Here is a 228,226-nt window from a genome sequence, read left to right as displayed (position 1 = left end):
GCGCTCGTTCTCGAAGGACCTGACCTTCGAACGCACGGTCGACCGTTCGTACTTCCGCGTGTCGGTGTATGAAGACGACATCCGCGATGCGCTGGTCAGCCAGACCAATACCACGGTGTTCCCCACCGTCACCAGTTTCCAGAACGTGGACCGCGTGCGTACGCGTGGCATCGAGCTTGCCTACGACGGGCGCGACGTGCTGACCAGCGGCTTCGACCTGTCGGCCAGCGGCGCGTACAACCATTCCAAGACGCTGGAGAATGCCAATAACCCGGCATCGGTGGGCAAGTATTTCTATCGCATCCCGCAGTGGCGCGCGAACCTGGTCGGCACCTACCGCTTTACGCCGGCATGGGCCGGCACGCTGGCGATGACCTATTCGGGGCGGCAGTACAATACGCTCGATAACAGCGACGTCAATCCCGACACCTTCGGCGGCACCAGCAGTTTCCTGACCTTCGACGTCAAGGTGACCTACAAGCCCGCCAGGAACGTGCGGCTCGGGCTTGGCATCGACAACCTGACCGACCAGCGTTACTTCGTCTACCACCCGTACCCGGGCCGGACGTTCTACGCCGAGGCCAAGCTTTCCTTCTGAGTGCAGTGACCAGTCCGATCCTGACCATTCCCCTGCAGCGCTTGCCCCGCAGCTTCCGCTTCCTTGCCGCCGGCGTGATCGCCTGCACGGCGTTCGCCGCGATGGCGCAGTCCCATGGCAACCATGCCGGCCACGGTGCGCAAAGCGCGGCGCCGAAGGCGATGAGCGAACTCGGCACCGGCGCCGCCTTCGATCGCGACGGCCGCTTGTGGATCGCCTACAAGGACGGCCAGCACGTGGCCGTGCGCGCGTCGGCCGACCAGGGTCGCAGCTTCGGGCCGGTGCAGCACGTCAACCGCGTGCCCGAAGCCGTGGCTGCTGACCACGACAGCCGGCCCAAGGTTGCCACCGGCCGCGACGGCGAGATCTACGTCACCTGGACCCAGCCGCTGCCCAAGCCCTATACCGGCTTTATCCGCTTCGCGCGCTCCGCCGACGGCGGCAAGACCTTTGCCGCGCCGGTGACCGTGCATGCCAACCGCGACCAGATCGCGCACCGCTTCGACGCGATCGCGGTGGACCCGGCCGGCCGCGTCTTCGTCAGCTGGATCGACAAGCGCGACGTGGTCGCCGCCGAAGCGCGCAGGCAGCCCTATGCCGGCGCTGCGATCTACTACGCGGTATCGGCCGACCACGGCAAGAGCTTCCAGGGCGATTACAAGATCGCCGACCAGTCCTGCGAATGCTGCCGCATCGCGCTCGCGCCGACGCCGGACGGCAAGATGCTGGCGCTGTGGCGCCACGTGTTCCCGCCCAACGCGCGCGACCACGCGGTGGCACTGCTCGGCGCCGACGGCACGCCCGCGCCGATGCAGCGCGCGACCTTCGACGACTGGCGCATCGACGCCTGCCCGCACCACGGCCCGGGCGCCGCGGTGGCGCCGGACGGCATGCTGCACATGGTCTGGTTCAACGTGAAGGCAGGCAAGCCGACGGTATCGGTCGGCCGCTTCCGGGACGGCAAGCTGCAGGCGCAGCGTCCGCTGGACGACCCGCGCGCGCAGCATGCCGATATCGTCGCGCTCGACGACCATCGCATCGTGGTGGCGTGGAAATCGTTCGACGGCCAGCAGACCCGGCTCTCGGCGATGCTGTCGCAGGACGGCGGCAAGACCTGGCAGACGCGCCAGGTTGCCGGCACCGCGCGCGATTCGGACCAGCCGCACCTGCTGCAGCACGGCGGCCGCGCCTACGTGCTGTGGCGCACCGAGGCCGAAGGCTTCCAGGTCTTCCCGCTGGCGCAGGAGGGCGCATGACATTGCGTCGCAAACTCATCGCCGCGCTGGCGGGCGCCACGATCGCGCTCGGCGTCGCCGGCATGGCGCACGCGGCCGAACGCGTATCGGTGTTCGAATCCGCCAGTGCCGCGCAGCTCAGTGCCAGCCAGCAGGGCAAGCCCTTCGTGCTGGTGGTGTGGTCGCTCGACTGCGTCTACTGCAAGCGTAATTTCGAAGCCATCGGCAAGCTGCAGGCGAAGCATCGCAGCCTGCGCGTGGTCACGCTGGCCATGGACCGGCCCGACGCGCTGCCGCAGGTGCAGCAGCTGCTCAAGCGCGTCAACCTGACGCGCGACGCGTGGATGTTCGGCAACGAGCCGCAGGAGAGGCTGCGCTATTCGGTCGATCCCGACTGGATGGGGGAGATGCCGCGCACGTACTTCTATCGGGCCGACGGCCAGCGGCAGGGCGTATCCGGCGTGATCGGCGACGCCGACTGGGACAAGCACCTGCGCTGGGCGGGCATCGGCGGCTGAGGCGGCCGCCGGCCCTTTCCTGAGGCAGCCGCCAACGCTTCCCGGATTTCCTTACGACAAGTCCGCCGGCAGCTTGCCGCCGTTGGCCGCAAGCTCCTGCATCAGGCGCTTGTGCAGCCAGACATTCATCCCGGCGGAATCGTTCATGTCGCCGCTGTAGTGCAGCTCGCGCGCCAGTTCCTTGCGGTGCTCGAGGCTGCTGTCGATGCCCAGCGCCTTCATCGTGTCAACGATGGACGTGCGCCAGTTCAGCGTCTGGCCGCTCTCCCTGACCAGGTTGTCCATGATGGATTCGACGTCGACGCCCGACAGCGGCGTGGGTTTGGCCGCGGCCTGGCCAGCGCTGCCTGCGGGCGTGGTGGCGCCTGCCGACGCGGGCGACGGGCTCGACGGCGCGGGTGCCGCGCCTGCCGAGGTCGGCGTGCCAGCCGCTGTGCCGGCGGATGTGCCGGCGGGGGTGCCCGAAGTCGTGGCAGCCGGCTTGGCCCGGCCCAGCAGCTTGTTGAGGATGTCCTTGAAGATGCTCATGGCGGTGGCCTCCTGTCCGTTTGGATCGCAGCACGTGGAGTACAGCGCCATGCAGGAAACGCACCATCCACGCAGGCCTTGCTTTCGGCGCACCAGGCAGCGCCGGGTTGTAAATGCTGCATGCAGCGACAGTCATGCCGGCACTTTTGCCGGCTCGCCGAACTCGCTGAACTTCGCCGCCATGAACTCGACGAACAGCCGGAGCCGCGACGACAGCTGATGCCGCTGGTGATAGACCGCGTAGATGTCGGCCTCCGGCGTGGCGTACTGCGGCAACACCTGCACCAACCGTCCGCTGCGCAGGAATCGCTCGATATCCCATTCGGCCCGCATCAGGATGCCGTGGCCTTCCAGCGCCCAGTTGACCGCGATCTCGCCGTCGTTGGTGGTCAGGTTGCCGCGCACGCGCACGGTTTCGGTACGCGCCTTGGCCCCCTTGCCGGTGGTCAGGCGCCACACGCCATAGGCGTCGCTGCCCTGCCGGATGCCGATGCAGTTGTGGCGGCGCAGGTCGGCCGGCGTGTTGGGGATGCCGTGATCGCGCAGGTACTTGGGCGACGCGCATAGCAGGCGCCGGTTGGGCGCCAGCTTGCGCGCCACGATGCGCGCATCGGGCGGCTGGCCGAAGCGGATGCAGACGTCGAACGCGTCTTCGTTCAGCGGTGGCGGGTCGGCCGACAGCTGCAGCTGCACGTCGACTTCGGGATAGGCCGCGACGTACTCGGAAATCACCGGCGCCACGTGCATGCGGCCGAACCCCAGCGTGGCATTGACGCGCAGCAGGCCGCTCGGCTTGCCCTTGGAACGCGTCAGCAGCTGGTCCAGGTCCTCGATCTCGCTCAGGATGCGCCGCGCGTGCTCCAGGTAGACCTCGCCCTCGGGCGTCAGGCTCATGCGCCGGGTGGTGCGCGTGACCAGCGGCATGCCGATTCGCGCCTCCATCTGTGCCAGCCGCTTGCTGACCGCCGCGGTTGTGATGCCAAGGTCGCGCGCGGCCGCGCTCAGGCTGCCGGCGGTGGCCACCGACGTGAAAAAGCCCAGTTCCGACGGCTGGATCCCTGCGGACGATGCCATGCCAGCTTTAATCTCAGGTTAAGAATGGTTTAACTTTACAAGCGATCCAAAACCTTGTCCACGGCCCAGAATCCATTCCACGCAATCGTGCAAACACACGGATTCACACGGATTCTGACCAGGAGACAAGAGATGAAGACCTACCGCATCGCGACCATCCCCGGCGATGGCATCGGCAAGGAAGTGATACCCGCGGGCCGCCAGGTGATGGAAGCGCTGGCCGCCGCCGGCGCCGATTTCCGCTTCGAGTTCGAAGACTTCGACTGGGGCGGAGACTACTACCGCCAGCACGGCGTGATGATGCCCGCCGATGGCCTGGACGCGCTGCGCGACAAGGATGCGATCCTGTTCGGCTCGGCCGGCGACCCGCATATCCCCGACCACATCACGCTGTGGGGCCTGCGCCTGAAGATCTGCCAGGGCTTCGACCAGTACGCCAACGTGCGCCCGACCCGCATCCTGCCGGGCATCGACGCGCCGCTCAAGCGCTGCGCGCCGGAAGACCTGAACTGGGTGATCGTGCGCGAGAACTCGGAAGGCGAATACTCGGGCGTCGGCGGCCGCGTGCACCAGGGCCATCCGATCGAGGCCGCCACCGATGTCAGCATGATGACCCGCGTCGGCGTCGAACGCATCCTGCGCTTCGCCTTCAAGCTGGCGCAATCGCGTCCGCGCAAGCAGCTGACGGTGATCACCAAGTCCAACGCGCAGCGCCACGCCATGGTGATGTGGGACGAGGTCGCGGTGCAGGTGGCGAAGGATTTCCCGGACGTCACCTGGGACAAGGAACTGGTCGATGCCGCCACCGCGCGCATGGTCAACCGCCCGAAGTCGCTCGACACCATCGTTGCCACCAACCTGCACGCCGACATCCTGAGCGACCTGGCCGCGGCGCTGGCCGGCAGCCTGGGCATCGCCCCAACCGGCAATATCGACCCGGAACGCCGCTATCCGTCGATGTTCGAGCCGATCCACGGTTCGGCCTTCGACATCATGGGCAAGGGCCTGGCCAATCCGGTCGGCACGTTCTGGTCGGTGGTGATGCTGCTGGAACACCTGGGCGAGCACGCCGCGGCCCAGCGTGTGATGGAGGCGGTCGAGGCGGTGACCGCCAACGCGGCGCTGCATACCGGCGACCTGGATGGCAAGGCCACCACCGCGCAGGTGACGCAAGCCGTGTGCGAACTGCTGTCCGGCAAGCAGGCCAGGGCAGCCTGAGCGTTCGCGCGCCAACCGCTAGCCGCTAGCCGTCGTGAACGCTCCCCTCTCCCGCGCGCGGGAGAGGGGAGCAAACCAGCGGCATAGCCGCACCGCCTTCCGCCACAAGCAGCACGCCCAGAGCTGTGCCGGGGGGAGCGTTTGCCTTACGAAACACCGAATCAGCAGGAAACAGCCATGATCCATGAGCGCGCCGTGACCATGCCAACGATCGATCCCGACGTGCTGCTGCGGCGCATGTTCGACGCGGCCATCGCCGCCGCGCAGCCGGCACGCACGCTGGCGCGCCACCTGCCCGCAGCGCCGCGCGGCCGCACCATCGTCATCGGTGCCGGCAAGGCCTCTGCGGCCATGGCCGCAGCGCTGGAAGCAGCGTGGCCAGGCCCGCTGCAGGGGCTGGTGGTGACGCGCTACGGCTACGCGGTGCCTTGCGCGCGCATCGAGATCGTCGAAGCCGCGCACCCGGTGCCGGACGATGCCGGGCTGGCCGCCTCGCGCCGCATGCTGGAACTGGTGTCCGGCCTCAGCGAGGACGACCTCGTGATCTGCCTGGTCTCCGGCGGCGGCTCGTCGCTGCTGCCGCTGCCGCTGGCCGGCATCACGCTGGACGACAAGCAGCAGGTGAACCGCGCGCTGCTCAAGTCGGGGGCGACAATCTCCGAGATGAACTGCGTGCGCCGCCACCTGTCCGCGATCAAGGGCGGCAGGCTGGCCGCCGCGTGCTACCCCGCGCAGGTGCTGAACCTGCTGATTTCCGACGTGCCGGGCGACGACGCCATCGACGTCGCCTCCGGCCCGACCGTGCCCGACCCGACCACGTGCGCCGATGCGCTGGCCATCGTCAGGCGCTACGCCATCGACCTGCCTGCCCACGTGCTGGCCGCGCTGCAGTCCGACGCGGCCGAGACGCCCAAGCCCGGCGACCCGCGCCTGCCGCGCATCCGCACCGAGTGGATCGCCACGCCGCGGCTGGCGCTGCAGGCCGCTGCGCAAGCGGGCCGCGACGCCGGCTATGCCGTGCATGTGCTCGGCGACGCCATCGAGGGCGAGGCCCGCGAGGTTGGCAAGGTGCTGGGCGGCATCGCGCTGGCGGCGGCCAGGCACGGCCAGCCCTTTGCCGCGCCGTGCGTGCTGCTGTCCGGCGGCGAGACCACGGTCACCGTGCGCGGCAACGGCCAGGGCGGCCGCAATGTCGAGTTCCTGCTGTCGCTGGCGCTGGCCCTGCGCGGCGAGGCCGGCATCCATGCCATCGCCGGCGACACCGACGGCGTCGACGGGCAGGAAGAGATCGCCGGTGCGGTGATCGGCCCTGACACGCTCGAGCGCGCATGGCGCGCCGGCCTGAACCCGCAGGACGCGCTGGCCGCCAACGACGGCCATGGATTCTTCGAGGCGCTGGGGGACGCGGTCGTGACCGGCCCCACGCTGACCAATGTCAATGATTTCCGCGCGATCGTGCTGACGCGCGCTTCCGGAGCCAACACATGAGACGCCTTCGCAACGCAAAGATCGTGGCCACGCTCGGGCCCGCCAGTTCGGATCCGGCCACCATCGGCCAGCTGTTCGATGCGGGAGCCGATGTGTTCCGGCTCAACTTCAGCCATGGCTCGCATGAAGACCACAAGCAGCGTCTGCACGCCGTCCGCGCGATCGAACAGGAACGCGGCCGCCCGATCGGCGTGCTGCTTGACCTGCAGGGTCCCAAGCTGCGCATCGGCACCTTTGCCGAGGGTCCGGTGCAAGTGGCGGCGCAGGCAGCATTCCGGCTCGATCTGGATGCGTCCGTGCCCGGAAGCGCGCAGCGCGTGAGCCTGCCGCATCCGGAGATCTTCGCGGCGCTGCAGCCGGGCGCGGAACTGCTGGTCGACGACGGCCGGGTGCGGCTGCGCGTGGAGCGCTGCGGCGCCGACTATGCCGAGACCGTGGTCGTCAACGGCGGCACGCTGTCCGACCGCAAGGGCGTCAACGTGCCGGGCGTGGTGCTGCCGCTGTCGGCCATGACCGAAAAGGACCGCGCCGACCTGGACTTCGGGCTGTCGCTCGGGGTGGACTGGGTGGCGCTGTCGTTCGTGCAGCGCGCCGAGGATATCGAGGAGATCCGCCAGATCGTCGACGGCCGCGCCGGCATCGTCGCCAAGCTGGAGAAGCCGGCCGCGATCCAGAGCCTGGAGGCGATCGTCGAGGCGTCCGACGCAATCATGGTGGCACGCGGCGACCTCGGCGTGGAAATGCCTGCCGAACAGGTGCCGTCGCTGCAGAAGCGCATCGTGCGCGCCTGCCGCAAGGCCGGCAAGCCGGTGATAGTGGCCACGCAAATGCTGGAGTCGATGGTGGCCGCACCGGTGCCGACCCGCGCCGAGGCATCCGACGTCGCCACCGCCATCTATGACGGCGCCGACGCAGTGATGCTGTCCGCGGAATCGGCGTCGGGCCGCTATCCGGTGGAAGCGGTGAAGATGATGGACAGCATCATCACCCGCACCGAATCCGACCCGCACTACCACGAAGCCATCCAGGCCTCGCATTCGGCACCGCGTGCCGACGCTGCCGACGCCATCGGCTACGCCGTGCGGCACGTGGCCAGCCTGCTGGGCGCGCCCGCGGCGGTAGCCTATACCAGCTCCGGCTATTCCGCGCTGCGCATGGCGCGCGAACGGCCCGAGGTGCCGATCCTCGGCATGACGCCGCGGCTTGCCACCGCGCGCCGCCTCGCGCTGGCGTGGGGCGTGCACGCGGTGCTCTGCCATGAAGTGGTCGACGTGGTGGAGATGACCGAAGTGGCCAGCCGCACCGTGCTCAAGGAGCAGTTCGGCGCGGCCGGCCAGTCGATCGTGATCTCGGCGGGGCTGCCCTTTACCGTCGCGGGCACGACCAACCTGCTGCGCATCGCGCAGGTCCGGTAGGGGGAGCGAGATGGCTGTCATCAAGGAAATCCTCGGCTACGAGATCCTCGACTCGCGCGGCAATCCCACCGTGGCCGCGCGCGTGCTGCTGGCCGATGGCGCGCAAGGGTTCGCGGCAGCACCGTCGGGCGCCTCCACCGGCTCGCGCGAGGCGCTGGAGCTGCGCGACGGCGATCCGCGCCGCTATCTCGGCAAGGGCGTGCGCAAGGCCGTGCAGCATATCAATGTCGATATCGCCCGCACGCTCGCCGGCATGCAGGCAGCGGACCAGGCCGAAGTGGATGCGTGCCTGATCCGGCTGGACGGCACCGCCGACAAGTCGCGCCTCGGCGCCAATGCGTTGCTCGCGGTTTCGCTCGCCACCGCGCGGGCGGCTGCGGCGTCGGCGGGCGTGCCGCTGTACCGCTCGCTTGGGGCAGGGCGCGCCGAGACGCGCCTGCCCTTGCCGATGATGAACATCATCAACGGCGGTGCGCATGCCGACAACAGCGTCGACATGCAGGAATTCATGATCCTGCCCGTGGGCGCGCCCAGTCTTTCCGAAGCGCTGCGCTGGGGCGCCGAGGTGTTCCATACGCTCAAGCGCGTGCTGCGCGAGCGCGGCTTTTCCACCGCGGTCGGCGACGAGGGCGGCTTTGCCCCGGACCTGGCCTCGAACGAGCATGCGCTGGAAGTGATCCTGCAAGCGGTGGAGGCCGCCGGCTTCGGGGCCGGCCGCGATATCGCGCTGGGCCTGGACGTGGCCAGCTCGGAGTTCCATGCCGAGGGCCGCTACGTGCTGGCGTCGGAAGGCCGCAGCTACGACGCCGAAGGCTTTGTCGACCTGCTGGCCGGCTGGGTGCGCCAGTATCCCATCGTCACCATCGAAGACGGCATGGCCGAGCAGGACTGGCGGGGCTGGCGGCTTCTGACTGAGAAACTCGGCGCGCAGGTGCAGCTGGTAGGCGACGACCTGTTCGTCACCAACGCCGCGATCCTGTCCGAAGGCATCGCGCAGGGCGTTGCCAACGCGATCCTGATCAAGCCCAACCAGATCGGCACGCTGACCGAGACGCTGCAGGCCATCGACGTGGCCGAGCGTGCCGGCTATGCGTCGGTGATCTCGCACCGCTCCGGCGAGACCGAGGACACCACCATTGCCGACCTGAGCGTATGCACCGCGGCCACGCAGATCAAGACCGGCTCGCTCAGCCGTTCCGACCGCGTGGCCAAGTACAACCGGCTGCTTTGCATCGAAGCGGAGCTGGGCTGCGCCGCGGCCTTCGCCGGCAGCAGTGCGCTGCGACAACTGCGCTAGTGCCCGAAGCAGCAACCGACAGACAAGCCATGAAGGCTTGCTGAAAATCCATCAGACAGGAGACAAGACATGCATGCAACCGACTTTCTGCGCCGCGTATCGGCATTGACCCTGGCCGCCGCCGGCCTCGCCCTCAGCGGTGGCGCCATGGCGCAAGCCTGGCCGGCCAAGCCAATTACGCTGGTCGTGCCGTTCCCTTCGGGCGGCACCACCGACGTGCTGGCGCGCGCGCTGGGCGACCAGCTTTCCAAAAGCCTCGGCCAGCCGGTGATCGTCGAGAACCGGCCTGGCGCAGGCGCCACGGTCGGCGCCGACTATGTCGCCAAGAACAAGCCGGACGGCTACACGCTGCTGATGGGCGCGGTGCACCACACCATCGCCACCAGCGTGTACAAGAAGCTTCCCTATAGCTTCGAGAAAGACCTCGCGCCGGTGGCCCCGGTGGCGATGGTGCCCAATGTGCTGGTGATCAACGCCGCGAAGACGCCGGCGAAGACTGTCAGCGAACTGGTGGTGCTGGCCAAGCGCGCCTCGCCCGAGTTTGCCTACGGTTCCAACGGCAACGGCACCGCGCAGCACCTGATCGGCACGCAGTTCCAGGCCGCCACCGGCGCGCCGCTGCTGCACGTGCCTTACAAGGGCAGTGGTCCGCTGACCACCGACCTGCTTGGCGGGCAGGTGACCATGTCGTTCGACACGCTGACGCCGGTGCTGCAGCACATCAAGTCGGGCAAGCTGCGTGCGCTGGCGGTGACCACGGCGAAGCGTTCGACCGTGCTGCCCGACGTGCCGACGCTGGAAGAGGCCGGCCTGAAGGGATTCGACATCGGCACGTGGTTCGGCGTGATGGCGCCGGTCGCCACGCCGGAGCCGGTCGTGACGCGCCTCAACGCCGAGATCGTCAGGATCGTGAAATCGCCGGATTTCCAGCAGCGCATGCAGGCCATCGGCGCCGAGCCGATGACCAGCACGCCGAAGGAATTCGCGCGCCGCATCCAGGATGAGACGGTGAAGTTCGCAAAGCTGGTGAAGGACGGGAAGGTGACGATCGAATAGATGCTGCCCCGCGGTTTGCTCCCTCTCCCGCAAGCGGGAGAGGGAGCAAACATAGCATCCTCCGGAAGCCACTCAATCCGGCTTGATCTGCGCCCGCGCAATGATCGGCTTCCAGCGCTGCTGCTCCTGCGCGATAAACCGTGCAAACTCCGCCGGCGTATTGCCCACCACGATGGCCGCGTCCGCGCTCAGCCGCTCGACCGAGCTCTGGCTCTTGACGGCCTTGATGGTCGCATCCGCCAGCTTGTCCGCGGCCGCCTGCGGCAGCGTTGCGGGCGCGAGCAGCCCATACCACTGCGTCATCTCGAACCCGGGATACCCTTGCTCGGCCACGGTCGGTACATCCGGCAGCTGCGGAATGCGCTGCGTGGTGCCGGTGGCGATGCAGCGCACCTTGCCGGTCTTGATGAACTGCAGGATTGCCGGCGCGCCCACGGCGGCCGCTTCCAGCCGACCGGAGAGCAGGTCGGTGATCTGCGGGCCGCTGCCGCGGTACGGCACGTGCGTGATGAAGGTGCCGGTCGCCGCCTTCAGGTACTCGAAAGCCAGGTGCCCGGCGCTGCCATTGCCGGCCGAGCCGTAGTTGAGCTTGCCCGGCTTGCTCTTGGCCAGCGCCACGAATTCCTTCAGGTTCTTCGCCGGCACGTCGGGATGCACCACGTACAGGCTTGGCACCTTGGACAGCAGCGAGATCGGGCGGAAGTCCTTGATCGGGTCGTAGGGCAGCTTGGGGAAGATGAACGGGTTCACCGCCAGCGTGCCGATATGGCCGAGGATCAGCGTATGGTTGTCTTCGGCGCGCGCCACTTCGCCCATGGCGATATTGCCGGCGGCGCCCGGCTTGTTTTCCACGAACACCGACACGCCCAGCAGCTTGGTCAGTTCCGCCGCGGTGGAGCGCGCGACGATTTCCGAGCTGCCGCCCGGCGCGAACGGCACTACCAGCCGGACCGGCTTGGCCGGCCACGCCTGGGCGCGGGCGAGCGTGGGGAAGAGGGCGCTGGCGCCCAGTGCCGCGGTCGCTTGCAGCAACTGGCGGCGGGTGTGGTTGACGCGGGTCATGCGGGTCTCCGTGGGTATCCGGTCGTAGTGATTGCGGCGATTGCGCCGCGGCTGGCGATGCCGGCGATCATTCAGGCTTGACGTTGCCGTCTTTGATCACCTTGGCCCACAGCCGGGCCTGGCCGTCGATGAATTGCTGCGCCTGTGCCGGCGGCGCGGCCACCACCTCGCCGCCAAGTTCGGTCACGCGCTGCCGCGTCTCGGGGCTGTGCATCACCTTGTGCAACGCCTCGGCAAATTTGGCGACGATCGGTTCGGGCGTGGCAGCCGGCAGGAAGGCTGCGTTCCACTCATAGACTTCATAGCCGGGCACGCCGGCCTCCTGCATCGTCGGCACGCCCGGCAGCGCGTTGGTGCGCTGGTGGCTGGTGACCGCCAGCGGCTTGAGCTTGCCGGCCTTGATGTGCTGCAGGCTCGATGCAACATTGGCGAAGAACAGCGGCACCTGCCCGGCGATGACATCGGTCATGGCCGGGCCGCCGCCCTTGTAAGGCACGTGCAGCAGGTCCACCCCCGCGCGCTGTTCGAACAGCACGCCCGCCAGGTGCTGCGCCGAGCCATTGCCGGATGAGGCAAACGCTACCGAACCGGGGTTCTGCTTCGCCATCGCCAGCACGTCGCCGACCTTGGTGGCCGGGAAGCTGGCAGTGGAAACCAGCACGTTGGGATAGCGCGCCAGCACGCCGACGGGCTTGAACGCCTTGGCCGGGTCGTAGGGCAGCCTGGCGTAGAGGCTGGGATTCACGGCGTAGGAAGAGGCATCGACCATCACCGTATAGCCGTCGGGCGCCGCCTTGGCGACATAGGCCGCGCCGATCTGGCCGCCGGCGCCGGGGCGGTTTTCCACCACCACCGACTGGCCGAGTTCGCGGCCGAGGCCCGGCGCGATCAGCCGTGCCATCAGGTCGGCGCCGCCGCCCGGCGGATACGTGACCACGATCGTGATGGGCCGCGACGGCCACGTGGCGGCGCTCTCGGCGGCCTGCGCCGGCGCAAGTTGCAGCAGGATGCCGGCGGCGCCGATGGCCGCGCCCAGCGCCTTGATGGAATGCATGAAACGGTCTCCTCGGATGCGGATCAGGTATCGGATGGCTAGCAGACAATCAGCGGATGTCAGCGGTATAGCGAAAAGCGAAGGCATCGCCCCGGGTCAGCCGGTATTCGATGCAGGTGCCGCGCAGGTCGAAGGCGTGCCGGGTCACCACCGCGCAGGGGTGCGCATCGGGCAGTTCCAGCAACTCGGCCTCGTCATGCGCCAGCGTGCGGAAGGTGACCTCGTCGACCGCGCGGTGCACGGTGATGCCGCACTGGCTGCCGAGCAGCGGATACAGCAGGTCGCCCCATTCCCATACCGGCAACTGCTGCAGCGCTTCGCAACGCGGCAGCGGCAGCCAGATCGATTCCAGCAGGCGCGGCTTGTCGTCCAGCCAGCGGCGGCGCGTGATCGCCAGGCCGCGCGCTCCGGATGGCAGTTCGAAGCGCTCCGCCATGGCCTTGTCCAGGCGCACGGCGCGGCACGACAGGATTTCCGAGCGCGGCACCTTGGCGTCGCCGTCGGCACCGCCGAAGCGGAAGAAACGCATCGGGCTGGCGCCGGTCAGGCCCTTGCGCACAAAGGTGCCCCGGCCCTGCACGCGTTCCAGCAGCCCTTCCTGCACCAGCACGGCGATCGCCTGTCGGATCGTTCCCAGCGCGATGCCGAATTCTTTCGCCAGGGCGCCCTCGGCGGGTATCGCCTCGCCCGGCGGCCAGTCGCCAGAAACAATGCGCGCCTGGAGCTGTGCGGCGATCTGGCCATACCGGCTCAGGCCGGCCGCGCTGGTGATTTTCTGAAGCAGGTCAATGTCCGCCATCGGTTGTCCGTCGGTCTGGAGCCGTGCTAAATTGTTGTCCATGTCCTCTAGAGGACTAGAATACTGACGCGGGCTTGCTTCCCCTATCCGGAATTACCCGCGGACACAGCAGGGCAGACAGATGAATCAACCCGAAACGCCGGTGGTGGACTGCCACTTCCATACCTTCGATGCCGGCCCGGCAGCGCCCTCCGCTCGCTACCGGCCCCCGTATGCCGCCACGCTGCCGGACTGGCGGCTGCTGGCCGGGGCGCTTGGCGATCCGTTCGGGGTGGTGGTGCAGACCAGCTTCCTCGGCACCGACAACTCCGCGCTGCTGGCGGCGCTGCGCGCCATGCCGGCGCGGCTGCGCGGCGTCGCGGTGGTCGATCCCGACGTATCCGATGCGGCATTGCGCGAACTGGACGACGCCGGCGTGCGCGGCATCCGGTTGAACCTCTATCGCGATCCCGGCTGGCAGCGCATCGGCACAGCGCCGTGGCGCGCATTGTTCGCACGTATCGCCGCGCTGGGCTGGCATGTCGAGCTCCATACCGACAACGGCGACGGCAGCGCGGTGCTGGCCGCGCTGGATGGCGTACTGGGCGAGTCAGGCGTACCGGTGGTGCTCGACCATTTTGGCAGGCCGGGCGCGGCGGGCGTGGCGGACCCGGTGTTCAGCGTGGCCGCGGCGGTGCGAGCGCGTCGGCAGGTGTGGGTCAAGTTCAGCGCGCCATACCGGTTGGTGGCGCCGGGGGCGTGGCGCGAACTGGCGCAGCGCTGGCTGGAAGTGGTCGGTGCCGACCGGCTGCTTTGGGGCAGCGATTGGCCGTGGACCAATCATGAAGCCGGGGAGCGGGCGGGGGAGTGCGGGGAAACCAGCCGCTGGCCCGGAACCGCGCCGGCGGAGGCTTCGCTGAATGAAGCGCTGCGCTGGCGCAATGCCGCGGCGCTCTACGGGTTTGCGATCGCGCCAGGGACGGCGGACTAGCCCGCCGCCTTGCGCGGCCTGGCGCGGGTGGTCTTCTTCGCGCTGGTGGCCCGCACCGCTTCGTTCTCGGCCGGTGCGCCGCCGCGATGCAGTTGCTCCAGCCACGCCATCGCCTCGACATACGAGAAGAACTGCTCCAGGTAGCCTGGCGACACCTCATGCATCAGCGTCAGCGCACGATGCACGAGGTGGTCGGAATTGAGCGGTCCGGCATTGCCCGGCAACTGCGCCTGCGACTGCCGCAACTGCCGGCTCACGCTGACGCGCGACCACGTGTCGCGGAAATAGTCGACCAGTTCCGGCTCGGGTTCGGGACGCACGGCGCGCGCCGGTGCAGCGGCGCGCGGCGCAGGGGCGCTCGGTGCGGACGCGATCCCTGCAGCGCGCGTATTAGCCTTGATGTAGCCGACCAGTCCGGCAAGCGTGCCGATCGGATTTGCGGTGGCTTCCTGTTCGGTTGCTGCGGCCGTTTCGCGCCGCGCAGCGTCTTGCGCCACGGCTTCGCGGTAGCTGTCGACCAGCGCCGCCAGCCGCGCATCCAGCATCTGCCGCACCGCGCCGTCATGGCCGGCCGAGCGCCGCGCCAGCGCATCGATCAGCCGGAAGCGCACCGGGTCGACGCCGGCGGCATCGCTGTCGCGCCAGGCGTCGAGCTGCGCGCGTGCGCTTGCGGCGACGTCTTCAGTCACGCGGCTTCCCCGTCCCCATGGTCACGCGCGGCACCGGCGCGATTTCCACGCGCCGGTTCTTCGCGCGGCTCCCGGCATCGGTATTGGCCGTGACCGGCTGCTGCGAGCCGAAGCCCGCGGAGAACAGCGAAGCGGGCGGCACGCCGGCATCGATCAGCGCGCGCGTCACGGTCAGCGCGCGCTGCGCCGACAGCTCCCAGTTGTCGGCGAAGCGGCGGTTGCCCTCGCGTACCTGCTGGTCGTCGGTGAAGCCGCTGACCATCAGCATCTCGTCGCGCGTGCGCAGGTAGGCCGACAGCGGTGCGGCCAGGCTGCGCAACAGCTCGCGGCCCTCGGGCTGCAGCTGGTCGGAGTTCAAGGCAAAGAGCACGCTGCCGCTGATGCCGATGCGCCCGTTCACCAGCGTCACGCGCCCGGCGGCGAGCGGGCCGGCCAGCGCCTGCTCCAGCGTCTGGCGGCGCTGCGCTTCTTCCTGCCGCTGCCGCACCTCGTCCTCAAGCCGCGCCGACAGTTCGAGCTGCACGCCGATGACGCCCAGCAGCACCAGCACGAACGCGCCCAGCAGCACCGACATCAGGTCGCCGAAGACCGCCCAGGCCGGCACCGTCGGCTCGGCGCCGGCGTCGATGTAGTCGTCCTTCATGCCGCCTCTGCGCGCGGTGCCTGCCGGCCGCCCAGATGCTGCAGGTCTTCCAGGATCTGCTTCTGCGACAGCATGCTGAGGTCGACCACCTCGCGCGCCTGCGCCACGTAGTAGGCCAGCTGCTCATCGCTGCGCGCCATCGACTTGTCGAGCGCGGCCTCGATGCGCTGCAGCTGTTCGGAGAGCTTGTCGTTGGAGGCGCTGAACATCTGCACCGCCACGCCGAAGGCTTCGCCCAGGCTCGCCACCTCGACGGCGCTGCCGGTGACCTGCGCCGCGGCCTGCGCCAGGCGGCCGGTCTCGGACTCTACCTGCTCGGTGAAGCGGCCGCCGACGCGCTCCAGCAGCTCGGACGTGGTCGCGAGCAGCGTGTCGACCGCGGCGCGCTGGCCGGTGGAGGCGTGGTTCACGGCGTCGAGCAGCGTGCCCAGCGTTTCCAGCATGCGGCTGCGCTCTTCCAGCATGGTGTTGTCGCGGGCCATGCCTTCGGTGAGCTTCTGGCGCAGTTCGGCGATGACTTCGGCCGCGGCCCTGGGCGCTTCGGCGGACGCCTGCATCAGGCGCGCGACTTCGGCGATGGTGCTGCTGGCGTGCGCCTCGGCCTGCGCGGTGATGTCGCGCGCGGTCTGCGCCAGCGTGTCGCAGATCTCCTGCTGGCGGCTGGCGCTGTGGCTGCCGGCCTGTTCCCATTGCTGGCGCAGCGATGCGGCCATGCTGTCGAGGTGGCCGGTCCAGGCGGCCAGGCGCTGTTCGTCGCGCGCGGCCAGCTCGGCCTGCAGGGCGGCGGCGGCCCTGGGCGCCTCGGCGGCGGCCTGCACCAGGCGCTCGATTTCGGCCAGCGTGCCGCTGGCGTGCGCCTGCGTTTCGGTGGAAATCGCTTGCGCGGTCTGCGCCAGTGCTGCGCAGATTTCCTGCTGGCGGGTGGCGGTCTGCGCGCCCGCCTGCTGCCATTCCTGGCGCAGCGTGGCGGCCATCGCGGCGAGGGCTTCGGTCCAGGCTGCGAGGCGTTGCTCGTCGCGCGCGCTCAGTTCGGTCTGCAGGGCCAGCGCGGCCTTCGGCGCGTCGGCGGCAGCCTGCACCAGACGCTCGATCTCTGCGATGGTGCCGCTGGCGTGGGCTTGCGCCTGCGCCGAGATGTCGCTGGCAGTCTGCGCCAGCGCGGCGCAGATTTCCTGCTGGCGGCTCGCGGCCAGTGCGCTCGCCTGTTCCCATTCCCCGCGCAGTCCGGCGGCCATGTTGCCAAGCGCGTCGGTCCAGGCTGCGAGGCGTTGTTCGTCGCGCGCGCTCAGCTCGGCCTGCATGCCCAGCGCGGCCTTGGGCGCGTCGGCGGCGGCCTGCACCAGCCGCTCGATCTCGGCGATGGTGCCGCTGGCATGCGCTTGCGCCTGCGCGGCGATCTCGCGCGCGGTCTGCGCCAGCGTCTCGCTGATTTCCTGCTGGCGGCTCGCGGCCTGCGCGCTGGCCTGGTCCCACTGCTGGCGCAGCGCCTCGGTCATGCTGCCGAGCGTGCCGGCCCACGCAGCCAGGCGCTGCTCGTCATGCGATGCCAGGCCCGCCTGCAGGTCGGCGTGCGACTGGCCCACCGTGCACACCAGCGACGCCGCCTGCTGTTCGAATGCCGCCGTGGCGGCGGCCAGCGCCTGCTGGTTGTCGGCGGCGAGCTTCTCGCCGGTGCGGGCCTGCTGCGACAGGGCCTCGGTCCACGCCCGCGCGGTGCTGGCGGAGGTTGTTTCCAGCCGTGCCGCGACCTGCTCGACCAGGCCGGCCGAACGTTGCTCGAATGCCTGTGCAAAGCCGTCGAGCGCGCCGCGCAGTTCGCCCGTCAGGACTTCATTGCTGCGCTGCTGGCTGGCCAGCGCTTCGTTCCAGATCCCGGCGACGCCGGCGGTCGAGGTCTCGAAGCGTGCCGAGATGCCTTCGAGCTGCTGCTGCACGGACTGCGTGACGGCGTCGCGCATGGCGGCGGTCTCGCGCGCCAGGCCGGCCATGGTCGCTTCCACGGCCGGCTGGATCGCCGTGCCGGCGGCGCGCGCGCTGTCGGCAACGCTGTCTTTCAGCGATTGCCCGACCGCGGCGGCCAGCTGCGTGTACACCGTTTCGGTCTTGCCGTGGAAGGCTTCCTGGCTGGCCGCCAGGCGCTCCGCCATGGCCTGGTTCTGCTGCTCCATGGTCGCCATCATGGCCTGCAGCCGGTCGACCAGCGCCGGCATGGCATCGGCCTGGCGCTGCAGCAGCCGGAACGACTCGTCGCGCTGGTGGCTGCGGGAATAGGGGCGCAGCGTGGTGGCGATGCGCGCATCGAGCGCCTGCGCGGCCTGCACGCGTTCGCGCCGGCACAGGGCCGACAGCAGCCCCAGCATGGCCGACGTGGCCACGCCGGCCACCGAGGTGCCGAAGGCGAAGCCCAGCCCCTTCACCGGCGCCGCCAGCGACGCGCGGATCGCCTGCAGGTCGGTCGCGGTTTCCAGCGCCATGCCGGTGCCGCGCAGCGTCGACACCATGCCGAGGAACGTGCCGAGCATGCCCAGCAGCACCAGCAGGCCGACCAGGTACGGCGTCAGCGCCGGCCCCGGCAGCGCTACGCGCTCGCCCTCGACGCGCAGGCGCACCGCGTTGCGCAGTCCCGCGGGCAGGCGCTCCAGCCAGCCATCCAGGCTTGCCGGCGCTTCGGACAGCCCCTGCACCGCCTGCGCCAGCCCCAGCGTGCCCTGCCGGTAGCGCAGCAGCTCATGCGCGCCGGCCACGTAGCAGGCGCCGATCAGCAGCGTGACCGACAACGCCAGCGCATTCGAGCCGGCATAGCCTGCGGCGATCCAGCACATGGCCGCCAGGCCCGCCAGGAAAACAACAAGATGGAAGAAGTATCGGTTCATGGGGTCCTGGTCAGCTGCCGCGCAGCGCGGCGAGCAATCCTTCGACGGGTTGGAAGCGTATTTCCAGCTCGGCCAGCAATACGCTTTGCATATCCTTGCGAAACACGGCCAGCCACGCGCCGGGCGCGACCGGGGCTGCGGCGGCCGGCTTTGTGGCGGCCTGGGCCTCGGCCAGCGCCGCGGCTTCCGCCTGGCGCAAACGCTGGAAATGCCCTTCCAGCAGGGTCGGCACGCTGCCGAGCACGCTTTGCTCGCGCGCGCCCAGCACGCGCTCCATTACTGCATCGACCATGGCCAGCCGGGCCATGTCCGGCGCACGCGTCGACAACGCCGCCCGCAACCGCCCGCGCAAGGCGCCGATCGCGGTTTCCATGGACTGCTGCTGCGACACGTAGCGGTGGCGGTAGATGGCGAAGTCCACCTGCGCATCCACGGCCTCGGACGGTCGCCCCGGCCCGCGCCGGCGTGCGGCGAGGGCGTTGTCCCCCGCGATGGCGTCGCTCAGCGCCGCGCGCACGCGTGCGCACTCCTGCTCTTCGGCGGTGGCGCCGGAGGCACGTGCAACGGCCGGCCCCGCGCCCGGCGCGGCTTTCAGCGCCGCCGACAACGCGATCGCATCCGGCCAGCCCAGCCATTGGCTCAGCTGGCCCGAAAGTGACGTTGCAGGAGGTGGGGCGTCGGCGTCGGTCAGGCGCGCCAGCAGCCGGACTAGCGTCGGACCGCTGAAACCTGTGCGCCGGGGCTCTTGGGACATACCGCCGGATTCAAAAAGCCAGCAGTTTACACGCCTCGGGGAGGCGGAAGGCAGTATCCGGGGGAGGGGAGCGGCGGCAACGGATGCCGCCGCGGGCGAGCCGTGCCGTTTAGCAAGTCCCGCGGTTCATGATTCCTGAACATGCCGCGGACATGAACCGCGCGGCACAGCCCTTCAACGCATCAGGCCGCCAGCTTCTGCAGCGACGCCACCGTGCGGACGCAGGCCTGCGCCGCCTCGCGGCCCTTGACCACGAAATGCTCGGCAAAGAAGCGATGGTGCTCGTCGTGCTCATGGAAGCTCTTCGGCGTCAGCACGGCCGAGAACACAGGGATCTCGGTGTCGAGCTGGACGCGCATCAGGCCGCTGATGACGGCATCGGCGACGAATTCATGCCGGTAGATGCCACCGTCGACGACAAAGCCGCTGGCGACGATGGCGGCGTACTTGCCGGACCTGGCAAGCCGTTGCGCATGCAGCGGGATTTCGAAGGCCCCGGGGACATCGTAGATATCGATGGCATCCGCGGCGACGCCGAGCTTTGCCATTTCGACCACGAACGCGTCGCGCGCACGATGGACGATATCGGCATGCCATTGGGCATGGATGTAGGCAATGCGCTTGCCTTCGGGGAGGGAAAAGCCGGCCGCGGGTGCGGTGGCGCGCTGGAATGCAGAGACAGGCTGATTCATGGTGTTCCTGTACGGATGGAGTTGGCCAGAATCAGGGCGCACGAGACTTGCCCCCGTGAAGACGGGGGCATTTTTGCTCGCTCTCTTTCATCCGGACTATCACCGTCGGCTTCGGATTTGAACCGAATCTGCTGACCCCGGCATGTGGGCATGCCGGGCGCTCGCGGGCTTATGCGTCAGACGCCTTCACCGCCGGTAGGGACTTTCACCCTGCCCTGAGAACGTTGCCGCGCTGTGCTTCGTTGTGCTTTCAACGCGGCGGGGGAATCATACCGCAGAGTAGCGTTCGGCGTGGGCGGACGCTTCCGTCAGCGGCGCGCAGCGGTCAGCGCCTGCACCGGCGCCACCGCCAGCGCCGCCAGCAGCCTGAGCGCCGCAACCTCCGCCGCCGACCAGATGGCGCGATCGGCCAGGTAGTTGAAGGTGCCGATCACCGGGCCCTGATAGCCCAGCGGCACATTGACCACCGCCGTGCACCCGAGCTTGCGGATCACCTGCACGTCATCGAACACCGCCGCCAGCGCTTCATCGCCCTCGCCGACAAAGACCTCACCGCGCTCCAGCAATTGCCGGCGCCACGGGCTGTCGCCCTTGGTCTTGTGCCCGCCGACCGGATAGGCGGCGGTGTCGGATGACCACAGACGTTCGATCCGCGCCGTCTCCGCATGCCAGGCATTGATCGTCAGCAGGCCGGGGCCGAGCGTGCGCAGCGTGGCTGCGCCGATCGCGTCGAGCGCCGCGGCGGGGCCGCGCGCCTGCCGCAGCGCGTCGCACAGCAGGTTGACCTGCGCGATCAGCGAGCCGGCGTCTTCCAGCGGTGCGCCGGCTTGCGGGGCCGGGTGCGTTGCCTGGCTCACTTCATTCCCCCTGGATGCCCAGCTCGCGGATCAGCTTGCCGTAGCGGTCGGCATCGCGGCGCAGGATGGTGGCGAACTGCTGCGGCGTGGAGGTCGCGGTTTCAACGCCGATGGCGTTCATCTTGGCTTTCACTTCAGGCAGCGCCATCACGGCGTTGATCTCGCGATTGAGCCGTGCCGTCAGCTCGGCGGGCATGTCCTTCGGCCCGAAGGCGCCATACCAGACTGCCAGCTCATAGCCGGGCAGGGTCTCGGCCACGGTCGGCACGTTGGGCAGCAGCGGCGAGCGCTTGCTCTCGGTCACGGCCAGCAGGCGCAGCTTGCCTGCCTTGACGTGCGGCAGCGTCTGCGTGCCCGCCGAGAACAGCAGCTGGGTCTGCCCGGCCACGGTATCGACCACCGCCGGCGCGCCGCCCTTGTACGGCACGTGCAGCATCCGGATGCCGGCCATCTTCTCGAACAGCACCGCGCTGAGGTGGTTGGTGGAGCCCGGACCCGCGCTGGCGTAGGCGAGCTTGCCCGGATTGGCCTTGGCGTAGGCCGCCAGCTCCTTCACGTTCTGCGCCGGCACCGAGGGGTGGACCACCATGGTGTTGGTCACGTAAGCCAGCAGGCCCAGCGGCGTGAAGTCATCCACGCCGCGGAACGGCATGTTGGACATCAGCGCCGGGTTCATGGCGTGGGTGCTCATCGAGCCCACCAGCAGCGTGTAGCCGTCCGGCCTGGCGCGCGCCACCATGGCCGAGCCGATGTTGCCGGACGCGCCCGGCTTGTTGTCGACGATCACCGGCTGGCCGAGCGAGCGCGTCAGGTGCTCGGACAGCACGCGCGCCAGGATATCGGTCGAGCCGCCGGCGGCCCAGGGCACGATCAGCGTGATCGGCTTCTGCGGCCAGGCTTCGCTGGCGCCGGCCGGGGCCGCCAGGCACATCGCCAGCGCGGCCACGCCGCCCAGCAGGGTTTTCAGTACTGCGCGCATTTTCCTTCCTCCTTGGGACTGGCGCGGACCTGGTGCGGTCCGCTGTCATGATTTGAATCGTCAGCGACCCACTGCGTAGCCCTGCATGCCGCGCGGATTGGCGCCGGCGCGCAGCACCAGCCGCCCGCGCCCGTCGCGTTCGCGCGAGCATGCCGACATGCGGCCTTCTGACCAGGGTTCGCCCACGCGGACTTCGTGCCCGCGTCCGCGCAGCGCCGCCAGCGTTGCCGCCGGGAAGCGCGATTCCACGCTGATGCGGTTGAGCACGGTCTGGCGCGGCCAGAACGAGCCCGGGAAATGGTCGATATGCCACGCGGGTGCATCGATTGCTTCCTGCAGGTTCATGCCATGCACCGCATGGCGCAGGAAGAATGCCAGCGACCACTGGTCCTGCTGGTCGCCGCCCGGGGTGCCGAACACCATATACGGCTCGCCGTCGCGCAGCGCCAGCGACGGCGACAGCGTGGTGCAGGGGCGCTTGCCGGGGGCCAGCGTGTTGGGCAGGCCGGGCTCCAGCCAGGTCATCTGCAGGCGGGTATTGAGCGCGAAGCCGAGCGCCGGGATGGTCGGGCTCGACGAGAGCCAGCCGCCCGACGGCGTGGCGGCGACCATGTTGCCGTGGCGGTCGATCACGTCGATATGGCAGGTGTCGCCGACAAAGAGTTCGCGTTCGGCCCATTCGGCTACCGGCGGCAGCTCGGCGAAGGTCGGCTCGCCCACGCCGAAGCGCACGTCGGCTTGCCGCAGCGTGCGCTCGGCGACACCCAGGTCGGGCAGGCGCGGCGCCATGCGATCGAGCGTGCCGGGATCGATCGCCAGCGCCGCGCGCTCGCCGATGCGCTGCGCGCGCGCGGCCAGGTAGCCGTCGTCGAGCAATGTGGCAAGCGGGCTCTGCGTGAAGCGGGGATCGCCGTACCAGGCCAGGCGATCGGCCATCGCCAGCTTGGTGGCTTCGGCAATGCGGTGCACGAATTCGGGCGAATCGGGCGCATGCTGCGCCAGCCCGGCGTGGCGCAGCATGCCGAGCTGCTGCAGGAACACCGGACCCTGGCTCCAGATGCCGCACTTGGCCACCGTGTAGCGGCCGAAGTCGAGCGTGACCGGATCCTCTTCCCCGGGTCTCCAGCCGGCCATGTCGTCGTAGCGCAGCAGGCCGGTGTGCTTGTCGCCGGTGGTGTCGCGCACCGGCGTGTTGCGGCAGTAGGCGTCGATTTCCTCGGCGACGAAGCCGCGGTACCAGCAATCCAGCGCGGCGTCGATCTGGCCGGTGCGGCTGTCGCTGCGGCGCTGGGCATCCTCGACGATGCGGGTGTAGGTATCGGCCAGCGCCGGCAACGTGTGCAGGCTGCCCGGGCGCGGCACCTTGCCGTCCGGCAGCCAGGTGGCCGCCGAGCTGTGCCATTCGTCGCGGAACAGCGCCTGCACCGCCAGGATCGCGCGCGAGATGCGCGGCACCAGCGGGAAGCCGTCGCGCGCGTAGCCGATGGCGGGCGCCAGCACATCGGCCAGCGACCACGTGCCGTGATCGCGCAGCATCGTCAGCCACGCGCCGAAGGCGCCGGGAACGGCGGCGGGCACCAGCCCGATGCCCGGCATCAGCTCCAGGCCCTGCGCGCGCAACGCGGCGGGATCGGCAAGCGCCGGTGCCGGGCCCTGTCCGCACAGGGTGCGCATGCGGCGCTCGCGCTCGCTCCAGAACAGGATCGGTACTTCGCCCCCGGGGCCGTTCAGGTGCGGCTCGACCACCTGCAGCACGAAGCCGGCCGCCGCCGCGGCATCGAAGGCATTGCCGCCGCGTTCGAGCACGCCCATGGCGGTTTGCGTGGCCAGCCAGTGGGTGGAGGCGGCAACGCCAAAGGTACCGACGATTTCGGGGCGGGTAGTGAACATGGGTTGCAACTCCGGTGATGCGAGCCAGTATAGGATTGTGGAATAACCGCGAGAGTCTGATTGGTTATCGTTGCATTACCATTTGGTAATACGACATTAGCGCCCCCGTTGCAGGATTCCTGTGCCCATAGCCGCCTCCGACAAGCTGGTCCACAACCTCGTCTCCCGCCTGCGCCTCAGGCACCTGCCGCTGCTGCTGGCGCTGGAGCGCCAGCGCTCGGTGTCGCGCGTGGCGGCCGAGCTGAACCTGTCGCAGCCCGCCGTCACCAAGACCCTGCGCGAGATCGAGGACATCTTCATGGTGCCGCTGTTCACCCGCACCCGGCGCGGCCTGGAGCCCACGCCCACGGGCCGCGCGGTGCTGGCGCATGCGCGGCTGACGCTGGCGGATACCGATGCGCTGGGGCGCGAGCTGGCGGCGATCGGCGCCGGCATGTCGGGGCGGCTGCGCATCGGCGTGATCCCGTTCATCAGCCGCACCGTGCTCGATGCGGCCTGCAGCTTCGGCCTGACCCAGTCGCCGCGGGTTTCGGTGCTGGTGCGCGAGGGCACCACCGACGAGCTGGTGGCGGCGCTGCGCGAACATGAGCTGGATTGCGTGGTGGCGCGGACCTTCTACGCGCCCGGCGCGGACATCGCCCAGCAGCCGCTCTACCGCGAAGAGCCCGCGCTGGTGGTGCCCGCCGCGGCCGCCGGCCGGCTCGGACGCGGGCCGCTCGACTGGCGCCGGCTGGCCGAGCGCGACTGGATCCTGCCGCCGCCGAACACGCCGATCCGGCGCACCATCAACACCATCTTCGCGGTGGCCGGCGTGGCGCAGCCGGTGCCGATCGTCGAGACCTACTCGATCAAGACCATGGCCACGCTGCTGCGCAACCACGCGGCGGCTATCACCATCGTGCCGCGCGCGGTGGCTGCCGAGCTGGTCGAAGGCGGGGGCGCGGCGGCCTTGCCGCATGCGCTGAGCTGGGACTTGCCGCCGGTGGGGGTGATGTGGCGGCGGCAGGCGCTGGAGGACGATGTGGTGGTATCGCTGGTGGCGGCGTTGGGGAAATTGCGGTGGGAGGAGGGATAGGGCGCCGGGACTGTGCAGTCATCAGAGCTTGCTTCCGCCCCTCGCATACGCTCTCCTCTCCCTCGCGCGGGATAGGGGAGCAAACGGCTGGCGGTCATGGCGCGTGCGCGCTCATAATCAGCCTCGCATCCCCAACCAACCCAACCCGGAGCCATACCCATGCGACTCATCGGCATGCTCGATTCCCCCTACGTGCGCCGTGCCGCCATCACGCTGCGCCTGCTGGATTTGCCGTTCACCCACGAATCCATCTCCGTGTTCCGCACCTTCGACCAGTTCCGCGCCATCAACCCGGTGGTCAAGGCGCCGTCGCTGGTGTGCGACAACGGCGTAGTGCTGATGGACTCGACGCTGATCATCGACTACGCGGAAGCGCTGGCGGGCCGCAGCCTGATGCCGGCGTCGCTGGAAGAGCGCCAGCGCGCGCTGCGCACCATCGGCCTGGCGCTGGCGGCCAGCGAGAAGGCCGTGCAGCACGTGTACGAGCACAACCTGCGGCCGGCGGAGAAGGTGCACCAGCCGTGGGTGGAGCGCGTCGACGGCCAGCGCGCCAGTGCCTTTGCCCTGCTGGAAGACGAGATCGCGCGCATGCCCGTGCCGGCCGATGAGGCGGCCGTGAGCCAGGCCACGCTGACCGCCGGCGTGGTGTGGACCTTCACCCAGGCGCTGCTCCCCGGTCACGTCGACCGCGCGGCGCACCCGGCGCTGGCGGCGCTCGCGGCGCAGCTCGAAAGCTTTCCTGCGTTCAGCGCGCTGCCCCACGCATGACAGCCCGGGGGATCGCGGTCGCGATGGGTGGCAATGGATCGGTCGTGGTTCATGGTGGTCCAGCACGTGCAGGTGCTGCCTCGCGTGTTCGGGGTAGACCTGCTCGCGCGCGGGCGCAACGAAGAAGCCTCGCAGGCGATGCGCGAGCACCTGCAGCACACGCTCAACGCGCTGGCGCAGATCAGCCGGCTGCTGGAGCCGTAGCCGATTGGTTCAGAGGCTGGTTCAGCAGGTCCAGCGCCACGTCCACGATCATGTCTTCCTGCCCGCCCACCATGCGGCGGCGGCCCAGCTCGACCAGCACGTCGACGGTCTTCAGGCCATAGCGTGCCGCGGCAGCTTCGCTGTGGCGCAGGAAGCTGGAATACACCCCCGCATACCCCAGCGCCAGCGTCTCGCGATCGACCCGCACCGGGCGGTCCTGCAGCGGGCGCACCAGGTCATCGGCGGCATCCATCAGCCGGTACAGGTCGGTGCCGTGATGCCAGCCCATGCGCTCGGCGGCGGCGACAAACACTTCCAGCGGTGCATTGCCCGCGCCCGCGCCCATGCCGGCCAGGCTGGCGTCGATGCGGTCGCAGCCTTCCTCCACCGCGACGATGCTATTGGCCACGCCCAGGCTCAGGTTGTGGTGCGCATGCATGCCGGTCAGCGTTTCGGGCTTGAGCACGTCCTTGAACGCGCGGAAGCGGTCGCGCACGCCGTCCATGGTCAGCGCGCCGCCGGAGTCGACCACGTAGCAGCAGGTCGCGCCGTAGCTCTCCATCAGCTTGGCCTGCTGCGCCAGCTGCTGCGGCGTGGTCATGTGGCTCATCATCAGGAAGCCGACCGCTTCCATGCCCAGCTCGCGCGCCGCCTCGATATGCTGGCGCGAGATATCGGCCTCGGTGCAGTGCGTGGCCACGCGCACGATGCGCGCGCCGGCCTGGTAGGCGTCCTTGAGGTCGTGCACGGTGCCGATGCCGGGCAGCAGCAGCGTCGCGATCCTGGCGTGGCTGACCACGTCGGCAACGGCCTCGATCCACTCCAGGTCGGTATGCGCGCCGAAGCCGTAGTTGAAGCTGGAGCCCTGCAGCCCGTCGCCGTGCGCGACTTCGATCGAATCGACGCCGGCCTGATCGAGCGCGGCGGCGATCTGGCGGACCTGCGCCACGCTGTACTGGTGGCGGATGGCGTGGCTGCCGTCGCGCAGCGTCACGTCGGAAATATAGAGTGTCTTGTCGATGCTCATGGCGTGGTTCCGGTTCAGGCGGCAGCGGACTCGGCCAGCATGGCTTCGGCCATGCTTTCGGCGGTGTTCAGCGCGGCGCTGGTCATGATGTCCAGGTTGCCCGCGTAGGCAGGCAGGTAGTGCGCGGCGCCCTCGACTTCGAGGAAAACCGTGGTCTTCAGGCCGGCGAGTCGGCCCAGCCCCGGGATATTGAGCGGCGCCTCCGCGGGGATTTCCTCGAACTGCACCGCCTGCTTGAGTCGGTAGCCCGGCACGTAGCGCTGCACGTCGGCGGCCATGCGCGCCACCGATTCGGCAATGGCATCCTGGTCGGCCGGCTCGCTCAGGCAGTACACGGTGTCGCGCATGATCAGCGGCGGCTCGGCCGGGTTCAGCACGATGATGGCCTTGCCGCGGCGCGCGCCGCCCACCTGCTCGATGGCGCGCGAGGTGGTTTCGGTAAATTCGTCGATATTGGCGCGCGTGCCGGGGCCGGCGCTCTTGCTGGAGATGCTGGCGACGATCTCCGCGTAGTGGACCGGCGCCACGCGCGATACCGCCGCCACCATCGGGATGGTGGCCTGGCCGCCGCAGGTGACCATGTTGACGTTGGGCGCGTCGAGGTGCGCGGCGCCGTTGACCACCGGGATGCAGTACGGGCCGATCGCCGCCGGGGTCAGGTCGACCATGCGCAGCGCCGGGCGCAGCGCGCGCAGGAACGCATCGTTCTTCACGTGCGCGCCGGCGCTGGTGGCATCGAACACGATGTCGATGTCGCCGAACACCGGCAGCCGGGCCAGCCCTTCCACGCCTTCATGCGTGGTGGCAACGCCCATGCGGGCCGCGCGGGCCAGGCCGTCGGAGGCGGGGTCGATGCCGACCATCGCGCCCATCTCGACATGCCGGCCATGCCGCAGGATCTTGATCATCAGGTCGGTGCCGATATTGCCCGAGCCGATGATGGCGGCTTTGAGCTTGCGCGTCATAGGGATTCTCCTTGGATGGGTTACTCGACGCTGGCGCCGCTGGCCTTGACCAGCGGGGTCCAGCGCGTGCTTTCGCTGGCGAGGAAGGTGCCGAACTGCTGCGGGCTCATCGGCATGGGATCGAGGCCCTGGTCGGCGAAGCGCCTGGCCACTTCCGGGGCCTTGAGCGCCTTCAGCGCGGATTCATTGAGCCGCGCGACCACCGCGTCGGGCGTGCCGCTGCGCACCACCATGCCGAACCACACGCCGGCATCCAGGCCGGGCACGCCCAGCTCGGCCAGCGTGCGCACGTCGGGCAGGCTGGGGGAGCGCTTGCTTGAAGCGATCGCCAGGGCCTTGACCTTGCCGCCCTTGATCAGCGGCGAGGTGGTGATGACCGGGTCGAACATCATGTCGACCTGGCCCGCCATCACGTCCTGCAGCGCGGGGGCCGAGCCCTTGTAGGCGACATGGGTGAACTTGCCGCCGGTCTTGTCGCCGAACAGGCCGCCGAGCAGGTGCCCGATCGAGCCGATGCCCTGCGAAGCGTAGTTGACCCCGTCCGCGCGCGACTTCGCCAGCGCGACCAGGTCCTTCACGGAGCCGGCCGGGCTGTTCTGCGGCACCACCAGCACCAGCGGCGAGGCGGCCAGCGCCGTCACCGGCTTGAAGTCCTTGAGCGGGTCGTATGAGAAGTTGCGGTACAGGCCCGGGTTGATCGCGAACATCTCGGTGGCCGCGACGAACACCATGTGGCCATCCGGCTCGGCGCGCTTGACCGCCAGCGCGGCGATCTGCCCGCCGCCGCCGGGGCGGTTCTCGACGATCACCGGCTTGCCGAGGTCGCTCTGCATCTGCTGCGCGACCTGGCGCGCGATCATGTCGGTGATGCCGCCCGCCGGGAACGGGACCACGATGGTGACGGGGCGGTTGGGGAAGGCGGGCGCCTGCGCCGTGGCCGCGCCGGCGCTGCCGACCAGGGCGGCGCCGATGGCGAAGGGGGCGAGCAGCCTGGCAATCAGGCGATGCATGCGATGGGGGCGTTGCATGGTTGTCTCCGTTTCTCTGTCGTTATGGGTTCAAAGCTTCGGCAGTCATGTCAGCTGTCGGCGAACTTCGCGCGTACGGTGCCGACGCCGGTGATATGCGCTGCATAGGTCTTGCCGGCCTGCACCGGCACCATCGGCCCCAGCGCCCCGGTCAGCACCAGGTCGCCGGCGCGCAGCGGGTCGCGCAGGCTGGCCAGCTTGCGCGCCAGCCACACCGCGGCGTTGAGCGGATGGCCCAGGCAGGCGGCGCCGCTGCCGTGCGAGACGCGTTCGTCGCCGCACCGCATTTCCATCTCCACCGCTTTCAGGTCGAGGCCAGCCAGGGGCACCGGAACTGCGCCGATTACCACCAGCCCGCTGGAGGCGTTGTCGGCCACCGTGTCGACATACGAGATGTCCCAGTTGGCGATGCGGCTGCCGACCACCTCGATCGCCGGCAGCACGTAGTCCACCGCGCCCAGCACGTCGAGCACGGTGGCATCGGCCACGTCGAGGTCGCGGCGCAGCACCAGCGCCACTTCGGCCTCGGCCTTGGGCTGCAGCGTGCGCGCCATCGGGATCGGCTCGTCGTCGCCGTAGACCATGTCGGCGAACAACGTGCCGAAGTCGGGCTGGTCAACGCCCAACTGGCGCTGCACCGCGGGCGAAGTCAGGCCGATCTTGCGGCCGATCACGCGGCGGCCGCCGGCTTGCCAGACGGCGACGTTGGCGCGTTGCACGGCGTAGGCGGTGGCCGCGTCGTCCGTGGCGATCTCGCCGCGCAGCGGCGCTACCGGTGTGCGCGTTCGCTCGGCTTCGCGCAGGCGTGCGGCGAGGGCGAGGATGGTTTCCTGGTCTGGCATGGCTGTGTCCTTGAGAAGTGTTAGTGATGCGCGGGCGCGGCGTGCATCAGCGCGAAGCCGGCAATCCATTCCGGGATCGGGCGGTAGTAGTCCAGTTCGGCGCGGTAGGCGCCGCTCGCAGCGAGTGCGGCAAAGGCGGCGATCCACGTGCGCACCTCATGGGCCGACTTGCCGGCGTCACGCGTGATGCCGTCGTTGGTCATGCCGTCGACGCGGGTCAGTTCGCCGCTTGCGAGCAGCGCCAGCAACGCGCGGTCCCAGTCGGGGTTGAGCGCATGCAGGTGGCTGTCGCCGCCGGCAAAGGCGCGCGCGGCGGCCACGGTGCGCTCCTGCCGCGCCTGGCGCGAAGCCGGCGGCGGGTTGCGCCCCGCGATCAGGCGTTCCGCCACTTCCGCGCTGGCGCCGGCAATCTCCGGCACCGGCGGCTCGTGCGAGATCCCGCCGGAGCCGACCACCAGCACGCGCTTGCCCAGCCCCGACAGGTAGCGGCCGATGGCATCGCCCAGCAGGCGCGCGCGGCGGCAGCTTGCCATCGGCGGCGCGACCGAGTTGATGAACACCGGGATCACAGGGTAGCGGTCGAGCGCGCCGGTCAGCACTTCCAGCGCCTGCGCGCAGCCGTGGTCGACCTGCATGCGGTACGACACCGCCACGTCGAGGTCCTGCGCCATCACCGCTTCGGCCAGGCCCAGCGCCACGTCCTGCGGCACGTCGAGCGGACCGGCGAGGCTGTTGAAGTCGCCGATGGCGCTGGCCGCCACGCCGACGCAAAACGGCGGCATTACGTCATAGAAGAAGCCGTTGTAGTGGTCGGGCGCGAACACCACCACCAGCTCGGGATCGAAGGCTTCCACGCGGGCGCGCGCGGCGGCCTGCAGGCGCTCGACCTCGGCCACGATTGCCGGCGCCGGGTCGTAGTAACCGTGCAGCGGCGTATGCGACAGGCATTCGAGATGAATCGGCATGTCAGGCTCCCGCGGCAAGCTGCCGGACGACGGCGGCCTGCGCCTCGTACGAAGGCGCGGCGGCACGGGCGGCGGCGCGCGTATCGGTTTCCCCGGCCTCCTCGGCCGCCGGCGTGCGCAAGGCCAGCTTGCGCGCCAGCGCCACCACCGAATCCGAGACCTGCTGCGGCGAGCACATGCCCGCGACAAAGCGGTCGGGCCGCAGCAGTACCACCGAGCCGGGCTGGTTGCCGAACCAGTCCTTGAGGCGATTATGCACGTCGCCCACGGCGATCACGCCAGCGGGCACGTCGTCGCGGTAGTCGAGCTGCGGATCCGGCTTGGCCAGCACGAACACCCCGCCGAGCTGGCGCCACACCGCGCGCGCCTGCGCCGTCAGGCCGAAGGTGGGATCGGTGCCCCAGCCGAGGATGGCGAAGCGGTTGCCAATCACATCGTCGAGGCGCTCGACGTTATTGGCTTCGGTGCGCACCAGCGGCTGGATGAACATGCGGCCCACCGGCGAGTTGCCCGCGGGGTCGCGGCCATGCACCAGCCGGCCGACCAGCGATTCGCGCTTCTCGCTCATCAGGCCCAGCAGTCGGCCCAGCGCGGAGTTGCCGGAGCGCGCCAGGCAGCGGGCCAGCAGGCCGGGATGCGCGCGGCGCTGGCCTTCGGGCAGGAGCACGACGCCTTGCTCGTAGCGCGGCATCGGCTTGAAGCGCATCTCGACGAAGTACTGCTTGACCGCGGGGAAGCGGTTCAGCACCCTGGTCAGCCCGTCGCGCAGCGCCGAGCCCGCGCGGCTGGCAGGCGCGAAGATATCGCCGGCCACCTCCGACAGGTGGATCATCGAACGCGCATGGGCGCGGCGCTCGGCCGTATAGGTGTCGAGCAGCGCATCGCCGGCCTGGCCCTTGACCACCATCGCCAGCTTCCAGCCCAGGTTGCTGGCGTCGCGGATGCCGCTGTTGTAGCCCTGGCCCTGCCACACCGGCATGATGTGCGCGGCATCGCCCGCCAGCAGCACGCGGCCGGCACGGAAGTCGCGCGCCAGGCGTGCATTGTGGGTATAGACGCGCTTGCGGATGTAGTCGACCTTGTCCGGGTCGGCCACCACCTTGCGAATCAGCGCGGCCATGTTCTCGGGGCGCGACAGTTCTTCCTCGGTCTCGCCGGGCATGACCATGAACTCGAAGCGGCGGATGCCGTGCGGCAGCGCGGCCGACACATAGGGCCGCTCGGGGTCGCAGTGCATGTAGATGTGCGGCGTGCCGATCGGGTCGTTGCGCACGTCCACCACGATCCACTGGTTGGGCTTGGTGCGGCCTTCGAACGGCATGTCGAGCGCGCGGCGCACCAGGCTGTTGCCGCCGTCGGCACCGACCATATAGGCGGCACGGATGCGCACCGGCCGGCCGGCTTCGTCGGCGGCTTCGATCTGCACGCCGTGGTCGTCATGCGTGAACGACGCCACGCCGTGGCCCAGCAGCGTGCGCACATGCGGGAAGCGCCGCAGGCCTTCGAACAGGATGCGGTCGGCCAGCGGCTGGATGAAGGCATTACGGCGCGGCCAGCCGAACTCGTCGGTGCGCGGCTCGATCGACGCAAAGCAGCGCCCGCCCGCGGTGACGAAGCGCATCCAGTGGTGGGGCGTGGTGTGCGGCAGCAGCGTCTGCGCCAGGCCGACCGACTGGAATACGCGCAGCGCTTCGTCGTCGAGGCCGATGGCACGCGGGTAGTCGATGATCTGCGCGAGCTTTTCCACCAGCACCACGCTGACGCCCTGCAGGCCGAGGATATTGGCGATCATCAGGCCGACCGGCCCGGCACCGACGATGGCGACATCGCAATCGACAGTGTCAGGACGAGCGTCGCCGCCCGCCATGGCGATGGCGTGGGTCATGTCTGTCTCCGTTATGTGTTGTGGGTGTCCGGGCGCGGCCCGGACCGTCAGGGATGTGCGCAGCCCAGTCGTCAGGGATGCGCGCAGCGCATCAGACCGCGGTGGCCTCGGGCACCGGCTTGCCGAGCAGGAAGTTCAGCTGGATGCGGTTGAAGGTGTCGGCATCCTCGAACTGCGGCCAGTGGCCGCAGCCATCCATCACCGTGAACAGCGCGCCGGGAATCATGGTGGCGATGCGCCGTCCTTCCGAGACATCTGCGGTGGGATCGTCGGAGGTCCACAGCACCAGCGTCGGCGCCTGGATGCGGCCATAGTCGCCGGCGCGCAGGATGTTGCGCTGGCGCGTCTCCATGTCCTGCAGCACCATGTTGCCGCGCTGCGCCTCGACCATGCCGGGCTGCGCATAGATCGCCTGGCGCGTGGCGACGAGGTCGTCGAAGACCTTGGACTTGTCGGCCATCAGCCATTCCACGCGCGCCTTGATGAAGTCCCAGCTCGGGTCTTCGACCGCGCGCATCGACAACGTCTTCAGGCGTTCCATCACCACGGGGTCGGCCTGCGAGCCGCCGGCGGTGTTCAGTACCAGGCGCTCGACACGACCGGGATGGTCGATCGCCAACTGCGAGGCGACCCAGCCGCCCAGCGATTCGCCGCTGAACGAGGCGCGTTCGATGTCGAGCGCATCGAGCACGCGGATCACGTGGTCGACATAGGCAGACACCTCGCGCGGGCCATCGGGCTTGTCGGTCCAGCCGTGGCCGATCATGTCGATGGCCCAGACGTCGAAGTGTTCGGCATGCGCCTTCAGGTTGCGCACATAGGCTTCGGCGTGGCCGCCGACGCCGTGCAGCAGGATCAGCGCGGGCTTGCTGCGGTCGCCGGCGTGCAGGTAGCGTGTCTGGATGCCGCCGGCATCGAGCCAGCCCTGGGTGAAGCTGACGCCGCGCAGGTCGGCCCAGATGCTCTGGAACGGCTTGGCGGCAGTGGTGGACGTATTGAGGGCGGTGGCCGGGACGGCTTGCGTCGACATTCGGTTGTCTCCAGGTTCTGTGCAGGGTGCCTGCATTCGGGGGGCTTGCTTTGAACGGAAGTCTAGAGACCGCATTGCTCGCGGCAAAAAAAATGTGCAAACTGTGCAAGGAGTGCACAACGTTGATTTAAAAGGATTTTTTATGGCGCTGGAACGGGATGCCATTTACGCCAATGTCAGGGGGCTGACGCGTGGCCTGGATGTGCTGCGGGCGCTGAACCGCATGGAAAGCGGGCGCGCGACGGCCCAGCAACTCGCGCAGGAGACGGGGCTGCATCGCACCACCGTACGGCGCCTGCTGGAGACGCTGGTGGCGCAGGGCTTCGTTCGTCGCAGCGAGTCGGACGACACCTTCCGCCTGACGCTGCAGGTGCGCGCGCTCAGCGAAGGCTTCACCGACGACGAATGGATCTCCACCACCGCCGCGCCGCTGATGGGCGAACTGCTGCAGCAAGTGGTATGGCCCTCCGACCTGACCACCCCCGACGGCGACGCGATGATCATCCGCGAGACCACGCACCGCTTCAGCCCGCTGTCGTTCCACCGCGCCATGGTGGGGCGGCGGCTGCCGATGCTGCTGACGGCGTCGGGGCGCGCCTACTTTGCCAACTGCACCGAGGCCGAGCAGGAGAGCATCGTCGCGATGCTGCGCTCAGGTGCCGGGGGCGAGCACCAGGCCGCGCTCGCCAGCGATGCGCAGTTCGTGCAGAACCTGGTGAAGCGTGTGCGGCAGGATGGCTTCAGCACCAATCATGGCGACTGGAGCGAGCAGCGCAACATCAGCGCCATTGCCGTGCCGCTGCGCGCGGGGGAACGCGTGCTCGGAAGCCTGAACGTGGTCTACCTGTCGCGCGCGCTCAAGCCGGCTGAGGCGGAGGCGAAGTTTGTGGCGCCGCTGGCTGGCATTGCGGGCAAGATCGCGGCGGGTATGGCTGGCGCCTGAGCGGACTGGCGCAGCAGCCGAATACACCCACCGTACCGCACCGCACCCATCCTGCTACAGCACATTCACATCCGCCGTGCCTGCCGCCACTTCAAGCACCCGCGTGCTTGCGGTCGCCGGCAGCGCCGGTGCGACGCCGCCGCTGATGGACTTCAGCGTATGGTACGTGCAGCTGAGCTTGTCCGGCGTCAGCGTCACCAGCGCGTATCCTTCCGCGTTGGTGTCGGCGTGGCGGATCCAGGAATTGAAGGCGCGCAGCGTGTTGTCGAACGCGTTGAACAGCACACCGCCCACGTCGCTGTAAACCAGTTCGCGCAACGCGGCGAATTCCTGGTCGTTGTCGACGATAGCGCGGAACGAACTCAGCAGCGAATTGCTGGACAACCCTGCGGTGACCAGGTCGACCATCACCGGCATGGGCGAGGCCGCATCGTAGTCGTCCATGACCTGGCCGCCGAAGAACCCATGGATGTCGCCGCTCAGCGCCACCACGTTGCGCACGCTGTTGGCCTTCAGGAACGCCATCAGGTTCTTGCGCTCGGCATTGAAGCCGTCCCACTGGTCGGTATTGAGGATAAACCGGTCGAGCAGCGAGATCGCCGGCAGCCGGCTTTCGATCAGCGGGCGGATGTTGGCGTCAAAGGCCGCCGCATCGATGCCGGCCTGCGACAGCAGGTTGCGCAATTCGGTGTACGCCAGGTTGGCATAGGTGCCAGCCGCCTTGGCCGTGGCCAGGTCGCTTTCCAGCGCGCTGGCGATGGCGGATTGCAGCGATGACAGCGCACTGTGGGCCTGCACCAGCGCCCGCGCGATCAGGTCGGCGATGGCCTTGGTGACGTCGACCTGCATGCGCAGCAGCGACAGCTGGTTGCCCCACAGCTTCCACGTGGTATTCGCCCCGCCCACGCGGTCCTGCCACCATGCGCGCTGCGTGTCGCCGAGCATCGATACCGGCGTCAGCGCATTGCCGGCGGCGCTGATCTTCTGCGCCTCGGTGGCGGCCAGCGTGTCGGCGGGAACGAGGTACAGGCTGCCCACGGTGCGGCCGATGGTTTCCTCCGGCATGACGTGGTTGGCGCGGTACAGGCGCTCGTCGGTCATCAGCAGCGTCGCCAGGTTGCCGAAGGTGAAAGAACGGTAGATCTGGATGTTCTGGAACGACGGGTTGCTGGTGTCGAGGCTGACGTCTGCGGGCAGGTATTCGAACCAGGCCTGGCTGGCCGCGCGCCGGCGCGCGGTGCGTGGCGTCTGGTCGTCGTCCGAGTCATAGGTCTGGCGGTCCTGCCAGCAGTTGTCCGAGAACTCATGGTCGTCCCAGATCGCGATCATCGGGAAGGCCGCGTGCAGCGCCTGCAAGCGGGTATCGCTGCGGTAGCTGCGGTACAGGTAACGGTAGTCGTCGAGCGTGGTGGCGTAGACGCTGGCATCCGGCAGCACCGTGCCGTTGGGCAGCTGCAGCGCGGTGTGGCGGTCTTCCACCAGGCCGGCGCGCGAGCCGCCGGGCACCGCTTCGTAGATGTAGTCGCCCACGTGGACGATGAAGTCCAGGTCCTGCTGCACCAGTTCTTCCATGCCGGCCCAATGGTTGGCGTTCCAGTCCTGGCAGCTGACAAAGGCAAAGCGCAGCTGCGACAGCGGCGTGCCGGCCGCAGCGGCGGTGCGCGTGCGGCCCACGGTGCTGGCGCGGTTGCCGAGCAGGAAGCGGTAAAAATAGCGCGTGCCGGCGGTGAGTCCCGTGACCTTGTTGCGAATGGTGTAGTCCCATTCCGGACGGGCCATCAGCGGCTCGTTGACCAGCAGCGATTGCGGCGCGAAATCCTGCTGCGTCGAGACTTGCAGGCGTACCACCACGGGCCGCTTGCCGTTGTTGCCTTCGACGCGGGTCCACACCACCACGCTGTCAGGCTTGGGATCTCCCGAGGCGACGCCATGTACGAAATTGAAGTTTTCCGGATTGCCGGTATCGGGCTCATCGCCGTCGTCACCGCCGCCGCAGGCGGTCAGGCCGCCGGTGGCGATCGTGACGGTCATGAAACTTCCCCACTTCAGGAACTGGCGTCGATCCATGATCGTTCTCCTACTCTCGGGTTGCGGAACGCAGCCGCGGCCCGGACGCCGGAGAGGGCATCAGCTTTTTGTGGGGAGCGTGACTGCTTGTTGCATGGATACTAGTGGCCGCCTTCTGTCTTCGCTGTCGGTGAGGCGCCGACATCGATATAGGAAAAGGATGACTGGTGCCGCGATGCGTTGTGCATGGGCTTGCCAGTCTTGCATGGCGGCGAGGCGCAGGCGTGCCGCCGCCACGCAATGATTCATCAACGACTAACTAAACTAAGGCACGTCGCGCTGCGGCGCGCCGTCATAGGTCCACAGGAACTGGCGCGGGATGGGTCCCTTGTTGCGCCCGCCCTGGCAGGTCTGCTCCCACGCGTGCGCAAGGATGCCGACCGAGCGCGACAGGCAGAACAGGCCGCGGGCCAGCGGGGCGGGGAAGCCCAGCTCGGCATAGATGACCGCGGTGGCGCCATCGATATTCATCGGAATGGCTTTGCTGCGTCCGGCGGACAGTGCCTGTTCGATCGCGCGCGCGATCGACGCACAGCGCCCGGTGACGACGCCATCGGCAGCGGCTTGTTCGACCAGCGCAAGCAGCCGCGGTGCGCGTGGGTCGACAGGATGGAAGCGGTGGCCAAAGCCAGAAACGAACTTGCCGTGCAGGTCGCGGTAGCCATGCAGTGCCGCGGCGACGGCATCGTCCATGCTGCTGCCGTTGTCGATGCGCGCGGCGACGTCCTGATACAGCGCCACCGCCTGCTCGCCGGCGCCGCCATGCACATCGCCCAGCACGTTGACCGCCGACGCCATCGCATTGTTCAGCCCCACGCCACAGGTGGCTGCCATGCGCGCGATGGCGATGCTAGGTGCCTGCGGGCCATGGTCGACCGCGGCCATCAGTGCGGCGTCGAGCAGTTCGCCCTGGCCCGGGCCCGGCAGTTCGCCGCGCAGCATCAGCCAGATCATCTGCGCGAACGAAACGCGGCCGATCAACTGCTCGATGGGATAGCCGCGGTAGCGGATCTCGCCGGGCTTCATGTCGATGATGCCGGTGTGCCACCAGTCCTGCGACAGGCGCTGGCCCGGGTCCATGTCGTCCTTGCCGTCCTTGCCGGCGTTGCTGGGTTGGCCGATGCCGCTCATATTGCGCGCTCCTGGCTGAGTTGGTCGATGTCCGTGCTGCTGTAGCCCAGGCTTTCCAGCACCTGGCGCGTGTGCTGGCCCAGCTCTGGCGGCGGCGCATCCACTGCCGGGGCCTCGCGGTTGAGCTTGAAGCCGGTGCGCACCACGCGGATGTCGCGGCCCACGCCGGGCACTTCGGCAAATTCGCCGATCATGCCGCGGTCGCGCACCTGCGGATGCGCCAGCGTGCCGGGCACATCGAGCACCGGGCCGGCGGGGACGCCGGCGGCATTCAGCAGCGGCCACCAATCGGTGGCCGGCTTCTTCGCCAGCTCCGCTTCCAGTGCTTCGGTCAACGCAGCGCGGTTGGCGAGCCGCGCCTGCCGCTGCGCGAAGCGCGTATCGCCCGCCAGGTCGGGACGGCCGACCACGCGGCACACCGCCTCGAACTGCTCCTGCTTGTTGGCGGCGATATTGAGCAGCCCGTCGCCGGTGCGGAAGGTGCCCGACGGGCTCGCGGTCATGTTCTCGTTGCCCATCGGCACCGGCGCCTTGCCGGCGATCAGGTGGTTGGAGACCACCCAGCCCATCGTGGCCAGCGTGGCCTCAAGCATCGATACGTCGATGAAATAGCCCTCGGTGCGCTGGTGGTCCGCCAGCGATGCCGCCACTGCAAACGCGGCGGTCAGGCCGCCAATGGTGTCGGACACCGGATAGCCGACGCGGTAGGGCGCCGTCTGCGGATCGCCGGTGATGCTCATCACGCCCGACATGCCCTGGATGATCTGGTCATAGGCCGGCAGTTCCGCCAGCGGCCCGTCCTGGCCGAAGCCGGAGATCGCGCAATAGACCAGCCGCGGGTTCTCCTGCCTGAGCGTCTCGTAGCCGAGCCCAAGCCGGTCCATCACGCCGGGGCGGAAGTTCTCGACCACCACGTCGGCGCTGCGCACCAGCTTGCGGAACACTTCCTTGCCGCGAGCGTGCTTGAGATTGATGGTCACCGACTGCTTGCCGGGGTTCTGTGCCAGGAAGGAGACGCCCATCAGGCGCTGGTTCAGCTCGGCATCCGCGCCCAGCTGGCGCGCGAGGTCGCCGGTGCCCGGCGTTTCCACCTTGATGACCTCGGCGCCCAGGTGGGCGAGCTGGTGGCAGCAGAACGGGCCGGCCAGCACGTTGGTGAGGTCGAGCACGCGGATGTTGCGCAAGGGCTTTTGCATGGTGTTGGTGTCTGATCCGTTGATGTCTGAACCGCTATTCGACGCGCGCGCCGGACTGGCGCACGATCTCGCCCCAGCGCATGTTCTCGCTCTGGATAAAGGCGCCGAGCTCCCTGGCGGTGCCGCCGCGCGGCTCGCTGCCTTCCTCGCGCAGCTTGCTGACGGTGTCGGCCTGCGCCAGCGCCTTGTTGACTTCGGCATTCAGCCGCGCCACCACCTCGGGCGGCGTGCCGGCCGGCGCCACCAGCGCCTTCCAGTCTTCCGCCTGGAAGCCGGCGTAGCCCGACTCGGCAACGGTAGGCACGGCGGACAGCAGCGGCATGCGCTTGGCCGAGGTCACCGCCAGCGCGCGGACCTTTCCAGCCTTGATCATGGGCATTGCGATCGGCGGCGTGGCGAAATAGAAGTCGGTCTGCCCGCCCATCAGGTCGGTCAGCGCCGGCGAGGCGCCCTTGTAGGGAACATGCAGCATCCTGATGCCGGCGCGCCGCGCGAACATCTCGCCGGTCAGGTGGCCGACCGTGCCGGTGCCTGCAGACGCCATCGACAGCTGCTTCGCCTTGGCCGCGGCCACCAGGTCGGCGACCGTCTTGTAGGGGGCGTCGTTGCGCACGATCAGCACCACCGGCTGTGCCGCTACCAGTACCACGGGCGTGAAATCCTTCTGCGCGTTGTAGGGCATCCTGGGGTACAGCGTGGGGTTGATCGCCAGGTTGGCGGTCTGGCCCATGCCCAGGGTGTAGCCGTCGGGCTTTGCCTTGGCCACGCTGTCGAGCCCGATATTGCCACCGGCGCCAGCGCGGTTTTCCACCACCACGTTCCACTTGGTCGCCATGCCGATCTTGTTGAAGACCAGCCGCGACAGCACGTCGGTGCCGCCGGCCGGCGGGAAGGGCACGATGAGGCGGACCGGTTGCGCGGGATAGGCGTCGGCGGCATGGGCGACGCCGGCGCCGGCGGCAAGCAGCGCCGGCAGCGCGCAGCAGGCAACGGCGCGAACCAGCGCGCGCGTCGGCTTTGCAAGCATCGGGGAAGGAAGGGATCGGCGGGTCATTGGGTCTCCTGACTGGCGGCGAGTGGGGCGTCGTTTTGTTCTTTCAGATAGAACATGGTTCTACAGAAAAGAACTTTAATGCCGTCCTGCAGCGAAACTAATCCGGGTATACCCGCGAATTTCGAGAATCTTAGGATTTGTGTTCTACTAGACAGAACTTCGACCGCTTTGCCCATGGAAGACAACCAACCCGCCCAACCTGCCGGCGCCCCCGATACCTCCAGCGGCGTCGCTGTACTGGACCGCGCCTTCGCCATCCTCGGCGCCTTCGGGCCGACCGACGAGCGCCTGTCGCTGACCGAACTGTCGCGCCGCACCGACCTGTACAAGAGCACCGTGCTGCGCCTGCTGGCGGCGCTGGAGCATGGCGGCTATATCCGCAAGCTCGACGACGGCCAGTATGCGATCGGGCCGCAGCCGCTGCGGCTGGCGGCGATCTACCAGCGCTCGTTCCGCGTCGGTCCGGTGATCGAGCCGCTGCTCGAGCAGGTCAGCCGCGAACTGGGCGAAACCTCATCGTTCTACGTGCGCCAGGGCGAGCAGCGCCTCGTGCTCTACCGCGTCGAGCCGGCGCGCGCCGTGCGCGTCTCGATCGGCGTCGGCGATGCCTTCCCGATCGACCGCGGCGCCTCGGGCAAGGTGCTGCGCGCTTTCACCGAACCCGGCGACGAGCGATGGGGCGAAGTGCGGGCGCGGCTATGGGCGGTGTCGTATGGCGAGCGCGATGCCGAGACCGCCTCGGCCTCGGTGCCGGTGTTCGGCGCCACCGGCGAGCTGGTGGGCGCGCTGACCTTGTCGGGCCCGAAGCAGCGGCTTGCCGCGGCGCCGACGATGTACGCGGCAGTGGCAACGTTGCTCAAGGTCGCGCGGCAGGCCACCGGGGTGCTAGGCGGCAATGGCGCCCGCTACGACCAGGGCATCGCGCAGCTGAGCATGGAGCAGGTCATGGCCAGCGGCGCGATCGGTGCCGGGGATGCAGACTAGCGGGCGTAGCGAAGGCTCGCGCCTATTCCGGCTGCTCGCAGAAGCGCAACCGGTTGCCGAACGGATCCGCTACCTGCAATTGCCTTCCCCAGCCGAGCGTCTCGATACCGGGGCGCGCATACGCATAGTCCTTCGCCGCCAGTTCGCGCTGCAGCGCATCGATGTCCTGCATCGGCACGAACACCGTCGATCCCGGCGTGGCGTCGCCGTAGTGCTCGCTCAAATGCAGCGCCAGGCCGGAGCGCCTGACCTGCATTAGGCCCTTCCACACGCCGGCACGCAGGCATCGCTGCCTGCGAGCCGGTTTTTTTTGCCAGTCAGAAGCCTGACGCGAAGCACATTTGGTCTCCTTGGTCTTGCAACCGGACGTTCTGTATCGCCAGGCGCGGCAATTGCTGGCGGTTGGATGGTCTTGTGATCGGCGTAAAGCACTCAATAGATATCGGCTATCCAGCCGATACGAGCACCGATCGCGAAGGTTCCCATTCCTCCCGTCCTCCAACTACCCAGCGCAAGGAGATCGATATGGCCGACAAACAGGCAAGGCCCAGGGCAAACAACGCTGCAGGCCAGGCGGCAGCAGGCACGCCGGCGGGCTACGGCGACGCCCGGCGCGGCACCGGCGGCGAACTGCACCAGACTGCCGGCAGCAGCCATCCGCCGCTGACCACCGCGCAGGGCATTCCCATTCCGGACAACCAGAACTCGCTCAGGGCAAATCCGCGCGGCCCGACTTTGCTCGAAGATTTCATCCTGCGCGAAAAAATTACACACTTCGACCATGAGCGCATCCCGGAGCGGATCGTCCACGCACGCGGCTCGGCCGCGCATGGCTACTTCGAGCTGACCGAGTCGCTCGCGGCTTTCACCACCGCCAGGATGCTGACCGAAGTCGGCGAGAAAACGCCGGTCTTTACCCGCTTTTCCACCGTGGCCGGCGGTGCGGGTTCGGTCGACACGCCGCGCGACGTGCGCGGCTTCGCGGTCAAGTTCTATACCAAGGAAGGCAACTGGGACCTGGTCGGCAACAACATCCCGGTGTTCTTTATCCAGGACGCGATGAAATTCCCGGACGTGGTCCACTCCGTCAAGATGGAGCCGGACCGGGGCTTCCCGCAATCGGCCAGCGCGCACGACACCTTCTGGGATTTCATCTCGCTTACGCCCGAGTCGATGCACATGGTGATGTGGATCATGTCGGACCGCACCATCCCGCGCTCGCTGCGCATGATCGAAGGCTTTGGCGTGCATAGCTTCCGGCTGCTCGACGGGCAGGGCAACTCCACCTTCGTCAAGTTTCACTGGCGGCCCAGGCTGGGCTTGCAGTCGACCGTGTGGGACGAGGCGGTCAAGATCGCCGGCGCCGATCCCGACTTCCATCGCCGCGACCTGTTCAACGCGATCCAGTCGGGCAACTTCCCTGAATGGGAACTGGGCGTGCAGCTCTTTACCGAGGACGACGCGGCGAAATTTCCGTTCGACCACCTCGATCCCACCAAGATCATCCCGGAAGAGACGGTACCGCTGAAGATCGTCGGCCGCATGGTGCTCGACCGCTGGCCCGACAACTTCTTTGCCGAGACCGAGCAGGTGGCCTTCTGCCCGGCCAATATCGTGCCGGGAGTGGATTTCTCCAACGACCCGCTGCTGCAGGGGCGGCTGTTCTCCTATCTTGACACGCAGCTGCTGCGGCTGGGCTCGCCGAACTTCCACCAGATCCCGGTCAACGCGCCCAAGTGCCCGTTCGCCCACCACCAGCGCGACGGCAAGATGCAGATGGAGGTGCCGCGCGGACGCGTGGCCTATGATCCCAGCTCGCTCGACGACGCATCGCCGCGCGAGGCGCCGGACCTCGGCTTCCCGAACGCGCGCGTGCCCGAGCAGGGCGACAAGGGCCGCATCCGCGCCGAGAGCTTTGCCGACCACTACAGCCAGGCGCGCATGTTCTTTCGCAGCCAGAACCGCGCAGAACAGGCGCATATCGCCTCGGCGCTGGTGTTCGAGCTGTCCAAGGTCGAGCATGTGCACGTGCGCGAGCGCATGGTGGCGCACCTGCGCAATATCGACGAAGGCCTGGGCCGGCGCGTCGCCGACGGCCTGGCGCTGGACCGGGTGCCCGATCCGCTGCCCACCGCCGCACCGGTGCAGGACCTGCCGCCGTCACCGGCGCTGCAGATCATCGACCGCATGAAAGACACGCTGCAGGGGCGCGAGGTTGGCATCCTGGTTGCCGATGGCTCCGATGGCGCGACCGTCGAGGCGATCCGGCAGGCTGCGGCCACCGCCGGCGCCACGGTCAGGATCGTCGCGCCCAAGGTGGGCGGCGCGGTAATGGCCGACGGCTCCAGGCTGGCCGCCGACGGGCAGCTTGCCGGCACCCCATCCGTGATGTTCGACGCGGTGGCGGTGGTGCTGTCCGCCGACGGCGCGGCGCAGCTGGCGCAGGAAAGCGCGGCGCTGGACTTCGTCTGCTTTGCCTACGCGCACCTGAAAGCCATCGCGGCCGATGCCGGCGGCGATGCGCTGCTGGCGCAGGCCAACCTCAAGCCCGATAACGGGGTGGTGCCGGCCGGCGATACCGCGCGCTTTATCGCGGCCGCCAAGACGCGGCAGTGGGACCGCGAGCCGCAGGTGCGGATGCTGGCGTAATGCCGGGACCGGCCCGCAATATAGCGCCGGCCGTGGCGGGCCGGCGTCCCACCGTAAGCGCCCGCGGTGCTTTGCCGGGCCTGAGCACGGCCGTTTCTCCAAGGGAAATCCACTAGAAACCCCCTCTGCCTTTGGCACATAATGTGCAAGCGATGCCGGTGAAACGGCACACGCGAGCGGGTTACCCGCCGCCACAGAGGGGAGACAATGAGCAGTTCAACCGACAAGTTCTCGGCGACCATGCGCGCCGGGCTGGCCGACCTTGCGCGCCGGCTGCGCTTTGCCATGGAGGAAGGCGCGATCTGGCTCGACGAGCAGCGCATGATCCTGATCCACACCGCGGCGCTTGGCGCGCTGCGCAAGGAGCTGGTCGACACCATGGGCATGGAGCGCGCGCGCGGCCTGTTTATGCGCATGGGCTTCCATTCCGGCATGCGCGATGCCGAGGTCGCGAAGAAGCTGCGCGCCGGCCAGAGCGATTTCGGCCAGCTCGAGATCGGGCCGTGCCTGCATACCATCGAGGGCGTGGTCCGCGTCACGCCGGTCAAGGTCGATATCGATATCGCCGCCGGCATCTACGACGGCGAATTCCTGTGGGAAGACTCGTTCGAGGGCGACGTGCACCGGCAACTGTTCGGTATTGTCGACGAGCCCGCCTGCTGGATGCAGATCGGCTATGCCACCGGCTACACTTCGGCGCTGATGGGCCGCACCATCCTCTATCGCGAGGTGGAGTGCATTGCCTGCGGCCATGCGCACTGCCGCATCGTCGGCAAGCCGGTCGAGGCCTGGGAAGACGGGCAGCAGGTGCTGGCGCTGTACCAGCCGGATCCCGTGATCGAAACCATCATGGCGCTGCAGAGCGAGGTCGAGAACCTGCGCGCGCTGCAAGAAACGCGCGCGACGCCGGCCGACCTGGTCGGCAGCTCGCCTGGCTTCCGTGCCGCATGGAACCTGCTGCAGCGCGCCGCGGCCAGCAACGTGACGGTGCTGCTGCTGGGCGAGACCGGCGTGGGCAAGGAGCGCTTTGCGCAGGCGCTGCACAGCGTCAGTGGCCGCGCTGACAAGCCTTTTGTCGCGGTCAACTGCGCGGCGATCCCGGACGAGCTGATCGAGTCGGAGCTGTTCGGCGTGGAGAAGGGCGCCTTCACCGGCGCGCACCAGTCGCGGCCCGGCCGTTTCGAGCGCGCGCACGGCGGCACGCTGTTCCTGGACGAGCTGGGGGAGTTGTCGGCATCGGCGCAGTCCAAGCTGCTGCGCGTGCTGCAGGAGGGAGAGGTCGAGCGCGTGGGCGGCTCGGGATCGCGCAAGGTCGATGTGCGGCTGGTGGCCGCGACTAATGTCGACCTGGCGCAGGCGGTCAGGGAAGGCACCTTCCGCAAGGATCTGTATTACCGGCTCAATGTGTATCCGGTGACGATTCCGCCGTTGCGGGAGCGGCTGGATGATATTCGTTTGCTGGCGGAACGCTTTCTGGCGCGCTATGGCGCGCGCCATGGGAAGCGCATCCTTGGCATTACCGATCGGGCGCTGGCGGAGCTGCGGCGCTATGACTGGCCGGGGAATGTGCGGGAACTGGAGAATGTGATTGAGCGGGGAGTGATTCTTGCAAGCAATGGGGGGCAGATTGGTGCGGATCATTTGTTCCTGCCGGCAAGCGCTGCGCCGCCGGTGGATACCGCACCACGCCTTGGTGCTGGCGGGACGCTGCCCGAACTGCGTGAGGCGGCTGTGCATGCGTTGCTTGACCAGTTGTCGGAGCAGCAGCTGGCGCTGGGGGATGTGGAGACGGTGTTGATGGAGGCTGCGATGCAGCGGACGGATGGGAATATGAGTCAGGCGGCGCGGTTGTTGGGGATTACGCGGCCGCAGTTGGCTTATCGGTGGAAGATTAGGAGAGGGGGGAATTGAAATTGCTTTAATCCCTTCGGCTCGGCATCTGGTAGCTATTTGATATGCCCTGGTTTCGCCCCTAAAGGGGCGAGTCACTTTTGCCCGAGCGGCAAAAGTAACCAAAAGCGCGTTAACTGCCCTGCGGGCGGCCACTCTTATCGTAGTGGGCAACGGCTTTCGTACGGGGCTTGGCTTCGTTGCAGGGCAGGACTGCCTGACGCCTTGGCGCGCCACCGTGGCTCGGGATTGACGCCATTGTTGAACGAGCCCAGAGCTGTTGGGTGGCCGCCTGCTGCTGGCGTCAACGCGGGGACGCCTACGGCTGCGCTGCGCGCCGGCAGCATCTCAGGTCAGGAGCTCCGGCACGAACGCGTCGCTGCGCTCGCTTGGCGCTATCGCCGATGAGCCCACAGGCGCATCCCTACCCATTGCTCGCTCCCCTCGTCCGCTTGCGGGAGAGGGGCCGGGGGAGAGGGCCGGAGCCTCCACGAAGTGCATCCAGCCAATTCCCTCAGACCGGGCCCCGGATTCTCATTAGCGATAGCCATATCGCCAAGCCCAGCAAACCAACTAGGACCCGCGCGCAGCGCAGCCGCAGGCGTTCCTACCACGCCGCCAGCAGCAGGGGCCACCCAACAGCTCTGGGCTCGTTCAAAAATCGAATCAATCCCAGCCACCGTGGCGCACCAGGGCGTCAGGCAGTCCTGCCCTGCAACGAAGCCAAGCCCCGTACGAAAGCCCCAGCCCACTACGATAAGAGTGGCCGTCCGCCCAGGACAGTAATGCGCTTTCTGGTGACTCTTTGTCGCTCGGACAAAGAGTTACCCGCCCTTTAGGGCGGAACCGGGCGCATCAAGTATCCGCCAGATGCCGAGCCGTCAGGCACAGCAAAACCTGGCTTCACCATTTAATCCATCCCCAGTCCATCCTGTCAGTTCCCGCGGTAGCGCAATGCTGCACTGCCTCACTGCATTTCCCCTGTCACATCAGCAACTTAAAGGCACAACCGTGTAACTAGCTGCTGCGCCGCAAGGCAAACACGCCCAATACCCCCGCTACCCGCAATCGCCCACCCCAAGCGGCTTTTGATCATTTGATCAAACACTCCCCCCAGCTTGATCAATCGAATGATCGCCACAACGCCAGCGCCTGCGGGTTAACGCCGACGCAAGCCACGCCCATCCCCCGCAATCCCTTATCCCACCAGCCTTCCAAGCCCTTGGCACAGTCTTCGCAATAACCCCCGCACCCCAAGCCATTGCGAAGGAGCCTGCCATGACCACCCCATCGGTCCCCTTGTTCGAAGCCACGCCGCGCTACGTCCGCGTCGAAGGCCGTACTCCGGAAGGCTTCGTGCAATTCGCCTTCAGCGTGGCCGACCCCGACCTCAACGTCGAACTGATCATGCCAGAGCCGATGTTCGAAGCCTTCTGCTGCGTCAACCGCGTGCGCTTCCTGCCGCCGCTGGCAGAAGCCCCGCAGCAAGACGAAGCCTGACAGAACCAACCCCACCCACCGCACCACAAGAGAGGGACACAGGAGACCAAGCGATGCAAGTCGATATCAAGACCCAGCAGATCCAGCCGCTGCGCCAGACCTACGGCCACGTGGCGCGCCGCTTCGGCGACAAGCCCGCGTCGCGCTACCAGGAGGCGACCTACGACGTGCAGTCGGAGGTCAACTTCCACTACCGCCCCACCTGGGACCCCGGCTTCGAGCTGTACGACAAGCGCCGCACCGCCATCGTGATGCAGGACTGGTACGCGCTAAAGGATCCGCGCCAGTACTACTACGGCGCCTACGTGACCACGCGCGGCCGCCAGCAGGATGCCGCCGAGAAGAACTTCGCCTTCGTCGAGAAGCGCGGCCTGCTGCAGGCGTTGCCGGCTGAATGGCAGGAGCGCCTGGCCACGGGCCTGCTGCCGCTGCGCCACGTGGAGTGGGGCGCGAACATGAACAACTTCTATTGCGCCGACTATGGCTGGGGCACGGCGATCACGCAGGCCTGCACCTACTGCGCGATGGATCGCCTCGGCATCGCGCAGTACCTGTCGCGCATCGGCATGCTGCTCGACGGCAATACCGGCGTGGCGCTGGAGCGCGCGAGAGTGGCGTGGCTGGAAGGCGCGGCGTGGCAGCCGCTGCGCCGCTATGTCGAACACAGCTTCGTCACCGATGACTGGTTCGAGACCTTCGTCGCGCAGAACCTGGTGCTCGACGGGCTGCTCTACCCGCTGGTCTACCAGCACGCCGACGCGGTCATCGTGCGCGCCTGCGGCACCGGCCTCGCCGTGCTGACCGAGTTCATGAATGACTGGCGCGACGAGCATGCGCGCTGGGTCGATGCGGTGATCCAGGCCGCCGCCGCGGAGTCCGACGCGAACCGCGCGCTGCTGTCCGGCTGGGCGCACGCCGCCGCGGCGCAGGTAGCCGAAGCGCTGGTCCCAGTTGCCAACGCACTGACCGGAGCCGACGGTGCCCAGATGGTGGCGTTGTGCCGCGAACAGTTTGAAGTCCGCCTGAACAAGCTCGGCCTTGCTGCCTGACTGCAAAGAAGGAGACCCGCCATGACGACCGCTGCCAACGTCTACATCGCCCTGCAGAACAACGACGACACCCGCCCCATCATCGACGCCATCACCGAAGCCAACCCGCACGCCGTGGTCTCGCAGTTCCCGGCCATGGTCAAGATCGACGCCCCCGGCCACCTGACCATCGTGCGCGAGCTGGTCGCCGGCAAGCTCGGCCGCGACTGGGACCTGCAGGAGATCCACCTCAACCTGATCTCGCTGTGCGGAAACATCGACGAAGACGAAGACGCCTTCACGCTGCGCTGGAACGCCTGACCCCACGCATACAGGACAACACGGAGACATCATGGACGCACGCAAGAAGCTCAACCTGCGCGAGAAGTACGCCTCGATGACGCGCGACCTCGCCTGGGAAACGACCTACGAGCCGATGGACCAGGTCTTTCCTTTCGACAAGTACGAAGGGATCAAGATCCACGACTGGGACAAGTGGGAAGACCCGTTCCGCATGACCATGGACGCCTACTGGAAATACCAGTCGGAGAAGGAGCGCAAGCTGTACGCGATCATCGACTCGTTCGTGCAGAACAACGGCCACCTCAACGTATCCGACCCGCGCTACCTGAACGCGCTGCGGCTGTTCCTGACCGGCGTGACGCCGCTTGAATATGCCGCGCACCGCGGCTATGCCCACCTGGGCCGGCACTTTCGCGGCGCCGGCGCGCGAGTGGCGGCGCAGATGCAGTCGATCGACGAACTGCGCCACGCGCAGACCCAGCTGCATACGCTGTCGGTCTACAACAAGTACTTCCACGGCTTCGGCGAATGGCGCCATATGCACGACCGGGTCTGGTACCTGTCGGTGCCCAAGTCCTACTTTGAAGACGCAATGAGCGCGGGGCCGTTCGAGTTCATCACCGCGATCTCGTTCTCGTTCGAATACGTGCTGACCAACCTGCTGTTCATGCCGTTCATGTCGGGCGCGGCGTACAACGGCGACATGGCCACCGTGACCTTCGGCTTCTCGGCGCAGTCGGACGAGTCGCGCCACATGACGCTGGGGCTGGAGGTGGTCAAGTTCCTGTGCGAGCAGGACCCCGGCAACATCCCGATCTTGCAGAAGTGGCTGGACAAATGGTTCTGGCGCGGCTTCCGCCTGCTGACGCTGGTCGGGATGATGATGGACTACATGCTGCCCAAGCGCGTGATGTCGTGGGCCGAGGCGTGGGAGATGTACTTCGAGCAGGCCGGCGGCGCGCTGTTCAAGGACCTGGAGCGCTACGGGCTGCGCATGCCCAAGTACCACGAGGTCGCCACCAGGACCAAGGACCGCATCACGCACGAGGCGTGGGGCACTTTCTACAACTACGCGGCCGCGGCGGGCTTCCACACCTGGATCCCGAAGGCCGACGAGATGGCGTGGCTGGTCGAGAAATACCCCCAGACCTTCGAGCGCTACTACAAGCCGCGCCTGGACCACTGGCAGGATCGGCAGCAGGCCGGCGGGCGCTTCTACAACGCCACGCTGCCGATGCTGTGCCAGACCTGCCAGATCCCGATGGTGTTCTCCGAAGCGGACGACCCCACCCAGACCTGCTACCGCGAAAGCAGCTACCACGGCATGAAGTTCCACTTCTGCTCCGACGGCTGCAAGGACATCTTCGACGACGAGCCGGGCAAGTACGCGCAGGCCTGGCTGCCGGTGCACCAGATCTACCAGGGCAATTGCGGCGGCGCCACGCTGCCTGAGGTGCTGCAGTGGTACCGCATCAATCAGGGCGCCGACAACCTCGACTTCGAAGGCTCGCAGGACCAGCGCAACTGGAATGCCTGGAAGGGCATCGCGCCGGCCGCCTGAGCGACGCATCACAGACAAGGAGACAACCATGCCCGTCGTATCCATCGGCGACTACACCTTCGCGCCGGCCGACCGCGAAGACGCGTTCCACGGCAACCGCCTGCTCTATATCGGCTGGGACGGCCACCTGCTGTTCTGCGCGCCGCACTGCTTCCCGTTTGCGCCGTCGATGCCGCTGCGCGCGGTGGTGCAGGACGTGCTTCCTGGCGTCTACGGCTATCACCCGGACTTCGCCCGCATCGACTGGAGCGCGGTGCAGTGGCTGCGCGGCGGCCAGCCGTGGCAGCCCGACCTGGACCGCACGCTGGCAGAGAACGGCCTGGGCCACAAGGACGTGATCCGCTTCCGCACACCAGGGCTGGATGGCATCGGCGGCAGCGGCAGCTGATGCGCGGTTGGCAAGCAAGGAGACCGAGATGTATTCGCTGACCATTGAACCGATCGGCCAGACCATTCCCATCGCGCCGGGGCAGACCGTGCTCGATGCCTGCCTGCGCAACGGCGTGTGGCTGCCGCATGCCTGCTGCCATGGCCTGTGCGCCACCTGCAAGGTGCAGGTGGTCGACGGCGAGGTCGACCAGGGCGATGCCTCCGGCTTCGCGCTGATGGACTTCGAGCGCGACAACGGGCAGTGCCTGGCCTGCTGCGCCACCGCGCAGTCAGACCTCGTGATCGAAGCCGATATCGAGGAAGACGCCGACGCCGAAGGCCTGCCGCTGGCCGACTACCGCGCCGAGGTGGTGGCCACGCGCGCGCTGACGCCGACCATCCTCGGCATCTGGCTGAAGCCGAAGGACGGCCAGCGCACCGCGTTCCAGGCCGGCCAGTACCTGAACCTGCAGGTGCCGGGCTGCGACCAGCCCCGTGCCTTCTCGCTTGCCAGCAAGCCCGGCGATGAACTGGTCGAGCTGCATGTGCGCCGCGTGCCCGGCGGGCCCGCCACCACATGGCTGCACGAGCAGCTGGCCGTAGGCAGCGAACTGCGTTTCTCGGCCCCGTACGGGCGCTTCTTCGTGCGCAAGTCGGCGCAGGTGCCGATGCTGTTCCTGGCCGGCGGCTCGGGCCTGTCCAGCCCGCGCTCGATGATCCTCGACCTGCTCGCCGCCGGCGAAACGCTGCCGATCACGCTGGTGCAGGGCGCGCGCAACCGTGATGAGCTGTACTACGACGACGAGTTCCACGCGCTGGCGCAGGCGCATGCAAACTTCCGCTACGTGCCGGCGCTGTCGGACGAGCCCGCCGGCAGCGGCTGGGACGGCGCGCGCGGCTACGTGCATGACGTGCTGCACCAGCTCTACGCAAAGGACGGCAGCGCCGACTTCCGCGGCCACAAGGCTTACCTGTGCGGGCCGCCGCCGATGATCGAGGCCTGCATCCGCACGTTGATGCAGGGACGCCTGTTCGAGGCGGATATCCACACAGAGAAGTTCCTGTCCGCGGGCGATGCGCAGAACAGCGCGCGCAGCCCGCTGTTCAAGATCTGATCGGGGAGGGCCATGCATGCATACCGTCGAAATCGCCGGCAGCGGCCAGCGCTACGCATGCGCGCCGGAGCAGAACCTGTTGCGGGCCATGGAAGTGCTGGGCCAGCGTGGCATTCCCGCCGGCTGCCGCGGTGGCGGCTGCGGTGTGTGCAAGGTGCGTATTGAGGCCGGGCACTACCACGTGGGCAAGATGAGCCGCACCTGCCTGTCCGAGTCGGAGCAGCGCGACGGACTGGTGCTCGCCTGCAAGACCTATCCCGACAGCGATATCCGGCTGCGCCCGGTGGCGCTGCTGCAGCGCTGCCTGGAGCGGCATGCCGGCAAAAGCAATCACGCATGACCAAGCAGTGAAGACACACACAAGGAGACAGACATGGCATTGACTGGCGTATTGCGCCCGGGGCATGTGGCCCTGCGCGTGCTGGAGCTGGAACCGGCGGTAAAGCACTACACCGAGGTCCTCGGCCTGATCGAAACCGCCCGCGACGAGCACGGCCGCGTGTTCCTGAAGGCGTGGGACGAGCACGACCACCACAGCGTGGTGCTGCGCGAGTCCGACAGCCCGGGCATGGACTACATGGGTTTTCGCGTCGACAGCGGCCGCACGCTGGAGCGGCTGGCGCAGGAGGTGGAGCAGTCGGGGCTGGCCACCGAATGCCAGTGGATCGCCGCGGGCGAGCATCCGCACACCGGCGTGCGCTTCCGCTTCACGATTCCCACCGGCCATGCGATGGAGCTGTTCGCGGACAAGGACAAGCCCGGCTGCAAGACCGGAGACCTCAACCCGGATCCCTGGCCGGACGACCTGCGCGGCATGGCGCCCAGCCGCTTCGACCACTGCCTGCTGTATGGCGACGATGTCGACGGCACGGTGAAGCTGTTCCGCGATGTGCTGGGGTTCTCGCTGGCGGAGCAGGTGGTGGCCGGGCCGGACGGCGAGGTGCTGATCGGTGCCTTCCTGACATGCTCGAACAAGGCGCATGACGTGGCCTTCATCCGGCACCCGGAGAAGAACCGCTTCCACCATGCGTCGTTCCTGCTCGACAACTGGAGCGAGGTGCTGAAGGCGGCGGACATTATTTCCAAGAAGGACGTGTCGCTGGATATCGGGCCGACGCGGCATGGGATCACGCGCGGGGCGACGATCTACTTCTTCGATCCTTCGGGAAACCGGAACGAGGTGTTTTCCGGTGGCTATATCCACTATCCGGACAAGCCGACGATCACGTGGACGGACAACGAGCTGGGCAAGGCGATTTTCTATCACGACCGCAAGCTGAACGAGGCGTTTTTGAATGTGCTGACTTGAGAACGCATTGCGCCAGCCCGCAGCTGGTTTGCTCCCTCTCCCGCTTGCGGGAGAGGGAGCAACCAATCGGTGAGCGGGAAAGCCGTAGTGGATACGTCGCCCAACACAGAGAACCAACATGAAAGACTTCAAGAACTTCATCAACGGCGAGTGGGTCGGCACTACCCGCACGTTCCCCAACCGCAACCCCGCCGACAACACCGTGATCGGCCATGTCCACGAAGCCGGCCAGGCCGAAGTCGACGCCGCCGTGCAGGCCGCGCGCAATGCGCTGCATGGTCCCTGGGGCCGCATGACCGTAGCGCAGCGCGTCGAACTGCTGCACGCCGTCGCCGACGGCATCAACCGCCGCTTCGAGGAATTCGTGCAGGCCGAGATTGCCGATACCGGCAAGCCCTATGCGCTCGCGAGCCATATCGACATCCCCCGCGGCGCGGCCAACTTCAAGGTCTTCGCCGACCTGATCCGCAACGTGCCCACCGAAAGCTTCGCCATGGATACACCGGATGGCGGCAAGGCCATCAACTATGCGGTGCGCAGCCCGCGCGGCGTGATCGGCGTGGTCTGCCCATGGAACCTGCCGTTGCTGCTGATGACGTGGAAGGTCGGCCCCGCGCTGGCCTGCGGCAATACCGTGGTGGTCAAGCCGTCCGAGGAAACCCCCGCCACCGCCACGCTGCTGGGCGAGGTTATGAACGAGGCCGGCGTGCCGCCGGGCGTCTACAACGTGGTCCACGGCTTTGGCCCGGATTCCGCTGGCGCCTTCCTGACGGCGCATCCGCAAGTCAACGGCATCACCTTCACCGGCGAAACGCGCACCGGCGAAGCGATCATGAAGGCCGCCGCCAGCGGCGTGCGTCCGGTGTCGTTTGAACTGGGCGGCAAGAACGCGGGCATCGTCTTCGCCGATGCCGATTTCGACAAGGCGGTCGCCGGCATCACCCGCTCGGCATTCGAGAACAGCGGCCAGGTCTGCCTGGGCACCGAGCGCGTCTACGTGCAGCGCCCGATCTTCGAGCGCTTCGTCGCCGCGCTCAAGGCCAGGGCTGAAGGGCTGAAGCTCGGCGCACCGACGGAAACCGGCGTCAACATGGGGCCGCTGGTCTCGCATGAGCACCGCGACAAGGTGCTGTCCTACTACCGCAAGGCCGCCGAGGAAGGCGCCACGGTGATAACCGGCGGAGGCGTGCCGCAGATGCAGGGCAAGCTCGCCGAAGGCGCCTGGGTGCAGCCGACCATCTGGACCGGCCTGCCGGAAAGCGCCGCGGTGATTCGCGAGGAGATCTTCGGACCGTGCTGCCATATCGCCCCGTTCGACACCGAAGAGGAAGTCATCGCGCTGGCCAACGCCACGCCGTATGGTCTCGCGGCCACCGTGTGGACCGGCGACCTCGGCACCGCGCACCGCATGGGCAGCGCGCTGGAAGTCGGCATTTGCTGGATCAACGCGTGGTTCCTGCGCGACCTGCGCACCGCGTTCGGCGGCGCGAAGCAATCCGGCATCGGCCGCGAAGGCGGCGTCCATTCGCTCGAGTTCTACACCGAGCTGCGCAACGTCTGCGTCAAACTGTGAGCCACCACATGCAAAGCGAAAAAATCCGCGAACTTGGCGCCAGCCTGCACCAGGCGCTGGCGAGCCGCCGCCCGCTGGCGCCGCTGACCGAAACCTGGCCCGAGCTCACCCTCGACGACGCCTACCGCATCCAGCTCGCCATGGTGCAGCACCGGCTAGATGCCGGCGAGCGCGTGGTCGGCAAGAAGATCGGCGTGACCAGCCGCGTGGTGATGGACATGCTGGACGTGCGCCAGCCCGACTTCGGCCACCTGCTGTCGGGCGTGGTGTATGCCGACGGCGCCGCCATTGCCGCCGATTCCCTGATCGCGCCCAAGGCCGAAGGCGAGATCGCCTTCGTGTTGAAGGACGACCTTGAAGGACCCGGCGTGACCAATGCCGATGTGCTGCGCGCCACTGCCTACGTGCTGCCGTGCTTCGAGATCGTCGACTCGCGCATCCGCGACTGGAAGATCCGCATCCAGGACACCGTCGCCGACAACGCCTCCTCCGGCGTGTTCGTGCTGGGCGATGCGGCGGTCGATCCGCGCCGGCTCGACCTCGGCACGGTCGGCATGACGCTGGAGAAGAACGGCGAGATCGTCGCCACCGGCGCCGGCGCGGCCGCGCTCGGGCACCCCGCCAATGCGGTGGCGTGGCTGGCCAACACGCTCGGCCGGCTGGGGCTTGGCCTGAAGCGCGGCGAGGTGATCCTGTCGGGCTCGCTGGCGGCGATGGTGCCGGTCGCCGCCGGCGACCAGCTGCGCATCAGCCTGGGTGGCATCGGCTCGGCCGGCGTGCGCTTCGTCTGACCCCTTCCATCCCTTCAGCAGGACAAAGCCATGAACCTCACGCAAGACACCATCGCCCGGCTGGCCGAGCATCTGGAAAACGCCGAGCTGCACCGGGAAGCGGTGCCGAAGATCACCGACGCGCATCCGGAGATGGACTGGGACGACGCCTACGCCATCCAGGACGCGATTCGCGCGCGCAAGTTGGCGCGGGGCACCCGCATCGCCGGCCTCAAGATGGGCCTGACCTCGTTCGCCAAGATGCGCCAGATGGGCGTGAGCGATCCGGTCTACGGCTTCCTCACCGACTACGGCGCCTGCATGGACGGCGCCGCCATCGATACGTCGTCGCTGATCCACCCCAAGGTCGAGGCCGAGATCGCCTTCGTGCTCAAGGCGCCGCTGAAAGGCCCCGGCTGCCATATCGGCGACGTGCTGGCGGCGACCGACTTCGTGGTGCCGGCGGTGGAGGTGATCGATTCGCGCTACGAGAACTTCCGCTTCGACCTCAAGAGCGTGATTGCCGACAACACCTCGTCCGCGCGCTTCGTGGTCGGCGGCAGCCACCGCGGCGCCGACGGGCTCGACCTGAAGACCCTCGGCGTGGTGCTGGAGAAGAACGGCGAGGTGGTCGCCACCGCCGCCGGCGCCGCGGTGCTGGGCCATCCCGCCAACAGCGTTGCCATGCTGGCCAACATGCTGGGCGCGCGCGGCCGCGAGCTGCCTGCAGGGACCTTCATCATGACCGGCGGCGTGACCGAGGCCATCGCGGTCGCCGCGGGCGACAGCATCACCGTGCGCTACCAGCATCTCGGCACGGTCTCGATGCGCTTCACCTGAACCCGCGCCGCGAACGTTTGGAAAAAGGAGACACACCATGCCGATCATGCAGGTCTTCCTGATCGAAGGCCGTACCGACGAACAGAAGGCGCGCCTGATCCGCGCGCTGACCGATGCCGCGGTGGAAGCGGTGGGCGCGCCGGTGGAAACCGTGCGCGTGATGATCACCGAGGTGCCGAAGACGCAGTTCGGCATAGGCGGCACGACCGCCAAGGCGCTGGGGCGCTGAGCACTGCGCAGAGACAGGGAAGACAACGGAGAGACAGCGACATGGACATGAAAGCAAACGCCCGGCACAAGGTGGCCATCATCGGTTCGGGCAATATCGGCACCGACCTGATGATCAAGGTGATGCGGCAATCGCAGCACCTGGAGATGGGCGCCATGGTGGGCATCGACGCGGCGTCGGACGGGCTCGCCCGCGCCGCGCGGCTGGGCGTGCCGACCACCGCGGAAGGGATCGACGGGCTGGTCGCCATGCCCGGCTTTGGCGAGATCCGCATCGCCTTCGATGCCACCTCGGCCGGCGCGCACGCGCACCACAACCGCGTGCTGCAGCAGCACGGCGTGCGCGTGATCGACCTGACGCCGGCGTCGATCGGGCCGCACGTGGTGCCGGTGGTCAACCTCGACCAGCACCTGGCGGCGCCCAATATCAACATGGTCACGTGCGGTGGCCAGGCCACCATCCCGATGGTGGCGGCGGTGTCGCGCGTGGCGAAGGTGCATTACGCCGAGATCGTCGCGTCGATCTCCAGCAAGTCGGCGGGGCCGGGCACGCGCGCCAATATCGACGAATTCACCGAGACCACCAGCCAGGCGCTGTGCTCGGTGGGCGGCGCGGCGCGCGGCAAGGCCATCATCGTGCTGAACCCGGCCGAGCCGCCGCTGATGATGCGCGACACCGTCTTCACCTTGTCGGAGGATGCCGACACGGCGGCGATCGAGGCGAGCATCGAAGCGATGGCGCAGGCGGTGCAGGCCTACGTGCCGGGCTACCGGCTCAAGCAGCGCGTGCAGTTCGAGCGCATCGACCCCTCGGCGCCGCTGAACATCCCGGGGCTGGGACCGATGAGCGGCCTCAAGACCTCGATCTTCCTCGAGGTGGAGGGCGCCGCGCACTACCTGCCGGCCTATGCCGGCAATCTCGACATCATGACCAGCGCCGCGCTGGCCTGCGCCGAGCGCCTGGCCGCGACCCGGCTGTCCGCCTGAGCGCGGCCCCATCACCGCAGGGAGACGAACATGACCTTACCGTCCAACACGCCCAACAAGAAGCTCTACATCTCCGACGTGACGCTGCGCGACGGCAGCCACGCCATCCGCCACCAGTACAGCCTGGACCAGGTGCGCCGCATCGCCGCGGCGCTCGACGCGGCCCGGGTCGATTCGATCGAAGTGGCCCACGGCGATGGCCTGTCGGGCTCCAGCTTCAACTACGGCTTCGGCGCGCATACCGACCTGGAATGGATCGCCGCTGTGGCGGAGACCGTGCGCCATGCGCGCGTGGCGACGCTCCTGCTGCCTGGCGTCGGCACCGTGCACGACCTGCGCGCCGCCTATGACGCCGGCGCGCGCGTGGTACGCGTGGCCACGCACTGCACCGAGGCCGATGTCTCGCGCCAGCATATCGAGTCGGCGCGCGAACTCGGCATGGACACCGTGGGCTTCCTGATGATGAGCCACATGACCACGCCGGCGGCGCTGGCGCAGCAGGCAAAGCTGATGGAAAGCTACGGCGCGCAATGCGTGTATGTGGTCGATTCGGGCGGCGCGCTCGGCATGCAGGACGTGCGCGAGCGCTTCCGCGCGTTCAAGGACGTGCTGAAGCCCGAAACGCTGACCGGCATGCATGCGCACCACAACCTGAGCCTGGGCGTGGCCAACTCCATCGTCGCCGTGGAAGAGGGATGCGACCGCATCGACGCCAGCCTGGCAGGCATGGGTGCCGGCGCGGGCAACGCGCCGCTGGAAGTGTTCATCGCTGCCGCCGAGCGGCTGGGCTGGGACCACGGCTGCGACCTGTACACGCTGATGGATGCCGCCGACGATATCGTGCGGCCGCTGCAGGACCGCCCGGTGCGGGTCGACCGCGAGACGCTGGCGCTGGGCTATGCGGGCGTGTATTCCAGCTTCCTGCGCCATGCCGAAGCGGCGGCGGCACGCTATGGGCTGGGTACGGTCGACATCCTGGTCGAGCTGGGCCGCCGCCGCATGGTGGGCGGGCAGGAAGACATGATCGTCGACGTGGCGCTGGACCTGCTGGCGCGGCGACAGGGGCAGCGGCAGCCGGGGGAGGTGTCTGCCTGAGGGACGGCGCGACCGCCACCGTCACGCAGGTGCGCGCGAGCAGCGCCAATATCGCGCTGTCGACCAGCGAGATCGCCGCCGGCAATGCCGCCGAGGTGGCATTGCGCGGCAGCACCACCGTGCAGCGCGTGGTCGGCACCATGCAGGACATCAGCGCCAGCTCGGCCAAGATTGCCGAGATCACCGGCATCATCGAAGGCATTGCTTTCCAGACCAATATCCTGGCGCTCAACGCCGCGGTCGAGGCGGCGCGCGCGGGCGAGCAGGGGCGCGGCTTCGCGGTGGTGGCCAGCGAGGTGCGCGGGCTGGCACAGCGGTCGTCGAGCGCGGCCAGGGAAGTCAAGGAGCTGATCGAGGCTTCGGGCCGCCAGGTGCAGGACGGCTCGTCGCAGGCAGTGGGGCGCGTGACCGGTATCGTGGAAGACATCGCCACGGCGTCGGCCGGGCAGAGCCGCGGCATCGAGCAGGTCAACCAGGCCATCGTGCAGATCGACCAGGTGACCCAGCAGAACGCGTCATTGGTGAACGAGGCCGCCATGGCATCGCGCGTGCTGGAAGAGCAGGGCCGCGAGCTGAACGAGGTGGTGTCGTTCTTCCGGCTGCCGGGTGAGGGTGGCGGGCGTGCGGTGCCGGGTGCGGCAGTCGCGGCGCGCCGTCAGGCAGGCTCGCTGGCGACGGCATAGCGCTGCCTTGTTTCCTCTCCCTCTGGGAGAGGGTTGGGCAGAGGGCCGGCGTAGCAACGATGTCAGCGCAGCGGTATGCCACGGCCATGCCCTCTCCCCCGGCTCCTCTCCCGCAAGCGGGAGAGGAGAGCAAACCGGCGGATGCATTGGCGGCGCGGGACGGGTAGACTTGCCTGTCCCATTCCCTTCCATCGCCACCGTCATGCCCAACCTGCCGATCTCCTTCGAAGACGTTGCCGCCGCCCACGACCGCATCCGCGCCGCGGCCCACCGCACGCCGGTGCTGACTTCCGCGACCGCCGATGCGGCCACCGGCGCGCAGCTGTTCTTCAAGTGCGAGAATTTCCAGCGCATCGGCGCCTTCAAGTTCCGCGGCGCCTATAACGCCATCGCCCAGTTCACGCCGCAGCAGAAGGCCGGCGGGGTGCTGGCGTTCTCCTCCGGCAACCACGCGCAGGCGATCGCGCTGTCGGCTCGGCTGCTCGGCGTACAGGCGGTGATCGTGATGCCGCAGGACGCACCGGCGATCAAGATCGAGGCCACGCGCGGCTATGGCGCCGAGGTGGTGCTGTACGACCGCTACACCGAGGATCGCGAGGCCCTGGGCCGGCGCATCGCCGCCGAGCGCGGCATGACGCTGATCCCGCCGTACGACCATCCGCACGTGATGGCCGGGCAGGGTACCGCGGCCAAGGAACTGCTGGAGGAAACCGGCCCGCTGGACATGCTGGCGGTGTGCCTGGGTGGCGGCGGGCTGCTGTCGGGCTGTGCCGTGGCGGCGCACGCCATGTCGCCCGGCTGCGAGGTCTACGGCGTCGAGCCCGAAGCCGGCAACGACGGCCAGCGCAGCCTGCGCAGCGGCGAGATCGTCCGCATCGACACCCCGCGCACCATCGCCGACGGTGCCCAGACTCCCTTCCTCGGCCAGTACACCTTTGCCGTGATCCGCGAACGGGTGACCGATATCGTGACCGTTTCGGACGCCGAGCTGGTCGAGACCATGAAGTTCTTCGCTGGCCGCATGAAGATCGTGGTCGAGCCCACCGGCTGCCTGGCCGCGGCCGCCGTGCTGCATGGCAAGCTCGATGTGCGGGGCAAGCATGTGGGCATCATCGTTTCCGGCGGCAATGTCGACCTGGGCAGCTTTGCCGGCTTCCTGCAGGGGCAGCCGAGCTGAGCCGCGACTGCCTTGCGTTATCCGGAATCCGTGCGGCGCCCGGCCGTCTAACCTGCAACGCAACGCCAGAGCAGGACAGACCATGACGGCCAGGCAGCACTATGACGTTCTCGATACCGGCGCCGGCAAGCCGGCAAAGATGTGGACCCGCGGTGTCCCCGTGGAGGACTCCGCGCGCCAGCAGCTCGTCAATACCGCGCAGATGCCGTTTATCTTCCGCCACCTGGCGGTGATGCCGGACGTGCACCTCGGCAAGGGCTCGACCATCGGCTCGGTGATCCCGACCGTGGGCGCGGTGATCCCGGCCGCGGTGGGCGTGGATATCGGTTGCGGCATGATGGCGGTAAAGACCTCGCTGACCGCCTCGGACCTGCCCGACAACCTCGGCCCGCTGCGCAGCGCGATCGAGCACGCCGTGCCGCACGGCCGCACGGCGCAGGGCGGGCGGCGCGACCAGGGCGCCTGGGGCTCGGTGCCCACGCACGTCGACGCGGCGTGGGCGGGCATGGCCGCGGATTTCCGCCGCATTACCGACAAATACCCGCAGCTGGCGCGCACCAACCACCGCAACCACCTGGGCACGCTCGGCACCGGCAACCACTTTATCGAGGTCTGCCTGGACGAGTCGCAAGCGGTCTGGTTCATGCTCCACTCCGGCTCGCGCGGGGTGGGCAACGCCATCGGCACCACCTTCATCACGCTGGCGCAGCAGGACATGCGGCGCCACCTGGCCAACCTGCCGGATCGCGACCTGGCCTACCTTGTCGAAGGCTCGCAGCACTACGAGGACTATGTCTTCGCGGTGTCGTGGGCGCAGGCGTTCGCGCGCCGCAACCGCGAGCTGATGATGGAAGCGGTGCTGGCCGCGGCGCAGCGCGTGCTGCGCAAGCCGTTCCAGGCACGGCTCGAAGCCGTCAACTGCCACCACAACTATGTGCAGAAGGAACATCACTTCGGCAAGGAAGTGCTGGTGACACGCAAGGGCGCGGTCAGTGCGCGCGCGGGCGAGCTGGGCATCATCCCCGGCTCGATGGGCGCGCGCTCTTTCATCGTGCGCGGCAAGGGCAATCCGGAATCGTTCTGCTCATGCAGCCACGGCGCGGGCCGCACCATGAGCCGCAGCGAAGCCAAGCGCCGCTTCACCGTGGCTGACCAGAAGCAAGCCACCGAAGGGGTGGAATGCCGCAAGGACGCCGCGGTGATCGACGAGATCCCGATGGCGTACAAGGACATCGATGCGGTGATGGCGGCGCAGTCGGACCTGGTCGAGGTGGTGCATACGCTGCGGCAGGTGGTGTGTGTAAAGGGGTAGGCGCGACAAGGCCCGCGCGGCAACAATGCAAGGGAGAAAGGCAGGGCTCCGGCTGCTGTGGCCCGGCCGGTCACCCGGGTGGTCAGTCGACCAGCAGATTGATCTTCGTCGCGAATTTCTGCCAGCGATCGATATCGGAGGTCACCAGCTTCTGGAATTCGGCAGGGGTGCTCGTGGTCGTGGCAAAGCCGAGCTGCTCCAGCGAAGACCTGACCTCGGGCTTGGAGATGGCCCTGGCGATTTCCGTGTTCAGCTTCTGCACGATTTCGGGCGGCGTGTTCGCCGGAGCCAGGATGCCGAACCATTGGTCGACGTCATAGCCGGGGATGCCAAGCTCGCTCACGCTTGGCACGTCGGGCAGGAACGGCGAACGTGCCTTCGAGGTGACGGCCAGCGCGCGCAACCTGTTGCTTTTCAGGTAGGGCATGGTGTTGGTCAGCGTATTGATACTGACATCGGCCTGATTGCCGAGCACGTCGGCGATGGCGGGTGCACAACCTTTGTACGGCACGTGAAGCATAGCGATCTTTGCCGAGACCTTCAGCAATTCACCGGCCAGATGCTGGGGCGTGCCGTTACCGCACGAGGCATAGCTGGGGGGGGAGGCGCTCTTGCCCGTCGCCAGCAAGTCGTTGAAGGTGCGGATCTTCGAGTGCGATGGCACGGCGATCACCGACGGCACCGAAGCAAAGGTGATGACGGCGCTGAAATCGGACTTCGGGTTGAACTGTAGCTTCTTGAAGACGCTCGGGTTGATGGCAAAACTGCTGTTGACGATCAGCAGCGTGCAGCCGTCGGCAGGGCTCTTGGCGACGTACTCGGCGCCGATGTTGCCGCTGGCGCCGGGCCGGTTGTCGACGACTACCTGCTGCCCCAGCGACTTGCTGATGTCCGCTCCGATCACGCGCGCAAGGGAATCGGTCCCGCCTCCGGCCGGGAACGTCACCACCATGCGGATGGGCTTCTGCGGGAAGGTACTGGCGATATTGGCCTCGGCGCGCCCGGGCAGGGTGCCCAGGCTCCCTGCAACAAACAGGAGCGATGCCAGGCTGTTGACGACGGATAGGGGTCTCATCAATATGTCTCGTCGGTTAGGTTGAAGGAAGGGGAAACGCTGGTCAATCGGAATCTATACGCACTGCCTGATGGCACTCGCCACCAACGCCGACCAGTGCCGATGCCGCCTCAAGTGCTGCAGCGGAGTCGGCGTGGATACGGTAGAGAGGTTGCCCTGGCGCCACCTGCGCACCGAGCGTGCACAGCAGGTCGATGCCTGCACCCGCAGCGCGCGGTGCCCCGGCGGCGCGCGCCACGCCGGAAATCTGCAAGCCGTCGATGGCCGTCACCTGGCCCCGCGTCGTGGCGGCCACGATCCGTGTATGCGTACCCGGCGCCACCGGGCGGGAGCGAATACCCTGCGCTGCGGCGATCCGGTCGAATGCGGCCTTTGCCTTGCCTTCGTCCAGCAGCGCAGCCGCAATGCGCATGCCTTGTTCGGCGCAGCCCACGCGCGGATCGAAGGCGATGATTCCGCCGGCAAAGCGCAGGGCCTTTTCACGCAGGTCCGCGGGAGCCGCGGGATCGTTGTCGAGCACCAGCCGGACGTCGCGCACTTCCAGCGCGGGGCCGATGCCACGGCCTATCGGGTGGCTGCCGTCCGTGACCAGCGCGCGCACGTGCAGGCCCAGTCCCTTGCCGACGTGTTCGAACAGTGCGCCAAGCGCCTCGGCGTCGGCGCGCGTCGCCAGCTTGGTCTGCGGCCCGAAGGGCAGGTCGACGATGACATGGGTGGCGCCGGCGGTGAACTTCTTCGACAGGATCGACGCCACCGACCAGCGTCGCGAATCGAGGCGCAGGGGCCGGGTGATCGCGTTCATCACGTCGTCGATCACGGAATGGTTCAGGCGTCCGTTCCATGCAATGCATGCACGCGCCTGCGCCACGCATCGGCGCACGTCCTCGTGCGTCAGGTCGACCCGCGCGATGGTTTCCATGGCATCGGCGGTGCCGGCAGCAGATGTGATAGCGCGCGATGACGTCTTGGGCATGGCCAGGCCGTAGGCCGCGACAATCGGCACCACGACCAGCGTGATGCGACTGCCGGGAACGCCGCCCATTGAGTGCTTGTCGACGACAAGAGGCTCGTCCCAGTCGATGCGGGGTGTGAAGGCCGTCCGAGCGCGTGCCAGCGCCACCACTTCGTCATCGGTCAGCGTGAGGGTTGCGGCAATGAGGAAGTCGGTCAGCTCTGCCTCGGTGTACCGCCCGGCGATGGCGTCTTGCAGCACGGCAACATAGGCAGCTTCGTCGAGCGGCTCGCCGCGCAGCTTGGCCATGAGGTTGGCGCGGCTGGCCGGCTGCCTGGCGGCGGATGTACTGGTGCCGTTTCGCAGCGCTTCGACAAAGCGTGCCATGCCCGCTTCCAGCGTGCCGTCGTTTGACACCGTGATGCAGGCGACCTCGGGAGGCATCGATACTCCCGCTCGCGCCACCCGCCTGGCGACCTGGTCGCCCGATTCACGTCCGCGCGCGCTGATGCGCTGTGCCAGCACCTCCTGCGGTGCCGTCACCAGGATGACCACGAAGCGCGGCAAGCGGGCGGCAAGGTCGGCGACGACGCCGCGCGAGCCATTGGCTACGACGTTGCGCCCGCGTTCCAGCTCGCGCACCAGCGACATGGGCAATCCATAGCGAAGGTCGTGTGCGTCCCAGGTGGCCAGGAACTCGCCCTTTCGCTGGCGCCGTGCGAACTCGGCTTCCGAAACGCCCTCGTGATCCTCGCCGGCAGACCCGCCCGGGCGCGTGATGACGCGCCGTGCGAAGACATAGTCGTCATCGAGCGAGGCACGCGCACCGTCGATCAAGGAATCCTTGCCAGCGCCACTGGGCCCTACAACGAGAAAGAATGTGCCGGTTGCCTTCATGATTATCTTAGATGTCGAAGTTGTACGGCTATGCTAGCACCGGCTAGACGGGTGTCAAGATAAGTTCGATGTCTAAGGTAATGCAAGCAATGGACCATCCCCCGCAAATCCAGTGTGTACGCGGGATTCGCATGGTCGTAGGGGAAAACACGGGTCACCGCATGCGCGCTGCCGGTGCCTCATGCATCGGTTGCGCGCATGGTGCACTAATGGAGTGAATACTACATAAAGAGGACCGGAGGCCAGGGGCGCGGTGCCGGACGCGCGAGCTCGCGAGGCGCTATCATGTGCGCTGTCGCTTGCACCGCATCATGGTGCCGCATGCATACATCTCATTTCCCGTCACAACTATGGCCACAAGGAAGCCGGATGCTCCGGTCAAAATCACGCCGCCGGATGAAGCCGATGAAGAACGGCTTGCCCACCTGGTAAAGGACGCTGCGCGCGCCTATATCCGGGCGCTGCAACTGCGCCTGGCGGAACATTCGGTTTCGTACGGCCACTGGACCATTCTGCGTATCCTGTGGCGCCATGATGGTCTGTCGCAGCGGGAGCTGAGCGAACGGGCCGGCGTGACCGAGCCGACCACCTTTGCGGCGGTGAAGGCGCTGGAAGCGCTGGGCTATGTGGAACGCACGCACCTTCCCGGCAACAAGAAGAAGGTGCACGTGTTCCTGAGCAAGACCGGGCGCGCGTTGCGCCGCAAGCTCGAACCGCTGGCCACCGAGGTCAACGAACTCAGCGTGGAAGGCGTGAGCGAAGAGGATGTGCTGACTACGCGCCGCGTACTGATTACCATCGCCAAGCGCTTGGTCGCCGACGAAATCGCGTCGGCAGAGAACGGCCGGCGGGTGCCGTCCACGCAGGAGGTGGGGCGGCTGTTGTCGGACCTGTAGCGGTAGTCGGCTGGCGCCAATGAAAAAGCCCCCGTCGGCCATGCCGGCGAGGGGGAATGCCTTGGGTAGAAGGCGTGAAACCGATGCCGGAGCGCCTGGGCCCCGACAGGCGCGATGCGTCAGGCGTCGTCCAGTCCAATATCCACGGCCGGTGCCGACTGCGTGATCTTGCTCGTCGAGATGTAGTCCACGCCGGTTTCCGCCACGGCCCGGATCGTTTCCAGGCGAATGCCGCCCGAGGCCTCGACCTTGGTCCGGCCATTGACGACCTGAACGGCCTCTTTCATGTCGGGCACCGACATGTTGTCCAGCATGATCACGTCGACACCGGCGGCCAGGGCCTCGTGCACCTGCTCTAGCCGGTCGCATTCCACTTCCAGTTTGGTCAGCACCGGCAGCTTGCGGCGCACGCGTTCCACGGCGGCGGCGATGCTGCCGCACACGGAGATGTGGTTGTCCTTGATCATCACGCCATTGTCCAGGCTCAGTCGGTGGTTCAGGCCGCCGCCGCAGGTCACCGCATGCTTTTCCAGCGCCCGCAGGCCTGGCGTGGTCTTGCGGCTGTCGATCAGGCGCGCCCTGGTATGCGCAATGGCCTGGGCATAGGTGGCCGTGAGGTTGGCGATGCCGCACAGCCGCTGCATGATGTTCAGCGCGGTGCGCTCGGCCGTCAGCACGCTGCGCGCATTGCCGCTCACGTTCAGCAGCACCGCCCCTTTGGCGACCTTGTCGCCGTCGGCGACGCGCACGTCGACAGACAGCGTGGGATCGTAGCGGGCGAAGATACGTGCCGCCACGTCGATGCCGGCGATGATCATCGGCTCGCGGGCGTTCATGCAGAAGGTGCCGGTCTCGCCGGGCTCGATCATGGTCTGGACGGTCAAGTCGCAGATGCCGATGTCTTCGGTCAGCCAGAGGTCGATCAGCTTGTCGGTGGCAAAGAGGTCGTACATGTAAGGGCTCCTGGGTAGGGGTTGCGGTCAATAATCTTAGAGATCGAAGTACATGGCGCAATCTTAGCGCCTTGCCGCCTCGTGTCAAGACATATTCGAGGTCTAAGATTAATGCGCGCACGCGTTGAAGATCGGCGTGGCGCCGCGTTACCTTGTTGCCGAAAAGAGTGGAATTGCAGCCGCAAAGAAGGCGCGGTGCCGCCGTGGCGCTAGCGCCCGAACTGCCCCAGCACCGTTCCGATCGATTCCAACCCGGCCTCGATCAGGTGCTGCATGAAGGTGCCCATCTGCGGCATCACCAGCATCAGCACCAGGAACCCGCCCGACAGCGTCACCGGGAAGCCCACCGCGAAGATCGACAGCTGCGGCGAGGCACGGTTCAGGATGCCCATGGCCAGGTTCAGCGTCAGCAGCGCGGCGATCATCGGCAGCGCCAGCAGCAGCCCCGAAGCGAACACCATGCCGCCGGCGCGCGCCACGGCCATGGCGCCGCCCGCTGACAGCGGCGTCCCCCCGATCGGCAGCCCATTGAAGCTGTCGACCAGCGCGCCCAGCATCATCAGGTGGCCGTCCAGCGCGAGGAACAGCAGCACCGCGATGATGTTGAGAAAGCGCGACAGCACCATGGTCTGGCCGCCGGCGGCGCGGTCGAAGAAGGAGGCGAACGACAGGCCCATCTGCAGGCCGATGATTTCGCCGGCCTGCTGCACGGTGGCGAACACCAGCCGCATGACAAAGCCGGTGGCCAGGCCGATGCCGACCTCGTTGAGGATGATCAGCAGGCCCTCGAAGGAGTACACCGGCGCCGCCGGCAGCTGGGCGATGGTAGGCGACACCACCATCGCGATCATCGCCGACAGCGCGATCTTGGCGCGCCGCGGGATGGTCGACTCACCGAACAGCGGCGCGGTGCCGATCAGCGCCAGGATGCGGAAGAAGGGCCACAGGAATGCCGCGAGCCAGCCATAGAGCTGGGCTGAAGTGAACTCGACCACGGCAGTCTGGCGGAAGGCGGGAGTGAGCGCGCGTCAGTGCGCCAGCGCGGGAATGCTCTGGAACACCTCGCGCATATAGTCGACCATGGTGTTGATCATCCACGGGCCGGCCAGCACCATGGTGGCAAACAGCGCGATCAGCTTGGGGATGAAGGTCAGCGTCATCTCGTTGATCTGCGTTGCGGCCTGGAACAGGCTCACCACCAGGCCGGCCGCGAGCGCCACCAGCAGCAGCGGCGCGGCTAGCAGCAGGGTCATCTTCATCGCCTGGGTGGCGATGGTCATTACGGTTTCCGGGGTCATGGCTCGGATCCTGCGGATAGGAATGCGAAGGGCGAGGCAACTGGCCTCAGTTCATGAAGCTCTGCGCCAGCGATCCCAGCAGCAGCTGCCAGCCGTCCACCAGCACGAACAGCATCAGCTTGAACGGCAGCGAGATGGTTGCCGGCGGCACCATCATCATGCCCATCGCCATCAGCACGCTGGCAACCACCAGGTCGATGATCAGGAACGGGATAAAGATGGTGAAGCCGATCTGGAACGCGGTCTTCAGCTCGCTGGTGACGAAGGCGGGCACCAGGATGCTCAGCGGCACTTCTTCCGGGCCCTGCATCTCCGGCGCCTTGGCCATCTGCGCGAACATCGCCAGGTCCTTTTCGCGGGTCTGGCGCAGCATGAAGGCCTTGAGCGGCTCGGCGGCCCTGGCGGCGGCGGTTTCCAGGCTGATCTTGTTTTCCGATAGCGGCTTGTAGGCGTCGTTGTAGACGCGGTCCAGCACCGGCGCCATCACGAAAAAGGTCAGGAACAGCGACAGCCCCACCAGCACCTGGTTGGGCGGCGAGGTGGCCGTGCCCAGCGCGTTGCGCAGCAGGCCCAGCACGATGATGATGCGGGTGAAGCCGGTCATCATCAGCATCGCCGCCGGCAGGAACGACAGCGAGGTCAGCAGCACCAGCGTCTGGATCGGCAGCGACCAGATCTGGCCGCCGCCCGGGGCGGGCTTGCTGACCACGCCGGGCAGCTGCTGCGCCCAGGCAGGCGCTGGGGCCAATGCCAGTACGGCGGCGGCAAGCGCCAGGACCAGGGCAATCGACAACGGGCGGTAGCGCGCGGCCACGGCGAGGCTCGCGGGCCGGAAGCGGCGCCGCCATTCGGCACGCAGGGAACTCATGACTTGAACTGGGATTGCAGCGAACGCAGCAGCTTCTCGGCGAAGGTGCCGCCGGTCGGCGGTTGCGGCATGCCGGTGGCGTGTGCCGGGGTCAGCGGGTTGGCGGAGGCAGAGGAGGAACCGCCAGCGGTGTGCGCCGGCATGCTGTGCAGCGGGCGGATTTCGCCGGGGCTGACGCCCAGCACCAGCCAGGTATCGCCGACTTCCACCAGCACCAGCCGCTGGCGCGCGCCCAGCATGGTGCTGCCGACCACCTTCATCACCCCGCCGGTGGCATGGCGCACCAGTCCGGCACGCCGGGCCAGCCATGCCATGCCAAGGATCAGCGCGATCACGGCAAACAGCCCCAGCCCGGCCTGGGCCAGGCTGCCCGCGCCGCTGATGGCCGGTGCCGGCTTGTCGTCGGCGGCCAGTGCCAGCGCCGGGGTCAGCGCCAGCATCAGCGTGGCGAGACTGGCGCCGACGGCCCGGAGGCGGCCAGCACCGGGCGCGGGGTACTTCCGGATGGTCATTTGTTCAGCTTGCGGATGCGTTCGGACGGCGTGATGATGTCCGTCAGGCGGATGCCGAACTTGTCGTTCACCACCACCACCTCGCCCTGCGCGATCAGGTAGCCGTTGACCAGCACGTCCATCGGCTCGCCGGCCAGCCCGTCCAGTTCGACCACCGAGCCCTGTGCCAGCTGCAACAGGTTCTTGATGGGCACCTTGGTGCGGCCCAGTTCCACCGTCAGCTGCACCGGGATATCGAGGATCATCTCGATATCGTTGTGGAAGCCGCTGGTCGTTTCCTTCGCCAGCGGCTGGAAGACAGTGGCGGCGGCCGGGGTGGCCGCGGGCGCGGAGGCCGCCGAAGGGGCCGCGGCGGGCACCCCGGCGGCTGTGGCGCTGGTCTGCTCCGCCAGCGCGCTGGCCCAGTCGTCCATCGGATCGACCGGCTTGTCCTCGAAGCCGTCACTCATAATCGGTGTCCTCGGTGTCCAGGTGGGATTGGCCGTCCTGGTGATTGATCATTCGTTCTACCCGCAGCGCGTATTGGCCGTTCATGGTGCCGAAGCCGCACTGCATCACGGGCACGCCGTCCACCTTGCCGAAGATCTTCTCCGGCAGCTCGATCGGCAGCACGTCGCCGGCGCGCAGCGCCAGCACTTCGGCCACCGTGCTTTGCAGGTGCGCGAACTCGGCGACCAGTTCCACTTCGGCCGCGCGCAGCTGCCTTGACAGCTGGTTGACCCAGCCCTTGTCGACTTCCTTCTCGTCCTGCAGCGGATTCATCAGCAGGTCCTTGAGCGGCTCGATCATCGCGTACGGCAGGCACACGTGGAGCTGCCCGCCGACTGCGCCCAGTTCGATATGGAAGGCGGTGGTCACCACGGCTTCGTTCTGCGTGGCGACATTGGCAAACTTGGTGTGCATCTCCGAGCGGATGTACTCGGTCTCGATCGGATGCACGGTGCGCCAGGCGCTGCCGTAGCTGGCCAGCGTCAGCTCCAGCATGCGCTGGATGATGCGCTGCTCGGTCTGGGTGAAGTCGCGCCCTTCCACGCGGGTGTGGAAGCGGCCGTCGCCGCCGAACAGGTTGTCCACCACCAGGAACACCAGGTTCGGGTCGTAGACGAACAGCGCCGTGCCGCGCAGCGGCTTCAGGTGGACCAGGTTCAGGTTGGTCGGCATCGGCAGGTTGCGGGCGAAATCGCCGAACTTCTCGATCCTGATGCTGCCGACCGAAATATCCGCGCCGCGGCGGATGAAATTGAACAGTGCCGAGCGCAGCGAACGCGCAAAGCGCTCGTTGATGATTTCCAGCGTATGCAGGCGGCCGCGGATGATGCGTTCCTGCGTCGCCAGGTTGTACGGGCGCACCCCGCTGTCGTCCAGCGCCGGCTCGCTGGCCTTGGGCGTATCGGCCTCGCCGGATACGCCCTTGAGCAGCTCGTCGACCTCGTCTTGCGAGAGGAACTTGTCGTAGGCCATCTGGTGTCCTGCCCCTTGTGCGGCTTTATGCGGCGTCGTTATGGATGAAACCGTTGCGGCATGGCCAGGCGCGCATCACCGTGCCCGGCGGCATGCGTGTGCAGGGCGGGCCTTTGTGGCGGCGGACGGTTTCATATCGGTTTGCGGGCGGGGCAGGGCGCAAGCGGGCGCTTACTGCACCACGAAAGAGGTGAACAACACATCCAGCACGCGCTGGGCCGGCAGGCCGGTGGCGAAGGGCTGGGCGATGGTGGTGCGGATGTCGTCGGCCAGCTTGCGCTTGCCTTCGACCGTGGCCAGATCCGCGGGCTGGCGTGCCGACAACAGCAGCAGGATGCGGCTGCGTGCCTCGGGCAGGTACTGCGCCAGGCGCGCCTGCGTCTCGGCATCCGCCACCTTCAGCGACAGGCCGGTATGCAGGAAGCGGTCGCCGTCCTCGCTCTTCAGGTTGACGGTGAACGCATCCAGCGGCACGAAGATCGGTGGCGGAATGACCGGGGCGGCGGGCGCGGCGGGCGCCGCCGGCAGGCGGTTGCTCAGCACGCTGCCCAGCACAAAGCCTCCGGCACCCAGTGCCACGACAAGCACGCCGCCGCCGATCAGCAGCAGCCGGCCGCGCTTGCCTGTGTTGCTGCCAGTCTGGGAAGGGGAAGCCGTGTTCGCCATGAGAAGCCTGTGTCGGAATGCCTGCCATTCTTCCGGAATCGCAGGCCAGCAAAGGGCCGAAAAAAAGGGGGAAACCCTTTCAGCTTGGCCGTTTGAGCGGAAAGGGAGCAGGCATGGCTACGCTAGCGGGCGCTTTGTGGTGCGCGCCTGCAGGGGGGTTAACGAGTGGTGGGGCGGGAACTTGAGTTTGGGGGTGGTGGGGGTGGGATGTGGTTGTTTTTGTGTTTTTGTTTTGCCTGGCGGCTGGCATCTGGCGGGATTTGATATGCCCCGGTTTCGCCCCTAAAGGGGCGAGTCACTTTTGCCCGAGCGGCAAAAGTAACCAAAAGCGCGTAACGGCCCTGCGGGCGGCCACCGTTTTCTCCCCTCTCCCGCTTGCGGGCGGGGGAGAGGGCCGGAGCCGCCACGGAGTGAAGCCCAACCAATTCGCTCAAGCCGACCCCTGCGAGGCCCTGCAACGAAGCAAAGCCCCGTACGAAAGCCCGGGCACACTACGATAAGAGTGGCCGCCCGCACGGCCGTAAACGCGTTTTTTGGTGGCTTTTTGGCGCTCGGCCAAAAAGTGACCTGCCCGGGAGGGCGGAACAGGGCGCATCCATCACCACTAGATACCAAGCCGAAGGCGCACGAACCCATCAAATGCCATGCCAAAGCCACATATCCAAGACAAAGCCACCATTCCCGACTCCCCTACTCAAGTAGTCCCCCTGCAACCCACCAACTCTTCTATCCAGAACCCCATTGATTAATAAGGATTTTCAAAACCCAACTCTTATATAAGATATAAGACATTTGACCGAAGCCCCCACACCGACTACAATCGCGAACGTCAAAGGAAGTTTTTCAAAACCTAATTACTCAGCAGGTTCCCATGCTTGAAAACTATCGCGCACATGTGGCCGAGCGCGCCGCGCTTGGTATCCCTCCTCTGCCCCTGACCGCCAAGCAGACGGCCGAGCTGATCGAACTGCTGAAGAACCCGCCCGCAGGCGAAGAGCAGAACCTGGTCGACCTGATCAGCAACCGCGTTCCCGCCGGCGTGGACGACGCCGCCAAGGTCAAGGCCTCGTACCTGGCCGCCGTTGCCCTGGGCAAGGAAAAGTGCGCGCTGATCTCCCGCGCCAAGGCTACCGAGCTGCTCGGCACCATGCTGGGCGGCTACAACATCTCGCCGCTGATCGAGCTGCTGGACGACGCTGAAGTCGGTACCGTGGCTGCCGACGCGCTGAAGAAGACCCTGCTGATGTTCGACGCCTTCCACGACGTGAAGGAGAAGGCCGACAAGGGCAACGCCAACGCCAAGGTAGTGCTGCAAAGCTGGGCCGACGCCGAATGGTTCACCAGCCGTCCGGAAGTCCCGCAAAGCCTGACCATCACCGTGTTCAAGGTGCCGGGCGAAACGAACACCGACGACCTGTCGCCGGCCCCGGACGCCACCACCCGCCCGGACATCCCGATGCACGCGCTGGCCATGCTGAAGAACAAGCGCGAAGGCGCGGCGTTCCAGCCGGAAGAAGACGGCAAGCGCGGCCCGGTCAAGTTCATCGAATCGCTGAAGGAAAAGGGCCACCTGGTTGCCTACGTGGGCGACGTGGTCGGTACCGGCTCCAGCCGCAAGTCCGCCACCAACTCGGTGCTGTGGTTCACCGGCGAAGACATCCCGTTCATCCCGAACAAGCGCTTCGGCGGCGTGTGCCTGGGCAACAAGATCGCCCCGATCTTCTACAACACCATGGAAGACGCCGGCGCACTGCCGATCGAGCTGGACGTGTCGAAGATGGAAATGGGCGATGTGGTCGAACTGCGCCCGTACGAAGGCAAGGCCCTGAAGGACGGCGCAGTGATCGCCGAGTTCAAGGTCAAGTCGGACGTGCTGTTCGACGAAGTCCGTGCCGGCGGCCGTATCCCCCTGATCGTCGGCCGCGGCCTGACCGCCAAGGCGCGTGAAGCGCTGGGCCTGGCCCCGTCGACGCTGTTCCGCCTGCCGCAAAACCCGGCCGATACCGGCAAGGGCTTCACGCTGGCGCAGAAGATGGTCGGCCGTGCCTGCGGCCTGGCCGAAGGCAAGGGCATCCGCCCGGGCACATACTGCGAACCGAAGATGACCTCGGTGGGCTCGCAGGACACCACCGGCCCGATGACCCGCGACGAGCTGAAGGACCTGGCCTGCCTGGGCTTCTCGGCCGACCTGGTGATGCAGTCGTTCTGCCATACCGCCGCCTATCCGAAGCCGGTCGACGTCAAGACCCACCACACCCTGCCCGAGTTCATCAGCACCCGCGGCGGCATCTCGCTGCGCCCGGGCGACGGCGTGATCCACTCGTGGCTGAACCGCATGCTGCTGCCGGATACCGTCGGCACCGGCGGCGACTCGCACACCCGCTTCCCGATCGGCATCAGCTTCCCGGCCGGTTCGGGCCTGGTGGCCTTTGCCGCCGCCACCGGCGTGATGCCGCTGGACATGCCGGAATCGGTGCTGGTCCGCTTCAAGGGCCAGATGCAGCCGGGCGTGACCCTGCGCGACCTGGTCAACGCGATCCCGCTGTATGCGATCAAGCAAGGCCTGCTGACCGTGGCCAAGCAAGGCAAGAAGAACATCTTCTCGGGCCGCATCCTGGAAATCGAAGGCCTGCCCGACCTGAAGGTCGAGCAAGCGTTTGAACTGTCGGACGCCTCGGCAGAACGCTCGGCCGCCGGTTGCACGGTGCGCCTGAACAAGGACCCGATCATCGAATACATCAACAGCAACATCACGCTGCTGAAGTGGATGATCGCCCAGGGCTACCAGGACCCGCGCAGCCTGCAGCGCCGTATCAAGGCCATGGAAGCGTGGCTGGCCGATCCGAAGCTGCTGGAGCCGGACGCCGACGCCGAGTACGCCGCCGTGATCGAGATCGACCTGGCCGACGTGCACGAGCCGATCGTGGCCTGCCCGAACGACCCGGACGACGTCAAGACCCTGTCGGACGTGGCCGGCGCCAAGATCGACGAAGTCTTCATCGGTTCGTGCATGACCAACATCGGCCACTTCCGCGCGGCTTCCAAGCTGCTCGAAGGCAAGCGCGACATCCCGGTCAAGCTGTGGGTGGCGCCGCCGACCAAGATGGACCAGAAGCAGCTGACCGAGGAAGGCCACTACGGCGTGTTCGGCACCGCCGGTGCCCGCACCGAAATGCCGGGCTGCTCGCTGTGCATGGGCAACCAGGCACAGGTGCGCGAAGGCGCGACGGTGATGTCGACCTCGACCCGCAACTTCCCGAACCGCCTGGGCAAGAACACCAACGTGTACCTGGGTTCCGCCGAACTGGCAGCGATCTGCTCGCGCCTGGGCCGCATCCCGACCAAGGACGAGTACATGGCCGATATTGGCGTCATCAACCAGAATGGCGACAAGATCTACAAGTACATGAACTTCGACCAGATCGAGGACTTCAAGGAAGTGGCTGACGGCGTGACGGTCTGAGCGTCGCACTGAGCTGGTAAGGGCGGCGGGGCGCCGCCGCACAACAGCGCCCCACACGGCAAAAACAAAACCCCGCATCTCGCGAGAGATGCGGGGTTTTGCATATTGGCCAGCCTCCCGGCATGGTTTGCCGCGCCGGGCTATCATCCGGGCTTTCAGCCATCCGGTGCCGGCCGCGCGTCTGGCACCATGCCACCACCGGAGCCCACGTGTCCGATCTGTCCGCCTTCCCCATCACCCGCAAATGGCCGGCGCAGCATCCCGAGCGCATCCAGCTCTATTCGCTGCCGACGCCCAACGGCGTCAAGGCATCGATCATGCTGGAAGAGACGGGCCTGCCGTACGAGCCGCACCTGGTGCGCTTCGACACCGACGACCAGCTCTCGCCGGAATTCCTGTCGCTCAACCCCAACAACAAGATCCCCGCGATTCTCGATCCCAATGGCCCGGGCGGCAAGCCGCTGCCGCTGTTCGAATCGGGCGCGATCCTGCTGTACCTGGCCGACAAGTCGGGCAAGCTGATTCCGGCCGATCCGGCACGGCGCTACGAGACCATCCAGTGGCTGATGTTCCAGATGGGCGGCATCGGCCCGATGTTCGGGCAGGTCGGCTTCTTCCACAAGTTTGCCGGCAAGGCCTATGAAGACAAGCGCCCGCGCGACCGCTACGTGGCGGAAAGCCGGCGCCTGCTCAACGTGCTCGAGCAGCGCCTGGCCGGGCGCGCGTGGATCATGGGCGACGAGTACACCATTGCAGACATCGCCACCTTCCCGTGGGTGCGCAACCTGGTCGGCTTCTACGAGGCAGGCGACCTGGTCGGCTTCAAGGATTTTGCCAACGTGCGGCGCGTGCTGGAGGCGTTCGTGCAGCGCCCGGCGGTGGTGAAGGGGCTGGATACGCCGCATCGCGGCTGAGTGCCGGCATGCGGTGGGCCGGCGTGGGCGTTGTCCTACACCGGGCCTTCCCAGGGGCCTACAGAGGGGACGGCGGCACGCATCCTATAGTCGAGTAGCGGGCGCATCCTGCCTCGCCCGAGGAGTCCGCACCATGCCGCTGCCCGAGCCCTTCCCGCCTTCTTCCCGCTTGTGTGGCGCAGTGCTGCTGGCGGGCGCCGCCGCGACGCTGGGCGCGTGCGGCGAATCGGCCAAGCTGCCTTCCGAGGCCGGCTTCGGACCCACGCCGCAGCTGCCGCCGCCGAACGAGACCGCCATCCCCACCGTCAAGATCGCGCCCGCCGTCGGCTGGGGCGAAGGGCAGCGCCCGGTGGCGGCCGAGGGCATGGCGGTGACCGCCTTCGCCGACAAGCTCGATCATCCGCGCTGGGTCTACGTGCTGCCCAACGGCGATGTGCTGGTGGCCGAGAGCAATGCCCCGCCCAAGCCCGACGACGGCAAGGGCATCAAGGGCTGGATCATGAAGAAGGTGATGAAGCGCGCCGGCGCCGGCACGCCCAGCGCCAACCGCATCACGCTGCTGCGCGACAGCAACGGCGACGGTGTCGCCGACCAGCGGTCGATATTCCTGAAAAACATCAACTCGCCGTTCGGCATGGTGCTGGTCGGCAACGATTTCTACGTGGCTGCCACCGACGCGGTGCTGCGCTTCCCGTACCAGCCCGGCCAGACCGAGATCGCCGCGGCGCCGCAGAAGGTGGTCGACCTGCCCGGCGGGCCGCTCAATCACCACTGGACCAAGAACATCATCGCCAGCCGCGACGGCCGCAAGCTCTACGTGACAGTGGGCTCTAACAGCAACGTGGCCGAGAACGGCATGGACAAGGAAGCGGGCCGCGCCGCTATCTGGGAGGTCGATCCCAGGAACGGCTCGCACCGCATTTTTGCCAGCGGCCTGCGCAATCCCAACGGCATGGCGTGGGAGCCGGTCACCGGCGCGCTGTGGACCGCGGTCAACGAGCGCGACGAGCTCGGCAGCGACCTGGTGCCCGACTACATCACCACCGTGCGCGACGGCGGCTTCTATGGCTGGCCATACAGCTACTTCGGCCAGCACGTCGACAAGCGCGTCAAGCCCCCGGCGCCCGACCTGGTGGCCAGGGCGATCGTGCCCGACTACGCGGTCGGCGCGCATACCGCGCCGCTGGGGCTCGCGGCCGCCACCGGCAACAGCCTGCCGGCGCGCTTCAGCGAGGGCATGTTCGTGGGCCAGCATGGGTCCTGGAACCGGCGGCCGCTGGCGGGGTACAAGGTCATCTTCGTGCCGTTCAGCAAAGGCCGTCCGAACGGCGCGCCCTTCGACGTGCTGACCGGTTTTGTCGACGGCGAGGGCAATGCGCGCGGCCGGCCCGTGGGCGTGGCGATCGACAAGCGCGGCGGGCTGCTGGTGGCGGACGACGTCGGCAATGTCATCTGGCGTGTGAGCGGGGCGAAATAGCGGCCAGGCCCATGCCGGACTGCCCCGGCGCTGCCACGCTGCGCTGCGTGTGAGCGGGGCCATCGCCTGGCCATCTGCTGACCATTTCCAGGCCATTGCGCCGGCGCCACGCTGACTATACTTCGCTTGGAGGGGGCCGCGGGGCATCAATCGTGCCTGCTTCGTCCCCGCGCAAACCGCAGCCTGGACACCGACGCCTGGGAGGGGGGCATGGATCACACCGGAGATTCGTTTCGCGCCTTTGAGCTGGCTGGCTGGGAGGACCCCGAAGTCGTCAGCCGCTACCAGGAGCACCTGTCGCACGTGACCCGGCAATCGATCGAGGCGCTGCTGGACGACGCGCGCGCCGCCAGCGGGCAGCGTGTGCTCGATGTCGCCAGCGGCTCGGGCCATATCGCCGCGGCGGCGGCACGGCGCGGCGCCGAGGCCATCGGCATCGACTTCTCGCTGGCGCAGGTGGAGCTGGCGCGCAAGCTGTATCCCCACATCGACTACCAGCAGGCCGACGCGCAGGCGCTGCCCTTCGGCGACGCCAGCTTCGATGTCGTGGTCAACGGCTTCGGCATGTGCCACCTGTCCGATCCCGATGCCGCGCTGCGCGAAGCCTTCCGCGTGCTGCGCCCAGGCGGTCGCATAGCCTTCACGGTGTGGGATGCCCCCGAACGCGCGGTGGGCTTCGGCGCGGTCTATGCCGCCATCCGTGCCTATGGCTCGATGGAGGTCGACCTGCCGGCGGGGCCCAATTTCTTTCTCTTCAGCGATCCCAACGAGTGCCGCAGCGCCTTGCAGCAGGCCGGCTTCGTTGCCCCGTCGTGCCGGCACGTGCACCAGGTATGGCGCTTTTCCACGCCGGACCAGCTGTTCGATGCGCTTGCGCAAGGCACCGTGCGCGCGGCCGCCACGCTGCGCGCGCAGACCCCGCGGGCGCGCGACGAGATCCGGGCCGTGCTGCGCGGTACGGTGGCCGGCTATATGCGCGGCAGCGGCTTCGAGGTGCCGATGCCGGCGGTGCTGGCCGCCGCGGTGAAGCCCTGACCCGGCGCCGCTGTACGTTACCCACCCGCGTCACCTCCCGTGCGTCACCTCAAGCCAGCACGCGGCGCCGGCGCGCCATGAAGTCGCGCGGGGTTTGCCCGAGCGCGCGGCGGAACATGGTCGAAAACGCGCCCGCGTGGGCGTAGCCGGTTTCCGCGGCCACATGCGCCAGCGGCCGGCCGCGGCTCATCAGGTCGATCGCATGGGCCAGCCGCAACTGCTGGCGCCAGCTGCCGAAGCTGGTCTTCAGCTCGCTTTCGAACAGCCGCGCCAGCGTCCGCTCGCTGGCGCCGGTGCGGGCCGCCCATTCGGACAACGTCAGGCTGGAGCCGGGATCTTCCATCAGCGCGTGGCACAGCGCCTGCAGCCGCCGGTCCGACGGCAGCGCCAGCCCCAATGACAGCGTGGGCGCGGCCGCAAGTTCCTCCACCAGCAGGCTGGCGCAGAGCTGGCGGCGGCGCTCGCCGAGCGTGTCGTCGTGGGCCAGGGCCTCCATCAGCTCGCGCAACAGAGGCGACACCTCCAGCACCGCGCATGAATCGGCCGACAGCGCGCAGGCCTGCGGCGCGATATAGCAGGCGTAAAAGCGCACCGTGCCCAGCACCACCACGTTGTGCTCCACGTCGGGCGGGATCCAGACTGCGCGCATCGCTGGCACCAGCCATGTGGTGCCGCCGGCGGTGATGCGCAGGCTGCCGCTGATCGGGAACGACAGCTGGCCCCACGGATGGCGGTGCGGGTGGATCACCGCGTTGGGAGGCGGCCGGCGCAGGTGTGCGATCACCGGGTCGGCGGCGCTGGGACGTGCGCGCGGCACCGGCGAGTAGACCGGGCGGCGGCGGGCCGGGGCGGGCGGCGAGGCGGCAGGCAGGGCAGGGGCGGGGGCGACGTCGTGTGGCATGAAATCGTAAGAAATTGCCTGATTAGTGTAACTCCGCCAATCGCGGTCGGCCTACGATGCATCGAGCGGCCGCGACCGGAAACGTGACCGGCCGATTGCCGAACAGGCACCGGCCCGCCGAAATCGCGCGCGGCATGGGACCGGCGCCATAGACGAGATGTTCTTCCATGCCTCCATTCGTACGCCGCGCCGCGGCGCGTTTCGGCCTGAGCGGCCCGGATGCCACGCTGGCCGCCACCGCGCCGGTGCGGGACACCATTTCCGACCCCGGCCTGCGGCAATCCGGCAGGGCCGCCTTTGCCATCGGCGTGTGCATTGCGCTGGTGTTGAGCGCCGGCCACGCCATCGACGCGCCGCCGGCGCTGGTCTGGGCCGCGGCGCTGGTGTTGTCCACGGTGTGCTGCTGGGCGCTCGGCGCCTTGCCCGAGCCCACCGCCACGCTGCTGTTCTTCCTGTGCGCGGTCGTATTCCAGATTGCGCCGCCCAAGGTGGTGTTCAGCGGCTTTGCGTCGCCCGCGTGGTGGCTGATGTTCGGCGGCGCCGTCACCGGCGTGGCGCTGCGCAACAGCGGGCTGGCGCTGCGGCTGGCCGACGCCATCTTCCAGCGCCGGGTGCACGGGTATCCGCAACTGGTCGCGCTGGTCGCGGCCAGCGCCGTGGGCCTCGCGTTCCTGATGCCGTCCACCACCGGCCGCGTGCTGCTGCTGATCCCGATCGTGCTGGCGCTGGCGGACCGCGTGGGCCTGGCCCCCGGCTCCAACGGCCGTATCGGTCTGGTGCTGACGGTGGCTGCGGCCAGCTATATGCCGCCGACCACCATCCTGCCCGCCAATATCCCCAACAGCGTGCTGCTGGGCGCGGCCAGCTCGCTGTACGGCATCAACCTCAGCTACGGCGGCTACCTGCTGCTGCACTTCCCGATCCTGGGCCTGCTCAAGACCGTGGTGCTGGTCTGGCTCGTGTGCCGGCTGTTCCCGCACGACGCGCCGCTGGCCGCGGCGCCGGCGGCAGCGCGCGCGCCGATGGGCCGGCAGGAGCGGCTGCTGGCGGTCATCCTGGCGATCGCCGTGGTGGGATTCGCCACCGACGCGCTGCATGGCATCTCGCCGGCCTGGATCGCGCTGGCCGCAAGCATCGTCTGCCTGCTGCCGGGCGTGGGGCTGGTCTCGTCCAGGGCGCTGGCCGAGCAGGTTCACCTGGTGCCGCTGCTCTATGTGGCGGGCTTCCTCGGACTTGGCGCGGTGGTGGAGTCGACCGGCCTGGGCACTGCCGTCAGCCACGCGCTGCTGAACTGGCTGCAGCTGACGCCGGGGCACACGGTGGCGAACGTCGGCGCGCTCGGCGCCGTGGGCGCCAGCATGGGCCTGATGACCACGCTGCCGAGCCTGCCGGCGGTGTTGTCTCCGCTGGCGCGGGAATTTGCCAGCGCCACCGGCTTGCCGCTGGAGACGGTACTGATGCTGCAGGTGCCGGTGTTCTCCACGGTGTTCTTCCCCTACCAGTCGCCGCCGATCGTGATCGCGATGCAGCTGGGCGGCGTCGGGCTACGCCATGGCACGCGGCTGTGCCTGGCATTGGCGGCCATCACGGTGGTGGCGTTGCTGCCGCTGGATTACCTCTGGTGGCGGCTGCTGGGGTACCTGCCCTGAGCTTCATGCGGTGTTGGACGGATACCGACAGCTTTTCGCTGGTCGTCGGCCCGGTGCCAACGAATGATCAGCGGAACAGCCCGGAAAGTGCCCTGCACCGCGCCGCAGGCGGCGTAGTGGTGGTGGCACGGTCATTGCGGAATGGACAGCGAGCGCGGCGCCGATGCTCGTTGTCCCACCCGCCAGCAATGGCTTCCCCGGAGAACACCGATGAACCCCCAATCCCCCTGCCAGCGCGGGCAGGCCGCATCGCGCCCGCAAAAGAAACTGCTGCACCGCACCCGCCGCGCCGTCGTGCTGCTGCGTGTGCTGGGGCTGTGCCTGAACAGCGTCGCCTGCGCACAGGCCGAAGCCCCGCAGCCCGCCGCTCCCGCGGCAGCGGCTGTCACCCCTGAACAGAAATTCGCCCCCGGCTACCTCGAGGCCGTGTCCACCGGCTATGACAATGGCGTGGCGTGGCGGGAACCGGAAGGCATCGCGCCGCTGCGGCAGCCGCGCGAGGTGCGTGGGCCGAGTGCGGGAGATGCCGGCGCGGCGATGCGACCGGTTTCGGCAAAGCCGCGGGTTCGTTGAGCGGGATGCAAGGGAGTCAGTGTGAGATTTCCGATTCTCGGTTGGGATCTGCTTACAATCCGTCACACCGGCCCAACGCAGCTCCGACCATGGACATCGAACTCGCCCGCACCTTCCTGCAAGTCGTGCGCACCGGCAGCCTGCTGGCGGCGGCCGACAAGCTGCACGTCACGCAAACCGCGGTAACGGCCCGGATCAAGAGCCTGGAGTCACAGCTGAACTGCCGGCTGTTCGAGCGCAACAAGGCCGGCGCGCGCCTCACCGCCGACGGCCAGCGTTTCCTGGGCTATGCCAGCCAGCTGGTGCAGACCTGGGAGGCGGCTTGCCGCGAGTTGCCACTGCCGGCTGGGCTGGCAAACCTGTTCCGCTTTGGCGCCGAGATCAGCCTGGGCAATCCGCTGGCGCTGCTGTGGGCCACGCGCATGCGCCAGCAGATGCCGGCGCTGGCGGTGCGCGCTGAAGTGGGGGAGGGCGAGGCGCTGCAGTACAAGCTGCAGTCGGGCACGCTCGATGCGGCGCTGGTCTACCAGCCGGAGTACGCGCCCGGCATGCATGTCGAGGCGCTGATGGAGGAAAAGCTGATCCTGATCCGCTCGGCCCAGCGCGACGGCCCCTATGTCTACGTTGACTGGGGGCCGGAATTCCGGCGCCAGCATGACAGCGTCCTGCCCCAGCATGCGCGCGCGTCGCTGTATTTCAACCTCGGGCCACTGGCTTTGCAGTACATCCTCCAGTTCGGCGGCAGCGGGTATTTCCGTACGCGGGTCGTGCAGAGCTACCTCGACAACGGCGCGCTGGTGCGAGTCGACAGCGCATCGGAATTCTCGTATCCGGTCTTCCTTGTTTGCGCCAGGACGCCAGCCGGCATGACGCAGGAGGCCGTGCGCATGCTGCGCGATATCGTGCGCGAAGAATCGGACTGGTCGCAGCGTTGGGACGTGCCACTGTAGCGGGCGCCCGCGGCATCAGGCGCGCACTGGCATGGGCCGCGCCGACAGCCCCGCCCAGCCGGGCATGCCGGCCGGCACCAGCCGGTACTGCCGCACGCGCTTGCCGCCCCGCGGCCGGCGCGGCGGCCTGGGTTCGAGGCCGGCGAAGCGGCCATGCCGCTGCACGCGCTCGAATACCGGTTCAGGTACCCGCGTGCCGATCAGCCAGGTAACAGTGCCTCCCAGCGCCAACAGCGCCAGCGCCAGCGCGATCCAGAGGACGGTTTCCATGATTTCCCGCTCCATCGAATAAGTGTCGGTGTCTCCTAGTATTGGCACAAACCATGCCCGCGGGTAAATGAAAGTTATCATGGGTTCATATCAATAAAACTGCATTGAATGGCCTGTCCCGGCAACGCCAGCGTGGGCACGGGTTGTAGAAAAATCATCTTTTCCGACGAACCTCAGGCGCGCGGCACGGCAGACACTCAACCGATCCGAACATCACACCAGAAGGGGGACTCCAGCCATGCAACGCCTGATCTTCGAAGCCGAACACGACGCCTTCCGCGAATCCGCCCGCCGCTTCTACCAGCGTGAGGTCGGGCCGCACGGCGAGCGCTGGCGCGAGCAGGGCTGCGTCGACCGCGAGGTGTTCCGCAAGGCCGGCGAGCAGGGCTACCTGCTGATGTGGGCCGACGAGAAATACGGCGGCGCCGGCGTCGATGACTTCCGCTATGAGCAGATCCTGATCGAGGAAAACGCGCGCCATGGCGACTCCGGCTTCTTCGGCACGCTCCATTCGCGCCTGGTGGCGCCGTATGTCGGCCGCATCGGCAACGAAGAGCAGCGCCTGCGCCTGCTGCCGGCCGCGGCGCGCGGCGAGGCGATTTTCGCCATCGCCATGACCGAGCCGCAGACCGGCTCCGACCTGGCCGGCATCCGCACCCGGGCCGAGGATCATGGCGACCACTGGGTGCTGAACGGCGCCAAGACCTATATCTCCAACGGCCAGCTGGCCGACTACGTGGTAGTGGTGGCGCGCACCGACCCCGAGCGCAGCCACGGCCTGACGCTGTTTATCGTCGAGCGAGGCATGCCGGGCTTCGAGCGCGGCCGCAAGCTGCGCAAGATGGGCCTGCATTCGCAGGACACCTCGGAGCTGTTCTTCGACAACGTGAAGGTGCCCAAGGCCAACGTGCTCGGCGAGCCCGGCCAGGCCTTCCGCTACCTGACCCGGCACCTGGCCGAGGAGCGGCTGATCGGCGCCTGCGGCTACATGGCGTCGGCGCAGGTGGCGTTCGACCTGACGCTGGACTACGTCAAGGAACGCAAGGCCTTCGGCCGGCCGATCGGCACCTTCCAGAACTCGCGCTTCAAGCTGGCCGAGCTGCGCGCCCAGCTCGACGCGATCCAGACCTTTGTCGACCAGTGCGTGCTGCAGCATAACGCCGGCACGCTGACGGTGGAGACGGCGGCGTCGGCCAAGCTGCTGACCTCCGAGCTGCAGGGCCGCGTGGTGGACGAGGGCGTGCAGCTGCACGGCGGCGCCGGCTATATGGAGGAGTACCGCATCTGCCGGATGTACACCGATGCGCGGATCTCGCGAATCTACGCCGGCAGCAGCGAAATCATGAAAGAAATCATCGGGCGCAGCCTCGGGCTGGACGACCGCGCCAAGGCATAAGCCACCAGGGCGGCCAAGGCTGGAATAACGGACCGGGAATCACCGACGCACGCGTCGGTGATTCCCGGGCCGCTTGCATTCTTGATCGAAGTCGCGCGGACTGGGGTTTTCACGCAGTTAAAGGCTTTTGTCAGCGATATGAAAGCCGTTTGTAAAGCGATTCGGTTTGAATGCCGTCGGGAGATCGTGCCCGGGTGGCGTTTGAAGCATCGGGATAGCAGGGCGAGGGCGCGCGAGGACGCGGCATGACAGCCCAGCCGGGCGACCGCCGGAGCAGCTGCCAGACGGATGAAAATTCATCGGTCGGTGCACCGCTTTGGGGGCACGGTCGTTTACCGCAGACCGTTGACCGCAAAACCGCTTTCGAACCGAGCCTGACTGACCGTGCCCGTTGTCTTTGCCCGTGCCACCGCGGGAACCCTGCTCCTGCTGGGCGTTCTCGCCACACCTGCGGCCAGCATTGCCGCCGAATCCGAGCCTGCGGCCGATACCGCCGCCGATACCGCCGCCGCCGATACCGTCGATGCCGCCGCCCCCTGCACGCCACCGCCCGCCGGCGCCACGCTGACGCTGGCCCAGGCGCGCCTGGACGCGCTGCGCTGCAACCGCACCATCATTGCCGCGCGCCGGGGCGTGGAAGCCAGCCAGGCCGATGTGCAGATCGCGTCGCAGCGGCCCAACCCGGTGCTGAGCCTGGGTGTGGAGAACATCAACCCGCACGCCGGCGTCGGCTCCGGCAACCTGCGCAGCAAGACGGTGGACTCCAAGCTGCGCGTCGACCAGCTCATCGAGACCGCCAACAAGGGCAACCTGCGCGTCGACGCCGCGCAAAAGGCCAGCGCCGCGGCGGGCGAGGCGGTGCAGGCCGTGGTGGCGCAGCAGACTGCCGCGGTCGAGCAGGCCTTCTTCGAGGCGCTGGTCAGCCAGGAACACGTGGCGGTGCTCCGGGAAACGCTGGCTTTGTACGAGCGTACCCGCCAGGCCAGCGAAACGCGGCTGAAGGCAGGCGACGTGGCGCGCGCCGACGTGAACAAGCTGCAGCTCGACGTCCTGCGCGCGCAGAACGACATGCGCCAGGCCATGACCGACCACTACAGCGACAAGGCCGCGCTGGCGCAGGCGATGGGGGTTCCCGGCACGCTGTCGGATAACCGGCTGGTCGCCGACTGGCCAGCGCTCGATGCGCCGGCGCCGCAACCCGATCCCTACCTGCTCGAGCGCCGCCCCGACGTGACCGCCGCCGAGGCCCGCCTGGCAGCGGCCGCCGCCGCGCGCGACCTGGCCCGCGCCGGACGCGTGCCTGACGTGACCATTGGGGCGCAGGCCGAGCACTATCCGGTCTCTCCCACCAACTCCTATGGCACCGGCAACAGCTTCGGCGTGTTCCTGTCGATCCCGCTGTTCGTGCGCCACCGCAACAGCGGCGAGGCACGGCGTGCCGAAGTCGACTACTACGCCGCGCTGGACGACCGCAACCGCGTGATGCTGGAGGCGGGCAACGAAATCGACCGGCTGCGCAGCCAGCTCGAAACCGCGCGCCAGTCGCTGCGCCAGATGCGCGACGAAGTGCTGCCCGCCGCGGAAAGCGTCGCCGGCAGCGCCGAGTTCGCCTACAGCAAGGGCGCCACCGGCGTGCTCGACCTGCTCGACGCGCGCCGTGCGCTGCGCCAGACCCGGCTCGACGCCGTCGAAGCGCAGGGCGCATACGCCAAGGCGTTGTCGGCCTACCGCGCCGCCTTGCAGACCTCCAAGACCTCTGGCACCGCGGGCGCGCCCGTGGCCTCGCAGGCACGTCCCTGATACCGCAGTTCCCGCGCATTCTTCATGTCTTACTTGTCACGCATGTTCCGCCGCACGTCCTGCACCCATCGTCCGCTTTCCACCGCCGTGCCCGCACGGCTGTCTTCCGTCTGCGCCATGGCGCTGTGCGCGCTGGTGCTCGCCGCCTGCGGCAAGTCCGAGCCGCCCAAGCCCGATGACGATCCCAAGGTCAGCGGCAACACCATCCAGTTCCCGGCCAGCGTGAAATCGCTGCCCGGCATTGCCGGCGAACCCGCCAAGTCCGGCGGCGAGCGCATGCTGAACCTGCCGGGCCGGCTGGTCTGGAACGAGGACAAGACTGTGCGCGTGTCCACGCCCTTTGCCGGCCGCGTGACCGAGGTCCTGGTGCAGCCCGGCGCCACGGTCAAAGCCGGCCAGCCGCTGGCCAGCCTGACGTCGCCGGACTTCGGCGTGGCCCAGGCCGACGCACGCAAGGCTGCCGCCGACAGCGCGGTCGCGGCCAAGGCGCTGGCGCGCCAGCGCGAGCTGTACGGCGCCGGCGTCATCGCACAGAAGGACCTGGAACAGTCGCAGGCCGACGCGGCGCGCGCCGCGGCCGACCTGCAGCGCACGCAGGCGGCGCTGCGCCAGTACGGCGCAGCGGCGGGCAGCGACGGCGTGAACCAGCGCTTCGCGCTGCGCAGCCCGATCGACGGCCTGGTGGTCGAGCGCAACATCAACCAGGGCATGGAACTGCGCCCCGACCAGCCGCCGGCCGCGCCGCTGTTCCTGATCACCGACCCCACCACGCTGTGGGCGCAGGTCGATGCCGGTGAATCCGACCTCAGCCTGTTTCGCGACGGTGTCATCGTGCAGGTGGTCACCGCCGCCTACCCCGGCGAAACCTTCACCGGCACCGTGGTCAAGATCGCCGACTATGTCGACCCGACCGCGCGCAGCATCAAGGTCCGGCTGAGCGTGCCCAATCCCGGGCGCCGCCTGAAGGCCGAGATGTTTGTCACGGCGCGCCTGCCCGCGGCGTCGTTCGAAGGCATCGCGGTGCCATCCAAGGCCGTGTTCCTGGCCGACAACCGCAACTATGTCTTTGTGCGCACCGCCCCCAATACCTTCGAGCGCCGCCAGGTGCGCGTGGGCGTGACCATGCCCGGCACCACCGAACTGCTGGAAGGCGTGAAGGAAGGCGAGACCGTGGTGACCGAGGGCAACCTCTACCTGCAGGACATCCTGCGCGATGCCACAGCAGTCAATGCGGCGCGTGCGGCCGACAAGAAGTGAGGACGGTCGCCACATGATCTCGCGCATCGTCAGCTTTGCCCTGCACCAGAAGCTCTTTGTCTGGCTGGGCCTGCTCATCTTCGTCGGCGGCGGCCTGGCCGCGTTCAAGAACCTGCCCATCGAGGCCTTCCCCGACGTATCCGACATCCAGGTCAACGTCATCACGCTGTACCCGGGGCGCGCCGCGGAAGAAGTCGAGCGGCAGGTCACCATCCCGATCGAGACCGCGCTGGCCGGCACGCCCAACGCGGTGCGGGTGTTCTCGCACACCCAGTTCGGCCTGTCGTTCATGATGGTGACCTTCAATGACCGTGCCACCGACGTGACCGCGCGCCAGCAGATCCTGGAGCGGCTGCGCAGCGTCGACCTGCCCGACGGCGTGCATCCGGACCTGGCGCCGCTGTCGACCGCGATCGGCGAGATCTTCCGCTTCCGGCTGACCGGCAAGGGCTATACGCCGCAGGAGCTGCGCACGCTGCAGGACTGGGTGGTCGAGAAGAACCTGCGCCAGGTGCCGGGCGTGGCCGACCTGGTGACGATCGGCGGCACCATCAAGCAGTACGAGGTCAACCCCAACCTCGCGCGCATGCGCGACGCCAAGATCTCGCTGTCGCAGCTGTTCACCGCGCTGCAGCGCGCCAACGCCAACGCCGGCGGCGGCGCCGTCGCGCACGGGCGCCAGCAGTTCCTGCTGCGCTCGCTGGGCAGCTTCCGCACCTCGGCCGACATCGCCAACGTGGTGGTGGCCGAGAACAACGGCACGCCGATCCTGGTCAAGGACATCGCCGACGTCAAGGTTGGCAGCGCGCCGCCGCAGGGCCTGATGGGCCAGGACGACGAAGACGACATCGTCTCGGGCATCGTGGTGATGCGCAAGGGCGAGAACCCGTCGCTGGTGCTCGAAGCGCTGAAGAAGCGCATCGACCTGCTCGACGACCAGATCCTGCCCAAGGGCGTGAAAATCGTGCCGTACTACGACCGCTCCACGCTGATCGACAAGACGCTGCACACGGTGTTCGGCAACCTGGTCGAAGGCGCGCTGCTGGTGATGGCCGTGCTGTACCTGTTCCTGGCCAACGTGCGCGCCGCGGCGATCGTGGCGCTGGTGATCCCGCTGGCGCTGCTGTCGACCTTCATCGGGCTCACCTGGGTCGGCATCCCGGCCAACCTGCTGTCATTGGGGGCGATGGACTTCGGTATCATCGTCGACGGCGCGGTGATCGTGGTCGAGAACATCTTCAAGCGCCTGGGCGAGCTCAAGGAGCAGCAGATCCGCGACAGCAAGGCGCGGCTGCACGCGATCCTGCTGGCCACCACCGAGGTGGGCCGCCCGACCGTGTTCTCGATGGTCATCATCATCGCCGCGCACATTCCGATCTTCACGCTGCAGCGGCACGAGGGCAAGATCTTCGCGCCGATGGCCTATACCGTGACGGGTGCGCTGATCGGTTCGCTGATCATTTCGCTGACGCTGGTGCCGCTGCTGTGCCACCTGCTGCTGACGAAGAACATCGCGCACGACGACAACTTCATCGTGCGCCATTGCAAGCGGCTGTACGAGCCCATGCTGGGCTGGGCGCTGGACCACAAGAAGCTGGTGATCGGTGCCGCGCTGGGCCTGCTGCTGGTGACGGTGGGCGTGGGCAAGTTCCTCGGCAGCGAATTCCTGCCCGAACTGGACGAAGGCTCGATGTGGGTCAGCTTCGACCTGCCGGCCTCGGTCTCGGTCGATGAGGCGCGCGACCAGGCGCGGCTGCTGCGCAGCATCATCCGCAAGACGCCGGAGGTCAATACCACCATCTCCAAGGTGGGCCGCCCCGACGACGGCACCGATCCCAAGCTGATCAACACCGTCGAGGTCCTGGTCGATCTCAAGCCCGAGAAGCAATGGCGCGATGGCTTCAACAAGCGCGCCATCATCGGCGAAATCGACAAGAACTTGCGCCAGCTGCCTGGCATCGAGCCCAATTTCTCGCAGCCGGTGCGCGACAACATCCTGGAAAGCATCTCGCAGATCAAGGGCCAGATCGTGATCAAGGTGCAGAGCGACAGCCTCGAGCAGAACAAAAAGGTGGCCGACCAGATCCTGGCCAACGTGCAGTCGGTCAAGGGCGTGATGCGCGCCTTTATCGACCGCGACGGCGAGCTGCCGCAGTATGTGCTGGAGTTCGACCGCGCCCAGGCCGCGCGCTACGGCATCAACGTGGCCGACGTGCAGGACCTGATGGAAACCGCGCTGGCGGGCAAGGCCGCCACCGAGCTGTGGGAAGGCGAGCGCCACTTCAGCGTGGCGGTGCGCCTGAAGCCGTCCGAGCGCGAGCTGCCCAACCTGCCCAATATCTTCATGCAGACCGCCGATGGCGCGCAGGTGCCGCTGTCGCAGCTGGTGACCTTCCGCGCAGCGTCGGGCGCGATGAACATCAGCCGCGAGAACGGCCAGCGCACCACCTCGATCGGCATCTTCATCCGCGACCGCGACATGGGCAGCGTGGTCAAGGACATGCAGGCGCTGGTGAAGAAGAACGTCAAGGCCGACGACGTCAAGATCAGCTGGTCGGGCGAATTCGAGAACCAGGAGCGCGCCATGGCGCGGCTGGCGATCGTGGTGCCGCTGTCGGTGCTGATGATCTTCCTGCTGCTGTTCAACGCGTTCAAGTCGTTCAAGAGCGCGACGCTGATTATCTCGAACATCCCGTTCGCGCTGGTCGGCGGCGTGTTCGCGCTGTTCCTGACCGGCATCCCGCTGTCGGTGTCGGCGGCGATCGGATTTATCGCACTGTTCGGCCAGGCCGTGCTCAACGGCGTGGTGATGGTGACCTACTTCAACCAGCTGCGCGACGAGGGCATGCCGGTGCGCCAGGCCGTGCTGACCGGTTCGATGGACCGGCTGCGCACAGTGCTGATGACGGCGCTGCTGGCAATGCTTGGCCTGTTCCCGATGGCGATCTCGCGTGCGATCGGTTCGGAGACGCAGCGCCCGCTGGCCATCGTCATCATCGGCGGCCTGATCACCGCCACGGTGCTGACGCTGATCGTGCTGCCGACGCTGTACGAATGGATGGTCGGCCGCAACTGGCCGGACGAAGAAGCCCCGGCGCCTGACGAGAACAGGCTGACGACGTCTATCTCCGGCTGAGGCTCCCCGGCTGGTGTCCTCCCCTGTTCCGTGAGCGGTACAGGGGATTCTTTTTTTGCGCGCTATCCCCGCAAGTGCCGCTCCCGGACCCTGGTGTCGGAATAGTCTGACGCGCCTTTCGGAACCCAACGCCTGCTTCCCATTACCCCTGCAGCCTACGCTGTACATACGGCGTGGCCAGCAGCGCATCGCCGCCGGCCCCTTATGCGTACGACTATGCGTACGACCACGCAACCAACTGGAAAGGAGCTCGACATGATGAAGAAATGGCTCACTGCAGCAGTGTGTTCGATGATGGTCGCGGCCCCCGCGGGCTATGCCCTGGCCCAGGCGACAGCGCCCGGCACGCCGCCGGCCACCACGGCCGCCGCTGGCACCCGCGCCGACTATGACGCCGCGGCCAAGCAGGCTGATGCGGACTACAAGGCTGCCACCGCCAAGTGCGACGGCATGAAGGACAACGCCAAGGACGTGTGCAAGGCCGAGGCCAAGCGCGACCGCGACGTGGCCAAGGCCCAGGCCGAAGCCCGGCGCGACGGCACGCAGAAGTCCATGGCCAAGGCCGAGAAAGTGAAGGCCGACCGTGACTACGACGTTGCCAAGGAAATGTGCGACGACAAGAAGGGCAACGACAAGGACGTTTGCAAGAAGGACGCCAAGGCTGCCCATGAAAAGGCCCTGACCGCCGCCAAGGTCGACAAGGCCGCGGCAACCGGCTCGCGCACCGATGTGGCGGAAGCCCGCGCAGATGCCAAGAAGGACACGATGGACGCCGCTTACAAGGCCGACAAGGAACGTTGCGATGCAATGTCCGGCGATGCCAAGGACAAGTGCCAGGCTGACGTAAAGGCCAAGTACGGCAAGTAAGGTGGCAAGTAAGTCGACAGGCAGCCCATGCCGGCGCAGTCGCCGGCATGGTCCAGCCGGGCCGCCCGCCAGCCCCTGGCGGACCATTCATCGACGCAATGGCGGGCGGCCACCGCGCGGCCCGTCCGCCCCCGCATGAAGGAGCACAACATGAACTGGGACCAGATCGAAGGCAAGTGGGAGCAGGCCAAGGGCAAGATCAAGGAAAAGTGGGGCAAGCTCACCGACGATGACATCGCGCAGATCAATGGCAAGCGCGACCAGCTCGCCGGCCGCATCCAGGAGCGCTATGGCTACTCCAAGGAGCGCGCCGAGGAAGAGATGAAGGCGTGGGAAAACGACTCGCGCTGGTAAGCCGGTTTGTCACGGCAGCATAAGGCGGGACGTCCTTGGACGTCCCGCCTTCTTTGTTGCCCGGGCTGCGCTCTGGATACCCCCACGTCGTGGGGAGTGATCCCCGCTGCATTAAGCAGGCGTTAGCTCTGTATGCAAAGAAATGAAGCACGCATCACGCGCAGACGTCATAACATGTCGCGTCGCGGCAGCGCGCCAGCGATAGGCGCCGACCTGCCGCTATACGCCTGCTGGCTACCCGCACCGCGCATGTACGCTGCCCTGCCTGCCTTCGTCTCGTCCACCTTCCTCGGTTACGGCCTCTACGTGCTGGTGACCAAGGGGGTCACGCGCGTGTCGGCATCGTTCTTCCTGCTGTGCGTGACCACCTTCGCCTGGCAGGGCACGTGGGTCTTCCTGTACCAGGCCACGCATCCCGACGTGGCGCTGTTGCTGGCCCGCCTGGGTTACCTGTTCATCCTGTTCCTGCCGACGACGTTCTACCACTTCATCGCCGAAGTGACCGAGCGCCGCCGGGAACGGCCGCTGCTGCTGGCCTCCTATGGGCTCAGCCTGGTGCTGGTGGTGCTGCTGCTGACCACCGGGCAGGTGGTGTCGGGCTACTACACCTATTTCTTCGGCGACTATCCCAAGGCCGGGCCGCTGCATCCGCTGCACCTCGCGCAGACCGTGCTGGTGGCGATCCGCAGCGCCTGGATCCTGGCCGAGGCCCGCCGCAACGCCACCGCCGAACGCCGCAAGCGCTACAACCTGTGCCTGGTGGCGGTGGTGCTGTATTCGCTGGCGGCGGTGGACTACCTGGTCAACTACGGCGTGGCCTTCTACCCGCCGGGTGTGGTCTTCGTGGCGGCGAGCCTGGGCATGCTGGCTGTCAGCGTGGTGCGCTACGACCTGATGCATCCGTATTCGCTGGCGGCCACGGTCGCGCATGAAGTGCGCACGCCGCTGGCCACGATCCGCATGCAGGCGCAGGAGCTGGCGCGCACCTGGCCGCAGGTGCTGCAGGGTTACCAGCTGGCGGTCGAGCAGGGCCTGTGCGAAGACCGCATGCGCCCCGGGCAGCTCGAGCGCGTGTCGAGCCTGGTCGGCGCGATCACGCGCGAGGTCGACGGCACCAGCACGGTGATCGACATGGCGCTGGCCTCGGTCACGCTCGAGCGGCTGGACCGCAGCACCTTCGCGCCGCACGGCATTGCCGACTGTGTCCATGCGGCGCTGGAGCGCTACCCGTTCCAGGGCGATGAGCGCGGCTGGGTGCATGTGCGCGGCATCGATGCGGGCTGGCGCTTCGTCGGTTCCGACACGCTGCTGGTCTACGTGCTGTTCAACCTGCTCAAGAATGCGCTGCATGCGATCCGCGCCACCGGCGGCGGGCGCATCGACATCACCGGCGCGACCGAAGGCCAGCACCATGTGATCCGCTTCCGCGATTCCGGCCCCGGCATCGCGGCCGACGTGCTGCCGCGCATCTTCGAGCCGTTTTTCTCGACCAAGGCGCATGGCCTCGGCGCCGGCCTCGGGCTGGCATTCTGCCGCCGCGTGATCGAGACCTTTGGCGGCCGCATCGAGTGCGAGTCGGTGCCCAGGGTGCACACCACCTTCACGCTGCGGCTGCCGCGCTTCACCCCGATGGCCGACAGCCGGCTGCGCACCAGCACCGCCGGCTGAACCACGCCGGCGGTAGGGGTCATGCCACAACGTCTTGCTGCCTTTCAGCGTGCATTTCAGCGGGTATCAGGCCAGGCGCTGCACTGACGCATGCCACGCCGGGCCGCTGCATCAGCTGGCAAACCGGGGCAACGCCAGCTCATACTCCTTCACCCGTTCGATGATTCCCGCCGGGAAGCGCGAAATGCGCTTCTGACGGTCGGCAAACACGATCTGCTGGTAACCCAGCGACACCGGCTTGCCGCCCACGCAGAAGCGGAACAGCAGGTAGGCCGAGCACTGGCGCACCTGGAAGGTGTTCAGGTAGCAGTCCACGCGCTGGAACGGGAAGGTCTCCTCGACATACTCCTGGTGCGCGCGCTTGGTCACGAAGACGCCGCCGGCGGCCAGCAGGTTGTCATGGATGCATTCATGGAACCACCGCTCGCGGCAGATGCCCTGCCATTCGAAATAGCGGGCGAAGTACGTATTCATGAAGGCGTTGGAATCCTTGAGGTAGATGTCGATTGCATGGTGGAAGGTCTTGTGTTCGCCGGCCTCGAGCGAGCCTGGCTCCGGCATCGTCGTCGCGTGGTTCAGGACTTGGGGGATCACGTCTCGCATCAACATGTGTTGACTCCTTGAAAGGGCTGCAGGCGGCAGCCGCGCCTGCCCCGGGGAGGTCGGGGCATGCTGGCATTCTGGCCGGATGCGGTGCGCTGATGTGCATGGTGTGGCACGCAACATCATCGGCGACCAGGCCACCTGCCACCGGCCGCTCGATGCGCCGCTGACCGCCGATACCGAAGGCTCTGACCGGTGGCGCCATCGGCGACGGCCTGCCCCTGGCGGTCGGCGCGGCGGTGGCGCCACCGGACCGGCGCGTGGTGTCGCTGCAGGCCGACGGCTCGGCCATGTACACGCTGCAGTCGCTGTGGACCATGGCGCGCGAACGGCTCGATGTCACCGTGGTGCTGCTCGCCAACCGCAAGTACGCGATCCTGCTGGGCGAACTGGCCGGCGTCGGGGCAAGCCCCGGCAAGACCGCGCTCGACATGCTGGGCCTTGGCAATACCGGACCTGGACTGGGTCAAGCTGGCCAACGGCATGGGCGTGGAAGGAGCGCGGGCGAAGGACATGGAGACCTTCGCCGACCTGTTCCGGACGGCGAACGGCCGCAAGGGACCGTTCCTGATCGAGCTGGTGATCTGACCGGACGATAGCGGCCACGCCGTCGAGCCATGCAACGGCCGTGCCGGTACGGCGGCCGCGGCGGTCAGGCGTCGCGCGGCGGCGCCTCCGCGTCATAGCCCAGCAACCCCGCCAGCAGCGGCCAGCGCCGCGCGGCCGCTTGCGCGGCCCGCCGTTCCTGGTGGTCGAAATACCGGCGCGGGTCGAAGCCGTCGACCTCGCTGCCAAGGACGTCGATATCGCTGCGCGCCAGCGGCTGTCCGCGTGCGTTGGCCGGCTTCATGGCTTGCCCTCGATCCAGACCCCGTCCGGCGTGCGCACGACATAGCCGTTGCCTTCGCGCATGGTCACGGTGGCCTCGTTCTCGCCGACCATCTGCGTCTGCGGCAGGTCGCTGGCATAGCTGGCCAGCGCCGGCGCCTGCGCGGCGAACGGGTTCTCGGCAATCAGGTTGGACAGCAGCTGCGACAGGCCCAGGTAGCTGGTGGGCGCATCGATGGTGACGGTGCTGTTGTTGGGCCTGGGCAGTCCCACCAGCTTGACGCCCACCGGCACGTTGATGATGCGCGGGGTCGGGATCTCGCGCATGCCGGCGATCTGGTTGGCGTCGCCGCGCAAGGCCGCGCCATGCTCGGGCACGAACACGATCACCGCGCGCCGGCCCGATTGCGCCACCATCTCGATGACCTTGTCGATGTCGCCCAGCAGCCGCGACAGCCGCAGCGGATAGGACTCCAGGCTGGACAGCCGGTTGTCGGTCATGCGGTTGCCGTCGTGCAGCGTCACGGTGTTGTAGTACAGCGCCTGCGGCCCGCCGCCGGCCTGCTGGCGATCGCGGAACCAGCGCTGCAGCACGTCGAAGTCGCCGATGACGGGCGAGTTGTCGAACGAGCGCATCGCCACCGGCAGGCCGGTGTTGGGGGGCGGCGCGACGCCGTCGACGCCGATCTCCTTCTGCACTTCCTTCAGGAAGTTGTCGAAGTGGCCGTCGTGGTTGAGCAGCATGCGCGTGGAGAAACCGGCCTGCGCCAGCGCCTGGAACAGGTGGCACTGGGCCGGCGCCGGGTCGTACAGCGCCTTGTGCTCGGGCTGGCCGCAGGCCGCGCGCAGCACGCGGATCGCCGCCGGGCCGCTATAGCTGGCCGCCGAGCTGAAATTGGTGAACAGGAAATCGAAGCGCTGCAGCAGCGGGTTGTCGCGCGCGCGCGCCGTGTCCAGGTCGTCCCATGACAGCGAGCAGACATGCAGCACGATCACGTCGTACTGCGTGTCTGGCGTGGCCGCCATCCGCGGGAAGCTGACCTGGCGCAGCGCTTCCTGGTTGCGGAACGCGGCCAGCCGGGCATCCGGGCCGCTTGCGGCGACCTCGGCACCGCCAGTGCCCAGCGCAGCGCCCGTGGTCAGCGCCGCGGTCGCGGTGCCGGCGCGGGCGCCCGCGATGCCGCCCGGTTCGCCGGCGCCGTACAGCGCCTGCCACAGCGGAACCGCGACCAGCGCGCCCAGCACCAGCGTTGTCACCCGCACCCAGCGGTTCACGAGCCAGAAGATCACCAGCGCGGCCAGCGCGACCAGCAGCATCTCGCGCGTGATCACGCGCTGCGCCAGTTCCAGCATGTACGCGGGCGTAAACGCCTGCAGGCTGGTGAACTGCGAGACCACGCGCGCGAAGGGCGGCAGCTCCGATTCGCGGTACATCAGCGCGGCGCCCGCCACCACCGCCAGCATGTGCCGCAGCGCGGACAGCGCCGGATGGCGGATGCGCACCACCAGCACCAGCGCGAACAGCAGGTTCAGCAGCCATTGCGGATGCAGCCGGCCGATAAAAAACAGGTACAGCTTGGCGATGAAGTAAAGGTTCCAGATGCCCATTGTCCGAAGCGTGGCGTGGCCGCGTTTCCGTTGTGTTTGAGTTCAGAGCCGTCGCGGGCGCACGCGCTCGGCCAGCGCCGTGGTGGCGCCGCGGAACGCATCGACCAGCCGCAGCAGCCCCTGGTAGCCCATCTCGATCACTTCCTTGAGACCGCGCAGCGGCACGTCCACCGGTTGCTCGTCGACCCAGTGGATCCAGGCGTCGGCGCGGCCGAAGGTGCACTGGACCAGTTGCTGCTCGGTGCGCGCGTCCATGCCGTCGAAGCGCACGCCCATCTGCCGCTCGACATTGCGCGTCACCACCGCCGGGAAATGGTAGCTGCGGGTGCCGCGCGACAGGCACACGCCGACGTGCGTGCCGGGCTCGACCCTGGCCTCCACCGGCAGCGCCAGGCCCAGCCCGCCCAGCGAGTAATTCTCGGTCTTGCAGGCGAGCGTGCGGCCGTCGGGCAGCAGCAGCGTCGCCGGCACGCGCATCGGGATGCGGTGCGACACGCGCACCTGGCGCGCCTCGCGCGCCACGCCGATGGCCGCGCCCAGCATCACCAGGTTGGCCAGCGCCCAGCCCAGGTTCATGATGATCGCCGAGGGCTCGAAGGCCGGATCGAACAGGATGCGCCCCAGCCCCAGCAGCAGCGCGATCACGTTCAGCGCCAGCAATACCAGGTAAGGCTTGGAAATGGTCCAGTCCAGGTATTCCTCGCGGATTTGTCCGCCCTTGGCCGTGACGTTGAACTTGCCCAGCTTCGGGTTGATGAACGCCATCGTGGTCGGCAGCACGATGTACCACGCCAGCACCGATTCATAGACCTCGGCCCAGAACGAATGCCGGTAGCGTCCCTGCAGGCGCGAGTTGGTGACGTTGGCGACGAACAGGTAGGGCAGCACGTAGGCCATGATCAGTACCGCCGAGGTATGGATCACATGCAGCCCGAAATACAGGTACGCGATCGGCATGGTCAGGAAGATCAGCCGCGGCACGCCGTAGAAGAAGTGCAGCATCGCGTTGGTGTAGCACAGGCGCTGGAACAGGTGCAGGCCCTTGCCGAACATCGGATTGTCGATGCGGAAGATCTGCGCCATGCCGCGCGCCCAGCGGATGCGCTGGCCGATATGGCCCGCCAGGTTCTCGGTGGCGAGCCCGGCGGCCTGCACGATGCGGATATAGGCGCTGTTGTAGCCGCGGCGATGCAGTTTGAGCGCGGTGTGGGCGTCCTCGGTCACGGTCTCCACCGCGATGCCGCCGACTTCTTCCAGCGGCGCGCGCTTGATCACCGCGCACGAACCGCAGAAGAAGGTGGCATTCCAGAAGTCGTTGCCGTCCTGGATCAGGCCGTAGAACAGGCTGCCTTCATTGGGCACGCGGCGGAAGGTGTCGAAGTTGCGCTCGAACGGGTCCGGCGAGAAGAAATGGTGCGGCGTCTGCACCATCGCGCATTTGGGGTCGGCGAGGAACTCGCCCATCGTCATCTGCAGGAAGGAGCGCACCGGCATGTGGTCGCAGTCGAAAATCGCGACGTACTCGCCCTGCGTGTGCCGCAGCGCCGAATTGATATTGCCCGCCTTGGCATGCGCGTGCTCGGTGCGTGCCAGGTAGCCCACGCCGGCGTCGCGCGCGAAGTCGCGCACTTCGTCGCGGGCACCGTCGTCGAGGATATAGATGCGCAGCTTGTCCTGCGGCCAGTCCAGTCCCAGTGCGGCGTAGACGGTCGGCTGCAGCACCCGCAACGGCTCGTTGTAGGTGGGGATCAGCACGTCGACGGTAGGCCAGCTCGCGGTATCGGGAGGCAGCGGCGCCGGCTGGCGGTTGAGCGGCCAGATGGTTTGAACGTAGCCCAGGAACAGCACGATCCAGGTATAGACCTCGGCCGCGAACAGCAGGTAGCCGAAGACAGCCTCCGGCACGCTCTCGAACTGCAGCGTGGTCGTGATGCGCCACCAGATATAGCGGCCGGCCATCATTACCGACAGCGCGGCCATGGCCAGCGTGGCGGCGCGCCCCGGGATGCGGCGCAGCACCAGCAGCCCCAGGATGATCAGCACGGCCAGCAGGAGCTGGTCGCGCAGCGGCAGCGGCGTGGTGCACAGCAGGATGCCCGCGGCGGCGGCCAGCGACAGCAGCGCCGGCATTAGCCACGGCACGCCGGACAAGGTGGGCGACAGCGACTCGAGGCGCAGTCCCACGCGCTTCCAGTCGATGCCCGGCAGCCGCGCCAGCAGTCGCCGGCGCAGCCGCTTGGCGCGGAAGTAGACCGGCTCGAGCCAGCTGCGGAACCAGCGGCGCAGCGCGCTCGGCTCGGGCGGCGCCTGCGGCTTGCGGCGATGGTGCACGTCGGCGGCGAGCGGCACCAGTGCGCGCGGGGGCCGCAGCAGCGCCCGGCTCAGCCAGATGCCGGGGCCGTGCCGGTGGCGCGGGATGTCCAGGCGCTGGCGCAGGCGCCGCCGCATCCAGCTGGCGGTGAGCAGCGCCAGGTCGGGGCGCCCGCGCGGCGGGGTGCGGAAGAACACCCGCAGCAGCCACAGGCTGACCGGGGCTTCGGCGGCCACGCCCAGCTCGCGCGCCAGCGCGCGGCGCAGCGCCTGGAACCAGTCGGCCGCGCGCTGGCGCAGCGGCAGGGGCAGCAGCGCGCGCATCATGTCCGGTCGGCCTCGGCGGCCATCTGGCGGGCGCCCATGTCGCGCACGCTGGCGGGTCCGGCGTTGCCGCGCACGGCCAGCAGGCTCCAGCCCGATACCCACGAGGCCAACCCCTGCAGGTCATGCGCCGCCTGCGAGTACGGCGTGCTGCGGCAGAAGCTCTCGCCGCGGGCAAAGGCTTCGGGCACGGCGGCGTCCTCGTGCACTTCATACGGCAGCAGCTCGCCGTCCAGCGTGGCGCGCAGCAGCACCGAGATATCGGTATGGAGCTGGCGCGCCGGCTGCAGCCGCGTGACCGCGCAGGCCACGGCGGCGCCGCTCTCGCGCAGCGCCGCGCGCAGCGGCGGCAGCGTGGCGCAGGTCTGCGGCTGCGGCGGCACCAGCACCAGCACGAGATCGGCCGCGGCAATGGCCTGGCGCGCATGCGGCGACGGCCACGGCGCGCTGTCGACCAGCGCCAAAGCATTGCTCGGCAGGTCGACCTGGGCCAGCAGGCCGCGCAGCCAGTGCGGATCGCGCTCCATCCGCTCGGCCATGCGGCCTTGCTCGGCCGCGCTGCCGGGATCGCCCCACGGCACGAACAGCACGCCGTCGTCGCTGCGCTGTCCCGCTTCATTCCACCTGGCGCTGTTGCACAACCCTGCGCCGGCCGGCGCGCGCAGGCCGAAGTGGAAGCCAAGCACCCCGCGCGGGTCGCATTCGACGGCCAGCGCCGGATGGCCGTGCCAGGCCAGCAGCGTGGCGAGTTCGGCGGTGACGGTGGTGCGGCCCGCGCCGCCGACGGTCGAGACGATGGCCACGGTCTTCATTCGCGCTCTCCGCTCGCCTCGCGCCAGCGCCGGCCGCGGATCACCACCGGCTGCAGCTGGGGCGGCAGCCGCACCGCGCGGCGCGCGCGCGGCAGGCGCCAGCGCGGCAGCAGGCGCAGCAGCCGGAAGTGCCAGACGACCCAGGCCACCGGCACGGCCAGGATCAGCCCCCAGATGAAATAGCCGAGAAACAAGTCCATGGTGTTTCCTGTCGATCTTGCCTAGCGTTGCGGCTTCAGCGGGATGGCAAACGCCTGTGGCTGCGCGCGCCGGCCACGGCGCGCGCGCGAGGTCGCGGGCAGCGGGATCGGCGCGTCCTGTGGCGGCAGTTCCGCCGGCGCCGCCACCGGCGACGGACCGGGCTGGCTGGCCAGCCAGCCGCTGTAGTCCTGCACCGGGCGCTGCGCGAGATCGGATTCGAGCCGTTTAAGCGAGCCCAGGATCGATTCGGGATCGCCGCAGCGCAGCTCCCCGCCGAACAGCTCGGACATCGGCCGCACAAACACATGGCGGCACGCGGTCTCGACGTTCTCCATGCGGCAGGCGAAGAAGAAGGCGTAGACCGCGTTGCTGCCGGCGGTGCACAGGTCGCCGGCATCCTGCATCTGGCACGCGCGCAGCGCGTCGACATGCGCCACCTCGGGCAGCAGCGGCAGCTCCAGCAGCACGTGCGGCAGCCGGATCACGCTGCTGCGTTCGAGCGTGGTGCGCACCAGCGAGACAAAGTCGGCGGGCGGCACGTAGCCCGTGGCGGCGGTGGCCACCACCGCGGACAGCGCGTTCTTGTAGTCCGGCAGGATCGGGCGCGAGAACACCTGGCCCTGGATCGCCTCGATCATGGTCTGCACGCGCGCGAACGGCGTGTTGCGGTGGATCACCAGGCTGGCGCCCAGCGTCAACATCAGCAGCTCGTAGCGCTGGCGCAGGATCTCGTGGTCCTCGCGCACCACGATCTTGAGCGCCTTGCCGCCGTCATGGCGCAGCTGGTGCACCTGGCCGGCCAGGGTCTCGAGCTCGGCGATCTGGCCGTAGTGCAACACCACGGTGGCCGCGACCGCTCCGGCGGCGGCGGCCACCGCGGCGGCGTTGTCGTCGACCACCTGCCAGTGCGCGGGGATCCAGCGTTCGCGCAGCACGGCTGCGCGGCTGACGATGATGCGGTCCTCGTCGGGGGCCAGCAGCGTCGGCGCCTCGCCGGGCGCGATGGCTTCGTCGGCGCCGCTGCCAGCCACCAGGCCGCGGTCTACCGGCGAGAAGCGCAGCGGCACCATCTCGGGCGGCAGGATCGCGTCCTTGTGGCGCCAGAAGCCGACTTCCCAGACAAAGTGCCCGTGCTGCTGCGCCAGCCGCGCGACGCCGGCGAAATGCCGGTGGAACCCCGCCAGCGACGCCAGCTGCAGCGCTTCCGTGCCGCCGGGCGGCGCCATCACCAGCAGCACGCCACAGCTGTTGCTTCTGCACCATCGTGCCAGCAGCTCGCCGTCATCGGCCAGCGCGACCGGGTCGTCCCAGCGGAAATACGCCTGCGCGCCTTCCACCAGGAACTGGCTGCCCTGTGCGCCGCACTGGTCCACCATGGCCTGCAGCGCTTCGGTCAGCACGGCGATGCCGGAGCGGCCGGGCACGCCACGCAGCGTGCAGACGTTGGCGCGCGGATGCAGCGTGCGCGAGCGTTCGATGTCGAGGCCGTGCGCGCGCAGCATGTCGGCGATCCCGGCCGGTTCGCGCGGGGACAGCACCGTGGTGCGTGCGCGCAGCAGCCGTGCCGCGCTCTGCCAGAACAGCGCGTCGCAGGCGGGCGTGGCGTCGGCATAGACCACGTGCACGGCGGTGGGCTCGAGCGCCGCCAGCGCCGGCGGCAGCGCATCGATGGCCAGCGCCGGGCGCGCCTGCAGCCAGGCGCGCGGCTTGTTGCGCGTGCGCGGCGGCGGCGGGGCGGTGGGGCGGCTGGCGTCGTTCATCGTGTCGGGATGGCTCAGTAAGTCGAATACGGCCGCACCGGGGTGGGCGGGTAGGGCACGGGGCCCTGTTGCTTGTCGAAGATATAGCGCACGTAGGCCTGCGCGCGGTTTGGCGCGTAGTCGCGCGAGCGGTCGATCTCGAACACCGCGCCGGCGACCCAGTGCGGGGCAAGACGGTACTCGATCGCCGCGCCGATGGTATAGCTGAAGCCGCCGCCGGAGCCGCCGCCATAGGTGGCATTGCCGGAGAGTTCCTGCAGCCGGGAATCCGTCGGGTAGTACGGCATCGACTTCTCATACGTGCTCGACAGCCCCACCGAGCCGCGCACGCGCCACGACAGCTTGTCGCGGCGCCCGGTCCAGTCCAGCGGGATGCCGAACGACAGGTAGCGCTGCGGGCTGTAGTAGCCGCCGTGTCCGAAGCTGTAGTAGCGCTCGTTCTCGCTGTAGCGCCAGTAGTTCAGCACCAGGCCGCTGGTGAGGCGCTGGTCGCGCCGCACGAAGACGGGCACGTCGAAGCCGGTGCGCACGGTGAACTCGCGGTTGGTCAGGACATTGTGACCAGTGTAGATGCCGTATCCCAGATCGGCGAACAGGCCAAAGCGCCCCACGTCGCGCGCATAGCGCACATGCACGCCGTTGCGCACCACGCCGCCCCAGGTGGCCGCGGGCGAGACCACGCCGGTGGTCGGGTCGACATGGGCGGGATCGGTGGCGCCGGCGTACGACACCAGGCTGCTGGTGACGGCGCGGCGCGAGACGTCGATGGTGGTCGATGCCGGCCCCATCTCGCCGCGCCAGCGCAGCCCGCCGACGATGTTCTGCCGCAGGAAGCCCAGCGGCGTGGTGCCGATGTCGGCACGCCAGCTGTTGTAGGCGCCGTTGAACTCGTAGCCGGCCGCCAGCGCCACGCCGCGGTCGTTCTGGCCGATCGGGCCGAGGCCGGTGTTGCCGAGCGCGCGGATGCGCCCGAAGTCGCGCGAGGCGGACAGGTTGTCGGCGGGCAGCGTGCCGGCATCGAGCAGCACCGTGTCGGCATGGAAGAATGTGTGGCCGGTGTAGCCGTGCGGAATGCGCACGTACAGCGGGATCTCGGTTGCCAGCAGGCGCGAGATGCCGGGATCGCCGGTCTTGTGCGAGAACAGCACCGCCGAGGCCACCTGGCCTTCGCGCCGGGCTTCGAGCGAGGCCAGCGCGCGGCCGGCCGCGGTGCCTTCGGCGCCCTCGGGGCCCGGGCTGACGCCCTCGCGCTGCTCCAGCACGCGCGCCTCGCGGTACAGCGCCGCGGCCTGGTCGAAATCGCCGCGCGACTGCGCGATGCGCCCGGCCTGCACCGCGATGTCGGCGTGCCCGGGATAGCGCTGGCGCAGCGGGCCGACCACCGCCACCGCCTCGTCCTCGCGCCGCATCGCCGTGAAGCGGCGCGCGATCGACAGGCGCGTGTCGATGTCGTCCCCCGGGGTATCGGCGAGCACCGCGCGCACGATCTCCAGCGCCTGGTTCTCGTCGCCCTGGCGCTCCAGCATGTTGGCCACCATCAGGCGCGCGCCGGCGTCCGTCGGGTTGGCCGCCAGCACCTGGCGCGCGGCGTCGGCGGCGCCGGCATAGTCGCCGCGGGCCTCGCGCAGGTCGGCCAGCGCCAGCAGCCAGCGGCGCTCGCGCTGCTGCGCTGCGGGCACGGCCATCAGCGTGCGCTGCGCCCCGGCGAAATCGCCCTCGGCAATCAGGCGGTCGCTCTCGCGCACCGCCAGCCGCAGCGACTGGTCGTCGAGATCGGCGCGCTGCGCGGCGTTCAGGCCGGGACGCGCGCGCACGTCGGCGATCCACGCGCGCAGCGCATCGTCGTGCCCGGCCGCGGCCAGCAGTTCGCCATAGCGGATGCGCACGTCGATGGCGGGGTCGTCCGGATGCGCGTCGAGCCAGTCCGTGACCAGCTTCAGGCCGGTGTCCGGCTGGCCCAGCGCGATCCATTCGCGCCCGACCGAGGCCAGCATCTGCGGATCGTCGGGCACCTCGGCTGCGGCCGCGCGCAGCCGGGCCATGGCTTCGTCTTCGCGGCCCTGCGCGGACAGCTGGCGCGCTTCGCGCAGGAGGCGCTGCGCGGCCAGGTTGCCGGACAGGCGGCGCATGCCGTCGGAGCGCTCGGCGTCCGGCACGCCAGCCAGCAGCGCACTGGCGGCGTCGATGTCGTCGACCGAATTCAGGTAGAGCGCCGCGGCATAGCGCATCTCGGCGTTGCCGGCGGCGGCCACGCCTTCGTCCATCACGCGCCGGGCCAGCACGGGCAGGCCCAGGTCGCGGTAGGCGCGTGCCAGCGTGAAGCGCGTCCAGGGATCCTGCGGCGCCAGCCGGATCGATTCTTCCAGCCGTGCCAGCGCCGGGCTCTGCTTGCGCTGCGCCAGCAGCTGTTCGCCCTGCAGCGCGAGCAGTTCGGCGCGCAGGCTGCGCAGCTCTTCGGCCGAGTCCTTGAGGCGGCTTGCGGTGCTGGCGATCAGTGGCCCGGTCTCGTCGCCACGCCCGCTTTCATTGAGCAGCCTGACCAGCGTGCGCAGGCTGCCGATATCCGGCTCGGGGCCGGCAAGGTTGGCGCGCAGCAGGCGTTCGGCCTCGGCCGGCCGGTCCTGCGCGATCAGCGCGTCGGCGAGGATGGCGCGGGCATTGGCGTTGTCCGGCTGCTGCTGCAGCGCCTGGCGCGCCAGCGCTTCGGCCTGCGCCGGCTTGCCCTGGGCGTTGGCCTCGCGCGCGCGCGCCAGCGTGCCCCAGAACGTGGCGGTGCCCTGCAGGCTGCGCCATTTGCCGCGGTTGCCGGGATCGAGCTCGGCGGCGCGCGTGAACAGTTCGCGCGCTTCGTCGTGGCGTCCCTGGCGCAGGCGCACCAGCCCCAGGTTGCCAAGCGTCTCGCCTTCGTTGCGGCGCTTGCGGTTGGCGCTCTCCAGCGCGGTTTCGGCCTCGCGCACATTGCCGCGCGCCAGCTGCTTCTCGCCCTCGCGCCGCGCCTGGTAGGCCGGGCTGGCCTGCTCGCGCTGGCGCGCGGTGCCGTGCTTGCCCAGCTCGGCCAGCGTCTGGCGCGCGGCGTCGTCGTCCGGCACTTCCTGCAGGTAGGCCTCGTACCACTTGTAGTACGCGGGATCGTCGCTGACGTTGTAGAGCGTGCGCCGCCACATCTCCAGCGCGCCCTTGCGGTCGCCGTCGGGCCGCCGGGCAATGCGCTGCAGGATGCCGAGCCCTTCCTGGCGCGTCGCCTCGCGGTCGGTCAGCAGGCTGGCCAGTGCCATCTGCAGGCGCAGGTCGTCAGGGTTCTGGCGCACGCGCGTGCGCAGCTCGGCAATGGTGGCGGTGCGCCCGGCGGGCGTGCCGGCCAGGATGCGGTAGTAATCGATCGCCAGCTCGCCGCGCGGGGCGCCGTGCGGGAACAGCCTGTGCAGCCGGGCGATCGCTTCGTCGGACTTGCCGGCGCGCGCCAGCAGCCGGATGCGCGCCATCTCGGCCTTGTCGCGCGTGGCGATGCGCCAGGCGTCTTCCAGTTCGAGCGTGGCGGGATGGCCGGGGTTGGCCTGGCGCAGCCGGCGCAGGATCTTCTCGGCTTCGAGCGGGCGGTTGGAGCGCAGCTCGATCAGGCCCATCAGCATCAGCGCGTCGGGCTGGTTGGGATCGATCAGCAGCGCCTTGTCGAGGATGCCGCGGGCCACGTCGGTGCGGTTCTTGGCTTCCCACATGCGTGCCGCGGACAGCAGTTGCGCCAGCTCGGGCGAGGGCTTTGCAGCCGGTTGGGCCAGCGCCGGCGCGGCCGCCATCGGTGCCACCGTGGCGGCGCCGAACAGTGCCGGCAGCAGGATCGGATTCAGCGCGCGGGGCATCCGGTCTTCCATGCGGGCAGCAGCGCGCCGTCTTGGGCAAAACGGTACTGGCCGTCGAGATAGCCGAGCCCGAACAGCGTCAGCACCTGGGTGTAGTAGCCGGCCTGGCCGCCGGGCTCGCGCTGCGCCAGCTCGCGCGTGCGGCGCGCCTGCGCGGCGGCCTGGTCGGCGCGGCCGAGCGCGGCCAGGTAAGGCGCCACCGCGGCGCTGAAGCCGCCGTTGCCCGCGTTGGGGCCGGGCTGGCCGGTCTGGGTATCGATGCGCTCGGGCGGGTAGCCCCTGGCCGCGACATAGTCGGCCAGCGGCGTGAAGGTGCGCAGCAGCGCGGCGCGCTGGGGCTCGTCGGCCGGCAGCGTGCCGGCCCACAGGTAGACGCGGATCGCGTTGTAGGCGCTTTCGGCGCGGGTGGCCGCGTCGGGCAGGAAGCCGCGGCCGGCTTCGTATTCGACCCAGTCGGGCGAAAAGCCGCGCGGCGCGGTGTCCAGCATCAGCCGCGCCGACGTGCCGACCATCTGCTGCCACGCCGGCTCTTCCGGCAGCGCGGCGGCGAGCCGGCGCATCACCTGCAGCGGCACGTAGCTGGGGTTCAGGCGCCAGCGCTTGTCGCCCAGCCTGAAGCCCTGCGGACCCGGCAGCACAGTGCGGCCCAGGCCGGGCAGCAGCGCGGTTTCCTCGCGCAGGATGCGGCGCGCCAGCAAGGTGCCGAGCGCGGTGAAGCGGCGCTCCTGCCACAGCCGGCCCGCTTCCAGCAGCGCGTAGGCGATCCACAGGTCAGCGTCGGATGCCGGGTTGCTGTCGATCACGCCCCAGCCGCTGCCCGGGTTGTCCACATGGCCGGCGCTGGCTGCCTGCGCGGGCGTGAGCTTGCCCCAGATCCACGCGGGCAGGCGCGAGGCCAGGTCGCCCTGGGCCAGGTTGTTCTCGGTCCAGGCCAGCAATTTCTCGAAGCTGGCGCGGTCATTGGCCACCAGCGCGAAGAACAGGCCATAGGCCTGGCCTTCGGACACGGTGGCCTGCTGGTCCGAGCTGCGGTCGATCACGCGCCCGTCGGCGCTCATGAGGTGCTGGCGGAAGGCATCCCAGTCGGCCCACTTGCAGGCCGGTGCGGGCGCGGCATTGGCCGCAATGGGGGCCAGCGCGGCACAGGCCAGCGCGCCGGCCGCCAGCCATCGGCCCAGCCCTGTCAGCGTGCGCCGCATGTCAGCTCCCGCCGCGCCGCGCCGCCAGCCTGCCCAATGTCCAGAACAGCGACAGCGCCACCACCAGTCCGGCCAGCAACCCGCCGATCGCCATCAGGCTCGGGAAGGCCGACACCCGCACCCAGATGCGCGCATACCACGGCAGGTCGCCGACGTAGTAGCGCTCGCCCAGGCGCAGGCCATCGACCTGGTCCTGCCGGATCACGGTCAGGTCGCCGCGCATCTGCGCCACCTTGCCGGGGTTCTCGAGGGCGTCCAGCACGTCGGCCACGCGGCGGTCCTCGGTGGCGGTCAGCGCGACCACGGTATTGCCGTCGGCCAGCGGCGATTCGAAGCCGACCAGCGCCGCCACCGGGCCATCGGCTGACAGGATGGCGCGCCCCACCGGCGTGACCGGGTCTTCGCGCATGCCGGCGAGCCAGTTCGACCGGATGCTGGTGCGCTGGTCGCGCAGCGAGATCTCGGTCTTGCCGCGCGCGATCAGCAGCGGCAGCGACTTGCCCCATTTTTCCAGCGTGGCGGCGCCGCTGCCGGTGCCGATCAGCAGCAGGTTATGGTCGCGCACGGTATCGATCTTTGCCGTCGGCACCACCGTCACGCGCAGCGACGGCAGGCCGGTCCACTTGCCCATGTGGCCCAGCAGCGACAGCAGCGCTTCCTGGTCCGTCGCGGTTGGCGCGTCGGGCACGACCACGGCGGTGTCGGCGAGATCGGCCAGCCGGGTGAAGGGATAGCCGCTGTTGGCGAAGTACGCCAGGTTGGGCAGGCCGGTGTAGTGGGAAAATTGGCTGAAGTCGATGGTCGAGTCGGGATCGATCGCCGCACGGGCCACGTCGGTCGCGGTGGAGCTGCACAGCGCCGTCTTCTGCGAATCGATATGGAACTGGAACTGCATCTGGTTGTTGCTGCCGACGCGGAACGCCGGGATGCCGACCCGCTGCGCCGCCGACGCGGTGGTGCCCGACAGCAGCGGCACGCTGACCACGTTGTGGTCGTCGGTGCTGGCCAGCGGGCGCAGCCGGTATGAGCGCACCAGCTGGTCGTTGATGTCGATGCTCAGTACCGAGTCGTTGTAGGTGGGCGGCGCGGTGTAGCGGTAGCGCAGGTTCAGCGGCACGTTGCTGCGGGTCCAGTCGTACAGGTCCGCCGGCACGCGCAGGTTGACGCGGATCGGGTTCGGGTTGCCGCCGGCGACCTGCAGGTCCCGCGGGTCCGCCACCAGTTCGCGTAACAGCACCGGGCGGTCGGTCGGCGCCCACGCCGGCGCGTCATAAGGCCGGCGCGGCTTGCCTATGTCGACCGACTCCACCCGCGCGCTGTTGCCGGCCATGGCCACCTTGCCCAGCACCAGGGCATTGACCGCGGTCTGCAGCTCCTGCGCATTGCGGCCGGCCACCACCAGCAGCTTGCGGTCCGGGCTGGCCGGGTTGGGCATGAGACTCACGGTGGGGCCGGCGATCGCCGGCAGGTTATGGCCCGCCGGAATGGTCTGCGGCGTGACGAAGGCAATGGCATCGCTGCCGGCCGGCGCGGTCCGCGCCACGGGGAAGCGCGCCTCGCGCCAGGCGGCCAGCGCGCCCAGCCACGATGCCGCCACGCCGGCGGCGCGCAGCGTCGCGCTGTCGGCGCCGGCCGGCAGCACGAACGGCACGGTCACGCGGCGGTTGTCGCGGCGGTCGAAGAACGGTGCCGGCAGCAGCGCCAGGTTATCCGGCAGCGACACGCGCGAGGTATTGAGCGTCAGCGTGGTGGCCGGGCTGATGTCGGCCCACAGGCTCGAGTGCAGCGGGTCCTCGCAATGATCCAGCGTGTAGTGCGCGATCAGCTGCACCCGCAGGTGGTTGAAGTCGGTGAAGAAGCGCGGGTCGATATCGAGCTCGCGCGTGACCAGTCGCCCGGCTTCCTTCTCTTCCAGCGGCAAAGTCGCGATGACCTCGTCGTTCAGCGTCAGCTTGATATGCGACAGCGGGAACACCAGCGCCGGCGAATAGGTAAACGCCAGCTTGAGCCTGGCCGCCGTGACCACTTCATCGAGCCGCACGCCGATATCGAGCTGGCGCGCGTGGTCCACGCCGCGCAGCGCGATCGGGCCGTAGGCGCCCATCTGGCGCAGGGTGAGGACGTGGGTGGCGGAGTTGGCCGGCGCGGTTGCGGCAGGCGTGAGGAGCGTGGCTGACGGCCTTGCGGCAGGCACGGACGCGGCGCCCGCGGCCGGAGCTTGCGCGCCCGCCGGCCACGACAGGCATGACAGGGCGAGCAGGCCGGCGGCGGCGTGTAGCGGGGGCCGGTGGAAGCGGGGCGGGACGGAGCGGGTCATGGGCAGGATGGCAGTTCCTTTGCATGCTTCCAGGGCGGACGGCCCACGCGGCGCGGGAACTTTGATACCCGCCGCGATGGCACGGCGCAATGTTGCGGCAACTGGTACGGCTTCTGGCTGATAACGGTCGCGCAAGTGTAGCTGCAAATGCACCCCGGGGCTCCACTTTGCGACAGCGCTCTAAAAAAGATTCAACGGCGAATAAAAAAGGCGGAAAAGCCACCCTCTTGCCAAAGGGGACATTTCCGCGCGGTTTGGTAGGAGAAGCACCGGCGCGGAAGCACGGCAAGTCGCCCGCGCTTCACTCCGTCCACTCCGGCGTGCCACTTACCCGCAGGAGTCGTCTGCCAGGCAAACGCCGTGCAGCACCATCTCTCCCATCAGGTCCAGGGCTGGCTGGTCGGCGATCGCCTCGCGCATGGCATCCAGCGCGGCGTCGTGCGGATCGGCGGGGTTGCCGGCCGCAAGCGGCGTGTCATGCCAGCGGCGCGGCACGGCGGCGGGATCGATGCCGACACCGGCGCCCTCGGCCAGCGCGTCAAGCACCGCCTGCTCGGCCGCCGCGATGGCATCGGCGCCCAGGCGCGCCGCGTGCTGCGGGCCGAAGCTGTCGAAGGCTTGCGCCGGCGGCCCGTCCAGCAGCTTCCACAGTGCCAGTTCGGTCAACGGGGTGCAATTGACGGTTTGCCCGGCCAGCACCAGGCCGTGGAGCCGCTGCCGGTTGGCCTCGCCCTGTGCCTGCCCGCCGTCGCAACGCACCATCACCGCGCCGTCCGGCACGCTGTGCAGGCGGAAGGCGCCGCTGGCGTCGGCGGTGGCCTGGCGCACCTGGCCTTGCGTGTCGCGCAGCTGGACCGATGCGCCTGCCAGGGCCGCGCCGACCGCGGCGGTGCCGCCGATGTCGCGCGATTCGTCATCCCCGCATGCCGCCAGGGCCGCCACCGCGCCTGCGAGCACGAGGTGGCGCCAGTTTCCAGGTTGCTTGCCCATGATGTCTTCCTCAGTGTCGTCCTCAGGGCGCCAGCGCGGCCAGGTCGCGGTGCGAGCGGTTGAACAGGCCGCGCGCAAGCGGTGTCGGGCGGAAATCCACGTCGAGCGGCGAGATGGTGATGAACTTGGCCAGGAACGCCGGGGTCTCGGCGGTGCGGGCGAGCGCCTTCAACTCGGCATCCGCTGCGCCGGCTTCGATCGACACCGTGTTGTCGGCATTGCGCTTGTATGCGGTGGTGAACGAATCCACCGTGCCCGGCACGGTCAGGCGCACGCCGGCCGGGGCCTGGCCGCCCGCGGTGATCGGGTAGTTGATGCTGAGCGGATTGGCCACGGGCAGCAACGGCTGCCCCGCGCGCCGCGTGGCCTCCAGGCTGGCGATCACGCGGGCCAGGAAGGCCCCGGCCTTGGGAAAGGCTGCCAGCGTTGCCGGAAACCCGCTGCGCGCCTCGGCAAAGTCGACGCCGACGCTCAACGCGATGGCCGGCACGCCGCGCCGCGCGGCGAACAGCACGTTCATCACCGTCCCCGAATGCGGGATCGAGTCCGACAGGTTCTCGCCGAAGTTGGCGCCGGAGACGACGAGGTCGGGCGTGAAACCGCTTTCCGGGCCGACGATCTTCAGGCCCATGGCGGTGGCATCGACCGGCGAGCCGCTGCCGATGTAGTCGGCATTGGTGGCGTTGAGCGCGCCGCCGGCCACGTAGGTGGGCTTGACCCGGTGCACGCAGTACGTGTCGGCGCCGCCGGCCAGCGGTTCCACCACCAGCCGCGTGCGTCCGTCGGGCACGGCATAGGCGGCACCGGAGCCGCTCTGGTTGCTGGCCGGGCCAACCGTGATGACGCGGTGCCCGGCATCCTGCAAGGCCTTGCGCACCGCGGTGATACCGGGCGCGGCGCAGCCGTCGTCATTGGTCAGCAGCACATTGAGCGCCTGGGCGGGGGTGGCCACAGCGGCCAGGGCCGCGGCAGCGAGACTCAGCCGCAAAGCGGCGGGAAGTCGAAGCATGGAACCAGTTCCTCGTTCTGATGGTGTGGAAAGCGCTGCATGGCCGCGGCGCCGGGTAGAAGTAATGAAGCGAACCGATGAAGCGGCGCCCTACGCCGCGAGCAATCCCCGCGCGCGCGCCAGCGTGATCGCCGTGTCCTCGATCATGTCTTCCTGGCCGCCCACCAGGCGCTGCCGGCCCAGCTCGACCAGGATCTCGCGCGCGGGGATGCGGTACTTGGCCTCGGCGCGCTTGGCGAACAGCAGGAACGACGAATACACGCCGGCATAGCCCAGCGTCAGCGCGTCGCGGTCGATGCGGATGGGCTGGTCCATGATCGGCACGACCAGGTCTTCGGCCACGTCGGCGATGCGGAACACATCGACGCCGGTCTCGATGCCCATGCGCTCGCACACCGCCACCAGCACCTCCATCGGCGTGTTGCCCGCGCCGGCGCCCAGTCCCGCGGCGGCGGCGTCGATGCGGGTGGCGCCGGCGGCAATCGCGGCGAGCGAGTTGGCCACGCCCATGGCGAGGTTGTGGTGGCCGTGGAAGCCCAGTTCGGTTTCGGGACGCAGCGCCTGCCGGACCGCGGTCAGCTTTTCGGTGACGTCGTGCGGCAGCATGTGGCCGGCCGAGTCGGTGATGTACAGGCAGTTGGCGCCATAGCTTTCCATCAGCAGCGCCTGCTGCACCAGCACCTCTACGGGCGCCATGTGCGCCATCATCAGGAAGCCCACGGTATCCATGCCGAGCCGGCGCGCCATGCCGATATGCTGCTCGGACACGTCGGCCTCGGTGCAATGGGTGGCGACGCGGATGGTCTGCACGCCGATGTCGTGCGCCATGCGCAGGTGGTCGACGGTGCCGATGCCGGGCAGCAGCAGCGCGGACACGTGCGCGTTCTTCAGTTCGCCCAGCACCGCGCGCAAATACTCTTCATCGCTGTGCGCCGGAAAGCCGTAGTTGACCGAGGCGCCGCCCAGGCCATCGCCGTGGGTCACTTCGATCAGCGGCACGCCGGCGGCGTCCAGGCCGCGGGCGATGCCCTTCATCTGTTCCAGCGAGATCTGGTGGCGCTTCGGATGCATGCCGTCGCGCAGGGTCATGTCGTGCAGGGTGATGCGTTGGACCATGGCGTGGCTCCTCAGGCAGTGGTGGTGGCGCTGGACAGCATCGCGGCGGCGATGCACTCCGCGGTGCGGGCGGCGGAGGCGGTCATGATGTCTAGGTTGCCGGCGTACTTCGGCAGGTAGTCGCCCAGGCCCTCGACCTCCAGGAAGATCGAGACGCGCTTGCCGTCGAACACCGGGCCGTTCTTCAGCGTGTAGCCGGGCACGTACTTGCGCACCTCGGCGATCATGTCGTGCACCGACGCGGTAATCGCCGCGACGTCGGGCGCCTCGTCGGTCAGGCAGTGGATGGTGTCGCGCATGATCAGCGGCGGCTCGGCCGGGTTGATCACGATGATGGCCTTGCCCTGGCGCGCGCCGCCCACGGCTTCGATCGCGCCTGCCGTAGTGCGCGTGAATTCGTCGATATTGCGGCGCGTGCCGGGCCCGACCGAGCGCGACGACACCGTCGCCACGATCTCGCCATAGGCCACCGGCTGCACGCGCGACACCGCAAACACCATCGGAATGGTGGCCTGGCCGCCGCAGGTGACCATGTTCACGTTCATCTCGTTGCTGCCGATATGGGCCTCGAGGTTGACGGGCGGCACGCAGAACGGCCCGATCGCCGCCGGCGTCAGGTCGATCACGCGCACGCCGCGCGCGGTCAGCCTGGCCGAGTGCCCGGCGTGGACGTAGGCCGACGTGGCATCGAAGGCGATGCGGATATCGTCGGCCTCCAGGTGCGGCAGCAGGCCGTCGATGCCGTCGCTGGTAGTCTTCAGGCCGAGCTCGCGCGCGCGTGCCAGGCCCTCGGATGACGGCTCCACGCCGACCATCCAGACCGGTTCCAGGATGTCGCTGCGGCGCAGCTTGTAGAGCAGGTCGGTGCCGATATTGCCGGGCCCGATCAGGGCGCATCGGATCTTGTTCATGGTGTCTCGCGTGGCAAGTGGAAGGAATCAGGAAGTCAGCAAGGAAGTCAGCAAAACGCGGCGCTGCAGCCGCCGATGCCGGTGATGTGCATGGACAGCCGGTCGCCGGCCTGGACCGGGATCAGCGCCGCGAGCGAGCCCGACAGGATGGCCTCGCCGGCCAGCAGCGGGATGCCGAAGCTGCCCAGCGTGTTGGCCAGCCAGGCCACCGCATCGGCGGGATGGCCGAGCGCGGCGCTGCCCAGGCCCGTTGCTACGCATTCGCCGTTTTTCTCCAGCGTCATCGCGCAGGCGGCCAGGTCGAGTCCGTGCGGGCTGACGCGCTCGTCGCCGAGTACGTAGACGCCGCAGGATGCGTTGTCGGCGACGGTGTCCTCGATGCGGATGCGCCAGTCGCGGATGCGCGAGTCAACGATCTCGAAGCACGCCGCCACCGACTCGGTCGCGGCGAGCACGTCCTCGCGCGTCACGCCCGGCCCGCGCAGGTCGCGCCGCAGGAAAAAGGCGATTTCGCCCTCGGCGCGGGGCTGGATCAGCGTATCGGTCGGAATGGGCTGGCCCGCCGCGTAGTGCATGCTCTGCAGCAGGATGCCGAAGTCCGGCTGGTGCACGTCCAGCATCTGCTGCACGGGCTTGCTGGTCACGCCGATCTTCTTGCCGGCGACGCGGTCGCCCGCGGCGAGGCGGTGGGCAATGAAGCCTTGCTGGATGCGATAGGCGTCGTTCACATCCAGCGCCAGGCCGCGGCCGCTCAGTGGCGGCACCGGCGAGCGCGTGACGAGCGCGTGGTGGAGTTCTTGGCTGAGCGTGGCGATCTGGTCCGGGTGCATGGGGAGGAACGGGTTGCGCTGCCGCGGACCTGCCGCGGCAGCCAGGGACGAAGCAGGCGTCAGAACGAATACTTGGCGTTGAACGCCACGTAGTCGCGGTCAGCCAGCGGACGGTTGGTAATGCTCGGCCCGCCGATGAACGCCGCGTAGGTCAGGTTGAGCTCCAGGTTGTTCAGGTACTTGAAGGTCAGCCCCACGCTGGCGCGCCGGTCGCCATAGCCCATCAGCGTGCCGAAGGCGCCGGCCACCGCCGAGCGGCCGCTGAACTGGTGCGCGTAGGTGAGCGGCACGGTCAGGTCCCAGCCATCGAACACGTTGTTGTAGGTCAGCGACCAGCCGAGCTGGAACGCCGCCGAGTTGCGCGTGTTGGTCAGCTGGCTGAAGCCCATCACCGGATCGACGCTCAGCACATGCAGGTAGGCGACTTCACCGAGCAGCGACTGCGAGTTGGCGAGGAAGGTCGGCCCCACCGAGTAGATCGCGGACAGCTGTCCCTGCAGTGCCTTGCCGCGCGAGGCGGTGGGCGAGCCGGCCACGTCTACCAGCATCGGGATGCCGTCCTTGTAGCTGACTTCGCCGGCGATGTTGGCGCCGAGCACCTGGGTGGAGAAGCTGGCGCCGGTCAGGTTGATGCCGCCGAAGAACTTCTCCTGGTATTGCAGCGAGGTCACGACGCTCGGGTTCTTGTCGTGGTAGCGCAGCTGGTAGAGCCCGAGCTCGGTGCCCTCGAACACGCGCCAGCGCGCGCCCACGCCCCACTGTCCCCAGTCGGACGGACGCACGTCCGGCCCGCGCGGGATGCGGAAGCCGGGCCCGATGATGAACTCCGCACCCGGGCCGACCACGTCGCTGGTGCTGAAATAGCTGCCCGGCGCCGACAGCTGGTTCGGCTTGAAGGTGAACTGGTAATAGCCCATCAGGCTGAACGACGGCGTGACCTGCAGCTGCAGCGAGGCCTGCGGCACCGGCAGCAGGATGTCCTTGACCTCTGCGCCAGGCACGAACGCCTTGGTGGCGTCCGCTGGCCCCTGCGCGCCGGCGATATTGGCGAAGAACAGGCTCTCGCCCCATGCCACCACCTGGTTGCCCAGCTTGAAGCTCAGCTGGGTGCCGCCGACCGGCGTGGCGCCGTAGACATAGGCATCGAGCAGCTGGGCGCGATGCTCGTGGTAGTCCTGCGCCGATTCCGTGAACTGGTTGAACGGGCCGCTGTGGTTGACCGTGAACGGCGCGTTGTTCGAGTTGGTGCCGCGGTAGGCCCAGTCGTAGAACACGCTGCCGCGCACCAGCGCGCCGAAGGCGCCGTGGCGCAGATGTGCCTCGCCCAGCAGCGACACGCGGTTGGCGATCATGTCGCCGGGCTTGAAGTTGCGGTCGCCGTCGTCGCCGTTGATATTCGCCGGGCTCAGCAGCGTGTCGCTGCGGTGGCCGGTGCGCACGGCGGCGCCGTAGGATGCGGTGACGCTGTAGTCGAGCGTGGTGCCGCGGCCGAATTCGATGGTGTCGCCGGCATGCGCGGCAGGCGCGAGCAGCGTGGCCAGCGTAGCCAGTGCCGCGGCGGCGATCGGCCGCAGCCGGCTGCGGCGCTTCACTGGGCCGCGTGGTGGTTGTTGCATGGTGGTCTCCCCTTGGTTTCGGTGGTGGTTCATGGCCTGGCACTTCGAATGGCGCGCATCTGGCCGCAAGCGTAGAGAGGGGGAGACCTGCACAAATCGGCAGAACGGACTAGGCGGTTTCCCTACGGCACGCGGTTGAGCGATGCCGCGTCGAGAAAGGCCGGGCGTTCGCCGCCGCCATCGATCACGAGGTTGGCGCCCGACACATACGACGCCTGCGGCGAAGCCAGGAACAGGCATGCATTGGCGATGTCATCAGGCTGTGCCAGGCGGCCCAGCGGCACTGTCGCGGCCATCGCGCGCAGTGCCCCGGGATCGCCGTAGTGCTGGTCGCGCGAGGTGTCGGTCAGCACCATGCCCGGACTGACCGCGGCAACGCGCACGCGCGGCGCCCATTCCACCGCGAGGGTGCGCACCGCGTTGAGGATGCCGGCCTTGGCGGCGCCATAGGCCGCGGTGCCGGGCGAGGGCCGCAGCGCGCTGACGCTGCCGACGAACAGTTGCGTGCCGCCGCCGGGCTGCCGCTGCATGCGGGCATTGACGCGCTGCGCCAGCTGCAGCGGTGCCACCAGGTTCAGCCGGATCACCGATTCCAGCAGGCGTGGCGAGGCTTCGGCGACCAGCGCGTACGGCGAGCCGCCGGCGTTGTGGATCACGACGTCCAGCGTGGGGCTGGCCTGCGCGATCTCGGCCAGCATGGCATCGGCCTGTTCGAGGTCGCGTATGTCCGCGGCGATAAAGCGGGCGCTGCGCCCGTCTGCGCTCGGCAGCTCGCCGTCGTGCGCGGGCGCGGTGCGTCCGCAGACGAAGACCTGCGCGCCCGCGCGCAGGAAAGCCTCGCTGATGGCGCGGCCGATGCCGCGCATGCCGCCGGTCACCAGCACGGCCTGGCCGGTGTAGTCGAATCCTGTCATGGGGTCCCCCCTGATGCATGGAGGGCCCATCGTAGGAGAAGTGGAGGGATCGCTCTTAGTCCGAATGAACGATGCCCGGCAGGCCGTGGCTGCGCAATATCGCTGCACGATTCCACGGGAGACGCCCTCATGTCCGCTACGCCACAGCAACCGCCTTCATCCCTGCATCCCAACCTGCCGGTCGGGCGCTTCGTCACCACGTCCGGGGGCCTGCGGCTGCACAGCCTGGACGCTGGCAGTGGCGAACCCGTGGTCTTTATCCACGGCAGCGGCCCGGGCGCGAGCGGGCACAGCAACTTCCGCTTCAACGTGCCGGCCTTCGCTGCGGCGGGCTTCCGTACCGTGGTGGTGGATCTGCCCGGCTATGGCTTGTCGTCCAAGCCGGATGACGTCGAATACACGCTGGATTTCTTCGTCGCCGCGCTACGGGAGCAGCTGGTGGCACTGGAGCTGCAGCGCTGCGTATTGGTCGGCAATTCGCTCGGCGGCGCGATTGCGCTGAAGTACGCGCTGGACTATCCCGAGCATGTGAGCCGGCTGGTCATGATGGCCCCGGGCGGCGTGGAAGAGCGCGAGACCTACTTCCAGATGGAAGGCATCCAGCGCATGGTGTCGCTGTTCACCGGCGGGCACATGAACCCGGACACCATGCGGCAGCTGCTGCAATTGCTGGTGCATGACGCCAGCCTGGTCACCGACGCGCTGGTGGACGAGCGCATGGCGGTGTGCCGCGAGCAGCCGCGCGAGGTGCTGGCCACCATGAGGGTGCCCAACCTGACGGAGCGGCTGGGCGAGATCCGCTGCCCGGTGCTCGGCTTCTGGGGCACGGAGGACCAGTTCAATCCTGCTTCGGGCGCGATGAAGTTCCTCGGCGGCTGCGCCGATGCCCGCTTTGTCATGATCAACCGCTGCGGGCACTGGGTGATGGTCGAGCACGCCGCGTATTTCAATCGCGAATGCCTAGGCTTCCTGGCCGATACCGCGCAGGCCGTGGCGGCATAATTGGCGCGCATATCCATACAACGACATCTCAGGAGACATCATGGAATACCCGTATAGCCTGTTCGACCTGCGCGGCAAGGTAGCCGCCATCACCGGCGCCGCGCGCGGCATCGGCGCGGAAACCGCCCGTGTGCTGGCGGCGGCAGGCGCGAAGGTGGCCGTGCTCGATGTGCTGGAAGCCGACGGCAAGGCCGCCGCCGAGGCCATCTGCGGCGCAGGCGGCGAGGCCGCGTTCTGGCAGCTCGACGTCACCAGCGAAAGCGACGTGGCGCGCGTGCTGGGCGCGGTGGCGGCGCGCTTCGGCGGGCTCGACATCCTCGTCAACAACGCCGGCATCGAAGGCCCGAACGAACCGACCCACCAGGTGGCGCTGGAGCAATGGCAGAAGGTGATGGCGGTGAATGTGACCGGCACCTTCCTGTGCACCAAGCATGCCATCGCGCACATGGAGCGCGCCGGCAGCGGGGCCATCGTCAACGTGTCGTCGATGTATGGCATTGCCGCGGGGCCGGACGTGCCGCCTTACCATGCGTCGAAGGCCGCGGTGCGGATGATGGCCAAGACCGATGCCATGCTCTATGCGGCCAAGGGGATTCGCGCCAACTCTATCCATCCCGGCTATATCCGCACGCCAATGCTCGAGCACGTGGCCCAGGCCTCGGGGCAGGGCGAGGCGCTGTTCGACTATCTCGGCGGCCTGACGCCGGTCGGCCAAGTCGGGCAGCCGCGCGACATCGCGGCGGGCATCCTGTACCTGGTCTCCGATGCCGGACGCTATGTCACCGGCGCCGAGCTGGTGATCGACGGCGGCTACACCGCGCGCTGACAGGACGAGGAGAGCACGATGCCCGATAGCGCCGCGATGAAAGCCACGCTGCTTGCCTATGTCGAACGCTTCAATGCCGGCGATGCCGAGGGCATCGCCGCGCTCTACGCGGACGATGCCACGGTGGAGGATCCGGTCGGCGCGCAGCCGCTTGCCGGCAAGCCGGCCATCCTTGCCTTCTACCAGCACGCCACTTCGCTCGGCGCGCGCCTGGAGATGGTGGCGCCGCCGCGCGGTTCGCACGGCAACGCCGCGGCGCTGACCTTTGCCGTGCATGCGCGGCTTGAAGGACGGGCCGCACGCATCGACGTGACCGACATCATGACGTTCGGCGCGGACGGGCGCATCCAGAGCATGCGCGCCCACTGGGCGCCGGACGACGTGCATTTCCTCTAAGACGACACCGCACCCACCGCACCGATGGTCCGGCGTAGCCGAGACGATGCCGTAGCCACGCGCGGGCGCATTCTTGCCAGCGCGCAGCAACTGATGCGCCAGCGGGGCGTGCATTGCGTCACGCTGGAGGATGTGGCCCGCGCCATCGGCATGACGCGCGGGGCGGTGTATGCCCATTTCCGTTCGCGCGCCGCATTGATGGGCGCGCTGCTGTCCTGTGCCGAAGCGGATCTTGCCGAACGGCTCGCACCGCTGGCCCGGCGCTCCGCCGGCGCGGCCACGGACCTGCTGGAGCCGGCGCTTGCCGCCTTGCTCGATGGCGATGATGGCGATGGCATGGCATGCCATGTCAGCCTGCTGGCGTTCCTGCTGCAGCACAAGTGCGGCACCGCCTGCGAGCTGTGTCCGCTGCGCGCGCGCGTGTTGCAGGGTGCCAATACCCTGCGCAACGCGCTGGCGGCCCGGATGGCCGAGCCAGCCCAGGCTGGCCTGCTGGTCGCGCACCTGTGGGGCTTGCTCAGCGCCCATGCGCTGCAGCTGGCGCCGTCCGGCTTGTCCGGGTGCGCGGCATCGCTGGCGCGGCTGTATGCGGCACCTGGTATGCAACGCGGTGCATGCCCGGACGGGGCCACCGGCCCGGCATTTCCTCGGGATACCCCCTAGTCTGCTCGGACGAAGAGACGGCGGCGAGCGCCGCCTACGATGCTGTCAAAGGACCCGGAAAGGGTGCGGAGGAGACAGCGATGAAGCGGCTCGGATTGCGTTGGGCGGCCGGGCTGGCCGCGGTAGGGGCCGGCCTGGGAGTGGCCTGGGTGCTTGCAGGCGGGAATGGGGTCGCCGTGGCATACGGCGGCCACGATGAAGCCCGTGCTGCCGGCACGGCGGGTCCGGATGGGTGCGATGCTGCCTGCGTGCGCAGCCGGGGCGTTGCGGCCATGGTGGTGCTCAGCCAGCGCCCGCCGCAATGACGGCGGCGGGGTGGTCTTCCACGCTATGGGTCAGCCCTGGCGCTGCGCGTGCAGCGCTTCGGCGCGCGCCTTGACATCCCTTGCCACCTGGTCGAAGCCCTGTTTTACCCAGGCGCCGTGTTCGCGCATGATGGTTTCGGCGTTCAGGCCCAGGAACAGGTCGGTGGTGAAGTAGCGGGTGCGGGCGGGTGCGATTGCTTCTATGTACTGGTCGCGGCGGGCGGCGTCCTTGTTTGCGTCGGTGGGGCGTTGCTCCCACGACAGCAGGCGTTCCGGTTCCCATGCCACGAGGTACTCATTGACCGGGATGATCTGGTCGGTGCCCGGGATGCGGACTTGCATGCGGACCATGTCGCCAAGCTTCGCAGTGGTTTCCAGGCCGGGGCAGAAGGTGTTCCATTCCGCGTAGCGGGGGAAGTCGGTCAGGACTTCCCATACCAGGGAAGCGGGGGCTTCGATTTCCACGGTGATTGAGGTGACCAGATTTTCTGGCTTGGCCATTCTGTTGTCTCCTTTCATTTCTTTGTTTGGGAATCCAACACTAGGGCTGGGCTGTGCGGGGCGCATACCCTGAATGGACGAGTCTGGGTGGACGATGATGATTTGGTGTTGCTGGGGGATACTGGGGGTATGCTCCGCGAGTCTCCGGATGCTGTGAGCTTGGTGCCGGCCTTGGGGGTGATGGTCGGCATTTTTTTTATGGAATGTTGGCTTGCGGCTCGGCATTGACGCGATTGTTGAACGAGCCCAGAGCTGTGGGTGCCTCACCCCATCCCCACCACACTAGACAACAGCATCTTCACCAACACCGCCTGCCTTGTCGCCCCGGTCTTGGCAAAGATCCCCCGCAGGTGCGCGCGTACCGTGTTCTTCTTCACGCCGAGCCTGACGGCTGCTTCATCCAGCGTCAGGCCATCGACCATCAGCAAGGCCAGCTCGATCTCCGTTGGCGTCAGGTGGAACAGCTTGCGCAGGCTGGCGTGCGTGTTGCGCGGCGACCCGGCCGGGTCGCGGATGAATACCGCGACCGCGGGGCGGCGGGCCTTGTCTTCGGTGCGGTAGCTGAGGGGAATGGGCCGCACCAGCACGCTCAGCGGCGTGGCCGCCGCGGGGCGGCTGAGCAGCGTGACTTCGCTGCGCGAGGTGGCCAGTGCGTGGGCTTGCGCGGCGTCTTCGAGGATCTTGCGGAAGCGGCGGTTTTCCACCGGGCAGTGTGCGTGCAGCGTGCCGCCGGACAGATGGAGGCCGTCGCGCTCTTGCAGCAGGCGCCTGGCGACGTCGTTGCTGCGGATGGCCTTGCCGTGTTCGTCGAGGATGATGGTGCCGACCAGCAGCCGGTCCACGGCTTCCGCGTACAGGGCGCGCTCGGATTGCAGCAGGTCGAGCGCGGCATGCAGGTCGACCGCGCGCTTCAGGTGCGGCAGCAGGCCTTGCAGCAGCGCCCTCTCGGTGGCGCCGAAATCCTGGCCGGCCTCGCCGCGGCTGATGAACAGCGCGCATTCCACGCCGTCGGCGGTGACGAGGTTGGCGGCGAGGATATAGCGCAGGTCCAGCGGCGCGAGGTACTGGGTATAGAACGGGTGGGCCAGCCACCCGGCTTCGCCGAACAGTTCATCGGCGCTGAAGAGGCGGTCGGGATGGAGGTCGAGGAAGGGGCACAGCGCGTAGTACTGCTCGCTGTACGAGGGTTCGCCGGGCAGGTGCGGGCCGTAGGCGGAGGCGTTGACGATCAGGCCGGGGCGGTCGGTGGCGGGGTGGCGCAGCACCAGCGTGACGAAGACGGCCTCGAGGCGCTGGCGCACGGTTTCGAGGAAGCCGGCCCAGGGGACGGCTTCGGTGGGACCCTGGTAGAGCTGGGCGAGCAGGGCGCTGAGTTCGGCGGCCTGCAGGGAATGTGGCAGCATGGTCGAGGCGTGTGGGTTGATGGCCGGTGTGCTCCCTCTCCCGCAGGCGGGAGAGGGAGCAAGCAGTCGGCCATGCAAGCGCATTGGTCCCGGGTGGGCGCGGTCAGGATCTGCGGCAGAAACTCGGATTCGCCCATCGTACCCACCCCCACCACGGCCTCATCGTCCATTCAGCCTAAGTCCTATCCCGCAGCCACGCCACGATCCGTTCCGCCGCCTGCTCAGCCGTGTCGGCGGTGGTGTCGATGCGCAGCTCGGGCCGGTCGGGCGCCTCGTACGGCGAATCGATGCCGGTGAAGTTCTTCAGCTCGCCGCGCCGCGCCTTGCGGTACAGGCCCTTGGGGTCGCGCTGCTCGGCCACCGCCAGCGGGGTATCGATGAAGACCTCGACGAATTCGCCGTCGCCCGCCAGCGTGCGCGCCATCTCACGCTCGGAGCGGAACGGCGAGATGAACGACACCAGCACGATCAGCCCCGCATCGAGCATCAGCCTTGCCACTTCAGCCACGCGCCGGATGTTCTCGACGCGGTCGGCTTCGGAGAAGCCCAGGTCCTTGTTCAGCCCATGGCGCACGTTGTCGCCATCGAGCAGGTAGGTGTGGTGGCCGAGCGCATGCAGACGTTTTTCCACCAGGTTGGCGATGGTGGACTTGCCCGCGCCGGACAGCCCGGTGAACCAGACGATGCGCGGCGACTGGTGCTTGAGCGCGGCGTGGGCGCGGCGGTCTACGTCGATGGCCTGCCAGTGGACGTTCTGCGCCCGGCGCAGCGCAAAATGCAGCATGCCGGCGCCGACGGTGTTGTTGGTCAGGCGGTCGATTACGATGAAGCCGCCCAGTTCGCGGCTGCGCGCATAGGGGTCGAACGCCACCGGCCGGTCCAGGTGCAGGTTGCACACGCCGATCTCGTTGAGCTCCAGCGTGCGCGCGGCCAGGTGTTCGAGCGTGTTGACGTTGACCTTGTACTTGGGCTGCGCGACCGTCACGCCCACGGTGCGCGTGCCGAGCTTGAGCAGGTAGGGGCGGCCGGGCAGCATCGCATCCTCGCTCATCCACACCAGCGTGGCTTCGAACTGGTCGGCCACCGCGGGCGGGTCTTCCGCGCACGCGAGCACATCGCCGCGGCTGATGTCGATCTCGTCGGCCAGCGTCAGCGTCACCGCCTGGCCGCGTACCGCATGCTCGCATTCGCCATTGGCGCCGACGATGGCGGCAACGCGGCTTTCGCGGCCCGAGGGCAGCGCGCGCACCCGGTCGCCGCGGCGGATTTCGCCGGCGCTGACGGTGCCGGCGAAGCCGCGGAAATCCAGGTTGGGCCGGTTGACCCACTGCACCGGCAGCCGGAACGACTCGTCCTGCACGGGTGCGCTGTCGATCGGCACGGTTTCCAGGTGCTGCATCAGCGTCGGGCCCTGGTACCACGGCGTGCTGGCGCTGGGCGTGGTGATGTTGTCCCCACGCAGCGCGGACATCGGGATGCAGGTGATATCGGTCAGCCCGATCTGGCGTGCGAATTCGCGGTACTCGGTTTCGATGCGCGTATGGACCTCGCGCGAGTAGTCCACCATGTCGAGCTTGTTGACCGCCAGCACCACGCGCCGGATGCCCAGCGTTGACACCAGGTAGCTGTGCCGGCGCGTCTGCGTCTGCACGCCGCGGCGCGCGTCCACCAGCAGGATGGCCAGGTCGGCGGTGGACGCGCCCGTGACCATGTTGCGGGTGTATTGCTCGTGCCCCGGCGTGTCGGCGACGATGAACTTGCGCTTGTCGGTGGCAAAGAAGCGGTAGGCCACGTCGATGGTGATGCCCTGTTCGCGTTCGGCGGCCAGGCCATCCACCAGCAGCGCGAAGTCGAGGTTGTCGCCCTGCGTGCCCATCTTCCTCGAATCGGCTTCGAGTTGCGCCAGCTGGTCCTCGAACAGCATCTTCGACTCATACAGCAGCCGGCCGATCAGCGTGCTCTTGCCGTCGTCGACGCTGCCGCAGGTGATGAAGCGCAGCAGGCTCTTGCCTTGCTGGGCATGGAGGTAGTGGGCGATCTCGCTCTGCGTGCCCGCAGGCTGCGCCATCGGCGGCGCGGTGTCGATCAGCGTTGCCATCAGAAGTATCCCTCCTGCTTCTTCTTCTCCATCGAACCGGCCGAATCGCTGTCGATCAGCCGTCCCTGGCGCTCCGACGTGGTCGCCAGCAGCATTTCCTGGATGATGCCGCCGAGCGTGTCGGCCTCGCTCTCGATCGCGCCGGTGAGCGGGTAGCAGCCCAGCGTGCGGAAGCGGACCTTGCGCATCCGCGGCGTTTCGCCGGGGCGCAGCGGCAGGCGCTCGTCGTCGACCATGATCAGCGTGCCGTCGCGCTCGACTACCGGACGCTCCCTGGCAAAGTAGAGCGGCACGATCGGGATGTCGTTGAGGTAGATGTATTGCCAGATATCGAGCTCGGTCCAGTTCGACAGCGGAAACACGCGCAGGCTCTCGCCTTTGCGCTTGCGGGTGTTGTACTGGCGCCAGAGTTCGGGGCGCTGCATCTTCGGGTCCCAGCGGTGCTGGGCGGTGCGCACCGAGAACACCCGCTCCTTGGCGCGCGACTTTTCCTCGTCGCGGCGCGCGCCGCCGAAAGCGGCGTCAAAGCCGTAGTGGTCCAGCGCCTGCTTCAGGCCCTGCGTTTTCCATACGTCGGTGTGGACGGCCGAGCCGTGCTCGTGCGGGCTGATATTGCGCTCCACCCCTTCGGGGTTGATATGCACGCGCAGGTCCAGGCCGAGCCGATCGGCGGTCTGGTCGCGGAACGCGATCATCTCGCGGAATTTCCACGTGGTATCGACATGCAGCAGCGGGAACGGCGGCCGCGCGGGGTGGAAGGCCTTCATCGCAAGGTGCAGCATCACGGCGCTGTCCTTGCCGATGGAATAGAGCATGACGGGGTTTTCGCATTCCGCCACCACCTCCCGCATGATGTGGATGCTCTCCGCCTCCAGTTGCTCCAGGTGGGTCAACATCGGGTTCTCCTCTTGGTTTGCCGGCCCATGCACGGATCTCGCGGTGGCCTGGCATGGCCACAAGGTAGCGAGCCGGGGCCCCGCGCCACTTCGTCCGGGCGGACTAGGAAATCGCGGGCCGCGGCATGCAATTCCTAGTCCGCCCGGACGAGGAAGCGCTGGGCCTGCACTGGGTATCGTTGCTTCGCCGACGAACCACGGGAGCAGGCAGATGGCGACCTCCGCCGAAGACCAATTGCTGAGCGGCCACACCTGGGCCGAGTTTTGCGAAGTGCTCAAGCGCAGCGGGCAGCAGATCCTGCGCCCCGAAGCGCCGACCGACGCGCTCACGCGCGCAGAGGGCTTCCGCTACCTGAGCCGCTTGCTGCGCATTGCGCTGGAGATGCATGTGGAGTTCGCCGATCCGGCGTTTCCCGGCTTCTTCTCGCCGTCGCACGAGACCGCCAAGATCGGCGCTGACAATCCGGACAACCTGTACCGCTACGCGCGCCTGGACGGCAATGCGGCGTACCGCATCCGCGGCCGGCGCGGCACGGTGGCGTACCTCAGCTTCGGCACGCAGAAGGGTGGCTACGAAACCGATGGACGCATGGTCCAGACCGGCTTTATCGACAGCAGCCAGCTGGCGGTGGCGGCGGACGGCAGCTTCGAGATCGTCCTCGGCGCTCAGCCGCAGCAGGGCAACTGGGTGCGCATGGAGCCGGCCACCAATGCGCTGGTGGTGCGCCAGACCTTCCTCGACCGCAAGGCAGAGACCCCGGCCGAACTGCATATCGAACGCGTTGACGGCAACGGCAAGCCGCCCGCGCTGAGCGCCGAGCGCCTGCACGGCGGCCTGCTGCGCGCCGCCGGCTTTGTCGAAAGCACCGCGCGCATCTTTGCCGACTGGGCCAGGGGCTACGGTGGCCACGTCAACGCCCTGCCGCCCGCGGACCAGGCCGTGTGCCAGGCGGCGGGCGGCGATCCCAACATCTTCTATTACCACTCCTGCTGGCAGCTCGCGGATGACGAGGCGCTGGTGGTCGAGGTCGACCGGGTGCCGGACTGCGAGTTCTGGAACTTCCAGATCAACAACTACTGGATGGAGTCGCTCGACTACCGCTACCACGACATCTGCATCAACAAGCACGGCGCCCGGCTCGATGCCGGTGGCGGCGTCACCGTCATCCTCAGTGCGGGCGATCCGGGCCTGTCCAACTGGCTGGAGACCGCCGGCCATCGCAACGGCACCATGTGCTGGCGCTGGGTGGGCGCGGCGCAGCCGGCGCATCCGCGCACGCGCGTGGTCAAGCTCGCATCGCTCAGGGAGAACAACGCATGAAGGGCATCAACGTGAAGGGCCTGCTTGCGCAGGCGAGCGAGCAGGCCGGCGGCCTGGCCGACTTCGGCCCGGGCAACTACCGCGAGGCCCTGGACGTGCTGTCCGATTCGCTGGCACGCGAGGCCGGCCTCTCGCAGCAAGGCGAGCAACTGCTGCAAGCCAAGCTGCAGGCCCAGCTGGTGAACCGGCTGGTGATCCAGGACTACTGCCGGCGCCATCCGGGGATCCTGCAGGAGCGCGTGGAAGACCCGCTGGTCATCGTCGGGCTGCCGCGCACCGGCACCACGCTGCTGCAGCGCATGCTGGCTACCGACGCGCGCTTCTGCTCGGCGGCGTGGTGGGAAACCCGCTACCCCGCGCCGCTGCCCGGCGAGGACGTGCGCGATGCCAGCCGGCGCATTGCGCTGGCGCGCGACGAAGTGGCGCAGATGATCCGCTTCATCCCGGACATCCTCGCCATCCATCCGCTCGACGCCATGGCCGCCGACGAGGAATTCATGCTGATGGAGCATTCATTCCTGTGCGCAATGGACTCCTACGCCAACGTGCCCGGCTACACCGGCTGGCTGGCGTGCCAGGACCGCACCGAGGTCTACGACTACCTGAAGACCATGCTGCAGTTCCTGCAGTGGCAGAAGCGCCAGCGCGGCGAGGGGACCGCGCAGCGCTGGGTGCTGAAGACCCCGCAGCATTTGCATACGCTGGGAGTCCTGTTCCGGGTGTTCCCGGGCGCGCAGGTGGTGCTGACCCACCGCGATCCGGTCCAGACCATCCCGTCGATGGCCAGCATGGCGCATACGTTGTGGAAGATGTACGCCGATGCGCCGGATCCGGTCGCGGTAGGCCGCCAATGGAGCGAACAGATGCGGCGCGGCACCGATCACGCCATGGCCGTGCGCGACGCCATGCCCGCCGGCCGCTTCCTCGACGTGCGTTTCGAGGATACGGTGCGCGATCCCTTCGGTGTGGCGCAGGCGGTCTATCGCTTCGCCGGCATGCCGCTGACCGAGGCCGCGCGCGCCGGCATGTGGGCATGGATGGAAAGCAATCCGCGCAACCGGCGCGCGGCGCACGCCTATACGCCCGAGCAGTTCGGGCTGAGCCAGGCACAGCTGGCACGCGATTTCGCCGGCTATCGCGCACGCCATGTGCTGAGCCGCGACTGATACCGAAAACACACCGAGGAGACATCCACATGCTGCTGAAAGACAAGATCGTGATCGTATCGGGCATCGGCCCCGGTCTGGGCATCAAGCTGGCGGTAGAGGCCGCGCGCGAGGGCGCCCGCGCCGTTGCCATCGCCGCGCGCACCGCCGCGAAGCTGGACGAGGCCCAGGCCCGCATCGATGCACTGGGCGCCGACTGTGAAGTGCTGAAGGTGGTGACCGACATCACCGACCGCGCCCAGTCCCGCCATCTCGCCAGCGAGACCGTGCGCCGCTTCGGCCGCATCGACGCGCTGGTCAACAGCGCCTTCCAGCACGGCAATTTCCCCGAGCCGGTGGAAGCCGCCGACCTGGACGTCTGGCGCCAGGTGTTCGACACCAATGTCTTCGGCACCATGACGCTGACGCAGGAGGTGGCCGCGCTGATGAAGCCGCAGGGCGGCGGCGCCATCGTGATGATCAACACCCAGGCCACGCGCAAGCCGATGCCCGGCGAATCGGGCTACGCCGCGTCCAAGGGCGCGCTGGCGGTGGCGGTCAAGTACCTGGCGCGCGAGCTGGGGCCGCATGGCATCCGCGCCAACAGCATCTTCATGGGCTGGATGTGGGGCGCGCCGGTGCAGGGTTATGTGCGCCACGCCGCGGCCGAACAGGGGGTCGCCGAGGACGCTATCATCGCACCGGTGGCTTCCCAGATTGCGTTGGGCCGCATGCCGACGGACGACGACTGCGCGCGCGCGGCGCTGTTCCTGGTGTCGGACTACGCCCGTGCGATCACCGGGGCCTCGCTGGATGCCAACGGTGGCGACTTCATGCCCTGACCGGCCGGACCGACTGCTCTACTGCCAACTGCCATGACCCGCTACTTTGCCTTCAACGGCGACGCCGACGGCCTGTGTGCCCTGCAGCAGCTGCGCCTGGCCCGTCGTTTGCACCCCGGCGATGCGGCGCTGGTCACCGGCGTCAAGCGCGATATCCGCCTGCTCGAGCGGATCGACGCCTGTGCCGGAGATACCGTGACGGCGCTGGACATCTCGCTCGAACAGAACCGCGACGGGCTGCTGCGGCTGCTCGCCGCCGGTGCGCAGGTGGACTACTTCGACCACCACCACGCCGGCGAGCTGCCGTCGCATGCCGGTCTGCGCGCGCATATCGACGAAAGCGCGGCGGTCTGCACCAGCATCCTGGTCGACCGCCACCTCGACGGGCGCCACCGGCGCTGGGCGATCACCGCCGCCTTTGGCGACAACCTCGGCGACGTGGCGCGCGCGATGGCGGCGCAGGCGCGGCTGGACGCGCGCGAAACCCTGATGCTGGAACGGCTCGGCACCTGCCTGAACTACAACGCGTATGGCGAGTGCGTGGCGGACCTGCATTGCGATCCCGCCGAGCTGGCGCAGCACATGCTGCCGTTCGCCGACCCGCTGGAGTTCGCCGCGCAGTGCGCCACCTACGCGCTGCTGTGCGATGGCTACGAGGACGACATGGCCCAGGCGCGCCGCCTGTCGCCCGTGCATGAAGTCCCCGGCGCCGCGCTGCTGGTGCTGCCGGACGCACCGTGGGCACGGCGCGCGATCGGTGTGCTGGCCAACGAGCTGGTGCGCGGACGTCCCGGCGATGCGATCGGCCTGCTGTCGCCCAAATCCGGCGGCGGCTTTGCGGTCAGCGTGCGCGTGCCGGCGCACAGCATCACCGGTGCGGCCGACTTCTGCCGCGCCTTCGAGACCGGAGGCGGCCGGCGCCTGGCCGGGGGCATCAACCACCTGCCCGACGCCGAAGTGGAGCGCTTCACGCGCAGCTTTGCCGACTGCTTCGGCGCGCCGTTCAACCAGGCTGGCCCGGCGGGACAAACTCCGTAACCTCCAGGTCGAAGCCGGTGACCGCGCGGTAAGGCACCGGATGGCTGAGCAGGCGCAGCTTGTGCGCGCCCACATCGCGCAGGATCTGCGCCCCGACCCCCAGCGCGCGCTGCGCGAAGGCCGGCGCCGGCGCGGCGGCAGGCGGCGCGGCCAGCCGCGCCAGCCGCTGCTGCGGCGATTCGCGCTCGTCCAGCAGCACCAGCACGCCGCAGCCCTCGGCGCCGATGCGGGCGAGCGAGCGTTCCAGGTTCCAGGCGGGCTGAGAGGTGGACTGCGCCGGCGTGCCGAAGGCCAGCACGTCGCGCTGCATTTCCACCGCCTGCACGCGCGTCAGTACCGGCCTGGACGGATCGGGCTCGCCCAGCACCAATGCCAGGTGCAGCGCGTCGGCAGGGGCGTCGTGGTAGGCGTGCACGGTGAAGCGCCCGAACGGCGTATCCAGCCCGGTCGAGCAGGTACGGCGCAGCGCGCCTTCGGTCAGCAGCCGGTGGTGGATCAGCCCGCTGATCGAGACCGCGGCTAACCCGTGGCGTTGCGCAAACGCCAGCAGGCCGGGGCCGCGCAGCAGGTCGCCGTCGTCATCAAGCAGCATCGCATAGGCGCCGGCGGCGACACGCCCGGCCAGCCGCGGCAGGTCGGAGCAGGCCTCGGCAAAGCCGGCGCGGCGCAGCACGCCGTCGGCCTGCGCTACCACCGGAAAGATGTGTCCCGGCTGGACCAGGTCTGCCGGTTGGGCGCGCGCCGCTGCCGCCACGCGCAGCGTCAGCGCCCGGTCCGCCGCGGAAATGCCGGTGCTGACGCCGGTGGCCGCTTCGATCGACACCGTGTAGCGCTCGCGCTGGCGCTGGCTGGCGGCCATCGGCGGCAACTGCAGCCGGTCGCGGCGCGCCTCGGTGATGGCCATGCAGACCAGGCCGCGCGCCTCGGCGGCCATGAAGTTGACGTCGGCCTCGGTGGTGCGTTCGGCGGTAACCAGCACGCAGCCGGTGGCCTCGGTGGTCTCGTCCTCGATCACCACCACGCGCTGGCCAGCGGCCAGTGCGGCAAGCACGTCGGCCATCGGCGGCAAGGCGTTGGCCGTGCTCATGCTGCCTCCTGCCGGCTGCTGCCGAACGCGTGGCGCAGCGCCGCTGCGGCCGCATCCAGTGCGTCGCTGGCGGCATCGATCACGCCCTGCATGCTGATGAAGCCATGGAACTGCCCCGGCCAGCGGCGCACGGTGGCGCTGCTGGCCGCGCGCTGCAGCGCTTCGCCGTAGCCTTCGCCCTGGTCGCGCAGCGGGTCGTACTCGGCGGTGATGATGGTGGCCGGTGGCAAGCCATGCAGGTCGCGCTGGCGCAGCGGGCTGGCGCGCACGTCCGCGGCATCGGCGCGATTGCCGAGATACTGGGCGCGATACCAGTCCAGTTCCGCCGCGCTCAGGAAGTAGCCGGTTGCGCATTCGCGGTAGCTGGCGCTGCCGGTCGCGGCATCGGTGCAGTCCAGGTAAGGGTAGAGCAGCAGTTGGTGCCGCAGGGCAATGCCGCTGCCGCGCACCTGCTGGCAGGCTACGGCGGCGAGGTTGCCACCGGCGCTGTCGCCCGCCACGGCGATCCGCGCCGGATCCGCACCCAGTTGCGCCGCATGCGCAGCCGCCCATCGCACCGCCGCGACCGCGTCTTCCGCGGCGGCCGGGAAGCGCGCTTCCGGCGCGAGCCGGTAGTCGACCGACAGCACCAGCGCGCCGCTGCGGCGCGCCAGGCTGCGGCAGATGTTGTCGTGCGAATCGAGGCCGCACAGCACGAAGCCGCCGCCGTGGAAATAGATCACCAGCGGCAGCGCGGCGCTGTCGTCCGGCCGGTACAGGCGCGCCCGCAGCGGGCCGGCCGCACCGTCCAGGATCAGGTCGTGCTGCGCGGCGATGGCATCGCCGGGTGCGAATCCGGGCATGGCCGCCAGCGCGGCACGGTAGTCGGCGGCGCGCAGCGTGGAGAAGTCGGGGCTGGGCAAGGCGGCCATGGCATCAAGCATGGCGCGGGCCTGGGGGTCGAGCGGCATGGTGTCTCCCGGTTGCGGTTGAGGATTCAAGTTCGGAGCGCGATCTCAGAGCGCGAAGGCTGGCTGGCTGCCGGCGGCAATGCCTTGCGCGCGCGCCAGCGCGGCGTGCGCCGCCTGCTCGTGCGGCAGGATCCAGAAGCGGCCGGCCGACACGCCGTCGAGGATCACGCGCGCGACCTCGTCCGGCGTCATGCCGGCGGCAATGCCGCTGCGCAGCGCGCCGTTCATCTGGTTCACCTCCTGCGGCCCGGCGCCGTCCAGGCCCGCGGCAATGCCGGTGGCGACCGGGCCGGGGCAGACCACCGACACCCGGATCGGCAGGCCGGCCGCCTGCAGCTCCAGCGCCAGTCCTTCGCTGAGCGCTACCACGCCCTGCTTGGACAGCGTGTAGGGCGCCAGCCAGGGGCCGACCGCGAGCCCGGCCATCGACGCCACGTTGACGATATGGCCCGAACCCTGCGCCGCCATGCGCGGCACGAAGCAGCGCAGTGCGTACAGCACGCTCCACAGGTTGATGCGCAGCACGCGCTCAAAGACCTCCGGCGCCAGCTCCCAGCAGCGGCCCGTGGCCAGCACCCCGGCGTTGTTGACTAGCAGGTCGACACGGCCCAGGCGCAGGAAGGCTTCAGCGCACAGGTGCTCCATCTGCCGCAAGTCGGATACGTCGGTCGGGACCGCGATCGCGATGGCGCCCTGGCCGGCAAGCGCCGCGCGCGTCGCTTCGAGCGCGTCGGCGTCGATGTCCGCCAGTGCCAGCGCATAGCCCTGCGCCGCCAATGCATGCGCCAGCGCGCCGCCGATGCCGCTGCCCGCACCGGTAATCACTGCGGCCTGCTGCCGCGGGTTTGCCGCCATGGTGATGGTTCTCCGTAGGAAAAAGACGTGGAAAAAGGCGGGGATTGCCGCCCATGCACGACTTGTAGCGGCGCCGCGGCGGCGCGGCATCGTCTGTTTGGGTGGGGCGGCGCCACCTGGCGTCATGCGGATTCACATGGCGTCACATGGCACCCCATGACGCCTAGGGGTTTGCCCGCAGCCGGACGGCCATGGGTTGGTCCTTAGTCTGTTTGGAGTATGTGTTTGCGCCGCCGGCGCGTGAGGATTGGCCTGTCCCTCGGGACTAGTCCGGCATGCGTGCCATGCCGGCGTGGACTAGGGCAAACCATGAAGGCGGGGGGCAAGCCGCGACCCCTGCGCCGTCCCTATAATCGGGGCACAAAAAAAGGGCCACAGAGCCCGCACAGGAAGGCCAGCCGACCGGCACGTCCGGTGCGCTGCGCACGCCACAATGGAGACAGAGGAAATGCTGATGGAGGCGAGCCACAATCAGGCAGCCGCGCACCTGTTCGCGCAGACGACGGTGTCGCTGTCTGACTTCAGCGCGTTGCTGGGCAATATCTACCAGGGACCGATGGAGCAGGTGCCATGGGGCAAGGCGCTGGAGCAGATCCGCAGGCAGCTCGACGCCAACTACGTCACGCTGATCCTGCGTTCGCCGGCCACGGACCGGCGCGGGCTCATGATCAATGCCTCGGAGCATGGCGGTTCGACCCTGCCGGGGGAGACCTCGTACAACAACTACTACTACGCGCTCGATCCCTTCATCGGCCTGCCGTCGGACCGGGTGGTGACCATCGACGAGCATCTAGGGCCGGGCGTCTGGTGCCAGAGCGAGATCTACCTGCAGTTCCTCAAGGACGTCGGCATCCGCTACATCCTGGGCGCGGACCTGCGTACCGACGACGGCGTCGAATGCCGCTTCCGTGTCTGCCGCAAGCATGAGGGCCGCGATTTCTCGGCCGCGGACAAGGCGCTGTGCACCGCGCTGCTGCCGCACCTGAAGCGCGCGGTGGACCTGCATTCGCGCCTCGACGTGGTGGAGTCGGAGCGCACCGTCTATGCCAGCGCCATCGACCGCATGCTGGTCGGCATGGTGATCCTGGACGAGACCGGCGCCATCATCAAGACCAACGCCGCGGCCGACGAGATCCTGGGCGCCAAGGACGGCATCCGGATTGCCAAGGGCGGGCTGGACGTCGAGTACGGCCAGGAGAACCGCAAGTTCCAGCGCCTGCTGCGCCAGGCAATGATGGGGCACCTGGGCACCGCGCCGGCGGTGATGGAGGCGATGTCGATCACGCGTCCGTCCGGCAGCGCCAGGCTGGGCGTGCTGATCCGCACCATCCCGCTCAGCGAGTGGTCGGAGGACAACCGCAAGCGCCCGGCCTGCGTGGTCTTCATCCGCGATCCGGAGCGGCGCTCGCAGGCCTCGCACGATGTGGTGCGCCAGCTGTTCGACTTCACGCCGGCGGAGACGCAACTGGCGCTGCAGCTGGCCAACGGGCTCACGCTCGACGAAGCCGCCGATGAACTCGGCATCAGCAAGAACACGGCACGCGCGCACCTGCGCGCGATCTTCTCCAAGACCGGCGTGACCCGGCAGGCCACGCTGGTGCGCATGCTGCTGAGCAGCGTGATTTCGCTGGGCTGATGTAAGCGTCAGGGCTTTGCGCTGAGCACCAGCGCAAAGCCCTGCGGGGTCTGCAGTACCGCGCGGGTCTCATGCGGGCCCTGCGCCGCGGGCAGCGTCACGCTGGCCCCCGCACCCACCAGCCGCGCAATCGCCGCGGCAAAGTCTTTCCCCTCATCCACCTTGAACGCGAGCGCGGGCTGGTCGACCAGCCGTTCTTCACCGGCCACCAGCGCCAGCGTCAGCGCGCCCGCGTCCAGCGCGCAATAGCGGTCGCCGTCGCGAAATTTCACGGCGAGTCCGAGTCCTTGCGTGAAGAACGGCAGCGCGGTGTCGATGTCCGTGACGGGGTAAAGCAGCAGTCTGGCTTGCATGTGTCTTGGTCCTTTCGAAGGTCAAAAGCGGGCATCGTTGCCCGCGAATCATGATAGGGATGGGCCAGGCACTGCTCATAATCCAATCAGACGATGTTGCAACGCCTTGCGCCGCCCACACTGCAAGCACACAGGCCGCTTCCGGCCCGAGGCGCGGCAACCGGCGGCGTCCCGGCAGCGGTCCTGAACCATCAATGCCAGGGAAGGGGACTGCAATGCGTTTTTCGCTGATCTATGAAGCACAGACCGTCGATGCCTCGCGCGCCGGCGACCACAAGGTGTTCGATGAAATCATGGAACAGGTGGTGCTGGCCGAGGACATGGGCTTCGACGTGGTCTGGGCGGTCGAGCACACCGCGCTGACCAACTACGCGCACATGAGCGCGCCGGAGACTTTCCTCGCCTTTGTCGCCGGGCGCACGCAGCGCATCGGCATCGGCCACGGCGTGGTGTGCCTGCCGCCGGCGATGAACCACCCGGTCAAGGTGGCCGAGCGCATCGCCACGCTCGACATCCTGTCCGGCGGCCGCGTGCACTTCGGCGTGGGCAAGGGCGGCACGCAGCAGGAGGCGGGCACGTTCGGCTACGACCTGAACAGCCTGCACCCGATGATCGACGAGTCGATGTACCTGATCCCGAGGATCATGACGCAGGACGAGATCGAGCACGATGGCGAGTTCATCAAGATCCCGCGCCGCCCGATCCACCCCAAGCCGCGCCAGGACCCGCATCCGCTGATGTACCTGGCCTGCACTAATGCCGATACGCTGCAGCGCGCCGGCGCGCGCGGCATGGGCGCGCTGGTGCTCGGCTTTGGCGGCCCCGAGGATGTGGCGAAGAAGAACGAGATCTATCGCGCCGCGTGGGAAAGCCGCAAGGCCGAGGACCAGGTGGGCTTCCGCCCGCACCAGCACCTGGCGGCGCTGTGCCCGACCATCGTGCTGGAAGACGGCCTGGCTGCGCGCAAGATCGGCATCAAGGGCCAGCGCTATTTCATGGAGTCGCTGTCGTACTGGTATGCCGGCGGCGAGCGCCCGGATCCGTCCGCGTGGGACGACGAGCATGTCACCGCCACCGACGCGCAGGGCAAGGCCGTCATCAATACCAGGTTCGCTTCCGAGAAGGTCTCGGTCGACTTCAGCGACCCCTCGATGATGATGCTGAACCCGAACCATGCCTACGGCACGGTGGAGGATTGCATCGGCTACGTGCAGCGGCTGATCGATGCCGGCGCCGACGAGATCCTGTTTATCTGCCAGATGGGCACGGTGCCGCAGTGGGCGCAGATGGAGACCATCCGCAATATCGGCGAGCACGTGATCCCGCATTTCCGCAAGCAGGGCCGCAAGCTGAGCGCGGTGGCGTGAACGTTTGCTGATCGATGGTTTGCTCCCCTCTCCCGCGAGCGGGAGAGGGGGGCCGGGGGAGAGGGCCGGCGCATCCACGAAGTGCCGCAGGAAACAGCTAGTCCCATCAGACGATGGCGCCCCGCCCGCCCGATGCAAACATCAACGCCAGCCACAAGACAAAGCGAAAAGGAGACCGCGGTGCATCACGACAACAACCCCAAGGAACTGGCCGCACGCCTGATCGCGCGCGCCGAGCAGATGATCCCCGTGCTGGCGCAGCGCGCCGCGCAGGCAGAGTCCGAAGCGCGTATCCCCGCCGAAACTATCGCCGAGATGCAGGCCGCCGGCTTCTTCAAGGTGCTGCAGCCGCGCCGCTACGGTGGCTATGAACTCGACCCGCAGACCTTCTTCCGCATCCAGATGGCGCTGGCCAAAGGCTGCATGTCCACCGCCTGGGTCTACGGCGTGGTCGGCGTGCACAACTGGCAGCTCGCCCTGTTCGACGAACGCGCGCAGCAAGAGGTCTGGGGCAACGATCCCACCACGCTGATCGCCTCGACCTACATGCCGGTCGGCGAGGTCACCCCGGTCGAAGGCGGCTACCGTTTCTCAGGCCACTGGAAGTTCTCCAGCGGCAGCGAACTGTGCGACTGGATCTTCCTCGGGGGCCTGGTGCCGCCGTCCGAACCGGGCGGTGCCTACGATTACCGCACCTTCCTGCTGCCGCGCACCGACTACAAGATCGTGCGCAACTGGGATGTGCTGGGACTGCGCGCCACCGGCAGCCACGATATCGTCGTCGATGACGTGTTCGTCCCCGACTACCGCACCCATCGCGCCGTCGATGGCGCCATGGGCACCAGCCCGGGCCTTGCCGTCAACGACGTGCCGCTATATCGCCTGCCGTTCGCGCAGATCTTCGTGCGTGCCGTGTGCACCGCGTGCATCGGCGCGCTGGAAGGCACCCTTGACGATTTCGTCGCCTACGCCGACGGCCGCGTCAGCAGCAACGGCGGCAGCAAGACCGCCGAGGACGGCGGTGCGCAACTGGCCTGCGCCAATGCCCAGGTGGCCGTCGACGAAATGCGCACCGTCCTCGAACGCAATTTCGACGAGCTGCTGGCCGTAGCGCGTGAAGGCGGCCAGGTGCAGACGCCGCGACGGCTGCATTTCCGCTACCAGTCGTCGCAGGTGGCCGAGCGCTGCGCGCAGCTCGCCAACAGCCTGCTGCGCTATGCCGGCGGCAACGGCATCTACCGCACCAACCCGATGGTGCGCCGCTTCCTCGACCTGCACGCGGCACGCGCCCACTACGCCAACAACCTGGACCGCTTCGGCCAGAACCTGGGCGGCGTGATGATGGGCCGCGCCAACACCGACTTCTTCATCTGAAGCCGCGCACCGGCAAGGGAACCCATCATGACCCAGAACACAGCGCGCCTGCAGGCCAGGGAGTTTGACGTGGTGGTGGTCGGCTCGGGCGCCGGCGGCATGCTGGCCGCCTGCCGGGCCGCCGACCGCGGGCTGTCGGTGGTGGTGCTGGAGAAGAGCAGCCAGTACGGCGGCACCTCGGCGGTGTCCGGCGGCGGCATCTGGATCCCGCTCAACCACCATATCGCGCCGGCGGGCGGGCAGGACGACTACGCCAAGGCGCTCGAGTACATACTCGCCTGCACCGGCGACGACGGCGACCCGCGGCGGATCCGCGCCTACCTGGAGCAGGCGCCGCGCATGCTGCAATACCTGGAGCAGCAGACCGGTGTGCGTTACTACACGCTGCCGCGCTACGCCGACTACTTCCAGAAGCTGCCCGGCGCGATGCCCGGCTACCGCGCGCTCGACCCGATGCCGTTCGACGGTGCGCGCCTGCGTGAGGAGTTCGACCGGCTGCGTCCGCCGTCACCCGGCACGCTGGTGGGCGGCCGCGTGGCCGTGACCTCCGGCGAGGCGCACGCGCTGCTGTGCCGCTCGCCCGGCTGGTTCGGACTGGCGGTGCGCCAGTTCGCCCGCTACTGGCTCGACTTCGGCTGGCGCCGCAAGACCCGGCGCGACCGCCGCCTTACGCTCGGCAACAGCCTGGCCGGCGGCCTGCGGCGGGCAATGATGGACCGCGCGATCCCGCTGTGGCTCGACACCGCGCTGCAAGACCTGGTCGTCGAAGACGGCTCGGTCCGCGGTGTGCGCGCCGTGCAGGACGGGCAGGTGGTGGAAATCCGCGCGCTGCATGGCGTGATCCTGGCCGCCGGCGGCTTCGAGCGCAGCCAGGCCATGCGCGAGCAATACCTGCCGCAGCCGACGCAGGCCGGCTGGAGCGCGACGCCGCCCAACAACACCGGCGACGCGATCCGCGCGGGGCAGGCCGCCGGCGCCGGCGTCGCCCTGATGTCGCATGTGTGGGGCGCGCCGACTGTGCAGGTGCAGGGCGAGGAAAAGCAGCGCGCGCTCTTTATCGAGCGCGCCATGCCGGGCTGCCTGGTGGTGAACGGGCAGGGCCGCCGCTTCGTCAACGAGGCCGCGCCGTATTCCGAGTTCGTGCCGGCCATGTACCGCGACCACGACAAGACCGGCTGCAGCGTGCCGGCGTGGATGGTGTTCGACGCCACCTTCCGCCACAAGTACCCGTGCGGGCCGATCCTGCCTGCCTCGGTGATGCCGGACCGCAGCATTCCGGCCGGCCTGTCCGGCATCCTGGTGCGCGCCGACACGCTGGCGCAGTTGGCGCAGCGGATCGGCGTGGACGCCGACGGGCTCGCCGGCAGCGTCGCCCGCATGAACCGCTACGCCGCCACCGGCGTGGACGAGGAATTCGGCAAGGGCGACAACCTGTTCGATACCTACTACAGCGACCCGGCGGTGCGCCCCAACCCGTGCCTGGCGCCGATCGGCAAGGCGCCGTTCTACGCCGTGCGGCTCGATGCCGGCGATATCGGCACCAAGGGCGGACTGGTGACCGACGCCAGCGCGCGCGTGCTGCGGGAGGACGGCAGCGCTATCGCCGGGCTGTTCGCCATCGGCAATACCAGTGCCTCGATGATGGGCACCAGCTATCCCGGCGCGGGCTCGACGCTCGGGCCCGCGATGACCTTCGGCTATATCGCTGCGGACGTGATCGCGCAGCAAGCGCGGCAGCCTGCCGCCGCGCCCCACGCTCAAACCGTACAGGAGGCCCTATGAGCGCCAATCCGGAATCCAGCCAGACGTTGCGCGACGACATGCTGAAGGCGATGCGCCGCATGGCGCGCTCGGTGGCGGTCATCAGCTGCCGCGATGGCGAGCGCCGCTATTCGATGTCGGTGACGGCGGTCGATTCGCTGTCGGCGGATCCGCCATCGCTGCTGATCTGCATCAACCGCAACTCGTCGATCTATCCGCCGCTCGATGCCGGCACCGATTTCTGCATCAACCTGCTGGCCGCCGACCACCAGGACATCGCGGTCGATTGCAGCGGCCGCCTCAAGGGCGAGGAACGCTTCACCAGCGGCGAGTGGGAGGACGACCTGCTCGGCGTGCCGTGCCTGCGCAATGCCCAGGCCAACCTGGTGTGCCGGCAGGACGGCCGCTTCGACTATGGCACCCACGCTGTCTTCATCGGCCGGCTGCGCGAGGTGCGGCTGGCAGGCGAGGTGTCACCGCTGGTCTATGTCGACGGCGCCTATACCACCTCCGCGCCGCTGCGCGCGCTGTGTTCCGCCTGAGCCCCGGAGGCGCCAGCATGCATCCCGATTCCGTCACGCCGGTCTACGCACCGCTGCGGCTCGATGACCCGGACGCGCATCCGTGGCAGGCCGCCTGCGATGCTGTGGTAGTGGGCTTCGGCGCCGCCGGTGCCTGCGCAGCGCTGGAAGCCGCGCGCGGCGGCGCGCGCGTGATCGTCGCCGAGCGCTTCGAAGGCGGCGGCGCCAGCGCCAAGAGCGGCGGCGTGGTGTATGCCGGCGGCGGCACGTCCTACCAGGCCGCCGCGGGCTATGCCGATACGCCGCGGGCGATGGCGGATTACCTGCGCCAGGAGACCGGCGGCGTCGTCAGCGAAGGCACGCTGCAGTCCTTCTGCGAGCGCAGCCGCGACATGCTGGCCTGGCTGGAAGACGTGGGCGTGCGCTTTGCCGCCACCGTGCCGCCGCGCAAGACGTCGTACCCGGCGCAGCCGTATTACCTCTATTACTCCGGCAACGAAGCCGTGCCGGCGTACGCGCAGCATGCCGCACCGGCCCCGCGCGGGCATCGCGTGAAAGGCCCCGGCATGTCCGGGCGCACGCTGTACGGCGCGCTGCGCGGCGCCGTGGAAGCCCGGGCGGAAATCACGGTCATGCGCCAGGCCGCGGCGCGCCGGCTGATCGTCGACAAGGACGGCGCAGTCATCGGCATCGAGCTGTGGCAGGTGCCGCCGGAACGCCACCAGAAGCGCCACGCGCGCCTGGCGCGGCTGGCCGAGCGCCTGCACAACGCCATGCCGGGCGTTGCCGACCTGCTGCGCCAGCGCGTGCTGCAGCTCGAGCTGCGCCATGCGCAGCGCGTGGCAGTGCGCACCCGCGCCGTCGTGCTGGCCACCGGCGGCTTTATCTTCAACCGCGCCATGGTGGCGCGCCATGCCGGCAAGTACCTGCAGAACTGGCGCCTCGGCGCGACCGGGTGCGACGGCAGCGGCATCCGGCTCGGCGAATCGGCGGGCGCGGCCACGCGACACCTGGAGCGCGTGTCGGCCTGGCGCTTTATCAATCCGCCGTTCGACTGGGCGCGCGGTTGCGTGGTCGACGCTCGGGGCGAGCGCATCGGCAACGAGGAAACCTATGGCGCCACGCTGGGCCACGCCATCTGCGAGCGGCATGGCGGGCGCGCCTGGCTGATCCTGGACCGCGCGCTGGCGCGCGCCGCACTGCGTGAATGCCTGGGCGGCCGCCTGTGGGCGTTCCAGGCCTTGCCCGCGGCGATGCTGTTGCTCGCCGGCGCCAGGCGTGCGTCCAGCATCGAGGCGCTGGCCGGCAAGCTGGGCATGCCGCCGGCCGCACTGCGCGCTACCGTCGACGCCTGCAGCGCCGCTGCCCGCGGAGAGATTCCCGACCCGGCCGGCAAGTCCGCGCCGATGTGCGCCTCGCTGGAGGCCGGGCCATGGCTCGCCATCGACATCTCGGCGAACTCCCGCGTCTTCCCCTGTCCGGCGATCACGCTCGGCGGCTTGTCCGTGGAAGAGTCGAGCGGCCGTGTGCTGGCCGTCGCAGGCGGCGCCCCCATTTCGGGCCTCTACGCCGTCGGCCGGACCGCGGTGGGCATCGCCTCCAACCATTACGTAAGCGGCCTGTCGCTTGCCGACTGCATCTGGTCGGGGCGCAATGCCGGCCGCCACCTGACACAACAGCCCGCCGGCGAGCGGCAGGCACACACCAACGAGGAGATTACCCATGAGCCGACGTACTGAAGGCAAGATCGCGATCGTCACCGGGGCCGCCAGCGGCGTCGGCAAGGAAGACGCCCTGCTGCTGGCCCGCGAAGGCGCGCGCGTGGTGCTGACCGACCTGAACGAGGAAGCGGGCCACGCGCTGGCGCGCGAGATCGGCGAGACCGCGCTGTTCGTGCCGCACGACATCGCCAGCGAAGCCGGCTGGCAGCAGGTGATGGCGCGCACCGAGCAGCGCTTCGGCGCGCCCGGCGTGCTGGTCAACAACGCCGCCATCCTGATGCTGGGCTCGGTCGAGGATGCCACGCTGGAGCAATGGCAGCGCGTGATGCGCATCAACGCCGACGGCTACTTCCTGGGCTGCAAGTACGGCGTGGCCGCGATGAAGGCAGGTGGCGGCAGCATCGTCAACATGTCGTCGGTGGCAGCACTGGGCGGCATGGGTGCGTTCTGCGCCTACAGCGCCAGCAAGGGCGCGGTGGCGGCGCTGACGCGTGCCGTCGCGGGCCATTGCAAGCAGAGCGGCTACCGCATCCGCTGCAACTCGATCCATCCCGACGGCATCCTCACGCCGATGACCGCTGCCTTCCTGCCGGGCGGCGCGGCGGCCCTGCCGGAAGAGGTGGGCGGCGCCGAGCCGATGCAGCGCATGTGCCATCCGCGCGACGTCGCCAACCTGGTGCTGTTCCTGGCGTCGGACGAATCGCGCTTCATCAACGGCGCGGAACTGCGCATCGACAACGCACAGACCATCATGGGCGTGGCCTGACGCCACCCCCGGCGAGAGAAGGAAATCATGGCGCCAGTGCAATTCCATCGGCTGCAGATCGCCGAAGTCATCACGGAAACGGAGCAGGCGCATTCGCTGGTCTTCGCGCTGCCTGACGGCTTGCGCGACGCCTTTGCCTACCGTCCCGGCCAGTTCCTGACGCTGCGCGTGGCCGTCGACGGCGTGCCGCTGCAGCGCTGCTATTCGCTGTCGAGCACACCCGAGGTCGACCACGCCTTGCGCGTGACGATCAAGCGGGTGCAAAGCGGGCGCGTCTCCAACTGGATCTGCGACCACCTCGGCGCGGGCGATACGGTCGAGGTGATGCCGCCGGCCGGCGTCTTCACCCCGCCCACGCTGCATGGCGATTTCCTGCTGCTGGCCGGCGGCAGCGGCATCACGCCGGTGCTGTCGATCGCGAAGGCCGCACTGCGCCAGGGGCGCGGCGCGGTGACGCTGGTCTATGCCAACCGCGACGAGCGCTCCGTCATCTTCCGCGAGGCGCTCGGCGAGCTGGCGAACAGCCACCCCGGCCGGCTGCGCGTGATCCACTGGCTGGACAGCGTGCAGGGGCCGCCGACGCAGCGCCAGGTCGAGGAACTGGTGCGGCCGTGGAGCCTGGCCGAGTGCTTTGTCTGCGGGCCTGGTCCATTCATGGACGCGGCGCAGGCGGCGCTGCAGCAGCTTGGCGTGCCGCGCGGCAAGCTGCATGTGGAGCGCTTCGTGTCCCTGCCGGATGTGGCAGCGGCCAAGACACCGGCGGCGCCTGTCCCGAACGAGCCCGCCGCCATGCGCGGCGCGGCGCTGACCGTGCAGCTCGACGGCGCAGCCCACCAGCTCAATGTCGCGCCCGACGAGACGGTGCTGGATGCGCTGCAGCGCGCCGGCGTCGCCGCCCCCAGTTCCTGCCGTGCGGGCCTGTGCGGCGCCTGCATGTGCCAGGTGACGCAGGGCGACGTGACGCTCGGCGAAAACCACGTGCTCGATCGCGCCGACCTCGACGCGGGCTGGACGCTGGCCTGCCAGGCGCGCCCCGCGAGCGACGAACTCCACCTGAAGTTCCCGGATTGACATGACCCCATCTGACACCATCGACGACATTGCGGTGCTGGCCGGCCAGGACGCCCAGGAAGCCGCCGCCAACGAGGATATCGCTGCCACCATTCCCGAGCTGGTGCGGCGCGCGGCGCTGCGCCACGGCGAGCGTATCGCCATCCAGGAGGACGGGCTGCGCCTGAGCTACGCCGCGCTGGATGCCTGCCGGACCGAAGCGGGCCGCGCGCTGATGGCGCTCGGCGTGCAGCCGGGCGACCGCGTTGCGGTTTGGGCGCCGAACTTCTCGGAATGGATCATCGCGGCGCTGGCCACGCACAGCGTGGGTGCCGCGCTGGTGCCGCTCAATACGCGCATGAAGGGCGCCGAAGCCGGCGCCGTGCTGGCCGACAGCGGCGCTCGGCTGCTGGTCTGCGTCGACGACTTTCTCGGCGAAAGCTATCCGCAGATGCTGGCGCCACATCGCCCAGCCACGCTGGAGCGGCTGGTGATCCTGCGGCCGGGGCAGGGCAGGGCGCTGGGCGACGGCGAGCTGGCGTGGGATGGCTTCCTTGGACTGGCGCAGCAGGTGGACATGGCGGCGTTTTCGCAGCGCGAGGCCGGGGTGCGCGGCGACACGCCGATGGACATCATGTTCACCTCGGGCACCACCGGGCGGCCCAAGGGCGTGATGACCGCGCACGCACAGAACCTGCGCGCCATCGACGGCTGGGCGGCGATCACGGGCGTGCGCGCCGGGGACCGCTACCTGATCGTCAATCCCTTCTTCCACACCTTCGGCTACAAGGCGGGATGGCTTGCCGCCTTGTCGCGCGGGGCCACGGTGCTGCCGCACCTGGTGTTCGATGCCGAAGCCGTGATGACGCGCGTGGAGAACGAGCGCATTACGGTGCTGCCGGGGCCGCCGACGCTCTACCAGACGCTGCTCAACGCGCCGCGGCTGCGCGAGTTCGACCTGTCATCGCTGCGGGTTGCGGTGACCGGCGCCTCGGCGATCGCGCCGGTGCTGATCGAACGCATGCGCGAGGAACTGGGCTTTGACACCGTGATCACCGGCTATGGCCTGACCGAATCGTGCGGCTTTGCCACGCTGACCCGCGCCGGCGACGATGCCGAAACGGTGGCCGGCACCTCCGGCCGCGCCATGCCGGGGATCGAGCTGCGCTGCGTCGACGCGCAGGGGCGGCCGGTCGCGACCGGCGAGCCGGGCGAGGTGCTGGTGCGCGGCTACAACGTGATGCAGGGCTACTTTGGCTTGCCGGAGGCGACCGCCGAAGCCATCGACGCCGACGGCTGGCTGCATACCGGCGATGTCGGCACGCTCGATGCGCGGGGCTACCTGCGCATTACCGACCGCATCAAGGACATGTTCATCGTCGGCGGCTTCAACTGCTATCCGGCGGAGGTGGAGAAGCTGCTGACGGCCCACCCGGCGGTGGCCCAGGTCGCGGTGGTGGGCATGCCGCATGAGCGGCTGGGCGAAGTGGGGCGCGCCTACGTGGTGCTGCGCCATGGCGCACGCCTGGATGCCGAGACCCTGATCGTCTGGGCGCGCAGGCACATGGCCAACTACAAGGTGCCGCGCGAGGTGCTTTTCGTCACATCGCTGCCGGTGAGCGCGGCGGGCAAGGTGCTGAAGTATCAGCTGCGTGAAGCCTGATCAACGGAGATTGAATATGACCGAGATTGCCGGCATTGCCGACCGCCTTTCACGGCTGGAAGCCGCGGATGCGATCCGGGCGCTTAAGCTGCGCTACCTGCGGGCGTGCGATGACAAGGATCCGGAAGCCATGCGGGCCTGCTTCGTGCCGGACAACGCGCATATCCACTATGACCGCATTGGCAGCTTTGCCGGGCGTGATGCGCTGGTGCAGTGTTTTGCGGAGCTGGCTTGCCGGCCTACGCTGCGGGAGATGCATTTTGCCGGGCAGTCGGAGATCCGGGTGCTGGATGAGGCGTCGGCGCAGGGTAGCTGGGATCTGGCGTATCTGGCGCTGGATGACGTCAACGGTTCGCGCACGTTCCTGACCGGGCGCTATGCGGATGAGTATGTGCGGATCGATGGGGTGTGGTTGATCCGGTCGACGGAGTTTACGACGGCGTTGCTGTCGCAGGGCAGCTAAAACCTCGCTTGTTTGCTCCCCTCTCCCACTGCGCGGGAGAGCGGAGCGTATGCGTGGGGCGTTGGCTAGCCCAGGCCCTACTCCACGATCGCAGGATGCACCGCCGGCGGACCGCCCAGCACCTCCCGGTACGAAGGCGGCTGCACCCCCTGCGCATCGACAATCCCATACCCCAGCGCGGCCTCCGCCGCGATCAGCACCTGGCCGGATTTCTCCATCAGCCCGGGATCGCGATACAGCGCCGCAATGACTTTCCCGGTGAATTCAGGGGTCTCCGCCACGGTGGCGAACGATGCGTACTTGTCGGGATGCTGTTCCCACACGCGCTGCGTGCGCGCGGTGCGCAACGGCCCCATCCACACCGAGACCGCCGCCACGCCGTGCGGGCGCAGGTCGACCGCCATGTCATGGGCAAACTTGTCGATGCCGGCCTTCTGCGCCCCATACGCCGGGCCATGCATATAGCAGTTGGCGCCAAACGACGACGTGAACACGATCAGCCCCCGCCCGCGCGCCGCCATCATCGGCGCCGCATGCCAGCTGGCCACGTAGCCCGAGCGCAGGCCAACGTCGAGAATCCCGGTCATCTCCAGCGGCTTCTGCCAGAAGGGGCCGGGCATGATGAGTTCGTCATGCAGGAAGGTGGCGTTGTTGACGAGGATATCGATCCGCCCGATCTCCTCGCGCACGCGCACGAACAGCTGCGCCACCTGCGCATCGTCGCGATGATCGCAGGCGACCGCGATGCCGCGACCGCCCAGCGCATCGATCTCGCGCGCCGTGGCGTGGATGGTGCCGGGCAGCGGCGCGCTGCCTTCCTGCTCCGTACGCCCGGTCACGTACACCGTGGCACCGGCAGCGCCGAGCGCCAGCGCAATGCCCTTGCCGGCACCACGAGAGCCGCCCGTGACGACCGCGACGATGGGCTGTTCCGTCTGCTTCATTTCTGTCTCCTGTATCAGTGATATGCGGGCGCCGTTGGGGCCGCCCGTCCTCGTCGAAAGCTTGGGGCGGGCGAGGCACCGCTACATCCTTCGTTCGGACTAAACGGCATCCGTACCGGTTACTACACGCGGACGATGGCCGGCTGCGCGGCAGGGTTGACGATAGTCGCCATCCCAACGACCGGTCGCGCATCCTGCCCCGGCCGGTCACAACCAAGGAGTGAGCCTGGCCATGTCCGATCTGGAGCACAAGCAAGCCATTCACGCGCTGACCTGCCGCTATGCGCAGGCGGTGGACCGGCGCGATTTCCCGCGCCTGGCGGATCTGTTCACTCCCGATGCGCGGCTCACCGGGCCAGGCTTCTGCATGGACGGACCGCAAGCGATTGCCGAGGGCATGTCGGCACTCGGCAAGTACAGCGCCACGCAGCACCACATGCACCAGCAATTGGTTGAGCTCGATGGCGATGCCGCCACCGGCGAAACCTATTGCGTCGCCAACCACTTGTATGAGCAGGACGGCATGCAGCGCAAGCTGGACTGGGGCATCCGTTACCAGGACCGCTTCGAGCGATGGCAGGGCCGGTGGCGCATCGCAGCGCGCGAGCTGGTGGTCGACTGGACGCAGGACCTGCCGCTGCGGGGGGGCATGATGACGACGAATCGTGTACTGGAAGGGAAGACCGCCCTCGTTACCGGCGGCGCGGGCGGCATCGGTGCGGCCAGCGCGCTGGCGCTGCTGCGCGACGGCGCGGCGGTAGTGCTGATGGGGCGGCGCCGCGAAGCGCTGGAAGCAGCACGGCGCGACCTGCTTGCGCAAGTGGCCGGCGCCGCGGTTGAAATCAACGTCGGCGACGCATGCCGCGAGGCGGATGTGCAGGCCGCGCTGCGGCAGGCCTGGGAGATGGAACGCCGCCTCGATATCGTCGTGGCGACGGTCGGCGGCGGCGGCTTCCGTCCCATGCTGATGCATGACACCGCGTCACTGATGGCGGAGCTGGGGCTGAATATCGCCAGCGCCTTCCTGGCGATCCGTCACGCCTCGCCGCTGATGGCGCCGCATGGCGGCGCGATCGTCTGCATTTCGTCGAACGCGGCGCGCATGACCTGCCGCTGGCTGTCGGGGTACTGCGCCGCCAAGGCGGGCCTGGAAGCCTTCGTGCGCGCGGCGGCCGAGGAACTGGCCGGCTGCGGCATCCGCGTCAATGCGGTGCGCCCGGGCCTGACCCGGTCCGGCGCGACCGGGCCGATGTTCGACAACCCCGCCATGCTCGACAAGTTCGTCGCGCAGATGCCGCTCGGCCGCGCCGGCGAACCGGACGACATTGCCAGCGCGGTGCGCTACCTGGCTGGGCCGGAATCGGGCTGGGTCACCGGCCAGAGCATTGCCGTCGATGGCGGCAGCGAGTTGCGCGGCAATCCCATCCTCGACGAAACCGTGGCGGCGGTGTACGGCGAAGCCGCGCTGCACGCGGTGCTGGCCGGCAGGATTCCCGACGCCGCGTGAAGCGGACCACACAAGGAGAGAGAAGATGGATCAGGTCAAGGGCAAGGTCGCGCTGGTCACCGGCGCGGCCAGTGGGGTAGGGCGCGCCGACGCGCTGCTGCTGGCTGCGCAAGGCGCGCGCGTGGTGCTCAGCGACGTCAATGAGGAAGCCGGGCAGGCGCTCGCCCGCGAGATCGGCGATGCGGCATTGTTTATACGCCACGACATCGCCAGCGAAGACGACTGGCGCAAGGCCGTGGCCGCGGCACAGGACCGCTTCGGGCGGCTCGATGTGCTGGTCAACAATGCGGCCATCTGCCCGCCGGGATCGATCGAGGAAACCTCGCTCGACTGCTGGCGGCAGGTCATGCGCGTCAATGCCGACGGGTATTTCCTCGGCTGCAAGTTCGGCGTGCAGGCGATGAAAGGCAATCCGGCCGGCGGCTCCATCATCGTGATGTCGTCCGTGGCAGCGCTGGGCGGCTTGCCGATGATGTGCGCGTACAGCGGCGCGAAAGGCGCCGTGACAGCGCTGGCGCGCAGCGTGGCCGTGCACTGCAAGCGCAACGGCTATCGCATCCGCTGCAACTCGATCCACCCCGACGGCATCTGGACACCGATGACGCAGGCGCTGGTGCCGGATCTTGACCCGGTGGCGCTGGGCATCGGCACGGACCCGATGGCACGCATGTGCCAGCCGGAGGATGTGGCCAACCTGGTGCTGTTCCTGGCTTCGGACGCATCGCGCTTCATCAATGGCGCGGAACTGCGCATCGACAACGCGCAACTGATCTCGGGGCTGTAAGACCCGCCGCGGCGGCCTGCGCGGGCCGCCGCGGTGCCGCCTTTAGCTGTACTGCGCCACGATTTCGCTCACCGTGCGCAGGATGTCGCGGCGGCGATAGCCGAGCAGGACAGTCTCGGCCGCGTCCGGCTCGTAGTAGAGCGTGTTGCCCCGGCCGAAGCAGATCGCCGAGTCAGGCAGCAACGGGTGCTCCTGGTCGATGACCGGCGGTACCGGGCGGCCGGCATCGCGGAAGAATGCGCCGAAGTATTCCTGGAAGGTCAGGTTCTCGTCGCCCACGAGGTAGGCCTTGCCATTCTCGCCGCGCAGCAAGGCACCTTCGATCGCTTCGGACAGCGACATGGCCGAGATGAAGTTGACGCCGCCCGGCGGCGCGAAGTCCGGCATCGGCGCAAAGCCGCCCCTGGCGTAGTCGGTATAGGCCTTGAACATCGGAACAGTCAGGCCCGGCACCGTGCCCACGACGAACGGGGCATTGACGCTGCTGACGCGGAAGGCAGCCGTCGCCAGTGCGCGCACGCCTGCGTCGGCCAGCTTGCGCGAGCGGATATAGGCGTTGTCTTCGGCCAGTTGCGGTGCCGCCTGCGGATAGAAGCTGCCGACGTGCACCGCGACCCGGATGCCGGCATCGCGCGCGGCGCGGAAAAAACGCGGCACGCCTTCGACGTTGGCGCGTTCCCAGTGTGCCGCTTCGTCGCCGCCAGGCGGGACGTGGCGCACATCGTTGCCGGCGGCGAAAACCAGCGCATCGAAGGCACCGAGCTGCGCCGCAGGCAGGTCGTTGGCGATGTAGTCGCAGCGCAGGAAGTCCAGCCCGCCCAGCGGCGTTCCGGGGGCGGGTCGGTTGCGGCCCGCGATGGTGACTTCGTGCCCGCGGCTGCGCAGGTGCAGGGCCGCGTGGCCCCCGATCATGCCGGCGCCGCCGACGATCAGTATCTTCATGCTTGTCTCCTTGGTTGGATGGTGTGGCCGGGTGGTGTGGCTGCGTGGCGCCGCCATCAGAGGTTCATGCCGTTGCCGCCGATGACCGGCATGTTGGTCCACGCGCCCTGCGGATCGCGGTACCAGCCGGCGGCGGCCAGCGCGCCGCCGTTGACATGCAGCGCCGTGCCGGTGATCCAGGCGGCGCGCGGGCTGGCCAGGAACAGGATGCCGTCGGCGATGTCCTGCGGCGTGCCGAAGCGGCCCAGCGGGATCCAGCGCGGGATATGGTGCTGGTGCTCCGCGGCGACCATCTGCGATACGGGGACCTGCGGCGTTTCGGTGGTTTCGGGGGCGATCAGGTTGACGCGGATGCCCGCGGGCGCCAGCTCCAGCGCCAGGCTCTGCGTGAAGCCGGTGATGGCGGCCTTGAAGGCGCCGTAGACGCTGCAGTACGGAATGCCGCGGAAGGCCTCGATCGACGACACGCTGACGATGCTGCCGGCTTCACTGCGCCGCAGCAGCGGCAGCATGGCGCGCGTGACGGTGAAGACGTGGCCGAGGTTGGCCGCGTAGAGGCTGGCAATCTCGGCGTCGTCATAGTGCTCGAACGGCTTGGCGATGCGCAGGAAGTCGCCGACGTTGTTGACCAGCACGTCGAGCCGCCCGAACCGCTGTTCGAGCTGCGCGGCCAGTTCGCGTACGGTGCCGGCGTCGGCGGCGTCTCCCTGTACCACCAGCACATCGGCGCCGGCCTTGCCCAGCAGCGTGTGGGCATGGTCGGCGCGCTGCGCGTCGATCTCGATGATCGCCACGCGCGCGCCCTGGTCCAGAAAGGCTTGCGCGGTAGCGAGCCCGATGCCGGCGCCGCCGCCGGTGACCAGCACGGTCTTGTCGGTGAAATCCATCTCGGTTGCTCTCCTTCGGTTGCACTGCGGGAATGCGCGCATTTGATCCGCGGCTGGCGGGACGAACATCGTCCGATTGCAGGTCAGGGAAAACACCGAGGGCTGCGCATTGGCGGGCAACGGGCGGGCAGCATCCCTATAATCTGCGCTGCCTCCAGGTGCCGCAGAGCGCCGGCAGGCACACACGTGGTGTGGAAACAGGAGACAAGGTATGTTGATGGCGACCGTTGAGGCGCAGGAAATGGCGTCGCCTTTGCTTGCGCAGTCAGGCCTGAGCGTCACGCAGTTCGGCGCGCTGCTGGCCGCGGTCTATGAAGGGCCGATGGAACCCGTGCCCTGGGGCCGCGCGCTCGAAATGCTGCGCAAGCAACTCGATGCCAGCTATGTGAGCTTTATCCTGCGCTCGCCCGCCAGCGACCGCAGCGGCCTGGCGGTGCATGCATCGGCGCACGGCACCTCGCTGGAGGCAGAGGCTTCCTACAACAGCTACTACTACGCGATCGATCCGTTCATCAACCTGCCCACCGACCGCGCGGTGACGGTCGACGAGGCGCTGGGCGCGGGCAACTGGTGCCGCAGCGAGATCTACCGCCAGTTCCTGCAGCCGCTAGGCATCCGCTACCTGCTGGGCGCGGACATTCGTACCGAGGACGGTGTCGAGTGCCGCCTGCGCATCTGCCGGCAGGACGACACGCAGGATTTCTCCGAAGTGGACAAGGCGGCCTGTGGCGCCATCCTGCCGCACCTGAAGCGCGCGATCCGGCTGCATTCCCGGCTGGACGTGGTCGAATCCGAGCGCTCGCTCTATGCGGGGGCGATCGACCGCATGCTGGTGGGCATGGTGATCCTCGACGCCTCCGGCACGATCCTCAAGAAGAATCCCGAGGCCGACGAGATCCTGGCGGAGAACGACGGCATCCGCCTCAACGGGAACATCTTCGAGATTGCCTACGCCCAGGAGAGCCGCAAGTTCCAGTACCTGCTGCGCCGCGCGCAGATGGGACACCACGGCAGCGCGCCGGCACTGGCCGAAGCCATGTCCATCACCCGCCCGTCCGGGCGCGGCAAGCTCGGCGTGCTGATCCGCACCATCCCGCTCAGCGAATGGTCCGAAGAAAACCGGCACCGGCCAGCGTGCGCGGTCTTTATCCGCGATCCCGAGCGCAAGTCGCGCGCCTCGCACGAGGTGGTGCGCAAGCTGTTCGACCTCACCCCCGCCGAAACGGCGCTGGCACTGGTGCTTGCCGACGGCATGACCCTTGACGAAGCCGCGGAGGCATTGGGTACCAGCAAGAACACGGTACGCGCCCACCTGCGCGCGATCTTCTCCAAGACCGGGGTCACGCGGCAGGCCACGCTGGTGCGCATGCTGCTGAGCAGTGTCGTGACGCTCGGCTGAGCGCCAGCGTGTCGTCCTCCCTCTAGTCCGACTGGAGGATGATCGCCGCCATCCACGCGCCTAGCATGCACAGGACCAGCGGGCGCGGCAGCCGGATGGCACGTCATGCGGACGCAGCGAGGCATGGGTTCCGCAATCAATCCGGTTCCGCGCACGCTTCAACCTGTCCGGCCACGGCCGGCAACTTTACCAGGGAGCGTGGAGCATGGAAAAAGTCATCTATATCGTCTGGCGCGATCCGCGGAACGAGCCGGCGGAGTTCGCGCGCCGGTTGCGCACGACGCTGGCCGACAAGCTGCTGGCGCTGGGCGCGCGCGGATTGCAGGTCAACGTGGCGGATGACGCCGTGCTGCCTGCAGCGGGCCTGCGGCAGACGAACACCCGGCCGCAAATGGAAGGGCTGGTCTCGCTCTGGATCGACAGCGCCGTCGACCGCCTGCGCCAGCCGTTCGACCAGGCGGTCGAGGCCGCGGTCGGCCGCATGGCAGCGTACCTCGTCACGGAGTCCCAGCCGATCCGCAATACGCGTTTCCCCGTCGCGACGGGGGAGCGCACCCCCGGCTTCGCGCAACTGGCCTTCCTGACGCGCCCGCCGCGGCTCACGCCGCAGGCGTGGCTGGATACCTGGCACAACCATCACACCCAGGTGGCGGTCGAGACCCAGGACAACTTCCTGTACGTGCAGAACGTGGTGGTGCGGCCGCTCAGCTACGCCGCGCCACCTTGCGACGCGATCGTCGAGGAATGCTTCCCCGACGCGGCAATGACCGACCCGCAGGCGTTCTTCGACGCCGTCGGCGATGAAGAGAAGTTCCAGCGCAACCTGCAGGCCATGATGGCCAGCTGCCAGCGCTTCATCGACTTCGACAGGATCGACGTGGTCCCCACCAGCCAGTACGTCGTCCGCCCCGCCAGCGCCTGAATCCGGCCCCGGATCGGCTAGTCCCACTGGACGATGTGCCGGGTGGCCGCGCACGGAAGAATAGGTCTCATCAGCCAGCAGTGGCAACGAACAGAGGAGACCGGCATGTTGGATATCCGTGCGCTTGGCTACATCGTGGTCGAGTCCACCGACCTGGAGCGGTGGCGGCACTATGCCGGGCAGGTGCTGGGCATGGCCTGCTCCGGCGCCCCGGGCGGCGCGCTGTACGTGAAGATGGATGAGCGCGACTACCGCTACCTGGTGGTGCGGGGCGCGCGAGACCGCTATCTCGCATCGGGTTGGGAACTGGCCGACGAGCTGGCCTATCGCCATGCGCTCGACACGCTGCGGCATGCCGACGTCGAAGTCGTGCACGCCAGCCCCGCGGAGCTGGCACAACGCCGCGTGCAGGCCATGGCGTGGTTCACCGATCCGTCGGGCAACCGCCACGAGATTTCATGGGGCATGCGCTCGGACTTCCTGCGCTTTGTCTCGCCGGTCGGCGTGCCGCGCTTCATCACCGACCCGATGGGCGCCGGCCATACCGTGCTGCCCGCGCCGGCCTTCGACCAGACCTACGCCTTCCTGCGCGACGTGATGGGCTTCGGCCTGTCCGACATCTACCGCGTGCGCTTCAGCGGCGATCCCGATGAGCCGGAGAAGCGCATCCACTTCCTGCACTGCGCCAACGGCCGCCACCACAGCCTGGCGATCTTCGAGATGCCGTCGGAAGCCGGCTGCATCCACGTGATGGCCGAAGTGCCCGACATGGCCGAGGTGGGGCGCGCGCTCGACCGCGTGCACCAGCACGGCGTGAAGCTGTCCGCCACGCTGGGCCAGCACTGCAACGACCGCATGACTTCCTTCTACATGAAGACGCCGGGCGGCTTCGACCTCGAATACGGGCACGGCGGACTGGTGGTGGACTGGGGCCACCACGCCGCCTACGAAGCCACGCGCGTCAGCCTGTGGGGACACGACTTCAGCATCGGATACCGCTAGACACCATGACCAAGACAATCGACAAGACCATGAGCGCGGCCGACGTGGTCGGCCAGCTCGCCGATAGCATGACCATCGGCATCGGCGGCTGGGGCCCGCGCCGCAAACCGATGGCGCTGGTGCGCGAGATCCTGCGCTCGCCGCTGAAGGACCTGACCCTGGTCGCCTATGGCGGCCCCGAGGTCGGCATGCTGTGCGCGGCCGGCAAGGTTCGCCGGCTCGTGTTCGGCTTTGTCTCGCTCGACGTGATCCCGCTCGAGCCATATTTCCGCCAGGCGCGCGAGCGTGGCTCGCTGGAAGTGACCGAGCTTGACGAAGGCATGTTGCAGCTCGGCCTGCGCGCGGCGGCGGCGCGGCTGCCGTTCCTGCCGACGCGCGCATCGCTGGGCACCGACGTGCAGGCGAGGAATCCGCAGCTGAAGACCGTGCGCTCGCCCTATGCCGATGGCGAGGTGCTGCTGGCGATGCCGGCGATCGAACTCGACGCGGCGCTGCTGCATGTGAACGAGAGCGATGTGCTCGGCAACACCCGCATCGACGGCCCCGATCCGTTCTTCGATGAGTGGTTCGCCCGCGCCGCGCGGCGCTGCTATGTGAGCTGCGAAACGCTGCATCCGCGTCTTGAAGAGGAGGACCTGGCCCACGCCCGCAGCAACCCCTTCGAACGCTCGCTGGTAACGGGCGTGGTGCACGCGCCCGCCGGTGCTCATCCCACCTCGTGCGCACCCGCCTATGGCTGGGACCTGCCGGCGCTGAAGGCGTACTGTGCCAGCGCCGAGGCCGAGGATGACGGCTTCCGCGCGTACCGCGACGAGGTGGTGGGCGCCAGCGAAGCGGCCTACCTGGAGCGCATCGGCGGCCTCGGCCACGTGCACGACCTGCCGCTGCCCGTCCTTTGAACCGCCGTCTGAACCCGCCAACCCAAGGAGCGACCGTGAGCGCCACTTATGAATTCACCCGCGCCGAGCTAATGATCGCCGCCGCCGCCCGCGCCTGGCGCGACGACGGCGAGGTGCTGGCCACCGGCATCGGCACCGGCCCGCGCATCGCCGCCGGCCTGGCGCGGCTTGCGCACAACCCAGGGCTGCTGATGACCGACGGCGAGGCCTACCTGGTGGAGACGCCGGTGCCGCTGGGTCCGCGCGAGGCCGGCTACAAGGTCCGCGCCAGCGGCTGGATGGGCTATTCGCGCGTGTTCGACTGCCTGTGGGGCGGGCGCCGCCACGCGCTGGTGATGCCGACGCAGATCGACCGCTTCGGGCAGGCCAATATTTCCTGCCTGGGCGGCACCCATGCGCAGCCTAAGACGCAGCTGCTCGGCGCGCGCGGTTTCCCGGGCAACAGCATCCACCACGCAAACTCCTTCTTCGTGCCGGGGCACAGCACGCGCGCGTTTGTCGGCGGCGAAGTCGACATGGTCTGCAGCGCCGGCTACAACCCGGCGCGCCAGATCGAAGGCATGCGCAGTTTCGTCGACCTGCGCGTGATCGTCACCGACCTGTGCGTGATGGATTTCGGCGGGCCTGCCCATGCCATCCGCGTGCGCTCGCTGCACCCGGGCGTGAGCTTCGAGCAGGTGCAGGCGGCGACCGGCTTTGCGCTGGCAAACGCCCCCGGCGAAGCCTTGCCGGAAACGGCGCCACCGACGCCGGAAGAGCTGCGGCTGATGGCCCGGCTCGATCCGCACAACCTGCGCGCCACGATCGTGCGCGGCAACCCTTCCGGACGCGCGTGAAACTGACATGACATCGCCTGCCATCGAACCCATCAGCCTGGGCCCGAACGCCGAGGTGCTCTACCAGGTTACGGACGGCATCGCCACCGTGACCCTGAACCGGCCGCAGTTCCACAACGCCCAGAACTCGAAGATGACGTATGCGCTGGACGAGGCCTATCGGCGCGCTTCCGCCGACGACGCGGTCAAGGTCATCGTGCTGCGCGGCGCCGGCAAGCACTTCTCCGCGGGGCACGACATCGGCACGCCGGGGCGCGACATCAACGAGTCGTTCGAGCGCGCCTCGCTCTGGTACGACCACGTCAACAAGCCCGGCGGCGAGTTCCTCTATGCGCGCGAGCAGGAGGTCTACCTGGGCATGTGCCGGCGCTGGCGCGAATTGCCCAAGCCGACCATTGCGATGGTGCACGGCGCCTGCATTGCCGGTGGCCTGATGCTGGCCTGGGTGTGCGACCTGATCGTGGCCTCGGACGATGCCTTCTTTGCCGATCCGGTGGTGCGCATGGGCATCCCGGGCGTGGAGTACTTCGCGCATGCCTACGAGCTGCACCCGCGCATCGCCAAGGAGTTCCTGTTCCTGGGCGAGCGCATGGGCGCGCAGCGCGCCGAGCGCATGGGCATGGTCAACCGCGTGGTGCCGCGGGATGCGCTGGAGGACACCGTCTACGGCATGGCCGCCAGGGTCGCGCAGATGCCGCGGCTGGGCCTGACGCTGACCAAGCAGGCGGTCAACCATGTGGAAGACCTGCAGGGCAAGCGTACGGCGATGGATGCGGTCTTTGCCTGGCACCACTTCGCGCATGCGCACAACGAGCTGGTCAGCGGCGACAAGCTCGGCGGCTATGACGCGCGCGCCATGGCGGCGTCGCAACGCAGCGGCGGCGAGGAGAAGGCATGAGCACCGGCATGAGCAACGCGAGCCTGCACACAGTGCTTTGCGACCTGCTGGGCTGCCGCTACCCCATCGTCCAGACCGCGATGGGCTGGGTGGCGGACGCGAAGCTGGTCGCCGCCAGCGGCAACGCCGGGGCCTTTGGCTTCCTGGCCGGCGCAACCATTCCGCCCGGCGAGGTCGAGCAGGAGATCCTGCGCGTCAAGGCGCTCAGCGACCGGCCCTTCGGCATCAACTTCCACATGTTCCAGCCGAACGCGGACGAAGTGATCGAAATGGCGATCCGCCACCGGCTGCGCGCGGTCAGCTACGGGCGCGGCCCTGACGCGAAGATGGTCGGCCGGCTCAAGGCGGCGGGGATCGTCTGCATGCCGACGGTCGGCGCCGGCAAGCATGCGGCCAAGGCCGTGGAGATGGGTGCGGACGTGGTCACCGTGCAGGGCGGCGAGGGTGGCGGCCATACCGGTGGCACGCCGACAACGCTGCTGCTGCCGCAGGTGCTGGACAGCGTCAGCGTGCCGGTGGTGGCCGCGGGCGGCTTCTTCGACGGCCGCGGGCTGGCCGCCGCGCTGGCCTATGGCGCGGCCGGCGTGGCCATGGGCACGCGCTTCCTGATGTCGGCCGAATCGCCGGTGCCGGCGCAGACGCTGGAGCGCTACGTCAAGGTGCGCGACCCGGGCCGGATCCGCGTGTCGCTGGCCATTGACGGGCTGCCGCAGCGGATGATCGACAACACGCTGCTGCTGGAACTGGAGAAAGCCGGCCCGTGGCGGCGCACCTGGCTGGCGCTGTCGGCCGCGCGCAAATGGCAGGCGCGCACCGGCATGCGCAGCGCACAGATGCTGGCGACTGCGTGGCGCGCGATGCGCGAGCAGGACTACAGCGCCGCGCAGACGCTGATGGCCGCCAACGCGCCGGTGCTGATCCAGCGCGCGATGGTGGAAGGGTGTCCGGATGAAGGCGTGTTGCCCAGCGGGCAGGCAGCGGCGGTAATCGGCGCGATCGAATCGTGCGAGCAGATCGTTTCCGGCATGGCCGCGCAGGCGCAGGCACGGCTCGAGGCGCTGGCAGGAGCCGGACTGGCTGCAGCGGCCTGACCTACAGACAGAGGAGACCATGCAAATGAACCACAAGACCGGGCCGTTCCGCATCGACACCGCCGACGGCATCGCCGAACTGGTGATCGACCATCCGCCCGTCAACGCGCTCGACAACGCCGGCTGGCACGCGCTGGCGGCCGCCATTGATCGCCTGGGCGCGGACCCCGCCGTGCGCGTGATCGTACTGCGCGGCGAAGGGCGCGGCTTCTGCGCGGGCGTCGATATCAAGGAGCTGTCCGCACACCCCGAGCGCATCGTCGAGGTCAATGCCGGCAACTACGCCACCTTCCGCGCCGTGCACCGCAATCCCAAGCCGGTCATCGTGGCCGTGCACGGCTTTGTGCTCGGTGGCGGCATCGGCATCTGCGGCGCCGCCGACATCATCGTCGCGTCGGATTGCGCGCGCTTTGGCGTGCCCGAAATCGACCGCGGCGCCATGGGCGGCGGCGCGCACCTGCAGCGCATGTTCGGCGTGCAGAAGGTCAGGGCGATGTACTTCACCGGCGAGATGATCGATGCCGCCGAAGCGTACCGGCTCGGCGCGGTCGAGCGCGTGGTTTCGCGTGTCGAGCTGCGCGACGCGGGCATGACCCTGGCCCGCCAGATCGCCGCCAAGAGCCCTGCCATGCTGCAGCTCGCCAAGGAAGCGCTCAACGGCGTCGAAGACGGCAACCTGGAGGACAAGTACCGCTGGGAGCAGGGCTTCACGCTGCAGGCCTATATGAGTGCGGATTCCGGCGAGGCGCGCGCCGCTTTTGTCGAACGGCGCGAAGCCAGCTTTTCACAAGGGGCGCGCGATGCAGCTTGAATACACCGACGCCCAGCGCGCCTTCCGCGCCGAGGTGCGCGACTGGATGGCCGCGCACGTACCGCGTTCGCCGCTGGCCAGCTTCGACACCGGGGAAGGCTTTGCCCAGCACCGCGCCTGGGAAGCCACCCTCAACCAGGGCCGCTGGAGCATGGTCACGTGGCCGGCCGAACTGGGCGGGCGCGGCTGCGACCTGATCGAGTGGCTGATCTTCGAGGAGGAGTACTGGCGTGCCGGCGCGCCGATGCGCGTCAACCAGAACGGCATCTTCCTGCTCGGTCCGACGTTGATGGAGTTCGGCACCGCGGCGCAGAAGGCGCGCTTCCTGCCGCGCATGGCCTCCGGCGAGCATATCTGGGCGCAGGGCTGGTCCGAGCCAAACGCCGGCTCCGACATGGCCGCGATCCGCTGCAGCGCGATCCGCGATGGCGATGACTATGTGATCAACGGCCAGAAGATCTGGTCGACGCGGGCGGTTTGGGCGGACTGGCTGTTCGGGCTGTTCCGCACCGACCCGGCCTCGACGCGCCACCACGGGCTGACCTTCGTGCTGGTGCCGCTCGATACGCCGGGCATCACCGTGCGCCCGATCCGCCAGCTCAACGGCCAGACCGGCTTTGCCGAGATCTTCTTCGACGACGTGCGCGTGCCGGTGGAGAACCGGCTGGCCGCGGAAGGCGCCGGCTGGCAGGTGGCCATGGCCACTGCCGGCTTCGAGCGCGGACTGATGCTGCGTTCGCCCGCCCGCTTCCAGGAGACCGCCCGCGCGCTGGTCAGGCTGTACCAGGCCAACCGCGATGCGGCTGACCGCGACCCCTCGCTGCGCGACGCGGTGCTGCGCGCATGGATGGATGCGGAGGCCTACACGCTCTCGACCTACGCCACCGCGAGCCGGCTGGTGCGGGGCGGCCCGAATGCTCATATCGGCGCGGAATCGAGCACGAACAAGGTGTTCTGGTCCGAGCTGGACATCCATATGCACGATACCGCGCTGGCCATCCTGGGGCAGGCCGCAGAAGTCGCGCCAGCGGGCCAGCCGCCGGGTTCTCTCGGCCACTGGCTGGATGGCTTCCTGTTCTCGCAGGCCGGGCCGATCTATGCCGGCACTAACGAGATCCAGCGCAACATCGTCGCCGAGCGCCTGCTTGGCATGCCGCGCGCATGACGGCACCCGGGGGAAACACCATGGATTTCGCATTGACCGAAGAGCAGGAACAGTTTGCCGAGGCGATCCGGCGCTTCCTGATGACCGAGATGACGCCCGAGCTGACGCGCGAGCTGTGGAGCACCGGGACCGGCCGCTCCGACGCGCTGTGGCGCCAGCTTGCCGACCAGGGACTGACCGCGCTGATGGTGCCGCAGGAGCAGGGCGGGCTGGGGCTGGGCGAGGTGGAATGGGCGCCGCTGGCGCAGGCATGCGGCTACTTCGCGCTGCCTGAGCCGCTGCTCGACACCGCGCTGGTGGCAACCGGCCTGCTGCGCGATGCACTGGCGCTCGGGCCACACCCGGCGCCCCACGCGGCGGCGCGCGAGCGCTGCGCCGCGCTGCTGGAGCGCATCGCCGGCGGCGATGCCCGCGTGGCGGTCGCGCATCCGCAGGAGCGGCTGGTGGCCGACGCCCATGTCGCCGACGCCATCCTGTGCGCGCATGAAGGCACGGTCCACCTGCTGCGGCCAGCCCAGGCCACGCTGACGGCGCGCAGCGGCCTCGATCCGTCGCGCCGGCTGTTCGAGCTGGCGTGGACGCCGGCCCCTGACACTGAGCTGATCCCCGCCGGCACTGGCCTGTGGGACATGGCACTGAACCGCGGCGCGCTCGGCGTGGCCGCGCAGCAGATGGGCCTGACGCAGCGCATGCTGGACCTGGCGATCGACTACAGCGCGCAGCGCAAGCAGTTCGGCAAGGCCATCGGCGCCTACCAGGCGGTCAAGCACCTGCTGGCCGACGTGGCGATCCAGCTCGAGTTCGCCAAGCCGGTGCTGCTGCGCGCCGCCGCGGCGCTGGCGCATGGCTTGCCGCACGCAGGAATGCATGTCTCGCATGCCCGCGTCGCGGCCGCGCGCTGCGCATGGACCGCGGCACGCCAGGCCATCCAGGTGCATGGCGCGATGGGCTACACCTGGGAGCTGGACCTGCAGATCTTCACCAAGCGTGCCTGGGCCCTGGCGGGAAGCTGGGGCGACCGCGCCTTCCACAAGGCGCGCCTGGGCGCGCACATCCTGGACGGCGAGCATGCCCTCGGCGCCGGCGCCACGTTTGCCTGAATTGCCCGATCCCAAGGAGAACCATGACCATGAAAGACGCCTATATCGTTGATGCCCTGCGCACGCCCACCGGGCGCCGCAAGGGCGGACTGTCGCACGTGCACGGCGCCGACCTGGGCGGCTTCGTGCTGGCCGAGCTGGTGCGCCGCAACGGCATTCCCGCGGAAGACTACGACGACGTTGTGTTCGGCTGTGTCGACACCATCGGCCCGCTGGCCGGCAATATCGCGCGCAGCGCGTGGCTGGCCGCCGGCCTGCCGCTGACGGTGCCGGGCGTGACCGTTGACCGCCAGTGCGGCTCGTCGCAGCAGGCCGTGCACTTTGCCGCGCAGGCGGTGATGAGCGGCACGCAGGACGTGGTGATCGCGGGCGGCGTGCAGACCATGACGCAGATCCCGATCTCGTCGGCCATGCTGGCCGGGCAGGCGCTGGGCTTTGCCGATCCGTTCTCGGGCAGCAAGGGCTGGCAGGCGCGCTTCGGCGATGCGCCGGTGTCGCAGTTCCATGCCGCGCAGCGCATTGCCGAGCACTGGAAGCTGTCGCGCGAGGCGATGGAAGCCTATGCGCTGCAAAGCCACCAGCGCGCCGCGGCCGCGATCGAGGGCGGCCGCTTTGCCCGCGAGATCGTGCCGTGCGAGGGCGTGAAGCATGACGAGACGCCGCGCCCCGATACCACGCTGGCCAGGATGGCCGCGCTGGAGCCGCTGATGCCGGGCAGTGCGCTGACCGCCGCGGTGTCCAGCCAGACCGCCGACGCCGCCGCCGCGCTGCTGATCGTTTCCGAAGACGCGCTCAAGCGCTACCAGCTCAAGCCGCGGGCGCGCATCGCGCATATGAGCGTGATGGGCGACGACTCGCTGTGGATGCTGACGGCGCCGATCCCCGCGACCAAGCGCGCGCTGGAGCGCAGCGGCTTGCGCCTGGCGGATATCGACGTGGTCGAGATCAACGAAGCCTTCGCCTCGGTGGCGATGGCCTGGCTGGCCGAGACCGGCTACGCGCCCGAGCGCACCAACCCCAACGGCGGCGCGATCGCGCTGGGCCACCCGCTGGGCGCCACCGGCGCGCGCCTGATGACCACGCTGCTGCACGAACTCGAACGCACCGGCGGCCGCTACGGCCTGCAGACCATGTGCGAGGGCGGCGGGCTGGCCAACGTCACCATCATCGAACGGCTGTAAGGAGACCGCCATGGGAATCTGCGACGGACGCACTGTCATCATCACCGGCGCCGGCGGCGGGCTGGGGCGCGCCTATGCACTGGCCTTCGGCGCCGAGGGCGCTAATGTGGTCGTCAACGACATCCGGCGCGAGGCGGCCGAGGCGGTCTGCGCGGAGATCCGCGCAGCCGGCGGCAGTGCGCTGGCCAGCGATGACGACATCACGCAGCTGGCCACCGCGCAGCGCATCGTCGATGCCGCGGTCGAGGCCTTCGGCGAGGTGCACGTGCTGGTCAACAACGCCGGCATCTGCCGCGACCGCATGTTCGTCAGCCTGACCGAGGCGGACTGGGACGACGTGATGCGTGTGCACCTGCGCGGCCACTTCTGCCTGGCCAACCTGCTGGCCAGGCGGTGGCGCGATGCGGCCAAGGCCGGCCGCGCCGTCGACGCGCGCATCATCAACACCAGCTCCGGCGCGGGCCTGCAGGGCTCGGTCGGACAGTCCAACTACGCCGCCGCCAAGGCCGGCATTGCCGCGCTGACGCTGGTGCAGGCCGCCGAGCTGGGCCGCTATGGCATCACCGCCAACGCGCTGGCGCCGGCCGCGCGCACCGGCATGACCGAGCAGGTGTTCGCCGCCATGATGAAGGCGCCGGAAGGCGGCTTCGACTACTACGATCCGGCCAACGTTGCGCCGCTGGTGGTGTGGCTCGGCAGCGCGGACTCGGCGCAGGTCAACGGCCGCATGTTCGAGGCGGCCGGCGGCATGGTGTCGCTTGCCGATGGCTGGCGCACCGGGCCGAAAGCCGACAAGGGCGGGCGCTGGCAGCCGGCAGAAGTGGGCGCGGCGGTGGCCGGACTGCTGGCGCAGGCGCAGCCGCCGCAGGCGGTCTACGGCACCTGAGCGCGACGGCCATGGACTTCTCTCATTCCGTGGAATTTGGCGTCGAACACCAGATGGTCCGCGACAGCGCGCGCGACTACCTCGCCGTGCACAGCGATTCGGCGGCGGTGCGGCGCGCGACCGAGGCGGGTCCGGCGCACGATGACGCGCTGTGGCGCGCAATCGCGGGCGAGCTTGGCTGGTGCGGCATCGCGTTGCCCGAAGCGGTGGGCGGCGCCGGCCTGGGCGCTCCCGGGCTGGTGCTGCTGCAGGAGCAACTGGGACAGCGCCTGGCTTGCGTGCCGTTCTGGTCGACGGCGTGCGTGGCGGCGCCGTGGCTGCAGGGCAGCGTCGGCCACAGCGCGCAGTGGCTGGAACGATTGGCTGCTGGCGAGTGCCGCGCCGCGGCAGTGCTGCCGGACGATGGCGGCTGGCACTACGACGGTGTCGCGATCACCGCGCAGGCAGGCGCGGACGGCTTCGTGCTGCGCGGCAGCGCCGGCCAGGTGGCCGATGCCGCTGGCGCCGACTGGTTGCTGGTGCCGGCACGGCTCGATGACGGCTCGCCCGCGCTGTTCCTGCTGGAACCCGCTGCGCTGGCGCAGGATGTGCGTTTCGTGCTGGCGCCGCTGGACACGCTCGACCGCACGCGGCCGCTGGCATCGCTGCAGCTGGACGGCCTGTCCGTTGCGCCAGGTGCCTGCCTGGTACGCGGGAACGACGCGGCGCAGGGCCTGGCCCGGGCCTGGTGGCACGGCAAGCTGATGCTGGCGGCGGAGCAGCTCGGCGCGGCCCAGCAGTGCCTGGACCTGACCGTCGCCTATGCGTCGGAGCGCATCCAGTTCGGCCGCGCCATCGCTTCGTTCCAGGCGGTCAAGCACCGCTGCGCGCAGATGATGGTGCTGGTCGAGGCCGCGCGCTCGGCGGTGTATGGCGCGGCGCAGGCGTGGGAATCGGAGCCTGCCGACCAGGCCCGCCTCGACATCGCCGCCGCTTCCGTCGCGGCCGACGATGCCCTGCGCTTCTGTGCGCAGGAGGCCATCCAGCTGCATGGCGGCGTTGGCTTTACCTGGGAATATGACCCCCAGCTCTATTTCAAGCGCGCACAGGCTGCCGGCCACTGGCTGGGCGGCGCCCGGGCAGCGCTCGCATATCTCGCAGACCATGGCCCGCAAGCCTGGAGGACAGCATGAGCGCGCATGAAGAGCAGGCATTCCGCGCCGAGGTGGCGCAGTGGATGGTCGCCAACCTGGCCGGCGAGTTCGCCTGCCTGAAGCACCGCGGCGGCCCCGGCGACGAAGAGGCCTTCCCCGAACTGCGCAAGGCGTGGGAACGGCGCCTGGCCGAGGGCGGCTGGACCGGGCTGGGCTGGCCGCGCGCGCATGGCGGGCGCGAGCTGCCGGTGATGCAGCAGGTGATCTTCCACGAGGAATACGCGCGCGCCGGCGGCCCGGGCCGCATGGGTCATATCGGCGAAGGGCTGATTGGCCCGACCCTGATCGCCTTCGGCACCGCGGACCAGAAGGCGCGCCTGCTGCCCGGCATCCGCAACGGCACCACATTCTGGTGCCAGGGCTATTCAGAGCCCGGCGCGGGCTCGGACCTGGCCAATGTGCGCACGCGCGCGGTCCGCGATGCCGCCAGCGGCGACTGGCTGGTCAGCGGCCAGAAGGTGTGGACCTCGCTCGCGCACGACTCGGACTGGATCTTCGTGCTGGCGCGCTGCGAGCCCGGCTCGCGCGGTAGCAAGGGGCTGGTGTTCCTGATGCTGCCGCTGGGCCAGCCCGGCATCGAGATCCGCCCGATCCGCCAGATGGGCGGCGGCGCGGAATTCAATGAGGTTTTTTTCGACGGCGCGCGCGCCGCGGCCGCCGACGTGCTGGGCGAGCCCGGCGACGGCTGGCGCATCGCCATGGCGCTGCTCGGCTTCGAGCGCGGCATCTCCACGCTCGGCCAGCAGATGCAGTTCACGCATGAGCTGGAATGGGTGGCGCAGGCCGCGCGCGACAACGGCAGCAGCCGCGACGCGCTGGTGCGCCAGCGCATCGCGCGCGCCTGGGCCGGCCTGCGCGTGATGCGCGCCAATGCGCTGCGCATGCTGGCCGGTGCGGCGCAGGCCGGGCAGGACGGCGGCACTGCCTTGCAGCGGGAGGCGCTGATCTACAAGTACTACTGGTCCAACTGGCACCGCGACCTTGGCCAGCTCGCGCTGGACGTGCTGGGCCCGCTCGCCAACGTGCTCGACCCCGGTGACACGCGCCGCACCCGGCTGCAGCAGATGGCGCTGTTCTCGCGCGCCGACACCATCTACGCCGGCACCAACGAAATCCAGCTCAACATCATCGCCGAACGCGGGCTGGGCATGCCGCGCGAGGCCCGAGGACAGTCATGACCCTGAACACCGAAGCTCCCGCAGTGCCGGCCTATGTGCCCGGCCACCAACTGCTCGCCGGCAAGAGCGTTCTGATTACCGCCGCGGCCGGCGCCGGCATCGGCTTTGCCGCCGCGCGCCGCTGTGCGGAGGAGGGCTGCCGCGCGCTAATGATTTCCGATATCCATCCGAAGCGGCTGGACGAGGCGGTCGAAAGCCTGCGCGCGGAAACCGGCCTGCAAGCCATTCACGGCCAGCTGTGCGATGTGTCCGACGAAGCGCAGGCACGCGCACTCGTGGCCGCTGCCGAGGAAGCGCTCGGCGGTACCGACGTGCTGATCAACAACGCCGGCCTGGGCGGCTCGCGCCGCCTAGTTGATATGGACGATGCCGAGTGGTCGCGCGTGATCGATATTTCCCTCACCGGCACCTTCCGCATGACGCGCGCGATGCTGCCGCATATGCAGGCGCGCCGGCGCGGCGCCATCGTCAACAACGCGTCGGTGCTCGGCTGGCGCGCGCAGAAGGAGCAGTCGCACTATGCCGCGGCCAAGGCCGGGGTGATGGCGCTGACGCGCTGCAGCGCGATGGAGGCCGCGGAATTTGGTGTGCGCATCAATGCCGTGGCGCCGAGCATCGCGCTGCACGACTTCCTGAAGAAGTCGGCGCCGGCGGACCTGCTGCGGCAACTCAGCGAACGCGAGGCGTTCGGGCGTGCGGCGGAGGTGTGGGAGGTGGCCAATGTGATGGTGTTTCTGGCTAGTGACTATGCGTCGTACATGACGGGGGAAGTGTTGCCGGTGAGCAGCCAGCGGGCCTGAAAGGCTGAAAGTTGGTGCCGGCGGTATGCGAAAGCGTTGGGGCTAGCCACCACCCCTCGCAGGCGCTCCCCTCTCCAGCGCGCGGGAGAGGGGAGCAAACCAGACGGGAGTGATGGACTCGTCGGCAAGTCAGGCCGCCATGGTGAAGAAACACAGGAAACAGCAATGCCAAGAATCTTCCGTTCAGCCGAAGACATCCACGCCGCTGTCGGCCAACCCCTCGGCGAAAGCGCCTGGACGCGCATCACCCAGGACCAGGTCACCCAGTTCGCCCACGCCACCGGCGACCACCAGTGGCTCCACGTCGACCCCGAACGCGCCGCGCAAGGTCCCTACGGCGCCTGCATCGCCCACGGCTACCTGACGCTAGCGCTGGTCAACCAGTTCCTGCCCGAGCTGGTCACCGTCGAAGGCATGAAGTTCGGCGTCAACTACGGCTGCGACAAGGTGCGCTTCCCGGCCCCGGTGAGGGTGGGCGCCCGCGTGCGCGGCGTGGGTGAGTTGATACGAGCCGAGCCGTTGCAGGGCGGCGTGCAGTCGGTGGTGCGCATGACGGTGGAGATTGAAGGCGAAGCCAAGCCCGCCTGCGTGGCCGAGACGATCAGCCGCTACTACTTCTGAAACAGGAATCCAGCATGAATGAAGCAGTCATTGTCGCCGTCGCGCGCACCCCCATCGGCAAGGCGTTCCGTGGCGCCTTCAACGATACCGAAGCCCCGGTGCTGGGCGGCCACGTGGTGCGCGCGGTGGTCGAGCGCGCCGGCGTGGACCCGGCCGAGGTGGACGACGTGCTGATCGGCGCGGCCGCGCAGCAGGGCACGCAGGGCTACAACCTGGGCCGCCTGTGCGCGGTCGCGGCCGGCATGCCGGACAGCGTGCCCGGCATGACCATGGACCGCATGTGCGGCTCGGGCCTGATGACGATCGCCGCGGGCGCCCGTGCGATCCAGTGCGGCGAGGCCGGCATCATCGTCGCCGGCGGCGCGGAGTCGATCTCGCTGACGCAGAACAAGCATAAGAACGGCTACCGCGCCCAGTCCGAAGCGGTGGTGGCGCGCCAGCCGGCCGCCTACATGGCGATGATCGAGACCGCCGAGGTGGTGGCGCGCCGCTACGGCATCAGTCGCGCCGAGCAGGATGCCTACGCCTGGCGCAGCCAGCAGCGCACCGCCGAGGCGCAGCGGCGCGGCGCCTTCGACGACGAGATCGTGCCGCTGGCAACGCGCCGCGCGCTGTTCGACAAGGCCGGCGCACTGGCCGGGCACGAGACCGTAACGCTGGCGCAGGACGAATGCAACCGGCCCGATACCACGGCTGCAAGCCTGGCTGCGCTCAAGCCGGTCTGGAGCGGCGGGCAGGCGGTGGCCGAGGGCGAGCACATCACCGCCGGCAATGCCTCGCAACTGTCTGACGGCGCCGCCGCGGTGCTGCTGATGAGCGCGGACGAGGCGCGCCGCCGCGGCCTGCGCCCGCTGGGCCGCTATCGCGGCATGGCGGTGGCGGGCTGTGCGCCGGACGAGATGGGCATCGGTCCGGTGTTTGCCGTGCCGAAGCTGCTCGCGCGCCATGGCATGACGGTGGCGGATGTGGGCCTGTGGGAGCTGAACGAGGCCTTTGCCTGCCAGGTGCTGTACTGCCAGCGGGAGCTGGGTATCCCGGATGCGCGGCTGAACGTGAATGGCGGCGCGATCTCGGTTGGGCATCCGTTCGGCATGTCGGGCGCGCGCATGACTGCGCATGCGCTGGTCGAAGGGCGTCGCCGCGGCGTGCAGCAGGCGGTGGTGACGATGTGCATTGGTGGCGGGATGGGTGCTGCGGCGCTGTTCGACGTCCTGTAGCAAACATTCAGCTTATGGAAGCAGCCCCGGCACGGACGGCCCGCCACGAGGCCACCTGCCACCGCTCCACACGGAGGACACATCATGAAACGACTGATCGGCCTCGCCATATCGCTGGCGGTGCTGGCCACCGCGGTCTGGGCCTTCGCGCCGCGCCCGCTGCCGCCGTTCCCGGCCACCGCACTGCGCGCCGACGGCCTGCAGATCAACGGCATCGCCCGCGCCGGCGAGCGCCTGGTGGCCGTGGGCGAGCGCGGCAAGATCCTGTTCAGCGATGACCGGGGCGGCGACTGGCGCGTGGCCGCCGTGGACAAGCCCCAGGGCGCCACGCTGACGCAGGTGGCCTTTGCCGACAGCCGCCATGGCATCGCCGTCGGCCACAGCGGCCTGATCCTGCGCACGGAAGATGGCGGCACGCACTGGCAGCAGGTCGCCTTCGACGCGAAATCGTCCGACCCCTTGCTGGGTGCCCTGGCGCAACGCAACGGGCCGTGGTTCGCCGTGGGCAGCTTCGGGCGGTTCCTGGTCTCGCGCGACCAGGGCAGGCATTGGGAAGAGGCCGCCCGCAATGCCAACTCAGCCATGCAGGACCGCCATCTCAACGCCATCGCCGGCGACGGGAACGGACGCCTGATGCTGGTCGGCGAAGCCGGGCTGGTGCTGCGCTCCACCGATGGCGGCAGCCGCTGGGAGCCAGTCAAGACCCCCTATGAAGGCTCGCTGTACGGCGTGCTGCCGCTGCGCGACGGCGCCTGGCTGGCCTTCGGCATGCGCGGCAATGCGCTGCGCAGCGACGACTTCGGCACCACCTGGCAGGCCGCGGAAACCGGCTTGCGGACCTCGTTCTTCGGCGGCGCCGAATTGCCCGATGGCCGCATCGTGCTGGCCGGGCAGGGCGGCACGCTGGTGATGTCCGCGGATGGCGGACGCCACTTCGCGCCGTTGCCGGCCGGCAGCCCGCAGACGCTGGCCGCGCTGGTGCCTGCCGGCACGGACAAGTTGGCGCTGGGCGGCAGCAGCGGCCTGGCCGGCGCGACGCTCGCCGCAAATCGCTGAACCCCCGGTTGAACCCCCGCCTGACCGAACGCGAGAACGATCATGACCCGCCCCCAATCCTCCGGCCGCCTGGGCCGCTTCGTCGATGCCTGCGCCAGCGTGCTGATGCACCGGCGCCGCCTGCTGCTGTTGCTGTGCCTGGCCGTGACCGTGGCGCTGGGCTTCTCGGCCACGCGCCTGCGGCTCGATCCCGGCTTCAACAAGATGATCCCGCTGCAGCACCCCTACATGCAGGTGTTCACCAAGTACGCGAGCACCTTCTCCGGTGCCAATACGGTGCTGGTAAGCCTGCGCTGGAAGGGCGACGGCGACATCTACAACGCCGCCTTCATGGACAAGCTGCGCCACGCCACCGATGAAGTGTTCTTCATCCCGGGCGTGGACCGCTCGCGCGTGTTCTCGCTGTTCACGCCCAACGTGCGCTACACCGAGGTGACGGAGGCCGGCTTCCGCGGCGACGTGGTGGTGCCGGGCCGTTTCTCCGGCGCGCCGGACGAGCTCGACAAGGTGCGGCGCAACGTGGCGCGCTCCGGGCAGATCGGCCGGCTGGTCAGCAATGACCTCAGGTCCGCGCTGATCCGCGCGGAGTTGCGCGAGACCGATCCGGCCACCGGCAAGACCATCGACTACGGCTCCGTCGCGCGCCAGCTGGAGAAGATCCGCGCGCAATTCAGCGGCCAGGACGTCGAAGTCAATGTCGTCGGTTTTGCCAAGCTGGTGGGCGATGTCGAGGAGGGCATCGCCGGCGTGATGGGCTTCTTCGCGCTGGCCTTTGCCGTCACGGCGCTGCTGCTGTGGCTGTACACGCGCTCGCTGCGCATCACCGTGCTGGCGCTGGTGGTAGCGCTGCTGCCGGTGGGCTGGCTGCTGGGGCTGCTGCCGCTGCTGGGCTATGGCATCGACCCGATGTCGATCCTGGTGCCGTTCCTGATCTTCTCGATCGGGGTTTCGCACGCGGTGCAGATGACCAATGCCTGGAAGCAGGAGGTGGTGCAGGGGCACAGCCCGCGGGAGAGCGCCAGCGCGGCCTTCCGCAAGCTGTTCATTCCCGGCACGGTGGCGCTGCTGACCAATGCGCTGGGCTTCATGGTCATCATGCGCATCGAGATCGATATCGTGCGCGAGCTTGGCATCACCGCCTGCCTGGGCGTGCTGCTGATGATCGTGACCAACAAGGTGTTCCTGCCGATCCTGCTGTCGTACACGCGGCTGGAGCCGTCGGCGCTGGCACGGTCGCAGGCGCGGCGCGCGCAGGGTGGCGGCGGGCTGTGGCACAAGTTCGGCGCGTTGGCCCGTCCGGCTCCGGCACTCGGCGTTTTCGTCGCCGCGCTCGCCCTGCTGGCGGCGGGCGCGATCGAGTCGCGCGGCCTGAAGATCGGCGATGTCGGCAGCGGCGCGCCCGAGCTGCGCGCGGATTCGCGCTACAACCGCGACAGCGCCAGCATCGTCAGCCAGTACAACATCGGCTCGGATGCGCTCACCGTGGTGGTGGAGCCGACCGGCTTCGACGACGGCTGCCTGCACTACCCGGTGATGAGCGCGGTGGAACGCTTCGAAATGCATATGCGCGGCGTGTCCGGCGTGCAGTCGGTGGTGAGCGTGTCGTCGCTGGCCAAGGTGGTGATCGGCGCCTACAACGAGGGCAACCCGCGCTGGGAGGCGCTGCCGCGCAGCAGCGAGGGCCTGGGGCAGGGCGCCAAGGCCTACGACCCGGACAACGGCATGAACACGTCCAACTGCCAGGCGATCCAGGTGCTGATCTACACCGCCAACCACGAGGGCGCCACCATTGCCCATATCGTCCGTGAGATCCGCCGCTTTACCGCCGCCGACAAGACTCCCAATGTCGCGTTCCGGCTGGCAGGCGGCAATATCGGCGTGATGGCCGCCACCAACGAGGCCGTGGAAGAGGCCGAGGTGGCAATGCTGCTGGCGATCTTCGGCGCGATCACGCTGCTGTGCCTGCTGACGTTCCGCTCGTGGCGCGCGGTGCTGTGCATCATCGTGCCGCTGACGCTGGTGTCGGTGCTGTGCAATGCGCTGATGGCGCGCCTCGGCATCGGCCTGAAGGTATCGACGCTGCCGGTCATCACGCTGGGTGTTGGCGTTGGCGTGGACTATGGCATCTACCTGTACGAGCGCATCCAGCACCAGATCCGCGAGGAAGGGCAGGCGTTGCCGCAGGCATTCGCCGAGGCGATGCGCCAGCGCGGCTCGGCGGCGCTGTTCACGGCGCTGACGATGTGCATCGGGGTCGGCACATGGGCCTTTGCCGCGCTCAAGTTCCAGGCCGACATGGGGATCCTGCTGGCCTTCATGTTCCTGGTGAACCTGTTCGGCGCGGTGTCGCTGCTGCCGGCGCTGGCCGCGTGGCTGGGTGTCGAGCAGGAGGAGCGCGCCCGCGTGAAGGCAGGCGTTGCGGCAGATATTGCGGCAGGCGGAGACACGACGCCGCCCGCGCGTGCCCTCAAGTCCGATGCGGCTTGAACGTCGCGGATAAAAAGCGGAGAGACAGCATGCACGACACCCAGGCATCCGCAGCAACGGCTTTCACGCCGCTGCGCATCGGTCCGCTCACGCTGCGCAACCGCTTCATCAAGGCGGGCGCCAATGAAGGCATGACGCCGCACGGCTTGCCGACGCAGGCGCTGGTCGGGCACCACCGCGATCTCGCCGCCGGCGGCGTGGGCATGACCACGGTGGCCTACGCCGCCGTGGCCGACGACGGACTGACCTTCGCGCACCAGCTCAGCATGCGCCCGGAGCAGGTGCCATACCTGCGCGTACTGACCGACGCAGTGCATCGCGAAGGCGCGGCGGCCTGCCTGCAGATCACGCATGCAGGGTCGTTCACCACCATGCGCCACGGCGGCAGCCGCGCGCCGGGCAGCGCCTCATCCGGTCTCAATGCCTTCGGCATGATGCACGGCGTGTATTTCCAGCGCGCCATGCGCGAGGCGGACATGGCGCGCGTGGCCGGCCAGTTTGCCGCGGCGGCCAGGCTGGCGCGCGAAGCCGGCTTCGACGCGGTCGAGATCCATATGGGCCACGGCTACCTGCTCAACCAGTTCCTGTCGCCGCTGAGCAACCGGCGGCGCGACGCGTTCGGCGGCAGCGTGGAGAACCGCACCCGCTTCCCGGCCGCGGTGCTGCGGCAGGTCAAGGATGCCGTCGGCAACGGACTGGCCGTCTGCTGCAAGCTCAGCGTCAGCGACGGCGTGCCGGGCGGCAACCAGCCCGCGGACTCCGCCGTGACCGCGCGCATGCTGGAGGCGGAAGGGGCCGACCTGCTGACGCTCAGCGGCGGCCGCAACGTGGAAAGCCCGTGGGTGCTGTTCGGCAGCCCGATGCCTACGGCGCAGATGAAGGCCGCGGCCCCGACCGCGCTGGCGCGCTTCGGCATCACCATGCTGGAGCGCAGCACGCCGCGCGACCTGGCGTTCCGCGAGCTGTATTTCATCGAGGCGTCGCGCGTGGTGCGGCAGGCGGTGCACATGCCGCTGGCTTATGTCGGCGGCGTCAAGTCGCTCGACAACGTGGCGCAGCTGATGGCGGAAAGATTCGACTGCATCGCGCTGGCACGCGCGCTGATCCACGATCCCGCGCTGGTCGCCAACTGGCGCAGCGGCGCGGTGCGGCGCTCGGCCTGCGACAGCTGCAATGGCTGCGTGGCCAGGATCTACGATCCCGCCGGCGTCAGCTGCGTGCATGGCCCGGGCAACGATCCGGCGCTGACGCGCCTGGTCGCACTGCAGTAGTCCGATGGGACGATGAGGCAGCGGCCGGAGGCTCTTATCTTGAAGTTCCCACGGGATTTCAAGGAGACACCATGAGCCAAACCGGCATCAGCGGCTACAAGATCGAATCACGCCCGCCCGAGGCCCGCTACGCGCGCGGCTGGCACTGCCTCGGCCTGGCCGACGCCTATCGCGACGGCAAGCCGCACACACTCGATATCTTTGGCAGGCGCCTGGCGGCGTTCGCCGACTCTACCGGCGCCATCCGCGTGATCGACGGCTTCTGCCCGCACATGGGCGCGGACCTCAGCACCGGCACAGTGCAGGGCGACAACCTGGTATGCCCGTTCCACGGCTGGCAGTGGGGCGGCGACGGCGGCTGCAAGTCGATCCCTTATTGCAAACGCGTGCCGCCCAAGGCGCGCGTCGGCGCGTGGCAGACCTGCGAGCAGAACCGGCTGCTGTTCATCTGGCACGATCCAGAGGGCCGTCCGGCGCCGCCGGAGGTGGCGATTCCGCGCATCGAGGCCTGCTTCTCGCCGGAGTGGTCGGAATGGGCCATGGACGAGATGGTGATCCGCACCAACTGCCGGGAGCTGGTAGACAATATCTCCGACATGGCGCATTTCGGCACCGTACACGGGTCGCCGGTCGACTATTTCGCCAATCTGTTCGAAGACCACAAGGCCACACAGCTGATGATCGGGCGCAGTGCCCGGCTGTCGGGCGATGCGCAGCTGACGGCGTTGTCGACTTACTTCGGTCCGGCGTACCACATCACCGACATGAGCGGCCGCATGGGCGACCAGGAGATCCACTCCGTCCTGCTCAACTGCCATGTGCCGATCGACCTGAACAGCTTCGTGCTGCGCTACGGCGTGCTGGTGAAGAAGATTCCGGGGCTGAGCGACGAGCAGAACCGCGCCATGGCGCAAGCCTACGTCGAGCAGGCGCGCCAGGCCTTCTATGAGGACGTGGCCATCTGGGACAGCAAGATCCGCATCGACAACCCGCTGCTGTGCGAAGGCGACGGGCCGATCTACCAGATGCGTGACTGGTACCAGCAGTTCTACACCGACATCGAGCAGGTGCGGCCGTCCAGCGTGGCGCGCCGCGTGATCGAGCTGAACCCGGGCAATATCGTGCCGCCGGCCCTGCGGCACGTGTTCGAGGACTGACCATGAAAACCGCAGTCATTACCGGTGCCGCGTCCGGCATGGGCGCGGCCGTGCGGGCGCGCATGCTGGCCGACGGTTGCCGGGTCATCGGCGTCGACCTGCGCGACGCGGACATTCTTGCCGATCTTTCCACCGGGCCAGGCCGCGCTGCGGCGATCGATGCTGTGCTGTCGCATTCGGACGGCCGCATCGACCAGTTGATCTGCTGCGCCGGCCTGGGCCCGCATGTCGATCCTGCAACACTGGTGGCGTCGGTCAACTACTTCGGCGTGGTGGCGTTGCTGGATGGCTTGTTCGATGCGCTGCGCCACGGGCGGGATCCGTGCGCCGTGGTGGTGTCTTCCAGTTCCGCCACGCTGCAGTGCTGGGAGGGCAGCCCTTTGCGCGATGCCTACCTCGCCGTCGATGAGGCCGGCGTGCGTGCCTTGCTCGAAGCTGCCGCGGCGGCGGAAGCGACGCGGGACCAGGCTGGCTATATCGCCTATGCCAGCTCCAAGCATGCGGTGACGGCAGCTGCGCGGCAACGTGCCGGAGCCTGGGGGCAGGCGGGTGTTCGCCTCAACGTGGTGGCGCCGGGTGCGGTGGAAACACCGCTGCTGCAGGCGGGGTTGAAGGATCCGCGCTACGGCGATGCCATACGCGATTTCCTGCCACCGCTGGGTCGCCGTGCGCAGCCTGAGGAGGTGGCTGGTCTGATTACTTTCCTTTGCGGGCCGCAGGCAGGCTATATGCATGGCAACGTGGTGTTCATCGACGGCGGCGTCGATGCCGCGCAGCGTCCGCTGACGTTCTGAAGCGGTGGCGGCATGTGCCAATGCCGCCTGGTTTGCCCTCGCGACACGGCCGGAAAGCCTTGCCGTGGCATAGGGGGATCAGAACTCGAGCCCGACCTGGGCGGCGACGTTGTGCGATTTGGTGCGGAACAGTTCCGGCTTCTTGACGGGCCAGCCAAGCGTCACTTCGTAAGTCAGCGCCGCATCGTGGCACATGGCCCAGCGCCCGCGCGCCCCGATCACCGCGCCGATCAGTGTCTGGCCCACCAGGAACTGCGCGGAGGGACCGCCTACGTGACCGGCGTCAAAGCCGACGAACGCCTCCTGACGGGCGTTGCCGAGTTGCCAGGCGAGGTCGTTGCGCCAAGTGATGCCGTTTTCGGCCGCCAGGGTGAGTTGCTCATCGAAGCCGCGCACCGAATAGCGGTTGCCGATGGTGTAATAGTCGGATGGCAGGATGCGTGTGCGCGCGTACTGCATGCGGACATTGGTCTGGTAACGCAGGTGCTGGCCAGCCACCTGGAGCGGCACCATCAGACCGGCATTCGCCAGCACGATCTCCGATTTGCCAGCCCAGGACGGATCGCCGAGGACGAAGCCCGGCGCCTTCGAGTGCGCCGGCAGCGATCTGCGCCACGCCGCGCCAATGTCGAACACATTGGCGCCGAAGAACTGGCGGTGTGCTGCGCCGAACTCCAGGCCGACGAAGTCGCGGTGCTGCACGGCGAGGTCGATGCCGTCCAGCGTGCTGCTCGCTGTCTTGCGGAAAACCTTGCCGTACAGGCTGGTCTTGCCCGAGGCATTGCGGAATGGCACATAGCCCAGGCCCGCCTCGATCTGCGTGCTGCGCCCGCCGTAGACGATATCGCCCTCGAAGCCCGCTACGGTCTGGTGGTATTTCGACTGGTTGGCATCGACGAATGCGTTCCAGTAGCCAAACGGAATGCTGTAGTTGATGGCCGACGAGCGCGTGCCGGCGGCGCCGTTGCCGACGTCGGCATTGGTGTTGCCCGAGATCGTCAGGCTGTCATACAGGAACAGCGGCGAATCTACGGTCAGCGTGCCGCCCATCTGGTACTTGCCGGTGGACTCCAGGCCGCCGTTGTCGCCTGTCACCAGCGCATGCCAGCGCTTGCCCGTGCCGGGCTTGACGACCAGATCGGTGTCGCCTGGATTGTCACCGGGCACGAGGTCGATGCCGGCATCGGCCTGGCCCTGCAGGCGGCGCATGTTCTCCATGCCCTGGTCGAGGTCGCGCTGGTTGACCAGTCCGCCGGGACCAGTCGGCAGGGCCGTGCGCCACCAGCCGGGCGTGCCGTCGGCCTTGACGCCGGTGATGCGCCCGGCCACCACGCGCAGGCGCAACGTGCCGCTGGCGAGGTTTTGTTCGGGGATCAGCACGCGCGTGGTCACATAGCCCAGGGCGACGAGGCGTGCGGCGAAGTATTGCTGAATAGTCTCCAATCCCTTGCCGCCGACGCATTGGCCGGGCAGGATGCCGGCCTCGGCGCGCAGCCATTCGAAGTCTTCGGCGCCTTCCCATTCCGCGGTCAGAATCGGGAAGCACGGCGCCTCGGTGGGCAGGATCAGCTGCCCGGTTACGGTGGGTGTCTCGGGCGCGGGCGTCAATACGTCGGGACGGGCCAGGGCGCGTTCACGCGCGGCCCCCTGCTGTTGTTCCTGGCGGCGCTCGATGGCGTCGTTCGGAGTGACGGCCGGGAAGAACGGCAATGCCTGGGCAACCGCCAGCGAGGGGAACGACAGGAGGAACGGGACAAATGGAGAGGTAGCGCGCGCCTTGTGACGCGCGTTCTTGGTCTTGGGAAGCATGAATTAAAATGCCAGAAACATCAAACGGGCTTGCACAACCTGTAACGCTATGCAATCCATTTTTCGTAGGCGAAATAGAGAATCACGCCGAAGACGAATGCAAGGAATAGGACGTAGGAGATCTTTTCCGATCGACTCATCTTCTTCCATTGATCCGGTGTTGGGCCACCGCCGATTGCCATAGTTTTTTCCTTTACCTTGAATTCTCTTTTGTCGGTGAGGAATGACCCCATGGCATTAAGCCAAAGCTGATCCTTCCTGGTGACGCAACGCCAAACTCAATTGCCGTGGCACCGCCGTACGCGTGCGTAATCGCGGCATAACCATTGACGCGGAAAGGTGTTGGAATAGAAATGAAGGCTTGGTTTCCGTCGCCATTTATGAACGAATTGGTATCATTCCCATTGTTTGCCCCGAATATCCAGCCAAAGCTCATTGCTCCACCAAGTGAAAATGAAACTGCGGATGGATTTGTCAGGACCACCCCCGTGGAAAGATACTTCGTGCCGTCATGAAGATTCATCGCTCCGCCGACGGTGCCCGACAATGCTCCTCCGCTGACTGTTACGTAGTCGGGTAGCAAGCCACGGCCACCGGTACCTCCGATGCCAGCGGCACATTCCGCAGTGATACATCCGCTAGCAGCAGGGGTAAACAGGTTCTGCGGAGAAGTTGATGTCGATGCAGTTGACTGACCGAGGGTATCCGTACTCCAGTTGTAGGGCGACATTTCTCCCCCGGTCTTCCCCTGAATATAGGCGGCAAGCCCGGGATCAACGTTGGACTGAACCTGCTGAACCAAATAGCGGCCATTTCCGTTTTCGTCCTGACCCACCTCCCATTTTGCGCCCATGTCGCTGACACCGTTGGGGTTGTTCTTACCATCGACAACCATGCCGCTCGTCACATTCTCGCCACGCAGGGAGTTGCCACCCGCGCGCATCGCGTTCTCGATCTGCTCTGTCGTGTACTTTCCGCCGCTGTCTTTTGCCAGCTTGATCGCCAATGCTCGTTCGTCATTGCCGAGCTGGCGGTTGAAGCGATCCGTAGTGGACGCCGTAGCCGCGCCGGAGCCGCCGCCGAGAACCGCACCAATACTGCCTGCAGCAATATTGGCTGCAAGGTTACCAATCGCTTGATCAAGTTCGCTGCTGCCGGTGCTAACTGCGCTATTGGCGGCGTTAGCCAACTGGCTTAAATTGCCGCCGGCCAAGGATGCCGCGCCCGCGCCAGCCGCTCCGGCCAACGCATTGCCTCCACCCAGGCCGGCGACGAGTGCACCGCCCGCGCTGTGGAGTGCAGCGCGATACTCACCCCCTTCCTTCCAGCCGTCGATATCGGACTGGGCTGCCGCCATGGCCGCCTGGTTTTCGGCGCTCGGATCCTGGCGATACGCCTCCGCAGCAGCCTTGTACCGTTCTTCCGCCGCCGCCTGCTTAGCATTGGCAACCTGACCTACCGTCTTCGCTATTGCCTCGCCCGCCGCCAGCGCCGCAGCCATCGTGTCCGCCTGCTTGTCGAGCACGTTCTTCAGGTCGGGATTCTTTTCCACCGTAGTGTTCGTGGCGGCGGTGTCGCGCTTGAGGCTCGACAAGTCCTGCTTCTGATGCGCCTCGTCTCGGATCGCGATGGTGCCATCCGCAATGGCGCTGAGCGCCACGCCGTCCTGGCTGCCGCTCTCATGCTGCGGGATCATCGGGCTGATGCCGCCGGTGTTCCTGCCCGAGGTCTGGCCGCTGTTCTTCTCGCTGTTCTGTGGGCCAGCGGTAATGCCACCCGAAACGCCGAACGAGGTTGCGCTGTAGTCGGAGTGGCTCCGGATATCGCTGAAGCTGAGCGTGCCGGTGTCGAGCTGGTTCTTGTCCTTGCCGGCGGCGCTGGCGATCACCGCGCCCTTGAGGTCAGTATTGCCCTCCACCCGGATGTCGAAGCCGCCTTCTCCTGCGTAGATGCCCGATTGCTCGCTCACGTTCGCGTAGTTGCCGCTGGCCTTGCCCTGGCTCGCGGAGCCGCTGGCCGAACCGCCGCCCTGGCTGATGCTGAAGCCGCCACCCGTGCTTTCCTGCCGGGCGCGCACCTTTTCGGTGTCCTGGCGGCTGGCAATGTTCAGGTTGCCGCCGACATCGCCCAGCACCTTGCCACCGCTCACCGTGGCGCCCAGGATATTGGTGTCGTTGCCCGACACCAAGGTGACGGACTCCTTGCCGGTCACATGGCTGTTGGCCTGCGTGGCGCCCTGGCTGTCGGCGTTGCCTCTGGCCGTCGAGGCCGAGGCCGAGGCGCCAAAGCCTGCGTTGTTCGGACCCATGCCGTAGGAGACACCGACGCTGGCGCTGCTCGACTTGTTGGTGCTGTGGCTCTCGTTCGTGTCCGTGGCCGACACGATGTTGATGTCATTCTTCACACCGAGCACCACCTTGTTGGCGTCGATGTTCGAGCTGATGATGTTCAGGTTGCCGGCCGTCCCGTTGCCATTGGCATCCACGCCCGTGGCAGTAAAGGCGGTCGTGCCGCCCGCTGACACGTTGGACCCATTGTGAAGGGTGCTGTCCTCGGTAAGGGTTTGCTTGCTCCGGCTATTGCCGAAAGACAGGGTAAGCGCGGCGCCGCCGGCAAGTCCATCCTTGGCGAGCGATGTGGCGGCGTCGTAGGCATCGCGCCCGGCGGCCATGCCCCACAGCGCCGAGGCGCGTCCGTCCTGGCTCTGGCTGGCCGAGATGACTTTGTTGCCCGCATTGATCGCCGCGCCGATGGCGCCGCCCGACACGCCCAGCGTGAAGCCGCTTTGCTTGACCTCATGCGTCTCGTCATGGTGCTGGCGGTTCTGCGCGGCCTCGATGGTCACGTCGGCGCCCACACCGGTGATGTCCTTGGCGGCGATCAGGTCGCTGCCAGTGAGCTTCAGCGTACTGCCCGCATTCATGTGCACGCTGCCACCCGTGGAGCCTACCAGGCTGCCCACTTGCTGCGTGCTGTTGTCGCTGACGGTGTCCTTCTGTTCGCGCTTGCCGTAGGAGAGGCCGGAACCGGTGGCGCCAAATCCGGTCTTCTTCTCCTCCTTGAAGCTGTAGGACGAGGACGTGGTCTCTGCCGTGCCGATGGCGATATTGCGTCCGGCGTCGAGGGTCACGTCGTGCGTGGCGGCAATGGTGCTGCCAGAGGTGTTCAGGTCACGACCCGCCGTCATGTCAACCGTGTCGCCCGAGAAGGTGCTGCCGAGCGCCTCAGTGCGGCTTGCCGCGTCGATGGTATGGGTGGACTTCTTCGACAGGACGCCGCCGCTTTGCTTCGACTGCTCGTCGCGTATCGCCGCGCTTGCCTCAACGGCCTTCACGTTGATGTCACGGGTCGCGCTGACGGCGAGGGCGCCGTCAGCGTTCACGTACGCGGCCTTGGCATTGATATCCCGGCCGGCAACGAGCGCTACATCGTGGCCGATGATCTGTGAGCCGAGCTCCGCGCTGCGCGCCACGCTGGAGCGGTTCTTCGCGTCCGCGACGGCATCGAAGCTCTCGGCGACCTTCACCGTGTCCAGGTTGATATCCCGCCCGGCGCCCATGCCGAGGCTGCCGGTTGCCGTGATGCTGGCCGCCTGGCTATTGATATCCCGGCCCGCTACGAGCACGGCATTGTCCACGTCCACGCTCGCGACGCCGCTTATTACGGTGCGGCTGGCGGTGGATTCGCCGGCCTTGTTGCTGTCCGAGGCTGTGGTGGTGGACAGGTTGATGTCCCTGCCGGCCGTGGCTGCCAACTCGCCGGCACTGATCCTGCCCGCCAGATTCTCGATATCCTGCTTCGCGTGCAATTCCATGTTGCCGGCTGACAGCGTGCCGCGCTCGTTACGGATATTGCCGGCATCGATCAGCATCACGTCGCGCGCCGCGATGGTGCCGGTGTTCTTCACATCCCCGCCGGTCTGGATCGCCATGTTGCGCGCCGTGATCAGCGTGCCGTCGCCCTTGAGGTCGCCCTCGCGCACCTTTAGGTAAACCTGTGGCACCAGCACCTGCTGCGTGGAGCCGTCCGGCAGCGTGACGGTCTTCTCGACCAGCCAGACGATGTCGGTGGTGAGCGCCTGCATCTGCTCAGCGGTGAGTGCCGTCCCAATGGTCAGGGAGAACTGTTTGGCGAATTCGGCGCCCAACTGCATTAGCGCCTTGTACTGGGCCTCATTGTCGGTGTAGTCCCCAACGAAGCGCTGGCCGGTGCCGAGCATCACGGCGTCGGCCACCAGCCGCGCCTCATAGAAGCCGTCGCCCAGGCGCTTGAGGGCCCTGGTCGGGTCCTGGCCGAGCTGGGTCAGCATGTAATCGCTGGACAGCCACTGGCGCTGGTTGGTGAAGCGCGGGTCGGTCTCGATCAGGTAGCGCGCGCCGGGGTCGGTGCGCGTGACGAATAGCGCGTTGCCGGGCATCGCCAGCGACGGGGTGACAGTGCGGATCAGCTCGCCGCCCAGGCGCCCTCCGGCCGTACTGCCGCCGGGATTTAGCGACACCTGCATCAAGCTTGGCGCGCTGGCAATCGGGCCGGTGCCGGCCTTCGGGTCGACGGACGCACCGCTGCCAGGGACCGTTTGCAGATGCTCCTGCGTGGTGCCCGTTGCCAGAACCAGCGGAAGCGTCAGATTGAGCGGAGCCAAGGGGGAGCTGTCGCTGCGCCGGTCCGGTGCGTTGACGCCGCGATTGATGTAGTGCCACGCCTGGGTGCCGGTGCTAGTCTCGAAGCGGGTGCCGGTATAGCCTTCGTTGCGTACTGGTGCCGGCGCGGTCAGTGTGCCGCCGACGGCAATCTCGCTCTTGTCGTTGGCCACGGCCCCGTTGATCGTGGCATTGCCGCCAACCAGCAATCGGGCGGGATCGGTATGCAAGACCACCTCCTCGCGCACTTGCGTCTGCTTGTCCACGGAATAAAAGTTGTCGACAGTGCGCGCGTGAAAATCCTTGTTGAAGGCAACGATCCTTTCGTTTAGCGCTTCATATTTCGCAACATTGGCGCCTTGCCAGTCGCGGTACTTCTGGTATGCGGCATTGCACGCCGGCGGGGCGTCGATCTCGCACGGTGCGGCATAAGGAGGAGGCGCACTGTCGGGACGCTCGACCTTCAGCTTGTCCCAGATCGGGTGGTCGGGTGGATAGTTGTACTGCTGCGTCACCAGCACCGGATTTCCGTTTGCATCCTTCTCGTAGTGCGAGGTGTAGGCCAGACCCAGCGGCGACCACTGTTCTTGTGGCAGGCCGCCGTAGTAGTCCAGGTAATAGGGGTCCTGCCAAGGCATCACTGGTCCGGCCTCGCCGTCGGGGCGGCGCGACCAGTCGAACGGCGGACCGAATTCAGCAAATGGATATTGCTCCGAGGGCAGCAGCAGCACGCGTGCCACGCCTTTCTGGTTGCCATCGCGGTACAGCCAGCCAAGGTCCGTGCCTGGATGGAAGTAATCGTCCTTGCCGCTCCAGTCGAAGATAAGCGCTGTGGTCGGGTCGATATCGTCCATTGACCCCTTGAGGCGGTAGACCAGAGTCCTTTTCACGCCGGTGTCCGTCTCCTGGGCCTCGAAATGGCTGTTTTCGTTGCGGATGCTGGCCGCGTTGATGTTGGCGTCGCGTGCCACATCGATGACGGCCGAGGCGTTGGTGAGCGAGCTGGCCTGTCCCGTGGCTTTGCCCTCGGCGTCCAGCGCACCGCCGACGTTCAGGTCCTGCGACGACAGGATGAGCGCGTGCTCGCGGTTGACGATGTCCGGCGCGCCCAGGTTGACATCCCCGGTGCGCGAGGCGATCACGGCCCCTTTGCCAGTGGCGGCGTCCTGGTCGTTCAGGATCTGCACGCCTGCGCCGATGGCAACAGCGTCCCCGAAGATGCGGTCGGTATTGGTGACCGTCGTGCCGGCCTGCACACGCACCGTGCCGCCTTCGATCAGGCCGCTGTTGGTGACTGCCTCGTCGGCGCGCACGGTGTTGGCGACTTCGCCGTACAACTCCCCCGAGTTGTCGACATTGCGGGCATGTACGTCGATCGAGTTGGCGGACAGCATCTTGCCGCTGTTGACGATATTGCCAGCGGTGTCGAAGGTCAGGTTCCCGCCGGCGGCGAGCGTTTTGGTGTTGGTGAAGTCGTTGGTCAGGTGGATATCAACATCCCCCTTGGACCGCACTGTACCGTCGCCGGAAAGGCTATTGCCAACGATGGCGAGCCGGGTGTCGGCCGCCAGCAGGCCATCGGTGTTGGTGGTGGCGCCGACATTGAACTGCGCGGTGCCGCCCGAAGTCATCTCGCCCCGGGTGTTGTTGAACGTCGCCGAGGCGACCGTCATGGCTGTGTCGGCCCGTAGGGCACCATCGATATTGTCGATGGTGCTGGCGGCGATCCGGACGCTGCCGCCTTCCATACCTTTCGGCGCCGCGTCGGTCCCGCCGAGCGTGCTGCGGTTCACCACCGTGCTCGCTTGAACGTCGAGCAGGCCGCCGGCATGGGCAAAGCCCGCCGTGTTGTCGAAGCCGCCGGTCAGGCGGATTGTCGCGTCGCCTTTCGAGGCGAGATAGCCGCTGTTGTTGGCCAGGCTCCCGGCGGTCACGTCAAGCGGCCCACCGGTAACGAACTTGCCTCCGGAGTTATCGAGGATCGTCGCATTGACCTTAGCCGACTGCTGCCCGGAGACCGTCCCGGCCTGGTTGCTGAAGACCCCCGTGGCGAGCGTCAATGGCCCGTCGGCGACTGTCAGGCCACCGTTGCCGTTGTCGTACAGGTGCCCGTGCGTGTCTGCCACCAGCAGTCCGGTGGACTGCACCACACCTCCGCGGTTGTCGAAGAGGCCCGTGTCGGTTTGGACGCTGGCACCCGAGATCTCACCGGCGTTGTTCGTGAGCGCCTGGCCGCCGGTATCGGCCTTGAGCGCCTGGACTGCCGACAGTTGCCCATGGTCGTTGGTGATGGCGCCGCCGACAATGACCAAGTCCCTGGTCGCCAGGGCCTTGCCGGCGGTGTTGTCCAGAGCGCCATTCAGGGTCAGGTTGTCCTGCACGGAGCCGATCACGCCGCCGCGGTTGGCGATGGTCGCCCCAGCTACAGTCGTCGCTCCGGTGCCGGCTACGGTGGCGCAGGCATTGTCCACGGTATGCGATGCGGCGACGCGCAGTGCGCCGGCACTGGTGATGGCGCCGTTCTGGTTCAACACGGTAGCGCCGCTGACCTGGCCGCCGTTGGTGCCGGCCACGATGGCGCCGCCCCGGTTATCCACCCTGCCGCCGGCATTGACCTGCAAGGCAGTGGCTTCGAGCCGCGCGTTCTGGAGCGTGATGTCACCCGAGGCGTTCAGGGTGGCAGTGTTGTGCGCGACGGTCGTACCGTTGGACAGGTCCAGCGTTGGCGCCGACAGGTTGGAATCGGCCCCGGTGACGAGCTTGCCGCTGGACTGGATGGCGGTGCGCGCGGCAAGGCTGGCCGTGCCCGCGCCGGTGACGCTGGCATTGGCATCGACCCCGGCGCCGATGGTCCCGGTGTTCACAATACGCTCGGCGAAGCCCAGCAGATCCGTGCCGGCCGCCATCGTTCCGCTGTTGGCCAGCTGCCCCGGCGTGCTGCCATTGATGGCGCCGCGCGTAGTGATGGTGCCGGCGTTATCGATGTTGGTCCCGGCAACGTTGGCGCCACCCTCGGACTGCAGGCGGCCACCCGGCACGATGCGCACGTCCCCATTGTTGTCCACGACGATATCGCCAGCGCGGGTTGTGATGCCGCCGCCGACATTGAAGCCGATGCCTTTTTCGGTCCCGATGAGACGTACCGAATTCGCGTACATCGACCCCAGCGCCGCCGCATCCAGCGCGAACTGCGGCGCGGCGCCCGTGCCCGCCTGCGGCGTGGCGTTGAGCGTCGAGTGGTCAATATGGTTCGCGCCTGCAATGGCGTTCAGGTGCCTGGCCCACAGTTCGGCGTTAATGCTGATTGAGCGCGCCAGCAGATCGACCTGCGCCTGCGGGCTGGACAGGCCTGGGCCATCAATCCCGATATGGCCTTCCCGCACATCGAACCCGGTCAGGCTGCCATCGGCCCCAAACACCGGGCGCCCCGTTGAAAGCGTGAAGCGGTCTGCATTGATCACGCCGCAGCCCGAGCAGGTGATGCCCGCGGGGTTGGCCAGGACCAGGTTGGCGCGATTGCCGGCGATTTCCTGCGCCCCTAGCAATTGTGACGGATTGGGTTGCGTCACCTGAACCACGATATTGCCGGCACTGCTGTTGCCCAGCTGCACGTTGCCCTGAACCCAGCCCGCAATCCGGGTCTGCGAGTTCTGGCCGCCGTTGTTCAGCACCACGCCGGACGGGCCTACGTTGTACTGGATGAAATTGTTGACGCTGGTTCCACCGTTGCGTTGGGGCGGGGCGATGTTCACGACCGGGACGCCATTGGACGCGACCCCGACCACCGGACGTTGCCCTGGCACATTCCTGTCCGCCTGGATCGGCAGCGTCTGCGCCGCTACGGGGACGCCCATCATTGCCGTCGTCACAGCGGTGAGCCATAGCACCGGCACGAACGCCGTTGTCGCGCCGCCGCGCGTTCCGCCATGGCGGCCCTTGGCGCATCCCGTCGCGCTTTCGCGAACTGCCACCAGCATGCCGCGAACGGCATTGAATACCAGCCGATAGAGTCTTGTGTTCATGATGGCTCTTGTCTTGCACAGCTTCACCCGGCGAGAACACCGTCCCCGGGCACTGGCATCGCGCTGCCATCGTTGATGTGCACCGGGCCTGGATCGCCAGCGGTCAAAGAAAAGGCGGACGGGTTGAGGTCACCGCCAGAGCAGCGGTGCACGGCAGGAGGCACGCACCGCAATGTGCAAGGGTATCGACGGCAGGCCGATAAGTTGCTGGGACGAATCCGACTTTGAGACGGGAATTTCTCAAAGGTGGGCTTGCGGCCAATCCACGAGGGGCTTATGGCGCATGGCTACGCCGGCGCAGTGGCGAGGGAAGGAGGAAGGAAGGGGAGACGTGGCGCGGCCGGGCGAAGACTCGCCCGGCCGGATCATGCGATGTGGTCAGGTACCCGATCCGCGCGCGGCGTCCGGGGAGAAGAACGCTTCGGTGAACTCAGGGCTGTTGTTCAGCTGGAACATCGGGCCTTCGTTGGTCAGGCGGTCCGCAAAGTAAGCGCCGGAAATCAGGTCATGGTAGAACACCGCGGTCGGATGATAGCGGCGCGCATCGTAGGCGTAGACCGAGGCCTGCAGGTTGGTGCGCCACAGCTGGCCGCGGCCATCGTAGTTGTCGGCGGCGAGGGCTTGCCAGGTGTCTTCGTCGAGATACAGCACGCGCTTCGCATACTGGTGCCGGAAGCCGGACTTGAGCGTTGCTTCCAGGATCCATACGCGATGCAGCTCATAACGCATCACGTCTGGGCTGGCGTGGCCGTTGGCCAGCAGGTCCTTGTACTTGATCGACGTGCTCAGCAGCTTGTAGTTGTGGTACGGGACATAGATCTCCTTCTTGCCGACGATCTTCCAGTTGTAGCGCTCGCCGGAGCCGTTGAAGAGGCGGTCGTCATCCACGGTGCGGAAGCCGCCGGGGCCCTGCGGCTGGTCGAAGCCGAATTCCGGCGCCTGGCGCACGCGCCGCGTGCCCGGGTTGTAGATCCAGGTGCGGTTGGTGTCGGAGCCTTCCTGGTCCCACACGGCATAACCCACGATCACCTGGCCGCGGTCGCGCAGCGGCAGGTCGGTCGCCGTGCGGAAGAAGGAGCGCTCGTTGAGCGCATTGTGCGGGTCGAACTTGCCGTTGTTGCGCGGCGAGAGGATGCTGTACGAGACCCGACCCCATGCGATCGAGCCATTCGGGTAGACCACGGCCTGGTCGTACTGCGCCTTCTCGGTGCCGACTGCCGACGAGAAGCGCTGGTTCCACAGCAGCTCCATTGCCGTCTTCGGGATCGGGTATGGCACCTGCGGGCCCGCGTCCTTCAGGCCGTTGGCATCGCCCGTCATCTTGACGGTGGTGGCGTAGGTGCGGATGTCCTTGTAGACCGTGTCTTCGTAGCGGAAGTCGCGGTGGCTGGCGTACACCGGCATCTTGAAGGTGTCGGGGTACTTCTTGAACAGCGCCTTCTGGCCGTCGCTGAGCCGCTCCGCATACTGCGCCATGTTCTGCGCGGTGATGACGAACAGGGGTTTTTCGTCCGCATACGGGTCCGGATACCGTTCGCCGCGCTGGTATTTGACGTTTGGCGGCGTGCCCAGCCATTTGCCGGCCCATGCGGGCACATCGCCGTCCTTGCTGGCGGCCCGTTCCGCGCCCATCGGCGTCAGGTTGCCGTCAAGCTGCTTGAGGTCCTCGGGGGTGACCTTCGCCCACGATGCCGCGGCCAGTGCCATGCTGGTCACCAGCAGGCTGCCGCGCAGCAGTCTATGTGTAGTGGATGTCATTGCAGTCTCGCTCCTAGGGGAATGGCCGGCGACGTCCGTGCCTGTGGTCACAGGGTAGTGACGGCGCCGCAGCCGGGAATCGTTGGAACGGACTAGTGGATTTCCCTAGCCTGTGGAGCGAGGTGTAAACAAAAAGAGGCCGGGTAATTACCCGGCCTCATAGCAACTGGCGGCCAGCGGCCGCTGGCCGGATCAGGCTTCCATCACTTCGCCGAAGCGCTGCATATGGTAGTCGCTGTCGCCCAGCAACTGGTCCAGCATGGTCAGGCGCTTGAAGTAGTCGCCCACGGACAGCTCGTCGGTCATGCCCATGCCGCCATGCAGCTGCACCGCCTGCTGGCCGACAAAGCGCCCGGCGCGTGCAACCGTCACCTTGGCAGCCGACAGCATGCGGCGGCGCGCGGCAGGATCGGTTTCGTCCAGCGCCTGCGCCGCCACGTAGGCCATCGACAGCGCCAGTTCCTTCTGCACCAGCATGTCGGCCATGCGGTGCTGCAGTGCCTGGAAGCTGGCCAGCGGCTTGCCGAACTGCTGGCGCGTGCCCAGGTATTCGCCGGTGATCTGGATCAGCTTTTCCATGGCGCCCGCGCCTTCGGCGCACAGCGCAGCGATGCCGTGCTCGAGGCCGACGCCCAGCGCCGCCAGGCCGTCGGCGGCCTGGCCCACCAGTGCGCTGGCCGGCACGGTGACGTTCTGCAGCGACAGGTCGGCGGCGCGCAGGCCGTCGATGGTGGGATAGGCGGTCACGCCCAGGCCCTTGCTGTCGCGCGGCACCAGGAACAGCGCGATCTCGTTGCTGCCGGAAACCCGTGCGGTCAGCAGGTAGGCGTCGGCGGCGGCACCGTGCCAGACCACGCTCTTGGTGCCGCTGATCACGTAGCCGTCGCCGCTGCGCTCGGCGCTGGCGCGGGCCGATTCCGGGCGGTAGCGCGTGGTCGGCTCCAGGTAGGCCAGCGTGACGATGCGTTCGCCCGAGGCGATCGCGGGCAGCCATTCCTGCTTCTGCGCGTCGCTGCCGTAGGCGTTGAGGATGGCCGCGGCCATCACGCCGCTGGGCGTGACCGGCTCCAGCACCAGGCCGCGGCCCAGCTCGCGCTGCACCACCAGCTGGCTGGCGGGGCCTTCGCCGAAGCCGCCGAAATCCGCCGGCACGGTCAGGCCCAGCACGCCCATTTCGGCGAGCTTGTTCCACACGCCGCGATCCAGGCTCTCGCCCTGGCGCGCGCTCTTGCGGCGGGCCTCGAAGGTGTATTCGGTATCGATGAAGCGACGCAGGCTGTCCGCCAGCATCTGTTGCTCTTCGCTGTAGGTAAAGTCCATGTCAGCTATCCCTTCAGAAACCCAGGATCATCTTGGAGATGATGTTCTTCTGCACTTCGGTCGCGCCGCCGTAGATCGAGGTCTTGCGCATGTCGTAGTAGGTGGAGGCGGCGGGGGCGGCCCACTCTGGGCCGGACACCGGCTGCGTGGCGCCCGGCTCGAGCCAGTCCGGCGAATACGGCCAGGCGTTGGGGCCGGCCACTTCCATCATCAGCATGCCCAGGTCCTGCTGCACCTCCGAGCCGCGGATCTTGACGATCGACGCTTCCGGTCCGGGCGTGCCGGCGGCCTGCGTGGCGACGCGCAGCAGCAGCATTTCCAGCGCCATGATGTCCATCTCGACGCGGGCGATCTTGTCGCGCATGCGCACGTCTTCGATCAGCGGGCGGCCGGCGCCGTCGGTGGCCTGGCTGGCGTAATGCTTGAGCTGGCGCAGCTCGCGGTGGCAGTGGCCGATGCCGGCAATGCCGGTGCGCTCGTGGCCGAGCAGGTACTTGGCGTAGGTCCACGCGCGGTTCTCTTCGCCGACCAGGTTCCCCACGGGCACTTCCACGTCCTCGAACCAGGTCTCGTTCACGTCGTGGCCGCCGTCCAGCGTCTTGATCGGGCGCACCGTCACGCCGGGCGACTTCATGTCGATCAGCAGCATGGAGATGCCTTCCTGCGCCTTGGCATCGGGATCGGTGCGCACCAGGCAGAAGATCCAGTCGGCAAAGTGGGCCATCGTGGTCCAGGTCTTCTGGCCGTTGACGATGTACTTGTCGCCGCGGCGCACGGCGCGGGTCTTCAGAGAGGCCAGGTCGGAACCGGAGCCCGGCTCGGAATAGCCCTGGCACCAGAAGTCTTCCACGCCCGGGATGCGCGGCAGGAAGCGCTGCTGCATCTCGGGACTGGCGTACTTCATCAGCACCGGGCCGATCATGGTCAGGCCGAACGGCAGCATGCGCGGCGCGCCGGCGCGGAAGGTCTCGATTTCAAAGATCAGGCGCTGCAGCGCGGTCCAGCCGGTGCCGCCCCATTGCGTGGGCCAGGTGGGAGCGCCCCAGCCGTGGGCCTGCAGGATGCGGTGCCAGCGGACGTAGTCGTCCTTCTCGACGCGCTGGTGGTTGAGCACCTTGTTGCGGATGTCTTCCGGCAGGCTGGCCTGCACGAAAGCGCGGACTTCCTCGCGGAAGGCCTGTTCCTCGGCGGTGAAACGCAAATCCATCTGAATGTCCCCTCGTTACGCGGGCGTCCGCTGCTGGCAAGCAACCGGTGCAGCCCTAGGTGTGCCGGCCGATTGTAGGGCGCGGGGCGTTCTCCATTGCTTTATCAATCATAAAGTCGCCCTTCGTGCCGGCGGAACCACCTGAGCCGGGTGGTGGTGGCGTGGACGAACACGGCCTTAGCCAATTCCAAATACCGCGGCGCGCAGCCTTGCCGCAAACTGGCACGGCCTGCTCAAGTGCGTCGGGGTGCATTCCGGCGCATTTGCCGCCGGCAAGCATCGCCAACCCAGCCGTATCCCGAACGAGCCCAGCCGCATGTCTTCCTTCCGCCCCGAATACATCCACGATATCCCCGGCCACTGGGCCGCGCAGACGCCCGCCGCGCCTTGCCTGTTCGAAAGCGGCGCGGTGATCAGCTATGGCGAACTGTGGCAGCGCATCGAAGCGGCGCGCGACTGGCTGGCGGCGCAGGGCGTGGGCGAAGGCGACCGGGTCATGATGGTCGGCGAGAACTGCAACGAGATGGTGGTGACGCTGTTCGCCAGCAGCCTGCTGCATGCCTGGCCGATCCAGGTCAACGCGCGCTTGTCCGCGCGCGAAATCGACAATATCCGCGACCACGCCCAGCCGGCGCTGGTGCTGTTCACCGGCCATGTGTCCGACGTGGCCGCCGCGCACGGTGCGCGGCTCGGCGCGCAGGCCAGCGCCTGCCCCGTCTTTGCCGACGGCATGCTCGCACTGCGCGCAGCCAGCGCGCCGGAACGCGTGGCCAGCGAACAGGCGCGCCAGGTCGCGACGCTGATCTATACCTCCGGCACCACCGGCGCGCCCAAGGGCGTGATGGTGCCGCATGTCGGCCTGACGCACTTTGCCCGCATCTCCGCCACCTCGCGCGACATGGGGCAGGCGGACGTGGCCTACGGGGCACTGCCGATGTCGCATATCTTCGGCATCGCCACGGTGCTGATGGCTACCCTTTACGCCGGTGCCAGCCTGTTCCTGCGCCCGCGCTTCGACGGCAACGACGTGTTCGAGGCGCTGGCGTCGCCCGGCGTCACCATCCTGCAAGGCGTGCCGACCATGTTCACGCGCATCCTTGCGGTGGCGGCGCAACATGGGGCAGGCCCGGGCAAGTATCCGCGCCTGCGCTACCTGTACACCGGCGGCGCGCCGCTCGATCCCACGCTCAAGCGCGACGTAGAAGCCCTGTTCGGCCAGCCGCTGCACCATGGCTACGGCATCACCGAATATGCCGGCTCGCTCTTCATCACGCGCTTGGACGCGCCGCGTGCCGACTGCTCGGCCGGGCATATCGTCGAAGGCGTCGAAATCGAGATTACCGACGATGCCGGCACGCCTCTGCCCGCAGGCGAGCGCGGCCAGATCCGCGTGCGCGGTCCCGGCGTGATGCTTGGCTACTACCGCAACGCGGAGCAGACGGCTGATGCGCTGTTGCCGGGCGGCTGGCTCAACACCGGCGACCTGGGCTACCTGGATGCCGACGGGGCGCTGTTTATCTCCGGCCGCTCCAAGGACCTGATCATCCGCTCGGGGTTCAACGTCTACCCGATCGAAGTCGAGTCGGTGATCAACGCCTTCCCCGGCGTGCGCCAGTCGGCGGTGGTGGGGCGCCCCGCCAGCGACGGCAACGAAGAGGTGGTCGCCTTTATCGAGACGCAGGAAGGCGCGAGCGTCGATCCCAAGGCGCTCGACGTCTACCTGCGCGAAAGCCTGGCACCGTACAAGCGCCCGGCCGAGATCCGCACCGTCGATGTCATTCCCACTACTGCCAGCGGCAAGCTGCTCAAGCAGCCGCTGCGCGCGCTGCTGGACTGAGCGCCTGAATCCCTTTACCGGGCTGGCGTCATACGCCGGCCCGGGCATTTCAGCCCTATCTGGAGGAGACAACAATGAAAACCTGGACCACACTCGCGGCACTGACCACGACCCTGCTGCTGCAGGGCGCGGCCTGGGCGACGGACGCCTACCCGTCGCGGCCGGTCAAGCTGCTGGTGGGCTATGCCCCCGGCGGCCCGGTCGACACCGCCGCGCGCATCTACGCCGAGCAGCTGGGCCGCGTGCTCAAGCAGCCGGTGGTGGTGGACAACCGCGCCGGCGCCAGCGGCGCCATTGCCGCCGACATGACCGCCAAGGCGACGCCGGATGGCTACACGCTGTACTTTGTCGCCAGCCCCACCATGACCATGACTCCGCTGATCCAGCGTTCGGTCAACTTCAACCCGGTCAAGGATTTCACCTACATCGGCCTGATCACCGACTACACCAACGTGCTGCTGGTGAACAAGGACTTCCCGGCCAGGAACGTCGGCGAACTGGTCGACTACGCGCGCAAGCATCCGCAGGACGTCTCGTTCGGCTCGGCCGGCGTGGGCGCATCGAACCACCTGTCGGCGGAACTGCTGGCGCAGATGAATGGCGTGAAGATGCTGCACGTGCCGTACAAAGGCAACTCGCCGGCGATGGCGGACGTGATGAGCGGCAAGGTGACCTTCATGTTCGATATCACCGGCACCGCCATCGGCCATATCAACGGCGGCAAGGTGCGCGCGCTGGCGGTCACGTCGAAGACGCGCAATCCGGCGCTGCCCACGGTGCCGACCATGATCGAGTCGGGGCAGAAGGACTATGACCTGACTGGATGGTATGCCCTGATCGGGCCGCAGAAGCTGCCGGCGGATGTGGTCGACAAGCTGGTGAAGGCGCAGAAGGCCATCGGCGACGATCCTGCTTATCGGCAGCGGATGGCGGCGGGTGGGTATGACGTCAATGTCAGCACGCCGAAGCAGCTTGGGGATCGGATCCAGCGGGAGCTGGCGCTGTGGGGTGGGGTGGTGAAGAAGGCGGGGATTCAGGCGGATTAAGGGGGATTTTGGGGGCGCTACGGTTAGCTCGGCGTCCTTTCGCCGTGCCCGTGCATGGCGCCTTTGATTGTCGGCCGTTGAACCAGGCGGTTCAAACTGCGACAACATTTCACCAGTGCCACAGATCAAGTCGTGGCCCGAACCCGCAATTCTTCGCAACATGGAGCTTGGCCGCTTCTGAAACTGCCTTGACGTATCGATCCTTCACAATCTGCGCCTTGATTGTGAACGGCAAGCGGCTCTAGACTGACTGGGCTCCTGACACAGCAGGAGCCGGGAGTGAGAACCTGGTTAACGCTACCTCGTCTTCGACCTTACGGAGGTCAGTAATGCTCCAATCCAGCCTCGAACCCGACGCCTTCATCCCGCCTCGACTAGATGATTCGCTTTCGCGTTTCAGTCCCGAAACCCGGCGCGCAGCGCGTGAGGACGCGCTACCTGTCCCCCGGCAACTCTTGTTATTGAATCTGCTGGATCAAGCCGATGCGATTGTGCGAGGCGCGGCCTGCGTACTGACATTGGTGACACACAGCGATTGCGACGCACAGGAAGAAGGAAGCGTAGTCTTGCGGGCGACTACGCTGGATGCCTTGCGAGAGCTCTGCCGGACCTCACTTGAATTGCTGGCCGACAGGGTAGAACAAGTCGCGGAGGGAATTGAGGACGCGATGCCCGGGTAACCAATCGAGGTTGGGCGCTGATTCCCTGAGATGGCAGGCGCCCTTCATGCTCAGAGAATCAGCGCCTGCAGCATCCGCCTGCGGCCCTCGCCCCTTTACCCTTCTATCTCAGCCCACCCCTGCATCGCCTGCCCACCAGCATCATCGCCCGTCCAAAGCACCAGCCGGCCAGCCTGCTCCGGATCGGCCGCGCCGCCAACGGTGATGGTGTCCTGATCAAACAGCGGCGCCAGCCCCCGGAACCCAAAACGCTTCACGCGCGCCTGCGGCTGCTCGCGTGCCACCAGGTCCAGCATCAGCATGGCCTGCATCGGCCCATGCACCACCAGGCCGGGATACCCTTCAACATCGCGGGTATAGCTGCGATCGTAGTGAATACGGTGGCCGTTGAAGGTCAGCGCCGAATAGCGGAACAACATGACCGGGTCGGCCTGCAGCGTGCGCTGCCATTGCGCGGTGTGTTCCAGCCGCGGGCGCGGCGGCTGCGGCTTGGACGGGTCCGGCATGGCGCGGTAGACGATGTCGTGGCGCTCGTTGATCGCGGTCTTGCCGTTGACGGTCAGTTCATGGTCGACCGCGACGAACCACAGTTCGCCGCTGCGGCCGGTCTTGTACTGCACGTCTGCGATGGTGGAGGTGCGCGTGACGGTATCGCCGATATGCAGCGGATGGCTGAAGGTCAGTTCGCTGCCGGCCCACATGCGGCGCGGCAGCGGCACCGGCGGCATGAAGCCGCCGAGGTGCGGGTGGCCGTCGCGGCCGATGTCGCGTTGCTGCGCGCGCGGCAGGAAATACAGCCAGTGCCACAGCGGCGGCAGCGGGCCGGCGGCGACCGCCTCGGGGTCGAGGTCGAAGGTCGCGGCCAGGCCGATCACCGGTTCGGGCGACAGCGTTTCGGTGCGCGATTCGCTGCGGCCGATCCAGCCGCGCAGGCGTTCGAGTTCGGAAGTGGCGTCAGTCATGGGCTTGCAGGTTCGGGGTGGACAGGAAAAGCGGGGCGCTATTGCGCCAGCGCCAGCAGGCGTTTCGCCTGCTCGATCACGGGCCGGTCGACCATCTTGCCATCGACCTGCACGGCATGGCTGCCGCTGGCGGTGGCTGCGAGGACGCGGCGGGCCCAGTCGAGCTGTTCTGCGCTGGGCAGGAAGCCTGCGCGCACCGCGCCCAGCTGCGCCGGGTGGATGCACAGCTTGCCGGCAAAGCCGAGTTCGCGCGCGTAGGCGACGTCGCTGGCCAGCACGGCTTCATCCTTCAGCGCGGTGGTGACGCCGTCCACCGGCGGCGGCAGCCCGGCCACGCGCGAAGCCAGCACGATGCGGGCGCGCGCGAACGCCAGCGCGTCGCGGGTGTGGCTGCAGCCGAGGTCCACCGCATAGTCGAGCGAACCGAACGCCAGCCGTGCCACGCCGCTGGCCGTGGCCACCGTGTCGACCTGGTGCAGGCCTAGGGCGGTCTCGATGATGGCGACCAGCTCACCTTGCGGATTGATGGCGTGCAGCGCCTGCGCGATCTGTGCCAGCGCGGCGGCGTCTTCGGCCTTGGGCACCATCAGCCCGGCCAGCGCCGTGCCGGCCGGCAGCGAGCGCAGCCAGGCCAGGTCGGCGGGAAACGCGGGCGAGGCGCTGTCGTTGATGCGGACCATGGCGCGCGCGGCGGGCTTGCCCGCCAGCCACGCGCCGATCGCCTCGCGCGCGGCGGGCTTGGCGTCGGGGTGCACGGCGTCCTCGAGGTCGAGGATCATCATGTCGGGGCCCGCGGCGGCGGCCTTGTCAAAACGCTCCGGCCGGTCGCCGGGGACGAACAGGTAGGTGACGGCAGTAGTCATGCAGCGTTCCTCAGCGTGCGGCGGGCAGCCAGTCGTTGACGTTGGGCGCCTGCTCCAGTGCCCACACGCGCGCGATGATGGCGCGCATCTCGGCCTCGCTGGCACCGTTGCGGAACGCGCCCAGCTGCAGCGCCTTGGCTTCCAGCTCGGGGCGCGACAGGGTGTTGTCCGGGTCGCCCTTGGGCACGTCCACGCGTGCGGCCAGCGTGCGGCCGTCGGTGGTCTTCACCGTGACGCGGCCGATCCACTGGCGCGGGTAGGCGGCGTTGATCTCCGGGTCGAGTTCCATCGTGACCTTCTCCCGGAAGTCGACGACTTTGGCATCGGGCAGCGCGTGCTGCTCGAATTCCGCCAGGCCGGCGTGGCCGTGCACGGCGACCAGGCCCAGCACCGTGCCCATCGAGAACTTGGCCTGGTGGATGGTGACCGGGTTGACCACCGGGCCGAGCACGTCGATCGCGCCCTGGTGCACATGGGTGGTGACGCTGGCGACCTGGTCGGCGCTGAGGCCTTCGCGCTGCATCAGCACCTTGAGTGCATCGGCTGCCGGATGCGTGTGGCGGCATGAGGCAAAGAACTTGAACGAGGTCTCGGCGGTGGCCCAGCGCGTGCCCAGGCCGTCGGTCAGCGCGGCGGGATCGGCGTCGCTCGACATGCCGGCGGCCATGCCTTGCCTGCCTTCCAGGATCTGCTTCGCGCCGGTGAAGCCCGCGCGCGCCAGCCACGCCGATTGCAGGCCGTCGGCCGCGGCCTTGGCGGTGTGCAGCTGCTTGGAGTCGGCGGCGTCGCGCAGGAATTCCCACAGGCCTGCGGCCTGCGTACCGGCCGAGCCCAGCGCCTGGTTGATGCCTTCGGCATCCAGGTTGTAGAGCTTGGCCACGGCGGCAGCGGCGGCCAGCGTGCCGACGGTGCCGGTGGTGTGGAACACGGTGTAGTGCGAGCGGCCCATGAACTCGCCAATGCGGATGCCGGCCTCATAGCCGGCGATCGACGCCAGCAGCACTTCGGCCCCGGTCTTGCCTTCGGCCTGCGCCGCGGCCACCACGGCCGGGAACACCACCGCGGCCGGGTGCAGCACCGAGCCGTTGTGCACGTCGTCCTGCTCGACCACGTGCGACGAAGCGCCGTTGATCAGCGCGGCGAAGTAGGGCGAGGTGCGGCGGCGGTCGACCAGCACTTCGGCGTCGCCCTGGCCCGGACCCATGGCGGCCGCGAATTCCTGCAGGCGGCGCACGGCCGGTGCGTCCTTGCCGGCGATGGCCGAGGCGATCCAGTCAAGGAACAGGTCCTTGGTGCGCTCGATCACGGGCGCGGGCACGTGCGCCAGCTTGAAGTCGGCCAGGAACTGGCACAGCTGGCGGGTCGGGTAGTTGGTGTCTGCGGCTTGGCTCATGCAGGCTCCGATGCGGAATTGGATTTCGTGGAAATGGAAAAAGCCCGGGGCCCAGTTGCGAGATGACCGGGCGTGGTGTGTTCGATTTCAGATGGTCTGCTTGTCGGCCAGCGCGGCGATGTCGCCATCGGCATAGCCGAGCTCGGCCAGGATCTGCCGGCTGTGCGCGCCCAGTGCCGGCACGTCGCCCATGACAGGTTCCACGCCCGACAGGTTGGCGGGCGGCAGCAGCGCGCCGATCGGACCGCCCGGCGTGGCCACTTCGCGCCAGCGCTGGCGTGCCTGCAACTGCGGATGGTTCCATACGCCCTCGATGTCGTTCATCGGGGCATTGGCGATCTGCGCCTCGTCCAGCAGTGCCTCGGCCTGCGCCACGGTCATCGACGCGAAGCGCTCCTCGATGATGGCGGTGAGCTCGGGGCGATTGCGCACGCGGGCCGTATTGCTGGAGAAGCGTTCGTCCTGCGCCAGTTCCCGGTTGCCGAGCACGATCTCGCAGAAGCTGGCAAACTCGCGTTCGTTCTGCACGCTGAAGATCACGCTGCCGTTGCCGGTGCGATGCACGCCATACGGGGCGATGGTCGGATGCGAAGCGCCGAAGCGCGCCGGCGGCTTGCCGCCGTAGTGGCCGAAGTAGAGGACCTGGTTCATCCACTCGGCCATCGCCTCGAGCATGGTCACCTGCACGCGCAGGCCCTTGCCGGTGCGGCCACGCTGCAGCAGCGCCGAAAGGATGCCGCTGTAGGCGTACATGCCGGCCGAGATGTCGGCGATCGAAACGCCGGCGCGCGACGGCTCGTTGGGGCCGCCGGTGAGGCCCACCAGGCCGGCGGCGGCCTGGATCAGCAGATCGTAGGCCTTCTTGTCGCGATAGGGGCCGGAGTCGCCATAGCCCGAGATGTCGCAGACGATGAGCTTGTCGTACTTGCCGTGCAGGCTGTCGAAGTCCAGGCCCATGCGCGCGGCCGCTCCGGGGGCGAGGTTTTGCACCAGTACATCGGCATCAGCCAGCAGCCGGTGCAGGATGGTCTGCGCCTCTGGATCCTTCAGGTCCAGGGTCAGGCTTTCCTTGCCCCGGTTGAGCCACACAAAGTACGAGGCCTGGCCGTGCACGGACTGGTCATAGCCGCGCGCAAAGTCGCCCACGCCGGGACGCTCGATCTTGATGACGCGGGCACCAAGGTCGGCAAGCTGGCGCGTGGCGAAGGGGGCCGCAACCGCGTGCTCCAGCGAAACCACGCGGATGCCGTCGAGCGGGCGGATGCCCTTGGAGTTATTGGGGGACATGCGAAAAAAACCTCAGAACGAACGCGGCAGTTCGAGCACGTGCTCGGCCACGTAGGACAGGATCAGGTTGGTGGAGATCGGCGCGACCTGGTACAGGCGCGTTTCGCGGAACTTGCGCTCGATGTCGTATTCGGCGGCAAAGCCGAAGCCGCCGTGCGTCTGCAGGCAGGCGTTGGCCGCTTCCCACGAGGCATCGGCGGCCAGCAGCTTGGCGATATTGGCTTCCTTGCCGCACGCCTTGCCGGCATCGAATAGCCGCGCCGCCTTGTAGCGCATCAGGCTGGCGGCCTCGACATTGACGTACGAGCGCGCGATCGGGAACTGCACGGCCTGGTTCTGGCCGATCGGGCGGTCGAACACGATGCGGTCGCGCGCATAGTTGCTGGCGCGCCCGACGAACCAGTAGCCGTCGCCGATGCACTCGGCGGCGATCAGGATGCGCTCGGCGTTGAGGCCGTCGAGGATGTATTTCAGGCCCTTGCCTTCCTCGCCGATCAGATTCGCGGCCGGCACTTCGAGGTTATCGAAGAACAGTTCGTTGGTCTCGTGGTTGACCATATTGCGGATCGGCTTGACCGTCAGGCCCTTGCCGATGGCGTCGCGCAGGTCGACCACGAACACCGACAGCCCGTCGGACTTGCGCTTGACCTGGTCCAGCGGCGTGGTGCGCGCCAGCAGCAGCATCAGGTCGGAGTGCTGCACGCGCGAAATCCATACCTTCTGGCCATTGACGATGTACTTGTCGCCCTGGCGCACCGCGGTGGTCTTGAGTTTGGTGGTGTCGGTGCCGGTGGTGGGCTCGGTCACGGCCATCGACTGCATGCGCAGTTCGCCCGAGGCGATGCCGGGCAGCCAGCGGCGCTTCTGTCCCTCGGAGCCGTGGCGCAGCAGGCAGCCCATCACGTACATCTGGCCATGGCAGGCGCCGGAATTGCCGCCGCTGCGGTTGATTTCTTCCATGATGACCGAGGCCGCGGTCAGCGACAGGCCCGAGCCGCCGTAGGCCTCGGGAATCAGGGCCGACAGCCAGCCGGCCTGGGTCAGCGCCTGCACGAACCGCTCGGGAAAGGCTTCCTGCTCTTCCACGCGCTGCCAGTATGCCGAATCGAAGCCGGCGCAAAGGTCGCGCACGGCCTCGCGGATTTCGGGATACAGCAGTTCCGGATCCTGTTCTGCAAGCATGGGGAGGCCCCGTCTATTTCGAATGGGGCCATTATTCCCGACCCCCCTGCCCGCCGAAATTCGGATTTGCGAAAGAGCGGCTTAGGGCCGCCGGAAGCGCTTGCGGCGCGCTGTGCACCTGGTTGCATAGCGCAAGACGCCCGGCTGTGCCGGGCGTCCGGGGGGCGCTTCAGGGGCGCTTCAAAGGCAGACGCGCGGGCCTGCGGGTGGGTATCAGTGTACGAACAGCCAGATCAGGATCAGGACAAAGGCCGGGACACCAAGTAGCCAGGCAAGGATGTAGGGCATGGTGTAGCTCCTGTTTTGCACTAGTCGTGGTGATTCCAATATAGGGTCGGGCCCGTGGCGGCACTGTCGGGGAGGTTCCGCTTGCCGTGTAGGACGCCGCCGCACGGCCAGGTAAGGCGTAGCCGCATTCGGCTGCGGCCAGCGCCGGAGGCCAGCGGTGCGTGCTAGGCTCAGGTCTGTACCAAAGCACCTTGGGGGCGAGCGATGGACGGGGTCTGGTCGGAAATCTACGGCGCCCTTCGCGCCGAATTCAGCGATTTGCCCGACGCCGGCGAAGCCACCCGCCTGCTGGTGCGGCTGACCATGGCGGTGGTGCTGGGCGGGCTGATCGGCTATGAGCGGGAGGCCTCGGGCAAGGCCGCGGGGCTGCGCACCCATATGCTGGTGGCGCTGGGCTCGGCGCTGTTCGTGCTGGTGCCGCTGCAGGCGGGCGTGCCGCTGGCGGACATCAGCCGTGTGCTGCAGGGGCTGACCGCCGGGATCGGCTTCCTGGGCGCGGGTGCGATCCTGAAACACGGCAGCGAATCCGATATCAAGGGCCTGACCACGGCAGCCAGCATCTGGATGGTGGCGGCAATCGGCGTGGCGGCCGGCCTCGGGCGCGAAACCACGGCAGTCATCGCCACGGTTTTCACGCTGGTCATCCTGCAGCTCCTGCTGCGCTTGAAATAGCGCTTCGGGACACTACAGGCCGGTTCTCCCACCGGACTGCGCCAATCTCCTTTCAATGCGCGCCAGCGCACGCTGCGCCGGCGCGTACCGGCCTATGCTGCAAATGCTGTTCCGCGATGACGGGGCAGGCAGCAGGCAGGGGAGGGGGCATGAAATCATCGATCCGTGACGATGCGGCGCTGGCCGCTTTCGTGGGCCCGCGCTACGCGTATTACAGCGGCCGCTGGGCCCTGGCCGAGGCGCGCGGCGGCATGTCGTGGAACTGGGCGGCGTGCCTGTTCGGCCCGTTCTGGATGGCCTACCGGCGCATGTACTGGCAAGTCGGCGTCTATGCGCTGATCGTCTGCATGGAGCCGGTGCTGCACGCGTTATTCCGCGTCGACATGCCGCTGGCGCTGTCCCGGCCGCTGCTTTATGCGCTGGCGCTGCTGCTGGGCATGTATGGCAACCAGCTGTACCGTTGGCAGGCCGAGTCCACCATCCGGCGCCTGCGTGAATACCACTGGTCGCCGGAACTGGTCCACGATTCGCTGGCGCGCTGCGGCCGCACCAGTTGGCCGGGAGTCTTCGCCATGGGGCTGCTTCTGGCGGTCATGGCGGTCTCGCTGCGGCCGCTGGCCGGGCTGGTGGCGCACTCCACGGGGCTGGCCGCCGGCTAGGGCTCGGCGCTTATACCGGCGCTTATACCGGCTCGCGCGACGCGTCGACCAGGTACTGGATCAGGGTCTCGGCGAACTGGGGCAGCTCGCGCCCGGGGCGCCGGACCAGGCGCAGCTCGCGCTTGGCCCATTCGTCTTCCAGCTGGATAAAGCGCAGCACCTTGCGGCTGGCGTAGCGCCGCGCGCAGCTGTTGGGCACGATGGCAATGCCGGCGCCGGCCTCGACCATGCGGCACACCGCGTCGAAGCTGCCGACCTGGATGCGCAGGCTGATGCGCTTGCCCATGCCGCTGGCGATGCGGTCCAGGAACGACTGGATCGCGCTGAACTGGTTCAGCCCGACAAAGCGGCAGGTATCGAGCAGGTCGGCGAAATGCAGCCGCTTGAACGCCGGCAGCGGGTGGTTCACCGGTGCGATCACGATCAGCTCGTCGCTGCACAGGTGCATCACGTCCAGGTCCTGGGTCGCGACTTCACCCGCCACGATGCCGAGGTCGGCTGCGCCCGCGCTGATGGCCGACACGATTTCCTGCGACAGATGCTCTTCCAGTTCGATATCGATGTCGGGATTCTCGGTCAGGAAACGCGACACGCCGGTGGCGAGGAAGGAATTGGTGGCGGTGGTATTGGCCAGCAGCCGCACGCGCCCCTTGATGCCCTTGGCATAGGGGCGCAGGTCTGCGTGCAGGCATTCCAGCTCGCGGAAGACTTCGCGCGCATGGCGCAGCAGCGCATCGCCCGCCGGGGTGAGGCGCACGCCCTTGACCTGGCGGATCAGCAATTGTGTCTGGAACGCCTCTTCCAGCTGCTTGATCCGGGTGCTGGCCGCCGGCAGCGACAGGAAGCTGCGCTCGGCGGCGCGGGTGAGGTTTTCCGTCTCGCCGACGTTCAGGAAAAGGCGCAGATCGGTCAGGTCGTAATGCATGGGCTTCCGTCAGGCCAAAGGCCACTTTTGTGATTCGTGAATTCCAAAGACGCGGGTGCCAATTTATCGTATCCCACGTGGCATTGACATCCGGAATGACAGCACTCGGGCGTCGCCGGTCGCGCCGTGCCGATAATCGCACCGGAATTTGGACCGGACCGGCATGTGAACGGCGAATCCGGACGATCATCGCGCCGTACGCACGGTGATCACCCCGCCCACGGCGGCAGTGACCGGACGACAGGATTTCAGAAGATTTCAGAGGAGCAAGGCAATGAGCGGTTTGATGGCAGGCAAGGTCGCGCTGGTGACGGGCGCGGGTGGCGGGATCGGGCGCGGCATCGCGCTGGCAATGGCCGCCGCCGGGGCCAAGGTGGTGGTCAATGACCTGGGCGTGTCGATGACCGGCGAGGGTGGCGACACCGGCCCCGCGCAGCGCGTGGTGGAAGAAATCCGCGCCGCCGGCGGCGAGGCCGTGGCCAACACCGACAGCGTCTCGACCTGGAACGGCGCCAACGCCATCGTGCAGTGCGCGCTGGACAATTTCGGCCGCATCGACGCGGTGGTCAACAACGCGGGCAACCTGCGCGACCGCATGTTCTTCAAGATGAATGAAGAAGAATGGCGCTCGGTGATCGACGTGCACCTGCACGGCACCTTCTTCGTCAGCCGCGCCGCCGCCAGCTACTTCAAGGACCAGGAGAGCGGTGCCTACGTGCACATGACCTCGACCTCGGGCCTGATCGGCAACCTGGGCCAGGCCAACTACTCGGCGGCCAAGCTGGGCATCGCCGCGCTGTCGAAGTCGATCGCGCTGGACATGCAGCGCTTCAACGTGCGCTCGAACTGCATCGCGCCGTTCGCGTGGAGCCGCATGACCAGCTCGATCCCCGCTGAAACGCCGGAAGAGAAGGCCCGTGTCGCCAAGCTGCAGAAGATGGAAGCCGGCAAGATCGCCCCCGTGGCGGTGTACCTGGCCAGCGACGCCGCGTCCGAAGTCAACGCCCAGATCTTCGCGGTGCGCGCAAACGAGATCATGCTGATGAGCCAGCCGCGCCCGGTGCGCTCGGTGCACATGAGCGAAGGCTGGACCCCGGAGAGCGTGGCCGAGATCGCCATGCCGGCGATGCGCAACAGCTTCTTCAAGCTGGAGCGCTCGCCCGACGTGATCGGCTGGGACCCGATCTGAGATGGCGGGGGCGCAATCGCTGCCCGGCACCGCCCGCGGCGCCCTCCAGGGCGTGCGGGTGCTTGACCTGTCGCGCATCCTGGCCGGACCGTGGTGCGCGCAGAACCTGGCCGACCTGGGGGCCGAGGTCATCAAGGTGGAGCGCCCCGGCGCCGGCGACGACACCCGTTCGTGGGGGCCGCCCTGGCTGCCCGATGCGAACGGCCAGCCGTCGCGCGACGCCACCTACTTTGCCGGCGCCAACCGCGGCAAGCAGTCGGTGACGCTGGATATCGCCAGCCCGGAAGGGCAGGCGATCGTGCGCGAACTGGCGGCGAAGTCGCAGATCGTGCTGGAGAACTACAAGGTCGGCGACCTGAAGCGCTACGGGCTGGACTATGACAGCCTGAAGGCGGTCAACCCGGCGATTGTCTATTGCTCGATCACGGGCTACGGCCAGACCGGGCCGAGCGCGCACAAGCCCGGCTACGACTTCATCTTCCAGGGCCTCGGCGGCCTGATGAGCGTCACCGGCGAGCGCGACGACTTGCCCGGCGGCGGGCCGCAGAAGGTCGGCGTCGCGGTGGTCGACATGCTGACCGGCATGTATGCCACGGTGGCGGTGCTGGCCGCGCTGCGCCATGCGGAACGTACCGGCGAGGGCCAGCATATCGACATGGCGCTGCTCGACGCGGTGGTGGCGGTCGGTGCCACGCCGATCATCGCCCAGCGCGTGACCGGCAAGGCCATGCCGCGCTTTGGCAACGCGCACGCCAACATGGTGCCCTACCATGTGTTCGCCACCGCCGACGGTTACATGATCGTGGCGGCGGGCAACGACGGGCAGTGGCAGGCCTACTGCCGCGGCATCGAACGCCCTGACCTGGCGGCCGACGAGCGCTTTGCCACCGGCCCCGGCCGCATCGTCCACCGCGAGACGCTGGTGCCGATGCTGGAGGCGCACATGCGCACGCGCGAGACCGCCCACTGGGTCCAGGCGCTGGAGGCGCAGGGCATCCCGTGTGGGCCGATCAACGACTACGGCCAGGTGCTGGAAGACCCGCAGGTGCGGCACCGCGAGCTGCAGGTCGACCTGGTGCGCGACGACGGCAGCCTGTGCCCGACGGTCAAGAGCCCGTTGCGGCTGTCGGCAACGCCGGTGCAGTACGATGCGCCGCCGCCGCGGCTGGGACAGCATACCGGGCGCGTGCTGGAAGACGTGCTGGGTTTGTCCGCCGCACGCATTGCCGCGCTGCGGGAGCAGGGCGTCATCTGAAGCACAGGTCCCCGGGGGCGCCTGCACAAGGCCCCCGCATCGCCTAGGCTGTTTCCAGGGCGCAGCGCGCGCCTAACTCCCGGAGACAGCACATGGATGAGGAAACCTTCAACCTCAGCATCCGCAAGTTCCTCAAGGTCGTCGGCGTCAGTTCCCAGCGCGAGATCGAGCAGGCGATCGCCCAGGCCATTGCCGATGGCACCATCTCCGCCACCGGACGCTTTCCGGTGACGATGACGCTGGAACTGCCGGCGGCAAAGCTTAAGGCGAAATTCGACGGCGAGATCCAGCTTGAATAGCGCGGCTCAGGCGGGCTCCAGCTCGCCGCGCATCCCCCGCAACCGGTACTCGCCTGGCGCCACCCCGGTCCACTTCTTGAACGCGCGATGGAAGGTGCTCGGCTCCGAGAAGCCGAGCCGCAGCGCCACTTCCTGCAGCGTCATGCCGGGGTGTTCCAGCATACCGATGGCGACATCGCGGCGCAGGCTGTCCTTGATGCTCTGGTAGCCGCGGCCCTCGTCGCGCAGCCGGCGGCGCAGCGTCTGCGGCGTCAGCCGCAGCATCTGCGCCATCTGCTCGAGCGATGGCAGTTCGTCGCTCAGATGCGAGCGCAGGTGCTGGCGGATGCGTTCGGCCAGGCAGCAGCTGTCGCGGTAGCGGATCAGCAGGTTGCGCGGCGCTTCCTGCAGGAAGGCGCGCAGGCTGTCGCCGTCCTGCATCACCGGCAGGCGCAGGCAGGCGGCATCGAAATGCAGCGCCGTGAACGGCTGGCCGTAGTGCACGGCGGTCTTGAACACGCGTTCGGTGTCGCTGCCGCCCTGCGGGCGTTCGTTGGCCAGGTCGACGCGGAGCAGCGGGATATGCTGCGCCACCAGCCAGCTCACCAGCGCATAGCCCTGGAACACGAAGGTCGATTCCGCGAAGCTGCGGCAGGCGGAGGTCGGTGCGCGCCGCTGCAGCCGGATGGAGGCAACCCTGCCGTCGGCGCTGACATGCAGGCGCGGTGTAAAGGCATCGAGATGCAGCCGGTACAGGCGCATGGCGGCGTGGATCGCGTCTTCCAGCGTGGCGCAATGGATCATGGCCCGCGCCGCCTGGGCAAACGTGCCGGGCGGGACCGGCCGCTCCAGCAGCCCCCACAGCTCGTCGCGCATGACGCGGCGCAGCGTGCGGATCAGCGCCGCGTACTGCCCCTGTGTCACGCGCGCGCTGGGCGAGGCCAGCAGCGCCGGCGAAACGCCGGCGCGGCGCAGCAATGCGTCGACGTCGTGACCGAGGCGGCGCGCACCCTGCAGGATGCGGTGCACGTGCTGGATCGCGACAGTGTGGCGTGCCGGGGCCTGGGCAGTCGTGGCTGCCACGGCTCCCTTGGCGCCCTGGGCTTGTGCCGCGCCGGTCAGGCGCGCGGCGCTGCCGGGCAGCGGACCCTGCGTCAGGGCGCCGGCGAAGTGCAGCTTGCCCGGTACTGGAGGGCGCAGCGATGGCAGGACAGCGGTGTGCATGGGTCTCCTCGTCACGTGACGCGCCGGCGCGGACATTTCCGGTCTTTGCGCCACCTTATCAAGCGCCTGCAGCACCGCACAATCGGGATTTGCCAAAGCCTGCCTTTTGCCTGAACGATTCGGCCAATCATTTTGGCCCGTCTGGTCATTGTCCACGCACCGCAGCATCGCGCACTCTCCGGCTAATACAAGAGAACCGGCCCGCCAGCGCGGCCAGTACCGGGTGAACCGGGGCCAGGCGCCCCAACCGCCCCGGAAAAAACCAAAGGAGACAACACATGCAGGCAAATCGTCGTGGTGCGGATCTTCGTCATGCATCGAGGCGCTTCGGTGCAGGGCTGCTGGCGGCGGTGGGCGTGGGCCTGCTGACTTCGGGCACCGCCTGGGCCGAGGCAGCCTTCCCGAGCAAGGCCGTGCGCCTGGTGGTGCCATATCCGGCCGGCGGCGCCACCGACGTGCTGGGGCGCGCGGTGGCGGATGGCCTGGGCAAGGCCTGGAAGCGCCCGGTGGTGGTGGAGAATCGCCCCGGCGCCAGCAGCATGATCGGCTCCGAAGCGGTGGCCCGTGCCGAGGCCGACGGCCATACCGCGCTGCTGACGATTACCACGCTGGTGCAGGCGCCCAGCCTCTACGCCAAGCCGCCGTTCGACCCGGTCAAGGATTTCGTGCCGGTGTCGGAGCTTGCCACCACCAACCTCGTCTTTGCCGTGCACAGCTCGGTGCCGGCCAACAACCTGAAGGAATTCATCGAACTGGTCCGCGCCAAGCCGAAGCAGTTCTCCTACGGCTCGTACGGCACCGGCTCGAGCGGCCACCTGTACGGCGAGATCTTTAAGGAGTCGGCCAGGCTCGACATGGTGCACGTCTCATACAAGGGCGAGGCGCCGGAGCTGAACGACCTGCTTGGCGGCCAGGTGCCGGCCGCCGTCATTTCCGTGATGGGCGCCAAGCCGCACAACGCCTCGGGCCGCTTGCGCGCGCTCGCCGTGACCGGCGCGGCGCGCTCGCCGCAACTCCCGGATGTGCCGACCTTCCGCGAAGCCGGCGTGGCCGGCATGGACGGCCAGGGCTGGTTCGGCCTGTTCCTGCCGGCGGCGACGCCGCGCGCGGTGGTCGACAAGTACGCCGCCGAGGTCAACCGCATCCTGGCCCAGCCCGAGCTGCGCAAGCGCATGGGCGAAATGGGGATCGTGCTGACCGGCAGCACGCCAGACGCCTTCGCGCAGACCGTGCAGGCCGACTACGCCCGCTGGGGCAAGGTGATCCGTATCAACAACATCCGGCTGGACTGATTTTCCATTTTGAATTGAACCGCTTGAACCGCTCACCCCTGCTGCAAATGAAGCCTGCTACAAGTACCAACCTGCCGTTCCGCTCTCCGGCCTGGCCGCCGGACCTGCCCGCCACGCTGCACACGCCGCGCACCAGCCTGTACTACAACGTCGAGGCCGCCGCGCGCCGCTATCCGGACAAGGCCGCGATCCGGTACTTCGGCACCGCGATCTCGTACGCGCAGCTGCAGGACGAGATCGAGCGCATGGCCGGCTACCTGCAGCAGGCCTGCGGCATCCAGCCCGGCGACCGCGTGCTGCTGTTCAGCCAGAACTGCCCGCAGTTCATCATTGCCTACTACGCGATCCTGCGCGCCGAAGGCGTGGTGGTGCCCGCCAACCCGATGTGGCTGGAGGCCGAGCTGGCGCACGTGGTCTCCGACAGCGGCGCGGTTGCCGCCTTTGCCGGCAGCGAGCTGTACCAGTGCCTGTCGCCGCTGCATGGCCAGGCTTTGCGCCACGTGATCGTGCACGACTACGCCGGCATGCTGCGCGACGACGGCGGCCTGCCGGTGCCGGCATGGCTGCGCGAGCCCGCGCCGGCGCTGCGGGCGGCGCCGTCCGGCGCGATGCCGGTGGCATGGGAGACCGCCAGCGCGGCCGGGCATCGCCCGCTGCCGCACCAGGCCGGCTTCGACACGCTGTGCATGCTGGCCTACACCTCGGGCACCACCGGCAATCCCAAGGGCTGCATGCATACGCACGGCACCATGATGACCGCCGCAGTCGGCTCGCAGATCTGGCGCAGCAGCACGCCCGAATCGGTGGTGCTGGCGGTGGCGCCGATGTTCCACCTGCTGGGCATGCAGAACTGCATGAATTCGCCGATCTACCTCGGCGCCACCGTGGTGCTGATGCCGCGCTGGGACCGTGCGCTCGCCGCCGACCTGATCGAGCGCTACCGCGTCTCGGTGTGGGGCGCGCCGCCGGCGATGATGGTGGACTTCTTCTCCCAGCCCGGCATCGCGCAGCGCGACCTGTCGAGCCTGGCCTTCCTCGGCGGCGGCGGTGCGGCCATGCCCGACGCGGTCGCGAACATGCTGCAGGAACGCTTCGGCCTGCCTTACGTGGAAGCCTACGGCATGACCGAGACCGCCTCGTTCCTCTTGTCCAACCCGCGCAACAAGCCCAAGCGCGAATGCCTGGGCATCGCCACCTTCGGCGTCGACGCGCGCGTGATCGACCCGCAGACGCTGCAGGAACTGCCGCAAGGCCAGACCGGCGAGATCGTCGCCCACGGCGGCCAGGTGATGCAGGGCTACTGGCGCAACCCCGAAGCCAACGAGGCCTCGTTCGTCGAGCTCGACGGCAAGCGTTTCCTGCGCACCGGCGACCTGGGCTTCATGGACGAAGAGGGCTACTTCTTCATGCGCGACCGCCTCAAGCGCATGATCAACGCCTCGGGCTTCAAGGTCTGGCCGGCGGAGGTGGAAAACCTGCTGTATGGCCACCCGGCCATCCACGAGGCCTGCGTGATCGCCGCGCGCGACAAGCGCCGCGGCGAGACCGTCAAGGCGGTGATCGCGCTGCGCCCCGAGGCGCGCGGCACCGCCGAGGCCGATCCCGAACGCATCATGGCCTGGTGCCGTGAGCGGCTGGCTGCCTACAAGGTGCCGCGCATCGTCGAGTTCGTCGAGGCGCTGCCCAAGTCGGGCACCGGCAAGATCCAGTGGCGCGCCCTGCAGGAACGCGAGATGCAGGCCGAAGCCCCGCGCGCCTGAGGGCGGCGAAACCCGGAACAAAGAGAGACACAGCATGCAGCAAAGCAGACGCAACTGGCTGGCGCAGGCCGGGACCCTGGCCGGCGCGGCCATCCTCGGCAGCACCGGCCAGGCCTTCGCCCAGCAACCGTATCCGAGCAAGCCGATCCGCCTGATCGTGCCGTATCCCGCCGGTGGCGGCACCGATACCGTCGGCCGCCTGGTCGGCCAGCGCCTGGCCGAGATCCTGGGCCAGCCGGTGGTGGTGGAGAACAAGCCCGGTGCCAGCGGCATGCTCGGCAACGACACCGTCGCCAAGGCGCCGGCCGACGGCTACACGCTGCTGCTGGCCATCACCGCGATGATCCAGTCGCCCAGCCTATACAAGCGCATGCCGTACGACGTGGCCAGGGACTTCACGCCGGTGTCGCTGATCGCCAAGTCCTCGGACCTGTTCGTCGTGCCCAACCGCGTGCCGGCCAGCAACATGCGCGAGTTCCTGGCGCTGGCCAAGGCAGGCAAGCTCAGCTACGGCTCCTACGGCAACGGCACCTCGTCGCACCTGCATGGCGAGCTGCTGCGCCAGCAGGCCGGCATCGACATGGCCCATATCCCGTACAAGGGCGCCGCGCCGCTGATGAGCGACGTGCTTGGCGGGCAGGTGGATTCGGCCTTTGTCGACGTGACGTCGGCCAATCCCTACCTGGGCAGCAACAAGTTCAGGATCCTCGGCATCACCGGCAGCCAGCGCTACAAGGCGCTGCCCAATGTGCCGACCTTTGCCGAGCTGGGTTTGAAGGGCTTCGAGCCGAACGGCTGGTTCGCGCTGTTCCTGCCGTCCGGCGCGCCCAAGGACGTGACCGCCAGGCTGGCGGCCGAGACCGCGCGCATCGTGAAGCTGCCCGAGGTCTCGCAGAAGCTGGCCGGCATGGGCCTGCAGCCGGTCGGCTCGAGCCCGCAGGAACTGGCCGAGGTGGTCAGCGGCGACATGCCCAAGTGGGCCAAGATCGTGCGCGACGCCAACATCCAGCTGGACTGAGCGCCCACGGCACCGCATACCGGAGTCTATCCATGGAAACCATCCGCTTTGCCATCGAAGACGGCATCGCCACCCTGACCCTGAACTACCCCGAGCGCAAGAACGCGCTGTCGATCCCGATGCGCGGCGAAATCGGCGAAGCCATCCGCCAGGTGCGTGCCGACGAGAGCGTGCGCGCGCTGATCCTGACCGGCGCCGGCACCGACTTCTGCTCGGGCGGCGACATCAGCTCGATGCAGGTCGAGATCGACGCGCCGCGGGGCCGCCGCCGGCTGCAGCAGGCGCACGGCTGGCTGGAAGACCTGATCCAGCTGGACGTGCCGGTCATTGCCGCCGTCAACGGCGCGGCCTACGGTGCCGGCTTCAGCCTGGCGCTGACCGCCGACATCATCCTGGCCACGCCGCGGGCGCGCTTCGGGCTGCCGTTCCTGCGCATGGGCCTGATTCCCGACTGTGGCGTCTTCTACACCTTGCCGCGGATGATCGGGCTGCAGCGCGCCAAGGCGCTGATGTTCTCGATGCGCGAGCTCAATGCCGAGGCCGCGCAAGACCTTGGCATCGTCATGGAAATCGTGCCGGAAGAAAGCCTGGCCGGGCGCGCGCAAGCGCTGGCACGCGCCTTCACCGAGGCCTCGCCGGTCGCGGTGGGCCTGACCAAGCAGGCGCTGAACGCGTCGCTCAACCAGGACCTGCACACCATGCTGGCGATGGAAGCGGACGGACAGGGCATCGCCTTTTCCACCGGCTATCGCCGCGAGGCCGCAGACCGCTTCATGGCCAGGCAGCCGCTGCGCTACCGCTGGCCCGACTGAGCGCCGCTGCCATGTTGCTCCGCAGCATGGCGACTCACAGTTGTTTACGTATACAGGCAGGCCGCGCGAGACGCCGCTTGCCCCTGTCGATCATCCGTCTATCCCCGTATCCGAATACTTATGGCAACCCAACACCACCATGCGGCGCCCGCCGCACGCCAGACTCCCTGGATGACCGAAGACCTGGAAATGTTCCAGGACACCGTACGCCGCTTTATCGAGCGCGAACTGGCACCGAATGAAGCGCGCTGGGCCGAGCAGGGCTATATCGACCGCGACGTGTGGCGCCGCGCCGGCCAGGCCGGCCTGCTGTGCGCCAGCATCCCCGAAGAGTACGGCGGCGGCGGCGGCAACTTCGCGCATGAAGCCGTGATCACGCGCGAGATGGCGCGCGCCATCTTCACCAGCCTGGGCAACAACGTGCACAGCGGCATCGTGGCACATTACCTGCTCAACTACGGCACCGAAGCGCAGAAGAAGAAGTGGCTGCCGCAGATGGCCAGCGGCGAGATGGTCGCGGCCATCGCCATGTCGGAACCTGGCGCCGGCTCGGACCTCAAATCGGTACGCACCCGCGCGGTGCGCGAACAGACCGCAAACGGAGACTGCTATCGCATAAACGGTGCAAAGACGTTTATTACGAACGGTTACCACGCCGACCTCGTGTGCCTGGTCGCCAAGACCGATCCGGAAGCCGGCTCGCGTGGCGTCTCGCTGATCATGATCGAGACGCGCGACCTCGAAGGCTTCCGCCGCGGCCGCATCCTCGAGAAGATCGGACAGAAGGGCCAGGACACCGCCGAGCTGTTCTTCGACGACGTGCTGGTGCCGTGCGAGAACCTGCTCGGCGAGCAGGAAGGGCAGGGTTTTTACCAACTGATGCAGCAGCTGCCGCAGGAGCGGATGATCATCGCGCTGGGCGCGAGCGCTTCGATGCATCGCGCGATCGAGCTCACCACCGAATACGTGCGCGAGCGCAAGGTCTTCGGGCAGGCGCTGGCCGACCTGCAGAACACCCGCTTCCGCCTGGCCGAGTGCAAGACCGAGGCCACCATCGCCTCCACCTTCGTCGACGACTGCATGATGCGCCTGATGGCGGGTACACTGGATGCCGCGACCGCCGCGATGGCCAAGTGGTGGTGCACGCAAAAGAATTGCGAGATCATCGACGAGTGCCTGCAGTTCCACGGCGGCTACGGCTACATGCTGGAATATCCGATCGCGCGCATGTACGCCAACGCACGCGTCGGCAAGATCTACGGCGGCTCCAACGAAATCATGAAAGAGCTGGTGGCACGCACGCTCTGATGGCCGCGCGCAGTGCCAACTGCTATCAGCACTCTGCGTTTGCTGATGCGCGTCTAAGCTAATTCTGAAAGCAACACAAAAGCCGGCACAGGATGCCGGCTTTTGTGTTTCCGGTTACAAAACCGGCTGTGCACGGATCGGCGGAAAGGTGTAAGGTGTGTCACAAGCATAGTCAATGGCCCGTCGCGCGCGGGGTGCGGCACCGAGTGGAAATATCAGCCAAAAGCTGACAGCGCCACCAGCGGAATCAGGCGATAAACGCAGCGTGGAAACAAGCGTTGCGTCGATGCAAGATTCGTCAACTCGGACTCCACCATCGCCGTTATTTGACTATGATGAAGTAAAGTCTTCGCAACATTCACCGGTCGTCAAGCCGGGGTGGCGAACCGCGGAACTTGCGAAGTCTTGAAGGGTAGAACTACCTTCGCCTCGGATGTGAACTCTGACGGGAGTGAGGTATGGACATTTTCGGCCATTACGCTACGCGCTTCGAAGCCCGCAAGGAAGAGGAATACAGCATCCAGGAGTACCTGGAGATCTGCAAGAAGGATCCGACTGCCTACGCGACCGCTGCCGAACGCATGCTCGCCGCGATCGGCCAGCCTGAACTGGTGGACACCCACCACGATCCGAGGCTGTCCCGGCTCTTCTTCAACAAGGTCATCCGCATCTATCCGGCCTTCCGCGACTTCTATGGCATGGAGGACACGATCGAGCAGATCGTCTCATTCTTCAAGCACGCCGCGCAGGGCCTGGAAGAGCGCAAGCAGATCCTGTATCTGCTCGGGCCTCCCGGCGGCGGCAAGTCCTCGCTCGCGGAGAAGCTCAAGGCGTTGATGGAACAGATCCCCATCTACGCGCTGAAGGGTTCGCCGATCCACGAGTCGCCACTGGGCCTGTTCTCGCCGGAAGAAGACGGCAAGATCCTGGAAGAGGACTACGGCATCCCGATCCGCTACCTGAACACGATTGCCTCGCCATGGGCAGTCAAGCGCCTGCACGAGTTCAACGGCGACATCACCAAGTTCAAGGTGGTGAAGCTGCGCCCGTCGGTGCTGTCGCAGATCGCGATCTCGAAGACCGAGCCGGGCGACGAGAACAACCAGGACATCTCGTCGCTGGTGGGCAAGGTGGACATCCGCAAGCTCGAGGACTTCCCGCAGGACGATCCGGATGCGTACTCGTATTCCGGCGGCCTGTGCCTGGCCAACCGCGGCCTGCTCGAGTTCGTCGAAATGTTCAAGGCGCCGATCAAGGTGCTGCACCCGCTGCTGACCGCGACCCAGGAAGGCAACTACAAGGGCACGGAAGGCTTCGGCGCGATTCCGTTCGACGGCATCATCCTGGCGCACTCGAACGAGGCGGAGTGGACCACCTTCAAGTCGGACAAGAACAACGAGGCATTCCTGGACCGTATCTATATCGTCAAGGTGCCGTACGTGCTGCGCGTGTCCGACGAGGTGAAGATCTACGACAAGCTGCTGCGCTGCAGTTCGCTGTCGGCCGCGCCGTGCGCGCCGAACACGCTGAAGATGATGGCGCAGTTCGCGGTGCTGACCCGGATCAAGGAGCCCGAGAACTCCAACGTCTTCTCGAAGATGCGCGTCTATGACGGCGAAAGCCTGAAGGACGTGGACCCGAAGGCGAAGTCGTACCAGGAGTACCGCGACTACGCCGGCATCGACGAGGGCATGAACGGGCTGTCGACGCGCTTTGCGTTCAAGGTCCTGTCCAAGGTCTTCAACTTCGACAATACCGAAGTTGCGGCCAACCCGGTGCACCTGCTGTATGTGCTCGAGCAGCAGATCGAGCGCGAGCAGTTCCCGCCGGAGCAGGAAGCCAAGCTGCTGTCGTACATCAAGGAGTACCTGACCACGCCGTTCGTGGAGTTCATCGGCAAGGAGATCCAGACCGCTTACCTGGAGTCGTACTCCGAATATGGCCAGAACATCTTCGACCGCTATGTGGTGTTCGCCGACCTGTGGATCCAGGACCAGGAGTACCGTGATCCCAACACCGGCGAAATCCTCGACCGCAACGCCCTGAACGACGAGCTGGAGAAAGTGGAAAAACCGGCGGGTATCTCGAACCCGAAGGACTTCCGCAACGAGATCGTCAACTTCGTGCTGCGGGCGCGGGCCAACAACAGTGGCAAGAACCCGGTCTGGACCAGCTATGAAAAGCTGCGGATGGTGATCGAGAAGCGCATGTTCTCCACCACGGAGGACCTGCTGCCGGTGATCTCGTTCAACGCCAAGTCTTCTCGCGAAGACCAGGACAAGCACGAGAACTTCGTCAACCGCATGGTCGAGAAGGGGTACACGCCCAAGCAAGTGAGACTTCTGGTGGAGTGGTATCTGCGCGTAAGAAAATCATCGTAACGGCGCCGCGGAAGCAGTCTCTCAACGAGGGCAACATATGGCTACGGTCATCGATCGGCGCGAGAACGGCGGCAACAAGAGTGCCGTCAACCAGCAACGCTTCATCAAGCGCTACCGCGAACAGATTCGGCAGGCGGTGGCAAAGGCGGTGTCCGGCCGGAAGATCATGGACATCGAGCAGAGCGGCCAGGTGTCCATTCCGGTCAAGGACATCACCGAACCGATCTTCCACCACGGCCCGGGCGGCCGGCGCGAGTGGATCCACCCTGGCAACAAGAAGTTCGTCAAGGGCGATTCCTTCGACCGGCAGCAGCAGGGCGGTGGCGGGAGCGGTTCGCGGGCCAGCGACAGCGGCGAAGGCGAGGACGATTTCGTCTTCACGCTGTCGCGCGAGGATTTCCTCAATTTCTTCTTCGAGGACATGGCGCTGCCGGACCTGGCCAAGCGCCACCTTGCCAAGATCGCCGAAGTGCGCAAGGTGCGCGCCGGCTATTCCATCGACGGCACCCCGTCCAACCTGTCGATCCTGCGCACCATGCGCAGCTCGATCGGGCGGCGCATCGCCTTGTCCAGCCCTTACCAGAAGCGCCTGCGCGACCTGGAGCTGGAGTACGCCGAGGCGCTGGACAAGGACGGCCCCTACGCCGAAGGCACGCTCGAACTGATGGAGAAGATGCGGCACCTGCGCGCCTGCATCGATCGCGTGCCCTTTATCGAGAAGCTCGACCTGCGCTACAACAACCGCGTGCTCAAGAAGCGCCCGCAGGCCCAGGCGGTGATGTTCTGCCTGATGGACGTGTCCGGCTCGATGGACGAGAGCCGCAAGGACCTGGCCAAGCGCTTCTTCATGCTGCTGTACCTGTTCCTGAAGCGCAACTACGAGCGTATCGACGTGGTGTTCATCCGGCATCACACGGTGGCCAAGGAAGTCGAAGAGGAAGACTTCTTCCACTCGCGCGAGTCCGGTGGTACCGTGGTGTCCAGTGCGCTGAAGCTGATGGTGGAGGTGGTCCATGACCGTTATCCGCCAAGCCAGTGGAACATTTACTGCGCGCAGGCCTCCGACGGCGACAACTGGGCTGGCGATTCCGAACTGTGCGGACGCCTGCTGCGCGAGTCGATCCTGCCGCTGGTGCAGTACTACGCATACGTGGAAGTGGCGTCCGAGGAACCACAGAACCTCTGGGAAGAGTATCTGACGGTCAAGGGCCAGTTCGAGCACTTTGCGATGCAGCGCATCATCGGCGCGGACGAAATCTACCCGGTGCTGCACGACCTGTTCCAGAAGCGGGCGGCTTAGTTGGGGCCTGCTGCCGGGGCAACCGGCAGCGAAGGCCGCAGTGAAGTCTGGTGGCAAGGCAACGCGGACCACGCGGCGCGCCAGCGCGCGCCTGCGCGGTTGGCGCCTTGCCCGCAACAAGGGGCGAAGATGGCTTATCTGTCCACGGGTTCGGAATGGACCTTCGAGCTGGTCAACCGGTATGACCGCGAGATCGCCCGCATCGCCGGCGAGTTCGGGCTGGATACCTATCCCAACCAGATCGAGATCATCACGGCCGAGCAGATGCTGGACGCCTACGCGTCGGCAGGGCTGCCGGTGGGCTACAACCACTGGTCCTATGGCAAGCACTTCCTGGCGTCGGAGCGCAGCTACCAGCGCGGCCACATGGGCCTGGCTTACGAGATCGTCATCAACTCCAACCCCTGCATCGCCTACCTGATGGAGGAGAACACCATGCCGATGCAGGCGCTGACGATCGCGCATGCCTGCTACGGCCACAACTCCTTCTTCAAGGGCAACTACCTGTTCCGCACCTGGACCAACGCGGACGCCATCGTCGATTACCTGCTGTTCGCCAAGAACTACGTGGCCGAGTGCGAACAGCGCTACGGCGAACAGGAAGTGGAACTGCTGCTCGACTCCTGCCATGCCTTGCAGAACTACGGGGTGGACCGCTACAAGCGGCCCAAGAAGCTCTCCATCACCGAAGAGAAGGCGCGCCAGGCCGATCGCGAGAACTACCTGCAGATGCAGGTCAACGATCTGTGGCGCACGCTGCCCAAGCATCGCCCGCACGCGCTGACGGCCGACGAAGAGGCGCCGGAAATGACGTTCCCGCCCGAGCCGCAGGAGAATCTGCTGTACTTCATCGAGAAGAACGCGCCCAAGCTGGCGCCGTGGCAGCGCGAGATCGTGCGCATCGTGCGCAAGATCGCGCAGTACTTCTACCCGCAGCGCCAGACCAAGGTGATGAACGAAGGGTGGGCAACGTTCTGGCACTACACCATCATCCACCAGCTCTACGAAGAAAAGCTGGTCAACGATGCCTTCATGATGGAGCTGCTGCAGGCGCACACCAACGTGATTTACCAGCCGCCGTACCACAGCCCGTATTACAGCGGGTTGAACCCGTACACGGTGGGCTTCCTGATCTTCCAGGACCTGCGCCGCATGTGCGAGAACCCGACCGACGAGGACTACCGCTGGGCGCCGGAGATCGCCGGCAGCGACTGGCGCACGACGCTGGACTTTGCGATGCGCAATTTCAAGGACGAGAGCTTCCTGCTGCAGTTCCTGTCGCCGCGCGTGATCCGCGAACTGAAGCTGTTCTCGGTGCTGGACGACGACCGCGAGGGCAAGCTGCGCGTCACCGCCATCCACGACGACGAGGGCTATCGCGCGATCCGCCAGCTGATGGCGGCGCAGTATGACCTGTCGACCATGGAGCCCAATATCCAGGTCACCAATGTCGATATCGGCGGCGACCGTTCGCTGACGCTGCGCCACCTGCAGAATGACCGCCGGCCGCTGGCGCACAATTTCGACGAAGTGGTGCGGCACGTGACGCGGCTGTGGGGCTTTACCGTGCGCCTGGAAGTGGCCTATGAAGACGGGCGCACCGAACTCAAGTACGAATGCAAGCCGGAGCGCCGGCACCGCAAGTCGCACAGCGGGCTGAGCCTGGCCGCGTGATCGCCTGATCCTTCGCAGTGCTTGCCACGCGCGTTGCCTGAAACCTCAGGCAATGCGCGTTTTCATTTTCACTCGCACCATCCACGCACCAGTTCGACCGCCCGGCTGTCCGTGCCGTCGAGCACCGCCTCGCCCAGCACGCGGCTCCACCAGCGCTCCGACCCGTCCGCCACGCGCCACGCATGCAGCCGGCGCGTGCAGAGCTGCAGGTCGTATTCCTCTGTGATCCCGATCGCGCCGTGCACCGCATGGGCGATGGCCGCCACTGGCGTGACGGCATCGCTGGCGAGCAGCTTGCCGAGCGCGGCGCGCAGGCGCTCGGGCTGGCCGGTGGTGCTGGCGCAGGCCAGCTGCGCCGCCACGCGCGCTGCCGCCACATGCTCGGCCATCTCGCTGACCTGATGCTGGATCGCCTGGAACTTGCCGATGGCGCGGCCGAACTGCTGGCGGTCGTTGGCGTACTGCAGCGTCAGGTCGAGCACCCGCGACAGCGCCCCGGCCAGCTGGACCGCGTGCAGGCAGGCGCCGAGTGTGCGCAGCGTGCCGGGCGCCAGCCGGAACGCAGCCGGCATGGCCGCCTCCGGGCGCGGCAGCCGCAGGGTCAGGTCGGCGTGCGCGCCGGTGAGTTCGGCGCGCGCGTCGGCCGCCGGCAGCAAGAGGCAACGCTCGCCGTCCTGCACCAGGAACCACCGGGCATGGCGCGCATCGGCGACGAGCGCAGCGGGCGCGCCGTCGTCGAAGCCCGCCAGGGCGATGGGTCCGTCGGGCAGGGCGATGCCCTGCGCGTGCAGCAGGGCGCGGGCGAAGATGGTCTGCGCCAGCGGCAGCGGCAGGACATGGCGGCCGGTGACGAACAGCACGGGGGCCAGTTCAGGCAGCGGCAGCGCGGCGCCGCCGGCGGCCTCGGGCAGCAGGCAGTCGGCAAAGCCGCTGTCGCGCAGAGTTTGCCACAAGGGAGAGGGATCGGCCTGCCGTTCCAGCGCGCGGACCGTGGCGGGCGTGCAGCAATCGCGCAGCAGCGCGTCGAGGGCGTCGGAGTAAGCGTTATGCATGATGGGTCTCGTCGGGGGGGCAGGACGTCGGGACGGTGCGGCGGGTCTTCAGCGCAGGCCGAGGCCGCGCGCGATCATGCCGCGCAGGATCTCGCGCGTGCCGCCGCGCAGCGAATACGACGGGGCGATCTGCGTGACGTAGGCCAGCGTGCGATAGAGCGCGCCGTCGGCGGCCAGTGCCGCTTCGTCGCCGAGCGCCGCTTCCACCAGCGCGGGGACCGATTGCTCGAAGGTCGTGCCCAGGTCCTTGACCAGTGCGGCCTCGACCACGGGGCTTTCACCGGCCGCCAGGCGCGCGGTCACCGCCAGCGACATCGCGCGCAGCACCGCCAGGTGCCCGGCAAGGCGGCCCGCGGTCACGGTGTCGCGCCGTGCCGGCGGCAGGCGGCGCATGGCGTCGAGCCAGGTGTCGAGCAGCACCACGCTGGAGTACAGCCGCTCGGGGCCGCTGCGCTCGAACGCGAGTTCGGCGTTGACCTGCTCCCAGCCGCTGCCGTCCTGGCCGACCAGCGCATCCGGGGCCAGCGCGACGTCGTCGAAGGTGACCTCGGAGAAGTGCGCATCGCCGGCCAGGTCGTGGATCGGCCGTACCGAGACGCCGGGCGCGTGCAGGTCGACGATGAACTGCGACAGGCCCGCCTGCCGGTCCTGCGGCGTGCCCGAGGTGCGCACCAGCGCGATCATGAAGTGGCAGCGGTCGGCGTTGGTCGTCCAGATCTTGCGGCCGGTCAGGCGCCACGAGCCATCGGGCTGGCGCACGGCGCGGGTCGTCACGCTGGCGAGGTCGGAGCCGGAGTTCGGCTCGCTCATGCCGATGCAGAAGAACGCCTCGCCGCGGCAGATCGCGGGCAGGTAGCGGGCCTTCTGCGCGTCGCTGCCGTAACGCAGGATCAGCGGGCCGCTCTGGCGGTCGGCGATCCAGTGCGCCGACACCGGCGCGCCGCAGGCCAGCAACTCCTCCACCAGCACGAAGCGCGAGTAAGGATCGAGGCCGGCGCCGCCGTATTGCGCCGGCAGCGTAATGCCGACCCAGCCGCGCGCCGCAAGTGCGCGGCTGAACGCCGCATCGAACCCCATCCACGAGCGCGCGCGGGTTTCCGGCGGCAGGGCGGGCAGGTGCTCGTCAAGAAAGGCGCGGACCTCGGCGCGGAACGCGAGCGCGTGCGGCGGCAGGGGCGTCAGGTCGAAGGTGGATAGCAAGGCGGTCACGGTGAAGTCCGGTAGCTGTGGCACGCGAGCCCTGCGGAACGCGGCGGCGGCTGCCTTGCATTCCGGATGGCTCAGGGTGGGCCACAGCGTAGTTCACGCGTCGAGCGCCAGTCCAATATTGATTTATTGGGAAGCGATACCGATTCGATATGGAGGTGCCCCCCGGCCGGGTCACCCTTGGGGGCCGGTGCCAGTGCTTCAGGCCGTCCCCGCTCGCGGCGTACGCGGCCGGACCGCCGAGGTCACCCCGGCGCGTTCGAGATTGACGCCCGGCAGCAGGTGCAGCAGGCGCACCAGCTCGGACTGGCGGTGCGTGCCGGTCTTGCGCAGCGTATCGCGGATATGCACGCGCACCGTATGCGGCGACAGGAACTCGCGCTCGGCGATTTCATTCAGCGTCTCGCCGGCGGCGAGACGGACGGCGATGATGCTTTCCTTGCGCGACAGCCCGAACAGCGAGGCCAGCACGCCCGCATCGAGCACCGCGCGCGATTCCGAATTGCCGAACAGCATCATCGCGGCCGGCAATTGCCACGGGCCTTCCACCGGCTGGCGCGAGACCAGCGGCGTGACGATGATCGGCACCGGCTGCCCGCCGGAGGTGATGTGCATCCAGGAGCCCGACGCGGCTTCGGCGCCGCGGCCGCGCATGGCGCCGTCGAGCAGCTTGCGCAGCACCGCCTGCAGCGTGTCGCTGTGGGCGCGCAGCACGCCGTCCTGCAGCGACAGGTGGCTGTCGGCCTGCACCAGCGCCTCGGCCCAGCTGTTGGCGTAGCGCACGCGCAGGTCGGCCTGCAGCACCATCACGCCAAAATCCAGGGTATCGAGCCCGGCCAGGCCAAGGCTGGCCAGCCCGCTCAGTTCAAAGTTGCGCTGCTGCATGCGCGCGGCACGCACCCAATGCGGCATGACGTGGGCCAGGCGCCGCTCGCGCTGGCCGGCGCTGATGCTGCCCGCGCTGGTGCCGCTCATCAGTACGCAGACCTCGGCGTTCTCGACCAGGCGGATGCCATGTTCGAGTCCGCTGCATGCCAGCGTGGAGACTGGACGCTCGGCCACGGCGCCATCGTGAGAGGCCGTGTGCAGCGGCGCGCAGGCGGGGCTGTCAGGCGTGTCGGCCGGCATACAGCAGGCGCCGGCGTAGGGCAGCTCGAGCGGATTGGGCAGCCAGCCGCCAACGCTTGCGCCGTTGGTGAAGCAGCCGTGGGGCGTGACGCCCAGGCGTGCATGGCCGGCGAGCTTGTCCCAGATCAGGTAACGCGGGCTGCCGGTGGAGGTGTACCGGGAGAAAAGGTCGAGTGCCGCCGGCATTGCCGCAACGTCCAGCGCGGACTCGTAGATCGAGTCGACCAGACGATGGAAGTCCTCGTCCGTAGTCGGGTGTTCGCCCATGTTCACATTCCCCCCGGCGGCAAACGCCTCCTGCTTGTGCCACGGCAAGTGGCCACTTTCTTTTGTGTTATCGGTGCCGCTCTGGCGTTCTGTACCTGCGCCGATACGGCTCGCAGCGGTCCCGTCAGGCTCATCCGGCGCGCTGCGATAAGGCAATCATGCCAAACAATGTTGTTTCTTTTGTCCCCCGTGTCGGGAGGGAAAACACGGATTGCAGGCATAACACTTAGCTGGGGCCATACCAAATTGCTGCTTTGCAGCGTATGGGAGGTCGGGCGCACTACCGACTTGTGAGGCGTGATGGTAATGCGGGTGACGAGAACGCCGAAATTTTCAGCACGGAAATAGTGCCGGGCGTTTCACACACGCCACACGTGTCCAGAATGTTGGCGGCAAAAAGACCCCGTTGCCGGGCCGAGAATAGGTTGCCATACCCGTTTCTGCGAACGGGCCGGTTCGAACCGGCATTCGAACCGGCTGCTATGGCGCCGCCGGGTTCGCTTGCTCGTCGCCCCCCACCTGCAGCCCTTTGCCATCGACCTGAATGGTCAGGCTGGGCGATGCCATGCGGATGCCGTGGGCGTCGAAGTTGCGCTTCAGGCGTGCATTGAACGCGCGCGTGATTTCCGCCTGCGTCAGCGGCCGGGTCTTGAACTGTGCCATCACCACCGGCCCGCTCGGGTCGAAGCGGTCCAGGCCGAGGATGTCCAGCCCCGACATCAGGTTGCGCGAGTAGCGGAAATCTCGCGCGATTTCCGTGCCGGTGGTGCGGATCAGCTCGAGGGCGCGGTCGAGGTCGCTGTGGTAGCTGATGCCGATGCTGAACACGGCATAGCCATAGCCGCGCGACAGGTTCTTGACCGCCTTGATCTGGCTGTACGGCAGCGTATGCAGCGCGCCGCGTCCGTCGCGCAGCTTGACCGTGCGGATGGTCATACCTTCGACCACGCCGGCATGGTCAGGCAGCTCGATCGAGTCGCCGATGGCGATAGAGTCCTCGACCACGATAAACAATCCGGTGATCAGGTCCTGCACCAGGCTCTGCGCCCCGAAGCCGATCGCCAGCCCGACCACCCCCGCGCCGGCCAGCAACGGTGTCACGTTGACGCCCAGGTTGGCCAGCACGGCAATCACCGCGATCAGCAGCAGCCCGATGAACGAGGCATTGCGCACCAGCGGCAGGATGGTCTTGGCGCGCAGGCTGGGCTGCGCGCCGCGTCCATGCGCGGGCGACAGCGTCTGCGTGATGGCGGTGTCGATCAGCAGCCAGACCAGCCAGGCCAGCAGCACGGTGCTGGTCACGCTGAACACGGTCTCGGTGATATGGCGGCCCGCTGCGGAAGATTCCGCCAGCTGCATCAGCGACGTGTCCCAGACGCGCATCACCATGGCAAGAAATACCACCCAGATCGCCACCCGCAGCAGCGCCATGGCGAAGCGGCCAAAGCGCTGCACATAGGCCGAGCGCCGGCGGTCGCGGAAGCGGGGCGGCCGTGCCGTTGCCTTGGGCGAGCGCCTGGCGACCATCGTCAGCAGCAGTGCCGCCACGAACAGCGCGACCGAAGCCACGGTGCGGCGCAGGAATACATCGGCGTGGCCGGCGGCGAGCAGCGTGCCGATCACCGACGCGACCACCACCGCGAGCACCGGCAAGTGCCAGGCCTGGCCGATCAGCCGCAGCAGGTCGGTCAGGCCCGGGTGGGACTGGCGGAAGGCCAGCGGCCGGTGGCTGATCAGCTGGCCGATCTGGCGACTGAAAACGAGCGCGAACACGCCGATGCCCAGTGCTGCGGCGATATTGGCCGTGGTCGACACCAGCGCGGCGAGGTTGGTGCCGAGCACCGCGACGACGCGGCTGTCGGTGGCGCTGTCGCCCAGGGCCGCCAGTGCGCCGGTGCAGAACAGCAGCCACGGCGAGCGCGCCAGCAGCTGCCGGACCGCAAGCTGGCGGTGCGCGGTGCGGAACAGGACGAAGATGACCTGGCACATCGCGGCGGCGACGGCACCCGCCACGATGGCGTATGCGACCAGCACCGCGGCCACGGCTGCTGGCGACTGCGCGAAGGTGCGCGTCGCCATCAGCAGCGTGATGCCGAATGCGATCACCCAGGGCCCGATATGCCGCAGCATGAAGACGCCGACATCCACCCAGGACGGCACCTCGGGCAGCCTGGCGCGCTCGGTACGCGGGCGCGGCGGCGCGCGCCGGCGCCGGATGCGATGGCCGATCTCCCACAGGCCCCAGCCGCTCGCCGCCCATACCGCCAGCACCAGCGCGAATTCGCGCAGCGATTCCAGCCCCGAGCGGGTGCCCCGGTGGGTCAGCGCGGCGCGCCATTCCTCGCCTGCGAAGCGCGAGCGCCAGCCCCAGTATTGCCACGGGCCGCGGTCCTTGCGCAGGTGCGTGTCGACTTCGTCGAGCACCTCGGCCACGGCTCCGATCAGCCCGGGTGCCGAAGCGCCGGCCGCAGCGGCGGACGCCGGCGCCGGCGCCACCGCGGAAGCGTCCAGGCCGCGCCGCAAGGCCTGCAATTGGCCGACCAGCGCGCGCCGTTCGCGATCGTCCTGCAGTGTTGCGATGACCTGGTCGAGCGACTGCGCCAGCGGCACGCTGGCCGGGGCCGCCGGCGCGCTGGCCGGCGCCGGAGCGGGCTTGGCCGGTGCCAGCAGGGTGGCAAGCGGGCCTGCCGCCATAGCGGGCGCTGGGACCGTACAACACAGCAGTGCGAGCGCCAGCAGCGCGGCATGCATGGCCAGGCTCGCACCTGGCGTGAGCCGGCGTGGCCACATCGATCGGGAGGGGGCGTTGCGATCGGGTTTGCGCATGGCTGGATGTCCGCACCTGGCCCGGCGTGACGCTGCCGGCGGAGGCGCGGGAATGAACGTCGATCGCGCCACTGTAGCGCATCGGCGGTGCCGGGTGACGCACCGCCGCATCCGGCACGTCGGGCCACCCCGGGTCCACGTCTGGGTCCACGTCGGAACCATTCGTCGCTTCGGACGATGCGTCGCTTGCGCCGATCCACGAATCTCGAACCCACTCCGGCGTGGGCATTTCGGCGCCCGCCGGCCACTCTCAGATCGCGGGCGCGCGCACCAGAACCGGTGGCCCGTCCGGCCAGCAACAAGACACAAGGGAAAGACGGCATGGAACTCAATGCATCGGTATCGGCAGTGATCACGGGCGGCGCCTCGGGCCTGGGCGCGGCAACGGCGCGCGCGCTGGCGGCGCACGGCGTGCGCGTGGCGCTGTTCGACCTCAACGCCGAGAAGGGCGAAGCGCTGGCGCGCGAACTGGGCGGCGTGTTCTGCCAGGTGAACGTGACCTCGGAAGCTGAAGTCGAGGCCGGCTTCGCCAGGGCACGTGCCGCCATCGGCCAGGAGCGCATCCTGGTCAACTGCGCCGGCACCGGCAATGCCATCAAGACCGCGTCGCGTTCCAAGGAAGCGCCGGACCAGATCAAGCACTTTCCCTCCGATGCCTTCGAACGCATCATCCAGATCAACCTGATCGGCACCTTCCGCTGCATCGCGCGCTCGGCGGCCGGCATGCTGACGCTGGACACCGCGGGCGGCGAGCGCGGCGTGATCATCAGCACCGCATCGGTGGCGGCGCAGGATGGCCAGATGGGGCAGGCCGCGTACTCGGCGTCCAAGGCCGCCGTGGTCGGCATGACGCTGCCGATCGCGCGCGACCTCGCGGGCGAGGGCATCCGCGTCAATACCATCCTGCCGGGCATCTTCAATACGCCGCTGCTGCAGGGCGCGGCCGAGAACGTCAAGGCCGCGCTGGCCGCTTCGGTGCCGTTTCCCAAGCGCCTGGGCCAGCCGGAAGAGTTCGCCTCGCTGGCCGTCGAGATGTGCCGCAACGGCTATTTCAACGGCGAATCCGTGCGGCTGGACGGCGCCATCCGGATGGCGCCGCGCTGAGCGAAGCGGCCTGGATGGAATCAACACGGAGACGCGGATGGATTTCAGCTACCTGAGCACGCTGCCCGATGCCGTGCGCCATTTCGCCGGACTGCGGCCCGACGCGGTGGCATATGCGTTCGAGGGCCGCCAGACTACCTACGCCGACTTCGAGCGCAATACCGACCGGGTCGCGCAGGCGCTGCTGGCCGAGGGTATCCACGCCGGCGACCGCATTGCCTATATCGGCAAGAACAGCGACCACTACTTCGAACTGCTGCTCGGCGCGGCCAAGGCTGGCGTCGTCACCACTCCGGCCAGCTGGCGCCTGGCGCCGCCGGAGATCGAGTTTATCGTCGGCCATTGCGACGCGGTGGTGCTGTTCGTCGGGCCGGAATCGGCGGCGATGGCAAAGTCGCTGCTGCCGGCGCTGCCGATGGTGCGCACGGTGGTGCTGATGGAGCCGTGCGCCGACGGCGGCGATGCCCCTTGCTACACCGACTGGCGCGACGCGCAGCCGGCCACGCCGCCGGCACACCGGCCGGCGCCGCACGACGTGGTGCTGCAGCTGTACACCTCTGGCACCACCGGGCGGCCCAAGGGCGCGATGCTGACGCACCGCAACCTGACCATCGGCACCGAGGTCAGCGAGCGCGAAGGCATTGCCTGGTCGCACTGGACGGCCGACGATATCTCGCTGGTGGCGATGCCCGTCGCGCATATCGGCGGCTCGGGCTGGGGACTGCGCAATCTGCTGTCTGGCGCCAAGGGCGTGGTCGCGCGCGAATTCGACCCGCGCGCGGTGCTGGATTTCATCGAGCACGAGCGCGTCAGCAAGCTGTTCATGGTGCCGGCGGCCATGCAGATCGTGCTGCGCGATCCGCGCGCGCGCCAAGTGGATTACTCGCGGCTGAAGTACCTGCTGTATGGCGCCGCGCCGATTCCGGCGGCGCTGCTGCGCGAGGGCATCGAGGTGTTCGGCTGCGGCTTCGTGCAGCAGTACGGCATGACCGAGACCACCGGCACCATCGTCGCGCTGCCGCCCGAGGACCACACCACCGAAGAGGTGCCGCGCATGCGTGCCGCGGGCAAGCCGCTGCCAGGCGTGGAAATCAAGGTGGTCGACTATGAGGGGCGCGGGCTGGGTCCCGATGAAGTCGGCGAGATCGTGGTGCGCTCGCAGCACAACATGGCCGGCTACTGGAAGCAGCCCGAGGAGACCGCGCGCACCATCGACGCCGATGGCTGGCTGCGCACCGGCGACGCGGGCTACATGGATGCGCAGGGTTACCTGTACATCCACGACCGCGTCAAGGACATGATCATCAGCGGCGGCGAGAACGTCTATCCGGCCGAGGTCGAAAGCGCGATCTACGGCCACCCGCAGGTGGCTGACGTGGCCGTGATCGGCGTGCCGGACGAGAAGTGGGGCGAAGCGGTGAAGGCCATCGTCGTGCTGAAGCCGGGACAATCGCCCGATCGCGACGGCATCATCGCGTGGACGCGCCAGCGGCTGGCCGGCTTCAAGGTGCCGAAGAGCATCGAGTTCGTCGACGCGCTGCCGCGCAATCCGTCCGGCAAGCTGCTGCGGCGCAAGCTGCGCGAGCCGTTCTGGGAGGGGATGAACCGGCAGGTGAACTGAGCCTGGCTCCCTGTCCCGCGAGCGGGGCGGGGAGCATCTACTTCTTCTTGATCACGCTGACCTTGCCATCCGCCTCCAGGTACAGCGCCTTGATCTCCTCGAGCTTTTCTACCCCCTGCTCGCGATATTTGGCTTCTAGCTCGTCGTCGGTGATCGATTCGCGCCGCATGTTTTCTTGCAGCCTGGTGCCGTCGCGCACGAGCAGGATTTTCTTCGCTTCGGCAAAGCGCTGGAACGTGGGGAAGTGGTAGGCCAACAGGTCGATCAACCGGTTCCACGCAATCAGCGTGACGACCAGCAGCATGGCGTCGGCAACGCCTTCACCCTTGCCGGCCATGCCGTTCTGCGCCGCGTCGGCAACGATCACGACCAGAAGCAGGTCGGCAATGCCCATCGAGCCGATGTCGCGCCGCACGACGAAACGGAACAGCAGGAACAGCGCCCAGTACATCACCGTGCCGCGAACGACGATCTCGAGTGGCGAGACGGTGAAGAAGAGCGCTTCGCGCCAGTCGAACGAGAAGTCCATGCCCGAAACACAGCAACTTCCGGACCACTTTGCAGCGATGGCGCTTGTGCACGCCACGCCGCCGCGCTGACGGTAATTCTTGCAGCGGCTGCGTACGGATTGCCGTCGCGCAGCCGGGCGGGCTCCTGCTTCCGCAGGAAGCCGCCGGTGCGAGGATCAGTCGGCCTGGATGCCGAACTCCTTCACGATCTTCGTATAGCGCGTGGTATCCGCGGCGATCAGCTTCGACAGCGCGGCCGGCTCGCCGCCCGCCGGCGTGACCGCGATGGTGGCCATGCGCGACACCACGTCGGGCATCTTCAGGATGTCGTTGACGTGCGTATTGAGCGTTCGCACCACGTCGGCGGGCATGTTCTTCGGACCCAGCAGCGCCTGCCAGGCGCCGATCTCGACATCCTTGTAGCCCAGCTCCGCCAGCGTCGGCACGTTGGGCGCGAACGGCGAGCGCTTCAGGTCCGCCACCGCCAGCGGCACCAGGCTGCCGTTGCCCACGTACTGCGCCACCGCGCCGTAGGTGACGTAGGTCACCGGCACCTGCCCGCCGATCACGTCGACAATGGCGGGCGCCAGGCCGCGATACGGCACCTGGCTGATCTTGATGCCGGCGGACTTGTTGAACAGTTCGCCCATGATGTGCATCGGCGAGCCGTTGCCCGGCGTGGCATAGGTTTCCACCTTGCCCGACTTGGCGCGTGCCACCAGGTCGCTGACCTTGGTGATGCCGGTGCCCTTGTTGACCACCACGAACAGGGACTGCGTGCCGATCTGCGAGATCGGCGTGAAGTCATGCTGCACGTCGTAGCTGGCGCCGGTGCCGGCCTTCAGCACCAGCGGAGCGATGGCGACCGTGTTGGGCGCCAGCAGCAGCGTGTAGCCGTCGGGGTTGGCGCGCGCGACATAGGCGCTGCCGATCGTGCCGGCGGCGCCGGTGCGGTTTTCCACCACCACCGACTGCTTCAGCCGCGGTGCCAGCTTTTCCGCGAACATGCGGGCCAGTACGTCGACATCGCCGCCGGCCGGATACGCAACGACGATGGTGATGGGTTTGTTCGGGTACGCGCCCTGGGCCAGGGCGGCGCCGGTGCAAAGCACGGTGGTGGCGGCGGCCAGCGTGGCCAGGACTTTGCGGCGTGCAGACTTCATGATGTTCAGACCTCGGTAAGACTTGGCGCCCGGCGGGGGCCGGGGGCCAACATGGCTGGTGAAGCGGCTGGTGAAGCCCGGCGCGCGGCGCCGGGGCATGGTGGCCAACTCAGCCGACTCAGAAGATGTGCTTGATGCCCAGCATCGAGCCCCACTGGTTCGCGCCGGGGCGGGGGTTGGAGCCGGGCGAACCACCGCTCACCGACATGGCGAGCTGGCCGTCGTTATTGATATAGCCCGCGGTGGCGTAGACCGAGGTGCGCTTGCTGAAACTGTATGTCGCACGCAGCGCGTAGAGCATGGCCTCGTTGTCGCTGCCGTGGTAGTTCAGGAAGTAGACCTGGCCGGCCAGGTTGACCGCCGGAGTGATGTCGTAGGAGACGCCGGCGTAGTACAGGTCGCTGATCGGCGTCGGGCTGCCTTCGTTGTCGCGGCGGATCCAGCCGGCGCCAAGCTTGGTGTTCTTCAGCAGCATGTAGCCGCCCAGCGACAGGCGGTCGTCGGTCAGGTTGCTGTTGGTCAGGCCGCCGAAGGCGCCGGGGCCGCCGCGCTGCGAATCGTAGGCTGCGATCAGGCCCCAGGTCTTGCTGTCATAGCCGATCATGGCCGACCACTCGCGGCAGGCCTTCTTGTCGGCCGGGTTCTCGCCGGCGCAGTTGGTGCCGGCCGGGCTGGGGCCGGCGTTGACCGCGTCGCGGCCGAAGCTGTAGGTGGCACCGACCACGAAGCCGTTGAAGTTGGCCTTGTATGCGACCGCGTTGTCGGCGCGCGTGTTGGGCAGGTAGTTGTCGAGCGAGCCCGAGCCGTACACGTTCGGCCCGAGGATATCGCTGTCGAGGATGGCCCAGAACAGCATCGTGTACTGGCGGCCGAACGACAGCTGGCCATACTGGTTGCTCAGGCCGACCAGCGCCTGGCGCCCGAACAGGCGGCCGCCCTGGTTGGCGTTGCCCGTGTCCGGCGAAAAGCCCGATTCCAGCACGAACAGGCCCTTCAGCCCGCCGCCGAGGTCTTCCGTGCCGCGGATGCCCCAGCGCGACGGCACCGTGGCGGTGTTGTTGGGCATGCGCACCAGGCTGTCGCCGTTGGCGCCGACATTGCTCACGTACTCGACACCGCTATCGATGACGCCGTACAGCGTCACCGACGATTGGGCCGAGGCCAGCAGGGGGGAAGCCGCGAGCAGCGCCGCGGCGGTTCGTGCAAGTTTCATCTACCAGTTTCCTTCCGTTTTTCCGTCTTGTAATCGTCTTTGTGGTCCGGGCCGCTGCGATGGCGCCCGGGTTTCAGGGCAGGCTTGTTATTGGCAGGGTGTTCTCCTCTTGTGGATCCCGCAGGCTGTCAAAAGCCGCAGTGTCTAGCAAAAATGCTGCCATAGCCGCTTTTGTGTTTTATATATGGAACATCAAACAACATAAGAAACGTTGAGCAAAATATAGCCGCGAGTTTCCAAAAGCTGTGAGGAGGGTTATCCCTAGTGCGGCAAGGCGACGACGCGCCGGACAGCCGCTGGCTGCACCCGCGCAGGGCCGGGCGTGCGCACGGGCGGTGCATCGGCACTGCGCGGCGCGCGCCACCGGCGGCCCGGTCGCCCAGGCGTCTTGCCGCACCGGCAAAGGCGCTGCGCCGGATGCCATGGGCCAAGGCCTGCCGCACCCTGCAAACCGGCGCGTGCACCAGGCCGGCGCGTTGACGTTTCCGTGTCGGATAGGCCTATCGTTTACCCTCATCCCGTTTCCCGAGGCGCACGCCTATGCTTCAAAAGTTTTATTCGCAAACCTAAGTTTTATATATGGAACAAAATCAGCCCCCCATTCCTCCTCAGCCGGATCGGCAGCTACTGGAGGCCCTGAGCAGCGGGTTTGCGGAACGCGTGGTGACGGTCGACCGCGGTGCGCAGGTGACCTACCGCAGCGGCGGGACCAGCGGGCCCGCCATCGTGCTGCTGCACGGCATCAGCTCCGGCGCGGCCTCGTGGCTGCCTTGCGCCAGCCTGCTGGCGGCGCAGGCGCGCGTGATCGCCTGGGACGCGCCGGGTTATGGCAACTCGACGCCGCTGGCGCAGGCGCGCCCGCTGGCATCGGACTACGCGCTGCGGCTCGATGGCTTGCTGCAGACGCTGGGCATGCAGCCGGCGCTGATCGTCGGCCATTCGCTGGGTGCGCTGATGGCCGCGGCCTATGTCGCGAACGCGCGCAACCTGCCGGCGCGGCTGTTGCTGCTGAGCGTGGCGCAGGGCTATGGCGCGGCGGGCAAGGAGGCGCAGGCGCAGCAGGTGGCCCAGCAGCGGCTGGCGGCGCTGGATACGCTTGGCGTTGAAGGGCTGGCGCAACGCGGGCCGGCCCGGCTGCTGAGCGAGCTGGCCGATGCCGGCGCGCAGGCGTGGGTGCAGTGGAATATGCAGCGGCTCAACCCGGACGGCTATCGCCAGGCGGTGGCGATGCTGTGCGGCGACGATATCGACCGTTATCTGTCGCGCCGTCCGGCGTCACTGCCCACGCGCATTGCCTGCGGCAGCCGCGACGTGGTGACCACCCCGCTGG

191 protein-coding genes, 4 pseudogenes and 1 riboswitch (2 of these 196 running past the window's edge) are annotated in these 228,226 nt (G+C 68.1%); of the genes and pseudogenes, 111 read left to right on the top strand and 84 right to left on the bottom strand.

Annotated elements, in window-relative coordinates; translation table 11 throughout:
* The 3 genes in view from AC5WJ1_RS20670 to AC5WJ1_RS20660 are tightly spaced (at most 5 nt apart) and all read left to right on the top strand, a layout consistent with a single transcriptional unit that may run on beyond the window.
* Window positions 1-598, top strand: partial view of a TonB-dependent receptor gene (locus AC5WJ1_RS20670; RefSeq protein ID WP_135703522.1) — the final stretch only. Its footprint begins 1,688 nt before the window's first position; 598 of the gene's 2,286 nt are visible here — the last part of the coding sequence; its start codon lies off the left edge, out of view; its stop codon occupies window positions 596-598.
* 5 nt (window positions 599-603) lie between these two features.
* Entirely contained in the window at window positions 604-1,854 is a 1,251-nt protein-coding gene (locus tag AC5WJ1_RS20665) for a sialidase family protein (RefSeq protein WP_431189852.1), read from the top strand.
* Window positions 1,851-2,351, top strand: coding sequence for a TlpA family protein disulfide reductase (locus tag AC5WJ1_RS20660; RefSeq protein WP_135703523.1), 501 nt, complete (start codon window positions 1,851-1,853; stop codon window positions 2,349-2,351). Before AC5WJ1_RS20665 ends, AC5WJ1_RS20660 begins: the two co-directional genes overlap by 4 nt.
* 51 nt (window positions 2,352-2,402) lie before the next feature.
* Here AC5WJ1_RS20660 and AC5WJ1_RS20655 read toward each other — a convergent pair whose 3' ends face one another.
* Complete coding sequence (locus AC5WJ1_RS20655) at window positions 2,403-2,879, bottom strand: DUF3597 domain-containing protein (protein WP_135703524.1); 477 nt, start codon at window positions 2,877-2,879, stop codon at window positions 2,403-2,405.
* Between the two features lie 132 nt (window positions 2,880-3,011).
* The gene (locus tag AC5WJ1_RS20650; protein WP_133093381.1) at window positions 3,012-3,953 is read right to left on the bottom strand and encodes a LysR family transcriptional regulator; all 942 of its coding nucleotides are present in this window, start codon (window positions 3,951-3,953) and stop codon (window positions 3,012-3,014) included.
* A gap of 132 nt (window positions 3,954-4,085) precedes the next feature.
* On the opposite strand from AC5WJ1_RS20650, the gene AC5WJ1_RS20645 reads away from it, so the two are divergent.
* From AC5WJ1_RS20645 to AC5WJ1_RS20625, 5 genes are all read left to right on the top strand, one after another.
* The gene (locus AC5WJ1_RS20645) at window positions 4,086-5,171 is read left to right on the top strand and encodes a tartrate dehydrogenase (RefSeq protein ID WP_494476936.1); all 1,086 of its coding nucleotides are present in this window, start codon (window positions 4,086-4,088) and stop codon (window positions 5,169-5,171) included.
* A gap of 177 nt (window positions 5,172-5,348) precedes the next feature.
* A complete protein-coding gene (locus AC5WJ1_RS20640; RefSeq protein WP_240745761.1) occupies window positions 5,349-6,659 on the top strand; it encodes a glycerate kinase type-2 family protein in 1,311 nt (436 codons plus the stop codon).
* Window positions 6,656-8,074 carry a pyruvate kinase gene (pyk, locus tag AC5WJ1_RS20635; protein ID WP_135703526.1) on the top strand — a complete coding sequence of 473 codons (1,419 nt, stop codon included), beginning with the start codon at window positions 6,656-6,658 and terminating at the stop codon, window positions 8,072-8,074. The genes AC5WJ1_RS20640 and pyk overlap by 4 nt, the downstream gene beginning before the upstream one ends.
* A 10-nt stretch (window positions 8,075-8,084) precedes the next feature.
* Window positions 8,085-9,371: a phosphopyruvate hydratase gene (eno, locus tag AC5WJ1_RS20630; RefSeq protein WP_135703527.1), complete on the top strand. Its 1,287-nt coding sequence runs from the start codon at window positions 8,085-8,087 to the stop codon at window positions 9,369-9,371.
* A gap of 69 nt (window positions 9,372-9,440) precedes the next feature.
* Window positions 9,441-10,427 carry a Bug family tripartite tricarboxylate transporter substrate binding protein gene (locus AC5WJ1_RS20625; protein WP_494476935.1) on the top strand — a complete coding sequence of 329 codons (987 nt, stop codon included), beginning with the start codon at window positions 9,441-9,443 and terminating at the stop codon, window positions 10,425-10,427.
* Window positions 10,428-10,499: 72 nt separating this feature from the next.
* Here the strand turns inward: AC5WJ1_RS20625 and AC5WJ1_RS20620 are convergent, their stop codons facing one another.
* The 3 genes from AC5WJ1_RS20620 to AC5WJ1_RS20610 all read right to left on the bottom strand — a co-directional run bounded on the left by AC5WJ1_RS20620 (window position 10,500) and on the right by AC5WJ1_RS20610 (window position 13,342).
* Complete coding sequence (locus tag AC5WJ1_RS20620) at window positions 10,500-11,489, bottom strand: Bug family tripartite tricarboxylate transporter substrate binding protein (RefSeq protein WP_135703528.1); 990 nt, start codon at window positions 11,487-11,489, stop codon at window positions 10,500-10,502.
* Between the two features lie 67 nt (window positions 11,490-11,556).
* Window positions 11,557-12,543, bottom strand: a complete 987-nt coding sequence (locus AC5WJ1_RS20615; protein WP_135703529.1) for a tripartite tricarboxylate transporter substrate binding protein — start codon at window positions 12,541-12,543, stop codon at window positions 11,557-11,559.
* A 49-nt stretch (window positions 12,544-12,592) separates the two neighbouring features.
* The gene (locus tag AC5WJ1_RS20610; RefSeq protein ID WP_135703530.1) at window positions 12,593-13,342 is read right to left on the bottom strand and encodes a GntR family transcriptional regulator; all 750 of its coding nucleotides are present in this window, start codon (window positions 13,340-13,342) and stop codon (window positions 12,593-12,595) included.
* 121 nt (window positions 13,343-13,463) lie between these two features.
* Between AC5WJ1_RS20610 and AC5WJ1_RS20605 the strand changes: the two genes are divergently transcribed.
* A complete protein-coding gene (locus AC5WJ1_RS20605; protein ID WP_135703531.1) occupies window positions 13,464-14,312 on the top strand; it encodes an amidohydrolase family protein in 849 nt (282 codons plus the stop codon).
* On the opposite strand, the gene AC5WJ1_RS20600 is transcribed toward AC5WJ1_RS20605, so the two are convergent.
* The 8 genes from AC5WJ1_RS20600 to AC5WJ1_RS20565 form a co-directional block, all read right to left on the bottom strand.
* Window positions 14,309-15,001, bottom strand: a complete 693-nt coding sequence (locus tag AC5WJ1_RS20600) for a DUF2894 domain-containing protein (RefSeq protein WP_135703532.1) — start codon at window positions 14,999-15,001, stop codon at window positions 14,309-14,311. The two genes, AC5WJ1_RS20605 and AC5WJ1_RS20600, sit on opposite strands and share 4 nt — an antisense overlap.
* Entirely contained in the window at window positions 14,994-15,644 is a 651-nt protein-coding gene (locus tag AC5WJ1_RS20595; RefSeq protein ID WP_133093371.1) for an OmpA family protein, read from the bottom strand. The genes AC5WJ1_RS20600 and AC5WJ1_RS20595 overlap by 8 nt, the downstream gene beginning before the upstream one ends.
* Window positions 15,641-18,517: a DUF802 domain-containing protein gene (locus AC5WJ1_RS20590; protein WP_494476934.1), complete on the bottom strand. Its 2,877-nt coding sequence runs from the start codon at window positions 18,515-18,517 to the stop codon at window positions 15,641-15,643. Before AC5WJ1_RS20590 ends, AC5WJ1_RS20595 begins: the two co-directional genes overlap by 4 nt.
* A 10-nt stretch (window positions 18,518-18,527) precedes the next feature.
* Window positions 18,528-19,271 (bottom strand): DUF3348 domain-containing protein, encoded by a 744-nt coding sequence (locus AC5WJ1_RS20585; RefSeq protein WP_135703534.1) that lies wholly within the window; start codon window positions 19,269-19,271, stop codon window positions 18,528-18,530.
* A 182-nt stretch (window positions 19,272-19,453) separates the two neighbouring features.
* The gene (locus tag AC5WJ1_RS20580) at window positions 19,454-19,963 is read right to left on the bottom strand and encodes a 6,7-dimethyl-8-ribityllumazine synthase (protein ID WP_135703535.1); all 510 of its coding nucleotides are present in this window, start codon (window positions 19,961-19,963) and stop codon (window positions 19,454-19,456) included.
* A gap of 75 nt (window positions 19,964-20,038) precedes the next feature.
* Window positions 20,039-20,190, bottom strand: a riboswitch (FMN riboswitch).
* An 81-nt stretch (window positions 20,191-20,271) separates the two neighbouring features.
* Window positions 20,272-20,820 carry a GAF domain-containing protein gene (locus tag AC5WJ1_RS20575; RefSeq protein WP_346769547.1) on the bottom strand — a complete coding sequence of 183 codons (549 nt, stop codon included), beginning with the start codon at window positions 20,818-20,820 and terminating at the stop codon, window positions 20,272-20,274.
* Between the two features lies 1 nt (window position 20,821).
* Window positions 20,822-21,799 (bottom strand): Bug family tripartite tricarboxylate transporter substrate binding protein, encoded by a 978-nt coding sequence (locus tag AC5WJ1_RS20570; protein ID WP_135703536.1) that lies wholly within the window; start codon window positions 21,797-21,799, stop codon window positions 20,822-20,824.
* Between the two features lie 60 nt (window positions 21,800-21,859).
* Complete coding sequence (locus AC5WJ1_RS20565; RefSeq protein ID WP_135703537.1) at window positions 21,860-23,689, bottom strand: gamma-glutamyltransferase family protein; 1,830 nt, start codon at window positions 23,687-23,689, stop codon at window positions 21,860-21,862.
* A gap of 121 nt (window positions 23,690-23,810) precedes the next feature.
* On the opposite strand from AC5WJ1_RS20565, the gene AC5WJ1_RS20560 reads away from it, so the two are divergent.
* From AC5WJ1_RS20560 to AC5WJ1_RS20550, 3 genes are all read left to right on the top strand, one after another.
* On the top strand, window positions 23,811-24,764 hold the full coding sequence (locus AC5WJ1_RS20560; RefSeq protein WP_494476933.1) for a LysR substrate-binding domain-containing protein: 954 nt from the start codon (window positions 23,811-23,813) through the stop codon (window positions 24,762-24,764).
* 159 nt (window positions 24,765-24,923) lie between these two features.
* Window positions 24,924-25,532, top strand: a complete 609-nt coding sequence (locus AC5WJ1_RS20555; RefSeq protein WP_135703539.1) for a glutathione S-transferase — start codon at window positions 24,924-24,926, stop codon at window positions 25,530-25,532.
* Window positions 25,533-25,583: 51 nt separating this feature from the next.
* A complete protein-coding gene (locus AC5WJ1_RS20550; RefSeq protein ID WP_431189853.1) occupies window positions 25,584-25,736 on the top strand; it encodes a hypothetical protein in 153 nt (50 codons plus the stop codon).
* Here AC5WJ1_RS20550 and dmpG (AC5WJ1_RS20545) read toward each other — a convergent pair.
* The 7 genes from dmpG (AC5WJ1_RS20545) to AC5WJ1_RS20515 form a co-directional block, all read right to left on the bottom strand.
* Complete coding sequence (dmpG, locus tag AC5WJ1_RS20545; protein WP_135703540.1) at window positions 25,714-26,763, bottom strand: 4-hydroxy-2-oxovalerate aldolase; 1,050 nt, start codon at window positions 26,761-26,763, stop codon at window positions 25,714-25,716. The genes AC5WJ1_RS20550 and dmpG (AC5WJ1_RS20545) overlap by 23 nt on opposite strands.
* A 14-nt stretch (window positions 26,764-26,777) precedes the next feature.
* Window positions 26,778-27,728 carry an acetaldehyde dehydrogenase (acetylating) gene (locus tag AC5WJ1_RS20540; RefSeq protein WP_133093363.1) on the bottom strand — a complete coding sequence of 317 codons (951 nt, stop codon included), beginning with the start codon at window positions 27,726-27,728 and terminating at the stop codon, window positions 26,778-26,780.
* Between the two features lie 20 nt (window positions 27,729-27,748).
* The gene (locus tag AC5WJ1_RS20535; RefSeq protein WP_243736811.1) at window positions 27,749-28,756 is read right to left on the bottom strand and encodes a Bug family tripartite tricarboxylate transporter substrate binding protein; all 1,008 of its coding nucleotides are present in this window, start codon (window positions 28,754-28,756) and stop codon (window positions 27,749-27,751) included.
* A 50-nt stretch (window positions 28,757-28,806) separates the two neighbouring features.
* Window positions 28,807-29,598 (bottom strand): 2-keto-4-pentenoate hydratase, encoded by a 792-nt coding sequence (gene mhpD / locus AC5WJ1_RS20530; protein ID WP_135703541.1) that lies wholly within the window; start codon window positions 29,596-29,598, stop codon window positions 28,807-28,809.
* Window positions 29,599-29,618: 20 nt separating this feature from the next.
* Window positions 29,619-30,563 carry a 3-carboxyethylcatechol 2,3-dioxygenase gene (locus tag AC5WJ1_RS20525; protein WP_135703542.1) on the bottom strand — a complete coding sequence of 315 codons (945 nt, stop codon included), beginning with the start codon at window positions 30,561-30,563 and terminating at the stop codon, window positions 29,619-29,621.
* A gap of 1 nt (window position 30,564) precedes the next feature.
* The gene (locus tag AC5WJ1_RS20520) at window positions 30,565-32,448 is read right to left on the bottom strand and encodes a bifunctional 3-(3-hydroxy-phenyl)propionate/3-hydroxycinnamic acid hydroxylase (protein WP_494476932.1); all 1,884 of its coding nucleotides are present in this window, start codon (window positions 32,446-32,448) and stop codon (window positions 30,565-30,567) included.
* Between the two features lie 91 nt (window positions 32,449-32,539).
* The gene (locus AC5WJ1_RS20515; protein ID WP_135703544.1) at window positions 32,540-33,478 is read right to left on the bottom strand and encodes an alpha/beta fold hydrolase; all 939 of its coding nucleotides are present in this window, start codon (window positions 33,476-33,478) and stop codon (window positions 32,540-32,542) included.
* 142 nt (window positions 33,479-33,620) lie between these two features.
* Between AC5WJ1_RS20515 and AC5WJ1_RS20510 the strand changes: the two genes are divergently transcribed.
* The gene (locus tag AC5WJ1_RS20510; protein WP_135703545.1) at window positions 33,621-34,421 is read left to right on the top strand and encodes a DNA-binding transcriptional regulator; all 801 of its coding nucleotides are present in this window, start codon (window positions 33,621-33,623) and stop codon (window positions 34,419-34,421) included.
* 54 nt (window positions 34,422-34,475) lie between these two features.
* Here AC5WJ1_RS20510 and AC5WJ1_RS20505 read toward each other — a convergent pair whose 3' ends face one another.
* From AC5WJ1_RS20505 to AC5WJ1_RS20490, 4 genes are all read right to left on the bottom strand, one after another.
* On the bottom strand, window positions 34,476-36,488 hold the full coding sequence (locus AC5WJ1_RS20505) for an alkaline phosphatase D family protein (RefSeq protein WP_135703546.1): 2,013 nt from the start codon (window positions 36,486-36,488) through the stop codon (window positions 34,476-34,478).
* Window positions 36,489-36,752: 264 nt separating this feature from the next.
* A complete protein-coding gene (locus tag AC5WJ1_RS20500) occupies window positions 36,753-37,619 on the bottom strand; it encodes a citryl-CoA lyase (RefSeq protein WP_135703547.1) in 867 nt (288 codons plus the stop codon).
* On the bottom strand, window positions 37,616-38,815 hold the full coding sequence (locus tag AC5WJ1_RS20495; RefSeq protein ID WP_135703548.1) for a CaiB/BaiF CoA transferase family protein: 1,200 nt from the start codon (window positions 38,813-38,815) through the stop codon (window positions 37,616-37,618). The genes AC5WJ1_RS20500 and AC5WJ1_RS20495 overlap by 4 nt, the downstream gene beginning before the upstream one ends.
* Before the next feature lie 34 nt (window positions 38,816-38,849).
* Window positions 38,850-39,869 (bottom strand): Bug family tripartite tricarboxylate transporter substrate binding protein, encoded by a 1,020-nt coding sequence (locus AC5WJ1_RS20490; RefSeq protein WP_431189854.1) that lies wholly within the window; start codon window positions 39,867-39,869, stop codon window positions 38,850-38,852.
* A gap of 174 nt (window positions 39,870-40,043) precedes the next feature.
* Here AC5WJ1_RS20490 and AC5WJ1_RS20485 point away from each other — a divergent pair, with 174 nt between their 5' ends.
* Window positions 40,044-40,853, top strand: coding sequence for an IclR family transcriptional regulator (locus tag AC5WJ1_RS20485; RefSeq protein ID WP_133093346.1), 810 nt, complete (start codon window positions 40,044-40,046; stop codon window positions 40,851-40,853).
* A 22-nt stretch (window positions 40,854-40,875) separates the two neighbouring features.
* Here AC5WJ1_RS20485 and AC5WJ1_RS20480 read toward each other — a convergent pair.
* Window positions 40,876-41,106, bottom strand: a pseudogene (locus tag AC5WJ1_RS20480) (glyoxalase superfamily protein); the annotation flags it as partial.
* A gap of 272 nt (window positions 41,107-41,378) precedes the next feature.
* On the opposite strand from AC5WJ1_RS20480, the gene AC5WJ1_RS20475 reads away from it, so the two are divergent.
* The 19 genes and pseudogenes from AC5WJ1_RS20475 to AC5WJ1_RS20385 all read left to right on the top strand — a co-directional run bounded on the left by AC5WJ1_RS20475 (window position 41,379) and on the right by AC5WJ1_RS20385 (window position 61,242).
* Window positions 41,379-43,502: a catalase gene (locus AC5WJ1_RS20475; RefSeq protein WP_135703549.1), complete on the top strand. Its 2,124-nt coding sequence runs from the start codon at window positions 41,379-41,381 to the stop codon at window positions 43,500-43,502.
* A 207-nt stretch (window positions 43,503-43,709) separates the two neighbouring features.
* On the top strand, window positions 43,710-45,413 hold the full coding sequence (gene poxR / locus AC5WJ1_RS20470) for a phenol degradation transcriptional regulator PoxR (protein ID WP_135703550.1): 1,704 nt from the start codon (window positions 43,710-43,712) through the stop codon (window positions 45,411-45,413).
* 1,257 nt (window positions 45,414-46,670) lie between these two features.
* The gene (locus AC5WJ1_RS20465; RefSeq protein WP_133094757.1) at window positions 46,671-46,892 is read left to right on the top strand and encodes a phenol hydroxylase subunit; all 222 of its coding nucleotides are present in this window, start codon (window positions 46,671-46,673) and stop codon (window positions 46,890-46,892) included.
* 53 nt (window positions 46,893-46,945) lie between these two features.
* Window positions 46,946-47,941: an aromatic/alkene monooxygenase hydroxylase subunit beta gene (locus AC5WJ1_RS20460; protein ID WP_133094758.1), complete on the top strand. Its 996-nt coding sequence runs from the start codon at window positions 46,946-46,948 to the stop codon at window positions 47,939-47,941.
* A 21-nt stretch (window positions 47,942-47,962) separates the two neighbouring features.
* Window positions 47,963-48,241 (top strand): MmoB/DmpM family protein, encoded by a 279-nt coding sequence (locus tag AC5WJ1_RS20455; RefSeq protein WP_133094759.1) that lies wholly within the window; start codon window positions 47,963-47,965, stop codon window positions 48,239-48,241.
* Between the two features lie 31 nt (window positions 48,242-48,272).
* Window positions 48,273-49,784: an aromatic/alkene/methane monooxygenase hydroxylase/oxygenase subunit alpha gene (locus AC5WJ1_RS20450; RefSeq protein ID WP_494476931.1), complete on the top strand. Its 1,512-nt coding sequence runs from the start codon at window positions 48,273-48,275 to the stop codon at window positions 49,782-49,784.
* A 28-nt stretch (window positions 49,785-49,812) separates the two neighbouring features.
* Window positions 49,813-50,172: a phenol hydroxylase subunit P4 gene (locus AC5WJ1_RS20445; RefSeq protein WP_133094761.1), complete on the top strand. Its 360-nt coding sequence runs from the start codon at window positions 49,813-49,815 to the stop codon at window positions 50,170-50,172.
* Between the two features lie 28 nt (window positions 50,173-50,200).
* On the top strand, window positions 50,201-51,268 hold the full coding sequence (locus tag AC5WJ1_RS20440) for an NADH:ubiquinone reductase (Na(+)-transporting) subunit F (protein ID WP_133094762.1): 1,068 nt from the start codon (window positions 50,201-50,203) through the stop codon (window positions 51,266-51,268).
* 16 nt (window positions 51,269-51,284) lie between these two features.
* Window positions 51,285-51,608: a 2Fe-2S iron-sulfur cluster binding domain-containing protein gene (locus tag AC5WJ1_RS20435; protein WP_133094763.1), complete on the top strand. Its 324-nt coding sequence runs from the start codon at window positions 51,285-51,287 to the stop codon at window positions 51,606-51,608.
* Window positions 51,609-51,641: 33 nt separating this feature from the next.
* Window positions 51,642-52,577 carry a catechol 2,3-dioxygenase gene (locus tag AC5WJ1_RS20430; protein WP_133094764.1) on the top strand — a complete coding sequence of 312 codons (936 nt, stop codon included), beginning with the start codon at window positions 51,642-51,644 and terminating at the stop codon, window positions 52,575-52,577.
* A gap of 118 nt (window positions 52,578-52,695) precedes the next feature.
* Window positions 52,696-54,150 (top strand): 2-hydroxymuconic semialdehyde dehydrogenase, encoded by a 1,455-nt coding sequence (locus tag AC5WJ1_RS20425; RefSeq protein WP_135703552.1) that lies wholly within the window; start codon window positions 52,696-52,698, stop codon window positions 54,148-54,150.
* 8 nt (window positions 54,151-54,158) lie between these two features.
* On the top strand, window positions 54,159-54,941 hold the full coding sequence (gene dmpE, locus AC5WJ1_RS20420; RefSeq protein WP_135703553.1) for a 2-oxopent-4-enoate hydratase: 783 nt from the start codon (window positions 54,159-54,161) through the stop codon (window positions 54,939-54,941).
* A gap of 30 nt (window positions 54,942-54,971) precedes the next feature.
* Entirely contained in the window at window positions 54,972-55,760 is a 789-nt protein-coding gene (dmpH, locus tag AC5WJ1_RS20415) for a 2-oxo-3-hexenedioate decarboxylase (protein WP_133094767.1), read from the top strand.
* Window positions 55,729-55,989, top strand: coding sequence for a 2-hydroxymuconate tautomerase (gene thmT, locus AC5WJ1_RS20410; protein WP_368671140.1), 261 nt, complete (start codon window positions 55,729-55,731; stop codon window positions 55,987-55,989). Before dmpH ends, thmT begins: the two co-directional genes overlap by 32 nt.
* 41 nt (window positions 55,990-56,030) lie before the next feature.
* Complete coding sequence (locus tag AC5WJ1_RS20405) at window positions 56,031-56,975, top strand: acetaldehyde dehydrogenase (acetylating) (protein WP_133094769.1); 945 nt, start codon at window positions 56,031-56,033, stop codon at window positions 56,973-56,975.
* 30 nt (window positions 56,976-57,005) lie between these two features.
* Window positions 57,006-58,070, top strand: a complete 1,065-nt coding sequence (dmpG, locus tag AC5WJ1_RS20400; protein WP_133094770.1) for a 4-hydroxy-2-oxovalerate aldolase — start codon at window positions 57,006-57,008, stop codon at window positions 58,068-58,070.
* Window positions 58,067-58,753: pseudogene (locus AC5WJ1_RS20395) on the top strand (methyl-accepting chemotaxis protein); the annotation flags it as partial. The gene dmpG (AC5WJ1_RS20400) and the pseudogene AC5WJ1_RS20395, both read left to right, overlap by 4 nt.
* Window positions 58,754-58,955: 202 nt before the next feature.
* Window positions 58,956-59,930, top strand: coding sequence for a threo-3-hydroxy-L-aspartate ammonia-lyase (locus AC5WJ1_RS20390; RefSeq protein ID WP_494476969.1), 975 nt, complete (start codon window positions 58,956-58,958; stop codon window positions 59,928-59,930).
* Window positions 59,931-60,012: 82 nt separating this feature from the next.
* On the top strand, window positions 60,013-61,242 hold the full coding sequence (locus AC5WJ1_RS20385) for an RtcB family protein (RefSeq protein ID WP_135703554.1): 1,230 nt from the start codon (window positions 60,013-60,015) through the stop codon (window positions 61,240-61,242).
* Between the two features lie 82 nt (window positions 61,243-61,324).
* Here the strand turns inward: AC5WJ1_RS20385 and AC5WJ1_RS20380 are convergent, their stop codons facing one another.
* Complete coding sequence (locus AC5WJ1_RS20380; protein WP_135703555.1) at window positions 61,325-62,317, bottom strand: tripartite tricarboxylate transporter substrate binding protein; 993 nt, start codon at window positions 62,315-62,317, stop codon at window positions 61,325-61,327.
* A 43-nt stretch (window positions 62,318-62,360) separates the two neighbouring features.
* Entirely contained in the window at window positions 62,361-64,166 is a 1,806-nt protein-coding gene (gene phnN / locus AC5WJ1_RS20375) for a phosphonate metabolism protein/1,5-bisphosphokinase (PRPP-forming) PhnN (protein WP_135703556.1), read from the bottom strand.
* Between the two features lie 350 nt (window positions 64,167-64,516).
* On the opposite strand from phnN, the gene AC5WJ1_RS20370 reads away from it, so the two are divergent.
* On the top strand, window positions 64,517-65,062 hold the full coding sequence (locus AC5WJ1_RS20370) for a MarR family winged helix-turn-helix transcriptional regulator (RefSeq protein WP_133094774.1): 546 nt from the start codon (window positions 64,517-64,519) through the stop codon (window positions 65,060-65,062).
* Window positions 65,063-65,181: 119 nt separating this feature from the next.
* On the opposite strand, the gene nadC is transcribed toward AC5WJ1_RS20370, so the two are convergent.
* The 8 genes from nadC to fliL all read right to left on the bottom strand — a co-directional run bounded on the left by nadC (window position 65,182) and on the right by fliL (window position 70,820).
* The gene (gene nadC / locus AC5WJ1_RS20365) at window positions 65,182-66,015 is read right to left on the bottom strand and encodes a carboxylating nicotinate-nucleotide diphosphorylase (RefSeq protein WP_135703557.1); all 834 of its coding nucleotides are present in this window, start codon (window positions 66,013-66,015) and stop codon (window positions 65,182-65,184) included.
* A gap of 209 nt (window positions 66,016-66,224) precedes the next feature.
* A complete protein-coding gene (gene fliR / locus AC5WJ1_RS20360; RefSeq protein WP_133094776.1) occupies window positions 66,225-67,010 on the bottom strand; it encodes a flagellar biosynthetic protein FliR in 786 nt (261 codons plus the stop codon).
* Between the two features lie 33 nt (window positions 67,011-67,043).
* Complete coding sequence (fliQ, locus tag AC5WJ1_RS20355) at window positions 67,044-67,313, bottom strand: flagellar biosynthesis protein FliQ (protein WP_029047088.1); 270 nt, start codon at window positions 67,311-67,313, stop codon at window positions 67,044-67,046.
* 46 nt (window positions 67,314-67,359) lie between these two features.
* A complete protein-coding gene (gene fliP, locus AC5WJ1_RS20350; protein ID WP_276609535.1) occupies window positions 67,360-68,181 on the bottom strand; it encodes a flagellar type III secretion system pore protein FliP in 822 nt (273 codons plus the stop codon).
* On the bottom strand, window positions 68,178-68,621 hold the full coding sequence (fliO, locus tag AC5WJ1_RS20345; protein WP_133094925.1) for a flagellar biosynthetic protein FliO: 444 nt from the start codon (window positions 68,619-68,621) through the stop codon (window positions 68,178-68,180). The genes fliP and fliO overlap by 4 nt, the downstream gene beginning before the upstream one ends.
* A 68-nt stretch (window positions 68,622-68,689) precedes the next feature.
* Window positions 68,690-69,142, bottom strand: a complete 453-nt coding sequence (gene fliN, locus AC5WJ1_RS20340) for a flagellar motor switch protein FliN (RefSeq protein WP_135703558.1) — start codon at window positions 69,140-69,142, stop codon at window positions 68,690-68,692.
* Window positions 69,135-70,154, bottom strand: coding sequence for a flagellar motor switch protein FliM (gene fliM / locus AC5WJ1_RS20335; RefSeq protein WP_133094778.1), 1,020 nt, complete (start codon window positions 70,152-70,154; stop codon window positions 69,135-69,137). The genes fliN and fliM overlap by 8 nt, the downstream gene beginning before the upstream one ends.
* A gap of 171 nt (window positions 70,155-70,325) precedes the next feature.
* Window positions 70,326-70,820: a flagellar basal body-associated protein FliL gene (fliL, locus tag AC5WJ1_RS20330; RefSeq protein WP_135703559.1), complete on the bottom strand. Its 495-nt coding sequence runs from the start codon at window positions 70,818-70,820 to the stop codon at window positions 70,326-70,328.
* Between the two features lie 871 nt (window positions 70,821-71,691).
* Here fliL and acnB point away from each other — a divergent pair.
* The 4 genes from acnB to AC5WJ1_RS20310 all read left to right on the top strand — a co-directional run bounded on the left by acnB (window position 71,692) and on the right by AC5WJ1_RS20310 (window position 77,709).
* On the top strand, window positions 71,692-74,283 hold the full coding sequence (acnB, locus tag AC5WJ1_RS20325; RefSeq protein WP_135703560.1) for a bifunctional aconitate hydratase 2/2-methylisocitrate dehydratase: 2,592 nt from the start codon (window positions 71,692-71,694) through the stop codon (window positions 74,281-74,283).
* Between the two features lie 209 nt (window positions 74,284-74,492).
* A complete protein-coding gene (locus tag AC5WJ1_RS20320; RefSeq protein WP_135703561.1) occupies window positions 74,493-75,197 on the top strand; it encodes a glutathione S-transferase N-terminal domain-containing protein in 705 nt (234 codons plus the stop codon).
* Between the two features lie 133 nt (window positions 75,198-75,330).
* Entirely contained in the window at window positions 75,331-76,674 is a 1,344-nt protein-coding gene (locus AC5WJ1_RS20315; protein WP_135703562.1) for a PQQ-dependent sugar dehydrogenase, read from the top strand.
* 210 nt (window positions 76,675-76,884) lie between these two features.
* Window positions 76,885-77,709 carry a class I SAM-dependent methyltransferase gene (locus AC5WJ1_RS20310; protein WP_135703563.1) on the top strand — a complete coding sequence of 275 codons (825 nt, stop codon included), beginning with the start codon at window positions 76,885-76,887 and terminating at the stop codon, window positions 77,707-77,709.
* Window positions 77,710-77,758: 49 nt separating this feature from the next.
* On the opposite strand, the gene AC5WJ1_RS20305 is transcribed toward AC5WJ1_RS20310, so the two are convergent.
* The gene (locus AC5WJ1_RS20305; RefSeq protein ID WP_135703564.1) at window positions 77,759-78,610 is read right to left on the bottom strand and encodes an AraC family transcriptional regulator; all 852 of its coding nucleotides are present in this window, start codon (window positions 78,608-78,610) and stop codon (window positions 77,759-77,761) included.
* A gap of 167 nt (window positions 78,611-78,777) precedes the next feature.
* Here AC5WJ1_RS20305 and AC5WJ1_RS20300 point away from each other — a divergent pair, with 167 nt between their 5' ends.
* From AC5WJ1_RS20300 to AC5WJ1_RS20290, 3 genes are all read left to right on the top strand, one after another.
* Complete coding sequence (locus tag AC5WJ1_RS20300; RefSeq protein ID WP_494476930.1) at window positions 78,778-80,259, top strand: SLC13 family permease; 1,482 nt, start codon at window positions 78,778-78,780, stop codon at window positions 80,257-80,259.
* Between the two features lie 210 nt (window positions 80,260-80,469).
* A complete protein-coding gene (locus AC5WJ1_RS20295) occupies window positions 80,470-80,832 on the top strand; it encodes a hypothetical protein (protein WP_135703566.1) in 363 nt (120 codons plus the stop codon).
* 89 nt (window positions 80,833-80,921) lie between these two features.
* Window positions 80,922-81,782 (top strand): LysR family transcriptional regulator, encoded by an 861-nt coding sequence (locus AC5WJ1_RS20290; protein ID WP_135703567.1) that lies wholly within the window; start codon window positions 80,922-80,924, stop codon window positions 81,780-81,782.
* Between the two features lie 15 nt (window positions 81,783-81,797).
* On the opposite strand, the gene AC5WJ1_RS20285 is transcribed toward AC5WJ1_RS20290, so the two are convergent.
* On the bottom strand, window positions 81,798-82,052 hold the full coding sequence (locus tag AC5WJ1_RS20285; protein WP_135703568.1) for a hypothetical protein: 255 nt from the start codon (window positions 82,050-82,052) through the stop codon (window positions 81,798-81,800).
* Window positions 82,053-82,290: 238 nt separating this feature from the next.
* On the opposite strand from AC5WJ1_RS20285, the gene AC5WJ1_RS20280 reads away from it, so the two are divergent.
* The 7 genes from AC5WJ1_RS20280 (at window position 82,291) to AC5WJ1_RS20250 (ending at window position 92,530) form a co-directional block, all read left to right on the top strand.
* Window positions 82,291-83,448, top strand: a complete 1,158-nt coding sequence (locus AC5WJ1_RS20280) for an acyl-CoA dehydrogenase family protein (RefSeq protein ID WP_135703569.1) — start codon at window positions 82,291-82,293, stop codon at window positions 83,446-83,448.
* Between the two features lie 384 nt (window positions 83,449-83,832).
* Window positions 83,833-85,248 (top strand): TolC family protein, encoded by a 1,416-nt coding sequence (locus tag AC5WJ1_RS20275; protein WP_135703570.1) that lies wholly within the window; start codon window positions 83,833-83,835, stop codon window positions 85,246-85,248.
* Window positions 85,249-85,290: 42 nt separating this feature from the next.
* Complete coding sequence (locus AC5WJ1_RS20270; RefSeq protein WP_133094927.1) at window positions 85,291-86,505, top strand: efflux RND transporter periplasmic adaptor subunit; 1,215 nt, start codon at window positions 85,291-85,293, stop codon at window positions 86,503-86,505.
* A 13-nt stretch (window positions 86,506-86,518) separates the two neighbouring features.
* On the top strand, window positions 86,519-89,641 hold the full coding sequence (locus AC5WJ1_RS20265; protein WP_133094792.1) for an efflux RND transporter permease subunit: 3,123 nt from the start codon (window positions 86,519-86,521) through the stop codon (window positions 89,639-89,641).
* A 255-nt stretch (window positions 89,642-89,896) separates the two neighbouring features.
* Window positions 89,897-90,508: a hypothetical protein gene (locus tag AC5WJ1_RS20260; RefSeq protein ID WP_133094793.1), complete on the top strand. Its 612-nt coding sequence runs from the start codon at window positions 89,897-89,899 to the stop codon at window positions 90,506-90,508.
* 150 nt (window positions 90,509-90,658) lie between these two features.
* Window positions 90,659-90,862: a CsbD family protein gene (locus AC5WJ1_RS20255; RefSeq protein ID WP_133094794.1), complete on the top strand. Its 204-nt coding sequence runs from the start codon at window positions 90,659-90,661 to the stop codon at window positions 90,860-90,862.
* A 249-nt stretch (window positions 90,863-91,111) separates the two neighbouring features.
* Window positions 91,112-92,530: a sensor histidine kinase gene (locus AC5WJ1_RS20250; RefSeq protein ID WP_133094928.1), complete on the top strand. Its 1,419-nt coding sequence runs from the start codon at window positions 91,112-91,114 to the stop codon at window positions 92,528-92,530.
* Window positions 92,531-92,641: 111 nt separating this feature from the next.
* Here the strand turns inward: AC5WJ1_RS20250 and AC5WJ1_RS20245 are convergent, their stop codons facing one another.
* Window positions 92,642-93,139, bottom strand: a complete 498-nt coding sequence (locus AC5WJ1_RS20245) for an acyl-CoA thioesterase (RefSeq protein WP_133094795.1) — start codon at window positions 93,137-93,139, stop codon at window positions 92,642-92,644.
* A 182-nt stretch (window positions 93,140-93,321) separates the two neighbouring features.
* Between AC5WJ1_RS20245 and AC5WJ1_RS20240 the strand changes: the two are divergent.
* Window positions 93,322-93,721 (top strand): annotated as a pseudogene (locus AC5WJ1_RS20240) (thiamine pyrophosphate-dependent enzyme); the annotation flags it as partial.
* Between the two features lie 64 nt (window positions 93,722-93,785).
* Here the strand turns inward: AC5WJ1_RS20240 and bcsR are convergent.
* The 16 genes from bcsR to AC5WJ1_RS20160 all read right to left on the bottom strand — a co-directional run bounded on the left by bcsR (window position 93,786) and on the right by AC5WJ1_RS20160 (window position 115,735).
* Complete coding sequence (gene bcsR, locus AC5WJ1_RS20235) at window positions 93,786-93,983, bottom strand: BcsR/BcsP family cellulose biosynthesis protein (protein ID WP_135703571.1); 198 nt, start codon at window positions 93,981-93,983, stop codon at window positions 93,786-93,788.
* The gene (bcsG, locus tag AC5WJ1_RS20230) at window positions 93,980-95,569 is read right to left on the bottom strand and encodes a cellulose biosynthesis protein BcsG (RefSeq protein ID WP_494476929.1); all 1,590 of its coding nucleotides are present in this window, start codon (window positions 95,567-95,569) and stop codon (window positions 93,980-93,982) included. The genes bcsR and bcsG overlap by 4 nt, the downstream gene beginning before the upstream one ends.
* Window positions 95,570-95,611: 42 nt before the next feature.
* Window positions 95,612-98,206 (bottom strand): UDP-forming cellulose synthase catalytic subunit, encoded by a 2,595-nt coding sequence (bcsA, locus tag AC5WJ1_RS20225; RefSeq protein WP_494476928.1) that lies wholly within the window; start codon window positions 98,204-98,206, stop codon window positions 95,612-95,614.
* Window positions 98,203-99,015, bottom strand: a complete 813-nt coding sequence (gene bcsQ, locus AC5WJ1_RS20220; RefSeq protein ID WP_135703573.1) for a cellulose biosynthesis protein BcsQ — start codon at window positions 99,013-99,015, stop codon at window positions 98,203-98,205. The genes bcsA and bcsQ overlap by 4 nt, the downstream gene beginning before the upstream one ends.
* On the bottom strand, window positions 99,012-99,215 hold the full coding sequence (locus AC5WJ1_RS20215) for a hypothetical protein (RefSeq protein WP_029047114.1): 204 nt from the start codon (window positions 99,213-99,215) through the stop codon (window positions 99,012-99,014). Before AC5WJ1_RS20215 ends, bcsQ begins: the two co-directional genes overlap by 4 nt.
* A 21-nt stretch (window positions 99,216-99,236) precedes the next feature.
* Window positions 99,237-100,976: a cellulose biosynthesis protein BcsE gene (bcsE, locus tag AC5WJ1_RS20210; protein WP_135703574.1), complete on the bottom strand. Its 1,740-nt coding sequence runs from the start codon at window positions 100,974-100,976 to the stop codon at window positions 99,237-99,239.
* Between the two features lie 14 nt (window positions 100,977-100,990).
* Complete coding sequence (locus AC5WJ1_RS20205; protein ID WP_494476927.1) at window positions 100,991-104,833, bottom strand: cellulose synthase subunit BcsC-related outer membrane protein; 3,843 nt, start codon at window positions 104,831-104,833, stop codon at window positions 100,991-100,993.
* Complete coding sequence (gene bcsZ, locus AC5WJ1_RS20200; RefSeq protein WP_494476926.1) at window positions 104,818-106,032, bottom strand: cellulose synthase complex periplasmic endoglucanase BcsZ; 1,215 nt, start codon at window positions 106,030-106,032, stop codon at window positions 104,818-104,820. The genes AC5WJ1_RS20205 and bcsZ overlap by 16 nt, the downstream gene beginning before the upstream one ends.
* 1 nt (window position 106,033) lies before the next feature.
* Window positions 106,034-108,349 (bottom strand): cellulose biosynthesis cyclic di-GMP-binding regulatory protein BcsB, encoded by a 2,316-nt coding sequence (gene bcsB, locus AC5WJ1_RS20195; RefSeq protein WP_494476925.1) that lies wholly within the window; start codon window positions 108,347-108,349, stop codon window positions 106,034-106,036.
* A 327-nt stretch (window positions 108,350-108,676) separates the two neighbouring features.
* Window positions 108,677-109,339 (bottom strand): peptidase associated/transthyretin-like domain-containing protein, encoded by a 663-nt coding sequence (locus AC5WJ1_RS20190; protein ID WP_494476924.1) that lies wholly within the window; start codon window positions 109,337-109,339, stop codon window positions 108,677-108,679.
* A 22-nt stretch (window positions 109,340-109,361) separates the two neighbouring features.
* Window positions 109,362-110,348 (bottom strand): 5'/3'-nucleotidase SurE, encoded by a 987-nt coding sequence (gene surE, locus AC5WJ1_RS20185; RefSeq protein ID WP_133094804.1) that lies wholly within the window; start codon window positions 110,346-110,348, stop codon window positions 109,362-109,364.
* A 90-nt stretch (window positions 110,349-110,438) separates the two neighbouring features.
* Window positions 110,439-111,464 carry a 4-hydroxy-2-oxovalerate aldolase gene (gene dmpG, locus AC5WJ1_RS20180; RefSeq protein WP_133094805.1) on the bottom strand — a complete coding sequence of 342 codons (1,026 nt, stop codon included), beginning with the start codon at window positions 111,462-111,464 and terminating at the stop codon, window positions 110,439-110,441.
* 11 nt (window positions 111,465-111,475) lie between these two features.
* Window positions 111,476-112,375, bottom strand: coding sequence for an acetaldehyde dehydrogenase (acetylating) (locus AC5WJ1_RS20175; RefSeq protein ID WP_135703580.1), 900 nt, complete (start codon window positions 112,373-112,375; stop codon window positions 111,476-111,478).
* Between the two features lie 47 nt (window positions 112,376-112,422).
* Entirely contained in the window at window positions 112,423-113,205 is a 783-nt protein-coding gene (gene dmpE, locus AC5WJ1_RS20170; RefSeq protein ID WP_135703581.1) for a 2-oxopent-4-enoate hydratase, read from the bottom strand.
* Window positions 113,206-113,264: 59 nt separating this feature from the next.
* Complete coding sequence (locus AC5WJ1_RS20165) at window positions 113,265-114,821, bottom strand: DUF1302 domain-containing protein (protein WP_494476923.1); 1,557 nt, start codon at window positions 114,819-114,821, stop codon at window positions 113,265-113,267.
* A gap of 122 nt (window positions 114,822-114,943) precedes the next feature.
* The gene (locus AC5WJ1_RS20160; RefSeq protein WP_195427954.1) at window positions 114,944-115,735 is read right to left on the bottom strand and encodes an SDR family oxidoreductase; all 792 of its coding nucleotides are present in this window, start codon (window positions 115,733-115,735) and stop codon (window positions 114,944-114,946) included.
* Between the two features lie 129 nt (window positions 115,736-115,864).
* Between AC5WJ1_RS20160 and AC5WJ1_RS20155 the strand changes: the two genes are divergently transcribed.
* The 4 genes from AC5WJ1_RS20155 to AC5WJ1_RS20140 are packed head-to-tail and all read left to right on the top strand — an operon-like array spanning window position 115,865 to window position 118,622.
* Window positions 115,865-116,737 (top strand): alpha/beta fold hydrolase, encoded by an 873-nt coding sequence (locus AC5WJ1_RS20155; protein WP_133094810.1) that lies wholly within the window; start codon window positions 115,865-115,867, stop codon window positions 116,735-116,737.
* Window positions 116,738-116,777: 40 nt separating this feature from the next.
* On the top strand, window positions 116,778-117,563 hold the full coding sequence (locus AC5WJ1_RS20150) for an SDR family NAD(P)-dependent oxidoreductase (protein WP_494476922.1): 786 nt from the start codon (window positions 116,778-116,780) through the stop codon (window positions 117,561-117,563).
* 18 nt (window positions 117,564-117,581) lie between these two features.
* Window positions 117,582-117,959, top strand: a complete 378-nt coding sequence (locus AC5WJ1_RS20145; protein WP_195427951.1) for a nuclear transport factor 2 family protein — start codon at window positions 117,582-117,584, stop codon at window positions 117,957-117,959.
* Between the two features lie 24 nt (window positions 117,960-117,983).
* Window positions 117,984-118,622, top strand: coding sequence for a TetR/AcrR family transcriptional regulator (locus AC5WJ1_RS20140; RefSeq protein WP_133094813.1), 639 nt, complete (start codon window positions 117,984-117,986; stop codon window positions 118,620-118,622).
* 335 nt (window positions 118,623-118,957) lie between these two features.
* Here the strand turns inward: AC5WJ1_RS20140 and AC5WJ1_RS20135 are convergent, their stop codons facing one another.
* The 4 genes from AC5WJ1_RS20135 to cysD form a co-directional block, all read right to left on the bottom strand.
* A complete protein-coding gene (locus AC5WJ1_RS20135) occupies window positions 118,958-119,428 on the bottom strand; it encodes an SRPBCC domain-containing protein (RefSeq protein WP_494476921.1) in 471 nt (156 codons plus the stop codon).
* Window positions 119,429-119,691: 263 nt separating this feature from the next.
* Complete coding sequence (locus tag AC5WJ1_RS20130) at window positions 119,692-120,831, bottom strand: helix-turn-helix transcriptional regulator (protein ID WP_133094816.1); 1,140 nt, start codon at window positions 120,829-120,831, stop codon at window positions 119,692-119,694.
* A gap of 175 nt (window positions 120,832-121,006) precedes the next feature.
* Window positions 121,007-122,929: a sulfate adenylyltransferase subunit CysN gene (gene cysN / locus AC5WJ1_RS20125; RefSeq protein ID WP_494476920.1), complete on the bottom strand. Its 1,923-nt coding sequence runs from the start codon at window positions 122,927-122,929 to the stop codon at window positions 121,007-121,009.
* The gene (cysD, locus tag AC5WJ1_RS20120) at window positions 122,929-123,825 is read right to left on the bottom strand and encodes a sulfate adenylyltransferase subunit CysD (RefSeq protein ID WP_063239596.1); all 897 of its coding nucleotides are present in this window, start codon (window positions 123,823-123,825) and stop codon (window positions 122,929-122,931) included. Before cysD ends, cysN begins: the two co-directional genes overlap by 1 nt.
* Window positions 123,826-124,036: 211 nt before the next feature.
* Between cysD and AC5WJ1_RS20115 the strand changes: the two genes are divergently transcribed.
* From AC5WJ1_RS20115 to AC5WJ1_RS20100, 4 genes are read left to right on the top strand one after another with little or no spacing between them, the layout of a single operon-like run.
* The gene (locus AC5WJ1_RS20115; protein WP_135703589.1) at window positions 124,037-125,146 is read left to right on the top strand and encodes a DUF1214 domain-containing protein; all 1,110 of its coding nucleotides are present in this window, start codon (window positions 124,037-124,039) and stop codon (window positions 125,144-125,146) included.
* On the top strand, window positions 125,143-126,312 hold the full coding sequence (locus AC5WJ1_RS20110; RefSeq protein ID WP_135703590.1) for a sulfotransferase family protein: 1,170 nt from the start codon (window positions 125,143-125,145) through the stop codon (window positions 126,310-126,312). Before AC5WJ1_RS20115 ends, AC5WJ1_RS20110 begins: the two co-directional genes overlap by 4 nt.
* A gap of 29 nt (window positions 126,313-126,341) precedes the next feature.
* Entirely contained in the window at window positions 126,342-127,133 is a 792-nt protein-coding gene (locus AC5WJ1_RS20105; protein ID WP_135703591.1) for an SDR family oxidoreductase, read from the top strand.
* 33 nt (window positions 127,134-127,166) lie between these two features.
* Window positions 127,167-128,171 (top strand): acetyltransferase, encoded by a 1,005-nt coding sequence (locus AC5WJ1_RS20100; RefSeq protein WP_135703592.1) that lies wholly within the window; start codon window positions 127,167-127,169, stop codon window positions 128,169-128,171.
* On the opposite strand, the gene AC5WJ1_RS20095 is transcribed toward AC5WJ1_RS20100, so the two are convergent.
* The 3 genes from AC5WJ1_RS20095 to AC5WJ1_RS20085 are packed head-to-tail and all read right to left on the bottom strand — an operon-like array spanning window position 128,137 to window position 131,063.
* Window positions 128,137-129,258 (bottom strand): 3,4-dihydroxy-2-butanone-4-phosphate synthase, encoded by a 1,122-nt coding sequence (locus AC5WJ1_RS20095; protein ID WP_135703593.1) that lies wholly within the window; start codon window positions 129,256-129,258, stop codon window positions 128,137-128,139. The two genes, AC5WJ1_RS20100 and AC5WJ1_RS20095, sit on opposite strands and share 35 nt — an antisense overlap.
* Window positions 129,255-130,208, bottom strand: coding sequence for a LipP1 family hormone-sensitive lipase (gene lipP1, locus AC5WJ1_RS20090; RefSeq protein WP_135703594.1), 954 nt, complete (start codon window positions 130,206-130,208; stop codon window positions 129,255-129,257). Before lipP1 ends, AC5WJ1_RS20095 begins: the two co-directional genes overlap by 4 nt.
* A gap of 45 nt (window positions 130,209-130,253) precedes the next feature.
* Entirely contained in the window at window positions 130,254-131,063 is an 810-nt protein-coding gene (locus tag AC5WJ1_RS20085) for an SDR family NAD(P)-dependent oxidoreductase (protein ID WP_135703595.1), read from the bottom strand.
* A gap of 448 nt (window positions 131,064-131,511) precedes the next feature.
* Between AC5WJ1_RS20085 and AC5WJ1_RS20080 the strand changes: the two genes are divergently transcribed.
* Window positions 131,512-132,699, top strand: a complete 1,188-nt coding sequence (locus AC5WJ1_RS20080) for a helix-turn-helix transcriptional regulator (protein WP_135704007.1) — start codon at window positions 131,512-131,514, stop codon at window positions 132,697-132,699.
* A gap of 8 nt (window positions 132,700-132,707) precedes the next feature.
* On the opposite strand, the gene AC5WJ1_RS20075 is transcribed toward AC5WJ1_RS20080, so the two are convergent.
* Entirely contained in the window at window positions 132,708-133,052 is a 345-nt protein-coding gene (locus AC5WJ1_RS20075; protein ID WP_135703596.1) for a VOC family protein, read from the bottom strand.
* A 215-nt stretch (window positions 133,053-133,267) separates the two neighbouring features.
* On the opposite strand from AC5WJ1_RS20075, the gene AC5WJ1_RS20070 reads away from it, so the two are divergent.
* From AC5WJ1_RS20070 to AC5WJ1_RS20030, 9 genes are all read left to right on the top strand, one after another.
* Complete coding sequence (locus AC5WJ1_RS20070) at window positions 133,268-134,419, top strand: LLM class flavin-dependent oxidoreductase (protein WP_135703597.1); 1,152 nt, start codon at window positions 133,268-133,270, stop codon at window positions 134,417-134,419.
* Between the two features lie 180 nt (window positions 134,420-134,599).
* The gene (locus AC5WJ1_RS20065) at window positions 134,600-135,793 is read left to right on the top strand and encodes a flavin-dependent monooxygenase (protein WP_494476919.1); all 1,194 of its coding nucleotides are present in this window, start codon (window positions 134,600-134,602) and stop codon (window positions 135,791-135,793) included.
* Between the two features lie 27 nt (window positions 135,794-135,820).
* Window positions 135,821-137,575, top strand: coding sequence for an FAD-dependent oxidoreductase (locus AC5WJ1_RS20060; RefSeq protein ID WP_135703598.1), 1,755 nt, complete (start codon window positions 135,821-135,823; stop codon window positions 137,573-137,575).
* Window positions 137,572-138,096, top strand: a complete 525-nt coding sequence (locus AC5WJ1_RS20055; protein WP_135703599.1) for a flavin reductase family protein — start codon at window positions 137,572-137,574, stop codon at window positions 138,094-138,096. The genes AC5WJ1_RS20060 and AC5WJ1_RS20055 overlap by 4 nt, the downstream gene beginning before the upstream one ends.
* Window positions 138,097-138,113: 17 nt before the next feature.
* Window positions 138,114-139,814: an FAD-binding protein gene (locus tag AC5WJ1_RS20050; protein WP_135703600.1), complete on the top strand. Its 1,701-nt coding sequence runs from the start codon at window positions 138,114-138,116 to the stop codon at window positions 139,812-139,814.
* Window positions 139,798-140,562 (top strand): SDR family oxidoreductase, encoded by a 765-nt coding sequence (locus tag AC5WJ1_RS20045; protein ID WP_133094833.1) that lies wholly within the window; start codon window positions 139,798-139,800, stop codon window positions 140,560-140,562. The genes AC5WJ1_RS20050 and AC5WJ1_RS20045 overlap by 17 nt, the downstream gene beginning before the upstream one ends.
* Window positions 140,563-140,589: 27 nt before the next feature.
* Entirely contained in the window at window positions 140,590-141,633 is a 1,044-nt protein-coding gene (locus AC5WJ1_RS20040) for a ferredoxin--NADP reductase (protein WP_135703601.1), read from the top strand.
* A gap of 1 nt (window position 141,634) precedes the next feature.
* The gene (locus AC5WJ1_RS20035; protein WP_135703602.1) at window positions 141,635-143,275 is read left to right on the top strand and encodes a FadD3 family acyl-CoA ligase; all 1,641 of its coding nucleotides are present in this window, start codon (window positions 141,635-141,637) and stop codon (window positions 143,273-143,275) included.
* 16 nt (window positions 143,276-143,291) lie between these two features.
* Window positions 143,292-143,738, top strand: a complete 447-nt coding sequence (locus AC5WJ1_RS20030) for a nuclear transport factor 2 family protein (RefSeq protein WP_135703603.1) — start codon at window positions 143,292-143,294, stop codon at window positions 143,736-143,738.
* 77 nt (window positions 143,739-143,815) lie between these two features.
* On the opposite strand, the gene AC5WJ1_RS20025 is transcribed toward AC5WJ1_RS20030, so the two are convergent.
* Window positions 143,816-144,682, bottom strand: a complete 867-nt coding sequence (locus AC5WJ1_RS20025; protein WP_135703604.1) for an SDR family NAD(P)-dependent oxidoreductase — start codon at window positions 144,680-144,682, stop codon at window positions 143,816-143,818.
* A 232-nt stretch (window positions 144,683-144,914) separates the two neighbouring features.
* Between AC5WJ1_RS20025 and AC5WJ1_RS20020 the strand changes: the two are divergent.
* The 3 genes and pseudogenes from AC5WJ1_RS20020 to AC5WJ1_RS20010 all read left to right on the top strand — a co-directional run.
* Window positions 144,915-145,328 (top strand): annotated as a pseudogene (locus tag AC5WJ1_RS20020) (nuclear transport factor 2 family protein); the annotation flags it as partial.
* A gap of 6 nt (window positions 145,329-145,334) precedes the next feature.
* Entirely contained in the window at window positions 145,335-146,189 is an 855-nt protein-coding gene (locus AC5WJ1_RS20015; protein WP_431189873.1) for an SDR family NAD(P)-dependent oxidoreductase, read from the top strand.
* Between the two features lie 25 nt (window positions 146,190-146,214).
* Window positions 146,215-146,973, top strand: coding sequence for an SDR family oxidoreductase (locus AC5WJ1_RS20010; protein ID WP_133094840.1), 759 nt, complete (start codon window positions 146,215-146,217; stop codon window positions 146,971-146,973).
* Between the two features lie 42 nt (window positions 146,974-147,015).
* Here the strand turns inward: AC5WJ1_RS20010 and AC5WJ1_RS20005 are convergent, their stop codons facing one another.
* Together AC5WJ1_RS20005 and AC5WJ1_RS20000 are read right to left on the bottom strand one after the other, a co-directional pair.
* Complete coding sequence (locus AC5WJ1_RS20005; protein WP_135703607.1) at window positions 147,016-147,915, bottom strand: NAD-dependent epimerase/dehydratase family protein; 900 nt, start codon at window positions 147,913-147,915, stop codon at window positions 147,016-147,018.
* 56 nt (window positions 147,916-147,971) lie between these two features.
* Window positions 147,972-148,802, bottom strand: a complete 831-nt coding sequence (locus AC5WJ1_RS20000; RefSeq protein ID WP_135703608.1) for an SDR family NAD(P)-dependent oxidoreductase — start codon at window positions 148,800-148,802, stop codon at window positions 147,972-147,974.
* A gap of 211 nt (window positions 148,803-149,013) precedes the next feature.
* Here AC5WJ1_RS20000 and AC5WJ1_RS19995 point away from each other — a divergent pair, with 211 nt between their 5' ends.
* The 22 genes from AC5WJ1_RS19995 (at window position 149,014) to AC5WJ1_RS19890 (ending at window position 172,766) form a co-directional block, all read left to right on the top strand.
* Window positions 149,014-150,201: a helix-turn-helix transcriptional regulator gene (locus AC5WJ1_RS19995; RefSeq protein WP_133094843.1), complete on the top strand. Its 1,188-nt coding sequence runs from the start codon at window positions 149,014-149,016 to the stop codon at window positions 150,199-150,201.
* A gap of 205 nt (window positions 150,202-150,406) precedes the next feature.
* Window positions 150,407-151,123 (top strand): EthD domain-containing protein, encoded by a 717-nt coding sequence (locus AC5WJ1_RS19990; protein WP_135703609.1) that lies wholly within the window; start codon window positions 150,407-150,409, stop codon window positions 151,121-151,123.
* Between the two features lie 105 nt (window positions 151,124-151,228).
* On the top strand, window positions 151,229-152,125 hold the full coding sequence (locus tag AC5WJ1_RS19985) for a VOC family protein (protein WP_135703610.1): 897 nt from the start codon (window positions 151,229-151,231) through the stop codon (window positions 152,123-152,125).
* A gap of 5 nt (window positions 152,126-152,130) precedes the next feature.
* A complete protein-coding gene (locus AC5WJ1_RS19980) occupies window positions 152,131-153,024 on the top strand; it encodes a CoA transferase subunit A (protein ID WP_135703611.1) in 894 nt (297 codons plus the stop codon).
* A gap of 35 nt (window positions 153,025-153,059) precedes the next feature.
* Window positions 153,060-153,860: a CoA-transferase subunit beta gene (locus AC5WJ1_RS19975; protein WP_135703612.1), complete on the top strand. Its 801-nt coding sequence runs from the start codon at window positions 153,060-153,062 to the stop codon at window positions 153,858-153,860.
* Between the two features lie 7 nt (window positions 153,861-153,867).
* Window positions 153,868-154,758, top strand: a complete 891-nt coding sequence (locus AC5WJ1_RS19970) for an enoyl-CoA hydratase (protein WP_135703613.1) — start codon at window positions 153,868-153,870, stop codon at window positions 154,756-154,758.
* Window positions 154,759-154,766: 8 nt separating this feature from the next.
* Complete coding sequence (locus AC5WJ1_RS19965; protein WP_135704008.1) at window positions 154,767-155,849, top strand: NAD(P)H-dependent flavin oxidoreductase; 1,083 nt, start codon at window positions 154,767-154,769, stop codon at window positions 155,847-155,849.
* A gap of 19 nt (window positions 155,850-155,868) precedes the next feature.
* The gene (locus AC5WJ1_RS19960) at window positions 155,869-156,660 is read left to right on the top strand and encodes an enoyl-CoA hydratase family protein (protein ID WP_135703614.1); all 792 of its coding nucleotides are present in this window, start codon (window positions 155,869-155,871) and stop codon (window positions 156,658-156,660) included.
* Window positions 156,650-157,825 (top strand): acyl-CoA dehydrogenase family protein, encoded by a 1,176-nt coding sequence (locus AC5WJ1_RS19955; protein ID WP_135703615.1) that lies wholly within the window; start codon window positions 156,650-156,652, stop codon window positions 157,823-157,825. Before AC5WJ1_RS19960 ends, AC5WJ1_RS19955 begins: the two co-directional genes overlap by 11 nt.
* A 20-nt stretch (window positions 157,826-157,845) precedes the next feature.
* Window positions 157,846-158,925 carry an acyl-CoA dehydrogenase family protein gene (locus AC5WJ1_RS19950; protein ID WP_135703616.1) on the top strand — a complete coding sequence of 360 codons (1,080 nt, stop codon included), beginning with the start codon at window positions 157,846-157,848 and terminating at the stop codon, window positions 158,923-158,925.
* Window positions 158,926-158,954: 29 nt separating this feature from the next.
* Window positions 158,955-160,106 (top strand): acetyl-CoA C-acetyltransferase, encoded by a 1,152-nt coding sequence (locus AC5WJ1_RS19945; RefSeq protein ID WP_494476968.1) that lies wholly within the window; start codon window positions 158,955-158,957, stop codon window positions 160,104-160,106.
* Between the two features lie 10 nt (window positions 160,107-160,116).
* Window positions 160,117-160,992 (top strand): SDR family oxidoreductase, encoded by an 876-nt coding sequence (locus AC5WJ1_RS19940; RefSeq protein WP_135703617.1) that lies wholly within the window; start codon window positions 160,117-160,119, stop codon window positions 160,990-160,992.
* 11 nt (window positions 160,993-161,003) lie between these two features.
* Window positions 161,004-162,164 carry an acyl-CoA dehydrogenase family protein gene (locus AC5WJ1_RS19935; RefSeq protein ID WP_135703618.1) on the top strand — a complete coding sequence of 387 codons (1,161 nt, stop codon included), beginning with the start codon at window positions 161,004-161,006 and terminating at the stop codon, window positions 162,162-162,164.
* Window positions 162,161-163,363 carry an acyl-CoA dehydrogenase family protein gene (locus tag AC5WJ1_RS19930; protein WP_135703619.1) on the top strand — a complete coding sequence of 401 codons (1,203 nt, stop codon included), beginning with the start codon at window positions 162,161-162,163 and terminating at the stop codon, window positions 163,361-163,363. The genes AC5WJ1_RS19935 and AC5WJ1_RS19930 overlap by 4 nt, the downstream gene beginning before the upstream one ends.
* Window positions 163,360-164,163, top strand: coding sequence for an SDR family oxidoreductase (locus tag AC5WJ1_RS19925; protein ID WP_135703620.1), 804 nt, complete (start codon window positions 163,360-163,362; stop codon window positions 164,161-164,163). The genes AC5WJ1_RS19930 and AC5WJ1_RS19925 overlap by 4 nt, the downstream gene beginning before the upstream one ends.
* A 165-nt stretch (window positions 164,164-164,328) precedes the next feature.
* The gene (locus tag AC5WJ1_RS19920) at window positions 164,329-164,784 is read left to right on the top strand and encodes a MaoC family dehydratase (RefSeq protein WP_135703621.1); all 456 of its coding nucleotides are present in this window, start codon (window positions 164,329-164,331) and stop codon (window positions 164,782-164,784) included.
* A gap of 14 nt (window positions 164,785-164,798) precedes the next feature.
* On the top strand, window positions 164,799-166,001 hold the full coding sequence (locus tag AC5WJ1_RS19915; RefSeq protein ID WP_135703622.1) for an acetyl-CoA C-acyltransferase: 1,203 nt from the start codon (window positions 164,799-164,801) through the stop codon (window positions 165,999-166,001).
* Window positions 166,002-166,085: 84 nt separating this feature from the next.
* Entirely contained in the window at window positions 166,086-167,057 is a 972-nt protein-coding gene (locus AC5WJ1_RS19910) for a WD40/YVTN/BNR-like repeat-containing protein (RefSeq protein ID WP_135703623.1), read from the top strand.
* Between the two features lie 42 nt (window positions 167,058-167,099).
* Window positions 167,100-169,544: an efflux RND transporter permease subunit gene (locus AC5WJ1_RS19905; protein ID WP_135703624.1), complete on the top strand. Its 2,445-nt coding sequence runs from the start codon at window positions 167,100-167,102 to the stop codon at window positions 169,542-169,544.
* A gap of 29 nt (window positions 169,545-169,573) precedes the next feature.
* Window positions 169,574-170,815 carry an NADH:flavin oxidoreductase gene (locus tag AC5WJ1_RS19900; RefSeq protein ID WP_135703625.1) on the top strand — a complete coding sequence of 414 codons (1,242 nt, stop codon included), beginning with the start codon at window positions 169,574-169,576 and terminating at the stop codon, window positions 170,813-170,815.
* Window positions 170,816-170,886: 71 nt separating this feature from the next.
* Window positions 170,887-171,972: a 3-ketosteroid-9-alpha-monooxygenase, oxygenase component gene (locus tag AC5WJ1_RS19895; RefSeq protein ID WP_133094861.1), complete on the top strand. Its 1,086-nt coding sequence runs from the start codon at window positions 170,887-170,889 to the stop codon at window positions 171,970-171,972.
* Window positions 171,973-171,974: 2 nt separating this feature from the next.
* Window positions 171,975-172,766, top strand: a complete 792-nt coding sequence (locus tag AC5WJ1_RS19890; protein ID WP_135703626.1) for an SDR family oxidoreductase — start codon at window positions 171,975-171,977, stop codon at window positions 172,764-172,766.
* A gap of 78 nt (window positions 172,767-172,844) precedes the next feature.
* On the opposite strand, the gene AC5WJ1_RS19885 is transcribed toward AC5WJ1_RS19890, so the two are convergent.
* The 5 genes from AC5WJ1_RS19885 to AC5WJ1_RS19865 form a co-directional block, all read right to left on the bottom strand.
* Window positions 172,845-174,575, bottom strand: coding sequence for a ShlB/FhaC/HecB family hemolysin secretion/activation protein (locus AC5WJ1_RS19885; RefSeq protein WP_135703627.1), 1,731 nt, complete (start codon window positions 174,573-174,575; stop codon window positions 172,845-172,847).
* 193 nt (window positions 174,576-174,768) lie between these two features.
* Window positions 174,769-183,237, bottom strand: a complete 8,469-nt coding sequence (locus AC5WJ1_RS19880; protein WP_135703628.1) for a hemagglutinin repeat-containing protein — start codon at window positions 183,235-183,237, stop codon at window positions 174,769-174,771.
* Between the two features lie 378 nt (window positions 183,238-183,615).
* A complete protein-coding gene (locus AC5WJ1_RS19875) occupies window positions 183,616-184,995 on the bottom strand; it encodes a DUF1329 domain-containing protein (protein ID WP_135703629.1) in 1,380 nt (459 codons plus the stop codon).
* Window positions 184,996-185,187: 192 nt separating this feature from the next.
* Window positions 185,188-186,315, bottom strand: a complete 1,128-nt coding sequence (locus tag AC5WJ1_RS19870) for an acyl-CoA dehydrogenase family protein (protein ID WP_135703630.1) — start codon at window positions 186,313-186,315, stop codon at window positions 185,188-185,190.
* A 13-nt stretch (window positions 186,316-186,328) separates the two neighbouring features.
* Window positions 186,329-187,522 carry an acyl-CoA dehydrogenase family protein gene (locus AC5WJ1_RS19865; RefSeq protein ID WP_135703631.1) on the bottom strand — a complete coding sequence of 398 codons (1,194 nt, stop codon included), beginning with the start codon at window positions 187,520-187,522 and terminating at the stop codon, window positions 186,329-186,331.
* 316 nt (window positions 187,523-187,838) lie between these two features.
* Here AC5WJ1_RS19865 and AC5WJ1_RS19860 point away from each other — a divergent pair, with 316 nt between their 5' ends.
* The 3 genes from AC5WJ1_RS19860 to AC5WJ1_RS19850 all read left to right on the top strand — a co-directional run bounded on the left by AC5WJ1_RS19860 (window position 187,839) and on the right by AC5WJ1_RS19850 (window position 191,085).
* A complete protein-coding gene (locus AC5WJ1_RS19860; protein WP_135703632.1) occupies window positions 187,839-189,359 on the top strand; it encodes a class I adenylate-forming enzyme family protein in 1,521 nt (506 codons plus the stop codon).
* A gap of 74 nt (window positions 189,360-189,433) precedes the next feature.
* Window positions 189,434-190,405, top strand: a complete 972-nt coding sequence (locus tag AC5WJ1_RS19855) for a Bug family tripartite tricarboxylate transporter substrate binding protein (RefSeq protein ID WP_135703633.1) — start codon at window positions 189,434-189,436, stop codon at window positions 190,403-190,405.
* Window positions 190,406-190,734: 329 nt separating this feature from the next.
* A complete protein-coding gene (locus AC5WJ1_RS19850; protein WP_135703634.1) occupies window positions 190,735-191,085 on the top strand; it encodes a hypothetical protein in 351 nt (116 codons plus the stop codon).
* Window positions 191,086-191,180: 95 nt separating this feature from the next.
* On the opposite strand, the gene AC5WJ1_RS19845 is transcribed toward AC5WJ1_RS19850, so the two are convergent.
* The 5 genes from AC5WJ1_RS19845 to AC5WJ1_RS19825 form a co-directional block, all read right to left on the bottom strand.
* The gene (locus tag AC5WJ1_RS19845) at window positions 191,181-192,047 is read right to left on the bottom strand and encodes an HTD2 family dehydratase (protein ID WP_135703635.1); all 867 of its coding nucleotides are present in this window, start codon (window positions 192,045-192,047) and stop codon (window positions 191,181-191,183) included.
* Window positions 192,048-192,085: 38 nt separating this feature from the next.
* Complete coding sequence (locus AC5WJ1_RS19840; protein WP_135703636.1) at window positions 192,086-192,910, bottom strand: HpcH/HpaI aldolase/citrate lyase family protein; 825 nt, start codon at window positions 192,908-192,910, stop codon at window positions 192,086-192,088.
* Window positions 192,911-192,920: 10 nt separating this feature from the next.
* Entirely contained in the window at window positions 192,921-194,303 is a 1,383-nt protein-coding gene (locus AC5WJ1_RS19835) for an MmgE/PrpD family protein (RefSeq protein WP_135703637.1), read from the bottom strand.
* 87 nt (window positions 194,304-194,390) lie between these two features.
* Window positions 194,391-195,590, bottom strand: a complete 1,200-nt coding sequence (locus AC5WJ1_RS19830) for a CaiB/BaiF CoA transferase family protein (RefSeq protein WP_135703638.1) — start codon at window positions 195,588-195,590, stop codon at window positions 194,391-194,393.
* Window positions 195,591-195,602: 12 nt separating this feature from the next.
* Window positions 195,603-196,772, bottom strand: a complete 1,170-nt coding sequence (locus tag AC5WJ1_RS19825) for an acyl-CoA dehydrogenase family protein (RefSeq protein WP_133094876.1) — start codon at window positions 196,770-196,772, stop codon at window positions 195,603-195,605.
* Window positions 196,773-197,264: 492 nt separating this feature from the next.
* On the opposite strand from AC5WJ1_RS19825, the gene AC5WJ1_RS19820 reads away from it, so the two are divergent.
* Complete coding sequence (locus AC5WJ1_RS19820) at window positions 197,265-197,732, top strand: MgtC/SapB family protein (RefSeq protein ID WP_133094877.1); 468 nt, start codon at window positions 197,265-197,267, stop codon at window positions 197,730-197,732.
* A 149-nt stretch (window positions 197,733-197,881) separates the two neighbouring features.
* The gene (locus tag AC5WJ1_RS19815; protein ID WP_135703639.1) at window positions 197,882-198,391 is read left to right on the top strand and encodes a DUF2628 domain-containing protein; all 510 of its coding nucleotides are present in this window, start codon (window positions 197,882-197,884) and stop codon (window positions 198,389-198,391) included.
* 22 nt (window positions 198,392-198,413) lie between these two features.
* Here the strand turns inward: AC5WJ1_RS19815 and AC5WJ1_RS19810 are convergent, their stop codons facing one another.
* Window positions 198,414-199,316 carry a LysR family transcriptional regulator gene (locus tag AC5WJ1_RS19810; protein ID WP_029047285.1) on the bottom strand — a complete coding sequence of 301 codons (903 nt, stop codon included), beginning with the start codon at window positions 199,314-199,316 and terminating at the stop codon, window positions 198,414-198,416.
* Between the two features lie 274 nt (window positions 199,317-199,590).
* On the opposite strand from AC5WJ1_RS19810, the gene AC5WJ1_RS19805 reads away from it, so the two are divergent.
* From AC5WJ1_RS19805 to AC5WJ1_RS19795, 3 genes are all read left to right on the top strand, one after another.
* Window positions 199,591-200,505: an SDR family NAD(P)-dependent oxidoreductase gene (locus tag AC5WJ1_RS19805; protein ID WP_133094880.1), complete on the top strand. Its 915-nt coding sequence runs from the start codon at window positions 199,591-199,593 to the stop codon at window positions 200,503-200,505.
* Window position 200,506: 1 nt separating this feature from the next.
* Complete coding sequence (locus AC5WJ1_RS19800) at window positions 200,507-201,760, top strand: CaiB/BaiF CoA transferase family protein (protein ID WP_135703640.1); 1,254 nt, start codon at window positions 200,507-200,509, stop codon at window positions 201,758-201,760.
* Window positions 201,761-201,852: 92 nt separating this feature from the next.
* The gene (locus tag AC5WJ1_RS19795) at window positions 201,853-202,059 is read left to right on the top strand and encodes a DUF6494 family protein (RefSeq protein ID WP_133094882.1); all 207 of its coding nucleotides are present in this window, start codon (window positions 201,853-201,855) and stop codon (window positions 202,057-202,059) included.
* Between the two features lie 6 nt (window positions 202,060-202,065).
* On the opposite strand, the gene AC5WJ1_RS19790 is transcribed toward AC5WJ1_RS19795, so the two are convergent.
* Window positions 202,066-203,262 (bottom strand): AraC family transcriptional regulator, encoded by a 1,197-nt coding sequence (locus AC5WJ1_RS19790; RefSeq protein WP_135703641.1) that lies wholly within the window; start codon window positions 203,260-203,262, stop codon window positions 202,066-202,068.
* 278 nt (window positions 203,263-203,540) lie between these two features.
* On the opposite strand from AC5WJ1_RS19790, the gene AC5WJ1_RS19785 reads away from it, so the two are divergent.
* The 8 genes from AC5WJ1_RS19785 (at window position 203,541) to AC5WJ1_RS19750 (ending at window position 214,807) form a co-directional block, all read left to right on the top strand.
* Entirely contained in the window at window positions 203,541-204,554 is a 1,014-nt protein-coding gene (locus AC5WJ1_RS19785; protein ID WP_133094884.1) for a Bug family tripartite tricarboxylate transporter substrate binding protein, read from the top strand.
* A gap of 47 nt (window positions 204,555-204,601) precedes the next feature.
* Window positions 204,602-206,314 (top strand): long-chain fatty acid--CoA ligase, encoded by a 1,713-nt coding sequence (locus AC5WJ1_RS19780; RefSeq protein ID WP_135703642.1) that lies wholly within the window; start codon window positions 204,602-204,604, stop codon window positions 206,312-206,314.
* A 34-nt stretch (window positions 206,315-206,348) separates the two neighbouring features.
* Window positions 206,349-207,332: a Bug family tripartite tricarboxylate transporter substrate binding protein gene (locus tag AC5WJ1_RS19775; RefSeq protein ID WP_135703643.1), complete on the top strand. Its 984-nt coding sequence runs from the start codon at window positions 206,349-206,351 to the stop codon at window positions 207,330-207,332.
* Between the two features lie 32 nt (window positions 207,333-207,364).
* On the top strand, window positions 207,365-208,144 hold the full coding sequence (locus AC5WJ1_RS19770) for an enoyl-CoA hydratase/isomerase family protein (RefSeq protein WP_133094887.1): 780 nt from the start codon (window positions 207,365-207,367) through the stop codon (window positions 208,142-208,144).
* A 120-nt stretch (window positions 208,145-208,264) separates the two neighbouring features.
* Entirely contained in the window at window positions 208,265-209,452 is a 1,188-nt protein-coding gene (locus AC5WJ1_RS19765; RefSeq protein WP_135703644.1) for an acyl-CoA dehydrogenase family protein, read from the top strand.
* A gap of 458 nt (window positions 209,453-209,910) precedes the next feature.
* A complete protein-coding gene (locus AC5WJ1_RS19760; RefSeq protein ID WP_133094889.1) occupies window positions 209,911-211,833 on the top strand; it encodes a PrkA family serine protein kinase in 1,923 nt (640 codons plus the stop codon).
* Window positions 211,834-211,870: 37 nt separating this feature from the next.
* Window positions 211,871-213,133, top strand: coding sequence for a YeaH/YhbH family protein (locus AC5WJ1_RS19755; RefSeq protein WP_133094890.1), 1,263 nt, complete (start codon window positions 211,871-211,873; stop codon window positions 213,131-213,133).
* Between the two features lie 129 nt (window positions 213,134-213,262).
* Window positions 213,263-214,807 carry a SpoVR family protein gene (locus AC5WJ1_RS19750; RefSeq protein WP_135703645.1) on the top strand — a complete coding sequence of 515 codons (1,545 nt, stop codon included), beginning with the start codon at window positions 213,263-213,265 and terminating at the stop codon, window positions 214,805-214,807.
* A 68-nt stretch (window positions 214,808-214,875) separates the two neighbouring features.
* On the opposite strand, the gene AC5WJ1_RS19745 is transcribed toward AC5WJ1_RS19750, so the two are convergent.
* From AC5WJ1_RS19745 to AC5WJ1_RS19730, 4 genes are all read right to left on the bottom strand, one after another.
* Window positions 214,876-215,859, bottom strand: coding sequence for an acyl-CoA dehydrogenase family protein (locus AC5WJ1_RS19745; RefSeq protein WP_135703646.1), 984 nt, complete (start codon window positions 215,857-215,859; stop codon window positions 214,876-214,878).
* Window positions 215,860-215,907: 48 nt separating this feature from the next.
* A complete protein-coding gene (locus AC5WJ1_RS19740) occupies window positions 215,908-217,068 on the bottom strand; it encodes an acyl-CoA dehydrogenase family protein (protein ID WP_135704010.1) in 1,161 nt (386 codons plus the stop codon).
* A 198-nt stretch (window positions 217,069-217,266) separates the two neighbouring features.
* Entirely contained in the window at window positions 217,267-218,460 is a 1,194-nt protein-coding gene (locus tag AC5WJ1_RS19735; RefSeq protein ID WP_135703647.1) for a helix-turn-helix transcriptional regulator, read from the bottom strand.
* Window positions 218,461-218,940: 480 nt separating this feature from the next.
* Window positions 218,941-221,286 carry a mechanosensitive ion channel family protein gene (locus tag AC5WJ1_RS19730; protein ID WP_135703648.1) on the bottom strand — a complete coding sequence of 782 codons (2,346 nt, stop codon included), beginning with the start codon at window positions 221,284-221,286 and terminating at the stop codon, window positions 218,941-218,943.
* A 321-nt stretch (window positions 221,287-221,607) separates the two neighbouring features.
* On the opposite strand from AC5WJ1_RS19730, the gene AC5WJ1_RS19725 reads away from it, so the two are divergent.
* Entirely contained in the window at window positions 221,608-222,390 is a 783-nt protein-coding gene (locus tag AC5WJ1_RS19725; RefSeq protein WP_133094895.1) for an SDR family NAD(P)-dependent oxidoreductase, read from the top strand.
* Between the two features lie 37 nt (window positions 222,391-222,427).
* Complete coding sequence (locus AC5WJ1_RS19720) at window positions 222,428-224,011, top strand: fatty acid--CoA ligase (protein ID WP_135703649.1); 1,584 nt, start codon at window positions 222,428-222,430, stop codon at window positions 224,009-224,011.
* Between the two features lie 37 nt (window positions 224,012-224,048).
* Here AC5WJ1_RS19720 and AC5WJ1_RS19715 read toward each other — a convergent pair whose 3' ends face one another.
* The 3 genes from AC5WJ1_RS19715 to AC5WJ1_RS19705 form a co-directional block, all read right to left on the bottom strand.
* Window positions 224,049-224,540 (bottom strand): DUF421 domain-containing protein, encoded by a 492-nt coding sequence (locus AC5WJ1_RS19715; RefSeq protein WP_133094897.1) that lies wholly within the window; start codon window positions 224,538-224,540, stop codon window positions 224,049-224,051.
* A gap of 156 nt (window positions 224,541-224,696) precedes the next feature.
* Window positions 224,697-225,683, bottom strand: a complete 987-nt coding sequence (locus AC5WJ1_RS19710) for a Bug family tripartite tricarboxylate transporter substrate binding protein (RefSeq protein ID WP_133094898.1) — start codon at window positions 225,681-225,683, stop codon at window positions 224,697-224,699.
* Between the two features lie 118 nt (window positions 225,684-225,801).
* Window positions 225,802-226,896, bottom strand: a complete 1,095-nt coding sequence (locus tag AC5WJ1_RS19705) for a porin (protein ID WP_135703650.1) — start codon at window positions 226,894-226,896, stop codon at window positions 225,802-225,804.
* A 579-nt stretch (window positions 226,897-227,475) separates the two neighbouring features.
* On the opposite strand from AC5WJ1_RS19705, the gene AC5WJ1_RS19700 reads away from it, so the two are divergent.
* A protein-coding gene (locus tag AC5WJ1_RS19700) for an alpha/beta fold hydrolase (protein WP_135703651.1) crosses the window boundary here: on the top strand, window positions 227,476-228,226 show its 5' portion. The gene runs 137 nt beyond the window's last position; 751 of the gene's 888 nt are visible here — the first part of the coding sequence; the start codon lies at window positions 227,476-227,478; its stop codon lies beyond the right edge, outside the window.

This window comes from Cupriavidus sp. MEYA8, assembly GCF_059278825.1.
This window is presented reverse-complemented; position numbering and strand designations above follow the sequence as displayed.

Coding starts and splice junctions, on each gene's coding strand:
- AC5WJ1_RS20660 (WP_135703523.1), top strand. CDS start 1,851: ATGACATTGCGTCGCAAACTCATCGCCGCGCTGGCGGGCGCCACGATC.
- AC5WJ1_RS20655 (WP_135703524.1), bottom strand. CDS start 2,879: ATGAGCATCTTCAAGGACATCCTCAACAAGCTGCTGGGCCGGGCCAAG.
- AC5WJ1_RS20650 (WP_133093381.1), bottom strand. CDS start 3,953: ATGGCATCGTCCGCAGGGATCCAGCCGTCGGAACTGGGCTTTTTCACG.
- AC5WJ1_RS20645 (WP_494476936.1), top strand. CDS start 4,086: ATGAAGACCTACCGCATCGCGACCATCCCCGGCGATGGCATCGGCAAG.
- AC5WJ1_RS20640 (WP_240745761.1), top strand. CDS start 5,349: ATGATCCATGAGCGCGCCGTGACCATGCCAACGATCGATCCCGACGTG.
- pyk (WP_135703526.1), top strand. CDS start 6,656: ATGAGACGCCTTCGCAACGCAAAGATCGTGGCCACGCTCGGGCCCGCC.
- eno (WP_135703527.1), top strand. CDS start 8,085: ATGGCTGTCATCAAGGAAATCCTCGGCTACGAGATCCTCGACTCGCGC.
- AC5WJ1_RS20625 (WP_494476935.1), top strand. CDS start 9,441: ATGCATGCAACCGACTTTCTGCGCCGCGTATCGGCATTGACCCTGGCC.
- AC5WJ1_RS20620 (WP_135703528.1), bottom strand. CDS start 11,489: ATGACCCGCGTCAACCACACCCGCCGCCAGTTGCTGCAAGCGACCGCG.
- AC5WJ1_RS20615 (WP_135703529.1), bottom strand. CDS start 12,543: ATGCATTCCATCAAGGCGCTGGGCGCGGCCATCGGCGCCGCCGGCATC.
- AC5WJ1_RS20610 (WP_135703530.1), bottom strand. CDS start 13,342: ATGGCGGACATTGACCTGCTTCAGAAAATCACCAGCGCGGCCGGCCTG.
- AC5WJ1_RS20605 (WP_135703531.1), top strand. CDS start 13,464: ATGAATCAACCCGAAACGCCGGTGGTGGACTGCCACTTCCATACCTTC.
- AC5WJ1_RS20595 (WP_133093371.1), bottom strand. CDS start 15,644: ATGAAGGACGACTACATCGACGCCGGCGCCGAGCCGACGGTGCCGGCC.
- AC5WJ1_RS20590 (WP_494476934.1), bottom strand. CDS start 18,517: ATGAACCGATACTTCTTCCATCTTGTTGTTTTCCTGGCGGGCCTGGCG.
- AC5WJ1_RS20585 (WP_135703534.1), bottom strand. CDS start 19,271: ATGTCCCAAGAGCCCCGGCGCACAGGTTTCAGCGGTCCGACGCTAGTC.
- AC5WJ1_RS20580 (WP_135703535.1), bottom strand. CDS start 19,963: ATGAATCAGCCTGTCTCTGCATTCCAGCGCGCCACCGCACCCGCGGCC.
- AC5WJ1_RS20570 (WP_135703536.1), bottom strand. CDS start 21,799: ATGCGCGCAGTACTGAAAACCCTGCTGGGCGGCGTGGCCGCGCTGGCG.
- AC5WJ1_RS20565 (WP_135703537.1), bottom strand. CDS start 23,689: ATGTTCACTACCCGCCCCGAAATCGTCGGTACCTTTGGCGTTGCCGCC.
- AC5WJ1_RS20555 (WP_135703539.1), top strand. CDS start 24,924: ATGCGACTCATCGGCATGCTCGATTCCCCCTACGTGCGCCGTGCCGCC.
- AC5WJ1_RS20550 (WP_431189853.1), top strand. CDS start 25,584: ATGGTGGTCCAGCACGTGCAGGTGCTGCCTCGCGTGTTCGGGGTAGAC.
- dmpG (WP_135703540.1), bottom strand. CDS start 26,763: ATGAGCATCGACAAGACACTCTATATTTCCGACGTGACGCTGCGCGAC.
- AC5WJ1_RS20540 (WP_133093363.1), bottom strand. CDS start 27,728: ATGACGCGCAAGCTCAAAGCCGCCATCATCGGCTCGGGCAATATCGGC.
- AC5WJ1_RS20535 (WP_243736811.1), bottom strand. CDS start 28,756: ATGCAACGCCCCCATCGCATGCATCGCCTGATTGCCAGGCTGCTCGCC.
- mhpD (WP_135703541.1), bottom strand. CDS start 29,598: ATGCCAGACCAGGAAACCATCCTCGCCCTCGCCGCACGCCTGCGCGAA.
- AC5WJ1_RS20525 (WP_135703542.1), bottom strand. CDS start 30,563: ATGCCGATTCATCTCGAATGCCTGTCGCATACGCCGCTGCACGGTTAC.
- AC5WJ1_RS20520 (WP_494476932.1), bottom strand. CDS start 32,448: ATGACCCACGCCATCGCCATGGCGGGCGGCGACGCTCGTCCTGACACT.
- AC5WJ1_RS20515 (WP_135703544.1), bottom strand. CDS start 33,478: ATGTCGACGCAAGCCGTCCCGGCCACCGCCCTCAATACGTCCACCACT.
- AC5WJ1_RS20510 (WP_135703545.1), top strand. CDS start 33,621: ATGGCGCTGGAACGGGATGCCATTTACGCCAATGTCAGGGGGCTGACG.
- AC5WJ1_RS20505 (WP_135703546.1), bottom strand. CDS start 36,488: ATGGATCGACGCCAGTTCCTGAAGTGGGGAAGTTTCATGACCGTCACG.
- AC5WJ1_RS20500 (WP_135703547.1), bottom strand. CDS start 37,619: ATGAGCGGCATCGGCCAACCCAGCAACGCCGGCAAGGACGGCAAGGAC.
- AC5WJ1_RS20495 (WP_135703548.1), bottom strand. CDS start 38,815: ATGCAAAAGCCCTTGCGCAACATCCGCGTGCTCGACCTCACCAACGTG.
- AC5WJ1_RS20490 (WP_431189854.1), bottom strand. CDS start 39,869: ATGACCCGCCGATCCCTTCCTTCCCCGATGCTTGCAAAGCCGACGCGC.
- AC5WJ1_RS20485 (WP_133093346.1), top strand. CDS start 40,044: ATGGAAGACAACCAACCCGCCCAACCTGCCGGCGCCCCCGATACCTCC.
- AC5WJ1_RS20475 (WP_135703549.1), top strand. CDS start 41,379: ATGGCCGACAAACAGGCAAGGCCCAGGGCAAACAACGCTGCAGGCCAG.
- poxR (WP_135703550.1), top strand. CDS start 43,710: ATGAGCAGTTCAACCGACAAGTTCTCGGCGACCATGCGCGCCGGGCTG.
- AC5WJ1_RS20465 (WP_133094757.1), top strand. CDS start 46,671: ATGACCACCCCATCGGTCCCCTTGTTCGAAGCCACGCCGCGCTACGTC.
- AC5WJ1_RS20460 (WP_133094758.1), top strand. CDS start 46,946: ATGCAAGTCGATATCAAGACCCAGCAGATCCAGCCGCTGCGCCAGACC.
- AC5WJ1_RS20455 (WP_133094759.1), top strand. CDS start 47,963: ATGACGACCGCTGCCAACGTCTACATCGCCCTGCAGAACAACGACGAC.
- AC5WJ1_RS20450 (WP_494476931.1), top strand. CDS start 48,273: ATGGACGCACGCAAGAAGCTCAACCTGCGCGAGAAGTACGCCTCGATG.
- AC5WJ1_RS20445 (WP_133094761.1), top strand. CDS start 49,813: ATGCCCGTCGTATCCATCGGCGACTACACCTTCGCGCCGGCCGACCGC.
- AC5WJ1_RS20440 (WP_133094762.1), top strand. CDS start 50,201: ATGTATTCGCTGACCATTGAACCGATCGGCCAGACCATTCCCATCGCG.
- AC5WJ1_RS20435 (WP_133094763.1), top strand. CDS start 51,285: ATGCATACCGTCGAAATCGCCGGCAGCGGCCAGCGCTACGCATGCGCG.
- AC5WJ1_RS20430 (WP_133094764.1), top strand. CDS start 51,642: ATGGCATTGACTGGCGTATTGCGCCCGGGGCATGTGGCCCTGCGCGTG.
- AC5WJ1_RS20425 (WP_135703552.1), top strand. CDS start 52,696: ATGAAAGACTTCAAGAACTTCATCAACGGCGAGTGGGTCGGCACTACC.
- dmpE (WP_135703553.1), top strand. CDS start 54,159: ATGCAAAGCGAAAAAATCCGCGAACTTGGCGCCAGCCTGCACCAGGCG.
- dmpH (WP_133094767.1), top strand. CDS start 54,972: ATGAACCTCACGCAAGACACCATCGCCCGGCTGGCCGAGCATCTGGAA.
- AC5WJ1_RS20405 (WP_133094769.1), top strand. CDS start 56,031: ATGGACATGAAAGCAAACGCCCGGCACAAGGTGGCCATCATCGGTTCG.
- dmpG (WP_133094770.1), top strand. CDS start 57,006: ATGACCTTACCGTCCAACACGCCCAACAAGAAGCTCTACATCTCCGAC.
- AC5WJ1_RS20390 (WP_494476969.1), top strand. CDS start 58,956: ATGCCCAACCTGCCGATCTCCTTCGAAGACGTTGCCGCCGCCCACGAC.
- AC5WJ1_RS20385 (WP_135703554.1), top strand. CDS start 60,013: ATGACGGCCAGGCAGCACTATGACGTTCTCGATACCGGCGCCGGCAAG.
- AC5WJ1_RS20380 (WP_135703555.1), bottom strand. CDS start 62,317: ATGAGACCCCTATCCGTCGTCAACAGCCTGGCATCGCTCCTGTTTGTT.
- phnN (WP_135703556.1), bottom strand. CDS start 64,166: ATGAAGGCAACCGGCACATTCTTTCTCGTTGTAGGGCCCAGTGGCGCT.
- AC5WJ1_RS20370 (WP_133094774.1), top strand. CDS start 64,517: ATGGCCACAAGGAAGCCGGATGCTCCGGTCAAAATCACGCCGCCGGAT.
- nadC (WP_135703557.1), bottom strand. CDS start 66,015: ATGTACGACCTCTTTGCCACCGACAAGCTGATCGACCTCTGGCTGACC.
- fliQ (WP_029047088.1), bottom strand. CDS start 67,313: ATGACCCCGGAAACCGTAATGACCATCGCCACCCAGGCGATGAAGATG.
- fliP (WP_276609535.1), bottom strand. CDS start 68,181: ATGAGTTCCCTGCGTGCCGAATGGCGGCGCCGCTTCCGGCCCGCGAGC.
- fliO (WP_133094925.1), bottom strand. CDS start 68,621: ATGCTGGCGCTGACCCCGGCGCTGGCACTGGCCGCCGACGACAAGCCG.
- fliN (WP_135703558.1), bottom strand. CDS start 69,142: ATGAGTGACGGCTTCGAGGACAAGCCGGTCGATCCGATGGACGACTGG.
- fliM (WP_133094778.1), bottom strand. CDS start 70,154: ATGGCCTACGACAAGTTCCTCTCGCAAGACGAGGTCGACGAGCTGCTC.
- fliL (WP_135703559.1), bottom strand. CDS start 70,820: ATGGCGAACACGGCTTCCCCTTCCCAGACTGGCAGCAACACAGGCAAG.
- acnB (WP_135703560.1), top strand. CDS start 71,692: ATGCTTGAAAACTATCGCGCACATGTGGCCGAGCGCGCCGCGCTTGGT.
- AC5WJ1_RS20315 (WP_135703562.1), top strand. CDS start 75,331: ATGCCGCTGCCCGAGCCCTTCCCGCCTTCTTCCCGCTTGTGTGGCGCA.
- AC5WJ1_RS20310 (WP_135703563.1), top strand. CDS start 76,885: ATGGATCACACCGGAGATTCGTTTCGCGCCTTTGAGCTGGCTGGCTGG.
- AC5WJ1_RS20305 (WP_135703564.1), bottom strand. CDS start 78,610: ATGCCACACGACGTCGCCCCCGCCCCTGCCCTGCCTGCCGCCTCGCCG.
- AC5WJ1_RS20300 (WP_494476930.1), top strand. CDS start 78,778: ATGCCTCCATTCGTACGCCGCGCCGCGGCGCGTTTCGGCCTGAGCGGC.
- AC5WJ1_RS20295 (WP_135703566.1), top strand. CDS start 80,470: ATGAACCCCCAATCCCCCTGCCAGCGCGGGCAGGCCGCATCGCGCCCG.
- AC5WJ1_RS20290 (WP_135703567.1), top strand. CDS start 80,922: ATGGACATCGAACTCGCCCGCACCTTCCTGCAAGTCGTGCGCACCGGC.
- AC5WJ1_RS20285 (WP_135703568.1), bottom strand. CDS start 82,052: ATGGAAACCGTCCTCTGGATCGCGCTGGCGCTGGCGCTGTTGGCGCTG.
- AC5WJ1_RS20280 (WP_135703569.1), top strand. CDS start 82,291: ATGCAACGCCTGATCTTCGAAGCCGAACACGACGCCTTCCGCGAATCC.
- AC5WJ1_RS20270 (WP_133094927.1), top strand. CDS start 85,291: ATGTTCCGCCGCACGTCCTGCACCCATCGTCCGCTTTCCACCGCCGTG.
- AC5WJ1_RS20265 (WP_133094792.1), top strand. CDS start 86,519: ATGATCTCGCGCATCGTCAGCTTTGCCCTGCACCAGAAGCTCTTTGTC.
- AC5WJ1_RS20260 (WP_133094793.1), top strand. CDS start 89,897: ATGATGAAGAAATGGCTCACTGCAGCAGTGTGTTCGATGATGGTCGCG.
- AC5WJ1_RS20255 (WP_133094794.1), top strand. CDS start 90,659: ATGAACTGGGACCAGATCGAAGGCAAGTGGGAGCAGGCCAAGGGCAAG.
- AC5WJ1_RS20250 (WP_133094928.1), top strand. CDS start 91,112: ATGTACGCTGCCCTGCCTGCCTTCGTCTCGTCCACCTTCCTCGGTTAC.
- AC5WJ1_RS20245 (WP_133094795.1), bottom strand. CDS start 93,139: ATGTTGATGCGAGACGTGATCCCCCAAGTCCTGAACCACGCGACGACG.
- bcsR (WP_135703571.1), bottom strand. CDS start 93,983: ATGAAGCCGGCCAACGCACGCGGACAGCCGCTGGCGCGCAGCGATATC.
- bcsG (WP_494476929.1), bottom strand. CDS start 95,569: ATGGGCATCTGGAACCTTTACTTCATCGCCAAGCTGTACCTGTTTTTT.
- bcsA (WP_494476928.1), bottom strand. CDS start 98,206: ATGATGCGCGCGCTGCTGCCCCTGCCGCTGCGCCAGCGCGCGGCCGAC.
- bcsQ (WP_135703573.1), bottom strand. CDS start 99,015: ATGAAGACCGTGGCCATCGTCTCGACCGTCGGCGGCGCGGGCCGCACC.
- AC5WJ1_RS20215 (WP_029047114.1), bottom strand. CDS start 99,215: ATGGACTTGTTTCTCGGCTATTTCATCTGGGGGCTGATCCTGGCCGTG.
- bcsE (WP_135703574.1), bottom strand. CDS start 100,976: ATGAACGACGCCAGCCGCCCCACCGCCCCGCCGCCGCCGCGCACGCGC.
- AC5WJ1_RS20205 (WP_494476927.1), bottom strand. CDS start 104,833: ATGCCCCGCGCGCTGAATCCGATCCTGCTGCCGGCACTGTTCGGCGCC.
- bcsZ (WP_494476926.1), bottom strand. CDS start 106,032: ATGCGGCGCACGCTGACAGGGCTGGGCCGATGGCTGGCGGCCGGCGCG.
- bcsB (WP_494476925.1), bottom strand. CDS start 108,349: ATGACCCGCTCCGTCCCGCCCCGCTTCCACCGGCCCCCGCTACACGCC.
- AC5WJ1_RS20190 (WP_494476924.1), bottom strand. CDS start 109,339: ATGGGCAAGCAACCTGGAAACTGGCGCCACCTCGTGCTCGCAGGCGCG.
- surE (WP_133094804.1), bottom strand. CDS start 110,348: ATGCTTCGACTTCCCGCCGCTTTGCGGCTGAGTCTCGCTGCCGCGGCC.
- dmpG (WP_133094805.1), bottom strand. CDS start 111,464: ATGGTCCAACGCATCACCCTGCACGACATGACCCTGCGCGACGGCATG.
- AC5WJ1_RS20175 (WP_135703580.1), bottom strand. CDS start 112,375: ATGAACAAGATCCGATGCGCCCTGATCGGGCCCGGCAATATCGGCACC.
- dmpE (WP_135703581.1), bottom strand. CDS start 113,205: ATGCACCCGGACCAGATCGCCACGCTCAGCCAAGAACTCCACCACGCG.
- AC5WJ1_RS20165 (WP_494476923.1), bottom strand. CDS start 114,821: ATGCAACAACCACCACGCGGCCCAGTGAAGCGCCGCAGCCGGCTGCGG.
- AC5WJ1_RS20160 (WP_195427954.1), bottom strand. CDS start 115,735: ATGACAGGATTCGACTACACCGGCCAGGCCGTGCTGGTGACCGGCGGC.
- AC5WJ1_RS20155 (WP_133094810.1), top strand. CDS start 115,865: ATGTCCGCTACGCCACAGCAACCGCCTTCATCCCTGCATCCCAACCTG.
- AC5WJ1_RS20150 (WP_494476922.1), top strand. CDS start 116,778: ATGGAATACCCGTATAGCCTGTTCGACCTGCGCGGCAAGGTAGCCGCC.
- AC5WJ1_RS20145 (WP_195427951.1), top strand. CDS start 117,582: ATGCCCGATAGCGCCGCGATGAAAGCCACGCTGCTTGCCTATGTCGAA.
- AC5WJ1_RS20140 (WP_133094813.1), top strand. CDS start 117,984: ATGGTCCGGCGTAGCCGAGACGATGCCGTAGCCACGCGCGGGCGCATT.
- AC5WJ1_RS20135 (WP_494476921.1), bottom strand. CDS start 119,428: ATGGCCAAGCCAGAAAATCTGGTCACCTCAATCACCGTGGAAATCGAA.
- AC5WJ1_RS20130 (WP_133094816.1), bottom strand. CDS start 120,831: ATGCTGCCACATTCCCTGCAGGCCGCCGAACTCAGCGCCCTGCTCGCC.
- cysN (WP_494476920.1), bottom strand. CDS start 122,929: ATGGCAACGCTGATCGACACCGCGCCGCCGATGGCGCAGCCTGCGGGC.
- cysD (WP_063239596.1), bottom strand. CDS start 123,825: ATGTTGACCCACCTGGAGCAACTGGAGGCGGAGAGCATCCACATCATG.
- AC5WJ1_RS20115 (WP_135703589.1), top strand. CDS start 124,037: ATGGCGACCTCCGCCGAAGACCAATTGCTGAGCGGCCACACCTGGGCC.
- AC5WJ1_RS20110 (WP_135703590.1), top strand. CDS start 125,143: ATGAAGGGCATCAACGTGAAGGGCCTGCTTGCGCAGGCGAGCGAGCAG.
- AC5WJ1_RS20105 (WP_135703591.1), top strand. CDS start 126,342: ATGCTGCTGAAAGACAAGATCGTGATCGTATCGGGCATCGGCCCCGGT.
- AC5WJ1_RS20100 (WP_135703592.1), top strand. CDS start 127,167: ATGACCCGCTACTTTGCCTTCAACGGCGACGCCGACGGCCTGTGTGCC.
- AC5WJ1_RS20095 (WP_135703593.1), bottom strand. CDS start 129,258: ATGAGCACGGCCAACGCCTTGCCGCCGATGGCCGACGTGCTTGCCGCA.
- lipP1 (WP_135703594.1), bottom strand. CDS start 130,208: ATGCCGCTCGACCCCCAGGCCCGCGCCATGCTTGATGCCATGGCCGCC.
- AC5WJ1_RS20085 (WP_135703595.1), bottom strand. CDS start 131,063: ATGGCGGCAAACCCGCGGCAGCAGGCCGCAGTGATTACCGGTGCGGGC.
- AC5WJ1_RS20080 (WP_135704007.1), top strand. CDS start 131,512: ATGCTGATGGAGGCGAGCCACAATCAGGCAGCCGCGCACCTGTTCGCG.
- AC5WJ1_RS20075 (WP_135703596.1), bottom strand. CDS start 133,052: ATGCAAGCCAGACTGCTGCTTTACCCCGTCACGGACATCGACACCGCG.
- AC5WJ1_RS20070 (WP_135703597.1), top strand. CDS start 133,268: ATGCGTTTTTCGCTGATCTATGAAGCACAGACCGTCGATGCCTCGCGC.
- AC5WJ1_RS20060 (WP_135703598.1), top strand. CDS start 135,821: ATGACCCAGAACACAGCGCGCCTGCAGGCCAGGGAGTTTGACGTGGTG.
- AC5WJ1_RS20055 (WP_135703599.1), top strand. CDS start 137,572: ATGAGCGCCAATCCGGAATCCAGCCAGACGTTGCGCGACGACATGCTG.
- AC5WJ1_RS20050 (WP_135703600.1), top strand. CDS start 138,114: ATGCATCCCGATTCCGTCACGCCGGTCTACGCACCGCTGCGGCTCGAT.
- AC5WJ1_RS20045 (WP_133094833.1), top strand. CDS start 139,798: ATGAGCCGACGTACTGAAGGCAAGATCGCGATCGTCACCGGGGCCGCC.
- AC5WJ1_RS20040 (WP_135703601.1), top strand. CDS start 140,590: ATGGCGCCAGTGCAATTCCATCGGCTGCAGATCGCCGAAGTCATCACG.
- AC5WJ1_RS20035 (WP_135703602.1), top strand. CDS start 141,635: ATGACCCCATCTGACACCATCGACGACATTGCGGTGCTGGCCGGCCAG.
- AC5WJ1_RS20030 (WP_135703603.1), top strand. CDS start 143,292: ATGACCGAGATTGCCGGCATTGCCGACCGCCTTTCACGGCTGGAAGCC.
- AC5WJ1_RS20025 (WP_135703604.1), bottom strand. CDS start 144,682: ATGAAGCAGACGGAACAGCCCATCGTCGCGGTCGTCACGGGCGGCTCT.
- AC5WJ1_RS20015 (WP_431189873.1), top strand. CDS start 145,335: ATGACGACGAATCGTGTACTGGAAGGGAAGACCGCCCTCGTTACCGGC.
- AC5WJ1_RS20010 (WP_133094840.1), top strand. CDS start 146,215: ATGGATCAGGTCAAGGGCAAGGTCGCGCTGGTCACCGGCGCGGCCAGT.
- AC5WJ1_RS20005 (WP_135703607.1), bottom strand. CDS start 147,915: ATGAAGATACTGATCGTCGGCGGCGCCGGCATGATCGGGGGCCACGCG.
- AC5WJ1_RS20000 (WP_135703608.1), bottom strand. CDS start 148,802: ATGGATTTCACCGACAAGACCGTGCTGGTCACCGGCGGCGGCGCCGGC.
- AC5WJ1_RS19995 (WP_133094843.1), top strand. CDS start 149,014: ATGTTGATGGCGACCGTTGAGGCGCAGGAAATGGCGTCGCCTTTGCTT.
- AC5WJ1_RS19990 (WP_135703609.1), top strand. CDS start 150,407: ATGGAAAAAGTCATCTATATCGTCTGGCGCGATCCGCGGAACGAGCCG.
- AC5WJ1_RS19985 (WP_135703610.1), top strand. CDS start 151,229: ATGTTGGATATCCGTGCGCTTGGCTACATCGTGGTCGAGTCCACCGAC.
- AC5WJ1_RS19980 (WP_135703611.1), top strand. CDS start 152,131: ATGACCAAGACAATCGACAAGACCATGAGCGCGGCCGACGTGGTCGGC.
- AC5WJ1_RS19970 (WP_135703613.1), top strand. CDS start 153,868: ATGACATCGCCTGCCATCGAACCCATCAGCCTGGGCCCGAACGCCGAG.
- AC5WJ1_RS19965 (WP_135704008.1), top strand. CDS start 154,767: ATGAGCAACGCGAGCCTGCACACAGTGCTTTGCGACCTGCTGGGCTGC.
- AC5WJ1_RS19960 (WP_135703614.1), top strand. CDS start 155,869: ATGCAAATGAACCACAAGACCGGGCCGTTCCGCATCGACACCGCCGAC.
- AC5WJ1_RS19955 (WP_135703615.1), top strand. CDS start 156,650: ATGCAGCTTGAATACACCGACGCCCAGCGCGCCTTCCGCGCCGAGGTG.
- AC5WJ1_RS19950 (WP_135703616.1), top strand. CDS start 157,846: ATGGATTTCGCATTGACCGAAGAGCAGGAACAGTTTGCCGAGGCGATC.
- AC5WJ1_RS19945 (WP_494476968.1), top strand. CDS start 158,955: ATGAAAGACGCCTATATCGTTGATGCCCTGCGCACGCCCACCGGGCGC.
- AC5WJ1_RS19940 (WP_135703617.1), top strand. CDS start 160,117: ATGGGAATCTGCGACGGACGCACTGTCATCATCACCGGCGCCGGCGGC.
- AC5WJ1_RS19935 (WP_135703618.1), top strand. CDS start 161,004: ATGGACTTCTCTCATTCCGTGGAATTTGGCGTCGAACACCAGATGGTC.
- AC5WJ1_RS19930 (WP_135703619.1), top strand. CDS start 162,161: ATGAGCGCGCATGAAGAGCAGGCATTCCGCGCCGAGGTGGCGCAGTGG.
- AC5WJ1_RS19925 (WP_135703620.1), top strand. CDS start 163,360: ATGACCCTGAACACCGAAGCTCCCGCAGTGCCGGCCTATGTGCCCGGC.
- AC5WJ1_RS19920 (WP_135703621.1), top strand. CDS start 164,329: ATGCCAAGAATCTTCCGTTCAGCCGAAGACATCCACGCCGCTGTCGGC.
- AC5WJ1_RS19915 (WP_135703622.1), top strand. CDS start 164,799: ATGAATGAAGCAGTCATTGTCGCCGTCGCGCGCACCCCCATCGGCAAG.
- AC5WJ1_RS19910 (WP_135703623.1), top strand. CDS start 166,086: ATGAAACGACTGATCGGCCTCGCCATATCGCTGGCGGTGCTGGCCACC.
- AC5WJ1_RS19905 (WP_135703624.1), top strand. CDS start 167,100: ATGACCCGCCCCCAATCCTCCGGCCGCCTGGGCCGCTTCGTCGATGCC.
- AC5WJ1_RS19900 (WP_135703625.1), top strand. CDS start 169,574: ATGCACGACACCCAGGCATCCGCAGCAACGGCTTTCACGCCGCTGCGC.
- AC5WJ1_RS19895 (WP_133094861.1), top strand. CDS start 170,887: ATGAGCCAAACCGGCATCAGCGGCTACAAGATCGAATCACGCCCGCCC.
- AC5WJ1_RS19890 (WP_135703626.1), top strand. CDS start 171,975: ATGAAAACCGCAGTCATTACCGGTGCCGCGTCCGGCATGGGCGCGGCC.
- AC5WJ1_RS19885 (WP_135703627.1), bottom strand. CDS start 174,575: ATGCTTCCCAAGACCAAGAACGCGCGTCACAAGGCGCGCGCTACCTCT.
- AC5WJ1_RS19880 (WP_135703628.1), bottom strand. CDS start 183,237: ATGAACACAAGACTCTATCGGCTGGTATTCAATGCCGTTCGCGGCATG.
- AC5WJ1_RS19875 (WP_135703629.1), bottom strand. CDS start 184,995: ATGACATCCACTACACATAGACTGCTGCGCGGCAGCCTGCTGGTGACC.
- AC5WJ1_RS19870 (WP_135703630.1), bottom strand. CDS start 186,315: ATGGACTTTACCTACAGCGAAGAGCAACAGATGCTGGCGGACAGCCTG.
- AC5WJ1_RS19865 (WP_135703631.1), bottom strand. CDS start 187,522: ATGGATTTGCGTTTCACCGCCGAGGAACAGGCCTTCCGCGAGGAAGTC.
- AC5WJ1_RS19860 (WP_135703632.1), top strand. CDS start 187,839: ATGTCTTCCTTCCGCCCCGAATACATCCACGATATCCCCGGCCACTGG.
- AC5WJ1_RS19855 (WP_135703633.1), top strand. CDS start 189,434: ATGAAAACCTGGACCACACTCGCGGCACTGACCACGACCCTGCTGCTG.
- AC5WJ1_RS19850 (WP_135703634.1), top strand. CDS start 190,735: ATGCTCCAATCCAGCCTCGAACCCGACGCCTTCATCCCGCCTCGACTA.
- AC5WJ1_RS19845 (WP_135703635.1), bottom strand. CDS start 192,047: ATGACTGACGCCACTTCCGAACTCGAACGCCTGCGCGGCTGGATCGGC.
- AC5WJ1_RS19840 (WP_135703636.1), bottom strand. CDS start 192,910: ATGACTACTGCCGTCACCTACCTGTTCGTCCCCGGCGACCGGCCGGAG.
- AC5WJ1_RS19835 (WP_135703637.1), bottom strand. CDS start 194,303: ATGAGCCAAGCCGCAGACACCAACTACCCGACCCGCCAGCTGTGCCAG.
- AC5WJ1_RS19830 (WP_135703638.1), bottom strand. CDS start 195,590: ATGTCCCCCAATAACTCCAAGGGCATCCGCCCGCTCGACGGCATCCGC.
- AC5WJ1_RS19825 (WP_133094876.1), bottom strand. CDS start 196,772: ATGCTTGCAGAACAGGATCCGGAACTGCTGTATCCCGAAATCCGCGAG.
- AC5WJ1_RS19820 (WP_133094877.1), top strand. CDS start 197,265: ATGGACGGGGTCTGGTCGGAAATCTACGGCGCCCTTCGCGCCGAATTC.
- AC5WJ1_RS19815 (WP_135703639.1), top strand. CDS start 197,882: ATGAAATCATCGATCCGTGACGATGCGGCGCTGGCCGCTTTCGTGGGC.
- AC5WJ1_RS19810 (WP_029047285.1), bottom strand. CDS start 199,316: ATGCATTACGACCTGACCGATCTGCGCCTTTTCCTGAACGTCGGCGAG.
- AC5WJ1_RS19805 (WP_133094880.1), top strand. CDS start 199,591: ATGAGCGGTTTGATGGCAGGCAAGGTCGCGCTGGTGACGGGCGCGGGT.
- AC5WJ1_RS19800 (WP_135703640.1), top strand. CDS start 200,507: ATGGCGGGGGCGCAATCGCTGCCCGGCACCGCCCGCGGCGCCCTCCAG.
- AC5WJ1_RS19795 (WP_133094882.1), top strand. CDS start 201,853: ATGGATGAGGAAACCTTCAACCTCAGCATCCGCAAGTTCCTCAAGGTC.
- AC5WJ1_RS19790 (WP_135703641.1), bottom strand. CDS start 203,262: ATGCACACCGCTGTCCTGCCATCGCTGCGCCCTCCAGTACCGGGCAAG.
- AC5WJ1_RS19785 (WP_133094884.1), top strand. CDS start 203,541: ATGCAGGCAAATCGTCGTGGTGCGGATCTTCGTCATGCATCGAGGCGC.
- AC5WJ1_RS19780 (WP_135703642.1), top strand. CDS start 204,602: ATGAAGCCTGCTACAAGTACCAACCTGCCGTTCCGCTCTCCGGCCTGG.
- AC5WJ1_RS19775 (WP_135703643.1), top strand. CDS start 206,349: ATGCAGCAAAGCAGACGCAACTGGCTGGCGCAGGCCGGGACCCTGGCC.
- AC5WJ1_RS19770 (WP_133094887.1), top strand. CDS start 207,365: ATGGAAACCATCCGCTTTGCCATCGAAGACGGCATCGCCACCCTGACC.
- AC5WJ1_RS19765 (WP_135703644.1), top strand. CDS start 208,265: ATGGCAACCCAACACCACCATGCGGCGCCCGCCGCACGCCAGACTCCC.
- AC5WJ1_RS19760 (WP_133094889.1), top strand. CDS start 209,911: ATGGACATTTTCGGCCATTACGCTACGCGCTTCGAAGCCCGCAAGGAA.
- AC5WJ1_RS19755 (WP_133094890.1), top strand. CDS start 211,871: ATGGCTACGGTCATCGATCGGCGCGAGAACGGCGGCAACAAGAGTGCC.
- AC5WJ1_RS19750 (WP_135703645.1), top strand. CDS start 213,263: ATGGCTTATCTGTCCACGGGTTCGGAATGGACCTTCGAGCTGGTCAAC.
- AC5WJ1_RS19745 (WP_135703646.1), bottom strand. CDS start 215,859: ATGCATAACGCTTACTCCGACGCCCTCGACGCGCTGCTGCGCGATTGC.
- AC5WJ1_RS19735 (WP_135703647.1), bottom strand. CDS start 218,460: ATGGGCGAACACCCGACTACGGACGAGGACTTCCATCGTCTGGTCGAC.
- AC5WJ1_RS19730 (WP_135703648.1), bottom strand. CDS start 221,286: ATGCGCAAACCCGATCGCAACGCCCCCTCCCGATCGATGTGGCCACGC.
- AC5WJ1_RS19725 (WP_133094895.1), top strand. CDS start 221,608: ATGGAACTCAATGCATCGGTATCGGCAGTGATCACGGGCGGCGCCTCG.
- AC5WJ1_RS19720 (WP_135703649.1), top strand. CDS start 222,428: ATGGATTTCAGCTACCTGAGCACGCTGCCCGATGCCGTGCGCCATTTC.
- AC5WJ1_RS19715 (WP_133094897.1), bottom strand. CDS start 224,540: ATGGACTTCTCGTTCGACTGGCGCGAAGCGCTCTTCTTCACCGTCTCG.
- AC5WJ1_RS19710 (WP_133094898.1), bottom strand. CDS start 225,683: ATGAAGTCTGCACGCCGCAAAGTCCTGGCCACGCTGGCCGCCGCCACC.
- AC5WJ1_RS19705 (WP_135703650.1), bottom strand. CDS start 226,896: ATGAAACTTGCACGAACCGCCGCGGCGCTGCTCGCGGCTTCCCCCCTG.